We start from the raw sequence: 220819 nt of genomic DNA on the forward strand, positions 1-220819 counted from the left end.
AAAGCCAGCATCATGGGAGTAAGTTGATGCCTACCCATACCCGCATCCGCATGTTCAACACCAAGGACACCTACCCCAACCAGTCCCTGGACAACGACCTCTGCCAGGCCGTGCGCGCCGGCAATACCGTGTACGTGCGCGGCCAGGTCGGTACCGACTTCGACGGCAACCTGGTGGGCCTGGGCGACCCGCGCGCGCAGACCGAGCAGGCCATGAAGAACCTCAAGCAGCTGCTGGAGGAAGCCGGCAGCGACCTCTCGCACATCGTCAAGACCACCACCTACCTGGTCGACCCGCGCTACCGCGAACCGGTCTACCAGGAAGTGGGCAAGTGGCTCAAGGGCGTGTTCCCCATCTCCACCGGCCTGGTGGTCTCGGCCCTGGGCCAGCCCCAGTGGCTGATGGAGATCGACGTGATCGCGGTGATCCCGGACGACTGGCAGCCCAAGGGCTGAGGAGCGAACCATGACTTTCTCGATCATCGGCCGCTGCGCGGAAACCGGGCAGCTGGGCATCGCCATCAGCTCCTCCAGCATCGCCGTCGGCGCCCGCTGCCCCTGGCTGCGCGCCGGTGTCGGCGCGGTGGCCACCCAGAACGTCACCCTGCCGGCCCTGGGCCCGCAGATCCTCGACCTGCTGGAGCACCAGCACCTGGAACCCGCCGCCGCCCTGGACCGGGCGCTGCACGCCAACGGCTGGAGCCAGTACCGCCAGGTGACGGTGATCGACGGCCAGGGCCGCACCGCGCTGTTCAGCGGCAAGGAGGCCCTCGGCCTGCACAACGCCGTGGCCGGCGAGCAGTGCGTGGCGGCCGGCAACCTGCTCTCGGGCACCGCCGTGATCGACGCCATGGTGCAGGCCTTCGAAAACGCGCCGGGGCTGCTGCCCGAACGCCTGCTGGCGGCCATGCACGCAGCGATGGCCGCCGGTGGCGAGGCCGGCCCGGTGCATTCGGCGGCGCTGAAGGTGGTGGACGACCTCACCTGGCCCATCGTCGACCTGCGCGTGGACTGGGCCGACGAGGACCCCATCGGCCGCCTCGACGGCCTCTGGCAGGCCTACCGCCCGCAGATGCAGGACTACATCACCCGCGCCCTGGACCCCACCGCAGCGCCCAGCTACGGGGTGCCCGGCGATGAGTGAGGCGAGCAGCCGCGACCTGCTGGAGCGGCTGATCGGCTTCGCCACCGTCAGCCGGGATTCCAACCTGGAGCTGATCGCCTTCATCCGCGACTACCTCGCGGGCTTCGGCGTGGACAGCGAGCTGTTCCACAACCCCGAAGGCACCAAGGCCAACCTCTTCGCCACCCTCGGTCCCCGCGACCGGGGCGGCGTGGTGCTGTCCGGGCACACCGACGTGGTGCCGGTGGACGGCCAGGCCTGGACGGTGGAACCGTTCCGCCTCAGCGAGCGCGACGGCCGCCTGTACGGGCGCGGCGCCGCCGACATGAAGGGCTTCATCGCCTCGGTGCTGGCGGCGGTGCCGCGCTTGCTCGAACGCCCGTTGAAGCTGCCGGTGCACCTGGCCTTCTCCTATGACGAGGAAGTCGGCTGCCTCGGCGTGCGCAGCATGCTCGCCGAGCTGGAGAAGCGCCCGCACAAGCCGCTGTTGTGCCTGATCGGCGAGCCCACCGAACTCAAGCCGGTGCTCGGCCACAAGGGCAAGCTGGCCATGCGCTGCCAGGTGCAGGGCGCCGCCTGCCATTCCGCCTACGCCCCCCATGGCGTCAATGCCATCGAGTACGCCGCGCGGCTGATCGGCAAGCTGGGCGATATCGGCACCCGGCTGGCCCGCATCGAACACCACGACCCGCGCTTCGACCCGCCCTTCTCCACGGTGCAGACCGGGCTGATCAAGGGCGGCCGGGCGCTGAACATCGTCCCGGCGGAATGCGAGTTCGACTTCGAGGTGCGCGCCCTGCCCGGCTTCGATGCCCAGCAGGTGGCGGACGAGCTGCAGCGCTACGCCGAAGGCGAACTGCTGCCGCAGATGCAGGCCGTGCAGGCCGACACGGCCATCCGCCTGCACCCCCTGAGCGCCTACCCCGGCCTCGCCACCCCGCCCGACAGCGACGCCGCGCGGCTGCTGGCGCGGATCGCCGGCTCCAGCGCCTTCGGCACCGTCGCCTTCGGCACCGAGGGCGGGCTGTTCGACCAGGCCGGCATCCCCACCGTGGTCTGCGGCCCCGGCAGCATGGACCAGGGGCACAAGCCCGACGAATTCATCAGCCTCGAACAGCTCCACGCCTGCGACGCCATGCTCCTGCGCCTGGCCGACTACCTGGAGAACCCGGGCTGACCGCCAGCGACCGTAGGGTGGGCCGGGCGGCGGGCGAGTGAGTTGCCCACCTCCACCGCGTGGGTTTCGCTCCGCTCAACCCACCCTACGAAAGCCCATGCGCACCACGTGATGATGCGCCGGGCGAATATCGTTGGAGCAGCCGCCAACGCCCCTCCAGGCCCCCTTTTTTCCGGTGTTTTCGCACCCCGATGGCGCACCCTGCAGGCCCGCCGCCCCAGGCTGGAGCCAAGGGCGGGAGGGCGCTGCGCGCGTGCTTCCGCTACCGAGCTTTTTCTTATCCACCGAGCATATTTTTAATAATTTTCCTAAGCCGAACTCTGTCGCACCATCAGTCCCAGTCACGAATAACAACCAGACCGCGAAGACGGTCGAGTGGGAGTGCAGCGTGTTCGATCTCGGCTTTTGGCAGCAGCGAGCTGCTCGGCAGGCATTCATCGACAAGGCCCTCATCGGCGGCCGCCAGGTCAGTGCCGCATCCGGCGCCACCTTCGATTCCATCAACCCCGCCACCAACCAGCTGCTGGCCCGCGTCGCCGCCTGCGGCGAGGCCGAGGTGGACCTCGCCGTGCGCAGCGCGCGCCGCGCCTTCGACCAGGGCCCCTGGGCACGCATGGCGCCGGTGGAGCGCAAGAAGGTGCTGCTGCGCCTCGCCGAGCTGATGCTGGCCCACCGCGAGGAGCTGGCCCTGCTGGACTCCCTCGACATGGGCAAGCCGGTGATGGATGCCTACACCATCGATGTGCCCGGCGCCGCCAACGTCTTCGCCTGGTACGGCGAGGCGCTGGACAAGCTCTACGACCAGGTGGCGCCCACCGCCCCCGGCAGCCTGGCCACCATCACCCGCGAGGCGCTGGGCGTGGTCGCCGCCGTGGTGCCCTGGAACTTCCCCCTCGACATGGCCGCCTGGAAGCTGGCCCCGGCCCTGGCCGCCGGCAACAGCGTGGTGCTCAAGCCCGCCGAGCAGTCGCCCTTCTCCGCCCTGCGCCTGGGCGAGCTGGCCCTGGAGGCCGGCCTCCCCGAGGGCGTGCTCAACGTGGTGCCGGGCCTGGGCGAAAGCGCCGGCCGCGCCCTCGGCCTGCACCCGGACGTGGACTGCCTGGTGTTCACCGGCTCCACCCAGGTGGGCAAGTACTTCATGGGCTATTCGGCCCAGTCCAACCTCAAGCAGGTGTGGCTGGAGTGCGGCGGCAAGAGCCCGAACCTGGTGTTCGAGGATTGCCGCGACCTCGATCTGGCCGCCGAGAAGGCCGCCTTCGGCATCTTCTTCAACCAGGGCGAGGTGTGCTCGGCCAACTCGCGCCTCTACGTGCAGCGCTCCATCCAGGACGAATTCATCGAGCGCCTGCTGGCCAAGGCCCGCGACTGGATGCCCGGCGACCCGCTGGACCCCGCCAGCCGCGCCGGCGCCATCGTCGACGCCGCGCAGACCGGCCGCGTCATGGGCTTCATCGAAGGCGCCCAGGGCGAGGGCGCACGCCTGCTGGCCGGTGGCCGGCGCCTGACCTTCAACGGCTCGAGTAACTTCGTCGAGCCCACCGTCTTCGCCGATGTGCGCGGCGACATGACCCTGGCCCGCGAGGAGGTCTTCGGCCCGGTGCTGGCCATCAGCGCCTTCGACACCGAGGAGGAAGCCATCCGCCTCGCCAACGACAGCGTCTACGGCCTGGCCGCCTCGCTGTGGAGCGACGACCTGCACCGCGCCCACCGCGTCGCCAGCGCGCTCAAGGCGGGCACCGTGTCGGTGAACACCGTGGACGCGCTGGACGTCACCGTGCCCTTCGGCGGTGGCCGGCAATCGGGCTTCGGGCGCGACCTCTCGCTGCATTCCTTCGACAAGTACAGCCAGCTGAAGACCACCTGGTTCCAGCTGCGCTGAGGTCGCGACGACGACCCGGCCGCGCCTCGCCGTGCGGCCGCCATGACAAGAAAAGCATCCGCGCCCGTGCACGCGCGGAGCCCCGGCCCCAGGGCCACAACTGCCTCGACAACTGAACACGACTGAAAAAGTAGTGAGGGAGTTCTCATGTCCAGATCCTTGCGTCCCACCCTGTCCACGGCCTTCGGGCTCGCCCTGCTCACCACCCTCGGCATCGCCCAGGCCCAGCCCGCGAAGCTCACCGTGATCTCCTTCGGTGGCGCCACCAAGGCCGCCCAGGACGCGGCCTATTTCCGCCCCTTCGAGCGGAGCGGCGCGGCCCAGGTGGTGGCCGGCGAATACAACGGCGAGCTGTCGAAGGTGAAGGCCATGGTCGACATCGGCCAGGTCAGCTGGGACGTGGTGGAAGTGGAGAGCCCCGAACTGCTGCGCGGTTGCGAGGAAGGCCTGTTCGAGCCCATCGACCCGGCCCTGCTCGGCGATGCCGCGAGCTTCATGCCCGGCACCCTCAGCGAGTGCGGCGTGGCCAGCTACGTGTGGTCCATGGTGCTGGCCTACGACGCCGGCAAGCTGGCGTCGGCGCCCACCTCCTGGGCCGACTTCTGGGACCTTAAGCGCTTCCCCGGCAAGCGCGGCCTGCGCAAGGGCGCCAAGTACACCCTGGAAGCGGCGCTGCTGGCCGACGGGGTGAAGCGCGAGGACCTGTACAGCGTGCTGGCGACCCCGGAAGGCGTGACCCGCGCCTTCGCCAAGCTCGACCAGATCAAGCCGCACATCCAGTGGTGGGAGGCCGGCGCCCAGCCGCCGCAATGGCTGGCGGCCGGCGACGTGGTGATGTCCGCCGCCTACAACGGCCGCATCGCCGCCGCGCAGAAGGAGGGCTCCAAGCTCGCCATCGTGTGGAACGGCAACCTCTACGACCCGGACCACTGGGCCATCGTCCGCGGCAGCCCGAACAAGGCCCTGGCCGAGCGTTTCATCGCCTTCGCCAGCCAGGCCGAGACCCAGAAGCAGTTCTCCAGCCAGATTCCCTACGGGCCGGTGCGCCCGGACGCCCTGGCGCAGCTGCCGGCGGCCACCCAGGCGCAACTGCCCACCGCGCCGGCGAACCTGGCCGAGGCGCAACTGGTGGACGCGGAATTCTGGGTCAACCACGGCGAGGAGCTGGAGGAACGCTTCAACGCCTGGGCGGCGCGCTGAGCCATGGCGCCGTCCGCGCCGGGCAAACCCTGCGCGGGCGGGGCCGAACGACGGGTGCACCCGTCACACCAGCCGGCGGCCCCTGAGCCGCAGGCGGATAACAAGAAGATCGGGAGAGCGTCATGAGTGCGAGTGTTTCCATCCCTGCCACGGGGCCATCGGGCGGCCTGCGCCGCGTTCTCGGGCTGGGCCCGCTGGTGGCGGTCGCCGTCGGCCTGGTGGTGTCACAGGGTGTGATGGTGCTGATGCTGCAGGGCGCCGGCCTGGCCGGGCTGGGCTTCATCATTCCCCTGGGCATCGCCTACCTGCTGGCGCTGACCTATGCCCTGTCGTTTTCCGAGCTGGCGCTGATGATCCCCCGCGCCGGCAGCCTGAGCAGCTACACCGAAGTCGCCATCGGCCACTTCCCGGCCATCCTCGCCACCTTCTCCGGCTACATGGTGGTGGCCATGTTCGCGCTCTCCGCCGAGCTGCTGCTCCTGGACCTGATCATCGGCAAGGTCTACCCCGGCGCGCTGCCGCCCATGCTGGTGGCCTATGGCGTGCTGGCCCTGTTCACCGCCTTCAACCTGCTGGGCATCGACGTCTTCGCCCGCCTGCAGAGCGCCCTCGCCCTGGTGATGGTGGTGACCCTGCTGGCCCTCGGCCTGGGCGCCGTGAGCAGCGACATGGCCACCCTGGCCACGCCCCTGGACCAGGGCTGGAACCCGCTGCAAGCCGGCGCGCTGACCCTGGCGGCCATGGCCATCTGGGGCTTCGTCGGCGCCGAGTTCGTCTGCCCCCTGGTGGAGGAGACGCGCCGCCCGGAACGCAACATCCCGCGTTCGATGATCATCGGCCTGACCCTGATCTTCGGCATCATCGTCCTCTACTGCCTCGGCGCGCTGCTGTGCATCCCCCGCGAACAACTGGCCGCCGACCCGCTGCCACACTTCCTCTTCGCCACCACGGTGTTCGGCGAGGCCGGCAAGCTGTTCCTGGTGGCCGCCGCGGTGACCGCCACCTGCAGCACGGTCAACTCCTCCCTCGCCGCCCTGCCGCGCATGCTCTACGGCATGGCCCAGAACGGCCAGGCCTTCCCGCAGTTCAAGCGCCTCAGCCAGCGCACCCGCACGCCCTGGGTGGCGGTGCTGTTCATCGCCGCCATCACCGGCCTGCCGATCCTGCTGCTGGGCCAGGACCCGGACTCCATCAGCCTGTTGCTGCTGGCCGCCGCGCTGGCCTGGCTGCTGGCCTACATCATCGTGCACATCGACGTGATCGCCCTGCGCCGCCGCTACCCGCACCTGGCCCGGCCGTTCCGTTCGCCCTTCTACCCCTGGCCCCAGGTGCTCGGCATCGCCGGCATGCTCTTTGCCATCTACCACGTCTCGCCGGCCCCGGAGATGACCGCGAAGATCTTCGGCACCGCCGGCGTGGTGCTCGGCCTGATCTCGGTGATCGCCGTGGCCTGGATCAGGCTGGTGATGCGCAAGCCGCTGTTCGTGCCCGAGCCGCTGACCCCTTCCGAGCCGGCGCCGATCACCCGCGCCGCCCTTTCCCCCGAACCGCTTTGACGAGCAGGAGAAGACCATGAACGCTCCCATCACCCCGCAGCGCAGTACCGAGGACTACCAGGCGTCCGATGCCGCGCACCACATCCATGCCTTCCTCGACCAGAAGGCGCTGAATGCCGAGGGCCCGCGCGTGATCACCCGGGGCGAGGGCCTGTACCTGTGGGACAACGACGGCAAGCGCTACCTCGACGGCATGTCCGGCCTGTGGTGCACCAACCTGGGCTACGGCCGCAAGGACCTGGCCGCCGCCGCCGCCCGCCAGCTGGAGCAGCTGCCGTACTACAACATGTTCTTCCACACCACCCACCCGGCGGTGGTGGAGCTCTCCGAGCTGCTCTTCAGTCTGCTGCCCGGCCACTACAGCCACGCCATCTACACCAACTCCGGCTCCGAGGCCAACGAGGTGCTGATCCGCACCGTGCGCCGCTACTGGCAGATCCTCGGCCAGCCGCAGAAGAAGGTGATGATCGGCCGCTGGAACGGCTACCACGGCTCCACACTGGCGGCCACCGCCCTGGGCGGGATGAAGTTCATGCACGAGATGGGCGGGCTGATCCCCGATGTCGCCCACATCGACGAGCCCTACTGGTTCGCCCAGGGCGGCGACCTGACGCCGGCCGAGTTCGGCCTGCGCTGCGCCCGCCAGCTGGAGGAGAAGATCCTCGAACTGGGTGCCGAGAACGTCGCCGGCTTCATCGCCGAGCCCTTCCAGGGCGCGGGCGGGATGATCTTCCCGCCGGAGAGCTACTGGCCGGAGATCCAGCGCATCTGCCGCCAGTACGACGTGCTGCTGTGCGCGGACGAGGTGATCGGTGGCTTCGGCCGCACCGGCGAATGGTTCGCCCACCAGCACTTCGGCTTCCAGCCCGACACCCTGTCCATCGCCAAGGGCCTGACCTCCGGCTACGTGCCCATGGGCGGCCTGGTGCTGGGCAAGCGCATCGCCGAGGTGCTGGTGGAACAGGGCGGCGTGTTCGCCCACGGCCTGACCTACTCCGGGCACCCGGTGGCCGCCGCCGTGGCCATCGCCAACCTCAAGGCGCTGCGCGACGAGGGCGTGGTCGCCCAGGTGAAGAACGACACCGGCCCCTACCTGCAGCAGTGCCTGCGCGAGGTCTTCGCCGATCACCCGCTGATCGGCGAGGTGCAGGGCACCGGCCTGGTGGCGGCGCTGCAGTTCGTCGAGGACAAGGCCACGCGCAAGCGCTTCGACAACGAGAACGACATCGCCTGGCGCTGCCGCACCCTCGGTTTCGAGGAGGGCGTGATCATCCGCTCCACCCTGGGCCGGATGATCATGGCGCCCGCCCTGGTGGCCACCCGTGCCGAGCTGGATGAGCTGGTGGACAAGACCCGCCGCGCGGTGGAACGCACGGCCCAGGAGATCGAAGCGGGGGCTTTGCCCGCTGCCTAGTGGGTTCCCGCGTTCGCGGGAATGACGGCACCGTAGGGTGGGCCGGGCGGCGCTCCGCTTCAGCACCGTAGGGTGGGCTTCAGCCCACCAGCGATGCATTGACCCGCGACGGGGCCACAGCCGTGCCCCGTCCTTCCCAACGGCTAGATAAACCGGGGCCGTCTCCAGGCCCCGGTGCAGGAGGAAACGGTGGGCTGAAGCCCACCCTACGAAGCGGAGAACAGCGCGCAGGTGGCGGCCAAGAGGGGCCGGCGCCGCGATGACCCGGTCCCGCTCCACGGCGATGCGCCGCATCAGACGCACCCAACGACCCATGGAAGGGGCCGCAGCAGAACAGGACCCCAGGCCCACGCAGGCCGGGGCGCGGAACGAATTTGGCCCCTGGCCGGTACTGCCCAGCAATTCCAACAACTAATGCGGGAGTGTTCCAATGATCCAGTCCTTGCTTCGTCGCTTCACCCTTCCCCTGACCTGCACCGCGCTGGCGTTCTCCGCCGCCGGCGCGCAGGCGGGCACCCTGTCCATCGGCCACACCACCTGGGTCGGCTACGGCACGCTGTACCTGGCCCGCGACCTGGGCTACTTCAAGGAGCAGAGCCTGGATGTCGAGCTGACCACCATCGAGGAAGCCTCGATGTACATGGCCGCCCAGGCTTCCGGGAAGCTCTCCGGCTCGGCCTCGACCATCGACGAGATCCTCAAGTACCGCTCCAGTGACTTCTGCTTCAAGGCGGTCGCCGCGCTGGACGAGAGCTACGGCGGCGACGGCGTGCTGGTGGGCAAGGAGGTCTCCAGCCTGAAGGACCTCAAGGGCCAGTCGGTGGCGGTGAACGAGGGCTCGGTCTCGCAGTTCTGGCTGTCCTACCTGCTCAAGCACAACGGCATGACCATGGCCGACCTGGACATCCAGAACATGACGGCCGACGACGCTGCCACCGCCTTCATCGCCGGGCGCGTGCCCGCCGCCGTGACCTGGGAGCCGCACCTGTCGCTGGTGCGCCAGAAGGGTGAAGGCAAGGTGCTCATCGACAGCAGCAAGACCCCCGGTGTGATCGTCGACGTGGTGGCGCTGTCCTGCGATGTGATCGACAAGCAGCCCGAGGACGTGAAGGCGCTGGTCAAGGGCCTGTACAAGGCGGTGCAGTTCACCCGGGACAACCCCGAGAAGGCCCACGAGATCATGGCCAAGGGCGTCGGCGGCTACCTGGCCGACCCGGTGGAGCTGGCCAACGCGGCCAAGGGCGTGCGCTTCTACGACCAGGCCATGAGCGAGAAGCTGCTCGGCGTACCCGGCAAGCCCGGCGACATCAAGGGCGTGATCCGCCTGGCCAACGAGACCTGGAGCACCCTGCAGGGCAAGCGCTACGAGGTCAGCTACGACGACCTCGTCGACACCCGCTTCATCAGCCAGTAAGGGGAAGACCATGGCTTCTCGACACTCCTGGCTGACCCGCTGCCTGACCCCCAAGGTCGAGCTGCCGGCGAAGCTGATACTCGCAGCGGGCAGCCTTGGCTGGCTGCTGGTGCTCGGCCTCTGGGCCGGGCTTTCCTACGGCGGCGTGGTGCCGGCGATGTTCCTGCCCACCCCGGGCGCGGTGCTGGAGGCGGCCGCGCGGCTGGCCGGCGACGGCACCCTCGGCAAGCACGTGCTGGCGAGTGTCGAGGTGGTGCTCATCGGCTTCGCGGTGTCGTCCCTGGTGGCGGTGCCGCTGGGGCTGCTGATGGGCAGCTTCCGCATCGTCCAGGCCTTCCTCGAACCGCTGGTGAACTTCGTCCGCTACCTGCCGGTGACCTCCTTCGTGCCGCTGTTCATCCTGTGGATCGGCATCGGCCTGGAACAGCGGGTGACGGTGATCATCTTCGGCGTGTTCTTCCAGCAGCTGGTGATGATCGCGGACGTCTCCAAGGGTGTCTCGCGGGACCTGATCAACGCCTCCTACACCCTGGGTTCGAGCCGCCGCGACGTGGTGCTCCACGTGCTCGGCCCGGCTTCCCTGCCCGGGGTGCTGGACACCCTGCGGGTGACCATGGGCTGGGCCTGGACCTACCTGGTGGTGGCCGAGCTGGTGGCCGCCAGCAGCGGCCTGGGCTACATCAGCCTGAAGGCCATGCGCGGCTTCCAGGTGGACGTGATCTTCCTCGCCATCGCCATCATCGGCCTGCTCGGGCTGGTGACCGATCAACTGTTCCGACTCCTCCGACTGAAGGTGGCCTCATGGGCGCAGTAGCAGCCATGCACGATCAAGCCATGGCCGCCCCCGCTGCGGCCGCAACCCCCAACGAACGCCTGCGGGTGGAGAACGTCTGCCTGCGCTACCAGAGCCCGGGCGGCACGACCTTCGCCGCGCTGGAGAACGTCTCCCTGAGCGTGCCGGACCAGCAGTTCGCCGTGCTCGTGGGCCCCTCCGGCTGCGGCAAGTCGAGTCTGCTGTACCTCACCGCCGGCCTGGCCGAACCCACGTCGGGCGAGATCTACGTCGGCGGCAAGCGGGTCGACGGGCCCGGCGCCGATCGCGGCATGGTGTTCCAGGGCTACACCCTGTTCCCCTGGCTCAACGTGCGCGAGAACATCGAGTTCGGCCTCAAGCGCAAGGGCATGCCCAAGGGCGAACGCCAGGAGATCGTCGACTTCTACCTGGCCGAAGTGGGCCTGGCACCCTTCGCCGGGCATTACCCCAAGCAGCTCTCCGGCGGCATGATGCAGCGCGTGGCCATCGCCCGCGCGCTGGCCAACGATCCGCAGATCCTGCTGATGGACGAGCCCTTCGGCGCCCTCGACAGCCAGACCCGCATGCAGATGCAGAAGCTGTTGCTGCGGGTGTGGGAGCACAGCAAGAAGACCGTGGTGTTCGTCACCCACGACATCGACGAGGCCATCCTGCTGGGCGACCGCATCTACGTCATGGGCGCCCGCCCCGGCCACATCAAGCGCGAGCTCGACGTGCCCATCCCCCGCCCGCGCGAGCTGGACATGGTGATGGACCGCGCCTTCATCGAGATGAAGCGCGAGATCCTCGGCCTGCTCCACGACGACCTCGAAGAGATGCACTGACCGCCCGGGGGCGGCGCGCCCGCCCCGGCACCATCGCAAGGAGGGCCCCATGCCCGCTTCGACTCCATCCCCCCAGCGTTACGACTACCTGGTGGTCGGCGCCGGGTCGGCCGGCTGCGTCCTGGCCAACCGCCTCAGCGCCGACCCCGGCGTGCGCGTCTGCCTGATCGAGGCCGGCGGCAGCGACGCCAGCCCGCGCGTGCAGACGCCGGCCGGCACCATCACCCTGTACAAGAGCCGGCGTTTCAGCTGGAACTTCTTCTCCGCGCCCCAGCCACGCCTCAACGGCCGCCAGCTGCACTGCCCACGGGGCAAGGCACTGGGCGGCTCCAGCTCGATGAACTCGATGATCTACATCCGTGGCGACGCCTCCGACTACGACCGCTGGGCCGAACTCGGCTGCGACGGCTGGAGCTGGCGCGAGGTGCTGCCGCTGTTCAGGAAGTCCGAGGGCAACCGCCTGGGCCAGGACCTGGCCTACCACGGCACCCGGGGCGAGCTCGCGGTGGACCGCGCCCGCGACCCCAACCCGCTGTCGCACCTGTTCATCAAGGCCGCCGAGGCCATCGGCCTGAAACGCAACGACGACTTCAACGGCGGCCAGCTGGAAGGCGTCGGCCTCTACAACCTGACGCAGAAGGACGCGCGGCGGCTGTCCAGCTACCGCGCCTTCGTCGCGCCGGTGCGCGAGCGGCCGAACCTGCAGGTGCTGACCGGCTGCAAGGTGCTGTCGCTGCTGCTCGAAGACGGCGCCGCCAAGGGCGTGCTGATCGAACGTGACGGCGTGGAGCAACGCCTGGAGTGCAAGCGCGAGGTGATACTCGCCGCCGGCGCCATCGGCTCGCCGCAGGTGCTCCTGGCGTCCGGCATCGGCCCCAGGGCGGAGCTGGAGGCCGCCGGCATCGAGGTGCGTCACGACCTGCCCGGCGTCGGCAAGAACCTGCAGGACCACCTCGACGGCCTGGTCACCGTGCGCTCGCCGAGCCCGCTGACCCTGGGCTTCTCCTGGGGCTCGCTGCCCAGCGTGCTGCTGTCGCCCTTCAAGTACCTGGCGCAGCGGAAGGGCTGGCTGACCACCAACTACGTGGAGGCCGGCGGTTTCGCCCGCACGCCTCTGGCCGGCGCGCTGCCGGATGTGCAGTTCCACTTCGTGCCGGGCTACCGCAGCCATCGCGGGCGCCTGTTCGAGTGGGGCCATGGCTACGCGGTGCACACCTGCGTGCTGCGCCCCGGCAGCATCGGCGAGCTGCGGGTGAAGGCGCGGGGGGCGATCGAGATCGACTACAACTTCCTCGCCGACCCAGAGGACGCCCGGGTGCTGATCGAGGGCATCCGCCTGGCGCGGCGCATCCTCGCCGGCTCCGCCTTCGACGGCCTGCGTGGCCAGGAGATGCTGCCCGGCGCCGAGGTGCAGAGCGACGAGCAGTTGCTGGCGTACATCCGCGAGCACGCCGCCACGGTGTTCCACCCGGTGGGCACCTGCAAGATGGGCGTGGACGCCATGAGCGTGGTGGACCCGCAGCTGCGGGTGCGCGGGGTGAAGGGCCTGCGCGTGGCCGATGCCTCGATCATGCCGACCCTGGTCAGCGGCAACACCAATGCGCCGTGCATCATGATCGGCGAGAAGGCCGCGCAGATGATCCTGCAGGGTGGAGCGGCCGAGGCGAATGCGCGGGAGGATGTCGCGCTGGCGGCGGTCTAGCCCGTGCCGGTGGTTTCCCGGGCTGAAGCCCGGGCTACGGCGGGCGCGGCGAACGGCAATGAAAAGGCCACCCGAGGGTGGCCTTTTCCGTTACCGCGAGGCTCAGGCCGGTTGGCTGGCGGCGCGGCGCTTGTTGCTGGACGCGGCTTCGGCGGCCATGGATTCCATGGCTTCCTGGATGGCGCGCTTGCGACGCTCTTCGGCCTGGCGGCTGAAGTACCAGGCGAAGAAGGTGAACAGCGACACGGTCAGCAGGATCAGGCTGGCCACGGCGTTGATCTCCGGTTTCACGCCCAGGCGCACGGCGGAGAAGACCTCCATCGGCAGGGTGGTGGAGCCGGGGCCGGAAACGAAGCTCGCCAGCACCAGGTCGTCCAGGGACAGGGCGAAGGACATCATGCCGCCCGCCGCCAGCGACGGCGCGATCATCGGGATGGTGATCAGGATGAACACCTTCCACGGACGCGCCCCGAGGTCCATGGCGGCCTCCTCGATGGACAGGTCCAGCTCACGCAGGCGCGCCGACACCACGATGGCCACGTAGGCCGAGCAGAAGGTGGTGTGGGCGATCCAGATGGTGACGATGCCACGTTCCTGGGGCCAGCCGATCAGTTGCGCCATGGCCACGAACAGCAGCAGCAGCGACAGACCGGTGATGACCTCGGGCATGACCAGCGGCGCGGTGACCAGGCCGCCGAACAGGGTGCGGCCACGGAAGCGCGGGATGCGGGTCAGGACGAAGGCCGCCAGGGTGCCCAGCGCCACCGCCGCGATGGCGGTGTAGCAGGCGATCTCCAGGGAGCGCATCACCGAGTTCATCAGCTGGGAGTTGTCCAGCAGGCCGACGTACCACTTCACCGACCAGCCGCCCCAGACCGTCACCAGCTTGGAGGCGTTGAACGAGTAGATCACCAGGATCAGCATCGGCAGGTAGATGAACAGCAGGCCGACCCAGAGCATCACGTTGGAGAAACTGAAGCGCTTCATACCTTGCCCTCCAGTTCCTTGGCTTGGTTACGGTTGAACAGGATGATCGGGACGATGAGGATCGCCAGCATCACCACTGCCAGCGCGGACGCCACCGGCCAGTCGCGGTTGTTGAAGAACTCCTGCCACAGCACCTTGCCGATCATCAGAGTCTCCGGGCCGCCGAGCAGTTCGGGGATCACGAACTCGCCCACCACCGGGATGAACACCAGCATGCTGCCGGCGATGATGCCGTTCTTGGACAGCGGCACGGTGATCTTCCAGAAGCTGTTGAAGTTGCTCGAACCGAGGTCCGAGGCGGCTTCCAGCAGGCTCTGGTCGTGCTTCACCAGGTTGGCGTACAGCGGCAGGATCATGAACGGCAGGTAGGAATAGACCACGCCGATGTAGACCGCGGTGTTGGTGTTGAGGATCTGCAGCGGCTCGCTGATCAGGCCGATGCCCATGAGGAAGCCGTTGAGCAGGCCGTTGTTGCTGAGGATGCCCATCCAGGCGTAGACGCGGATCAGGATGGCGGTCCAGGTCGGCATCATGATCAGCAGCAGCAGCACGGTCTGGGCTTCCTTGCCGGCACGGGCGATGGCGTAGGCCATCGGATAGCCGATCAGGAGGCACAGCAGGGTGCTGAAGAAGGCCATCTTCAGGGAGCCCAGGTAGGCGGCCAGGTAGAGTTCGTCCTCGCTCAGCATGAAGTAGTTGCCGAGGTTGAGGGCGATCTGCAGCTGGTTGTCGACCCAGGTGTAGATCTCGGTGTAGGGCGGGATCGCCACGTCCGCTTCCGCGAAGCTGATCTTCAGCACGATGGCGAAGGGCAGCAGGAAGAACAGGAACAGCCAGACGAATGGAATCCCGATCACCGCGTGCCGGCCCGTGGGCAGGCGCTTCTTTATGCTGGATATTTTCATGAGCGCAGCACCACCCCGCTGTCGTCCTCCCACCACACGAAGACTTCATCGTCCCAGGTCGGACGCGCGCCGCGACGCTCGGCGTTGGCGACGAAGGACTGGACGATGGAGCCGCCGGGCAGCTTGACGTAGAACACCGAGTGCCCACCGAGGTAGGCGATGTCGTGGATCTTGCCGCGCGACCAGTTGTACTCGCAGGTGGGCTGCTCGGTGGTGACCAGCAGCTTCTCGGGGCGCAGGGCGTAGGTGATGCGCTTGTCCTGCACCGAGGTGGTCACGCCGTGGCCGACGTAGATCGGCCGCTCCAGTTCGGGGCAGGCGATCAGGGCGTGGGCCTCGAGGTCCTCCACCACTTCGCCGTCGAACAGGTTGACGTTGCCGATGAACTCGCACACCAGGCGGCTGATGGGGGTCTCGTAGATGTCCACCGGGCTGCCGATCTGCTCGATGCAGCCCAGGTGCATGATGGCGATGCGCTGGGCCATGGTCATGGCCTCTTCCTGGTCGTGGGTCACCATGACGCAGGTCACGCCGACGCGCTCGATGATCTCAACCAGCTCCAGCTGCATCTGCGAACGCAGCTTCTTGTCCAGGGCGCCCATGGGCTCGTCGAGCAGCAGCAGCTTGGGGCGCTTGGCCAGCGAGCGGGCCAGGGCCACGCGCTGGCGCTGGCCACCGGAGAGCTGGTGCGGCTTGCGCTTGGCGTACTGGGTCATCTGCACGAGCTTGAGCATCTCGGTGACGCGCTCGTCGATCTCGGCGGCGGGCAGACGGTCTTGTTTGAGTCCGAAGGCGATGTTCTGCGCAACAGTCATATGCGGGAAGAGCGCATAGGACTGGAACATCATGTTGATCGGCCGCTCGTAGGGCGGCATGTCGGTGATGTCGACGCCGTCGAGGAAGATGCGACCCTCGGTCGGACGCTCGAAACCCGCCAGCATGCGCAGCAGGGTCGACTTGCCCGAGCCCGAGCCACCCAGCAGGGCGAAGATCTCGCCCTTGTTGATGGTCAGCGAGACGTCGTCCACCGCAAGGGTCTCGTCGAACTGCTTGGTCACCCGGTCGATCTTGACCAGCACCTCTTTGGGTTGCTGGTTGCCCTCGAGGGCTTTCTTGTAGGCACCGGAGGCTATTGCCATTACCACACTCCCAATTCTTGCTAGCCGGCCATTATGGCCGGTTGCGTTGAGTATCGCTCGTTAGGCGCGAGACACGCGTCCTGGTCCGCTCGTCGCCCGCTCTGGCGCAAGCTGCGCGAGCCCTGCCCGCGCGGCTCGCCCCCGATCACTTGCCCGACTTGACCTTGGTCCAGCTCCGGGTCATCAGCCGTTGCACCTTCGGAGGCAGTTCCTCCGAGACATACAGCTTGTCCAGCACCGCTTGTGGCGGGTACACGGACTCGTCGTTCCGCACGTCCTGATTCATGAATTCGCCCGACTTGGTGTTCGGGTTGGCATAGCCCACGTAGTCGCTGACCTTGGCGATGACTTCGGGGCGCAGCAGGTAGTCGATGAAGGCGTGGGCTTCCTTGGCGTTGGCGGCATCGGCCGGCACGGCGACCATGTCGAACCACAGGTTGCCGCCCTCCTTGGGGATCGCGTAGGCGATTTCCACGCCCTTGCCGGCTTCCTCGGCGCGCGCGGCGGCCTGGAAGATATCGCCGGAGAAGCCCGCCGCGACGCAGATGTCGCCGTTGGCCAGGTCGCCGATGTACTTGGAGGAGTGGAAATAGGTGATGTAGGGGCGTACCTCCATCAGCTTGGCCTCGGCTTTCTTGTAGTCGTCCGGGTTCTTGCTGTTGGGGTCCAGGCCCAGGTAATTGAGCATGGCCGGAATCATTTCGTCGGCCGAGTCGAGGAAGGCCACGCCGCACTGGCTGAGCTTCTTGATGTTCTCGGGTTCGAAGATCACTGACCAGGAGTCGATCTTGTCGACGCCGAGCACGGCCTTGACCTTCTCGGCGTTGTAGCCGATGCCGTTGGTGCCCCAGAGGTAGGGGACGGCGTACTGGTTGCCGGGGTCGTTGGCTTCCAGGCGCTGGAGCAGGACGGGGTCGAGGTTGCCCCAGTTCTTCAGCTGGCTGCGGTCCAGCTTCTGGAAGGCGCCGGCCTTGATCTGCTTGCCGAGGAAGTGGTTGGAGGGGACGACCACGTCATAGCCGGTGCGGCCGGCCAGGAGCTTGCCTTCGAGGGTTTCGTTGGAGTCGAAGACGTCGTAGACGGGCTTGATGCCGGTTTCCTTCTGGAAGTCGGCCAGGGTGGTCTCGCCGATGTAGTCGGACCAGTTGTAGATGTGCACCGTCTGCTCGGCCTGGGCCTGTGAAGCCAGGGTCAGCACGGCGGCGGTGATCAGGGTTTTGCAGAAGGAAACTCGCACACTTTAATCCTCTTGATAGGCCGGGCCGCTGGCGCACCGGGGCGCGCTGCGGAGTTTCTTATCGGGTTGTCGTCTCAACGACCGCTTTTTATCCGGGTCCAGTCACGGGTCAGCCAGCGCTGGACATCGCGCGGGCGCTCCCGGGCCACGTAGAGCTTGGCCATCACTTCCGGCGAGGGATAGACACCGGGGTTCTCGCGCACGCTGGCATCGACCAGCGCGGTCGCATCCTTGTTGGCGTTGGCATAGGAAACGTAGTCGCTGATCTTGGCGATCACATCCGGACGCATCAGGTAGTTGATGAAGGCATGTGCCTCTTCAACGTGCCTGGCGTCGCGGGGGATGGCCAGCATGTCCGCCCACATGGCGGTGCCTTCCCTGGGGATGACGTAGATGATGTCGTCCGTGCGCCCGGCTTCCCTGGCGCGGCTGGCGGCCTGGAGCATGTCGCCGGAGTAGCCGAAGGCGATGCAGATGTCGCCGTTGGCGAGGTCGCCGATGGACTTGGAGGAATGGAAGTAGGTGATGTACGGGCGCACCTTGAGCAACTGGGCGGTGGCCTTGTCGTAGTCGGCACGCTCGTGGGTGTGGGGCGAGCCGCCGAGGTAGTTGATCATCTGCGGCATGACTTCGTCGCCGGAATCGATCAGGGCCACGCCGCACTGGGTGAGCTGCCTGACCACGGCGGGGTCGAAGAGCAGGGACCAGGAGTCGAGCTTGGCATCGGCGCCGAGGATGGCGCGCACCTTGGTGGCGTTGAGGCCGATGCCGTTGGTGCCCCACATGTAGGGCACGGAGTATTCGTTGCCCGGATCGCCGCCGGCGAGGTTCTTCAGCACGGCAGGGTCCAGGTGGGAGAGGTTCGGCAGCTTGGACTTGTCCAGCTTCTGGTAGGTGCCGGCCTTGATCTGCTTGGCCAGGAAGTGGTTGGTAGGGACCACCACGTCGTAGCCGGATTGCCCGGTGGCGAGCTTGCCATCGAGGGTTTCGTTGGAGTCGAAGACGTCGTAGACCACCTTGATCCCGGTTTCCTTCTGGAAGTTCTCCAGGGTGTCCGGGGCGATGTAGTCGGACCAGTTGTACACATGCACGACACGCTCCTCGGCCTGTGTCATGGACACGGCGAGGAAGCTGGCCAGCAACCCTAACAGCCAGGGGCGATTGCGCATGAGGAGGTCCTCTCGGGGTGGTTCACCCTCCGGCGCAGCGCCGGAGGGTGAGGGACGGCTTACTTGCCCGACTTGATGGTGGTCCAGGTACGGGTCATAGCGCGCTGCACCTTGGCCGGCAGGTCCGGGAAGGCGTAGAGCTTGGCCATGGTCTCCTTGCTCGGGTAGATGCCCGGGTCGGTGCGGATCGCCTCGTCCACCAGCGGGGTGGCGGCGGCGTTACCGTTCGGGAACTGCACGAAGTTGGTGATCTCGGCCATCACTTCCGGCTTCATCAGGAAGTTCATGAAGGCGTAGGCGGCGTCGGGGTTGGCGGCGTCGGCGGGGATCGCGACCATGTCGAAGAAGGTGCCGGCACCTTCCTTCGGAATGTTGTAGGCGACCTTCACGCCAGCCTTGGCCTCTTCGGCGCGGGACTTGGCCTGGTACACGTCACCCGAGTAGCCCACGGCCACGCAGAGGTTGCCGTTGGCCAGGTCGGAGATGTACTTGGAGGAGTGGAAGTAGGTCACGTGCGGACGGATCTTGAGGAACAGCGCCTCGGCTTCCTTGAGCTGCTTGGGGTCCTGGCTGACCGGGCTGTAGCCCAGGTAGTGCAGGGCGATCGGCAGGATTTCGGTCGGCGAGTCGAGGAAGGAGACACCGCAGGACTTCAGCTTCTCGATGTTCTCGGGCTTGAACAGCAGGTCCCAGGAATCCACCGGGGCCTTGTCGCCGAGCACGGCCTTGACCTTGTCGACGTTGTAGCCGATGCCGATGGAGCCCCACATGTAGGGGAAGGCGTACTGGTTGCCCGGGTCGGAGACTTCGACGGTCTTCAGCAGGTTCGGGTCCAGGTTCTTCCAGTTCGGCAGCTTGGACTTGTCCAGAGGCTGGTAGACCTTGGCCTTGATCTGCTTGGCCAGGAAGTTGTTGGACGGCACCACGATGTCGTAACCGGACTTGCCGGCCAGGAGCTTGGCTTCAAGGGTCTCGTTGGAGTCGAAGACGTCGTAGACGACCTTGATGCCGGTTTCCTTGGTGAACTTCTCGACCGTGTCCGGGGCGATGTAGTCAGACCAGTTGTAGACGTGCAGCACCTTGTCTTCTGCCTGCGCCACGCCGGCCACAGCGCCGGCGAGCGTCATGGCGAGCAGGGTCTTGCCGAAGGTTTTGAACATGCGGGTAGCTCCATTTGTTGTTTAAGTGTCCGAGCGGCGTCGCCACCGCCCGGTGAGCCTGGCCAACGCACTGGCGCAGTCTGGCAAGGTCAGGGGCGCGCTTACAACAGCTCGCGGGATGCGATTGTTTGCAAACTCGCCCAATTGCTCAACCCAGAACCGCACTCGCGGTGAGGTCAAGGCACTTGCGGGCCTTGGTCACCAGTTCGTCGATCTCATCCTTGCTGATCACCAGCGGCGGCGAAACAATCATAGTGTCGCCTACCGCACGCATGATCAGGCCATTGCGGAAGCAGTGCTCGCGGCACTGCATGCCCACGCCCAGATCGGTGAAACGCTCACGGGTCTTCTTGTTCTTGACCAGTTCCAGGGCGCCGACCATGCCGACCCCGCGCGCTTCGCCGACCAGGGGATGGTCAGCCAGCTCCTGCCAACGCTTCTGCAAATACGGTGCCGTTTCCGCCTTCACGTTCTCGACGATCTTCTCTTCGCGCAGGATGCGGATGTTTTCCAGGGCCACCGCGGCGGCCACCGGGTGACCGGAGTAGGTGAAGCCGTGGTAGAACTCGCCGCCCTGGTTGAGCACCTCGACCACCTCGTCACGGACGATGACGCCGCCCATGGGGATGTAGCCGGAGGTCAGGCCCTTGGCGATGGGCATCAGGTCAGGGGCGTTGCCGTAGTACTGGCTGCCGAACCACTCGCCGGTACGGCCGAAGCCGCAGATGACTTCGTCGGCGATGAACAGGATGTCGTAGCGGGCGAGGATCTCGCGGATCTTCGGCCAGTAGGTTTCCGGCGGGACGATCACGCCGCCCGCACCCTGGATGGGCTCGGCGATGAAGGCGGCGACGTTCTCCTCGCCGACTTCGAGGATCTTCTTCTCCAACTGCTCGGCCGCCCAGACGCCGAATTCCTCGGGGGCCATGTCGCCACCCTCGCCGTACCAGTAGGGCTGGGCGATATGGACGATGCCCGGGATCGGCAGGTCGCCCTGCTCGTGCAGCGCCTTCATGCCGCCGAGGCTGACGCCGGCGACGGTGGAGCCGTGGTAGCCGTTCCAGCGGCCGATCACCACTTTCTTCTTCGGCTGGCCCTTGGTCGCCCAGTAGTGGCGGACCATGCGCAGCACGGTGTCGTTGGCTTCGGAACCGGAGCCGGTGAAGAACACGTGGTTCATGCCCTCGGGCGCCAGTTCGGAAATGGCCTTGGCCAGTTCGATGACGGGCGGGTGGGCGGTCTGGAAGAACAGGTTGTAGAAGGGCAGCTCGCGCATCTGGCGGGTGGCCGCCTGCACCAGTTCCTCGCGGCCGTAGCCGACGTTGACGCACCACAGGCCGGCCATGGCGTCGAGGATCTTGTTGCCCTCGCTGTCCCAGATGTAGACGCCGTCGGCTTTGGTGATGATCCGCGCGCCCTTGGCATTCAACGCCTGGTAGTCGGTGAACGGCGGCAGGTGGTGGTCGCGACTGAGTGCCTGCCACTCAAGGGTCTGGGGGTTGGTCACTGGGCTCTTCATTATCTACACCTCTATGCAAATCTGGGTTGGCGTGCCGCGCCACGAACGCGGCACGCCGTTTGGATCAGACGGAAAGCAGCAGGAACTCACGCTCCCAGGAGCTGATGACGCGCTTGAAGTTCTCGTGCTCGGCGCGCTTCACCGCGACGTAGGCACTGATGAACTTGGTGCTCAGGTACTTCTCCAGGGGCTTGCAGTTCTCCAGGCGCTCGAGGGCGTCCTCGAGGGTCAGCGGCAGGCGCAGGTTGCGGCGCTCGTAGCCACGGCCCTTGACCTGCGCGCTCGGCTTGATCTGCTCGACCATGCCGATGTAGCCGCACAGCAGGCTGGCGGCGATCGCCAGGTAGGGGTTGGCGTCGGCACCGGCCAGGCGGTTCTCCACGCGGCGGTTCTGCGGGGTGGCGTCCGGCACGCGCAGGCCCACGGTGCGGTTCTCCTCGCCCCACTCCACGTTCACCGGCGCCGAGGTATCGGGCAGGAAACGGCGGAAGGAGTTCACGTTCGGCGCGAACAGCGGCAGCAGCTCGGGGATGAACTTCTGCAGGCCGCCGATGTGGTGGAGGAACAGCTCGCTCATGGAGCCATCTTCGTTGGAGAAGATGTTCTTGCCGGTCTTGATGTCCACCACGCTCTGGTGCAGGTGCATGGCACTGCCCGGCTGGTCGGTGATCGGCTTGGCCATGAAGGTGGCGGCGACGTTATGTTTCAGCGCGGCCTCGCGCATGGTGCGCTTGAACACGGTGATCTGGTCGGCCAGGGACAGGGCTTCGCCGTGACGGAAGTTGATCTCCATCTGCGCCGGGCCTTCCTCGTGGATGAGGGTGTCCAGGTCGAGGTCCTGCGCCTCGCACCAGTCGTACATGTCCTCGAACAGCGGGTCGAATTCGTTCGCCGCGTCGATGGAGAAGGACTGGCGGCCGGTCTCGGGGCGACCGGAGCGGCCGATCGGGGCCTGCAACGGGTAGTCCGGGTCGTCGCTGCGCTTGGTCAGGTAGAACTCCATCTCCGGCGCGACGATCGGGCGCCAGCCCTTGTCGGCGTAGAGCTTGAGCACTTTCTTGAGGATGTTGCGCGGCGACAGCTCGATGGGGTTGCCCATCTTGTCGAAGGTGTCGTGGATCACCATCGCGGTGGGTTCCAGCGCCCAGGGCACGAGGAACACGGCGTTCTCGTCCGGGCGGCAGACCATGTCGATGTCGGCAGGGTCGAGCAGCTCGTAATAAACGTCGTCCTCGACATAGTCGCCGGTGACGGTCTGCAGCAGCACGCTCTCGGGGAGGCGCATGCCCTTCTCGTCGAGGAACTTGTTGGTCGGCGAGATCTTGCCCCGGGCAATGCCGGTAAGGTCGCTGATCAAGCATTCAACTTCGGTGATTTTGCGTTCTTTCAACCAGCTTGTGAGCTGGTCCAACTTGGTAGTCATAAAGACCTCAGGGTGTGAGAGCTGCAACTGGTATAGCTGAGCTCAGCGTTGCCCCGCCCTCTTCCTGCAAGCCTCACCAAAGGCCTGGAAGATGGCGAGATAATCGGGGTTCGAACGAACCTGCCACTCGGGGTGCCACTGTACTCCGAGCGCGAAACTCGCAGCGCCGACGACCGAGCAGGATTCGACCAACCCGTCAGGCGCCAGCGCTTCTACGTGAAGGCCCGGCGCCAGACGTTCAACGCCCTGGCCATGAATGGAATTTACGAGAATCTCCGCCGGCAAGCCGATACCGGCGAGGATGCCACCCGGCTGCACATGCACGGGGTGGCGGGGTGCGTACTGCACCTCGAGCGGCTCGTCGGCCGGCTCGCGGTGGTCCATGAAGCCCTCGACCTCGTGCACCTTCTGGTGCAGCGTGCCACCGAAGGCCACGTTCATCTCCTGGAAGCCCCGGCAGATGCCGAGCACGGGCACACCTGCGGCCACGGCGGCACGCATCAGCGAAAGCGTGGTGCCATCGCGCTGCGGATCGTGGAGGGTGCCGGGCTCGCTGGCCGGGCCGGAATAATGATGGGGTTCGACGTTGGAAGGCGAACCGGTGAACAGCAGGCCGTCTAGACTGGCCAAAAGGGAAGTCGTCTCGATGAGCTCGCCGAGAGCGGGAATAATCAGAGGAACACCGCCGGCGCCAAGGGCTACCGCACGAAGATACTTGTCACCCGCTATATGGTAAGGATGCAGACCGATCTGCTTGGTACAAGCGGTTACGCCGATGAACGGCAGGCGAGACATGAGACACCCGTTTTATTGCTGTTATGGGTTGCGACCGAGCTTAGCGTTGTTCATTTTTTTACACAATAGGGCTGTAAAAAATCGAACACACCTCGCTGAGCGCCGCGTGCGCCATGGCCCCGAGAGGGGGCAGATGCCCCTCAAACGCCCCAAAATTGGCCATATGGCCCTGTTTTAGGGCAAAATGGGGCGCTATTGACATCGTTAGGGGATTCCGATTGACTCTCACCCTAGCGAACGTGTGATTGATATTTTTAACAAGAAAGGTGTTGCATCATGTCGGTACCCCCGCGTGCCGTTCAGCTTCAAGAAGCGAACGAGTTCCTTAAGGAACATCCTGAGGTCCAGTTCGTCGACCTCCTGATCGCAGATATGAATGGAGTAGTCCGAGGCAAGCGAATCGAACGCGCCAGCCTCCACAAAGTTTACGAAAAAGGCATCAACCTCCCCGCTTCCTTATTCGCCCTCGATATCAATGGTTCCACCGTTGAGAGCACCGGCCTCGGCCTGGACATCGGCGACGCCGATCGTATCTGCTACCCGATCCCCGGCACCCTGTGCGACGAGCCCTGGCAGAAGCGCCCCACCGCGCAACTGCTGATGACCATGCACGAGATGGAAGGCGAGCCCTTCTTCGCCGACCCGCGTGAAGTGCTGCGCCAGGTCGTGGCGAAGTTCGACGATCTCGGCCTGACCATCTGCGCCGCGTTCGAGCTCGAGTTCTACCTGATCGACCAGGAGAACGTGAACGGCCGTCCGCAGCCGCCGCGCTCCCCCATCTCCGGCAAGCGTCCGCAGTCCACCCAGGTCTACCTGATCGACGACCTCGACGAGTACGCCGACTGCCTGCAGGACATCCTCGAAGGCGCCAAGGTCCAGGGCATCCCGGCCGACGCCATCGTCAAGGAAAGCGCCCCGGCCCAGTTCGAGGTCAACCTCCACCACGTGGCGGACCCGATCAAGGCCTGCGACTATGCCGTGCTGCTCAAGCGCCTGGTGAAGAACATCGCGTACGACCACGAGATGGACACCACCTTCATGGCCAAGCCCTACCCGGGCCAGGCCGGCAACGGTCTGCACGTCCATATCTCGCTGCTGGACAAGCATGGCAAGAACATCTTCGCCAGCGAGGATCCCGAGCAGAACGCCGCATTGCGCCATGCGCTCGGCGGTGTGCTCGAGACCCTGCCCGCCTCCATGGCCTTCCTCTGCCCGAACGTGAACTCCTACCGTCGCTTCGGTGCGCAGTTCTACGTGCCGAACGCACCGAGCTGGGGCCTGGACAACCGTACCGTCGCCCTGCGCGTGCCCACCGGCAGCGCGGATGCGGTGCGCATCGAACACCGCGTCGCCGGTGCCGATGCCAACCCGTACCTGATGATGGCGTCGATCCTGGCGGGCGTGCACCACGGCCTGACCAACCAGATCGAGCCCGGCGCCCCCATCGAAGGCAACTCGTACGAGCAGCTGGAGCAGAGCCTGCCGAACAACCTGCGTGATGCACTGCGCGAACTGGACGACAGCGAGATCCTGGCCAAGTACATCAGCCCGGACTACATCGACATCTTCGTCGCGTGCAAGGAAAGCGAGCTGGAGGAGTTCGAACACTCCATCTCCGACCTCGAATACAACTGGTACCTGCATACCGTGTAAGCGAGTCGAAAGACGCCGGCCCCAGGGCCGGCGTTTTTTTGTCTGCGATTCATCCCTTCCTCCCACCCGCGATCTCGGAAGGGCGCTGTGAGAACCGCGCAAAGGCCCGTTCCAGAGAGGCCCAGTCGCTGACATGCATCAACCTGCTGAAACATTTGCGCCGCAATAATGCGGCGTCAACCATCAGGGAGGACTCCATGCCCCGCTTCCTCGCACCGCTGCTGCTCGCGCTGCTGCCGACCCTGGCCAGCGCCGAAGACACCATCCGCGTCTACAACTGGAACGACTACATCGCCCCCCAGGTGCTCAAGGACTTCGAGCAGCAGACCGGCATCCGCGTGGACTACCACACCTTCGCCAGCGCCGAAGAACTGCAGAAGGCCATGGAGAGCGGCGAGGCCATCGACATCGTGGTGCCCTCCCACAACAACCTCCCGGAACTGATCAAGGCCGGCCGCCTGCAGCCGCTGGACTTCAGCCGCCTGCCCAACCGCAAGCACCTGGACAAGCAGCTGCTCAGCAAGCTCGCCGCCGTCGACCCCAACAACCAGCACGCCGTGCCCTACCTCTGGGGTGCCGTCGGCCTCGCGGTGAACACGCCCCAGGCCGAGAAGGCCTACGGCGGTCCGCTGCCCTCGAGCTGGAGCGTTCTGTTCGAGCCCGAGCAGAGCAAGCGCCTGGCCAGCTGCGGCATGAGCGTGCTCGACGCCCCGGACGAAGCCCTGTCGATCCTCATGACCTACCAGGGCCGCACCCTCGCCCGCACCGCGCCCAGCCGGCTCAAGCGCTCCGCCGAGCTGCTCGGCGGCCTGCGCCCGAACCTGCGCTACATCGACAGCGAGCGCTACATCGAAGACCTCAACAAGGGCCGGCTGTGCGTCGCCATGGCCTGGGTCGGCGACGCCCTCAACGCCGCAGCCGCCGGCCAGCCGGTGCGCTTCGTGGTGCCCGACGAGGGCTCGGTGCTGTTCATCGACAACCTCGCCATCCCCAGCAGCGCCAACCGCGCCGACCTCGCCCACCGCTTCATCGACTTCATGATGCAACCCAAGGTCGCCGCGCAGATCACCAGCGAAACCCTCTACCCCAACGGCAACGCCGACGCCCGCGAATTCCTCGCCGCCGACCTGCGCGACCAGCCGGGACTCTACCCCGACAAGGAAACCAAGCGCCGCCTGTTCGCCCTGGAGTCCCTGCCGGACAAACTCGGCGCCACCCGCGATCAGGTCTGGGCCGCTTTCCGCGACGGCCACTGAGCCCTCAGCGCAGGCAGGCGCGCAACCCGCCCTCCAGCGCCTGTCGCCCGGCGAACCCACGCCGGGCGATGAACACCAGGCGCATGCCATCGCCCACCGGCCCGCTCACCGGGCCGAACTGGCTGCGCCGCCCCACCTGCTGCAACCAGAGCGCCCCGCCGGCCGCCTCCAGGCGCACCCAGCCCTTGAGGCGGAACAGCGCATCCGGCAGGCCCGCCAGCCAGGCCCGCAGGCGCCCGGCATCGAAAACCCCCTCGCCTTCCCAGACCCAGGACTCGAACAGCTGCCCGTGGTCCGCCGTCGCCACCGGCGTCAGCACTCCGGGCACACGGGATGGCGGCTCCGCCTCCAGCCACAGCGCGTCAGGCAGGTCGGCCTGCACCCCGACATGCAGCAGCGCACGCCCCGGCAGCGCCTCGCGCAGGCGCACCAGCTCGTCCGCGTCCACCAGGTCGCTCTTGTTCAGCAGCAGCACATCGGCCGCCGAAACCTGGGCGCGGGCCAGCCGTGCGTACTCGCCATCCAGTGCCAGGTGGCGGGTGGCATCCACCAGGGTGATCACCAGGTCCAGCCGCAGCAGGCCGCGCAGCTGTGGATAACCCAGGGTCTGCACGATGCGCTGCGGGTCGGAGACGCCGCTGCACTCGATGACGATGCGCTCCAGGCGCGGCGAGAGCTGCGCCAGGCTGGCCAGCTGCGCCAGCAGGTCTTCCTGCACCGTGCAGCAGATGCAGCCGTTCTGCAGGCTGTACACCGCATCGGTGACCTCGGCCACCAGCGCCGCATCGATGTTCAGCGCGCCGAAGTCGTTGACGATCACCGCCAGCCGGCTGTCCCCCGCGCGCCGGACCATGCGATTGAGCAAGGTGGTCTTGCCGGCCCCGAGAAACCCCGCCACCACCGTGACCGCGATGCGCTCGTCCATGGCCTACCCCTGCGCCTCGATCACCGGCGGCTCGCCCTTCCAGACCGCCTCCAGGCCGAGCCCGGCCAGCGCGCCTTCGCGGTCGTAGACCAACTGGCCCTCGACGAAGGTCAGCAGCACCCGGGTGCGGTGGATATAGTTGCGCGCCGGCTGGGCGAACAGGTCACGGTCGAGCACGATCAGGTCCGCCGCCTTGCCCGTCTCCAGGCTGCCGGTGCTGCCCTCCAGGCCCATGGCGATGGCGCCATTGCGCGTGGCCACGCGCAGCGCCTGCTCCAGGGTGATCGGCTCGCCGAAGCAGGCCGGGTCGTCGTTCCAGGGGTTCTGCCGGGTGACCATGGTCTCCAGTGCCAGCCAGGGGTCGATCGACGCCACCGGCCAGTCGGTGCCGAACACCGCCGTGCCGCCGGCCTCCAGCACACCCTTGAAGTCGTAGATGCGCTTGAGCCGCTCCTGACCGTAGCCCGAACGCGCGCCGCTGGCGAAGGGCGTCGGGTACCAGGCGGCCGGGGAGAACTCGGCGATCACCTGCAGCTCCTGGAAGCGCTTGAGGTTGCCCGGGTGCAGCAGCGTGCTGTGGGCGCACTGGTGGCGCACGCCGCTGAAGCCGTTGCGCCGCCGTGCTTCGGCCACCGCATCGAGGAACACGTCGGAGGCGCCGTCGCCGGTGCAGTGGGCGATGACACGGATGCCCCGGCGGTCCATGTCCACCAGCATGTCGGTGATGTGTTCGGGGGTGAGGTTGAGCTTGCCCCGCCACTCCGACTCGTTCGGCCAAGGCGTGAGCAGGAAGGACGAACGCGGCTCCACCGTGCCGTCGAAGTGGAATTTCACCGCGTTGGCGCTGAGGCGGGCGCTGCGGTAGTAGTGGCGCTCGCCGGCCAGCAGCTGCCAGCGCCTGCGCACCGGGAAGATATCGTCCTGCCAGCTGATCGCCGCCTCGATGCGCACCGTCAGCTCGCCCGCGTCGTCCAGCGCCTTCAGCGCCTGCAGGCGGTGTTCGCAGACGTGCACGTACTTGCTCGCCGTGACCCCTCGCGAACTCTGGAAGTGCACCCCATCGCGGTAGGCCCGGCGCAGCACCGCCACCGGGGTCGGCGGCATGGCGGCGTGGATCATCGCGTAGGCCCCGTCGATCATCAGCCCGGTGGGCTCGCCGGTCAGCTCGTCGCGCTCCAGGTAGCCATTGCGCGGGTCGGGGGTGTGGCGGTCGATGCCGGCGAGCTGCAGCGCCTTCGAGTTCACCATCATGGTGCCCCACATGCGGTCCAGCAGCGCCACCGGGCGATCGGGCATCACCTGATCGAGCCAGGCGCGGCCGGGCACCAGGCCCGCCTCGCGGAAGGTGTAGCGCACCCAGTACTGGCCGTGGATCCAGCCATCGCCGGGGTGGGCATCGGCATAGGCGCGGATCGCCGCCTCCAGCTGCGCGGGCGTCGGGTCCTCGATGCCGACATCGAGGTCGTCGCTGTAGCGCGGCGCCAGCGCCAGGTCCGGGTGGGTGTGCATGTCGTGCAGCCCGGGCATGCAGAAGGCCCCGCCCAGATCGTGCACGCGGGTGGCCGGCCCCTTGAAGGCCTGCACGGCGGCGCGGTCGCCCACGGCCAGCAGGCGGCCTCCGCGGATCGCCACCGCCTCGGCCCAGGGCTGTGCCGGGTCCTGGGTGCAGATGCGGCCGTTGTCGAGGATCAGGTCGGCGAAATGGCCCGTGGCCGAATGGGTCGAGGAGAAGTTGTCGGCGTCAGTCATGGCGGCACCTTGTGATTTTCTCGGGCGTGGCCAGGCCCGGCGCGTGAGCGCGCCGTCAACCTGGGTCGGTCAGGAACGGCGGTGGATCAGTGCGGGGTCTGCAGGCGCCCGATGAAACCGGCGATGCGCCGGCAGGCTTCCTCCAGCTCGCCATCGGAGACGGTGAACGAGAGCCGCACGAAGCCCCGGCAGCTGGCGCCGAAGGCCTCCGCGTCGAGTACCGAGACACCGGTCTCGCGGAACAGCCGCCAGGCGAAGTCCATGCCCGACAGGCCGGTGCCGCGTACGTCCACCAGCATGAACATGCCCGCCTCCGGCACCTTGCAGCGCAGCAGCGGCACGTCGGCGAGACCCCGCACCACCAGGTCGCGGCGGCGGCGGTAGGTCTCGCGGGCTTCGCCAACCACTGCCTCGTCCAGCTCCAGGGCCTTCAGCGCGGCAGCCTGGATGAAGCCCGGCAGGCCGTAGATCATGCACAGCATCAGGTTGTCGAGGTGGCCGATCAGCGCCGGCGGCGCCACCACCCAGCCCACGCGCCAGCCGGTCATGGCGTGGGATTTCGACAGGCTGTTGAGCACCACCGTGCGCGCTGCCATGCCCTCCAGGCTGGCGACGCTGCGGTGCGGTCGATCGTAGGTGAGCTGGCCATAGACCTCGTCGGACAGCACCCAGAGATCATGGCGCCGCGCGACCTCCGCCACCGCCTCCAGCTCCTCGTCGGTGTAGACGTTGCCGGTGGGGTTGTTGGGCGTGGCCAGGGCGATGCCCCGGGTGCGCGGCGTGAGCACCGCCTCCAGCGCTTCGGCAGTGAGACGGAAGTCGCCCTCCGCCGGCTGCGGGATGCTCACCAGACGGGCGCCGGAGGCCTGGATGCTGGCGGCGTAGGTCAGGTACATCGGCTCCGGCACCAGCACCTCGTCGCCGCCCTCGAACAGGCACATGGCGGTAGCGTAGAGGCCGTTCTGCGCCCCGGCGACCACGGCGACGTTGCCCACTTCAACGGGGATGCCCAACAGCTTGCGTTGCTTGGCGGCGATGGCCTCGCGCAGCGGCGTGCGGCCGATCACCGCGCTGTAGTGGGTGTCGCCCTGGCCCAGGGCCTCGATGGCAGCGGTGCGGATCGGCTCGGCGGTGGTGAAGTCCGGGTCGCCGATGCTCAGGACGATGGCGTCCTCGCCACGCTCCTGGGCCGCGCAGGCCGCGTAGTGGATGTCCCAGGCGCTGACGGTCTCGCCGCTGATGCGCCCGACCAGGGATGAATACTTCATGCACGGCTCCTTGGGATCCGGGTCAATGGGTTCAGGCCTGGCGCTGCGGCGTACGGCCGACTCGCGCGAAGCCCTGTTCGATGAGGAAGGCCAGGACGATGTAGACCACCGCCACCACCAGCAGCGGCTCGTAGACCCGCAGGGTCTGCGAACGCACCAGGTTGGCCGCGCCGAGCAGGTCGGTGACCGCCACGGTGGAGGCCAGCGCGGTGGACTTGAGCAGCATCACGCTCTCGCCGGCCAGGGTCGGGCGCAGCATCTGCAACGCCCGCGGCATCCACACCCGCCGCAGCACCTGCCAGGGGCGCATGCCGTAGGCCCGCGCCGCCTCCAGCTCGCCACGGGGCACCGCGCGCAGGCCGCCGCGCAGCACCTCGCCGACATAGGCACCGACGCTGAGGGTCAGGGCGAAGGCGACATACCAGAAGCCCTCGCGCAGGTAGGGCCAGAGCAGGCTGTGGCGGACCAGCGGGAAGCTGGCGAAGACACTGCCCACGCCGTAGTAGAGGATGTAGATCTGCACCAGCAGCGGCGTGCCCCGCAGCACGCTGGTGTAGAAGCGCGCGCCACCCGCCAGCAGCGGGTTGCGCGACAGCCGGGCCAGGGCCACGGCAATCGCCAGCAGGAAGCCGAAGCAGGCCGAGATCAGCAGCAACTGCAAGGTCAGCACCGCGCCGCGCGTCAGCTCACCGGTAAAGCCACTCAACCAGGTGAAGTCCATGAGCCCTCCTAGGCGAGCCGGGGCATCCAGCGTTCGAAGCGTGCCTCGAAGCGCCGGAACACCAGGCTGGAGACCAGCGTGATGAGGTAATAGAAGGCCGCCACCGCCAGGTAGAACATCAGGTAGTGCTTGGTCGAGGCGGGAGCCTGGCGCCCCGCGCCCAGCAGCTCGCTGTAGCCCACCACGCTGATCAGGGCGCTGTCCTTGACCAGCACCAGCCACAGGTTGGACAGGCCGGCGACCACATGGGGCAGCATGCTCGGCACCAGCACCCGCCTCAGCACCATGAAGGGCTTCATGCCATAGGCCCGCCCGGCCTCGATCTGGCCCACGGGGATGGCCTCGATGGCGCCGCGGATGATCTCCGCCGAATACGCGCCCTGGACGATGCCCAGCACCACGATGCCGGCGAGGAAGCCATTGACCTCAACCGGCGGCTGGCCGGCGGCGGCCATCAGCAGGTTGAGCAGGTCGGAGCCCGCGTAGTACAGCAGCAGGATCAGCAGCAGCTCGGGCACGGCGCGGTAGAGCGTGGTGTAGCAGTTGGCCCAGATCACCAGCCAACGTGGCCCCCAGAGCTTGACCAGGGCGACGACCAGGCCCAGGGACAGGCCGAGCACGAAGGCCCCTATCGAGATGCCCAGGGTCTTCACGGCACCCTGGGCCAGGGCCTGCAGCCAGCCATCGGTGAACAGCAGCCGCTGGATTTCGATAGCGGTCATGAATGCACCTGCGAGGAATGGGAGCGAGCGCGCATCACTGCCGGGCCGAGATGTCGGCCTTGAAGTAGCGCCCGCGAATGGCGTCGTAGCTGCCGTCGTCGCGCAGCGCCTGCAAGGCCAGGTTGAGGCGCTCGCGCAGGGCGTCGTTGCCCTTGCGCACCGCCGCGCCCACGCCTTCGCCGAACAGCGGGTCCTGCGGCGCCACGCCCTTGCTGGCGAGCATCGCGTTGTCCGGCAGGTCGAGCACCGGCTCCACCGCCAGTTGGTCGGCGAGCATGATGTCGATGCGGCCGCTGCGCAGGTCGGCGAGGATGTCGTCCTGGGCGTTGTAGTAGCGCACGATGGAGTCCCTGCCGAAGTACTTCTTGGCATAGGCGGAGTGGGTGGTGGAGCCCTGCACGCCGATGATCAGCCCCTTCAGGCCTTCGGGCGTGGGCTGCACGTCCAGGCTGCGGTCGGCGACCCAGAGGGCGGGCGTGAAGAAGTAGGGCTCGCTGAAGTCGACCACCTCGCGGCGCTCGGGAGTGATGGACAGCGAGTTCAGCACCACGTCCACCTGCTGCGCCTTGAGCGCGGGGATCAACCCGTCCCAGGCCATCTCGTTGAGCGGGCATTGCACCTGCATGCGCGCGCACAGGGCAGTGATCAGCTCCGGCTCGAAACCGCTCCACTGGCCCTTGCCGCTCTTGAAGGAGAAGGGTGGGTAGGCTTCCTGGGCGATGCCGAAGACGATCTTCTCCTGGGCCACGGCGACACTGGCGACGCTGGCCAGCAGGGCGGCCTGGAGCAGGGCGATGAGGCTTCTTTTCATGGTGGGTCCCTCGTTGTGGTTTTTGTATTTGCCAGGGGATTCAGCGGTTGTCCTGAGCCATCACGAACTGCCGGCAACGCTCGCTGCGCGGGTCCAGCAGCACTTGGGAAGGCGGGCCCTGCTCCTCGATGCGCCCCTGGTGGAGGAACACCACCCGGCTGGACACATCGCGGGCGAACGCCATCTCGTGGGTCACCAGGATCATGGTGCGCCCCTCTTCGGCGATGCCGCGGATCACCCGCAGCACATCGCCCACCAGTTCGGGGTCGAGCGCCGAGGTCGGCTCGTCGAAGAGCAGCACCTGCGGACGCACCGCCAGCGCCCGGGCGATGGCCACGCGCTGCTGCTGGCCACCGGAGAGGAAGGCCGGGTAGGCATGGCGCTTGTCCGCCAGGCCGACCCGCTCCAGCAACTGCTCGGCGTGGCCGATGGCGTCCTGGCGCTTTTCGCCGAGCACATGCACCGGCGCCTCGATGATGTTTTCCAGCACCGTGCGGTGCGGCCACAGGTTGAAGTTCTGGAACACCATGCTCAGGCGGGTGCGCAGGCGCTCCACCTGGCGCGGGTCGCCGATGCGGCCGTGGCCGGCGCGGTCACGCTTGAGCGCGACCTTCTCGCCATTGATGTGCAGGCTGCCGGCGTCCGGGATCTCCAGCAGGTTGATGCAGCGCAGCAGCGTGCTCTTGCCCGAGCCGCTGGCGCCGATCAGCGAGACCACGTCGCCCTCGCGGGCCTCCAGAGAAATCCCCTTGAGCACGTGGTGCTCGGCGTAGCTCTTGTGCAGCCCGTCGAGGGCGACCGCAGGCGGCGTGGTCGGCGCCACGGCGGGAGGGGTCGTGTTCATCGGGTTTCTCCACTGGCCGGCAGGAAGTCGGCGGCGTCGAGTTCGATCAGGTGCGGCTCGCAGGTCCCGGCCAGGCTGCCGAGCAGCTCGCTCAGGCCCTCCAGGCTGCGCACCGCGTGGTGACTGACGTGGCAGGCACGGGCCAGGGCCGCGAAGTCCGGGGCGAGGATGTCCACGCCCAGGGGCGGCACCTCGCGGGCCACCATGGAGTCGCGGATCTCGCCGTAGCAGTGGTTGTTCCACAGCACCAGGATCACCCCGACCCCCGCCTCGCGGGCGGCGATCAGTTCGGCGCTGGAGAACTGCACGCCACCGTCGCCGGCCAGCGCCAGCACCGGCCGCCCGGGGAGCGCCAGCTTGGCGCCGATGGCGGCCGGCAGGGCATAGCCGAGGGTGCCGTAGCCGGTCCCGGCATTGAACCAGCTGCCAGGCAGCGGGGCGCGATAGCCGAGGGCGCCCTGGTACACCGGCTGGGTCGAGTCGCCGACCAGCACCGGCGCCGGCAGGGCGTCACGCAGGGTATCGAGCAGCGCCTGCAGCGCCCGTTGCCGGGGGCTCCAGCGCTCGCGCTCGGCGGCATTGACCCGGCGCACGGCGGCCTGCGCCCAGCCGCCGTCAGGCGTGGCAGGGGGCAGGGCCGCGAGCAGGGCCCGCAAGCCGAGCCCGGCATCGCCCAGCAGGCCGACTTCGGCGCGCTGCACGCCGAGTATCTGCAGCGGGTCGATGTCCAGGCGGATCACCGGCACCTCGAGCGACAGGGGGCCGAGGCCGAAGAAGTCGTAGTCGGTCTCGCCCAGTTCGGTGCCCACCGCCAGCACCACATCGGCCTCGGCGAACAGCGCGCGGCCATGGGCCGATGACTGCACGCCATCAAGCAGCAGCGGGTGGTCCGGCTCCAGCAGGCCACGGGCGTTGGTGGTCAGCGCCACCGGTGCCTGCAGGTGCTCGGCCAGCTCGCGCAGGGCGGCGGCGCCACCCCGGGCACCGCCACCGGCGAGGATCAGCGGCTTGTGCGCCCCGGCCAGCAGGGCCGCAGCCTCGGCCACGGCGGCGGGCGCCGGGGCGGCGGCCTGGGGCAGCGCACGGGCGCGCAGGTCGAGGCCGTCGGCAGGCAGCTCCAGGACGTCCAGGGGAATCTCGATATGCACCGGGCGGGGCCGCGCGCAGCGGAACAGGGCGAAGGCGCGGGCCAGCACCTCCGGCAGTTCCTGGGGTCGCTGCAGCGTATGGCTGAAGGCGCAGACGCCGGCGACCATGGCGCGCTGGTCCGGCAGCTCATGCAGGTAGCCGTGGCCCAGGCGCTGGTGCTCGCGGCGGCTGGTGGTGGAGATCACCAGCATGGGCACCGAATCGGCGTAGGCCTGGCCCATGGCGGTGAGGATGTTGGTCATGCCCGGGCCGGTGATGATGAAGCACACGCCCGGCTTGCCGCTGGCGCGGGCGTAGCCATCGGCCATGAAGCCGGCGCCCTGCTCGTGGCGCGGGCTGATGTGACGCAGGCGGCTGCCGGCGAGGCCGCGATAGAGCTCGACGGTATGCACCCCGGGGATGCCGAAGACGGTTTCGACGCCATAGCCTTCGAGCAGTCGGACGAGCGCCTGGGCGCAACTGGTCATGCGAGCACCTCTTGTTATAGGTATGGGCTCCCGGCGCGGGGCCGGAGGGCAGTCCGGGAAGGCCCGGCGGAATGGCCCCATTATTGGTGAGTTGCGCGCTACAACAATCGAATTGTTTTTGCCGTATTGTTCAATCCGATTCACCATTGGACGACCCGATACCGCCTCCGGAGCCACCATGCGCTACCCCTCGATGACCGCCATCCGCGCCCTGGACGCCATCGCCCGCCTGGGCAGCGTGTCGGCGGCGGCCCGCGAACTGAGCCTCACCCGCAGCGCCATCAGTCACCAGGTCAGCAGCCTGGAGCAGAGCCTCGGTTTCGCCCTCACCGAGCGCATCGGGCGTGGCATCGGCCTCACCTACCAGGGCGAGCGCTATGCGCGGGAAGTGCACAAGGTCCTCTCCACGCTGCAGGAGGCCGCCCTGGGCCTCGACGAGCAGCAGGTCTCGGGCCGGCTCTGCGTGAGTTGCAACCCCGGCTTCGCCACCTACTGGCTGTGCCACCACATCGGCGCCTTTCTCCGCCAGTTCCCCCAGGTGCAATTGCAGGTGATCTCGCCCCGCGCCCCGGACGACACCAGCAACGGCAACGCCGACCTGTTCATCGCCTACGGCATCGGCGACTGGCCGGACCAGTGGGTGGAGCAGATCGTCCCCTTGCGCTTCTTCCCGGTCTGCAGCCCGCGCCTGATCAACGCCCACGGCGGGCTCAAGAGCCCCCAGGAGCTGGGCGGCTTCCCCCTGCTGCACATGACCGACCACAGCGACTGGCGCGTCTGGCTGGCCACCGCCGGCGCCTCCAACATCGACGCGGCCACCGGCATCGTCTTCTCCGACGCCCACTGCGCGCAGTCGGCGTGCATCGCCGCCCAGGGCATGGCCATCGGCGACAACCTGCTCAGCGGCGACGCCCTGGCGCGCGGCCTGCTGGTACGTCCCTTCGAGATCAGCATCGACTCCCATCGCGGCTATTACCTGGTGGCCGACCCGCTGAGGGCCGAGCGCCCGGCCGTGCGCGCCTTCAGCAACTGGGTCAAGCACCAGTTGCAGGCCAGCCTGCCGGGGCTGAACAAGCGCAACGCCCCCCTGATGGAACACCCCCGCTGAGATCGGCCGGGCCGGGGCGGGGATGACGCAGAGGAGGTCGAGGACCGCCTGGCCGGAACGACCGGGGAAGGGGCTACGCCGCGTGGGCGGGTGGGCGGGTCACCAGAGCACCGAGGACCAGAACACCTGCCCGATGATCTGGATGCCGGCCTGGGGACGCTCCTCGTCGGGGTACTCCTCGCGCTTGTAGCTGCGCAGGCGAATCTGGCCGGCGGGGAGGCGGTGCAGGACCTTGATCCTCAGCATGCCCTCGTCCACCAGGGCATAGACCTTGCCATCCACCAGCTCGCAACGCCCACGATCGATTCCGAGGACCGCGCCGTCGGGAAAGAGGGGTTCCATGCTGTCGCCGCTGACGATGACGCAGGCAACGTGTTCCGGATCTATCTGACGCTGCTGCAAGGCATGTCGGCTGAAGCGAATACCGGAGTAGTCCAGTTCCTCCAGCGCGGCGGGATGCCCTGAATCGCCCTCGGCCTCGCGCAGCAGCGGAAGCTCGATTTCGTATTCATAGCGGGACGACTCCGGTTCTCCGATGGTCATAGGGGCCACGCCATCCGGGGCGTCTGCGGCCTGCTTGCCGTCGTCGGGCGCCGTGGACGACTGCACGGCTTGCCCGCCGATGCTCAGCGGAGGCATGTGCAGCGCGCCGAGTATCTGGTTGATACGTGTCAGCCCAGGCTCGCGGCGCCCGCCCAGCCAGTGCGCGACTGCGCCCTGGGTCACGTGCAGGCGTTCGGCCAGTTGCTCCTGGGTGACGCCGAGATCTTTCATCCTGGCCTTGGCCAGCAAGTTCCATTTTTTCATGGGCGCGACATTACGCGCCGTATTGCCGGCGACCAGTGACCCAGTGTAATACACTGCCGAAGCACGAATTACCATGTGTATTATCCATAAGCAGGTTGTTCCTCTGGCATCCCTCGAGCGGACGCCACACGGGTTTCAACCTCCCTCCGCCCGCCAATGCGTGCCCGTGTTCCACTCACGGTCCGCCAGCCGGCAGGACCAGGCGTCGGGAAGAACGCCGGTCGCCAGCCCGGGCCAGTGGCCCCCAGGCATGGGCCCGCAGGGCGGAGGGAGGCTTTCAGTCAAAGCGCCCGGATGGGCCTGTGCCGCAAGGCACCCAATCGCGAAAGGAGATGCGACATGCAATTTCAACTCACCGTCCTGTGCCTCGGCATCCATCGCCATAACGTCGAAGGCCACGACCAGTGCTACGCGGTCATCGCCCGGCAGCCGGCAACCGAGGAGGAGCGCGACCAGCACCGGGGCTACCTGGTGCAGCAGGTGACCGCCGAGCCCCGCCTGTTCGAGCAGATGACCTGGCTGGATACCCCTGCCGAACTGAGTTTTCTGTGCACCATCAGCGCAGAACCGGGGGGCCATTATCGACCGCATCTGCTCTGCCTCTGCCACTGAGCACCGCCGTGGCGTGCCACCCGTCTCGGGCTGGTTTGACAGCCTCGGGCGCATTCACGGAAGCTGCGCGCTTCCGTGAATCCATGCACCACAGCGGACGTCTGCATGCCGAAACGCCCGAACGCACCCGATTCCCCCGCGAGTACGCCCAGCCGCCCCAGTTACGTCCTTCCCGTGCTCGCCGCCCTGTTGCTGCTGGTGGGCCTGGGTGGCTGGCTGTGGGTGCAGGGCGGCAAGCCGTACGTGCCGGCCCGGGCCACGGTGCCGACGCTTGCGGAGCAGGGGCCGGCGCAGATGGTCGACGAGCAGCAGTGCGGCACCTGCCATGCCCCCCAGGCCAGGGCCTGGAAAGGCTCCCACCACCAGTTGGCGATGCAGGAGGCCACGCCGCGCTCGGTGCAGGGCGACTTCGACGACGCCCGCTTCGACGGCGAAGGCGGCAGCACGCGCTTCTTCCGCAAGGACGGTGGCTACTGGGTGAACACCACGGGCCCCGATGGCCAGCCGGCGGATTTCAAGGTCGCCTATGCCTTCGGCGTCGAGCCGCTGCAGCAATACCTGCTGGAGTTCCCCGGCGGCCGCCTGCAGGCCCTGGACCTGGCCTGGGATACGCGCAGGAAGGCCTGGTTCCACCTCGCCCCCGGCCAGGGCGTCGACTTGCGCAACCCGCAGCACTGGAGCAAGCCGTCGCAGAACGCCAACTTCCAGTGCATCGATTGCCATACCACGGGCTACGTCCGTGGCTTCGACGACGGCACCGGCACCTACGCCAGCCAGTGGCACGCCCTGGGCGTCGGCTGCCAGGCCTGCCACGGCCCGGCCTCGCGCCACCTGGAATGGGCACGCTTCAGGGGCCTGCACTCCCAGGCCGGCTTCGCCCTCGACCTCACCCGTGCCAGCAACCGCCTGCAGGTGGAGACCTGCGCCCGCTGCCACGCCCGGCGCGTGCCGCTGAACGACGACCACGCCTTCGGCAAGCGGCTGATGGACAACTACCTGCCCAGCGCGCTGACCCGTGAACTCTATGAGCTGGACGGCACCTTCAAGGAGCAGGTCTACGAGTACGGCTCCTTCACCCAGAGCCGCATGTATGCCCGGGGCCTGAGCTGCAGCACCTGCCACGATCCACACGGCGGCGGCCTCAAGGTCCGGGGCAATGCCCTGTGCACCCAATGCCACAACCCCGCCGGCAAGAGCGCCGTGGCCGGCATCGACGACAGGGGCCTGAAGGCGCGCGACTACGAAGCCCCCGAGCACCTGCGCCATACCGCCGGGCAGCCCGGCTCGCAGTGCATCGACTGCCACATGCCGGGCAAGACGCTCCTGGGTGTCGACTACCGCCATGACCACGGCTTCAGCCTGCCCAACCCGGGCCGCGCGCTGAAGCTCGACACGCCCGACGCCTGCCTCGGCTGCCACCAGGATGTCGCCGGCCAGGCGGTCGCCGAGCAGTTCGAGCGCTGGTACGGCAAGGCGCGGGACCCCGCGCCGCGCTATGACGAAAGCCTGGCTCTGGTGCGCAACGGTCGCCCCGGTGCCTCGCGCGCGCTGTTCCAGCAACTGGAGCGCGGCGACCTGCCGGCGATCCGTCGCGCCACCCTGCTCGCCGAGTTGCCCGGCTACCCCAGCGAGCGGGCGCTGAACCTGGCCGCCAACGACCTCAACCACGCCGCACCCCAGGTGCGCGAGGCGGCGGTGCGTGCGGTCAATGCCCTGCTGCCGCCGGAGCAGCGCCGCGACCTGCTGGGCCCGCTGCTCAACGACCCGGTGCTGGCGGTGCGCGCCATCGCCGCGCGCGGCCTGCTGGGCATGGGCACCACCGGCCTGGGCAACTACGAGAAGGCCTGGAACAAGGCGATCGGCGAGTACGAGGCCATCCAGCTGAACCTGGCCGAGCGCGCCGAGGCCAACCTCAACCTCGCTTCGCTCTACCAGGGCAACGGCCGCGCCGACCAGGTGGAGGGCCGCCTGCGCAAGGCCGTCGAGCGCGACCCCGATTTCCTCCCCGCCCGCGTGGCGCTGGTGCAATGGCTCGACGCCAACTACCGCTGGGAGGAAGGCCAGCGGCTGCTGGCCGAGGCCCTGCGCGATCATCCGCAGTCGGCGCTGCTGCACCATGCCCGCGGGCTGGCGCTGCTGCGCAAGGGTGAACGCCAGGACGCCATCGCCGCCTTCCGCGAAGCGGTGCGCCTGGAGCCCGGCAACGCCCAGTTCGGCCACGCGCTGGCGACCGCGCTGCACGACGACGGCAAGCTGGAGGAAGCCTGCCAGCGCCTGGAGCAGGTACTGGAGAACGCGCCGGCCAACCGCGAGGCACGCCTGACGCTGATCGGCTATTGGCGCGAGGCGGGGCAGATGCAGAAGGTGCAGGCGCTGCTCGCCGAGCTGGAGCAGCTCAATCCGGACGACCCGGCGCTGAAGCGCGAATAGCTGCGTCGCGGCCCTGCAGACTGGCCAGCTGCCATGACCGATCGGCGGCTGCCAGGCGAGGCGACGGAACTCCCCGGGGGCGCCCGGAATCTCACGTGCAGGTTCCCCCCACAACAACCTGGAGTCATCCCATGCGTACCACAGTAGCTGCCGCTGTCATCGCCCTGGCCGCCCTCCCTGCCGGCTCGGCCATGGCGGATACCTTCTGGCGCAACGTGATCTCTTCCGGCGCCACCACCGCCTCCACCTACGTGACCTTCAAGGACCACAAGCTGATCGTGGCCGCCCGCGAGGACGCCAGCAGCTTCGTCGCCAGCGATGGCGCCATCCGCGGCCCCTTCCTGGAAGCCGCCCTGAAGCAGGTCCGTGCCGACAACCCCGGCATCCAGGCCAGCGACGAGGAACTGGCCAGCGCCATCCTCGCCAGCGAATAAGGGAAACCCGCAGGCGCGGGCGCTTGCAGCGCGGCATGGAATGCACCGAGGGCCCTCAGCACGGCTGAGGGCCCTTTTCATTGCCCCGGCGCCGCGAGCCGAAGCGTTACCCGGCGCGCACCCTGCGCATCCGGTGGTTGCGGGCGGCGCCTGGCTCAGGCAAAAAGCAACGGGCCGGCGTCACGGCGCAACGGCCCCTCCATTCCCTCCCCACAAGGACGTACCCCATGGGCAACCCCGTTCCCACGCTGAAGATCGTGCTGATCCTGATGATCGTGATCGACCTGTTCTGGTTCGGCGAGCGCGTGCTCTCGATGCTCGACTTCAGCCTCTTCGATTTCATGCCCAGCACGCTGATCAACCTCGTCGGCCTGGCCAGCAGCCTGCTGCTGATCGTCTTCAACGTGCTGCTGATCGGCCTGCTCGGACGCCTGCAGCTGAAGGCCGAGTGAACCCGGTCTGCCGGGGGCCCCTGGAAACGCAGGCGAGGCCGTCGGTGCAGGGCAGAACAGGCGGAGAAGCGCAGTTCACGCGGCGTGAATGAGCACGTTGAGCCTGTTCCAACGCCGCAGTGGCAACGCAGGCAGTTTCTGGAGATGCCTCACTCGCGGTAGTCCTCCAGGGGCACGCAGGCGCAGAACAGGTTGCGGTCGCCATAGACGTTGTCGACGCGGTTCACCGTCGGCCAGTACTTGTGCGCCCGGGTGTGCGCGGTGGGCGTGACGGCCTGCTCGATGCTGTAGGGGCGCTCCCAGAGGCCCACCACGTCGGCCAGGGTGTGCGGCGCACGCTTGAGCGGGTTGTCCTCAGCCGGCCATTCGCCGGCCTGCACCTTGGCGATCTCCGCGCGGATGCCGAGCATGGCCTCGATGAAGCGGTCCAGCTCGTGCCTGGACTCGCTCTCGGTGGGCTCGATCATCAAGGTGCCGGGCACCGGGAATGACATGGTCGGCGCGTGGAAGCCGTAGTCCATCAGGCGCTTGGCCACGTCCTCCTCGCTGATCCCGGTTTCCGCCTTGAGCGGGCGCAGGTCGAGGATGCATTCGTGGGCGACCCGTTCGTTGCGCCCGGTATAGAGCACCGGGTAGGCCTCGCCGAGACGCTTGGCCAGGTAGTTGGCGTTGAGGATGGCCAGCTCCGTCGCATCCGCCAGCTGCGGGCCCATCATGGCGATGTACATCCAGCTGATCGGCAGGATGCTGGCGCTGCCCCAGGGCGCCGCGCTGACCGCCCCGTTCTCCGGGTCCGGCCCCTTGAGTTCGATCACCGGGTGGTTGGCGACGAAGGGCGCCAGGTGCGCGCGCACGCCGATCGGCCCCATGCCCGGGCCGCCGCCGCCGTGGGGGATGCAGAAGGTCTTGTGCAGGTTCATGTGCGAGACGTCGGCGCCGATGTCGGCCGGACGCGCCAGGCCGACCTGGGCGTTGAGGTTGGCGCCATCCATGTAGACCTGCCCGCCCTGGGCGTGGATGACCTCGCAGATCTCGCGGATGCCTTCCTCGTACACGCCGTGGGTCGAGGGGTAGGTGGCCATCAGGCAGGACAGCTGCGCCCCCGCCTCGGCCGCCTTGGCCTTGAGGTCGTCGAGGTCGACGTTGCCGGCCTTGTCGCACTCGACGATCACCACGCGCATGCTCGCCATCTGCGCCGAGGCCGGGTTGGTGCCGTGGGCCGAGGCGGGGATGAGGCAGATGTTGCGATGCGCCTCGCCCCGGCTTTCGTGGTACTTGCGGATCGCCAGCAGCCCCGCGTACTCGCCCTGGGCCCCGGAGTTGGGCTGCATGCAGATGGCGTCGAAGCCGGTGATCGCCCGCAGCCACGCTTCCAGCTCGGCGATCATCGCCTGGTAGCCCTGGGTCTGCTCCAGCGGCGCGAAGGGGTGGATGGCGGCGAACTCCGGCCAGGTGATGGGGATCATCTCGCTGGTGGCGTTGAGCTTCATGGTGCAGGAGCCGAGGGGGATCATCGACTGGTTGAGCGCCAGGTCCTTGTTCTCCAGCTGCTTGAGGTAGCGCAGCATCTCGGTCTCGCTGTGGTGGGTGTTGAACACCGGGTGTTCGAGGTAGGCGGACTCGCGCGCCAGGGCGGCGGGAATGCCCGGCACCAGCACCCCGGCGTCCAGCTCGTCTACCGAGAGGCCGTGGTCGGCGCCGAGGAAGATGCTCCACAGCTGCTCGACGGTGGCCGCGCTGCTGGTCTCGTCCAGGCTCAATCCCAGCCGGCCGCGCCCGAGGATGCGCAGGTTGATGCGGGCGGCCTTCGCCGATTCGATGATCGCCGTCTGGCTGCCGCCCACCTCCAGGGTGAGGGTGTCGAAGTAGTGCTGGTTGACCCGCTGCAGACCCTTGCGCGCCAGCCCCTCGGCAAGGATGGCGGTGAGCCGGTGCACGCGCTGGGCGATGCGCTTGAGGCCCTCGGGGCCGTGGTAGACGGCGTAGAAGCCGGCGATGTTGGCCAGCAGCACCTGGGCCGTGCAGATGTTGGAGTTGGCCTTCTCGCGGCGGATGTGCTGCTCGCGGGTCTGCAGGGCCATGCGCAGGGCGAGGTTGCCCCGGGCGTCCTTGGAGACGCCGATGATGCGCCCGGGCATGGCGCGCTTGAACTCGTCGCGGGTGGCGAAGAAGGCGGCATGGGGGCCGCCGTAGCCCATGGGCACGCCGAAGCGCTGGGCGGAGCCGAACACCACGTCGGCGCCCAGCTCGCCGGGCGGGGTCAGCAGCAGCAGGCCGAGCAGGTCGGCGGCCACGCAGGCCAGCGCCTGCTGCCCGTGCAGGTGGTCGATCAGCGGGCGCAGGTCGCGGATCTCGCCGTGGGTATCGGGGTACTGCAGCAGCGCGCCGAACACCTGGTGCGAAGGCAGGTTCTCCACCGCGTCCACCACCAGCTCGAAACCGAAGGCCTCGGCACGGGTGCGCACCACGGAGAGGGTCTGCGGGTGGCAGTTCTGGTCGGCGAAGAACAGGTTGCTCCTGGCCTTGGCCACGCGCCTGGCCAGGGCCATGGCCTCGGCGGCGGCGGTGGCTTCGTCCAGCAGCGAGGCGCTGGCCAGCTCCAGGCCGGTGAGGTCGATGGTCATCTGCTGGAAATTCAGCAGCGCTTCCAGGCGGCCCTGGGCGATCTCCGGCTGGTAGGGCGTGTAGGCGGTGTACCAGCCGGGGTTCTCCAGCACGTTGCGCAGGATCACCGCCGGGGTCAGGGTGCCGTGGTAGCCCATGCCGATCAGGCTGGTCCACACCTCGTTGCGCTGGGCATGGGCACGCAGCTTCGCCAGGGCGCCTTCCTCGTCGAGGGCGGGCGGCAGGTCCAGCGGGCGGTTGAGGCGGATCGCCGGCGGCACCGTCTGCACCACCAGTTCGTCGCGGTCGGCGAGGCCCAGGGCCTCGAGCATGGCCTGCTGCTCGGCCGGGTCCGGGCCCAGGTGGCGGCGGAGGAAGGCGTCAGGCTGTTGCAGTTGGGACAGCGGGGGGATGTGCGACATGGGATCGGCCTCTGGAAATGGCCCGATAAGCTTAGGCAAGCATTTCCAGGATGGCCGGCCGGCTGGTCGGGGAGACCCGCCGGGCAGGACGCCGGTAGCCGCCCCACGGGGGAGCGGCGCGCCGGATGGGGTCAGGCGTCGGAGTCGGCGGAGGCCTTGTAGGCGGCGGCGTCCAGCAGCTTGTCCAGCTCGGCGGTGTTGGCCGGCTTGAGCTTGAAGAACCAGGCGCCGTAGGGGTTGCTATTGACCTCTTCGGGGGACTCGGTCAGCAGTTGGTTGACGGCGATCACTTCACCGGAAACCGGCGCGTAGATGTCCGAGGCGGCCTTCACCGACTCGACCACACCGGCTTCCTGGCCGGCGGCCAGGGTCTTGCCGACTTCCGGCAGCTCGACGAAGACCACGTCGCCCAGAGCTTCCTGGGCATGGTCGGAAATGCCCACGGTAACGCTGCCATCGGCTTCCAGGCGGGCCCACTCGTGGCTGGGGGCGTAACGCAGATCGGCGGGGATGTTGCTCATTGTTCAGGCTCCTAAAGGACGGCGGCGGTCGGCCCGCCAGGAAAATTTAGATCAAGGCTTTGCCATTGCGAACAAAGTTCGGCTGGACGACACGAACCGGGTACCACTTGCCACGGATTTCCACCTCGGCGCGATCGCAGGTCCCTGCCGGCAGGCGGGCCAGGGCGATGGACTTGCCGAGGGTGGGCGAGAAGCTGCCGCTGGTGATCTCACCCTCGCCAACGCCCTCCACCCGCACCACCTGGTGGGCACGCAGCACGCCGCGCTCCTCCAGCACCAGGCCCACCAGCTTCGGCTGCTCGCCGGCGGCGCGCTGGGCTTCCAGCGCGGCACGGCCGATGAAGTCGCGGTCGGCGGGTTCCCAGGCGATGGTCCAGGCCAGGTTCGAGGCCAGGGGCGAGTTGTCCTCGTCCATGTCCTGGCCGTAGAGGTTCAGGCCCGCCTCCAGGCGCAGGGTGTCGCGGGCACCGAGGCCGATGGGCGCGATACCGGCGCCCACCAGTTCGTTGAGGAAGCCGGCCGCCTGGTCGCGCGGGAGCATGATCTCCAGGCCGTCCTCACCGGTATAGCCGGTGCGGGCGATGAACCAGTCGCCTTCGGGCAGGCCCTGGAAGGGCCTGAGTTCATGGATCAGCGAGGCGCGGGCGCTGCTCACCAGCTCGGCGGTACGGTGGCGGGAGGCGGGGCCCTGGATGGCGAGCAGGGCCAGGTCGCTGCGCTCCTCGAGGCGTACCGCGAAGCCCTCGGCCTGCTGGTGCATCCAGGCCAGGTCCTTGTCGCGGGTGGCGGCGTTGACCACCAGGCGGTAGCCGTCGTGGGTGAGGTAGACGATGAGGTCGTCGATCACGCCGCCACGCTCGTTGAGCATCGCGCTGTAGAGCGCCCTGCCAGGGGTCTTGAGGCGCTCGACGTCATTGGCCAGCAGGCGCTGGAGGTAGGCCGGGGCCTGGCTGCCGGACACGTCGACCACGGTCATGTGGGAGACATCGAAGACGCCGCAATCGGTGCGCACCTGGTGGTGCTCATCGACTTGCGAGCCGTAGTGCAGCGGCATGTCCCAGCCGCCGAAATCGACCATCTTGGCCCCCAACGCCAGGTGCAGATCGTAGAGGGGGGTACGCTGTCCCATGGGTTTCTCCTTCCGGGCTTGGCGAAGATGCGGACGGGCGCGGAACCCTTGCCGGGCCTGGCTTTGCGTGGCCCGGACGGTGGCTCCCGGCACCCTTTCATGCAGACGCGCCGCAACGAATGGCGCGCATTGTAGCCGCAAGGTGGAAGACTGGACACCCGACCGGCGACCCGCCGGTCACGCCATGTTTCAGCGTCCGAAACCCCGGGCGGAACGGCGGATCAGGCCGACCACCGGCAGCAGCCCCACCAGCACGAGGCTCAGGGCGGGCAGCGAAGCGCGGGCCCATTCGCCCTCGCTGGTCATCTCGAAGATGCGCACCGCGAGCGTGTCCCAGCCGAAGGGGCGCATCAGCAGGGTGGCGGGCATCTCCTTGAGCACATCGACGAACACCAGCAGCGCCGCGCTCAGGGCACCGGGCACCAGCAACGGCAAATAGACCCGCAGGAACAGGCGCGGGCCGGCGACGCCGAGGCTGCGCGCGGCTTCCGGCAGCGATGGGCGGATGCGCGCCAGGGCACTCTCCAGCGGGCCATGGGCCACCGCCATGAAGCGCACCAGGTAGGCCAGCAGCAAGGCCGTGAGGCTGCCCAGCAAGAGCGGCTTGCCGGCCCCGCCGAGCAGGCCGGACAGGGGCACCACCAGTTCGCGGTCGAGCCAGCTGAAGGCGAGCATGATGGCCACCGCCAGCACCGAGCCGGGCAGGGCGTAGCCGAGGTTGGCCAGGCCCACCGCCGAGCGGATCGGCCGGGTCGGCTCCTGGCGCCGGGCGAACGCCAGCAGCAGGGCTACGGCGACGGTGATCAGCGCCGCCATCGCGCCCAGGTAGAGGCTGTGCAGGATCAGCCCCAGGTAGCGCTCGTCGAGGTCGAAGCGACCGCGCTGCCAGCACCAAGCGAGCAGTTGCAGCAGGGGGATGACGAAGGCGCAGGCGAACACCAGGCCGCACCAGGCGCTGGCCGCCCAGGCGCGGGCGCCGCGCAGGTGATACAGGGCAGCGCCACGGGGCCGTTCGCTGGCCGGGCGGGTGACACCGCGGGCACGGCGCTCGCCATAGAGCACCAGGCACACGCCGAGCAGCAGCAGGCTGGCCAGCTGGGCGGCGCTGCCCAGGCTGAAGAAGCCGTACCAGGTCTTGTAGATGGCGGTGGTGAAGGTGTCGAAGTTGAACACCGAGACGGCACCGAAGTCGGCCAGGGTCTCCATGATCGCCAGGGCCAGCCCGGCGCCGATGGCCGGTCGCGCCATGGGCAGGGCGACGCGCCAGAACGCCTGCCAGGGCGTCAGCCCCAGGGTGCGCGCGGCCTCCATCAGCCCCCGCCCCTGAGCCAGGAAGGCGCTGCGCGCCAGCAGGTAGACATAGGGGTAGAAGACCAGCACCAGCACGGTGATCACCCCGCCGGTGGAGCGCACCCGGGGCAGGCGCACGCCGCTGCCGAACCACTCGCGCAGCAGGCTCTGCACCGGGCCGGCGAAATCGAACAGGCCGATGAAGACGAAGGCCAGCACGTAGGCGGGGATGGCGAAGGGCAGCATCAGCGCCCAGTCCAGCCAGCGCCGGCCGGGGAACTCGCAGAGGCTGGTGAGCCAGGCCAGGCTGACGCCCAGCAGTGTCACCCCGCCGCCGACGCCAAGCACCAGCACCAGGCTGTTGCCCAGCAGGCGTGGCAACTGGGTATCCCAAAGGTGCGCCCAGATCTCCCGGTCCACCTCGTGCCAGGACAGCACCAGCACGCAGAGCGGCAGCAGCACCAGGGCGGCGATGGCGAAGGTGACGGGGTACCAGCGGCGCTGGGCGGGACGCTTCAAGCGGGGTTCTCGACCGGGCGGGAGGCAGGTGGCGAGGGGCGCCCACCACGGGGCGCCCCGGCGTGGGTCAGTTCCAGGACACCCGGTCCATCATGCGGATGGCTTCGGCCTGGCGCTTGCCGGTGATTTCCACCGGTACGTCGTCGGCCTTGAAGGCGCCCCAGGCGGCCACTTCGGCCGACGGCTGCACCGCCGGGTTGGCGGGGAATTCCTGGTTGACCCCGGCGAACAGGCTCTGCGCCTCGGGGGTGGTCATCCATTCCACCAGTGCCTTGGCCGCCTCGGGATGAGGCGCGTGGCGGGTCAGGCCGATGCCGGAGAGGTTGACGTGCACGCCACGGTCGGCCTGGTTGGGCCAGAACAGCTTGGCGCGCAGCTGCGGGTTCTGCTGGTGCAGGCGCCCGTAGTAGTAGGTGTTGACGATGCCGACGTCGCATTGGCCGGCATCCACCGCCTGGATCACCGCGTTGTCGTCGGCGAAGGGGTCGGTGGCCAGGTTGGCGACCCAGCCCTTGAGCACCTTCTCGGCCTCGGTGGCGCCGCGCGCCTCGATCAGGGTGGCGGTCAGCGACTGGTTGTAGACCTTCTTCGAAGAGCGCAGGCACAGGCGGCCTTCCCAGCTGGAGTCGGCCAGGGCCTCGTAGGTGGAGAGCGCCTCCGGCTTCACCCGCTCGGTGGAGTAGACGATGGTGCGCGCGCGCAGCGAGAGGCCGGTCCAGCTGTCGGTGCCGGAGCGGTACTGCGCGGGGATGTTGGCCTTGATGGTGGGGGAGCTGAAGGGTTGCAGGATGCCCATCTGCTCGGCCTGCCAGAGGTTGCCGCCGTCGACGGTGAGCAGCAGGTCGGCCACGCCGTTCTCGCCCTCGGCCTTGATGCGCTGCATCAGCGGGGCTTCCTTGTCGGTGATGAACCTGATGGGGACGCCGGTCTTCGCGGTGTAGGCATCGAACACCGGCTTGATCAGCTCGTCGATACGCGACGAATAGACCACCACTTCATCGGCTGCCTGGACGGAGGTAGCGCCCAGGCCGACGGCCAGGAGCGTGAGCAGGGAGTTGCGCGCCTTCATTTGCGAATGCCTCGCGATGGACAAAAGGAGCCAGATGATAATCAACCTCAGTTGTCATCCGACGGCGCTTTGTATGACGAGGTGTTTCGCCGGGCCGCGAGCGCGGCCCGGGGAGGTCAGACGCGGGCGAGCTCCGGCAGGTCGCCGGACAGGCCCAGGGCCTGGCGCACGAACAGGGCCTTGGCCTCGGGCAGGCCGTCGACCAGGTCGAGCCCGGCGTTGCGCAGCCAGCGCAGGGGCAGCGGGTCGGCCTGGAACAGGCGCTGGAAGCCTTCCATCGCCGCCATCATCCCCAGGTTGTGCGGCATGCGCCGGCGCTCGAAGCGGCTGAGCACGCGCTCATCGGCCAGGCGCTCGCCACGGCCATGGGCGTGAAGCAGCACCTCGGCCAGCACCGCGGCGTCGAGGAAACCGAGGTTGACGCCCTGCCCGGCCAGCGGGTGGATGGTGTGGGCGGCGTCGCCCACCAGGGCCAGGCCCGGCTCCACGTAGCGCTTGGCGTGGCGCTGGCGCAGCGGGATGCACAGGCGCGGATCGCTGGCCTCGATGCGGCCCAGGCGATGCTCGAAGGCCTTGCCCAGTTCGACGCGGAAGGCCTCGTCGTCCAGGGCCATCAGGCGCGTGGCCTGCTCGGGCGTGGTGGACCAGACGATGGAGCACCAGTGTTCGTCGCCCTGGCGATCCAGCGGCAGGAAGGCCAGCGGGCCGTCGTCGGTGAAGCGCTGCCAGGCGGTGCGGCGGTGCGGCTGTTCGCAGCGCACGCTGGTGACGATGGCGTGGTGCAGGTAATCCCACTCGCGGGTGGCGCAGCCGGCCAGGCGGCGCACGGCGGAGTTGGCGCCGTCGGCGGCGATCACCAGCGGGGCACGCAGCTCGCGGCCGTCCACCAGGGTCAGCAGCCAGTCGTCGCCGGAACGCCGCAGGCGCTCCAGGCGGGCGTTGGGCAGCAGGCCGACGCCGCTGTCGTGCAGCGGCTCCAGCAGAGCTTCCTGGATCACCCGGTTCTCGACGATGTGGCCGAGCACCTCGGCGTGCACGCTGGCGGCGGAGAAGTGGATGTTGCCGGTGCCGGAGCCATCCCAGACCTGCATCTCGCCATAGGGGCTGGCGCGGCGCGCGGCGACACCCTCCCAGGCGCCGAGGCGCTGGAGGATGCGCTGGCTGGCGGCGGACAGGGCGCTGACCCGGGGCTCGAAGGAGGCCTCGGCGTCGAAGGGCTTGATGCTCAGGGGGCTGCCGTCGATCAGGATGATCTCCAGGCCGCTGTCCTTGAGCGCCAGGCCGAGGGCACTGCCCACCATGCCGGCACCGACGATGATCAGATCCGCTTGCATGTGCATTCCTTAGGCGGCTTGCCGCGCGCGCGGCTTGAGCCGCACATAGAGGGTCTTGTGCACCCTGGCGACCAGGGTGCCGTCGCCGTCGTGCACGTCGACGTGCAGCTCGGGCAGGTATTTTTCACCGTCGGCGGTGTGCTGGCGGATGCGCGCGAGCAACGCGTCGTCGATGCGGAACTCGGCGTAGACCGGGCCCTTGCCGGGGGAGACGAAGTCGATGCTGGCGGCCTTGTCCCAGACGATGTAGTCGCGTCCGAGCAGGTTCATCAGCATCAGCATGAAGAAGGGGTCGGTCATGCTGTAGAGCGAACCGCCGAACTGGGTGCCGACGTAGTTGCGGTTGTACCAGCCCAGCGCCAGTTTGACTCGCACCAGACGGAAGTCTGCGCTGATCTGCCGCACGCGCACACCCGCCCCGAGGTAGGGCGGGTAGATGTTCAGCGCCCAGCGCAGGAAGCGCGCCTTGCGCGCCATCGAACGGTCCTGCATCGCGCGGCTCAGATAGGGCGGGTGCCCAGGCCCATGGCCTGGCGGGCGAACCAGCGCTTGGCCGGGGGCAGCAGGTCGAGCCCCAGCAGGCCCAGGTTGCGCCCGGTGGCCAGCAGCGGCTCCTTGTTGGAGAACAGGCGCGTCACCTGGTCGGAGAAGCCGACGGTGAGGTCCTGGTCCAGGCGCTGGTTGTCGAGGTAGCCCTGCAGGGTGGCGAAGTCGCCCAGGGGCGCGGCGCTGGCCAGCAGCGTCTCGGCCAGGGCCACGGTGTCGCGCAGGGACAGGTTGTAGCCCTGGCCGGCGATGGGGTGCAGGCTGTGGGCGGCGTTGCCGAGCACCACCAGGTTGGCGCGCACCTGCTCCTCGGCTTCCACCAGGGTCAGCGGGTAGAGGTGCCGCGCGCCCACCTGGCCGAAGGCGCCCAGGCGATAGCCGAAGGCTTCCTGCAGCTCGGCGAGGAAGGCGCGGTCGTCGAGGCGGGAAAGACGCTCGGCGTCCTTGCCCGGACGGGTCCAGACCAGCGCGCAGCGGTTTTCCGCCAGCGGCAGCAGGGCCATCGGGCCTTCGTCGGTGAAGCGTTCGAAGGCCTGGCCGCGATGGGCTTCCATCGGGCTGACGTTGGCGATCAGCGCGGTCTGCCCATAGGGGTTGCGCCTGACGCCGATGCCCAGTTGCTCGCGCAGGCCGGAACGGCCGCCGTCGGCCAGCACCGCCAGCTCGCAGTCGAGCTGGGTGTCATCGTTGAGGCTGAGGCGATAGCCGTCCGCCAGGGGCTCCATGCGCACCACTTCGGCGGGGCAGCGCCAGCTCACCACCTCGGCGTCCAGGGCCTGCCACAGGCACTGGCCGAGCCAGGCGTTCTCCACCACGTAGCCAAGCGCCGGGACGCCCTCCTCGATGGCGGCCAGGCGCGCGGCGCCGAAGCGGCCACGGTCGGATACGTGGATCTGCAGGATGGGCTCGGCTCGGCGGGCGATGGCCTGCCACAGGCCGAGGCGCTCGTAGATCTGCCGGGTGCCGAACGACAGCGCCGAGGAGCGGGCGTCGTAGCTGGGCTGGTAACTGTCACCGGGGGCGAAGGGTTCGATCAGGGTGATCTTCCAGCCGCGCGCCTTGGCGCCTTCCTGCAGGGCCAGGGCCAGGCTGGCGCCCACGAGGCCGCCGCCGATGATCGCCAGTTGGGTACGTTGCATCACGCGGCCTCGGTTCGTGCGGCGGCCATCAGGGCCTCGATTTCGGCGACCGTCTTGGGTACGCCACCGGTGAGGATCTCGCAGCCTTTCCTGGTCACCACCACGTCGTCCTCGATGCGCACGCCGATGCCGCGCCACTTCTTCGCCACGTCCTGGTTGTCGACGGCGATGTAGATGCCCGGCTCGACGGTCATGGCCATGCCGGGCTCCAGCACGCGCCACTCGCCGCCGACCTTGTATTCGCCGACGTCGTGCACGTCCATGCCCAGCCAGTGGCCGGCGCGGTGCATGTAGAAGGGCTTGTAGGCTTCGCTGGCGATCAGCTCGTCGACATCGCCCTGCAGCAGGCCGAGCTCGACCAGGCCGGCGGTGATCACGCGCACGGTGGCCTCATGGGCTTCGTTCCAGTGCTTGCCGGGGGCGATTTCGAGGAAGGCGGCTTCCTGGGCGGCCAGCACCAGCTCGTAGATGGCCTTCTGCTCGGGGCTGAAGCGGCCGCTGACGGGGAAGGTGCGGGTGATGTCGCTGGCGTAGCAGTCCAGCTCGCAGGCGGCGTCGATCAGCACCAGGTCGCCGTCCTTCAGCTGCGCGTCGTTCTCGCGGTAGTGGAGGATGCAGGCGTTCCTGCCGGCGGCGACGATGGAGCCGTAGGCCGGCATCTTCGCGCCGCCCTTGCGGAACTCGTATTCCAGCTCGGCTTCCAGGCTGTACTCGTAGAGGCCGGCGCGGGCGGCCTGCATGGCGCGCACATGGGCACGGGCGGAGACCTCGCCGGCCTCGCGCATGACCTTGATCTCGGCCGCCGACTTGTACAGGCGCATGTCGTGCAGCAGGTGGTCGAGGGCGACGAACTCGTTCGGCGGCTGCGCACCCTGGCGCGCCTTGGAGCGGATCACGTTGACCCACTCCATCAGGTGCTGGTCGAACTCGGGATTGGTGCCGATGGAGTAGTAGACGCGCTCGCGGCCTTCGATGAGGCCGGGGAGGATGTCGTCGATGTCGCCGATGGGGAAGGCATCGTCGGCGCCGTATTCGCTGATGGCGCCGTCCTGGCCGGCGCGCAGGCCGTCCCACAGTTCGCGCTCGGGGTCACGCTCGCGGCAGAAGAGCACGTATTCGCCGTGCTCGCGCCCGGGGATCAGCACCAGCACCGCCTCGGGCTCGGGGAAGCCGCTGAGGTACTGGAAGTCGCTGTCCTGGCGGTACACGTGCTCGACGTCGCGATTGCGGATGTGCACCGGCGCCGCCGGCAGGATGGCGATGCTGTTGGGCACCATCTGCGCCATGAGGGCCTTGCGACGACGGGCGAATTCGGACTTCGGGATACGGGTCATGCGCGCTCCTTACAAGGGGCGCCCATGCGCCCGTGACGCGGGTTCAATGCAGAGAGGTTTTCGGCGCCGGAGCCACCGGCGCGGGCTTCCTGGCGCACTCGCTGAACAGCAGCAGGGGCGCCACGCGCAGGTACTCCATCACTTCCATATAGTCGGTCTCGCCGTCCTCGGAGTCTTCCAGGGCGCTCTGCACCTGGGCGATGGAGGCAAGATCCTGGAGCACTTCGACCGCCTCGCCGGACAGCGCGCCTTCGCGTGCGGTCAGGCCGAAGCCGCCGAGGAAGCCCTGGCACCACTGGCCAAGGGCGGCGGCGCGGTCGGCCAGCGGCGTTTCGTCGTCGGGCAGCAGCAGCACGACGGCCATCTCGCTGCCGGTGAGTTCGTCCTTGACCATCTCCTGCAGGCCGATCAGGGCCTGGCGCAGGTTGTCCTGCGGGGCGCTGCCGAGCAGCTCGGCGGCATCCTCCAGCCAGGGCTCGGCGTCGAAGCCCGCACCGGCGCAGCTGCGCCCCAGCAGGAGGCCGTGAAGCTCGGCGGGAGAGACGGGCTGACCGCTGGTGGCGAGCAGGGTGGCGAAGGCGGAATACGGGGAATTGGAACTGGGCATGGGTGGCTAGGCGCCAGAGGGCGCAATCACTAGAATGACGGCCTCGTATCCTAGCATCGGCACGCGCGCCAAGACCATCGACCGCCGCCGACGGGTTTGACCCTGGATCGGGCCGATCCTATATAGTCCGACCATTCATCGCCCAAGTAGAGAGCCCATGGAAGACGCGGAACTGCAAGCCCTCACCGCCAAGCTGGAGCTCCTGATCCAGCGCGTTGAGCAGCTCAAGTCGCAAAACCGGCAACTGCAGGCGGCTGAAAAGGCCTGGAAAGAAGAACGCGCTCATCTGATCGAAAAGAACGAAATGGCCCGGCTGAAGGTCGAAGCGATGATTTCGCGCCTGAAAGCCCTGGAGCAGGATTCATGACCCAGCCGAACACCGTCACCGTCCACATCCTCGACAAGGAATACTGCATCGCCTGCCCCTCGGACGAGCGCGCCAACCTGGAAAGTGCCGCCCGCTACCTCGACGGCAAGATGCGCGAGATCCGCACCAGCGGCAAAGTCATAGGCGCTGACCGCGTCGCCGTGATGGCCGCCCTCAACATCACCCACGAACTGCTGCACAAGCAGGAGCGCCTGGACCAGGAGGCCACCTCGACCCGCGAGCGCGTGCGCGACCTGCTCGAGCGCGTCGACCACGCCCTGGCCGCTGATCCGGATGGTCACGAAGCCTGACGCCAGAGCCTTCTCTTGGGGTATACTCGCCGGCAGCTCCCTGGTGTGTTTGCCAGTCGGTGATGTCCCTGAGCCGATACGCACAACCACGGGGGTTGTAAGTGGGGCCGGTGTGCATGTCCGCCTGACGGAAAGCCTTAACGCCTCCTGCAACCTCCACCTTGAACTTTCGGGTTCAAGGGCTAAACCGACAGCGGCATAACCGGGGAGTCGTACCCTTCATGATCAGCGCCGGCACTCTCTCCCGCCCGGCCCTACGGCGCCTGCTCAGGCAGACACGCCGCACGCTTCCCCCCCTCGAACAGAAACGCGCCGCCCGCGACCTTTATCGCCAGCTCGCCCAGCATCCGCTGTTCCGCCGTGCCCGCCATGTGGCGCTGTACCTGCCGGCAGACGGTGAGATCGACCCGCGCCCCTTGCTGCGCGAGGCGCAGAGGCGCGGCAAGGCCACCTACCTGCCCGTGCTCAAGGCCTGGCCACCGACGCGCATGGTGTTCCAGCGCCTGCGCCCGGGCGAGAAACTGGTGCGCAACCGTTTCCGCATCCTCGAACCCCGCGCCAATGGGTCGCAGCAGCGCCCGGTGTGGACGCTGGACCTGGTCCTGCTGCCGCTGGTGGGATTCGACGAGGACGGCGGGCGCCTGGGGATGGGTGGCGGCTTCTACGACCGCAGCCTGGCCTATCGCGCACGGCGCAAAAATTGGCAGAAGCCGACGCTGCTGGGCCTGGCCCATGAATGCCAGAAAGTGGATCGGTTGCCCTTGGCGAGCTGGGACGTGCGCCTGCAGGCGACGGTGACGGACGGGGGCTGGTATCGCGGGAACTGAGGCGGCGCCGCGTTCCCTGCGGCGTCGTCGGAGAATCAGGGCTGCTGGATACTGACCGGCGCGCCTTGGCGCTGCTCCCACAGGCTCTGGGTGTAACCCGTGGTAACCACGCCCAGGCCGAAGAGTATGACCAGTACCCAGAGAAGATCGGGTTTGCGTTTCATCGATTGCCTCCCCCTTCAAGGCAAACGTTCCGCGATGACTTGCGGCGGTTGCTTTTAGTTATGGGCCGCGAGTGGTCTGCGGCTTAAAGTGCGGCATTCTCCGGCAACGCTGGGGAACACGCAATTTATGACGCCAGCCGACCGTCGGCCAGTTGATGATTTTTCGTCCGCGACAAGGACCGGACGTCAGGAGCAAAGTTCATGCCTTATTGGTTGATGAAATCAGAACCCGACGAACTGTCGATCCACGACCTGCAGCGCCTGGGCTGCGCGCGCTGGGATGGCGTGCGCAACTACCAGGCGCGCAACTTCATGCGTGCCATGCAGGAGGGCGAACTGTTCTTCTTCTATCACTCCAGCTGCCCGGAACCGGGCATCGCCGGGATCGCCCGCATCGTCGGTGCCCCCTACCCGGACCCAACGGCACTGGACCCCGGCAGCCATTACTTCGATGCCAAGGCCAGCCAGGAGAAGAACCCCTGGAGCGCGCTGGACGTCGAGTTCGTCGAGGCCTTCCCGTCGGTCATCCCCCTGGCGGCGCTGAAGACCCAGGCCGCGCTGGAGGGGATGCCGCTGGTGCAGAAGGGGTCGCGCCTCTCGGTGATGCCGGTGCGCGACGAGGAATGGCAGGCGGTGCTCGCGCTGCGCTGAACGCGAGCCCGGGTCAGGGCTGGATGATCAGGTTGTTGAACAGCAGGTCGTCCACCAACGGCTTGCCCTCTTCCTGCTGCAGCACCTGCTGGACCTGCTTGAGCGCCTCCTGGCGCAGTTTCTCCTTGCTGTCGGGCGTGGCCAGGCTTTCGTCGGTCTGCTGCGAGAAGAGCATCACCAACTGATTGCGGATCAGCGGCTCGTGGTATTCCACCGACTTGGCCGCATCCGCCCCAGCCACCTGCAGGGAAATGTCCGCCTTGTAGTACTTGAGCTTGGGGCCCGCACCGTAGTTGCCCACCAGTGCAGGCGTCAGGCCGACATAGGCGACCTTCGGGGCGGCAGCCTCGCCCTCCTTGGGTTCTTCCTTCTCCTCGTTGGCCAGGGCGGCGAAGGGGATGAGCAGGGCCAGCAGCAGTGCGAGGGTGGTTTTCACGGGGATCATTCCTGAGGAGGCATGCCGCCTAGCATAGCCAGACCCGCGCGCCGGCCCAAGCCCGATGCTTATGCATGGCTATCAGGCCGGGCCATGCTCGTTGACCCACCGGGCCGGCTACCTACACTGCCAAGCCATCAGGCCAACCCGCCGGGCCCTTCGCGCCGGCACCCATTGCTGAGGAATCGTCCATGAAAGCCGTCCTGTGCAAAGCCTTCGGCCCAGCCGAAACCCTGGTGCTCGAAGAGGTTGCCAGCCCCGAGCCGAAGAAGAACGAAGTGCTGATCGACGTGCATGCCGCCGGCGTCAACTTCCCCGACACGCTGATCATCGAAGGCAAGTACCAGTTCAAGCCGCCGTTCCCCTTCTCCCCGGGTGGCGAAGCGGCCGGTACCGTCGCCGCCGTCGGCGAGAAGATCACCCACCTCAAGCCCGGTGACCGGGTCATGGCGCTGACCGGCTGGGGCAGCTTCGCCGAGCAGGTGGCCGTGCCCGGCTACAACGTGATGCCGATCCCCAAGGGCATCGACTTCAATTCCGCCGCCGCATTCGGCATGACCTACGGCACCTCCATGCACGCCCTCAAGCAGCGCGCCAACCTGCAGCCGGGCGAAACCCTGCTGGTGCTGGGCGCCTCCGGTGGTGTCGGCCTGGCGGCGGTGGAGATCGGCAAGGCCATGGGCGCCAAGGTGATCGCCGCCGCCAGCAGCGCCGAGAAACTGGAAGTGGCCAAGGCCGCAGGGGCCGACCTGCTGATCAACTACAGCGAGTCCAGCCTCAAGGAGAAGGTCAAGGAGCTGACCGGTGGCCAGGGCGCGGACGTGATCTACGACCCGGTCGGCGGCGACCTGTTCGACGAGGCCATCCGCTCCATCGCCTGGAACGGCCGCCTGCTGGTGGTCGGCTTCGCCAGCGGCCGCATCCCCGAGCTGCCGGTGAACCTGACCCTGCTCAAGGGCGCCTCGGTGGTCGGCGTGTTCTGGGGCTCCTTCGCCCAGCGCCAGCCCCAGGACAACCTGGCCAACTTCCAGCAACTGTTCGCCTGGCATGCCGAAGGCAAGCTCAAGCCGCTGGTCTCCCAGGTGTTCCCGCTGGAGCAGTCCGCCGACGCCATCAACGCCCTCGGCCAGCGCAAGGCGGTGGGCAAGGTGGTCGTCAAGGTCCGCTAGCAACCGAGCAGTACTGGGCCCGCCCCGCCACGAAACGGGAGCGGGCCCTTTTCTTTCCGGGTCCCTCAGCCCGCCGCCAGCAACGGCGACGGACGCCGGCGGAACCAGTCGCTGGCCTGCTCGTAGGCATGGGCCAGTTGCAGCACCGCCAGGTCCTTCTGGTGCGGCCCGATGATCTGCAGCCCCATCGGCAGGCCATCCGTGTTGAACCCCGCCTGCACGTTGGCCACCGGGCAGCCCGACAGGGTCCCGGGGATCACCACCTCCATCCAGCGGTGGTAGGTATCCATCGCCACGCCCTCGATCGCCTGCGGCCAGTGCTGCGCCTTGTCGAAAGGGAACACCTGGGCGCTGGGCAGCAGCAGGTAGTCGAAGCGCTCGAACAGCCGGCTGATGGCGCGGTACCAGTCGCTGCGGGCGGCCGAGGCGCGGTAGACCTGCTGGCCGCTCAGGCGCAGGCCGTTCTCCACTTCCCAGCAGGCTTCCGGCTTGAGCTGCGCGCGTTTCGCCGGGTCCTCATAGGCCGCCCCCAGGCCACCGGCCACCAGCCAGTGGCGCAGGGTCAGCCAGGTGTCCCAGAGCCGCTCGCGGGAAAAGCCCAGTCCCGTCTCCTCCACCACGCAGCCCAGCGCCTCGAAATCCTTCAGGGCGGTGCGGCACAGCTCCAGCACGCCACGCTGTATCGGCAACTGGCCGTCGAGGTCACCCAGCCAGCCCAGGCGCGCACCCTTGAAGTCGCGCTGCAGCGAGCCGGCGAAGGCCGCGCCATCGCCGGGGATGGACAGCGGCGCGCGCGCATCGCCCCCGGCCTGCACCGAGAGCAGCAGGGCCACGTCGCGCACGCTGCGGCCCATCGGCCCCTCGTAGCCGAGCTGGTCGAAGAACAGGTCGGCGCTGTCGTCGAAGGGCACGCGGCCCTGGGACGGGCGGAAACCGATGACGTTGTTGAACGCCGCCGGGTTGCGCAGCGAGCCCATCATGTCGCTGCCATCGGCCACCGGCACCAGGTGCAGCGCCAGGGCCGCCGCCGCGCCGCCGCTGCTGCCGCCGGCCGTGCGGGTGGGGTCGAAGGCGCAGCCGGTGGCGCCGAACAGCGGGTTGTAGCTCTGCGAGCCGAGGCCGAATTCCGGCGTGTTGCTCTTGCCGATGAAGATCGCCCCGGCGGCGCGCAGGCGCTCGGCCATGATGCCGTCACGCGCCGGCACATGGTCGCGGAACAGCGGCGAGCCGTAGGTGGTGGTGATGCCCCTGACCGCCGAGAGGTCCTTCACCGCATGGGGCAGCCCGTGCATCCAGCCCCTGCGGGTGCCACGCGCCAGCTCGGCGTCGCGCTCGTCGGCCTGGGCCAGCAGCACGTCCGCCGGCTGCAGGCTGACCAGCGCATTGACCGCCGGGTTGAAGCGCTCGATATGGGCCAGGTAATCCAGCATCACCTCGCGGCAGGACACATCGCGCGCGTGGATGCGCTCGGCCAGCTCGGCGGCCGGCAGGCGCACCAGCTCGCTGATCGGGGTTGCATGACTCATGGGCAGTGATCTCGTTCCGTCTCGTTCTGGTTATGCGCCCCCGCGCCGGCGGGGGCGGTGTTCATCAACGCATCAGGTTGGTCCACAGGCGGTCGGCCAGGCGGATGGCGCCGGCGCCGCAGGTCTGGCTGAACACCACCTTGGTGCCTTCGGGGATGTGCAGCTCCGGGGCGTCCTTGAGGCCCGGCTCGAGGTAGGGCTCGACGCCCTGCACCGGGCTCTGGTGCTTGAGGAAGTTCTGCGTCAGCGCGGCGTTCTCCGGCTGGCTGAGGAAGGCGATGAAGGCCTTGGCGTTATCCAGGTTGCGCGCGCCCTTGGGGATCACCAGGTTGTCCACCCAGGCCATCACGCCTTCCTTCGGGTACAGGTATTCGAGGCTCGGCTTCAGCTCCCGTGCGCGCAGCGAGGAACCGCCCCAGAACATCGACATGTCCAGCTCGCCGGCCGCCAGGCTCTCGCGGATGGCACCGGCCTTGGAGCTGTAGGTGCGCACATGGGGCTTCTGCTCCTTGAGCAGCGCCAGCACCTGCTGCATCTGCCTGGGGTCCTCGCTGCACAGCGGGATGCCCAGGTAGAGGCTGGCGGTGTCGATCACCTCGCTGACCGAGTCGAACATGTTGATGCGCCCCTGCAGCTCCGCCGGCGGCTTGAACAGCAGCCCGTAGCTGTCCGCCTCGCCCTGGTAGCGCTCGCGGTTGACCACCACGCTGGTGGTGCCCCAGATGAAGGGTGCGGCGTAGGCGCCCTCCGGGTCCCAGACGGGCTTCTGCAGGTTGGCGGTGAAGCCCTGGTAGTAGGCCTGCTTGCCGGGCTCGAAGCGCTCCAGCAACTGCTCCTGGATGAGGATCGGCACGAACTGGTGGGAGGGGATGGCGACGTCGTAGCCGGCGCCGCCCTGCTTGAGCTTGGCCAGCAGCGTCTCGTTGGAATCGTAGGAGTCCACCGTGACCTTGATGCCGCTCTCCTTCTCGAACTTCTCCAGGATCTGCGGCGAGAAATAGCCGCTCCAACTGATGACGTTGAGCGTGCCGGCGGCCTGCACGTTGGCCGCCAGGGCGAGGCTCAGCGAAGTACCCAGAACAGCGATCAGCTTTTTCATGCGTCAATTCTCCAGGGTCAGGTTCTTGCCCGGCCAAGCAGCCAGGACAGGGTCACGAAGAGCACGGAGACGCCGAGGATCAGCGTCGACACGGCGTTCACGTCGGGCGTCACGCCCATGCGCAGCAGGCCGAAGATGAAGATCGGCAGCGTGGTGGTGCCGGCCTGGGAGACCATCATCGAGATCACGAAGTTATCCAGCGAGACGATGAAGGCCAGCATCAGCCCGGAGAGGATCCCCGGCATCAGCAGCGGCAGGGTGACCTTGCGCAGGGTGCGCCAGGGCCCGGCGTAGAGGTCCGCGGCGGCCTGCTCCAGGGACAGGTCCATGTCATTGAGCCGGGCGCGGATCGGCAGGTAGGCGAAGGGGATGCAGAACACCGTGTGGGCGATGATCAGGTTGCCGTAGCCCAGGGACAGGCCGAGGGTGGAGAACAGCGCCAGGGTAGCGACGCCGACCACGATCTCGGGCAACACCAGCGGCAGCATGATGGTCCCCATCGACAGCCGCAGGCCCTTGAAGCGGGCGCCGCGCGAGGTGGCCAGCGCCGCCAGGGTGGCGATGGCGGTGGCGATCAGGCTGGCGCACAGGGCGATCAGCAGGCTGTTGCCGGCGGCCTGGCGCAGCGCCTGGTTGGCGAAGGCGGCGCGGTACCAGTCGAGGCTGAAGCCGCTCCACACCGTGGCCGACTGGTTGGCGTTGAACGACAGCACCACCAGCACCAGGATCGGCGCGTAGAGGTAGAGATAGAACAGCAGGCTGAAGCCGCCGAAGCCGGGAAAGTGGTGCACGCCCAAACGGCGCTTGAACAGGTTCATCACACACCTCCCCGGGCGATGCGCACGCGCTCGGCACGCAGCGCGTAGAGGGTCAGCACCAGCATCACCGCGGCCATCAGCACCAGCGCCAGGGCGGAGCCGAAGGGCCAGTTACGGGCATCGCTGAACTGCCGGAAGATCAGGTTGCCGAGCATCATCCGCGTGCCGCCGCCGAGCAGCTCCGGGGCCACCATGGCGCCGAGGCAGGGCACGAAGGTGAGGATGGCGCCGGCGAGGATGCCCGGCCGGGCGATGGGCAGCACCACCGTGCGCAGGGTGCGCCAGCGGCCGGCGTAGAGGTCCTGGGCCGCCTCCAGCAGGCGCATGTCCATCTTCTCCAGGGTGGCGTAGATGGGCAGCACCACGAAGGGCGCGTAGGTGTACACCAGCCCCAGCAGCACCGCGCCGTCGGTGTAGAGCAGCTGCAGCGGCTGGTCGACCAGCCCCAGGCCCACCAGCGCGCCATTGACCACGCCGGTCTCGCGCAGCAGCAGGATCCAGGCGTAGGTGCGGATCAGCAGGTTGGCCCAGAACGGCACGGTGATGAGGAAGATCAGCAGGCCGCGCTTGTGTGGCGGCTGCATGGCCAGCCACACCGCCACCGGGAAGCCGATCAGCAGGGTCACCAGCGTGGTCGCCGCGGCGATGCCGATGGAGCGCAGGGCGATCAGCAGGTAGGCGTCGACGAAGGCCAGGCTGTCGTCCAGTTGCCGCTCGAACAGCAGCGACAGGTAGGACTCGGTGCTGAACACCGGCTCGACCCCGCCGTAGGGGTTGGCTTCCATCAGCGAATAGCCGACCACCAGCAGGATGGGGACGATCAGGAACAGGCCGATGGCGAGCAGCGCCGGGCTGACGCCGAGCAGGTTGCGCAGGGATTGCCGGCGCGCGTGCAGGGCGGCGCCGGTGAGGGTGGATCGATGCATGTCAGCCTCCGGGCTCAGTCCAGCAGGACGCTGGCGCTGCCGTTCTCGAACTGCAGCGCGGCGCGCTCGCCGACGCCGAAGCGCTGGTGGCGCTCCAGGCTGTTGGGCATGCGCACGGTCAGCCGGGTGCCGTCGTCGAGGCTCACCCGGTACTGCAGGTCGGTGCCCAGGTACACCTGCGCCTCCACCCGGCAGGGCAGTGCGCCGACGGTATCGACACCGCCCAGGTGCACGCGCTCGGGGCGGATCGACAGGCTGACCCGGCTGCCCGGCAGCACGCCGTCGACGGATTCGGCCTGGAACGGCTGCCCGCCCGGCCCCTGGCACAGCGCCCGGGCGCCATCGAGGCTCAGCACCTGGGCGCCGAGGAAGTTGGTCTCGCCGATGAAGTCGGCGACGAAACGATTGCGCGGGCGCTCGTAGATTTCCTGCGGGGTGCCCACTTGCTGCACCTGGCCCTCCGAGAACACCGCGATGCGGTCGGACAGGGTCAGGGCCTCTTCCTGGTCGTGGGTGACGAAGATGAAGGTGATGCCGGTCTTGGTCTGGATCGCCTTGAGCTCCTCGCGCATCGCTTGGCGCAGCTTGAGGTCGAGGGCCGAGAGCGGCTCGTCCAGCAGCAGGACGCGGGGATGCGGCGCCAGGGCGCGGGCCAGGGCGACGCGTTGCTGCTGGCCGCCGGACAGCTGCGTCGGGCGACGGTCGGCGAAGCGCTCCATCTGCACCAGGGCGAGCATCTCGGCCACGCGCTCGGCGACCTGGGCGCGGCTCATGGCCCGGCCCAGCGGCTGGGATTCCAGGCCGAAGGCCAGGTTCTGGGCGATGGTCATGTGCGGGAACAGCGCGTAGTGCTGGAACACCGTGTTGACCGGGCGCGCGTAGGGCGGCAGGTCGGCGATGTCCTCGCCATAGAGGTGGATGCTGCCGGCGCTGGGGTATTCGAAGCCGGCGATCATCCGCAGCAGGGTGGTCTTGCCGCAGCCGGATGGGCCGAGAAGGGTGAAGAACTCGTTGTCGCGGATTTCCAGGTCGACGTGCTTGAGGGCGACGGGCCCGGATTGCGGATCGCCGTAGACCTTGCGGACCGCGCGAATGGATACCGCTGCGGTCTGCACTGCATGCAGGGCGTTCATGGCCTTACCTCCGTGTCCTCGCCGCGTGGTGTCCGCTGGCGGGACTTCTCGTTGTTCTGGGCAGGACTGAGGGCTCGTGGCGAGCGGGTGGAGCGGGCACGCTGGTTGTCGTTATGGCGCTGCCTGGCCCGGATACTCGGCCAAATACCCGCGACAGGAAACTTCAATTTCCTTACATTGGCTGTTAATAAAATTAACAGCCAGGAGCCCCGTGATGGCCGAACCACGCCTGCCGCCGCTCAACGCCCTGCGCGCCTTCGAGGCAGCTGCCCGCCTCGGCAGCTACGTCGCCGCGTCACGGGCGCTGCACGTCACCCAGCCGGCCATCGGCCGCCATGTGCGCCTGCTGGAGGACTGGCTCGGCGTGCAGTTGCTGGAACGTACGCCACGCGGCGTGCTACTCACCGAGGCCGGGCGGCGCTACCACGCCAAGGTGTCGCGGGCGCTGCGGCAGATCGCCGAGGCCGGCGCCGAGGTGGCGGCCAGCGACGCCCCGCGCTGGTTGCGCATCCTCGCCGTGCCGGCCTTCGCCAAGCGCTGGCTGATGCCGCGCATGGAGTCGCTGCGCCAATTGCGGCCGGGGCTGAAGATCGCCATCGAGCCCAACCCCACCTTCACCGCCGTGGACGGCCAGGGCGCCGACCTGGGCATCGTCTACGGCATGCCCGGGCAGTACCCGCAATGCAGGGCCACCCTGCTGCAACCCAATGTGTTCCCGGTGTGCTCGCCGGAGTACCTGGCCGCCCACGGCCCGATCGCAGGAGCCGACGAGCTGGCGCGGCACAAGCTGATCCATGTGGACGACGGTGAATGGTGGAACGCCTGGCTGGCGGCCATCGGTTGCGCCGTGCGGGTCAGTTCCGATGTGCTCTACGTGAGCAACGACCACGCGCTGAGCATGGCCGAGAAGGGCCACGGCATCGCCCTGGCCAACGAGGTGCTGGTGAGCCAGGAACTGGCCACCGGCCTGCTGGTACGCCCCGTGTCGCTGCAGGCGCCGCTGGAGAGTTACCAGGCGCTGCTGCCGACCGAAGCGGTCAGTGCCGATATCCAATGGTTCCTGGGGTGGCTGGCAGCGGAGCTGCGCGCGGAGTTTCCCGAGCTGGCGTGATCCCCGGCCGGTTGACCGTGGGATGGGTAGAGGTACGGACCCCATCAAGCGGCCTTCCCGGCGAGCACCCTGCCCGTGCTTACCGCATGGGTTTCGCTTCGCTCTACCCATCCTGCGGGCCGCCCGGCTTATGCCGGATTCGGTGCGCCCCAGGCTGACGACAACGATGGATGTCGCCAACCCGGGACCCGGAAGTACCGGTTAGCACACGCCGATTGGCGCGCTACCGGTCAGCGGAGCGCATCAGTTGCAGGCGCCCGCGTCCCTCCAGACCTTGCCGCTGCCTTCGCCACCGATGGTGGCGGCAGTGGGCTCGTTGCCCTTGGTCCACCAGCGGGCGACGTAGAAGCGACCGTTGTGGCTGACCTTGTCATTGGTCCAGTAGGTTCCCTGGGGGCTCCAGGCACCCTGGCAGCCGGTCGGGGTTTCCACCTTGTCCGCCAGCACCCTCACGCTGTGGTCACGGCTGGCCACATGGGTGCCGTTGCCCAGGTTCAGGGTGAAGCGGTAGCTGATGTCCTTGTCGCTCCTGGGCGCGACGAAGCTCAGTTTCGATCCCGAGGCCTGGAAGGCGACGCTGGGCGTCACGGTCCACTGGTAGCTCAGTGCCAGGCCGGCTGGATCGCTGGAGCCTGCGGCGTCCAGGGTCACTGTTTCACCGCCCTTGGCCTGGCTGGCGCCGGCGATGCTGGCCAGCGGCGGCTTGACCTGCACCGGCTTCTCGGCGGGCACCCTGACCTGATGCACGCGGGTTGTGCTGTGCTTGCCATTGTTGACGGTCAGGCTGACGTCATAGACGACATCCTTGTCGGCCTTCGGGGCGACGAATTTCATCAGGGCGCCGGCGGCCTCAAAGGCGACGCTTGGGCTGACGCTCCAGCTGTAGCTGAGCTTCAGGCCCGCCGGGTCGCTGGAAGCAGTGGCGTTGAGGTAGACGGTTTCGCCCGGCTTGGCCTCGCTGGCACCGCCGATCACCGCCACGGGCGGCTTGACCTCCGCCACCGGCGGCTCGACCGGTTTCTCGCCGCCGCTCTGGCAAGGGCCCAGGTCACGCCAGACCTTGCCGGCGCCGTCCGGGCCGGTGGTGCCGGCCAGCCCCGGCTCGGCGCCCGAGGTCCACCAGCGGGCCTGGTACTGACGCCCCTTCCACTGCACCGTGTCGTTGCCGACATAGGTGCCCCTCACGGTCCACTCCGGCTTGCAGCTGGCGGTGGCGGCCTTGCCCTTGACCAGCACCTCGTGGGTCCGGGTGCTGCTCTGCTTGCCATTGCTCAGGGTCAGGGTGAAGCGATAGCGGGTGTCCGCCTGCAGTTCCGGCGCGGTGAAGCCGATGCGCGCGCCGTCGTAGTCGAAGTCCAGGCGCGGCGAGGCCTCCCAGGCGAAGCTCAGGGCATTGCCCTGGGGATCACTGGAGCCGGAGGCGTCCAGGACGATCCGGTCCCCGGCACGGGCTTCGGTCTTGCCGCTGATCATCGCCAGCGGAGGCTGACCGGCGTTCACCGGCTTGAGGGATGCGGCCTTGACGTCATTGTCGGCGCTGAATTCGCCATCGGCCAGCAGGTTCCAGCCGCCGTTGACGCTGCTGCTGCCGTAGACCTGGTAGCCCTTGATGTTGCCGCTAAGGCCCGCGTCCTGGCGGGGCAGGTAGTGCAGTTGCGAGAAGCGGCTAGCGGCACCCAGGTCGATCACCATTTCATGGGGGTAGCGTGCACCTGCGGCCGTGCTCCAGTAGGAGTTGGGGTTGCCATCGATCGCGTGGTTGCCGACCGCCGCGCCAGGCACCGCACTGCTGGTGGACAGGATTGTCCAGCTTTCGCGGGGCAGGGCCTTGCCCTTGGCATCCACCAGCAGCAGCTCGGCGACACTGGCGGTGTCCTTGCCATCCACCGCCGAGGTGGCGACGAACTTCAGGTAGCGGCCCTGGGCGCTGTCCTGGGTCAGGCCATAGGCGTGGACCTCAAGCACCTGGTCCTGGGTGGCGAGGTTGTCGGTGTTGATCGCCAGGTACCAGCGCCCCGGCTGCGGGTCGTTCACCCCCAGGGAGACGTTGTGGCTACGCGCCGAGCGGTAGTCGAAGCTGGCGCCGCTGGGCTGGGCGCCGCGCTTGAGCAGCAACTGGACCTGGCCGGCCTTCTCGGTGAGCTCGCCGTCCACCACGCTGAACACCAGGCGTCGAGTGCCTTCGGGAACGTCCACCGGGAAGTAGCGCGTCTGTTTGCTGCTCAGGCTCACCTTCTGGCTGAGGATGGAGGTGCCCTGTTCCTCTTCCAGGGGCACGACGGAAGGGCTGTAGGCCGACATCCGCGCCGCCCTTTCCCGCCAGACCCGGGCCATGTTGGCGGTGTCCGCGTCGCCCAACGGCACGCCCCGGCTGTCCTTGACGTCCGGGTTGGAGAAGTAGCCGACATGGTTGCCGCAGAGGATGGTGCCGACCCGGCCGTTGTGGTAGCCCCAGGTGTAGCTCCTGCCATCGGAGCAGTGGCCGCCGCCGATGTTGTGGCCCAGCTCGTGGCGGAACACGGTGGACGACTTGATGGAGTTGATGGTGTAGCGCCCGGGCATATGGCCCCAGCCTACGGCGGTGTCCACGCCGGGAGTACCCACGACGAAGCTGGCGACCACGTCCGGGCTGTAGCGACGCATGCCTTCGGCGAAGACGTTGCGCACCTGGCTCAGGCTGGAGCCGGTGATGGGAGCGTCCTGGGCCACCACCTGGGTGCCCACCAGGCGCAGGCGCACGCCCTGCACCTGGGACTGTCGCAGTGCACGGTTGACCGAGGCCACCTGGGCCAGGGCAAAGGCCTCGTGGTCACCGATGTAGTCTGCGGCCTTTTGCGAGAAACCGGCCAACAGGTCGATCACGGTTTCGCCCTGGATGTTGCGGTTGACCTGGAATGTGCGCTGGCCGCTGCGCGACTCCTTCAAGGCCGGCATCTCGCTGTCATCACCGGCGATGTAGTCGACGCCATCCGGCGCGAAGGCAGCGCCCGGATCGAAGCGGATCATCGACTGCTGGCCACTGGCGTCGCCGCGGATGATGGCGTTGGCGTCCGGCAGCAGCGCAACGAAGCTGCCATCGGGCCGCGCGGCCAGCGTCATTTCCCCGGGGGCGCTGAGAGTGCGCGCGCGCCCCTCGAGCTGCCCGGTCATGACCTGCAGGTTCTTGAATGCATCGCCGGCTCGCGGGGTGAGGCTGCGCACGCGCATCCCGGTTTCCTGCTCCAGTTGCTCGGTTCCGGCCTCGGCGGCGCTGAACGGGGTCGCCCTGGCATTCGATGACTGGAGGTTGAGGAAATGCCCCTGGATGATTGATTCGGTGCCGTGCTGGCTGTCATCGGCCAGCGCCATGCCGCTCGGCAGGAGCAGGGCCGCACCCAGGCTGGCACTCCATCGGCGGGTGGCACGGGAAAGGGCGTTCAATCGGAAGCTCGACATAACTGTTCCTCGATAGTCACGGCACGGCACGAGGCCAGGCGAACAGGACCGCTGGAGCGGCCGCGCGAGTGATGAGATAGGGAGTTTTGCCGGCAGCCGCGATCATAGGCAGGCCACCTATGGCCGTACATGAAAAGGCGGTGTTTTCGTACCTGTCCTAGACGGCCCGGTACGGCCGCCATGGCAGGCGTCGCGTCGAGCGCAGGCGGCTCGGGGCCGCGACGGGCACGCAGGTGGCGATGCGAGACTCATCGCCCCCGCCGAGCGTGACCGGGCCGCCGGGAGGGCGGCTGGCGCTGGGGCTCACGCCCGGGGGGCGTAGGCGAAGACGTCGGCTCGCATCTGGTGGGCGTCCATCCCCGCCGCCACCAGGGCGTCGAGGGTCGCGTAGACCATGGCAGGCGAGCCGCTGGCGTAGACGTGCAGCGGCTTCAGGTCGGGGAAGTCCTGGCGTACCGCTTCGTGCAGCAGGCCGCAACGGCCCTGCCAGCCACAGGCATCGCTGACCACCTGGTGCAGGGTCAGGTTGTCGAGGCCCTGCCACTGCGCCCAGTGCGGCAGCTCGTAGAAATCCTCCGGCCGCCGCGCCCCCCAGTACAGGTGCACCGGGTGCCTGAACCCCGTGGCGCGGCAATGCTCGATCAGGCTGTGCATCTGCGCCATGCCGGTGCCGGCGGCGATCAGCACCAGCGGACCCTCGGGAAGCTCGGCGAGGTGGGTGTCGCCGAAAGGCATCTGCACCCGGGCGATGCCGGTGCGCTGCAGCTGCGCCAGCAGGGCCTGGGCGCTGGGCTCGCGGGCGAGGATGTGCAGTTCGATCTCGCGCCCCTCGCTCGGCGCCGAGGCCAGGGAGAAGGCCGAGGATTCGCCATCCTCGCGCGCGACCAGCAGGTATTGTCCGGCGTGGTAGCGCGGCGGCTTGCCGGCCGGGGCGCGCAGGCGCACGCGCCAGACATCGCCACCGGCATCGATGCAGGCGCTGACCTGGCAATTGAGCGTGCGCACCGGCAGCTCGCCGGGAGCGAGCACGCCGTCCCAGTGCAGCACGCAGTCTTCCAGGGGTTCGGCCAGGCAGGTGAAGAGTTCGCCGTGGTCGAGCTCGGCGCCGGCCTGGCGTACCCGGCCCTCGACGAGCAGGGCGGCGCAGATGTGGCAGTTGCCGTTGCGGCAGCTCTGCGGGCAGTCGTAGCCGAGGCGCCGGGCCGCCGCGAGGATGTTCTCGCCGGCCTGGGTCTCCAGGACCGCGCCGGACGGTTGCAGCGTGACCCGCATCAGTCGATACCCAGGCTGGACCAGATGTCGTCGACGCGGCGGGTCACCGCCTCGTCCTTGACGATGGCCCGGCCCCATTCGCGGGTGGTCTCGCCCGGCCACTTGTGGGTGGCATCCAGGCCCATCTTCGAGCCGAGGCCGGAGATGGGCGAGGCGAAGTCCAGGTAGTCGATGGGGGTGTTGTCGATCATCACCGTGTCGCGCTTGGGGTCCATGCGCGTGGTGATGGCCCAGATCACGTCGTTCCAGTCGCGGGCGTTGATGTCGTCGTCCGTGACGATGACGAACTTGGTGTACATGAACTGGCGCAGGAACGACCAGACGCCGAGCATCACGCGCTTGGCGTGGCCGGGGTACTGCTTCTTCATGGTCACCACCGCCATGCGGTAGGAGCAGCCTTCGGGCGGCAGGTAGAAGTCGGTGATCTCGGGGAACTGCTTCTGCAGGATCGGTACGAAGACTTCGTTCAGCGCCACACCGAGAATGGCCGGCTCATCCGGCGGGCGGCCGGTGTAGGTGCTGTGGTAGATGGGCTTGCGCCGGCGGGTGATGCGCTCGACGGTGAACACCGGGAAGGTGTCGACCTCGTTGTAGTAGCCGGTGTGGTCGCCGTAGGGGCCTTCCGGCGCCGTCTCGCCGGGATGGATCACGCCTTCCAGCACGATCTCGGCACTGGCCGGGACCTGCAGGTCGGAGCCGATGGCCTTGACCAGTTCGGTACGGTGGCCGCGCAGCAGGCCGGCGAAGGCGTACTCGGAGAGGGTATCCGGCACCGGGGTCACCGCGCCGAGGATGGTCGCCGGGTCGGCGCCGAGGGCGACGCAGACGGGGTAGGGCGTGTTCGGGTGCTTCTGGCACCACTCGCGGAAGTCCAGCGCGCCGCCACGGTGGCTGAGCCAGCGCATGATGACCTTGTTGCGGCCGATCACCTGCTGGCGGTAGATGCCGAGGTTCTGCCGCTCCTTGTTGGGGCCGCGGGTGATGGTCAGGCCCCAGGTGATCAGCGGTGCCACGTCACCCGGCCAGCAGTGCTGGATGGGCAGCTTGCCGAGATCGACGTCGTCGCCTTCCTCGATCACTTCATGGCAGGGAGCGTCCTTGAGGACCTTGGGCGCCATGCTGATGACCTTCTTGAAGATCGGCAGCTTGGACCAGGCGTCCTTGAGCCCCTTGGGTGGCTCGGGCTCCTTGAGGAAGGCCAGCAGCTTGCCGATCTCGCGCAGCTCGGAGACGTCATCCGCGCCCATGCCGAGGGCCACGCGCCCGGGCGTGCCGAACAGGTTGCCGAGCACGGGGATGTCGTAGCCGGTGGGGTTCTCGAAGAGCAGCGCCGGGCCTTGCTTGCGCAGGATGCGGTCGCAGATTTCGGTCATTTCCAGGATCGGCGAGACCGGGGCGGTGACGCGCTTGAGCTCGCCACGCTGTTCCAGGCCGCTGATGAATTCGCGCAGATCGCGATACTGCATGCTTGAGCCTCGCATGGGGCGTGCAGGTCGGGGCGCAAAGTTTAGCGCCGAACTGGGTTATTCAGAAGGCCACGACGAATCGCGCAAACGCGAAGGCCGGGTTTCCCCGGCCTTCCTGGTACCAACCAGACCTTACTTGCGCTTCATGGACATGAAGAATTCGTCGTTGGTCTTGGTGTCCTTGAGCTTGTCGAGCAGGAACTCGATGGCGGCGATCTCGTCCATCGGGTGCAGCAGCTTGCGCAGGATCCACATGCGCTGCAGTTCGTCGTCGGCGGTCAGCAGCTCTTCGCGGCGGGTACCGGACTTGTTGATGTTGATGGCGGGGAACACGCGCTTCTCGGCGATGCGGCGGTCCAGCGGCAGCTCCATGTTGCCGGTGCCCTTGAACTCTTCGTAGATCACCTCGTCCATCTTCGAGCCGGTCTCGACCAGCGCAGTGGCGATGATGGTCAGCGAACCGCCTTCCTCGATGTTACGGGCGGCACCGAAGAAGCGCTTGGGCTTCTCCAGGGCATGGGCGTCGACACCACCGGTGAGCACCTTGCCGGAGCTCGGGATCACGGTGTTGTAGGCACGCGCCAGACGGGTGATGGAGTCCAGCAGGATGACCACGTCCTTCTTGTGCTCGACCAGGCGCTTGGCCTTCTCGATCACCATCTCGGCGACCTGCACGTGGCGGGTCGGCGGTTCGTCGAAGGTGGAGGCGACCACTTCGCCGCGCACGGTGCGCTGCATCTCGGTCACTTCTTCCGGGCGCTCGTCGATCAGCAGGACGATCAGGTGGCACTCGGGGTTGTTGCGGGTGATGTTGGCCGCGATGTTCTGCAGCATGATGGTCTTGCCCGCCTTCGGCGGGGCGACGATCAGGCCGCGCTGGCCCTTGCCGATCGGCGCGCAGAGATCGATCACGCGGCCGGTGAGGTCTTCGGTGGAGCCGTTGCCGGCTTCCATCTTCAGGCGCTCGTTGGGGAACAGGGGCGTCAGGTTCTCGAACAGGATCTTGTTCTTGGCGTTCTCCGGGCGGTCGAAGTTGATCGAGTCGACCTTCAGGAGCGCGAAGTAACGCTCGCCTTCTTTCGGCGGGCGGATCTTGCCGATGATGGTGTCGCCGGTACGCAGGTTGAAGCGGCGGATCTGGCTGGGCGAGACGTAGATGTCGTCCGGGCCGGCCAGGTAGGAGGAGTCTGCGGAGCGCAGGAAGCCAAAACCGTCCTGGAGAATCTCCAGCACGCCGTCACCGGAGATTTCCTCGCCGCCTTTGGAATGCTTTTTCAGCAGGGCGAAGATCACGTCCTGCTTGCGCGAACGGGCCATGTTCTCGAGGCCCATCTGTTCGGCCATTTCCAGCAGTTCGGCAATCGGCTTTTGCTTGAGTTCGGTCAGATTCATAGGAATGACGTAAGTACGAAAATTGAGAAGGAAGGAAAGCGTTGAGCTTTAGAGGCCGCGCCGCGGAGAGGCGACAGGATCGCTGTGCTTATTCGATTTGGAATGCGTCGGCGGCGGCTTGCGAAGGGCAACGGAATGACGTTGCGGACCCGAATTTAACACCCGCATCCGGGGGCGTCTAGTACCGATTCAACAAAAAACCCCGCACATTGCGGGGTTTCTCGTTACGGCCCGAAGGCTCGCCGGAGGCCCGGCGGGACTCAGATGTTGGCGTCGAGGAAGGCCGCCAGCTGGGACTTGGACAGGGCGCCGACCTTGGTCGCTTCGACGTTGCCGTTCTTGAACAGCATCAGGGTCGGGATGCCGCGCACGCCGTATTTCGGCGGGGTGTCCTGGTTCTCGTCGATGTTCAGCTTGCAGATCTTCAGCTTGCCCTGGTAGTCCTTGGCGATCTCGTCGAGGACGGGGGCGATCATCTTGCACGGGCCACACCACTCGGCCCAGTAATCGACCAGCACAGCGCCTTCGGCCTTGAGCACGTCCTGCTCGAAGCTGGCGTCGCTAACGTGGGAGATGAGTTCGCTCATGGATGTTCTCCGTGGATTCGGATGCGGAAATTGGCGGCCATCATAGCCCGGCTTTCCCCGGACCGAAAGCTGCTGGCGATTGAGCCTTCCTATGGAGGTGCGTTGGAAAACTGATGGATAACCGGCTGCGCGTCAATCCGCCGCGGCCATTTATCGCCCCGTGTCGAGGCCCTCGCGAACACCGCCACCGGGAGGCGGGGCGCCGCCTATAGTAAGGAGGCGGCCGTCATGAAGCGGAAACTTCTCCGTGGCATTCTGCTCAGCTGCCTGCCATTTCCTTGCACGAGCGTTCCACGACTCGCGTTGGCGCAACGTGACGATCGTGGCAGGATGGCGCCGTTCAGAAACGAGACACCAAGACCATGCCCTCGACCCGTCGCGCCGAAACCCCTTCCCTGATCGCAGCCATCGACCTGGGCTCCAACAGCTTCCACATGGTGCTGGCCAAGGCCGATCACGGGGAGATCCGCATCCTCGAGCGCCTCGGTGACAAGGTGCAGCTCGCCGCCGGCCTGGATGACGAGCGCATGCTCAGCGAGGAAGCCATGCAGCGCGGCCTCGACTGCCTGCGCCGCTTCGCCCAGATGACCAACAGCCTGCCCGAGGGCGCGGTGCGCATCGTCGGCACCAACGCCCTGCGCGAGGCGCGCAACCGCGCCGAATTCATCCGCCGCGCCGAGGCCATCCTCGGCCACCCGGTGGAAGTCATCTCCGGTCGCGAGGAAGCCCGCCTCATCTACTTGGGCGTCTCCCACAGCATCGCCGACACCCCCGGCAAGCGCCTGGTGGCCGATATCGGCGGCGGCAGCACCGAGTTCATCATCGGCCAGCGCTTCGAGTCGCAACTGCGCGAAAGCCTGCAGATGGGCTGCGTGAGCTACACCCAGCGCTACTTCCGCGACGGCAAGATCACCCCCGCCCGCTACGCCCAGGCCTACACCGCCGCGCGCCTGGAGCTGATGGGCATCGAATACAGCCTGCGCCGCCTCGGCTGGCAGCAGGCGGTGGGCGCCTCGGGCACCATCCGCGCCGTCGGCCTGGCGATCCAAGCGGCCGGCATGGGCAGTGGCGAAGTCAACCCGGAAGGCCTGGCCTGGCTCAAGCGCAAGCTGTTCAAGCTGGGCGAGGTGGAGAAGCTCGAACTCGACGGCATCAAGCCCGATCGCCGTGCCATCTTCCCCGCCGGCCTGGCGATCCTCGAAGCCATCTTCGACGCCCTCGAACTCAAGCACATGACCCATTCCGAAGGCGCCCTGCGCGAAGGCGTGCTCTACGACCTGCTGGGCCGCCACCATCACGAGGACGTACGCGAACGCACCCTCAGCGCGCTGATGGAACGCTGCCACGCCGACGCCGAGCAGGCGGCCCGCGTCGAGGCCAAGGCCCTGGAAGCGCTGGAGCAGGTGGCGGACGCCTGGGAGCTGGACGACGAGTGGCACCGCGACCTGCTGGTCTGGGGCGCCCGCGTCCACGAGATCGGCATGGACATCGCCCACTACCAGTACCACAAGCACGGTGCCTACCTGATCGAGCACTCGGACCTGCCGGGCTTCTCCCGCCAGGACCAGCAGATGCTCGCGCTGCTGGTCCGTGGCCACCGCCGCAACATCCCCAAGGACAAGTTCGCCGAGTTCGGCGACGAGGGGGTCAAGCTCATCCGCCTTTGCGTGCTGCTGCGCTTCGCCATCCTCTTCCACCACATCCGCACCAGCCAGGAGACCCCCCAGGTCCGCCTGAAGGTGGGCCCGCAGAGCCTGGACGTGCAGTTCCCCGAGAACTGGCTGGCGGCCAACCCGCTGACCCAGGCGGACTTCGAACAGGAAGCCACCTGGCTCAAGCGCATCGACTTCACCCTGCAGGTGAGCTGAAGCGAGACGCCGGGAGCGCACAGCGAAACGGGGCCAGAGGGCCCCGTTTTCGTTGGTGCGGTCCGCTGCCCCGCCTCGCGAGAAGACCGGTCAGCGCGCGCTGACCGGCGGGTTGAGCAGCTTGTCCAGCAGGATGGCCTGGGCGCTGCGCGGGTTCTGGTTGCCGCTGGGGCTGTTGCGCAGGTAGCGACCGTCGGGCTGCAGGGCCCAGCTGTGGGTGTTGTCGGCGAGGTAGGTCTCCAGCTCCTTCTTGACCCGGGTGATGAGCTTCTTGCCCTCCACCGGGAAGCAGGTCTCCACGCGCATGTCGAGGTTGCGTTCCATCCAGTCGGCACTGGAGAGGTAGAGCAGCTCGTCGCCACCATTGAGGAAGTAGTAGATGCGGCTGTGTTCGAGGAAGCGGCCGATGATCGAGCGCACCTGGATGTTGTGCGAGACGCCAGGGATGCCCGGGCGCAGGCAGCACATGCCACGCACCACCAGGTCGATCTTCACGCCGCTCTGGCTGGCCTTGTACAGCGCGCGGATGACCTTCGGGTCGGTCAGCGAGTTGACCTTGGCCATGATGTGCGCCGGCTTGCCTTCGGTGGCGTGCAGGGCCTCCTTGGCGATCATGTCCAGCAACGACTTCTTCAGGGTGAAGGGCGCATGCAGCAGCTTCTTCATGCGCAGCGTCTTGCCCATGCCGATCAGCTGGTTGAACAGCTTGTGCAGGTCCTCGCAGAGCGCGTCGTCGGCGGTGAGCATGCTGTAGTCGGTGTACAGGCGCGCGTTGCCGGCGTGGTAGTTGCCGGTGCCCAGGTGGGCATAGCGGCGCAGCTCGCCATCCTCGCGGCGCAGGATGAGCATCATCTTGGCGTGGGTCTTGAAGCCGACCACACCATAGATCACCACGGCGCCGGCAGCCTGCAGGCGGCTGGCCAGCTGCAGGTTGGATTCCTCGTCGAAGCGCGCGCGCAGCTCGATCACCGCGGTGACCTCCTTGCCGTTGCGTGCCGCTTCCACCAGGGCGTCGACGATCTCGGAGTTGGCACCGGCGCGGTACAGCGTCTGCTTGATCGCCAGGACGTTGGGGTCCTTGGCCGCCTGGCGCAGGAAGTCCACCACCGGGGTGAAGGACTCGAAGGGGTGCAGCAGCAGGATGTCCTGCTTGCCCACCACGCTGAACAGGTTCTCGGCCTTCTGCAGCAGCTTGGGGATCACCGGGGTGAAGCTCGGGTGCTGCAGCTCGGGGTGGCTGTCCAGCCCGGTGATGCTGAACAGGCGGGTCAGGTTTACCGGGCCGTTGACCTGGTACAGCTCGCTCTCGGCCAGGCCGAACTGCTTGAGCAGGTAGTCGGACAGGTGTTTCGGGCAGGTGTCGGCCACCTCCAGGCGCACCGCATCGCCGTAGCGGCGCGAGAACAGCTCGCCGCGCAGGGCACGAGCCAGGTCCTCGACGTCCTCGGTGTCCACCGAAAGATCGGCGTTACGGGTCAGGCGGAACTGGTAGCAGCCCTTCACCTTCATGCCGGGGAACAGGTCGTCGGCGTGGGCGTGGATCATCGACGACAGGAACACGAAGTTGTCGCCGGGGCCGCTGATCTCCTCGGGTACGCGGATCACGCGCGGCAGCAGGCGCGGCGCCGGAATGATCGCCAGGCCCGAGTCGCGGCCGAAGGCATCGACGCCCTCCAGCTCGACGATGAAGTTGAGGCTCTTGTTCACCAGCAGCGGGAAGGGGTGCGTCGGGTCGAGGCCGATGGGGCTGATGATCGGCGCGATCTCGTCGCGGAAGTAGCGGCGCACCCAGGTCTTGAGCTTGGGCGTCCAGTAGCGCCGGCGGATGAAGCTGACCTGGTGCTTGGCCAGCTCCGGCAGCAGCACATCGTTGAGGATGCTGTACTGGCGCGCCACCTGCTCGTGCACCAGCTCGCTGATGCGGGCCAGCGCCTGGTGCGGCAGCAGGCCATCGGCACCCGCCTGTTCGCGGGCGAAGGTGATCTGCTTCTTCAGGCCGGCGGCACGGATCTCGAAGAACTCGTCGAGGTTGCTGGAGAAGATCAGCAGGAATTTCAGGCGCTCGAGCAGCGGGTAGGACTCGTCGAGCGCCTGCTCCAGGACACGGATGTTGAACTGCAGCTGCGACAGCTCCCGGTGGATGTACAGGCTGCTGTCATCCAGACCCGGGATCACCGGAGCCGGCGCGGGGGCCGGCGGCGGAGTCTCGACGGGCGCCGGAGCGGGGGCCTCGGCGACCGGTTGCTCCGGCACGGGCTCTTGTAGGGGATTCGACGCTTGGTTCAGTCCATCGGTGTTCATCTGGTTTCCTGCTGGGGAGTCAGGCTCCCGCCTTGAGCATTTCTGCGGCACGCACGGCGAAGTAGGTAAGGATGCCATCAGCGCCCGCACGTTTGAATGCGGTCAGCGATTCGAGTATGACCGCCTCGCTCAGCCAGCCGTTCTGGATGGCCGCCATGTGCATGGCGTACTCGCCGCTGACCTGGTAGGCGAAGGTCGGCACGCGGAAGGCGTCCTTCACGCGCCAGACGATGTCCAGGTAGGGCATGCCCGGCTTGACCATGACCATGTCGGCGCCTTCGGCGAGGTCGGCAGCCACTTCGTGCAGGGCCTCGTCGCCGTTGGCCGGGTCCATCTGGTAGCTGGCCTTGTTGGCCTTGCCCAGGTTGGCGGCCGAACCCACCGCATCGCGGAAGGGACCGTAGTAGGCGCTGGCGTACTTGGCCGAGTAGGCCATGATCCGCACGTTGGGGAAGTCGGCCAGTTCAAGGGCCTCGCGGATGGCCTGGATGCGGCCGTCCATCATGTCCGAGGGCGCGACCACCTGGGCGCCGGCCTCGGCGTGGGACAGCGCCTGCTTGACCAGCGCGTCCACGGTGATGTCGTTCTGCACATAGCCGTCGGCGTCGAGGATGCCGTCCTGGCCATGGGTGGTGAAGGGGTCCAGGGCCACGTCGCTGATCACGCCCAGTTCCGGGAAGCGCTCGCGCAGGGCGCGGATGGCGCGCTGGGCGATGCCGTCCGGGTTCCACGCCTCGGCGCCGTCGAGCGACTTGCGCTCCAGCGGCGTCACCGGGAACAGCGCCAGCGCGGGGATGCCCAGGGCCACCCAGCCGGCCGCGGCTTCCAGCAGCAGGTCGATGGACAGGCGCTCGACGCCCGGCATCGACGGCACCGCTTCACGGCGGTTCTCGCCGTCCAGCACGAACACCGGGAGGATCAGGTCGTCGACGGTCAGGGTGTTTTCGCGCACCAGGCGGCGGGAGAAGTCATCACGGCGATTGCGGCGCAGGCGGGTAGCGGGGAACAGGCGGTTGGCGGGGGTAAAGCTCACGACAGACTCCAGGGTCCAAAGGAGGACACAGTGCGACATTTATAAGCGGCAATTATGACCGAATGGTAACAATGCATGACAGCGACGCTCTGTCGCGTTCGACGAAATTTCCGAGGCCCCACGAGGCCTGGCCGTGAACCAGTCGACCCTCGACTGGCGGTTCGCCACCCTTTAGAGCTTTTCCCGCAACGCCAACCCGGTTAGGCTTCGCGTTCATTTTTGCCGCGCTGCCTAACTGATGCTGCAACAATTTCTCCAGGATTTCGGCTACTTCGCCCTCTTCCTCGGCACCTTCTTCGAGGGCGAGACCATCCTGGTCCTGGCCGGCTTTCTCGCGTTCCGCGGCTACATGGATATCAACCTGGTGGTGATCACGGCGTTCTTCGGCAGCTATGCCGGCGACCAGCTGTGGTACTACCTCGGCCGCCACAAGGGCCGGCAGATCCTCACCCGGCGCCCGCGCTGGCAGGCGATGGGCGACAAGGCCCTGGAGCACATCCGGCGCCACCCGGACATCTGGGTGCTGAGCTTCCGCTTCGTCTACGGCCTGCGCACCGTGATGCCGGTGGCCATCGGCCTGTCCGGCTACCCGCCGTTGCGCTACCTGATCCTCAACGGCATCGGCGCCATCATCTGGGCCCTGGCCCTGGGCTTCGCCGCCTTCCACTTCGGCGCCGTGCTCGAAGGCATGCTGGGCAACCTCAAGCGCTACGAGCTGATGGTGCTCGGCGTGCTGGTGGTGATCGGCGGCCTGCTCTGGCTGCGCCGCCGGCTGCGCAACAGCCGCGAGGCCAAGGCGAACGCCGACCAGCCTCCGCAGGCGTAACCGTCACGCCAGCGCCGCTTCACGCCGCCCCAGTGCGACCAGCGCCAGCACGCTGGCAACCCCATGCACCACCAGCACCAGCCAGACCAGCGGGCTGACCGGCAGCATGCCGAGTACCCCCGCCAGCCACAGCACCGGCAGGTTCAGCGCCAGCCGCGCCAGCTCCAGGCGCAGTGCCCAGGGCCGGTTTTCCAGCCACGCACCGATGGCGAACAGGCCGAAGGCCACCCATAGCCAGCCCAGCAGCACGGCACCGAGCGGCAGGCCGTCGCCCACGCCCAGCAGGTAGCTCCCCCCCGCCACGTAGCCAGCGAACTGCAACGCCGCATAGAGGGTGCGACCGCCTGACAACGGCACCTCGAACTTGGTGAAGCGGCTCAGGTCCGGCTTGGCCTGCGGGTACTTGCGCGCCACATCCTCGGGGCGCCAGCCGGTGCGCATGAACCAGATGCGCAGGCGGTCCCACCAGGACCCGGCGCGCACCGCGTCCTGCCACAACACCGCATAGAACTGCAGGTTGGCCCAGATCGGATTCCAGCTGGCCAGGGGCGTGGTCACGCCGAACACCACCGGCTCCTCGTCCAGCTCCTCCTGGAAGGTGCCGAACAGGCGATCCCAGAGAATGAAGACGCCACCGTAGTTGCGGTCCATGTACACCGCGTTCTGCGCATGGTGGACGCGGTGGTTCGAGGGACTGATGAAGAACCACTCGAACCAGCCGAGCTTGGGCACATGGCGCGTGTGCACCCAGAACTGGTAGAGCAGGTTGAGCGCGGCCACCGTGAGAAACACCAGCGGCGGCACGCCAACCACCGCCATCGGCAGGTAGAAGATCCAGCCGAAGAGGAAACCGGTACTGGTCTGGCGCAGTGCCGTCGAGAGGTTGTACTCCTCGCTCTGGTGATGCACCGAGTGCGCGGCCCAGAGCACGTTGCGCTCGTGGCCCAGGCGGTGGTTCCAGTAGTAGCAGAAGTCGTAGAAGACGAAGGCGAAAAGCCAGACCCAGGGGCTGTCAGCGCGCAACTCGAACAGCGCCAGGTGCTGCCAGGCGTAGGTGTAGGTGAGCAAACCGACCGCCTTGGTCAGCAGCCCGCTGGTGGTGGACAGCACCCCCGCACTGAGGCTGTTGATGGCATCGGCGGTGCGGTAGGTGCGCACCCCGCGCCAGCGATCGGCGAGCAGCTCGATGCCGATCAGCAGTAAGAAGAAGGGGATCGCGTAGAGGACGTAATTCATGATGTCAGCCGTATCGTTATGCCGATCAAGGGACTAGGATTGCCAGGCTCGATGCTACGCCCACGCCTACCCGGGCCCCTGGCGCGGCATGCCAGCCCAACCGGCATATGACGACACATGCGCATAACCACACGACGCAGCCTTTCCCTCCTGCTGATCCTGATCGCCACGGCCGCCCTCCTGGGACTCTATCCCTATCGCGCCGCGCTGCTGCCGGCCGCCGACGACCTGGCGTCCGCACGCGAGCGCCTGGCGCCCCACCTCAGCCTGTTCACCCCGGCAGGCGACGGGCCCTTTCCCACCGTACTGGTATTCCACGGCTGCAGCGGGCAGAGCCCGGGCTTCGTCGAGAACGTGAAGAAATGGCTGCTGCCGCAGGGCTACGCATTGCTCTTCGTCGACAGCCTGGGAGCGCGCGGCATCCATGATTGGCATCCGGTCTGCGACGGCAAGCTGCTGTGGGGCAACGAGCGCGCGCTGGACGTCTACGCCGCCCTCGACCTCGCCCGCTCGATGCCGCGCCTGGACCACCGGCGCATGGCCCTGCTCGGCTACTCCCATGGCGGCTGGAGCATCCTCGATGCACTCGCCTACGACGGCGACGCCGGCCACGGCTTCCCCCGCATCGGCCAGCAGGCGCTGGACGGTGTGCGCGGCGTCATCGCCTTCTACCCTTACTGTGGTTTCCCCGCGCACCTGCGCCAGGGCAAGGGGCGCGACCTGCCGGTGCTGATGTTTCTCGGTGGCAAGGACAGAATCACTGACCACCTTCAGTGTCTATCGGCTATGGACGGGCTCGATCTCGAACAACTGCAACTGGTGCAATACGGCGGGGCCGACCACGTGTTCGACCAGCGCAGCGACCTGAATACCTACCAACCCAGGCTGGCCGAGGATGCCCACCAGCATGCCCAGGCGTTCCTCCAGGAGAACCTGAAGGCGGCCCAGTGAAGCGGAGAACGCTATGAACAAGAAAGTTGCTGTGATTCTTTCCGGCTGCGGCGTGTACGACGGCGCGGAGATCCACGAGAGTGTGATCACCCTGCTGCGCCTGGACCAGCGCGGCGCGCTGGCGCAGTGCTTCGCACCCAACATCGCCCAGCACCACGTGATCAACCACCTCACCGGCGAGGAGATGCCCGAGAGCCGCAACGTGCTCACCGAGTCCGCGCGCATCGCCCGCGGCGCGGTGAAGGACGTCCGAGAGCTCAAGGCCGAGGACTACGACGCCCTGATCATCCCCGGCGGCTTCGGCGCGGCGAAGAACCTCTCCGACTTCGCCCTCAGCGGCGCCGATTGCAGCGTGCAGCCCGACGTGCTGGCCGCCGCCCAGGGCTTCGCCGACGCCGGCAAGCCGGTGGGGCTGATCTGCATCGCCCCGGCCATGGCCGCGAAGATCTACGGCGCAGGCGTCACCTGCACCATCGGCACCGACGCCGAGACTGCCGGTGCGCTGGAGAAGATGGGCGCCGAGCACGTCGAATGCGTGGTCGGCGAGATAGTCGAGGACAAGGCGCGCAAACTGGTCACCACCCCCGCCTACATGCTCGCCCAGTCCATCAGCGAAGCCGCCTCGGGCATCTACAAGCTGGTCGACCGCGTGCTCGAACTGACCCACGCCGACCACTGACGGCCAGGCGGGCGGCCCTGGCCGCCCGCCGCTGCAAGCCGCTCCCGCCAATCCGCGTGCCATTTGGGCCGCCCCCCTGTTCAAGCGCACCGCGCTGCGTCAGCGTCGCACTCTCGCCCCCCGACGCAGGTGCAGCATGAGCGACAACGACTTCGTCCTGACCCCGGAACTGCAACAGGCGGTCCGGCGCTTCTTCGAACGCATCCCCTTCAACCAGGTACTCGGCATCCAGCTGGGCGAGCTGTCGCAGGAGCAGGTGACCATGCACCTGCCGATGAAGGACGAGCTGATCGGCAACTTCGTCCACGGCATCCTCCATGGCGGGGTGATCTCCTCGCTGCTGGACGTCACCGGCGGCGCCATGGCGCTGATCGGCGCCTTCGAACGCCACCGGGGCCTGTCCACCGCCGAGCGCATGGAGCGGCTGTCCAAGCTGGGCACCATCGACCTGCGCATCGACTACCTGCGCCCGGGGCGCGGTCGCGCCTTCACCGCCACGGCGGTGCTGTTGCGCTCGGGCAACAAGGTCGCGGTGGTGCGCTCGGAACTGCACGCCGACGACGGCACCCTGGTGGCTGTCGGCACCGGCACCTACCTCTGCGGCTGAGGGCGTTCAGCCCCGGGCGAGGCGGGTCAGCAGCCGGTCCAGCGAGTTGGAGAACGCCTGGCGGTCCTTGTCGCTGTAGGCGGCCTGGCCGCCGCCCATCTGCCCCTGGTCGCGCAGGTCGGTGAACAGGTTGCGCACCGCCAGGCGCTCACCCATGTTGCGCTCGTCGAATTCGCGGCCACGCGGGTCCAGCGCAGCGACGCCCTTCTTCACCAGCCGGTCGGCCAGCGGCACGTCGCTGCAGATCACCAGGTCCCCCGGCTCGGCCTGCTCCACCAGGTGATCGTCCGCTGCATCCGGCCCGCTCGGCACCACCACCAGGCGCACGCAGGCGAAGGCCGGCTTCACCTGGCTCTGCCCGGCCACCAGCACCACCTCGAACTTGCGCTTGAGGGCGAACTTGATGACCTGGTCCTTGGCGGCACGGGGGCAGGCGTCGGCGTCGATCCACACACGCATGGGCTTGGGCTCCGGAAAGGTTGCGGGCGCGCAGTATGCCAGCCGCCTCCTGCAGGCGCTCGCTGCGCCACCATGCCGCAGTTTCCGAGCGATCAAAATGATCTCATTGCGCCAGCAATTTTCGCCGATATTCCCCTATAATCGCCCGCCCTTCCCGCATCTCCGGTGCCCTGGGAAGGCCCCAGCGGGGATTGGCAGGACGCCGCCACATGCCATTGCACGCCTGGAACAGCCGGAAACGGCTGGCAGTATCAAGGACTCGACGAGGAACACATGGCATCCCGCGCCCTCACCGCCCTGGTGGCCTGCTTCGCCCTGCAGCTTGCCGGCTGCTCGGCCCTGCGCAGCTACGAAAACGAACTCACCGCCACCAGCCAGCACCTCGCCCGCGGCGAGGTGGACGCCGCCCTCGGCACGCTGGAAGCCAATAACGGCGGCGAGGACAAGGACCTTCTCTACTACTTCGAAAAAGGCGAGCTGCTGCGCGCCCGTGGCGACCTCGCCGGCAGCCAGGCCGCCTGGCGCCAGGCCGACCGCATCGTCTACCAGTGGGAAGAGGCGATGAAGGCCGACCCTTCGCGCTACCTGGGGCAGGCCGGCGCCTTCCTCGCCAACGACCGGGTGCGCCGCTACGAGGGCTACGACTACGAGAAGGTCATGCTCACCACGCAGATGGCCCTCAACGACCTGGCCGCCAACGACTTCGACGCCGCCCGTACCGAGATCCGCAAGACCCACGAACGCGAAGCGCTGATCGCCGAGCTGCGCGACCGGCAGTACCTCGACAGCGAGGAGGAGGCCGAGCGCCAGGGCATCAGCACCCGCTTCGAAGACCTGCGCGGCTACCCGGTGGCCTCCCTCGATGCCCCCGACGTGGTCAGCCTGAAGAACAGCTACCAGAGCGCCTTCAGCCACTACCTCGCCGGGTTCGTCTACGAGGCCCTGGGCGAGAAGGGCCTGGCCGCCCCCGGCTATCGCCAGGCCGCCGAACTGCGCCCCGGCACGCCGCTGCTGGAGCAGGCCCTCCTGGACCTGGACGCCACGCCTGCGGCGGACGCCGGCAGCGACGTGCTGCTGGTGCTGCAAAGCGGCCTGGCACCGACCCGCGACTCGCTGCGCATCCCGCTGCCGGTGCCCCTGGACTCGGGAATGATCATCAGCACCGTGTCCTTCCCGCTGCTGCGCGACGACACCAGCACCCCGGCGCCCGGCTTCGTCGAGGTGGATGGCACGCCCACCGCCCTCACCGAACTCAGCAGCGTGCGCGCCATGTCGCACCGTGCCCTGCGCGACGACATGCCCGGCATCATCCTGCGCACCACCCTGCGCGCGGTGACCCGGGGCGCCCTCCAGAAGCAGCTCAACGACAACGGCAACGCCCTCGCCAGCCTGGCCGTCGGCATCCTGTCGGTGGCCAGCGAAGGGGCCGACGAACGCACCTGGCGCACCCTGCCCGGCAGCATCGGCGTCGCACGGTTGCGCCTGGCCATGGGCGAGCACCGCCTGGCCCTGCCCACCGCCCAGGGCGTGCGCGAATTCACCCTGAAGATCGATCGGCCCCACCAGGTGATCCCCCTGCGCCTGGTGGCCGGCCAGGTCTACGCCCAGGGCGCCGCCACCCCGACCACACCCGGCGTCCGCGCCGTGGCCAGCAACCAGACTCCCTGAGGAACACACATGCGCAATCTGCTCGTCGCCGGGCTCGCCCTGGCCCTGCTGGCCGGCTGCTCCGGCCGCGAAACCGCCTCCAGCAAGGTGGCGCCGATGGGCGATGTCGAAGACATCGAAGTGGACACCATGCGGGTGGCCCGCGAGAACGGCTTCCTCACCGTCAAGGTGAAGCTGACCAACACCTCCAGCCACAACCGCACCCTCTACTACCGCTTCGCCTGGCTCGACAGCGACGGCTTCCCCGTCGCCGACGAGGAGGGCTGGAAGGCCTTGCCGATCTACGGCACCCAGACCACCGTCCTGCCGGCCATTGCCCCCGTACCCAAGGCGACCGACTTCCGCCTTGAAATGAACACCCCCGACTGATCACGAGAGAGCGACCCCCATGCGCCTTGTCCGCACCACCTGCATCGCCGCCTTCGCCCTGGCCGCCGCCGGCTGCGCCAACAACCCCTCGCCGGTACTCGGCGGCGGCAACATCAGCTACGGCGACAGCAAGGCCGTCGAGCTGATCACCAACGAGTTCGGCTCCACCGACCTGCAGATGATCGCCGAGTCCATGACCCGCTCGCTGGCCCAGTCCGGCGTGCTCCAGGGCCGCCCGGTGATCCAGGTCTACGACGTGAAGAACAAGACCAGCGAGTACATCGACACCCGCGAGATCACCACCTCGATCAAGACCCAGCTGCTGAAGTCCGGCACCGCACGCTTCGCCAGCGACAACACCGACATGCAGAGCCAGGTCGACCAGTTGAAGCTGCAGAACCAGAGCGGCCTGTACAAGAACTCCACCATCGCCAAGACCGGCAACATGGTCGCCGCCAAGTACCGCCTGGAGGGCTCCATCAGCTCCATCGTCAAGCGCAGCAGCGACTACAAGGACGTCTTCTACAAGTTCAGCCTGCAGCTCGTCGACGTCGAGAGCGGCCTGGCCGAGTGGATGGACGAGAAGGAAATCCGCAAGACCACGGAGCGTTGATATGCGCGTATTGATCGGCCTGTTCGTCGCCAGCCTGGCACTGGCCAGCCACGCGGCCCCCAAGGTGGCGGTGACCGACCTCGCCTACGAGGAACGCGTCCGCGAGTACATCCACACGGTGAACGCCCAGAGCGCCTCGCAGGTGAGCGGCTTCTCCGGCAGCGCATCCAGCAGCTACTCGGAAGAGGAAGGCACCTACAGCTACATCGAGCGCGGCGAGCTGCGCAAATTCACCGGCGACATCAAGGGCGAGATCCTCAAGTCCGGCAGCTTCCAGCTGGTCCAGGGGCGCCCCTACGGCAGTGACAACGAAGGCCTGCACGACGTGATCGGGCGTATCGCCCAGGGCCAGTTCCAGGGCGCGGACTACGTGCTGTTCGGCTCGCTCTCGGACGCCGACTTCCGCCAGGACGTCAACGCCATCGACAACACCGACACCTACTCCACGGTGCTGGGCCTGACCCTGGTGGCCGACTTCAGCCTCATCGACACCCGCACCCACGAAGTGAAGGCCGCCTTCACCGCGATGGGTGAAGCCCAGGACGTGAAGCTGGTGAAGGGCGGCGACAGGCGCGTCACCCCCAACCGCGGGCGCGTGGTGCGCGAGGTGTCGAAGGCCCTGGGCGAAGACGTCGCTCGGCAGCTGCAGGAGCAGCTCGGCGTGGGCCCGGCGGCAGTCACCGACAACGGGCGCTACGGCGCGCTGCCGCCGGACGAACCGGCGAAGATCCTGCATTGAGACAAGCGGCCTGCGGGCCGCTTTTTTTTGCCGATGCCAAGGCTCAGCGCCGGTAGAACGCCTCGCAGCATTCGCGCAGGGCCTGGGAGAGGTTGTCGTCCTCCAGCTCGATGAGGTCGAGCTCGAGGTCGTCGGGCAGCAACTCGGCGACCAGTGCGGCGAGGCGGCGGCGGCCGGCGAGATCGGTGCCGGAAACGCCCAGCAGCAGGCGCGGCTGCGGGCCGAGCGCGGGGTCGCGCAGGGCGGCGAGGAAGGCTTCGTGGATGTCGAGCTCGCCACAGGCGGCGCTCAGGGCCTGCTCCAGCGGAGGGTGTCGCAGGGGGGCGATGGCGAGGTCAGGCGAGTCGCCGTAGACCCCGTCCCGGCTGTTGGATGGCGGCATGCCGATGCTCCTTTGGGAAGACCGGCAGCCTAGTGCCCGTGCGCCACCTTGTCGCGGCGCCGGGTCACGTTCAGGCCATCGACTGGATCACGCCGGGACGCGACGCACGGTGGCCAGCAGCGCGGCGGCGCCGACGAAGAGCACGGCGAAGCCGCGGTTCATGGAGCGCTGCTGGCGCGGCGAGCGCAGCACCCGCAGGACCTTGGCGGCCAGCCCGGTGTAGCCGGCCATGACGATCAGGTCGACGGTGATCATGGTCGCGCCCATCACCAGGTACTGCTGCACCAGCGGCGCATGGGGGTCGATGAATTGCGGCAGCACGGCGAGCATGAAGACGATCGCCTTGGGGTTGCTGACGTTCACCAGGAAGCCGCGCAGCACCATGGTCAGTGGACGGCCAAGGGGGCGCTGGGCAGAGTCGGCGGACAGATCGCTGGGCAGCGCGCGCCATTGGCGGACGGCCAGGTAGACGAGGTACACGACGCCGAACCACTTGATCGCGCTGAAGGCCATGGCCGAGGTGGCGAGGATGGCGCCGACACCGGCGGCGACGATGGCGATCTGCAGGGCCAGGCCCAGCTGCAGGCCGATGGCGTTCCAGTAACCGCGCAGGAACCCGTATTGCAGCCCGGAGGACATGGAGGCGATGGCGCCCGCGCCGGGCGAGAGGCTGATCACCCAGCAGGCGACCAGGAAAGCGAGCCAGGTGTGCATGGCCATGGCGTGAACCTCGGAAAACGGAAGGGGGGTCGAGCAGACTACCCGCTGCGCTTTGCGCTGCCCAGCCCCGACCGGCGGCTCAGCGCCAGCGACGCACCGCCTTCTGGAAGAACAGGCTGTTGGGCACCTGCACCAGGGCACCGTCGGCGCTTTCGCCGAGGTCCTGCAGGGTGGTGTAGAAAAGGTTGATGGCCACCACGCGGCCCTTCACGCCGGGCTTGTCGGCGCTCTCCACGACCTCCACCACATCGCCCAGGCGGAACGGGCCGAGGGAGAAGATCAGCACCGCGCAGAACATGTTCGAGAGCACGCTCCAGATGGCGAAGAAGGCCACTGCGGCGACGGCGGTGAAGCCGGTCAGCGCCGTCCACAACACCTCGGCGGAAACCCCGAGACGCTCCAGCACCAACATGAAGGCGCTGCCCAGGATCAGCCAGCGCAGCAAGCCGCGCAGGGGCAGCAGGAGCTCCTGGGGCAGCTGTGGATAACGCGCACCGAGGCGGGTGATGCCGCGGGTGACGATGCGCTGCACGAGCCAGGCGAGAATCAGGATGAGCAGCACCTGCGCCGCTCGGATCAGGGGCTCGCTCCAGGCCGTCAACAGCACCAGGTCTTCCATCAGTCACTCGCCTCCAGTTGGCTCTGCAGGTTTTCCAGGAGTTCCAGCGCCTCCAGCCACTTCTCCTCCAGCTCGCCTTCGCGGGCCTTGAGCCTGGCCTGCTCGGCGAGCAGGTCGCGCAGTTCGTCCTTGCGCGAGGCCTCGTAGAGGCCCGAGTCGCCCAGGCGTGCCTCAACGGCGGAAAGCTTCTCGTGCAGGGTTCCGAGCTCCTTCTCCAGCTTCTCGGCCTCGCGCTTGTGCGGGGCCAGTTGCTGGCGAAGAGCGGCGGCGGCCTGGCGCTGGGCGCGCTTGTCGGTGCCCGTGCCGGCACCGGCGGCAGGGGTGCTGGCCGGGGCCTGGCGGGCGCGGTAGTCGACCAGCCAGCGGGCGTAGTCGTCGAGGTCGCCATCGAAGGGCTGGATGCGGCCGTCGGCCACCAGGAGGAACTCGTCGGTGGTGCTCTTGAGCAGGTGGCGATCGTGGGAGACCACCAGCACTGCGCCGGCGAAGTCCTGCAGGGCCATGGTCAGCGCCAGGCGCATCTCCAGGTCCAGGTGGTTGGTCGGTTCGTCGAGCAGCAGCAGGTTGGGTTTCTGCCAGGCGATCAGCGCCAGGGCCAGGCGCGCCTTCTCGCCACCGGAGAAATTCAGCACAGGCTCGTCGCAGCGGTCGCCGCGGAAGTCGAAGCCGCCGAGGAAGTCGCGCAGGGTCTGTTCGCGCTCGGTCGGCGCCAGGCGCTGCAGGTGCAGCAGCGGGCTGGCCTCGGGATCGAGGGAGTCCAGCTGGTGCTGGGCGAAGTAGCCGATGGCGAGGTTCTCGCCACGGGACAGGCGCCCGGCGACAGGCGCCAGCTCACCGGAAAGGGTCTTGATCAGGGTGGACTTGCCCGCGCCGTTGGGGCCGAGCAGGCCGATGCGTGCACCGGGAACGAGCTGCAGCTTGACCTGCTGCAGCACCACCTTGTCGCCATAGCCGAGCTGGCCTTCGGCGACGTCCAGCAGCGGGCTGGAGATCTTGTCGGCCTCGCGGAAGACGAAGTCGAAGGGCGAATCGACGTGCGCGGGCGCCAGTTCCTCCAGGCGCTCCAGGGCCTTGATCCGGCTCTGGGCCTGGCGGGCCTTGGTGGCCTGGGCCTTGAAGCGGGCGATGTACTTCTCCATGTGCGCACGCTGGGCCTGCTGCTTCTCGTAGGCCTGCTGCTGCTGCGCCAGGCGCTCGGCGCGGGTGCGCTCGAAGGCCGAGTAGCCGCCGCGGTAGAGGGTCAGCTTCTGCTGCTCCAGGTGGGCGACGTTGTCCACCACCGCATCGAGGAAGTCGCGGTCGTGGGAGATCAGCAGCAGGGTGCCGGGGTAGCCCTTGAGCCACTCCTCCAGCCAGAGGATGGCGTCGAGGTCCAGGTGGTTGGTGGGCTCGTCGAGCAACAGCAGTTCGGACGGGCACATCAGCGCCTGGGCCAGGTTCAGGCGCATGCGCCAGCCACCGGAGAAGTCGCCGACGCGGCGGTCCATCTGCTCGCTGGTGAAGCCCAGGCCGGCCAGCAGCTTGCGCGCGCGGGCATCGGCGGTGTAGCCGTCGGCACTGTCCAGCTCGATGTGCAGGCGGGCGATGGCGGTGCCGTCATGGCCCGCCTCGGCGACGCCCAGCTCGGCCTGCACGCGCCGCAGGTGCACGTCGCCGTCGAGGACGTAGTCCACCGCCAGGCGGTCGAGGGTGTCCACCTCCTGGCGCATGTGGGCGATGCGCCAGTCGGCCGGCACGAAGCAGTCGCCGGCGTCGGGGCCGAGCTCGCCGCGCAGCAGGGCGAAGAGGCTGGATTTGCCGGCACCGTTGGCGCCGATGAGGCCGACCTTCTGGCCGGTGTGCAGGGTCAGTTCGGCGCCTTCGAGCAGGCGCTGAGGACCACGCTGTAGTGTGAGGTTCTGGAGTCGGATCATAATGGCGGCGGAGTTTATCAGCTTCATTCCCCCACCGCCCGGTATGCGCCATGCCCCCCGATCTATGGAGTTTCGCCCTTGATCTCTATGCCCGCCCGGGCGTCGAAGATGCCTGCCTGCGCCTGCAGGAGCGCGGCGCCGATGTCTGCCTGCTGCTGGCCGGCGCCTGGCTCGCGCGCCGAGGCGTCAGGCACGACGATGCCCGCGAGGAACAGCTGCGCCTGATCGCCGAACCCTGGCAACGTGAGGTCGTGGAGCCCTTGCGAGCGCTGAGGCGAGGATGGCGCGAAGCGGCGGCCATGGACGAGGAGTTGCGCGCGTTGCGCGAGGCGGTGAAACGGCTGGAGCTGGATGCCGAGCGTCGTCTGCTGGCCCGCCTGGAACAGGCTGCCGCGCCCTGGCCGGAGGCCGCTGGGCATGACGTGGACTGGCTGGAGGGACTGGCCGGAAAAGCGGGGGAGAGTGACCGCGACGCGCTGCAATCGCTGCGCGTCGCGGCCCTCGAGGCTTAAGCCGAAGGCGTGGTCGGTGCTGCGCCGTTGGCAGCCGACGGAGCCGGCGTGGCAGTAGCGGTCGGAGCCGGTGCGGCAGGCTTGGCGACCGGTGCGCTCACCGGGGTGGCGGGCTTGGCCGGCGCCTTCGCGGCAGGCTTGGCAGCAGGTTTGGCAGCGGCCTTGGGTGCCGGCTTCGCAGCCGGCTTGGCGGGAGCCTTGGCGGCTGCCGGCTTGACGGCGACGGGCTTGGCAGCAGGTTTCGCGGCGGCAGCGGGTTTGGCTGCGGCTTTCGCCGGAGCCTTGGCAGCAGGCTTGGCGGCCGGTTTCGCGACCGGCTTGGCAGCGGCTTTCGCAGGGGCGGCAGGCTTGCTGGCAACGGCCTTGGCCGGCGCTTTCGCGGCAGGCTTGGCCGCCGGTTTGGCAGCGGCTTTCACCGGAGCCTTGGCGGCGGCGGGCTTGGCCGCAGCCACTTTGGCCGGAGCCTTCGCAGCAGGTTTGGCCGCCGGCTTGGCAGCAGCGGCTTTGCTTGCCGCAGCCTTGGCCGGTGCTTTCGTGGCAGGCTTGGCAGCGGGTTTGGCGGCGGCTTTCGGCGCGGCCTTGGCGGCCGGTTTGGCGGCGGCGGGCTTGGCCTTGGCTTCACGAGCGACCAGCGCCTTGGCAGCGGCCTCTTTCACCTTGCCGACGCCCTGGGCGATCTTCAGGCTTTCCTGGGAGTCGCGCTTGAGGTCGGCGATGTAGGAGCGGGTCTCGGCCTGGCGGGCCTTCAGCGCGTCGAGCAGGCTTTCCAGCTCCGCTACGGCTTCCCTGGATTTGGCCTGCGCCTTCGCTTTGCCGGCCTTGGCAGCGTCCTGCAGCTTGGTCCGCGCACCGTGGAGTTTTTCCTGGGCCTTGCCGCGCTGCTTCTCCAGTTTGGTGAGCAGTTTCTCGGCATCGACCAACGCTTGGCTACAGGCGTTTTCGAGGTGTTCGATCAGGCTGTGGGAAAGTTGCTGCAACAGGTGCAGCGGGGTGCTTACGGGCTTCTTCTTGGCCGACATGGTGCGCCTCCGGGCGGACGTGGTTGCGCCCATACTAGACGCCTGTTTGAGCCATCGCTAGTTCCCCGTTATTCCAAACTGCATGGCTGGCATAATCGCCGGCATTCCGCTTCTGGAGAACGCCCGATGCGCATCCTCGTCCCCCTGCTTTTCTGCCTCTTCGCTCTGCCCCTTCACGCCGCCGACGAGCAGAAGGATCTCGCCTACAGCATGGGCGTGAAACTGGGGGAGCGGCTGCGCCAGGAAGCACCGGATCTGCAGTTGGACTCACTGCTGCGCGGGCTCGCCCAGGCCTATCGCGGCGAGAAGCCGGAGCTCGACGCGCAGCGCATGGAACAGCTGCTAGACGCCCACGAGACGGTCATCGAACGCAACGGCCAGGACACGCAGAAAGCCATCGCCGCGGAGAAGCGCTTCATCGCGCTGGAGCGCGGCAAGTACGGTGTGCGCGAGTTGAAGGATGGCGTGCTGGTGATCGAGCTGCGCTCCGGCAGCGGCGCGAAACCGGGCGCGCATTCGCAGGTGCGGGTGAACTATCGCGGGCAGTTGGCTGACGGCAGCGTGTTCGATGAGAGCGAGGCGCCGCAATGGTTCCGCCTCGACAGCGTGATCGCCGGCTGGCGGGATGCGTTGCAGGAGATGCCGGTAGGGGCCAAGTGGCGCCTGGTGATTCCCTCGGCCCAGGCCTATGGGGCGGAGGGCGCGGGGGACCTGATTCCGCCCCACGCGCCCCTGGTGTTCGACCTCGAGCTGCTCGAGGTCCGCTGAATCACGCGAGCTGCGCGCCCTGGTTCTGGTGGGCGTTGTGCAGCACCTCGATGAGGCAGTCCTCCAGTTCGAAGCGTTCGTGCAGCAGTGGACCGAGGCGCTTGAGCTCGGTGGCCAGGCAGACTTCGCGGCTGGCACTGCCGTCGCAGCAGTCGTTGAAGCTCAATGCGACCTCGGTGATGGCTTCGATACGGGGGTAGATCTGCTTGGCGAGATCCAGGCCGCGCTGGTCGCCAAAGGCCTTGGCCTCGTTGAGCAGTTGTTCGTAGACCTCGAAGTGCCCCGCCGACACGTAGTCGACCAGCACTTCGCAGAATCCCTGCAGGTCTTCCACCGCGGGTGCCTGGGGTCTGTCGCTGACGCTGGTGAAGACCCTGACCAGTTCCTGGCGCTCCAGCAACCAGCGGTCGATCAACTGGTGTACCCCACCCCAACGTTCCTGAGCGTTCTGGCAACTTTCGAGCATGATGTCCTCGCTTCCCTTTCGGTAATGCCTTGTTCGTCTGCTCCGAGACGGTTTTTTGTCGATCGGTGCAAATACGGGGAAGACGGCGCGGAAGTGGCAACTTTCCGGCGTCGCGTGCGGGCCAGATTATGCCCGTGCCTGCCTGCCAGCAAGGCACCTCGTCGAGAAAATTTCATACGAGCGTTTAATCGTCGCGCCAGAGCCGGCGCGGCTTCTGCATCAGGGCGGGAGGGTGCGACGAGGGCGCGCGCCCGGCTGCAAGCCAGGCGCGGCGGGGAAAGGATCAGGCGCGACGCAACATCTGGTAGAGCGAGAAGAGGATGCAGCCGGCGAACGCCAGCAGGCTCCACTCGGGAATGCTCATGCCGAACAGGGTCCAGGTGACTTCAGCGCAGTCGGCCGTGCCGTGCAGCATCAGCTTGATGATCTCCTGGAAGGGCAGCGCATCCATCATGTACTCCAGGCTCGGCAGGCAGGCCGGAAGCTGGTCCGCGGGCACGCCCTGCAGCCAGACCTGGCGGCCGGCGGTCGCGGCGCCGCCAGCGGCGAACAGCAACGCCAGCCCGGCGTAGACACGACGACCACGGGCCTGGGGCGCGTGCACGGCGGCGATGAGGCAGACCACGCCGAAGAGGATGATGAAGATGCGCTGCACGATGCACAGGGGGCAGGGCTCCAGGCCCATCGCATGTTCCAGGTAGAGCGCACCGCCCATGACGGCGACACAGGCGAGGAAGGCGGCGAAGAACAGGGAACGGGGGCTGGCCAGGGTCATGGCGGCTCCGAGGAGTGATGAGAGGCCGATACGGTAGAGGAAGCCCATTGGCCTTTCAAGGCGACCGTCTAGTCTGCAGCGGGTGCCCATCCAGAGAAGAACGCCATGCGTCGGTTATTCGCCCTGCTGCTTTTCATGCCCCTGCTGGCCCAGGCGCAACTGCCCCTGGACAGGATCCGCCTGCCGCCGGGGTTCCGCATCGAAGTCCTCAGCGACCAATTGCCCAGCGCCCGGGAAATGGCATGGGGCGCCAAGGGCACGCTGTTCGTAGGGAGCAATGCCGCCGGCAAGGTCTACGCGCTGGACACCACCAGCGGCCGCGTAAGCACCCTCGCCAGCGGGCTGCAGATGCCGGTCGGCGTAGCCTTCCACGAGGGTGACCTGTATGTCTCGGCGATCAGCCGCATCCTGCGCCTGCGCGACATCGAGGCGCATCTGGATGCGCCACCGCAGCCCGAGCAGGTCGGCCCGGCCTTCCCCGCCGAAACCCACCACGGCTGGAAGTTCATCGCCTTCGGCCCGGACGGCAAGCTCTACGTGCCGGTGGGGGCGCCCTGCAACGTCTGCGAGCGCGACCCCGACACCTACGCCGCACTGCACCGCATGAACCCCGACGGCAGCCACCTGGAACGGGTGGCCCGGGGTATCCGCAACACCGTGGGGTTCGACTGGCATCCGAAGACCGGCGAGCTGTGGTTCAGCGACAACGGCCGCGACCTGCTCGGCGATGACACGCCGGACTGCGAACTCAACCGCATCACCGCACCCAACCAGCACTTCGGCTTTCCCTACTGCCACGCCGGCAGCATCGCCGACCCCGAGTTCGGCACGCGCCCCTGCGAGGATTTCATCGCCCCGGTCGCCAGGCTCGGCCCGCACGTGGCGCCGCTCGGGCTGCGCTTCTACACCGGCGGCCAGTTCCCGGCGGAGTACCGCGACAACCTGTTCATCGCCGAGCACGGCTCGTGGAACCGCAGCGAGAAGATCGGCTACCGCATCAAGCGCGTGGAATTGAACGAGGATGGCAGCCTCAAGCGCCAGAGCGTGTTCGCCGAAGGCTGGCTGAAGGATGGCGAGGTCTGGGGGCGCCCGGCGGATGTGCTGGTAGCGCCGGATGGCTCGTTGCTGGTCAGTGACGACCAGGCCGGAGCCATCTACCGCATCAGCTACGAGGGCTCGTGAGAGACGCGCCGCCAGGGCGGCGGCGCGGCATCAGACAACGCGGCCGGGCAGGGGCAGGGCGGGCAGGTGCTGCACCAGGCCTTCCTGGAACAGCTGGTTGCTGCGTTCCAGCTCGCCCATCTGCGCCAGCAGGCGGGCCTGCTCGGCGCAGAGCTCCGGCTCGCGGGAGAAGCTCAGGCCGGTATCGAAGTACTCGCGAGCCTTGCCCCACAGGCTGTTCTGCAGGCACAGCCGGCCCAGGGTGAGGAACAGCGCCGGGTCGGTCGGGTGGTCCTTGAGGAAGGCTTCGGCGGTCTGCAGCTGGCGCGCCGGATCGGCGCCACGCAGGCGTCCGTAGAAGCGCACCAGGGCGTCGTCATAGCCACGCTTGAGGGCGATGCGCACCGCCTCCTCGGCCTCGGGCTCGGCCCCCAGGTGACGCAGCTGGTCGGCGAACGCCAGCACCAGGCGTGGCTCGGCGCGCTGCGCGGCGGAAAGATGCTGCCAGGCCTGGATCAGCGGGTTGAGCGCGGCCTCGCCTTCATTGAGGCCGGCCTGCCCGGCGTGCACCAGGCGATCGCTCCACACGCTCAGCTCCAGCTGGTTGAGTTCGGCTTCCGGTAGCGCCTTGTTCTTGCGCAGGTCAGGCAGCAGGCCGACCAGGGCCGCCGAGTCACCGCGCTGGCGATGCAGCTGGAGCAACTGGCGCAGCACCTGGTGATGGCGCGGATGGCGCTCCTGCATGACCTTGAGGGTTTCCAGCGCGGCATCGCTCTCGCCACGCTCCTGTTGCAGTTCGGCATGCGCCAGGGCGATGGCCAGTTCGGCCTGCGGCTGGCGTTCCAGGGCGCGCTCGAGGAGCTGGTCGCTCTCCTCGTACTGGCCGATGCGGTTGGCCGCCCGGGCCGCACCGAGGTAGTACATCAAGGGCTGGGGGTCGGCCTCGGCGGCACGACGCAGGTGGCGCAGGGCGCGGGCCCAGCGGCCTTCGGCCAGGTCCAGCAGGCCTTGCTCGGAGGCCAGGCGCACCCGACGGCGAGCATTGCGCCGGGACCAGGGGTTGACCACGCCGCCGGAGACGAACACCAGGGTCAGCAGCGCGCGCACCAGCCAGAGCAGCAGCACCACCACCGCGACCAGGGCGAGGAAAGCCCAGAGGCTGGACTCGTAGCGGAAGCCCTTGTAGGCGAAGAGGACGTAGCCAGGGTGCTGGACCACGGCCATGCCCACCAGGGTGCCCGCAGCGGCCAGGAGCAGCAGGACGAGGATGATCCGTCTCATTGGCCCTGGCCCTCCACCGGCGGCGCCGCTTCAGGGTCCTGCGACGGGTCGGCCTCGGGCGCGGCGGCGGCCTTCGGATCGGCGAGGCGCTGGCTGCGCTGCAGGTAGGCCTGGAGGGCTTCGAGGGAAGCGCCGAGGTCGGGAGTCTTCACTTCGACCGGCTGGGTGGCGAGCTCGTCGATGCGTGCCAGCAGGGCGCGGCTCTCCGGGTTCTCGGCGTTGAACTGCGAATCCAGCACCTCGCGCGCCTGCTTCAGCGACTGGCGATAGACCTGGGTCTGGCCATGCAGCGCCGCCCACTGCGCCTGCTCCAGGGCGAGCGACAGGGCCAGGCGTACCTGGGACAGCCCTTGCCCCGCGAGCAACGGCTTGATGTTCTGGTCGGCGTCGAACTGGATGCGGAAGTAGTGGGAGAGCTTCTCCAGCCACTCGGCCCACCAGCTGCCACCGTCGCCGTCGGCGGCCATGTTGCGCAGCACGCCGCCCTTGTCCTCGAAAGCCGGGGCCAAGGGGTTGAGTTGAGCCGCCTGCTCGCGCAACGCGCCGAGCTGCAGGAACAGCCCGGTGCGATCCGGTTGCGGGGTGGTGCGCAGCGCCTCGAGGCTGCGCGAGAGTTGTTCGCGGGCGGCGAAGGCGGCGGGGTCGTCCTGGTCGCGGAGGATGTCGTCGGCCGCTTCCACCAGGGCCTTGGCGCTGGTGATGTCCTGCAGCGCGGAGAGGCGCAGGCTGGCCAGGCGCAACAGGTGCTCGGCCTCGGCCAGGCGCCAGTCCTTGCGGCTGGCACCGAGAACGGTCTCCAGGCGCTGGCTCAGGCGCTGCTGGTCGCCCTGCAGGTCGGCCAGCAGGCGGCGGCGCTCGTCCAGCTCTTCGGCGCTGGGCAGCTGGTCGAGGCGCTCGGTGAGCGTTTTCTCGCGCTGCTGCAGGGACTGGGCCTGGCCACGGGCGTCCTCGACCATGCTCAGTTGCTGCTGGTCGCGGGCCTCGAGGCTGCGTATCTGCCACAGGCTCCAACCGGCGACGGCGACGCCGGCGGCGCCCACCAGCAATGCCAGGATGGCCAGGCCACCGCCCCGGGAAGCCGGCTTGGCGGTGGCAGGAATGACGGGCTCGGAGGCCGGGGGTTGCTGCTCGGTTTTAGCCAGATCTGCTTCGCTCACGTATCCATCCTTTGCATCAGGGGGCCGGGGCCGGATGACTTTCCAGCGCCGCCAGCAAGGCCGAGGCGCTGGCGCCCCGGCAGTCCACAACGACTTGCGCGCCCGCATCGCGCGCCAGTTCGGCCACGCGCGGGCTCGGTACGAACAAGGGTAGACGGGCCAGGGAGGGCCAATCATCCCCGGCCAGTGCGTTCAGGTGCTCGAAACCCTGCCCACTGCTGACCACCAGGCCGTTCAGGCGTTCCGCTCGAATCAGCCGTTGCAGGCTGCGCGGCGGGTAGTCGGGCAGGCAGCGGCGGTAGAGTTCCAGATAGTCCACCGTCACGCCTTGGCCGCGCAAACGCTCGGCGAGGAATTCTCGGCCACCCTCGCCACGCATGATCAGCACGCGCGCCTGCGGGGCGGCCAGCGCCTCGGTGAATGCCGGCAGCGCCAGCAGGGCTTCGCTGTCATCGCCGCTTTCCGGCCAGCGGGTATCGAGGCCGGCAGCCGCGAGCACCTCGCCGGTGGCGGCGCCAACGCTGAACCAGCGGACCTGGGCGGGAGGTTGCGGCCAGTGGCGCGCGAGACGCTCGAGGCCGAGGCGGGCAGCGGGCTTGCTGACCACGATCACCGCGCGATAGCGGTCGAGGCCGAGGAAGGTGGTGCGCTGTTCGGGGGCTTCGTCCAGCCTCTGGAACTCCAGCAGCGGCAGGCTGGCGCTGTGCACGCCGTGCGAGGCGAGGAGCTCGCCCAGCGCGGCGCTGTCGTCGGCGGGGCGCGTCAGCAGCAGGCGCCAGCCGGTCACGGGTGGCCGGCCTCACCATAGACGGCCTGGAGGATGGCCTCTGCGCCCTGGCCCAGCAGGTCTTCGGCGACACGCACGCCGAGGCTCTCGGCGTCGCTGGCCAGCGCGCGGGACTCGGCGCGCAGCAGGGTACCGCCGTCGGGCTGGCCGACCAGGCCGCGCAGCCACAGCTGGTCGTCCTCGAGGATCGCGTAGCAGGCGATGGGTACCTGGCAGCCGCCATTGAGGCGCTTGTTCAGTGCGCGCTCGGCGGTGACGCGCAGGGCGGTGTCGCGGTGGTGCAGGGGCGCCAGCAGGGCGTGGATCTCGGTGTCGGCGGTGCGGCACTCGATGCCCACCGCGCCCTGGCCGCCGGCGGGCAGGCTGTCGTCGACGCTGATGGAGGAACGGATGCGCTCCTGGAAGCCGAGGCGGATCAGGCCGGCGGCGGCGAGGATGATGGCGTCGTATTCGCCGGCGTCGAGCTTGGCCAGGCGGGTGTTCACGTTGCCCCGCAGGAACTGGATCTTCAGGTCCGGGCGCCGCGCCAGCAGCTGGGCCTGGCGGCGCAGGCTGGAGGTGCCGACCACGGCACCGGCGGGCAGCGTATCGAGGCTTTCGAAGGTGTTGGAGACGAAGGCGTCGCGCGGGTCTTCGCGCTCGCAGATGCAGAACAGGCCGAGGCCGTCGGGGAAGTCCATGGGCACGTCCTTCATGGAGTGCACGGCGATGTCGGCCTCGTTCTCCAGCAGGGCGGTTTCCAGCTCCTTGACGAACAGGCCCTTGCCGCCGATCTTCGCCAGGGGGGCGTCGAGCAGCTTGTCGCCGCGGCTGACCATGGGCACCAGGCTGACCTTGAGCCCGGGATGGGCCTTCTCCAGGCTGGCTTTGACGAACTCGGCCTGCCACAGGGCCAGGGCACTCTTGCGGGTGGCGATGCGAATCTCGCGGGACATGGATGATGACTTCCGGAAGCAGGACTGCCCGGAATGATAACAGGCAAGACAGCCGCAGGCGCGCGGGCGACCACCCGGCGCCTGCGGCCATGCGTCCTAGAGGTTGTGCATCAGCTTGCGCACACCGGCGACATGGCGCCGGCTGACCGTCAGCGCATCGCCATTGAGGCCCTTGAGGAACAGCTGGAAGTGCCCGAGCGGGGTGCGCTGCAGGCGCTCGATGCGCTCACGGGCGACCAGGGCGTTGCGGTGGATGCGCACGAAACGATCACCGAACTCGTCCTCCAGTGCCTTCAGCGGCTCGTCCAGCAACACCTCGCCATGCTCGTGACGCAGGGTCACGTACTTGTGGTCGGCGATGAAGTAGATGACCTGGTCCAGGGGGATCAGCTCGATGCCCTTGCGGGTCCTGGCGCTGATGTGCGAACGCGGCCCGGTGCCGCTTTCCGCGGCGGGGCGGGTGAGTGCCGCCAGTTGCACCCGGTTCGGGCGCTCGGCCTTCTTCAGGGCTTCGGCCAGTGACTCCGGCCGCACCGGCTTGACCAGGTAACCCACGGCGCTGACCTGGAAGGCATCCAGGGCGAACTCGTCATGGGCGGTGCAGAAGATCACCGCGGGCGGCGCTTCCTTCTCACAGAGCCGCGCGGCCACCTGCAGGCCATCGAGCCCTGGCATGCGGATGTCGAGCAACACGACATCCGGTTTCAGGCTGTCGATCAGGGTCAGAGCCTCTTCGCCATTGGTGGCGGCGGGCTCCAGAACTCGGTATCCGTCGAGGTCGCCGACCAGGCGGCTGAGACGCTCTCGGGCAAGGGGTTCGTCATCGACGATCAGGACATTCATATTGCTCGGGCTTCCTGCGTGAGTCTCGCACAAGGATAGCGTAGACAGGTGAAGTGGCGACCGTCACGGCGCTCCACGCTGAGACTGGCTCTGGAGCCGAAAAGTGCCGTAAGTCGGGCATCAATATTCGTCAGTGCCTGGTGGGTTCCGCGTGAAGGCTGGGGTTCCGCACTCGTGTCGAACGGGTTGCTCACGCAGAGCAGGAACACACCATCCCTGTACTCGGCTTCCACCCGCACCAGTCCCCCTTCTATACGCGGTTGAATGCCATAGATGAGGGCATTCTCCAGCAGGGGCTGCAGGGTCAGTTGTGGAATCGGCAAATCATTGGGCACTTCGTCTACCTGCCAATCCAACTGTAGCCGTTCTCCGAGACGATATTGCTCGATCGACAAATATCGTTTCGCCAGCTCCAGCTCCTCGGCCCAGCTGACCAGGGTGCCGGGCTTGGCCAGGCTGGCGCGGAACAGGTCGGAAAGATCGAGCACCGCCTGCTCGGCCTTGTACGGATCGATGGCCACCAGGCTGGCGATGCTGTTCAGGCTGTTGAAGAGGAAGTGCGGACGGATACGTGCCTGCAGCGATTCGATGCGCGCGCGCAGCTCGGCCTGCTGCTGCCGGCGCCACTGGCTCTGCAGGTAGAAGTAGCGCAGCAGCAGCGCCGACATGATCAGGCTGATCAGACCGTGGCGCAGGTAGAGGTTGACTTCGCCGGCGCGCGGCAGCGGCCCGCCCAGGTCGTAATAGTCGGCCACGGCGGTGCAGGTGAGGGTCAGGCCGACCACGATCAGGCAGCAGATGATCCCCGCCAGCGCCGCGCTGATGCGCGCCAGCAACGGACGCAGCCGACAGAGCAGGGCGGCGGAAAGCAGCACGATCCACTGCACGAAGAGCGAGGTGAGCGCCAGGCGCACCCAGTCGAAGTTGGGCAGCATGGGCTCGGCCAGTACCAGCACCATCACCAGCAGCTCGGCGAGCAGCACGAGGCCGAGCAGCGCCTCCGGCAGGCACAGCTCGGGCAGGAAGAAGTCGTCGATGGACGCGGCGGGGCGCGCCTTGTTGCGGCTGTCGTCAGGCATCCGGGCAGTTTCCGCAAGCGCCCGCCGGGCGGCAAGCCAGAGCGCTCCGGCCGGGCGAAATAAAGCACCGAAATGCTGCTGGAGATGAAAAACTGTGAAGCAGGCTACAAACGCCGACCGGCAGGTCACTCGGACGGGACGCGCCGGTTTCACCAGCAACGCTGTTATTATCGCCGGTAATTTTTCGGCCATCGGCCTTCCTTCACCTCCAGCACCGAGCCCACTCATGAGCACCGACAAGACCAACCAGTCCTGGGGTGGCCGCTTCAGCGAGCCCGTCGACGCCTTCGTCGCCCGCTTCACCGCCTCCGTCGACTTCGACAAGCGCCTGTACCGCCACGACATCATGGGCTCCATCGCCCACGCCACCATGCTGGCCGAAGCCGGCGTGCTGACCGGGGATGAGCGCGACGCCATCGAGAAGGGCCTGAAGGAAATCCAGGCCGAGATCGAGGCCGGCACCTTCGAATGGCGCGTCGACCTGGAAGACGTGCACATGAACATCGAGGCGCGCCTGACCGACCGCATCGGCATCACCGGCAAGAAGCTGCACACCGGCCGCTCGCGCAACGACCAGGTGGCCACCGACATCCGCCTCTGGCTGCGCGACGAGATCGACATCATCCTCGGCGAGATCACCCGCCTGCAGCAGGGCCTGCTGGAGCAGGCCGAGCGCGAAGCGGACACCATCATGCCCGGCTTCACCCACCTGCAGACCGCGCAGCCGGTGACCTTCGGCCACCACCTGCTGGCCTGGTTCGAAATGCTCAGCCGCGACCACGAACGCCTGGTCGACTGCCGCAAGCGCGTCAACCGCATGCCGCTGGGCAGCGCCGCCCTGGCCGGCACCACCTACCCGATCCAGCGCGAAGTCACCTGCCGCCTGCTGGGCTTCGACGCCGTCGGCGGCAACTCGCTGGACGGCGTTTCCGACCGCGACTTCGCCATCGAATTCTGCGCCGCCGCCTCCCTGGCGATGATGCACCTGTCGCGCTTCTCCGAAGAGCTGGTGCTCTGGACCAGCGCCCAGTTCCAGTTCATCGACCTGCCCGACCGCTTCTGCACCGGCTCCTCGATCATGCCGCAGAAGAAGAACCCCGACGTGCCCGAGCTGGTGCGTGGCAAGTCCGGCCGCGTGTTCGGCGCCCTGACCGGCCTGCTGACCCTGATGAAGGGCCAGCCGCTGGCCTACAACAAGGACAACCAGGAGGACAAGGAGCCGCTGTTCGACGCCGCCGACACCCTGCGCGACTCCCTGCGCGCCTTCGCCGACATGATCCCGGCGATCAAGCCGCGCCATGCGGTGATGCGCGAAGCGGCCCGTCGCGGCTTCTCCACCGCCACCGACCTGGCCGACTACCTGGTGCGCAAGGGCCTGCCCTTCCGCGACTGCCACGAGATCGTCGGCCATGCGGTGAAGTACGGCGTGGAAAGCGGCAAGGACCTGGCCGAGATGAGTCTCGACGAGCTGCGCAAGTTCAGCGACCAGATCGACGACGACGTCTTCGCCGTGCTGACCCTGGAAGGCTCGGTCAATGCCCGCGACCACATCGGCGGCACGGCGCCGAGCCAGGTCCGCGCCGCCGTCGCGCGTGGCAAGGCGCTGCTCGCCGTACGCTGATCACGAGGTCGCCCCGCGACCGGCAGGGATGCCCATGCAGGACCACACCCCCGACACCTGGCCGACGCAGGTCGGCCAGCGTATTTCCATCGTCGGCTGCTCGGGCTCGGGCAAGACGCACCTGGCACGCCGCCTGGCCGCACGCCTGGGCTGCCCGCACATCGAGCTCGACGCGATCTTCCACCAGCCCGGCTGGCAGCCCCTGCCCCGCGCCGAATTCCGCGCGCGGGTCGAGGCCGCCCTGCAGGCGCCGCGCTGGATCGTCGAAGGCGCCTACTCGACGGTGCGTCCGCTGACGCTTTCCCGCGCCGACACGGTGATCTGGCTCGACCTCCCGCGCCCGGTCGTGATGCGCCAGGTCATCGCCCGCACCCTGGGCCGCCTGCTGCTGCGCAAGACGCTGTGGAACGGCAACCGCGAACGCCTGCGCAACCTGCTGAGCCTGGACCCGGAACGCTCGATCATCCTCTGGACCTGGACCCGCCACGCGGTCTACCGCGCGCGCTTCGCCGCCGAGCAGCGGGACCCGGCCAACGCCGGGGTCCGCTTCATCAGGCTGGGGTCGCGAGCGGAACTCGACGCCTGGCTGGACAGCCTGCCCGGCTGAAGCCGGGCCTCAGCCCCGCGCGCGGGCCTTGACGGCCTCGAGGAAGCCGGGCATCTCCCGCGCCTTGTCGGCGGCGATGCGCTGCACATGGGCCTCGGCACCGAGCTTGGCCAGCAGCGCACGGGCGCCGGGCAAATCCGCCAGCAGGTCGGTGGCGAACAGCTTCTGCGCCACCTCGCAGGCGAGGTCGATGCTGTAGAGGAAATACAGGTCGGCCAAGCTCATGGAATCGCCCGCCACATAGGGCGCGAAGCGGCCGTGGCGGGCCAGGGCGGCGACGCCGGCCAGCAGCTCGGCCTTGCCCTTCTCGCGGATCGCCTCCGGCAGCGGCATGCCGAAGAAGGCCTGTGGATAACAACTGCGCGCCGGCAGCTCGATGTACAGCTCGATCTCACGCACCAGCGCACGGACCACGCCACGCTGGTACGCATCGGCCGGCAGCAGCGGACGCTGGGGGAAGCGTTCCTCCAGGTATTCGAGGATGGCGCCGGTCTCGTTGATGAAGCCCTGCTCGGTCTCCAGCACCGGCACCTTGCCGCGCGGGCTGATGGCGAGGAACGCCGGCTCCTGGCTGCCATGGACCAGCACTTCCTCGAAGGGAATGCCTTTGGTCAGCAGCGCCAGCTTGACCATGTTGTAGTAATTGCTGACGGAAAAACCGTGGAGCTTGAGCATGGGGCCTCCTGGCCGTGCGGGGTGGGCGTTCGTTCTTATAGACCCGCCCACGCGGGCCGCGCCAGCAGGATCAGGGCAGTGAATGGAAGAACACGCCGTGGCACACTGCGCGCCTGCACAACGAGGAGCAGTGCCATGAGCGAGCACGACGACAGCGAAGAGGCCTTCGCCGAGCAAACCCTGATCCAGGCCATCGAGAACCAGCTGGAAGCCGACAACCCGCCGACGGCCAAGGCCACCCTGAACAAGCTGACCCTGGTGGGCTACGAGCGCGAGGAGAGCGTCCAGCTCATGGCCCTGGTGCTGGCCCGGGCGATCGCCCGCCTGGAGGGCGACCAGCCCTTCGACCTGGCCTGGTACGAAGCCGCCCTCAGGGCGTTGCCCGAGCTGCCGGACGACGGCGACGAAGACGACGGGGAATCTTGATCCACGCCGGGATCACCCATCGCAACAGGCCCTAGCATCGCGCCATCCCACCCGAGCGTCGTCGAGGTCCAGGCCCCCATGAGTTCGAGCCCGCTGCGCGTCACCCGCCTCGCCCGCCGGGCGCTCTCCGGCCTGCTGCTCCTGCTGGCCATCGGCGCCCATGCCGAGCCGCTGCAGATTGGCGCCGAGGACGACTGGTACCCCTTCACCGCGTTCCGCGATGGCGCGGTGCGCGGCATGTCGGCGGAGATCGTGCTGGCCGCCTTCGCCGCCGCCGACACCCCGGTGGAGCTCGTGCCCTATCCCTATTCCCGCTGCATGCAGCTCGCCCTCCAGGGCAAGCTGGCGGGCTGCTTCAACACCGCGCCGGACGCACGTATCGCCGAGGCCTACCAGTTGCCCCGGCACCCGTTGTTCCGCGACGACATCCTGCTCTGGTCGCGTGTCGACCGGGCCACCCCGGTGGTGGACCTGCAAGGCCTGGAGGGCGCGCGGGTGGCCGTGACCATCGGCTACGAGTACGGCACCCGCTTCGATGCCCTGCGCACCCTGGAGCGGGTGCCGGTGCGCAAGGACCTCAACGGCTTCCTGATGCTGCAGCACGGCCGCGTCGACTACGTGGTGGCCTACCGCGCCACCACCGCCGAGCTGCTGCGCGAGCATCCCGAGCTCGCCGGCAGCTTCCAGGCCGTGGGCACGGTGCACCAGCCGGAGCTGTACCTGTCGTTCTCGCGCAGCGCACCGCGCGCCGGCTGGCTGCTGCAGCGCTTCGACCTGGGCATGCAGCGCATCCAGGAGGACGGTCGCTACCAGGCGATCCTTGACCGCTGGCAATACGGCGAGGCGATCTACCCGGCAGACTGAGCCTGGCCTACTACACTGATCCGTCACACCTGCCCACACGAAGGCGGGCCCACCAGAAGCCCAGGAGTCACCATGTCGTATACCCCCGAGCTCATCGCCGAACTGGAACTGCTGACCCTGTTCAACCTGGACAACACCCAGGAGGGACTCAAGGTGCACAACAACGCCTCGTCCAAGGTCATAGGCGCGGTCACCCGTCTCCACCAGAAGAAACTCATCACCCAGCCCGATGGCGGCTACCTCACCAGCCTGGGGCTGGACGCTGCCGAACACGCCCAGAGCCTGCTCACCATCCTCACCACCGAGCCCGTCCATTCAAGCTGAAACGCGTCCGCGCCGATAACCCGGGCACAACCCTGCCCGGCCGCTTCGCCGGCTGGTAGGCTGTGCCCACCCACCCGGCAGAAGCTCCATGACGCGCACCCAGGAAATCCGCCCCGACATCGATGACGGCATCGACCGCAAGGTCCTCGCGCAGCTGCGCGCGCGCTTCCTGAAGGTCAACGGTGGGCGCCTGGAACGTGCCATGCAGGGCCTTTCCACGCGCCAGCAGCTGGTGCTGCGCCTGTTGCCGCTGCTGTTCCACGTCAACCATCCGCTGCTGCCCGGCTACGTGTCCGGGCAGACGCCTGCGGGCCTGTCCAACTACGAGCCCGACGACGAGGTGCTGGCCGAAGTCCAGCGCCTGACCCGCTCCTTCGCCTACAAGGCCCGCCGGGGCAACCCGCCGATGCCGATCCACGGCCTGTTCCTGATGGGCAGCCTGGGCACGGTGGCGCAGGCCGAGCAGAGCGACATGGACCTCTGGGTCTGCCACGCACCGGACCTGTCCGCCGCCGAGGTAGCCGAACTGCGCCGCAAGTGCGAGCAACTGGAAACCTGGGCCGCGACCCAGGGCACCGAGGCGCACTTCTTCCTCATCGACCCCCAGCGCTTCGTGGTCGGTGACCGCGAAACCCAGCTCACTTCCGACGACTGCGGCACCACCCAGCACTACCTGCTGCTGGACGAGTTCTACCGCACCGCCATCTGGCTCGCCGGGCGCACGCCGCTCTGGTGGCTGGTGCCGGTCTACGAGGAAGGGCGCTACGCCGAGTACACCGAGAAGCTGCTGTCACGCCGCTTCATCCGTGCCGAGGAGGTGCTGGACCTGGGCCACCTGGCCCACATCCCGGTGGGCGAGTTCATCGGTGCGGGCATGTGGCAGCTGTTCAAGGGCATCGAATCGCCCTACAAGTCGGTGCTCAAGCTGCTGCTCACCGAGGTCTACGCCAGCGAGCACCCACGGGTGCACTGCCTGTCGCTGCGCTTCAAGCACGCGGTCTACGCCAACCACCTCGACCTCGACGAGCTCGACCCCTACATAGTCGTGTACCGCCGCCTGGAGGAGTACCTGACGGCGCGCGGCGACCGCGAGCGCCTGGAGCTGATCCGCCGCTGCCTTTACCTCAAGGTCAACAAGAAGCTCAGCCGCCCGCCGCGCAACCGCCAGAAGAGCTGGCAGCGCCTGCTGTTCGAGCGCCTGACCCGTGAGTGGCAGTGGGATGCGCGGCAGCTGGCCATGCTCGACAGCCGCAGCCAGTGGAAAGTGCGCCAGGTGAGCGCCGAACGCCGCGCGCTGGTCAACGAGCTGACCTACAGCTATCGCTTCCTGTCCGAATTCGGCCGCAGCCAGCAGGCCATCAGCTCGCTCAACAGTCGCGACCTCGGCGTACTCGGCCGGCGCCTCTATGCCGCTTTCGAACGCAAGGCCGGCAAGGTGGAATTCATCAACCCCGGCATCGCCCCGGACCTGGCCGAAGACACCCTGACCCTGGTCCAGTGCCCCAGCCCGGAGGCCCAGGGCGAGACCCAGTGGGCACTCTTCCCGGGCAGCCTGAACGCCCAGGAGTGGCGCGATTTTGCGCCGATAAAGCGCGCCCGCGAGCTGATCGAGCTGCTCGCCTGGTGTCACCGCAACGGCGTGATCGACCCCAGCACGCGCCTGTCCCTGAACCCCGGCACCAGCGACCTGACCGAGTTCGAGCTGTCCAACCTGATCGCCAGCCTGCAGCAGAGCATCCCGCTGCCGCTGCCGCCGGTGGGCGAAGCGGCGCTGCTGCGCGCCAGTGCTCCGAGCGAAGTGCTGCTGCTGATCAACGTCGGCATCGACCCGCTCAAGCAGCACAGCCAGATGAACGTGCACATGACCACCGAGCGCACCGATTCTCTCGGTTACTCCGGCGTGCGCGACAACCTGGTGCTGACCATCGACCAGGTCACCCTGAACAGCTGGAACGAGCTGCTGGTGACCCGCTACGACGGGCCCTTCGCCCCGCTGGACTGCCTGCGCGACTTCCTCAACGCGACGCCTGCGGACATGCAGCCGCACCTGCGCGTGCGCTGCTTCTGCCGCAACCGCGCCCAGGCCATCGCCCAGCGCGTGGAAGAGCTGTTCCGTGACGCCCTGGCGCACCTGGGCAGCCCCGATACCACCCGCTACCTGCTGCAGGTGCGCCAGCAATACCACGTGCTGGAGCTGCTGCCCGGGCAGGTCAGCCACACCGCCCTGGATGACCTGCCGGCGCTGCTGGAACACCTGGGCGAGGACCTGCCGACCTACAGCCCGCTGTTCCTCGACCGCTACGCCCTGGAAGGCGAGGACCTGGCGCTGATCCTGCCGCTGGGCCGACCGAACTGCATCCAGGTGTTCTTCCGCCAGGACGGCGACAGTGCCGAACTGACCCTGCTCGACGAACACAACGCCCTGTGGCGCCAGCGCCAGCCGTTCCGCGACCAGCAGAGCCTGCTCACGCCGCTGCAGCGCTTCCTGCAATCGGTGCTCTACCGACGCAACGCCCTGCTGCCCCTGGACAGCCCGACGCCCCCGAGCGACCTGGAGATCCTCTACTACGAGGTGCTGCCCTCACCGCCGCAGCGCGCGCAGCAGGTCGAGCGCCGCGCAGCGCCGCAGGCACCGGTCAGCCATCCGTTCTACGACGTGCAGGCGATCGTCGAGCCGCTGGACACGGATCGCGTCCACGTCACGCTCTATTGCAACCACCGGGAATTCTCGGAACTGGAATACGGCGGCGAGCTTTTCGCCTCCGTGGCCCGGCACATCCTCTCGCAGCGCAGCGAGGCCGAGCGTTACCCCTGCTACATCACCGACCTGGACCTGTCGCGGGTCCTCGGCGAGGGCCATGCGCAGACGGTTCACTACCTGCGCTACAAGGCCGAGCTCGAAAAGCAGCTCAACCAGGCCCTGAACAAGGCCTGACCGCCGGGGAGGCGGCCAGGTCGTCGATCAGCGATCGTATTCGCCAGCCGCCTCGGGCTGGTACTCGACCGCCAGCAATTGCAGCTTGAGGGTCTTGCCACCCGGCGCCGGCCAGTCGATGTGCTGGCCCACGGACAGGCCGAGCAGGGCGCTGCCGATGGGGGCGAGGATGGAGACGGTGCCTTCGCCACCGGCGTCCTGCGGGTAGACCAGGGTCAGGTGGTAGTCCTTGCCGCTCCCCTCTTCACGACAGTGCACGCGGGTATTCATGGTCACTACGCCCGGCGGTACCTCCTCGTGGCCCACCACCTGGGCGCGAGCGAGCTCCCGCTCCAGCGCCTCGGCGCCGGGGCCGAAGTCCTCCAGTTCATCGAGCAGGCGCTCCAGTCGCTGCAGGTCGAGGCGGGTGATGATGATCGAGGGTTGAGTGCTCATGGCAAATCCGAAACTCCTGAATCCTTGGCTCAAAAAAGCGAAACCCCGCCCGAAGGCGGGGTTTCAGATCTGTGAGCCGATGCGTTCGAGCACCGGCCCGACCGACACTACGTCAGTGCGGGCGCTGTTGGCAAGACCGGGCGGTCAGCGGGCGCTCTGACGCACGCGCCGAGCGGCCTGCTCGCGGATCTGCCGGCGACGTTCATCGCCTGCTTCGTTCCACTCCAGGATCTCACCCAGGGTGCGTCCGCATCCGACGCAAACGTCGGTGTCGTCCAGGCAGCACCTGCGGATGCAGGGCGAGGCCCGGGGATCGGGCTCGTCAGAGCTCTTCGAACTCAAGTTCTTCACCGGACTGCTCGCGGGTCACGCGGCCCAGCAGTTCGCCCAGGGGCTCCTCGCTGGTGTCGCAGATCCACAGGCCGGCGGCCTCGTCGTAGTCGAAGTGGAAACCGCCGGAACGCGCCGCCACCCACAACTGGCGCAGCGATTCCTGGCGGCTGAGGATGACCTGGGTGCCATTTTCGAAGCGGATGGTCAGGACGCCTGCGCTGTTCTCCAGGTCGACGTCCAGGTCGCTGCTGTCGAAGATGTCTTCGATGGCTTCCTGAGCGGCATCGATCAGATCGTGGAAACGCGCTTCGCTCAAACTCATAGGGGGCTCCTCAGGGAAAGGGTGATAAATGGCGCCGGTACTCGCCGGGGCTCTGCCCGGTCCAGCGACGGAAGGCTCGGGCCAGCGAACCGGGCTCGCTGAAACCGACGAAGAAGGCGATATCGGCGAGTTCCAGCGCCGGATCGCGCAGATAATGCAGCACCAGCTGCTGGCGCGTCTCGTCCACCAGCTGGCTGAACGACAGGCCGGCCTCGCGCAGGCGACGCTGCAGTGTACGCGGACTCAGCGCCAATGCCTCGGCCAGGCGCTCCAGGTCGGGGCCCTGCTCCGACAGCTGGCCGGCGAGGATGACCCGGGCCCGGTCGAGCACGCTGCTGCCACGGTTGATCTCGCCAAGCAGGCGATCGGCATAGGCATCGAGCATCTGCCGCACCTGGGCGTCGGCCTGGCCGAGCGGTGTGGCCAGCAGGCGCCGGGGGAAGACCAGCGCGTTGTCCGCCTGGCCGAACAGCACCGGGCAGCGGAAGATCCGCTGGTACTCGGTGAGATCGGCCGGCGCGGCGTGCTGGAAACGCACCTCGGTAGGCGGGATATCCAGGCCGCTGATCCAGCGCCCGAAGGTCACCCAGCCGGCGAGGGACTCTTCCGCCACCTGCTCGCGCTGCTGCGGCAGCAAGGGTTCCCAGCTATGCACCACCAGCGGCTCATGGCCCGGGCGTTCCGGCTCGTCGGCCAGGTCGACGCGCCCCAGGTTGCCCACCAGCGCCGCATAGCGCGCCTGGCGGTGCAGGGCATCGGCCAGGGTCGCGCAGCTCATCAGCAGGTAACCGAGCACACCGTAGTAACCGGGCCGCACCGCTTCGCCCAGGTGCAGGCCGAGGCGCGTGTCGCCGGTCAGGCGGATGCCCTGGGCGAGCAGCTCGAGGTAGGCGCTGGCGGCGATGCGCTGGTCACGCTGGCCGAGGATGGCCGGGGTCAGCTGGACGTGCGCCAGCAGTTCGGCAGGCTCGATGCCCTGGCGCGCCAGGTGATCGACCAGGCCTTGCAGGTAGGCCACCGAAACCGAGCTGGCCAGCGGGGTGGATAGGTCCATTCGGCCTCCGTTTTTGGGCGCCAATCCTAGGCCCGCGGAGGGCCGATTGGCTAGCCGCAAGCCACGTCCGGCGGGTTTTCCGGCGCATAGGCAAGGCGCCGGGCGGTCGGTATACTCCCGGGCAATTCACGCTTTCTTCAAGGATTTCGCCATGAAGCGACTGCTCACCCCTTTCGTCGCGCTCGTCGCCGTTGCCTGCCTGCTCGCCGGTTGCGGCCAGAAGGGCCCGCTGTATCTGCCGGACGAATCCAAGCCGTCTTCCGCCGAACATTCGCACTGAGGGGGCGCTGATGGACGCCTTCACTTACCGCGACGGTGAGCTGTTCGCGGAGGGCGTGGCGTTGTCCGCCATCGCCTCGCGCTTCGGCACGCCCACCTACGTCTACTCCCGCGCCCACATCGAGGCGCAGTACCGCTCCTATGCCGATGCCCTGTCGGGCGTCCCGCACCTGGTCTGCTATGCGGTCAAGGCCAACTCCAACCTCGGCGTGCTGAACCTCCTGGCGCGCCTGGGCTCGGGCTTCGACATCGTCTCCAGCGGCGAACTGGAGCGCGTGCTCGCCGCCGGTGGCACCGCCGACCGCATCGTCTTCTCCGGCGTCGGCAAGAGCCGTGACGACATGCGTCGCGCCCTGGAAGTGGGCGTGCACTGCTTCAACGTCGAGTCCACCGAGGAACTCGAGCGCCTGCAGGTCGTCGCTGCCGAGATGGACATGCGGGCCCCGGTCTCCCTGCGGGTGAACCCCGATGTGGACGCCGGCACCCACCCCTACATCTCCACCGGCCTGAAAGAGAACAAGTTCGGCATCGCCATCGAGCAGGCCGAGGCCGTTTACCTGCGCGCCGCCTCGCTGCCGAACCTGGACGTGATCGGTGTCGACTGCCACATCGGCTCCCAGCTGACCACGCTGCCGCCCTTCCTCGATGCCCTCGACCGCCTGCTGGCGCTGATCGACCGCCTCGCCACCCAGGGCGTGCACATCCGCCACCTGGACCTCGGCGGCGGCCTGGGCGTGCGCTACAAGGACGAGCAGCCGCCGGTCGCCGGCGACTACATCAAGGCCGTGCGCGAGCGCATCGCCGGGCGCGAGCTGACCCTGGTCTTCGAACCGGGCCGCTACATCGTCGCCAATGGCGGCGTGCTGCTGACCCAGGTGGAATACCTCAAGCACACCGGGCACAAGGACTTCGCGATCATCGACGCGGCCATGAACGACCTGATCCGCCCGGCCCTGTACCAGGCCTGGATGGACGTGGTGCCGGTCGAGCCCCGCGACGGCGAGAAGCGCCGCTACGACCTGGTCGGCCCCATCTGCGAGACCGGCGACTTCCTCGCCAAGGACCGCGAACTGGTGCTGGCCGAAGGCGACCTGCTGGCCGTGCGCTCCGCCGGTGCCTATGGCTTCGTCATGAGCTCCAACTACAACACCCGCGGCCGCGCCGCCGAGGTGCTGGTGGACGGCGAGCGGGCATACGAGGTCCGCCGTCGCGAGACCGTCGAGGAACTCTACGCCGGCGAAAGCCTGCTACCGGAGTGAACCCATGCTGCTGCGTTTCACCAAGATGCACGGCCTGGGCAATGACTTCATGGTCCTCGACCTGGTCAGCCAGCACGCGCACATCCAGCCCAAGCACGCCAAGCAATGGGGCGATCGCCACACCGGCATCGGTTTCGACCAGCTGCTGATCGTCGAGGCGCCGACCAACCCGGACGTCGACTTCCGCTACCGCATCTTCAACGCCGATGGCTCGGAGGTCGAACAGTGCGGCAACGGCGCCCGCTGCTTCGCCCGCTTCGTGCTGGACAAGCGCCTGACGGTGAAGAAGCAGATCCGCGTCGAGACCAAGAGCGGGATCATCGAGCTGGACGTGCGCGCCGATGGCCAGGTCCGCGTCGACATGGGCCCGCCCCGCCTGGCACCCCAGCAGATCCCCTTCGTCGCCGACGCCGAGGCGCTGAGCTACGCCGTCGAGGTCGACGGTCGCCAGGTCGAGCTGGCCGCCCTGTCCATGGGCAATCCCCATGCGGTGCTGCGGGTCGACGACATCGGCAGCGCCCCGGTCCACGAGCTGGGCCCGAAGATCGAGCACCACCCGCGCTTCCCGCAGCGGGTCAACGTCGGCTTCCTCCAGGTCATCGACCGCCACCAGGCGCGCCTGCGCGTGTGGGAGCGTGGTGCGGGGGAAACCCAGGCCTGTGGCACCGGCGCCTGCGCCGCCGCGGTCGCCGCCATCCGCCAGGGCTGGATGGACTCGCCCGTGCAACTGGAGCTGCCGGGTGGCAAGCTGTCCATCGAATGGGCCGGCCCCGACCAGTCCGTGATGATGACCGGACCCGCCGTACGCGTGTACGAAGGGCAGGTCCGCCTATGAGCGAGCAGCGAGCATGAGTGACAAGCACCAGGAACCGCCTCAGCACCTCGAGGCCGAGACGGTCGCCGCCTACCTGCGGCACCACCCGGAGTTCTTCGTCGACCACGAGGAGCTGATCCCCGAACTGCGCATCCCGCACCAGCCGGGCGAGGCCGTCTCCCTGGTGGAGCGCCAGGTCAAGCTGCTGCGCGAGCGCAACATCGAGATGCGCCATCGGCTCTCGCAGCTGATGGACGTCGCCCGGGACAACGACCGGCTGTTCGACAAGACCCGCCGCCTGGTGCTCGACCTGCTCGACGCCGGCACCCTGGAAGAGGTGGTCAGCGCAGTGGAAGACAGCCTGCGCCACGAGTTCCAGGTGCCCTTCGTCAGCCTCATCCTGTTCAGCGACAGCACCCTGCCGGTAGGCCGCAGCGTCACCAGCGTGGAAGCGCAACAGGCCGTCGGCGGCCTGCTGGTTGCCGGCAAGACCATCTGCGGCGTGCTGCGTGCCCATGAGCTGGAATTCCTCTTCGGCAAGGAAGAGGGCGCCAAGGTCGGCTCCGCCGCCGTGGTCTCCCTCAACCACCAGGGCCAGCACGGCATCCTGGCCATCGGCAGCCATGATCCGCAGCACTACAAGAGCTCGCTGGGCACCCTGTTCCTCGGCTACATCGCCGAGGTCCTGGCCCGCGTGCTGCCCCTCTTCGCCTCCCCGCTGCGTTCGGTGAGGTAGGCGGCGGGCGACGGCACAGCGGCAGGAGTAGACGGATGAACGCCGATCTGGACCGCTACATCGAGCACCTGCGCAGCGAGCGCCAGGTTTCCCCCCACACCCTCGACGGCTACCGTCGCGACCTGGGCAAGGTCGTCGCCCTGTGCGAGGCCTTCGCCGTCGCCGACTGGTCCGCGCTCGACCCACGCACCCTGCGCAGCATGGTCGCCCGGCTGCACCAGCAGGGGCAGTCGAGCCGCAGCCTGGCGCGCCTGCTCTCCGCGGTACGGGGGCTCTACCGCTACCTGGTACGCGAAGGCGTCTGCCGCCACGACCCGGCCAGCGGGCTCAGCGCGCCCAAGGGCGAGCGCCGCCTGCCCAAGACCCTCGACGCCGATCGCGCCCAGCAGCTGCTGGACGGCGCGGTCGAAGACGACTTCATCGCCCGCCGCGACCAGGCGATCCTCGAGCTGTTCTATTCCTCCGGCCTGCGCCTGTCCGAGCTGGTTGGCCTGAACCTCGACGGCCTCGATCTGGCCGACGGCAGCGTGCGCGTGCACGGCAAGGGCAACAAGGTGCGCGAGCTGCCGGTCGGGCGCATGGCCCGGCAGGCGCTGGAGCAATGGCTGCCACTGCGTGCCCTGGCCAACCCGCAGGACGGCGCCGTGTTCATCGGCCGCACCGGGCGCCGCCTGGGGCCGCGCGCCATCCAGTTGCGCGTGCGCGCCGCCGGGGTGCGCGAGCTGGGCCAGCACCTGCATCCGCACATGCTGCGCCACTCCTTCGCCAGCCACATGCTGGAGTCGTCCCAGGACCTGCGCGCCGTGCAGGAACTGCTCGGCCACGCGGACATCTCCACCACGCAGATCTATACCCACCTGGACTTCCAGCACCTCGCGGCGGTCTATGACAAGGCCCATCCCCGGGCCAAGCGGAACAAGGCGAGCGACGAATGAGCATCCAGCTGATCACCTTCGACCTCGACGACACCCTCTGGGACGTCGCCACCGTGATGCACGGCGCCGAGGCGGCGCTGCGCGAGTGGCTGGCGCTGCAGGCACCGAAGCTGGGCCCGGTGCCCATCGAGCACCTGTGGGCGATCCGCGCGCGGCTGCTGGCGGACGAGCCCGGGCTCAAGCACCGTCTCAGCGAACTGCGCCGGCGCATCCTCTTCCATGCACTGGAAGAGGCCGGTTACCCCCGTGACGAGGCGGGCAGCCTGGCCAGCCGCGGCTTCGAGGTCTTCCTCGAGGCACGCCACCGCATCGACCTGTTCCCCGAGGTGCACCCGACCCTGGAGATTCTCGCCAACCGCTATCGCCTGGCGGTGATCACCAACGGCAATGCCGATGTGCGCCGCCTGGGGCTGGCCGACTACTTCCAGTTCGCCCTGTGCGCCGAGGAGCTGGGCGTCGGCAAGCCCGACCCGCACCCCTTCGAGGAAGCCCTGAAGCGCGCCGGGGTCGCGGCCGAGCGGGCGGTCCACATCGGCGACCACCCCAGCGACGACATCCACGGCGCACGCAACGCCGGGATGCGCGCCATCTGGTTCAACCCGCAGGGCAAGCCCTGGGAGGGCGAGACCGATCCTGACGCGGAGATTCGCAGCCTGGCGGAACTGCCGGCCCTGCTGGGCCGCTGGAACAGCCCGGGCTGAGTACCCGGCGCCCATGAAAAAGCCCGCTGAACGCGGGCTTCTTCATGGGGCGACGAACCTCAGATGGGACGGCTGCCGTACTTGCTGTCGGGCTTCTTCGGCGGGTCGGCGACCACGTTGGGCTCGACCTCCTGAACCTTGCCGCCACGCGCCAGGAATTCCTCCATGGCCCGTGCGAGCGCATCGCGCTCCTTCTGCTTGGCTTCGATGCTCGGCAGTTCCTCGACCTCTACCGCCGCCTTCTTGCTCTTGCCGGCAGGCGCGGGGGATTCACTGTCGCTTTCGCTGTCGCCGTCGTCGCTGTCTTCGGCTGCGGCGAGCTCCTCGCCCTCATCCTCGTCGGATGCCTCGAGCTCGTCTTGTTCCAGATCTTCGTCGCTCATGTTCTACCTCTTGTCTTGCCAAAGCAGGTTAGTTATAGCCCAGCCGCGCCAGCGCGCTAACGCCACTGGAAAAAAATCAGATCGCCTCGCCATTGAGCGTGGCGACTACCCGGCGTGCACCGCCATGATCGCGATGTTCCCCCAGGTAGATGCCCTGCCAGGTCCCCAGCGCGAGCCGCCCTTCCTGTATCGGCAGCGTCAGCTGGCAGCCCAGCAGGCTCGACTTGAAATGCGCCGGCAGGTCATCCGGGCCTTCGTAGTCATGTTCGTAGCCGCCTTCCCCCTGGGGCACGAGGCGATTGAAGAATCGCTCGAAATCGCGCCTCACGGAGGGGTCGGCATTCTCATTGACGGTCAATGATGCCGATGTGTGCTGCAGCCACAGGTGCAACAGACCGACACGACAGCGTCGCAGTTCCGGCAAGTTCGCCAGCAGTTCATCGGTCACCAGATGAAAGCCCCGCGGTCGCGCGCCAAGGGTGATCAGTGTCTGCTGCCACATGCGCGTCTCCCGCTGCGAAGTCGTCCGGCGCGCATTCTAGCGCGGCTCCAGAAAAAGCAAAGGGCGCCTTGCGGGCGCCCTTCGTGGCTCGTGTTGCAATCTCTGCCGACGCCGCGTGGCGACGGCAACCTCGAGCGAGCCAGGGCCCCAGGTCCGGCGGCACCGGGCCGCCGTGGAACGGCCCGGCACCTGGGCCGGGCCCTGTCGCTTACAGGTTGTAGCCGCGCTCGTTGTGCTGCGCCAGGTCGAGGCCTACGGTCTCTTCCTCTTCGCTTACACGCAGGCCGATCACCAGGTCCAGGACCTTGAGGATCACGAAGGTCACGACGGCGGTGTAGATCACGGTGAAGGCAACACCCTTGAACTGGATGAACACCTGGCTGGCGATGTCTTCGACGGTGCCGAAGCCACCCAGGGCCGGGGCCGCGAACACACCGGTCAGCAGCGCGCCGATGATGCCGCCGATGCCGTGCACGCCGAAGGCGTCCAGGGAGTCGTCGTAGCCCAGCTTGCGCTTCAGGCTGGTGGCGCTGAAGAAGCACAGGACGCCAGCGGCCAGGCCGATGATCAGGGCGCCCATCGGGCCGACGGTACCGGCGGCCGGGGTGATGGCGACCAGGCCTGCGACCACGCCGGAAGCGATGCCCAGGGCACTCGGCTTACCGTGGGTCAGCCACTCGGCGAACATCCAGCCCAGGGCGGCGGCGGCGGTGGCGATCTGGGTCACCAGCATGGCCATGCCGGCCGTGCCGTTGGCGGCGACCGCGGAGCCGGCGTTGAAGCCGAACCAGCCGATCCACAGCATGGCGGCGCCGACCAGGGTGTAGCCCAGGTTGTGCGGGGCCATCGGGGTGGTCGGGTAGCCCTTGCGCTTGCCCAGGACCAGGCAGGCCACCAGGCCGGCGACACCGGCGTTGATGTGCACCACGGTACCGCCCGCGAAGTCCAGTACGCCCCAGTCCCACATCAGGCCACCGTTGCCGCTCCACACCATGTGGGCGATCGGCGCGTATACCAGGGTGAACCAGATGGCCATGAAGATCAGCATCGCGGAGAACTTCATGCGCTCGGCGAAGGCACCGACGATCAGGGCCGGGGTGATGATGGCGAAGGTCATCTGGAAGGTGATGAACACGCTTTCAGGGAAGGCGGAGGTCAGGCTGTCGACGGTCAGGCCGGACAGGAAGGCCTTGCCGAAGCCACCGACGAAGGAGTTGAAGTTGACGACGCCCTGTTCCATCCCGGTGGTGTCGAAGGCCAGGCTGTAGCCGTAGATGACCCAGAGGATGCTGATCAGGCCGGTGATGGCGAAGCACTGCATCATTACCGAGAGGATGTTCTTGGAACGCACCATGCCGCCGTAGAACAGCGCCAGGCCGGGGATGGTCATGAACAGCACCAGCGCGGTCGCGGTCAGCATCCACGCGGTATCACCACTGTTCAGCACGACCTCGTCGGCGGCCATGGCCAGGCCGGGGGTGACGAGGGACAAAAGGGCTCCTAGCCCTGCGGCTTTACGCAGAGTCATGTTGTTTTCTCCTGGGGCGTTGGGGTTCGGAGGCTTAGATCGCGTCTGTGCCGGTTTCGCCGGTACGGATACGGATGGCCTGTTCCAGATTGACGACGAAGATCTTGCCGTCACCGATCTTGCCGGTGTTGGCTGCCTTGGTGATGGCCTCGATCACGCGGTCCAGCTGATCGTCGGCGATGGCGACATCGATCTTCACCTTGGGCAGGAAATCGACCACGTATTCCGCGCCACGGTACAGTTCGGTGTGACCCTTCTGGCGACCGAAGCCCTTGACCTCGGTAACGGTGATGCCCTGCACGCCGATCTCGGACAGCGACTCGCGCACGTCATCGAGTTTGAACGGCTTGATGATGGCAGTGACTAGCTTCATGAAACTCTCTCCCGTATTGGTGGACTTGCCCCAGGAAAAACGAACCCGGCTCAAGTCTAAGCGCAGTGTCTGGCTTTGTAACGCGTCGAACCGCCCTGGCTCGGCCACTTCGAACGCAAACCAACCGCTTCCGGCGAAACACTCCCCCGCCTCGCCCGACACACCGGTACTGCATCGGTGCATGCGTCATGAGCCCTAAAGCAGAAAGCTTGCCAGCTCCGTCAAAAGCGCTTCTTTTCAAGCAGATACTGGCCGTATGCCCCCTCGGCGGCCGTCGCGGCACCGACGACACGCACCAACTTGGCGCAGCGGAGGATCGGCCGTTGCTCAAAAATCGTGCGCCGCCCATCCGGATCAGCCCGCCACCGCCCGTGGTAGACTGCGCACCGCCTGTCCATGGAAGTCCATCATGCTGCCGCCCAAAGCCCTGCTAGACGCCCTCGGTGCCCACGCCTCCCGCCTGTTCAGCGGTGACACCCCGCTGCCGCGCGCCGAATTCGAAACCCAGTTCAAAGCCCTGCTGCAGAGCGCCTTCAGCAAGCTCGACCTGGTCAGCCGCGAGGAATTCGACAGCCAGATGGCCGTCCTCGCCCGTACCCGCGCCCGCCTCGAGGCCCTGGAAGCCAAGGTCGCCGAGCTCGAAGCCACGCCGACACCGCCGCCGACCGAATGACCCCGGCGGCCGGTGACAGCGATCAAGGAGTGATCATGTCCCTGGCCCTCGTTCACAGCCGCGCCCAGGTGGGCGTGGAAGCGCCGGCCGTCACGGTCGAGGCGCACCTGACCAACGGCCTGCCCTCGCTGGCCCTGGTCGGCCTGCCGGAAACGGCTGTGAAGGAGAGCAAGGACCGCGTCCGCAGCGCCATCCTCACCAGCGGCTTCGAATTCCCGCTGCGTCGCATCAAATGTCGTCAAGCAGTTTTTTTGCTAAATTGAGCAGAGTGCTGGCTTCATGGTCGCTCAGCCGACCCGGATACCACTGGTACCGACATGTGCGGTGAAATTTTCGCGGCGTGGTTGCCTATGGCACGGCTCCGATGCTGGACTGGATGGTTGGGGAAAAGGACATCGAGCCGCACGTGCCGGCGTGGTACTAGACCGAGCGCTAAGACGACAGCCTCTCCAGTAACGACTTCCACTGGAATCAGGAGGCGGGAGGAGGTGCTGTCTCCACAGCACCCGAGCCGGCATTCTAGAATGTCCGCCCTTTCCTGTGGTACTCGCCTCCTCCATGATCCGCTTCCTGACCTTAGCCCTCGCCTTACTCTTCTCGATCACCGCTCTGGGCGAGCCGCCTTCAAACTTCACAGCGGCGAAGGTAGTGGCCAAGCAGAAGATCTTCTTCGATCGTGCCCAGAGCGCAGATGGCGAGCTCTACTGTGGTTGCAAGTGGGATTGGGCTGGGAAGTCTGGCGGCAGGATTAATCCGGAGTCCTGCGGGTATGAAACCCGCAAGCAGCAGTCGCGGGCTGACCGCATTGAGTGGGAGCACATTGTTCCAGCCTGGGTGTTCGGGCACCAGCGTCAGTGTTGGCAGAATGGGGGCCGGAAAAACTGCGTAGCCGATGACCCTGTGTTCAGGGCTATGGAAGCTGATCTGTTCAACCTCTACCCCGCCGTAGGCGAAGTGAACGGCGACCGCAGCAACTACCAATACGGCATGGTAAGCGGTAGCGTCTCACAGTACGGCGCTTGCATTACCAAGGTCGACTTCCGTGCGCGCGCTGCAGAGCCTCGGAATGCAGTCAAAGGGCTGGTCGCGCGGGCGACTTTCTACATGTACGACCGTTATGGCCTGTCCATGTCCCGAAAGCAGCAGCAACTGCTCATGGCCTGGGATCGACAGCACCCTGTTTCTACCTGGGAGAAAAGTTGGGAAAGCCGCACAGCGGCGGTAATGGGCCACGGCAACCCTTTCGTAACCGGAGAGCGTTCCTGGACCTTGGGTCACAAGCCCTCACGTGAAGGTCTCGTGACTCAACTGGTTGCTCGCAAGGCTGCGCCAGTAGCGCCTCAAGCCGTTGCCGTCAGCGGCATCATCGTCGGTAATCGCAACAGCCGCGTCTACCACCTCCCCCAAGGCTGCCCAGGCTACAACCAGGTGGCCGCCAAAAACTCCGTTCCCTTCAGTAGTGAGGGCGAGGCGCGAGCGGCTGGCTACCGAAAGGCTGGTAACTGTCGCTGAAGTTATTGCCATGCAGAGCCACCACAGAACTGACCTCAGTTTGCATCTGGTTTGACCTGCATACGTTGAGGGGTCTTGCTGTAGAGAGCAGCCGATTTCTTGCTGATGAAGCTGACCTCTTCGGGTACGCTCCGGTCTATCACGACCGGGAGCTGTCGGCCGGCCAACTCGACTTGTATTAGATTACCCACCTAGAAGGTTATCGGTCTGGTCAGAGTTAGTTCCGAGACCTTTGAACAGGTCTGCACATTGTCCGCTTGGGAAATTTCTAGCAGAACGGAAATCGCCCAGAAAAACCGTTACCGGCTACCTTTGCACGAGTAGACGGTAATAGTGTAGAGAATTCAGCTCTGCATTGGGTGAACGCCAGCGCCGTGTATTCAAAGCTTGCTCAGGGTCTTCGCTAGCGCGTAAACGTTGAGCTGAATACGGGGCCGAGCGCTCCAATTGGCAATGTATCAGCGTGCTCTTCAATCCGACCGGCCAAAAGCATGTCACTCCGGCTTGGGTAATGACGTAGGAGGAAGCGAGCATCGCGCCGAACGCGTTCGGGTAGAGATGTGTCACGAGAAAGCTCGACTAAAAAATCGTGTGTCTGTACCACCGCCCGGGTGCGTTCGTGGGGCATAGTCATTTTTCCCTCCAGGCATGCATAGTTTAGGGTCTTGATCGCGGCTTATGAGATCGAAGGTCTTTACTTCGGCAGATGCAACGCCGCAGAAAAGATCGTGTGATTGTTCAGTTGTCCGTCTGGTAGCTGGTCTGCTGAGACGGAATACGTTCGACCTCCCTCCACTAGATACTTGTACCCAAGTTCCTGTCCTTGCTCGTTACGGATCGCAGCGACCTCCAGCAACGGCTCCATCATCCAGCGGCCCGTCTTGTTTATATGAGCTGGGGTCACGAGTTGAGCCTGCTCCAGCCAGGCATGATTATTTACCGCAGCCACGATCTGCTCAAGCAGTGCCGGTGTGGGAACCATTAGCATGCTTCGAAAGGCTTCCTTGTCATCCTCCTCGACCATTTGGAGGTAGAACCAAGGGCACGCCATATCTTGCTCGATAAATGACCAGAACTGCACGCCATCTGGGCTATGGGAGAGCCAAGGAAACAATTCCGCATTGCGATTTGTTTTAAACAACTTTGGCTCCTTGATAAGATGTAGTCAACGATTAATGATCAATGCTGCTTGCGGTTATTTAATGTTTATTAGCGCTACATGCTTCATGTGTTTCTGGGGGTGAATTTTGCGTCAAGGATTGTTTAGTTGCAGATTTCGCCGCGTCGTTTTCAGCCGTTTCGTTAGTCTTGGTCGGTTATTTCGCTGCGACGTGACCACCGCCAAGCTTTAGGGGAGCTACATAATCAATGACGTGCAATTTGGATGATGCCTGTGAAATAGCAATTAGCCGCACTGGCCTGCTATTAATCTAATCTTAATGCTGTAGTCCATGTGGCGCTCGGTTTCATATATATTCTTCGGCTTGAAGTCTCGTCGAGAAAAATTAACGATCTCCGAGTCAGAGAATCCATATTCCTGCATCTTCTTCAATGTGCACGAACATAGTGCAGGTGATGTCCCTTGCGCTTTGGAAGCGGACTCGCACCTTTTAACAAGCTGCTGAACTCCAGATTCCCCAGCAATGGCTCCTGACGCGAGAAGCATTGCAAGTGCAACAGAGGCAGTCATACCAATAGCCCTCATGTCTATATATGCTTTTTTAACTGATTGCTTATCGGGATTTAATCTTTTTTATTTGAGTTACAGCGGATTGAGAGGCCGGCATTTGTAGGAAGGTGACCCTTCAATTCGGTGGAGGGTGGCGCCATCTCGTGGGGTCATGTTTTACCAAATTCACAGTATACTGTGAAGACCTGGAGCGGCGCCGCCCAGATAGTCCTCCCTTTTGGGGGGCATCTGTGGAAGTCGAACTGGCGTTCGGAAAGGTCCTGCGCAGACGTCGTGTCGAAGCAGGGCTCACCCAGGAGCGATTGGCTCATGAGGCAGAATTGCAGCGTAACTATGTCAGCCTGATGGAGCGGGGCATCCATCAGCCAACGATCACCACCTTGATCAAGCTGGCCATCCCATTGGGCTGCACGGCAGCTGAGATCGTCGACGAGGTGGAAAGGATCGTGGCAGACCAACGCTCAACACCTGCTGTTTAGGTCTATGAGCGTTCGATCTTTCAGAAGACGCACAGGTCCTAGAAGGCTCCCATGTCTGTCGCACAAGCCATCTCAAATCGAGTCAAGCGCATGAAGAAGGGTAAGCCTTTCGTGCGCAACGTCTTCGCAGAGTTGGGTTCACGTGCAGCGGTCGATAAAGCGCTCTCCAGGCTAGTGCAGTTAGGTTGTCTGGAGCGTGTAGCACGCGGTGTCTATATGCGCCCCAAGCTAAGCGAGTACACCAGCCAACTGGTAAAACCTAGTCCACTAGCCATCATGAATGTTCTTTCCAAGGCGAATGGAGAGACGATTCAGATACATGGAGCTGAGGCCGTACGCAGGTTGGGGCTCAGCACGCAGATGCAGGTGGTGCCGGTCTACTACACCAGCGGCAGAACCCGAGAAATCAAGGCGGGCAATGCTGTGGTTCGTCTCAACCATGTTTCCAGTGATCGCTTGCAGCATGCCGGGAACAAGGTAGGCCTGGCGCTCACCGCGCTTTACTACCTCGGTAAAGATGGAGCGTGTCCCCACGCGCTTTCCAAAATAGCCGATACCCTGAGCCCGGACGAATTGACCACGCTGCTTGCCTGCAGAATGCCCAAATGGATGCGGGCGGCATTGGCTCCTTTCGCTGAAGAAGTATCACTGGCGGTGTCTTCGGGACGCTAGCCAAAGCTCCCAGAATTCATCTCAAGAAGTCTCTTGTCTGAACCACGCTAGGGGTACGCTCTCAAGCCGCTCCCGGATCGCAGGAATTATCTCGATATAGATAATTGATCAATTCTCAGTCAGATCGCCATGCCTGGCGGTCACAGCGGCCCCAACCTCAAACGCCTCCTTGTCATGGACAGCACTAGGAGAAAGCGGCACATTGACCGATTCTGTTGAAAAAGTCGGTTTCTGAGCGAGCTGCGCTTCGGTAGCTCAGAAAGCACTCGATTTCGGTGTTGTTACGTAAAAACCAAGACAGCTCTTCCTTCTGAGCAAGCCAGATTTCAACGTCGCTCACGCTCTTTGATGGAGAAAAATTGCGACGGGACTTTTTCAACAGAATCGGCCGATTCTGTTGAAAAAGTCGGTTTCTGAGCGAGCTGCGTTTTGGTAGCTCAGAAAGCACTCGATTTCGGTGTTGCTACGTAAAAACCAAGACAGCTCTTCCTTCTGAGCAAGCCAGATTTCAACGTCGCTCACGCTCTTTCATGGGGAAAAATTGCGACGGGACTTTTTCAACAGAATCGGCCGGTTGCAGTCGCTCATGAGAGGCTGCAACCGGCCATTAGCGGACACTCATAAGTATTAACCTCAACGTCCGCGATGAGGAGCATTGCTCCATGAGCTAGATCCACTTTCTATCAGCATTGTCATTTTCAGCTCATGCTCTCGTTAGCAGCCGCTTCGTACTCTGACCACATCACTGCAGAGCAGTGACTTCCTAAACAGCGTACGCAGGTAGCTAAATGAAATTCCAAACTCTCGCCCTCGCCACCATCATGGCTCTGACTTCCACCACCATCTTTGCAAGGGGTGATGGCTACAAAAACTCTTACGAGGCGCAGAAGCGCTTCCGCGAAAACCAAGAGAAGATTCACGGCAAGAAGCAGCAAGCTGAGCCTCAGCTCAAAGCAACCAAAGCCGATGCGAAACCTCGGGTAGAGGACAAGTGATCCATCATCGAATCGAAAAAGGCGCCATAAGGCGCCTTTTCTTTGTCTGAAGATTCTCAGCAAAAAGCTAATCCAGTGAGATCCTCATGGGCACAACTCCATATTGCCGGGCGGGTCTACCTGTACGGTGGAGTGCTCAATCGAGTGCTGAACTCTCAGTCGCTCCCCAACTAGTGCCGGCAGAGACAAGGGATCTACTCCTGGCATCGGTACCACGTGAACAGTTGCGATCCTAGTTTCATCCGTAAGTGTCCACGCATGGAAATGCCCTACCTCGGCAATGCCTGGTAACCGCCGCAGATCCTCAAGAACCTCTACCGCATCCAGCCCCCGCGGTGTTGCCTGCAAGAGCACCTGAATTGAGTCACGGACCAACCCCCAAGCAGATTTCACCACCAGCAAAGCTACCAGTACGGAAAGAATAGGATCGAGGACCGTCCAGCCAGTGAGCATGATCCCGATTGCAGCAGCGATCGCACCCACGGAGCCCAGCAGGTCACCCACTACATGGAGAAAAGCCCCCCGTAGATTGGCATCGTCCTGGCTGCCCATACGCAGAATTAGAAAGCCGGCGATGTTCACCAGCAACCCAATCACTGCGACTGCCAGCATGGGTCCAGCCAGGACCTCAGTGGGCTCACGGAAACGATCTATCGCCTCCCAGACGATCCATGAGACGAGGACTAGCAGCGCTGCGCCATTAGCAAGCGCCGCCAGAACACGAACACGATGAAATCCATAGGTTCGGGTTGCGTCTGCCGCTCGAGATGCCACTCGATAGGCGATCAGCGCCAACAGCAAGGCTGCCGCATCCGACACCATGTGACCGGAGTCTGCGATCAACGCGAGGGAGCCGGATAACCAGCCCCCTACTGCTTGAATCAGGGCATAGCCCGCCGTCAGACCGAACACGAAGCGGATACGACGTACATTTCCCTCCGTCACGGAAGGCGTATGGTCATGCCCCTCGTGACCATGATCATGATGCTCGTGCCCCTCATGCTCATGGTGATGCGTCTTGCCTTCAGGCTGCTCCATGACTCACTCCACGTTGATCGCGCTTGCTAACTAGTGGCTGCCACTAGCAGCCGGCACTACTTGATCGGCCTCGTCCTCTTCGTCCTTACGGTGAACCCATTGATACAGCGCGGGCAACACAAGCAAGGTCAAGGCCGTCGACGACAAAATTCCACCGATAACCACTGTAGCCAACGGCCGCTGCACCTCAGCACCTGTTCCAGTTGCCAAGGCCATTGGAACGAAGCCAAGGGATGCCACCAGTGCAGTCATCAGCACCGGGCGCAGCCGCGTCAGTGCCCCCTCAGTAATTGCGATCGACAGCGGCCTTCCTTCCTCTCTCAGATTACGAATGAAGGAAATCATCACCAAGCCATTGAGGACCGCGACACCAGATAGAGCAATGAAGCCGACACCTGCGGAGATAGACAACGGAATGTCCCGCAGCCACAGGGCTAGCACACCACCAGTGAGAGCAAACGGAATCCCTGTAAAGACAACCAAACCGTCCTTCAGGTTGTTGAACATCATGAAGAGCAGCGTCAGCACCAGGAGCAGCGCTACGGGAACAACAATTTGCAGGCGCTTCGCAGCAGACTGTAGCTGCTCGAACTGACCTCCCCAAGTGGTCCAATAGCCTGCTGGGACTTTCACATCCTGAGCGAGACGACTGCTCGCTTCCGACACGAACGAGCCAATGTCTCGACCGCGCACGTTGGCACTAACCACAACCAGACGTTTTCCATTCTCACGACTCACCTGATTTGGCCCCAGCACCAGATCCAGGCTGGCAACTTCAGACAACGAGATGAAGCCGATCTGGCCATTGCTCGCCGCTGCAGGCACAGGAATCAGAAGCCTCGAAAGTCCCTCGATGTCAGTGCGGAGGTTATCTGCCAGCCGCACAACCATATCGAAGCGACGATCCCCCTCGAACAAAGTACCTGCACGCTGCCCACCCACAGCTACAGCAATAGTGTCCTGGATGTCTCCGACGTTAAGACCGAATCGAGCCGCCTTATCCCGATCAATGTTGATGGTCAGCACAGGCAAGCCGGTGGTCTGCTCTACCTTGACCTCGGAGGCACCAGGAATTTTCTCAAGCACCTCTGAAATTTCAGTAGCAGTGGAATTGAGAGTATCCATGTCGTCACCGAAGACCTTCACGGCAACATCGCTACGTACGCCAGAAATCAGCTCGTTAAAGCGCAGCTGAATGGGTTGCGAAAGCTCATAGTTACTGCCCGGAACAGCGGCACTCGCGCGTTGAAGATCAGCGATCAGCTCCTCCCTCGACTTGTCCGGATTCGGCCATTTGTCCTTCGGCTTCAACATCACGTATGCGTCCGAGATATTCGGCGGCATTGGGTCTGCAGCAATTTCCGCGGTTCCTGTCCGCGCAAATACCCGCTCCACTTCCGGTACCTTTTCCAGAATGACCTGCTCCAGTCGGCTCTGCATTTCCACAGATTGCGACAGGCTGGTACCAGGTACTCGCAGGGCCTGCAGGGCGAAATCACCTTCGCTCAAACTGGGCACGAATTCACTTCCCATGCGACTGGCAAGTACTCCAGAGAGGAGTATCACGCTGAAGGCACCGACAAACACCGCCGTGCGACTCTTCATCACCCAAGCAAGCACCGGCTCATAGCCTTGCTTCGCAGCGCGCATCAGAGCGTTCTCCTCTTCTTTCACCTTGCCGGTGATGAACAGGGCAATAGCTGCCGGCACGAAGGTGATCGAGAGAATCATGGCGCCGATCAAAGCGATGACCACGGTGAAGGCCATCGGGTGGAACATTTTTCCTTCAACACCTGTGAGCGCGAAGATCGGCAGGTACACCACCATGATGATCAACTGGCCGAAGATCAGTGCTCGACGAGCCTCCTTAGATGCGGCAAATACCTCGTGCAAGCGCTCGGAGCGAGTCAGCAGGCGCCCATGGTGCTGTTGAGCATGAGCCAATCTGCGAATCGAGTTCTCAACGATCACCACCGCACCATCTACGATGATGCCGAAGTCCAGTGCTCCTAGACTCATCAAGTTGGCACTCACCTTGTTGGAGAACATGCCTGTAAAGGTGAAGAGCATCGACAGCGGAATGACCATCGCGGTGATCAGCGCCGCACGGATGTTGCCCAGGAAGATGAACAGAATGGCGATAACCAAGATCGCCCCCTCGATGAGGTTCTTCTTGACCGTGGCAATGGCCTTGTCGACCAAATTGGTGCGGTCGTAAACCGTGACCGCCACTACGCCGTCCGGCAGCGTTCGGTTGATCTCGGCCAGCTTGGCAGCGACCGCCTGCGATACAGCACGGCTGTTCTCGCCAATCAGCATGAACACTGTGCCGAGTACCGCCTCGCGGCCATTCTCCGTTGCAGCACCTGTACGCAGCTCTCGGCCGATTTGCACCTCGGCCAGCTGCTTCACGCGAATAGGTGTGCCATCGACATTACTGACAATGATATTGGCAATATCACTTGCGTCCGCGACCTGACCTGGAGCTCGGATGAGCAACTGCTCACCACTTCGCTCAATGAATCCAGCGCCGACGTTGGCGTTGTTGCGTTCAAGTGCGGTAACCAAATCTGCCAGCGTCAGCTGATAGGACGCCAGACGCTTTGGGTCTGGCGCAATCTGGAATTCCTTGGTGAACCCACCGATGGTGTTGATCTCTGCAACACCAGGTACGTTGCGTAACTGAGGCTTGATGATCCAGTCCTGGATCACTCGTAGGTCAGTGGGCGTGTAGGCGCTTCCATCCTCCTTACGAGCTTCCGGCGTAGCCTCTACCGTCCACATGAAAATCTCGCCGAGGCCCGTAGATATCGGCCCCATGCTGGACTCAACGCCTTCTGGTAGCTGTTCTCGAGCACTCTGCAGTCGCTCGTTAACCAGCTGGCGAGCGAAAAACAGATCAGTGCCATCCGCAAAGATGACGGTGACCTGGGAGAAACCTGAGCGTGAAAGAGACCGTGTCTGCTTTAGATGAGGCAGACCCGCCATAGCTGTTTCGATGGGAAAGGTAATGCGCTGCTCAGTTTCCAGAGGGGAATAACCGGCTGCGGCTGTGTTGATTTGGACCTGGACGTTAGTGATGTCCGGTACTGCATCAATTGGGAGCTGCTGGTAGCTGTAGACACCTAGGCCCGCCATCGCCAGAACAGCAAACAGCACAAGTGCGCGCTGCTCAATGGCGAACTGGATAATGCGCTCAAACATAGGGAATTCTCGGCTAGGCCTATCAGTGGGCGTGGTTAGCGGAGCCCTTACCGAGCTCAGACTTCAGGATGAAACTCCCTACAGAAGCGACTTGAGCGCCTGCAGATAGCCCCTTTGTTATCTGGACATAGCCATCGCTGCTGAGCCCCAACTCCACTGGCTGAGGCAGGAACCCATCACCCGCGCGAACAAACACGGTCGGAGCTTCTTCGATGGTCTGCACTGCAGCAGTAGGAACAGCCACGTTTGCCTCGCTCATCTGTGCAGCAAACTGCACTGAGACAAACAGCCCGGGGCGCCAACCTCCATCTGGATTCTCAATTACTGCCCGGGCTACAGCTGTGCGGGTCTGTTCCCCCAGAAGGCTGCCCACGTAAGAAACCTTTCCGGTTACCTCTGCCCCTAGCTCAGCAGCCGTAACGCGGACACTCGTACCGACTTGCACCTTGCTGAGGTCCTTGGGGGCCACGTTGAAGGTCGCCCACACACGATCCAGATCAGAAATGGTGAAAGCACTAGTGGCTTCGCTTACTACTTCGCCACGCACCAGATGCTTTTCAACGACCATGCCGTCAAACGGCGCTACCAGTTCGTAGCGATTGCCCCCCGAGACGGCACTCACCCCACTTAGGGTCTGCATTTTCTGGCGTGCGTTGGCTAGCGCGATATCAGCCTCTTGAAGGGTTTGCCTGGCAGCAAGGTAATCCTGCTCTGCCGAGATCTTGTCCTCCCAGAGTTGGCGCTCTCTCTCAAACGTGGTTTTTGCAAGCTCCGCTCTGCGCTGTGCTCCAGCAAGCTCGCTGCGCAGATCCGATATTTGCTGGCTAGCAATAACTGCCAGAACCTGTCCTTTCTTAACCCGCTCGCCCAGGTTGACTTGAACACCCTCGACAACACCTGCTGCTCGAGGAACCACGTGAGCGGTATGGTCTTCGTCAAAGCGTATTTCACCTGGAAGAGAGACCAGTGAGCTCAGCGTACGTGGCTGAGCCTGCGCTAACTCGATTCCTGCAGCCTTCATTTGCTCGGCACTAATCTCCAGCATTCCTTCACGCTTGGTGTAGGAAAAGTCATAGGCTCGTTCATCAATGCTGACCCTGATTTGACCATCAAAGAAATGCGGCTCGGCAATGCCTGCGGCGCTCACGTAAGACTTCCCGCTCGGCTTGAACTCATACACGACGGCCTCTCCAGTCGGCCGCCGTATCTCTATCGAAACTCGGTTTGAAGACGTGGGACTGAGAGCCCCCCCTTGCCGTGCCAGGTAGATCGACATAGGTGCGGAGCCGTCGGCACTTTCAGGAGCAACCAGCTCTACGGATAAGCCATCCTGAGTAAAGATCTGCCCTCCATTTGGGCCGAGCTCGACTTCAGCTTCTTCTCCATGGGAATCCTCAGAGTCGGACTCTTTACTACCATGGCCATGTCCATCTTCATTCTGCTGGCTGCCGGTGTGGCTCTGCTCTTGGAGCCAGTAAACACCTGCGCCGCTGAGGCCAACGGCGATTGCAGCCGCAATGGCCAGAGTTAATTTCTTACTCATAGAAACTCCTGATGTAACGTACGCATCACCGGGCTTGGGGTGAAGCTAGGGCTCCATTACTTGGGCCATGCCTCCCCACTCCGAGGGAACCGAGAAGTGAACTAGGGTTGAGGGAGGGCCAAGGTGTCGCCATACACCCGTTCGATTTGCACCCATGAGTCCGTAGCGCTGCTGAGTGCTGCTACGTACTGATTGCGTGCACCAATTAGCGTCCGCTGGGCGTCTAGCACTTCAATGAAACCGAACTTGCCCATCTCAAAGCCGCGGGTGGCGCTCTCTACAGCGCTTTTAGCGGACGGCAAAATGTCGGTGTTGAATGCATCGATTTCTTCCGAAGCTGTACTCCAGAGGTCCACGGCCTGCTGGATAGAGGACTGCATGCGAAGCAAGGCCGCATTGCGGGAATCCCGAGCTTGATCAGCACGCCGAGCAGCTGCGTAGACATTGCCTTGGTTGCGGTTGAATAGAGGGATCGGCATCGAGATACCGACGACGTTGACTCGCTCCCGATCAGCAGCGCTGTATTGGCTTCCCAAGCTGATGCTCACGTCTGGAATACGTTGTGTTTTCTCTAGGCTGTACGAGGCATCCTGCTGAGCGATCGCAAGCGTCGCCAGACGCATCTCCGGAGTGCTATCCAATCTTTCCAGTAGATCTTGAAGCTGCGGGGGAGCGGGAATGCTGGAAGCATCTCCCTCTACGAGAATCTGGGCCGCAGATGCATCGGTCCCCATAGCGGCCTTAAGCAGAGCCTGGGCATTAACCAACTCTGCGCTTGCGCGCTTCAGCTCGAGGCGAACCTCGGAAAGCTGCACAGCTGCTCTAGTGGCTTCGACTGGAGAAGCGCTACCCGCGCGGACACGCCCCTGGGCAATAGCTACGCCTCGCTCAGCGAGCTTCATGGACTCCGTTGCCAGTTCAACGCGCAACTGCGAAAGCAGTACCCCATGAAAGGCCTGAATCACCTCGGCCCGCAGTACGTTGCGTGCACGCTCCACTTCCACTTGAGCGGCATCGATACCGCGATCAGCAAGCTCAACACGAGCGCTACGCTTCCCGCCAAGCTCAATCGGTTGGGTCAATTGCACAGTGGTTGTACGGGACTCGCTACGGGTGTCCTCCATCTCCCACGAAATTTCTGGGTTCTGAATCAGACCAGCCTGCGTCCTCTCTCCCTGAGAGATTGATACGCCCCAATTTGCAGCGGCCATCTCCGGGTTGTTCTCACTAGCGATTCGCAGTGCATCCTCCAAGGAAACCTCGGATGGGATAGCTAAAGCTTGCTGTGTGAACCCCAATAACAAAAGAAATGCAATCGACACATACCCCATCGGGGAGTTATCGACTTTATTAACAAGTTTCCTCAAAACCAGATCCTCCACGGAAACTCCTGACGGACAACGGCTTAATCCAGTACTTGGAAAGCAGTTGCCTTCATGAGAGAAAAATTCCGAACCGAATCTAGTCCATTACCCCTATCGCCACGGTGACCACAAAATTACAAATATGTAATCAACCGCCACATGACGACATGTAATAAAGTTACCTAACAATCCAAAAATCCATAAACAATTAGATACAACCGAGAAAATCGCGCATCGCGAAGCTCAGGAGCTACGGGGCTTTCAGAGCAGACTGCGTCACCTAGCCGCATCTCGACCGCTTGACCCTGTAGTCGCTACAGCCTTTACCATTCGCCAACTTCTCATCGCAAATTGATTTTTCTTTTAACCTGGCGATAACACAATAACAGCGCCCTATATCAGGCAACTACAATGCGAATACTAGTCGTCGAAGACGAAATCAAAACTGCCGAATACCTGTACCAGGGTCTTAAGGAGAGTGGATATGTGGTCGACAACGCCGCCACAGGGCGAGATGGTCTACATCTAGCCAAACAATTCGATTACGACCTGATCATGCTTGATGTGAACCTTCCAGAGGTTGACGGCTGGGGAGTATTAGAAAAAATACGCCACAGCAACAGTGATACGAAAATCATGATGCTGTCAGCTCGCGGGCGCTTGGCAGATAAAGTTAAGGGGCTTGATCTAGGCGCCGACGACTACCTCGTAAAGCCCTTCGAATTTCCTGAGTTGCTTGCACGCACCAGGACATTGCTTAGGCGGGGTAACCGAGTGACCACCTCTGACAATCTCAAAGTAGCCGACCTGGAACTCGACCCAAGCCGGCATCGCGCATACCGCGGCGACACGAAGATCAGCCTGACCTCAAAAGAGTTTGCCCTGCTGCATCTGCTAATGAGGCACTCTGGAGAAGTACTTTCTCGAACCCAGATTATTTCTTTGGTGTGGGATATGAATTTTGACTGCGACACCAATGTTGTCGAGGTCTCGATCAGGAGACTCCGAGCCAAGATTGATGACCCATTCGAAAGAAAGTTAATTCACACCCTCAGAGGTGTTGGCTACACCCTTGAAGAACGCGAATAGACCATAAGGAATGGCTTAGCTAGCAGCTAGGCCATTCCAATTACGCTTACCGGTTGTTCAAGCACTGACCTTGTGAAACGTAGCGAACCGTATAGAGCTCGCCCAATGAGTCTTCATAGGTCATGAGCTTGTTGACATTGCCACAATGGTTGACAGTAGGCGTCATGTAAATAACCTTCGCTACGTCAAGCTTCATTCCATACCTATAATCTACAGGCTTTGGCACAGGCTTACCGGCGCTCTCTGCATATCGCTCCGCTGCCTGCAGGCTATTACGCTCTATCTCTTGCCTCACTTTCTCTGGCAGTTCAACAGAGAATGCACTCGCATTTTGGAGAGTGAAAATCGCAATGGCCGCAGCCATATACTTGAGATATTTCATGGCTATCCCTCATAAGAATTTACGCTACCTTATCGCAACACCACTTACCACGAGATGACGCGACAATTACGTTTATGAAACTTATGAACCATAAAAAAAGCGCCCATCTCTGAGCGCCTAGGATTCACCTCTTCCAAAGGAGCATTACGCTTCAAAGGTGAATTACTCAAGACCTTGGGACTCCGCCAAGAGACAGCCAAAGTCTTGTAGATCGAGCAAAAGTACAGTTGCAGCCTTAATCTAACCGGCGGCGACTAACAAGAAGATGATTGGAATATTACAATTCTGAAAGTTAGGCGCCCAAAAACAGGCGCCCGCCTTACAATCAAAGTACGCTCAGCGGATACTCAACAATCAGACGGAATTCATCCAGATCCGACTCATATTGGGTAGCCCGGGTATTAGCCTGCCGAATACGGAAAGACATATCTTTTAGCGAACCGGTTTGCACTACGTACTTGGCTTCGATGTCGCGCTCCCAGCGCTTCTGGTCAGTCAGCGGGTTGCCAGCATCGTCGCGACGCATGTAGACGTCGTTAGCATTCGAGTAGTCCGCGTCGGTACCTTTGCCATAACGAGCCATGAACGACAGCCCTGGAACGCCATAGGCCTCCATGTTCAGGTCGTAGCGCACCATCCAGGAACGTTCTTTCGGCGAGTTGAAGTCGGTGTACTGAATTGAGTTATCGAGGTAGATCGAATCAGACTGGCGGAGGTAGTCGAAATCGTCATCACCGTTGTTACGCTGATGCGACAGGGTGACAGTGTGCCCCCCGAATTGAACGCCGAGTTTAGCGCTCCAGATGTTGTTGTTAAGCTCACCCAGCAGCTGCTTACCTTCGTCTTGGACGTTGTAGTAGTTAAACCCAGCAATCAGAGCGAGGTCATCGCTGAGCGGCTGCGTCAGGGAGGTACCGAAGTAGTACTGGTCCCAAGCATCCTTCAATCGAGCGCTGTAGGCACTGACTGAAATATTGTCGTTGATGCTGTAATCGCCACCAAAGTAACCGACCCAAGGCGAGTCGACAGGTCCGGCATAGAAGGTGACGAAGTTGTCACGCATGTTGCTGGACACCGGCTGACTCATGGAGTGCAGACGGCCACCCTGCAGGGTCAGCCCTTCTACGCTGCCATTCTCCACGGTAACGCCACGGAAGGACTCAGGGAGAAGGCGCGAATCGCCATAGTGAACAACCGGGGTAGTTGGGAATACATCACCAACTTTGACGACAGTATCGAACGCCTGCGCTTTCAGTGCGCCGCCAACCTTAGTGTACTCGTCACGAGCCTCACCTTCGCTGTCCACAGGAAGAACATCGAACGAACTGCGACCACCGTTGCGACCGCCACCGGTATCCAGTTTCAGACCGATCATTGCAAAGGCATCGACACCTACGCCGACAGTACCTTGAGTGAACCCGGACTCGAAGTTGGCCATGATTCCGTGGGCCAGTGTTTCGGAATAACCAGCACCACCGGGAGCGTCTGCACCATTCCGGTCATCACGATTAAAGTAGAAGGTACGATTCAAGATATTGAAACTGCTTCCTTCGATAAAGCCTTCCTTCTGCTCTTCAGCAAAGGCAACAGGACTCATCCCGCAAATTGCGGAGAAGACAGCAAGCGAAAGCTTAGCTTTGGCGTTCATGGTAGCTCCATTGGTTCTGGCAGTTCTTGTCGATAGGGCAGCCAAATCTAGTTATAGGTATAACGGCTGCGGCTCTATCCTTACTGCCTGAAGCTAACTGCAAGATGATTGAAGAATTACAATTTTGACAGATTGAAGCCCCCCCACTCATGGCGCTCACATTTGGCTGCTAGGATTGCAAGGCCATCAGCCGTGCTGGACCTTGCTTGTCCCACACCGATCTTGTGCATGATGGCGAGTACGTAAACTCTGCTCCACCTGCCGTTTTTCGGGCCCGACTACGACTGGGTTGCCCTGCTGCATGACAGCAGAAGACTTGCCAGAAGGATCCTCAGTAGTGCCTGCTGGCCCGCCTAGCAACACCATCAGCATAAATAAATTTTCCATTTCTCACCTTTCAAGATCGACGCTTAAATGAGGCGGAACTCTATTGAGCGAGACGTGAAAATTTCATGATTAACTAGCCGCTCGAAAGATTTCTCATGTCCTCGCGCGATAAAACCCGGGGCCATATATCACGTACCTTACAGAGAAATTACAAATTTGTAGGCTTTCACCGCGATTGAAAAGTGCGGGTTAGAATGGCGCCCCATATGAATAGGGAAAGCCGACCGATAAAAGATATAAGCATCGGCACCTAGTAGTTCCACGCACAAAGCAACTCATTAGGTAACCGCCATAAAATGCGAGTACTAGTCGTCGAAGACGAGACAAAAACTGCCGAGTACCTTCAACAGGGCCTTACAGAGAGTGGGTATGTTGTAGATAGAGCTAGCAATGGTGTTGATGCTCTGCACCTGTTCAATCACAACACTTATGGGCTAGTAATACTCGATGTAAATCTGCCCAGCATTGATGGCTGGGGGGTCTTAGAGTCCATTCGCAAAACAAGCCGCGTCCGCATTATGATGTTGACTGGCAGAGGACGGCTCGTCGACAAGCTAAAAGGACTTGATGCCGGAGCTGACGACTACTTGGTCAAGCCCTTCGAATTTCCAGAGTTTCTAGCCCGAGTTCGCTCACTGCTACGCAGGGGAGATGAACTGGTTGAAAGCAACACCCTGCACGTTGCCGACCTTGAGCTTGATCCAGGCCGGCACCGTGCATACCGTGGAAAGCATCGCATCGATCTCACGACCAAAGAGTTCGCCCTTCTACACTTGCTTATGAGTAGGAGCGGCGAGGTGCTGACTCGCTCCCAGATCATCTCCCTTGTGTGGGATATGAACTTCGACTGCGACACCAATGTCATCGACGTGTCGATCAGACGTCTTCGCGCGAAGATCGATGACCCATTCGACTCAAAGCTCATCCATACCCTGCGCGGCGTGGGGTATGTGCTCGAGGATCGCTCATGAATAGAAACAGCCTGGCCACTCACCTGGGCCTTAAGGTTGGCCTCATGAGCCTCGCCCTAGTAGCGGTGTTTTCGGCCTTTGGCTATTTCATGCTGTCCCAAGGGCTCGATCGCATTGCTAAAGCAGCGCTTGAGTCAAAGATGACCAGCTTCTCGCATAGCCTTGCTGCCTCAGCTGATATCCCGGATGTGAAAGCACGCTCACATACGTTGATAGAGCTGGCAATGGGGCATTCCAACCTCTATGTGTACATCGCACAGCCCAATCACCTCTACTCACCGGTGCTGACTGTTGGCCCTCAGCCTAAGCAGTTCCAGCCAGGTGTCGCTCCGTCAAATCCAGGGTTGGTGCTCCGGGAGTGGCAGGACGGGCATAATCGCCTGATGCTCACTGGAGCCAAAACCACACAACTGAAGGACGGGACATCTCTCACGACTTATCTGACAGTCGACCGATCCTCAGATCAGCAACTTCTGAGCGCATTGTTGAAATGGGGCCTAGCGGCATCCCCCCTCATTCTGTTGGTGATTCTCACGGTGTCCTGGATCACGGTCCGCCAGGGACTACGACCACTAACCAGCTTTTTGAAAGTCGCAGCCAGAATATCCACTGACAACATGGAGCATCGCCTCCCCACAGAAGGACTCCCGTCGGAGCTGCATCAGCTCGCTGATGGCATCAACTTCATGCTCCATCGGCTGGATAATGGCGTGCAGCAACTCTCTCAGTTCTCTGATGACTTAGCGCATGAGCTGCGGTCACCTATCGCAAACCTCATGGGTAAAGCCCAAGTTGCACTCTCACGAGGAAGAACCTCCGACGAGTACCGAGAGGTGCTTGAGTGCTGTACGGAAGAGCTGGACCGCGTCACGCGAATTGTTTCGGACATGCTTTTTCTAGCTCAGGTCAGTCACCCAGCTGCGCTCGTGCATTTCGAAACGGTCTGCCTGCAGGATGAACTGGAGCGGGTCAAGGATCTCTTCCTGCTGACCGCCGAAGAGAAGGACGTTCAAATCACCGTTAGCGGCCAGGGATCAGTTAGAGGTAACCGTCTGATGATCCAGCGTGCCATCTCCAATCTTCTTTCGAATGCTATTCGCTACTGCCCTGCCGGAAGCACCGTCGCAATGCGCGTTGAGACGCTTCCCTCTGGCTTCCGGTTAAGCGTGGAAAATCCAGGCTTAGGCATTGCGTCTGAGCATATTCCCCATCTTTTCGAGCGATTCTATCGAGTCGACAAGAGCAGAGCTCGAAGCGAAGGGGGAACCGGCCTGGGACTAGCCATCGTGCGCTCAATTATGAGCCTGCATCAGGGCGCTGCTGGAGTGAGCGTCAGCGAGAATGGATTCACCCAGTTCCACTTAGACTTTCAGCAGAAGAAGAATGATTAAGGACAATCATTCAGGCTAAATACCTAACTCTGCCCCCATACGAATACCACCATGAAGAAAGCCATGCTGGCACTTCTGATTATGCTTCCACTCGCGGCAGATCAGTACAAGGCTCCGCCTGTTTCACATTGGTGCATCCACGACTTACGAATACCACTCCTCAGCATATTTACTACCAACAGCTAGTTTTTCAAACCTTACGAATTAGTAATTCTGCTGCGACCTTGCTGACAGGTTCGACTGGGTATTCTCAACGCACTGAGAACACCCATTTAACCTGCCCCAATTTCAAAACGTTGGTTTGCCCATCGTTGGGGGCCATTCTTATAGGCCACCACGCATGCTTGAAAAGAAAATTATCAGCCACGAACTTGCCATAGCGCTTTCGACCACAGTTCGATGCGCTTGTTTCCGGCAGGCCGCAAGGTCTTTGAACATCCAGGCCACTGTATTAAGAAGGCAAATTAAGCAGCTAGAGAGTGACGTTGGCGAGCCCCTTTTTTATTTGCAAGACCGTGCACTTCGGTTAACCACTGCAGGTGCGCACCTGCATCAAGACCTAGCGCAAAAATATGGAGACCTGCGCCCCTCTATACCCCAGGTCAGCTTACCTTTACGAATCGCAGCTCCAGAGTCATTACTGCATGACGTCTTAGCCAGAAATCTAATTGCCTTTATTCGTAAAAATGGCGCCTTGCGGGTAGAGCTTTCACCACTAGAAGGCCCTGGCATAGAGCAGGCTGACATAATGATTTGGTTCTCGGATAAAGGTGAGGGGCGCCCAGACCCTGGTTTCGCCATGACGAAACCCAATTTGCTTGGCACAATTACTTACTTCCCGCATATTGCGACAAGATACTCGGCAGAAAAACGTCATCCATCCAACATAGGCGCTCTTGACGACTACATGTTGGTGCAGCAGCAGATCAATCTAGCTGTAGATGCTTTCACGCCGTGGAATACATTAGTTACTCAGCGCAAAGCATCTATTACGTTTACCCCTAAGCATGAGCTAGTTAGAGAGCTCATCAAGAACTCACCATCCATTGGACTACTTCCCGAGTACGCATCCATGCTAGACAAGAAATTACACCCTTTGAAAAACATCTTCGAAAAGAAAATGCAAAGATCAGCTTGGATATCTACAACCCCAATAGCCTCCAAGCGGAATGAGGTCCAAGATGCAGTTAAAATCATTCTCAACGCTTTCGCAGAAAGTCAAGATTGGTTTGATTGACTTGGGCAAACGACCAGCTAGCCACTAGCAAACACAGAAACGACATCATTCTGAAATAATCGCCTCTGTATCCGCCGCAGTAGCTATATCAGGAATCACTAAGGGCGCAGGCATCTTCCGCCTCACCGAAACATAACCGTCATCAAATTAAACAAAAACAGCAATACAGCACTTAGAACCTTCTCCACGCCAACCAAAACCAAGCGTTTTCTGAGGAGAAGTGCATGTTCAATCCAGTCAAAAATCTCAAGAGCCTTAACCGAATCACAATAGGTCTTCTGCTTAGCAGCACTGCTGCTATTGCTACGGCAGGAACAGTCACTACCGACGGTGCAGACCTTGTGATCAAGACCAAGGGTGGCCTAGAAGCCGCTACCACTGACAAGGAATTCAGTTTCAAGCTTGGCGGCCGACTCCAAGCTGATTACGGGATGTTCGATGGCTACTACACCCGCAATGGAAACTCTGCAGATGGCGCGTACATCCGTCGGGCATTCTTGGAGCTGGGTGGTACTGCCTACAAGGATTGGAAGTACCAAATTAACTACGACATGTCTCGAAACACGGGCAATGACAGCTCGGGTTACTTCGACGAGGCCAGCGTAACTTACACAGGCTTCAGCCCCATCAATCTGCGATTCGGCCGCTTCTACACCGATTTTGGTCTGGAGAAAGCCACAAGCTCGAAATGGACGACCGCTCTTGAGCGCAACCTTTCTTACGATGCAGCGGAGTGGATCAACGACAACTCGGGCATGGGTATTCAGGCTTCTTCCGTCGTAAGCAGCATGACCTATCTATCTGGCAGCCTATTCAGCGAGAACAACAACGATACCGATGGCGATAGTGTTAAACGCTACAACGTCCGCGGTGTATTTGCCCCCCTAAACCAACCAGGTGATGTGCTGCACTTCGGCTTGCAGTACGCATATCGAGACCTGCAGGACGCGGCCGTCGATACCCGCATCCGCTCCCGCATGGGTATTCGTGGGGTCGAAACCAACGGCGGTAATAGCGCAGGCAATAATGGTACGCGCTCGCTCTTTGGTGGGGCCACTGCCACAGAAGGCTTGTGGGAGGACGATTCTGTTTGGGGCGTAGAAGGTGCATGGGCAATGGATGCCTTCTCTGTGCAAGGTGAATATCTACGCCGCACTATCAAGGCAGATGCTGCAGCCCAAGACATTAATGTAGATGGCTACTACGCCCAAGTCGCTTACACCCTCACAGGCGAACCGCGTATTTACAAGCTAGACGGCGCAAAGTTTGACTCTATTAAACCATCAAACAAACAGGTTGGTGCCTGGGAGATCTTCTATCGCTACGACTCCTTCACTGTTGAAGATGACAATTTCACTGTTAGCACCGCCGTACGCCAAGTAGGCGATACCGAGGGTAAATCCCACACTTTAGGTGTTAACTGGTATGCCAACGAAGCAGTGAAGGTCAGTGCAAACTACGTAAAAGCAAGCACCGATAACGTCAACAACGAAGCAGGTGATGACAGTGGTGATGGTGTGGTAATGCGGATGCAGTACGTGTTCTAAGCTTGCTGCCATTCAGCAAAGGGCGCTTCGGCGCCCTTTGTTGCTTCAAGCACAGATCGGCTTGCCATGACATGAATTATTAGAGCGTGTAGGTTGCGGTCTTGGATTCCTGAGAGTATTAAGCTTTAATTGAGCTCGACTCTATAAACGCGACTCAAATACAGAGACCCCATATGTCGATCATCGCAGAATTCAAGGCCCTCGAAGCCAAAATCGCCGAGCAGCAGAAGCGCCTGGAGGTACTCAAGAGTGATGAAAAGCTCAAGAAGGAAATAGAGTTTGAAGCCAAGCTACGCGCACTCCTGAACGAGTATGGATACTCCCTGCGCAACGTAATTAACCTGCTGGACCCAAATGCCAGCAAAAGCGCTGTCGCTCCAGTCAAAGGTGCTCGACGCGTGCGAGCCTTGAAACGCTACAAAAATCCGAATAACGGTGAAGTGGTTGAAACCAAGGGTGGCAACCACAAGGTGCTGAAGGCTTGGAAAGAGCAGTACGGCGCAGAGAAGGTAGAAAGCTGGCTTCAATAAGCTAGTTGCAGCATGCACAAGGGGCCGCGAATGCGGCCCCTTTCGTTTCCAGAAACCGCATTCTCACAGCCATACGCACACGAACAGCTTGCTTGAGCAACCGGCTTCCCTGCCGAAAAGCAAGCTGATCAAACATAGCTAGGCAACCGATTCAACTGCGCTATGAATCTGCCCTGTCCGAAGCCTCTACCCACACAGCAAGCAATTTGGCGTTGCAGTTCTTTTCTTGGCGACGAAGGTTGTTAAGTCGACACTACATTCGCCGGCGGCCACACGCTGCCCATCACCTGCATGGCATTAGCGCCCATCGAGCAAATAAGGAAATTACATGAACCGTCTACCTGCCGTCGGCAGCTGGAATCTTCTGCTGCTCACATGGCTGGTCGCTCTCATGTCGAGCCTCTCGGCACTGTTCATTGGTGAGGTAATGGGACAGGCTCCGTGCGTGCTGTGCTGGTTTCAGCGCTCCTGCATGTTTCCTCTGGCCGTGATTCTGGCTTTCGCCTGCTATCACTCAGACTATGCCATTTGGCGCTACGCCTTGCCGCTGGCCGTAATTGGCGCAGTGTTGGCCTTAGCCCATACGCTGCTCTATGCCGGACTGATTCCCCAGCCTATTCAACCGTGCACAGCTACTGGCCCGTCCTGCTCGGGAGCCGACATGACCATCTTCGGCGGAATACCGCTGCCTGCGCTAGCCCTGTTCGCGTTCTCTCTAATCAGCATCCTACTCATCGTTATCCGCCGGAGAACTCTCCAATGAACCGCCGCCCTCTAGTTCTGATCATCAGCGTGGTGATCCTGGCTATCTTCGGTGCCGCTGCTTACATGTACTCGCCATCTAAACCGCCTAAATCGCTGCAGACCGAAACAACTCCGACACAATCCGCACCTATAGCCTCAGCGAACAGCAGTAACTTGGTTCGATTCCACTCGCCAGTATTCGGACCTGCCCAAGCACCGGTGACCATAGTCGAGTTCTTTGATCCGTCATGCGAGGCGTGCCGGGCCTTCTACCCGCACGTGAAGAAGATCCTCGCAGAGAACCCCACCGACGTGCGCCTAGTGCTGCGCTACGTTCTGTTCCACCAGGGTTCTGAGGAAGTTGCACGCCTACTGGAGGCGTCGCGTAAGCAGAATTTATTTGGGCAGGTGCTGGAAGCTGTTCTTGAGGCGCAGCCTGGCTGGCATGACGACCCTAAAGCACAAGAGGCCTGGGTCGTCGCCGAGCGAGTCGGCCTAGACGTCGAGAAAGCACGCGCAGAAATGTACACGCCCGCTGTCGACGCAGTGCTGAAGGTGGACATGCAGGACGTAAAAGCAGTGGGCGTCCAAGGCACTCCTACTTTCTTCGTCAATGGCCGACCGCTGGACGAATTTGGACTAGATCCACTTCGCCAACTGGTAAGCAGTGAAGTAGCTAAGGCCAGGAACTGATGCCATGAGTGCGCTAGAGAATCGTGTTCCGCCTCCTCTGGTAGCGACCCTCATCGGTGTGCTGATGGGGGTGTGCTCTCGATACTTTCCAGGCTTCGAGCTGACATTTGGCTGGCGCGTAAGCCTCGCTTTGCCAGTGCTACTGCTAGGCGTCATCGTATGCCTTGCGGGCGTTCTGTCTTTCCATCGTGCTCGCACCACCGTCAACCCGCTTCGCCCGGAAAATGCTTCCGCTTTGGTCGACAACGGTATTTACCAATACACCCGCAATCCCATGTATCTCGGTTTCGCTACCACACTAGCAGCCTGGTCTCTGGCCCTAGCCTCGCCCCTGGTAGTGTTCGGGGTAGTCGCCTTCGTGCTGTATATGAACCGTTTCCAGATTGCTCCTGAGGAGCGGGCACTAACCAGACTGTTCGGTGACGAGTTCACCCATTACTGCTCGCGGGTGAGACGCTGGGTTTGAGCGGGAAACTAGAAATAGGGCAAAACTGCGCGCCTATGCAGGCACATTAGCTGTCACCCCTCGGCTGAGAGCTCTACCAGGTAAGATCATTGACCCTGCGTGGATCTGGTGTCTGCTTTTGGCCGGTTGTTGCCTATCGCTACCGGCAGCAACGGGGCGGAATCTGCCTCCGCGTCTCTGCCGCCCGCTGGTCAAGTCGGATGCAAGCGGGTGGTCAGCATCAATGCAATTGCCTGGTCAGATGAGTGCAATTTCGCAATTGGCTCATGTCCATAGCTGCTCTTCTTTCCTTTACATCGATGAAGCGTTCGCCGACCTGACCGGTATGCCTGGCAGCTTGGAGAGGCTGGGGCGGGAAATGCGTGCACGGGTGCTGCGCTGCACAGGCATCCCGGTGGGGGTGGGCATTGCCCAGACCAAGACCTTGGCCAAGCTGGCCAATCGTGCGGCGAAGCAATGGCAGCGGCAGACCGGTGGCGTTGTGGATATCCGCCAGCCCGAAAAGCGCGACAAGCTGCTGAGGGTGATGGATGTCAGCGAGGTCTGGGGCATCGGCCGGCAAATGACCGCCCACCTGGCCGACATGAACATTCGTACTGCCTGGGATCTTGCCCAGGCTGACGCCTGGACACTGCGCAGCAAGTTCTCGGTAGTGGTGGAGAAGACGGCCCGTGAGCTGCGTGGCACTTCCTGCCTGGCGCTCGAGGAGCAAGTACCGCCGAAGCAAGAGATCTGCTGCAGCCGGATGTTCGGCAAGCGTTTACATGAACTGCCGCCGATCCGCGAAGCGGTCGCCTCCTACACCGCTCGGGCTTGTGAAAAGCTGCGCGCGCAGCACTCCCTGTGCATGAAGGTACGGATCAGCATTCGTACTGGCATGTTCAACCCGGACGAGCCGAAGTTCACCAAGGGCATTATCTGTGAGTTGCCCTATCCGACCGACGATACCCGACTGATTACCAAAGCCGCCTCCGCGGGGCTGGAACTGATCTTCCGGGCCGGCTTTGCATTCAGTAAGGCGGAGATCCTGTTGCTCGATCTGCGCCAGCGTGGCGAGTTCACCGATGACCTGTTCGTCGCGACACCGCCGGTGGCTGCCGAGCGAGTGATGGGGGTGATGGATGCGATCAATGCCCGATGGGGGCGTGGAACCATGCGGCCTGCAGGAGTGCCGGCGAATCCGGACTGGGGCATGCGGCGAGAGATGATGAGTCCGAGCTATACGACGCGGATTGATCAGTTATGGACGGTAACGTAAGGGCTATTGGCGGCCTACCCTGGAAGAGACAGGTGCCCGCCAAGAGCTGCCCGAGTGCGAACTGACTCGCTCTAGTTGACTCAAGCGCTCATTGCCCCAGAGCAATCAGCGAGGCTGGACTGACTGGCGACTGTCGAGGCTCTATGATGAAACCTGCCTGATATCCAACACGACCCAGACCTCATACCCTTTCTCCCGTGCTGCATTCTCGGCCTCGAGTTGGGCAGCGAGAGTACTGATGGAGCGGGAGCGGTGCTCGAACCGGAACGGCGAGCCACCGCTCTTGCGCACGCTCAATTCAACGAGTGTGAAGGTGGAGTGCTGTTTGGGTATTGGCTGCTTCGATTCTGATGGAGCGGGATCGAGACCGAGTGCGCGCCGCATCTCGACTTCAGTGAGTTTTGTGTCAGTCAAGCTAGATCCCTAGACGATTGCGGGTGACGCCATTGTAGCGAGAAGTCGTGCTGACATGGCCTGAGCTCGATGCTGGGGAGCCAACAAACTCATCTATGCGATATGGCTACGAATCGCCAAAGTAGTCATCACGGGCAACTAGTCCGAATGGGCGTTGCTCGCAGGGCTGCTCATCGCTGAACAGATTCTGCGTGCGGCGCTCCTGCTTCATAAACGCTAGCGCCGCGAAAAAGCAACTTTCACATAGGTTGACTCGATAGCGTTCGCCATCATGCCCTGCGCCATAGCCCCAGAGCGCCTGGAGCGTCCCGAACTGCTCGCCGTATCCCGGCACCCTTGTAGTGGTAGCGCATACATCGCAAATGGTGTCTTCATGGATCTCTGTCATCGGGCAGTCCTCGTGTTCGTATTAAAGGGGGTAACCGAGGGCACTGCGCAACGGAGCGCCTTTTGCCAATTTTCCGGTTCTTCGCGGAGTCAGGGGAAAGAGCGAGTTGACAGTCAGGGAAATGGGTAGATTGGCAGTCGCCAAACACACCAACCCCCAGTCGCTACTGTCCCCGTGCATCCTATTGATCTTGCCGCTTTGTAGCCAGGCTACGAAGTCGTCGCCTGCCGCCCCGCCGCTGAAAACACCCTGCTGATTGAGCTGGAGCCCCAGGCCAACCGGCTACCCCAGTGTGGCCGCTGTGGCCAGTCCAGTCCGTTGATCCACGAACGGCGCCTACGCCAGGTGCGTGAGCGTGACCTGCTGGATCAGCGTGTTGTCCTGCAGTTGCCCGTGCGCCGCGTCGACTGCCTGAGCTGTGGACGCGTGACTGAGCGGATCGACTGGTTGCTGCCGGCCGCACGCCTGACGCGACGCTTGCAGGTCTGGCTCGAAGGCCTGTTGCAGCTCTTGCCGATCAGCCATGTCAGTCGCCTGACCGGCCTGCACTGGCACACCTGCCTCACGAGTACAGGTCATCCGACAAGGTAAGAAAGGCGGGTGTTATCCCGCTTAGTACGATTACTTGAATGGGGTAAGAGGTGAACGCTCTGCCAACTCTCGACGCGTCTCCGCCAGCTCTTTCTCAAGGCGAGCGATTTTCTGTTCAGGACTTTCGACCTTCATACGCCGCTGTAGTCGAGCAGAAACATAAGGGTGAAGTGACTCAGGGGAAGCGTGCCCCAGCCTGAAGGACACTGCCGCACAAATCGAAGCTACAGAAGTGTCTAAACCCTTTTCGATCCGGTAGTTAATTTCTTTGTCGATTTCATCGTTGGCGTATTTGCGTCTCAAACCATGAATTGATCCAGACGAAACACCAATCTCTCGTAAGGCCTTGCTAAAAATGTCGGTGATGGCACGATCGGTCAAAGGCTTGCCAGTTTTCGATGAAAGAAAAATCCTGTCTTTTGTCACTTTGTCAGTGATACCCAAATCCTCCTTGAACTCTTTAAGGGGACCACTAATAAACTGTAAGACATTAGATACCAAAGTGAATGGAAACTCGTACTCATTCTGATATCCAAATTTTTGAGAAGGCGGAACTAAGCGCGCATCATCAATCCCTTCGCTCTGAGCAACCGAATCCAGAAAAAGAGAACAAGTTAATGAATTAATTGAGCCTCGCCGAAGACCAACAACGTTCGCCACTTCAATCAATAAAAGATTCCTATGCCTAAGATAACCATCAAATCTTTTGGCAAAATATGTCCTAAGCTTTCTTAGATGCTCTTCGGTTGCCACGAAATTTAAGCGATGGCGACTTGACGACCCTGACGACACCAGCAATAGTGGATATACATTTTTGCTTCTTTGGCTTTCGCCCGATGCCCCCATTGAATAATAACAAGTCACGGCTCCATGAGGACCGATAAGCCCCGACACCCCAAGGTTGAAATCTTGGTACCACATTAAGAAACGATAGACTCGTCTCAATCTAGCATTGACCGTCCTCATATACACTCTTTCAGGAGATGAGCCGTTCCCGGATATCGTCAGCCTCTTGAGTTCGGAATCCCTAAACTCTCTAAGAGAAATGTCGTTAACTTCAGAAACCTGCTTACCCAGACCAAACAAATACAGCAGAAATGTACTGACATGATACATCTCACTCTCAACTGTTACCGAGCTAAATCGGCGTATCTTAGAGAGATATACAGAGTAATCTGTAATCTCCAAAAATAGTCGCTTGCTGTTTTCATCACGGGCAACAGCATAACTTAAGCCATCATACCTCACCCAAGACAGCTTGATCCTTACACTCAAGTCTAAACCTCCCGCAAAGGAGCAATTTTTGCCAGGGTTGCAATCAGGTCAGAATTCTCTCTCTTCAGATGACCAACTTCCGACTCCAACCGCGAAACTACAGACTTTAGCTCGCCAACAATAGATGCATCACGCGACTTGACCTTTTTAAGCTGAGAAACCAAATCAGATCGCTCAAGTCTAATCTGAATTAATTCACGCTCCAAAAGCGAGATATAAGATCGCGACTCGTCTATCTGCTTCTGCTTATCGACCAACCGCTCAGGCTTGCCTCTTTTCAACGAAGACATTGATCTTAGTGATCTTAGCAGACCAGAGATCTCCAGCCTGATAGACGGGTAGTTATTAAGGGTATCATTAGCATTACGCTTCACACCTGGAAACAGGTTACGAACAACATCGCTATTTTTAGATAAATCCCAGGCATTAAACTGCCTTATTGACCTAGGGAAATATTCCAAACAATCTGAACTGGTCATTTCGCTGCTAGCGCCGGGAATGCCATTTTCCTTCCAAGACAACAAGATATCTTTCTTTAACAGAATATTACTCAAAGCAGCGCGCTTATTGATTTGCCCTCTACTTTCCATCGCCAATCTCTTCTTTAATCCCAACGATAATCTCATTCAGATAAACAAGATCCCGCTGTAAATTATCATACTGGACAGATCCCGGCAGAAGTGACTTCAACTCTTTCTCCATGATCTCATGATCGTGGATGAGATTATCAAGATGCCGCCTGTTCATATATTGAAAAGGGCAGCCACTGCAAACCGAAGGGCAAGCTAACTCAGGATGGATTCCTTCCCCTTTTTTCTTCGCACTGCAATTTGCCAAACGAGAACTTCTTACACTACCTGCCATACATATACTGTGTCGATAAGGGCGGGGGAAATGCCCTCGACCAACAACTTTAGACGCGATATATTCTGAGCCATCAGCCAAAGACAGATCTTTAAACTCCACAGACTTTTGATATCGGCGATAGGCAATTTTTAGGAACTTCGAGAAACCACCTGCACCGTCTACACCAGTGAGAACACAACTGACAATCTCTTCAATTCTTTCCCTACCGATTTCTCTTAGATCTGACTCAATATCTGAAACGTGACTATCATGAACCTCTATCCGAGCAGAAGCGTCGCCATATAGATAACCTATAGACTCTAGGTCAGATTTAACATGAGCATCAGTCACATAAATAAGCGTTGACGAAAGGCTATCATGCATATATTGGTAGGATAGCGCCTGCAACTCCGGAATCTCATGACGATACATAAATATCAATCCATATAATCGCCTGAACATATGCGCAGATATATCTGGAACCTGATCACCCTTCAAAGCAAATCTGAGAAAATGCTTAACATAAGTACGATGGACGTCTGAAAAACTAAACCAACAATTCTTTTTACCGACCCCTTCTATTCGACTGAGTCTCCGATAAGAGAATAACGATTGCTCCAAAGGAGGTACTGGATTGACATCACGACCGAGAGCCAAGTCAACTCGACGATAAGCATTCTGCATTCGCTCCAAAATACGAATGCACTTATATGTTGATTTGTTTATATAGAACCCATGATAGCCCTGGATACTTTTCTCTATATAAAATACAGAAAAATAAATCCCCAGCTCCTCATTAATTACCTTCGCGCACGAACGATGCAACCCAAACTTTCGATGCTCAACCTCATCTCGCCGTCGCGCATTACATACGGCAATAATCAAAAAACACGCACACATCAAAAGCTGAATACAAGACCTAAGACCTCGGAGCTCAAGAACTGAATCTAAATTATCTAGCCGAATACCAGTCTTTTGGTATATAGACTCTGCGTACTTTGAGTCAGCGACGAGATCTTTCAGGTTATACCCTAAAACATCCCGTTCCTCGGCATGGTTATCAATAACCGCATCACACACCTCGGATAGAAGGCGGAGAATATCTTCAGACACGCCATATACAATCTCAAATGACGCGGTAAAGAGTTTAGCTGCCGTCGAAGGGCTGACATTTTTTGTACGCCCTGAATTACCAGACAGCCTTCTGGCCAGATCATTAACACTCTCATATGGATAAATGGGCAAGCCGTATCCTCGAGGAAGATGAAAAAGTCTATTAATGGCGCCTAACGTTTGTCTAAGCATAGAACTTCCAAACTTTACATCTTTGCCGCTCGGTAAAATCTCTTCTCGCAGACCTTCATTTTCACTTTCCCAGAAGGCAAACTCATTCAAATATCGTATACTTTTCCCTATTTCTTTAGACTCCAAATTTGTGGACAAACTGCGCCGAATACTTTCGCCACGCATTCCTGAAGCGACTTCACGAGCATGATTTTCCCCATACTTTCCGACCAAATCGTAATAATAATCCGCAACACGTCCTTTAATCCCTAGCGCATTTATCCAACCCTCTTCGGAAAGCTGGATAGCCAGCTCATCCGTTAACTCTCTAGACACATCCTTCAATGAGTAAATATCATTAATCCAGATGTACTCAAGGAACTTAACAAATACCTTAAACTGCCACCTTACCCTTAGAGCCCCTGTCTTCTTGCTAGCTGATCTCTTTAAGTAAGCATCAATTAAATAAATTCCAGCCACTACAAATTCGTCACGATCTAGTAGACATTGCGGGGCCGGATACAAACTATTCGCCGGAAGCCAATAGTCCGAAAAAACATATTTATCATAGAGCCGCCACTCTTCGTCGGCCCTAACATCCCAACGCTTAACGCCAATGATACCTGGCGCCAAGACAGCCAAATCATCATGTAGAGGAAATCCCTCAAATGCATTTTTTACATGTAAAGAAAAACCTGGCATTGAGACATTCACAGCATCATCCTCTCTTCCAGATTTTCAATATAAACCCTATAGGATGAGTTGAAAATGTAGTGATAGAGCCCAAAAACAAACAACATACTTTCCCAATGAAACTCTCTAAAGGCCGAGGGATTATTTGACTCTAGGCGAGCCCAATTATCAATATAGTACTTTCTTTTCCTAATTAAAGATTCCAAACTACTATTATCGATAACTATCCTACGATTAGGACAGCCTTCTCCTACGTGGCAAGTTAAGGCCGAACATAGTCCATCATTAATAATGGCGGAGTCCGGAGCTGTCTTAGGATTAGTACAATATGAGCCATCACCGATAGGCATTAACAGCGATTCACGAACCAGACCCTTGTCACAATCTATATCGCCGAGCTTCCCCACTTCTTGAAGTCGAAATATTACGGTCTCCTCTAATCGACGAGAGAACTCAAAATTAATGGAAGAATACATTCGCCTATTAACTAGATTGTCGAGATAGCTTACAGTAGTTTGGGCGTCTTTATGGCCAGCCTTACGCCGTACCTGTTCGAGGCTTCGCCCTTCCAGCCGATTTTTCTCAAGAACCTGATTACGAATTTGAATTAATTTAAATTTTGGTAAGTTGTGGCGCCTAAAGAACAATGACTTGGGGACTATCCCAACATTCGGCTTAACTTCACCTCCAGGGACAAATGAGGTGTACCAAAGGGTTTGGTCTTTAATGATATGATCAGTGACCATTCTCTTGTGATGCCAATCCAGCGCTGACAATGCCTCATTAGCACCAGCATGTTCCTTCCCTAAGTATTCCACTGGGGTATCGTCATCTGTCTTACTTTTGAAACCTTGAACCTCCCAAGTAGAACCACTCTTTTCCATCCGGTCCCGGGTCATTCCGATTAACCCCCCAGGATTCCAGCCAGTGTGACAGAGCAGTAAAATAAAGATTGATAATAGTTCCTGCCCAGTGCATCTATAGCGACTCTCCAGCGTTGATCTTGCTGACGCAAAATATCCAGACATGTCCCCAAAGACTTCTTCTACCGCCCTGTCGAGCTTGTTAAAATATGCTTCCTTTCTTAATATTGATTTGTCAGCCGTCATTCCATCTAATATTTGTATATGTGCGGCCAAGATTAACTCTGCCGATATTGACTCGTAGCGCTCCATATCCTCTTTCTTGATGCCTTTTGGCTGGGATATACATTTTCTGATGAATGCGACTACATCCTGTTCAACATGAGTTTTTGCCAGCCTGGACATTTCCTTTCTGACATTTGCAAATCGTTGTATATCACTTACGCAGCAATCGATTATGTGATCCAAGTCCTGATCTATTCTCGACTTTATTTCTTTATACAGTTCTAAAAATGACTCGTGAGATATCGCTCCAACCGGCACAAAATCTACCCCGAGCCCTTTTATATCTCCCACATCGCTTATCAAGCCCGTATTAAATTTTCCTTGAGCAAATCTGGATCTGAAATTGATCGCCTTCCTGTGAAGAACTTCCTTTGTCTTGAAATTCTCAAGACCAACCAATATCAGCCTCAAGGTCTCTACACTGGCTGTGTTTTTGGCATTTTCTGATTGGTCTTCAGATTCTAGGAAAGTCTCGAAACCACACATGAACTCATAAATCTTTGAGTTAGTTAGGCTTTTCGCTGGAAGATTGATAATTTCATTCGACTTCCCGCATGTGACAACAAATCTAGCCAATGCATTTACTGCCATTGCAGACTTCGAGTGAATTGGCTTCAGAATACTAAGATCCGCAAGTGTGGTTAACACGCTCGTTACCCAGCTAATCCTCGGCACCGCTCGGAGAGGCTCAGTCACGTCGGCCGCGCGTTGATAGATCCGGCCGTACACATTGTTGTTGCTAATAATTTGCACAGCTTTGTCCATTAGCTTTGCTCGCACGAAGTTATATCTATAGCCTAGAAATCCCGAAAATTCTGCTCTCTAGGCATATTGCTCATTTCTATAGGCTACATATTCCATGACCCTCAACCTCGCCCCAGCCGACCTGCCCAAGGACGGAGGTCGCTTCGACCTCGCCGTCGCGCTCGGCATCCTCGCCGCCAGCGGCCAGGTGCCGGCCTCCAGCCTGGAATCGCTCGAGTGCCTGGGCGAGCTGGCCCTCTCCGGCGCCGTGCGCCCGGTCCAGGGCGTGCTGCCGGCCGCGCTCGCCGCACGCACCGCCGGACGCACCCTGGTGGTGCCACGGGAAAACGCCGAGGAAGCCAGCCTCGCCAGCGGCCTGCGGGTAATCGCCATCAGCCACCTGCTGGAGCTGGCCGCGCACCTGAACGGGCAGGCGCCCCTCGAACCCTTCGTCTCCGCCGGCCTGCCCGACCAGGCGGCCTCCTACCCCGACCTGATCGAGGTGCAAGGCCAGGTCGCGGCCAAGCGTGCCCTGCTGGTGGCGGCGGCGGGGGCTCACAACCTCCTGCTTTCCGGGCCGCCGGGCACCGGCAAGACGCTGCTCGCCAGCCGCCTGCCGGGCCTGCTGCCACCCTTGCAGGAGCAGGAAGCACTGGAGGTCGCCGCCATCCACTCGGTGGCCAGCCACGCGCCCCTGGATGCCTGGCCCCTGCGCCCGTTCCGCCAACCGCACCACAGCGCCTCCGGCCCCGCCCTGGTGGGGGGAGGCAGCAAGCCAAGGCCCGGCGAGATCACCCTCGCGCATCAGGGCGTGCTGTTCCTGGACGAGCTACCCGAGTTCGATCGCAAGGTGCTCGAAGTGCTCAGGGAGCCCCTGGAAAGCGGCGAGATCGTGATCGCTCGCGCCAACGACCGCGTGCGCTTCCCCGCGCGTTTCCAACTGGTCGCCGCGATGAACCCCTGTCCCTGCGGCTACCTGGGCGACAGCGCAAACCGCTGCCGCTGCACGCCCGAACAGATCCAGCGCTACCGCGCCAAGCTCTCCGGCCCGCTGCTCGATCGCATCGACCTGCACCTGACCGTGGCCCGCGAAGCCACGTCGCTGGACGACCCGCTTCCCGGTGGCCAGGACAGCGCCAGCGCCGCTGCCGACGTGGCCCGTGCCCGCCAGCGCCAGCTCGATCGCCAGGGCTGCGCCAACGCCTTCCTCGACCTCCAGGGCCTGCGTCGCCATTGCCCGCTGCCCGAGGAAGACCGTCGCTGGTTGGAAGGTGCCTGCGAGCGCCTCGGCCTGTCGCTGCGGGCCGCACACCGCATCATCAAGGTCGCCCGCACGCTCGCCGACCTCGAGGACACCGAGGCCGTCGCCCGCCACCACCTCGCCGAGGCACTGCAGTACCGCCCCTCCTCGGAGCCCTGAGCCGGCAAAGCAGGGAAACACTTGCACCCAGGCGCTCGCCGAGGCCGGTGGCATACTGCGGCCCCACCCGCCCAGCCCCGGTCCTCCCGATGAACAGCCTGCAACTCGGTCCCCTGGCCATCTCCTCCGCACAAGCCCTGTTCTACCTGGGCTTCTTCGCCGCGCTCGCCTGCGGCTGGTGGCAGGGCCGCCGACGCGGAGGCAATCCCGAGCCCGTGCTGTTCGCCATGCTCTTCGCCGGCGTGCTGGCGGCTCGACTTGCCTTCGTCGTCCTCTACTTCGCCGAGTACCGCACCGAACCCTGGCGCATGCTGGACATCCGCGATGGCGGTTTCCTGCTGCTTCCCGGCCTGGCGATGGCGGCGCTGGTGGGGTTCCTGAGTGCCCGCCGCCAGCCGGCCGTGCGCCGCCCGCTGGGCATCGCACTGCTGGTGGGCGCCATGCTCTGGGGCGGCGGCAGCGCGGTGATCGCGGCACTGGAGCGTGGCCGGCAACTGCCGGAGGTGGCACTGACCGACCTTGCGGGCAAGCCCGTCGACCTGCGCGAACTGGATGGCCGCCCGCTGGTGGTCAACCTGTGGGCCACCTGGTGCCCGCCCTGTCGCCGCGAGATGCCGGCCCTGCAGGCAGCGCAGAAGGCCCGACCCGACCTGCGCTTCGTCCTGGTCAACCAGGGCGAGAACCGCGAGCAGGTGCAACGCTTCCTGCGTGAGCAGGGCCTGGACGTGCAGGAAGTGCTGATCGACGGCAGCAACCGCTTCGGCGCCCTGACCGGCTCCTACGGCCTGCCGACCACACTGTTCTATGACCGCCAGGGGCGCCTGCTCAAGAGCCACATGGGCGAGCTGTCCAGCGCCAGCCTGAGCCGCTCGCTGGAAGACCTGGGCAGAGACTGAGCACCGGCACGACCCGCCCATGAAAAAGGCGCCCCGAGGGGCGCCTTTTCTCATCGCGGTGACAGCGGGCCTAGCGGAAGCGCCCCACTTCCTGGCGCAGCTCCTCGGCCAGGCGATCCAGCTCCTGGGCGGTCTGCGCCAGGTTGGCGACCACCTCGCGCTGCTCGCTGTTGGCCAGGGCGATGCTCTGCAGGTTGCTGCTGAGCAGGGTCGCGGTGCTGCTCTGCTCCTGGGTGGCGGTGGTGATGGCGGCGAACTGCTCGCCGGCGGCGCTGCTCTGCTGGGCGATCTGCGCCAGGGCGGCGGCGACCTTGGCGTTGCGCTCAAGGCCGTCCTGCATCAGCGCCTTGCCGTGCTCCATGGTGCTGATGGCGCTGGCCGTCTCGTCCTGGATGCTGCCGATCATGCTGGAGATCTCGGTGGTCGCCTCGCGGGTGCGGGCGGCCAGGTTGCGCACCTCGTCCGCCACCACGGCGAAGCCGCGGCCCTGCTCACCGGCCCGGGCCGCCTCGATGGCGGCGTTGAGCGCCAGGAGGTTGGTCTGGTCGGCGATGGCGGTGATCACACCGACGATGCCGCCGATCTCCTGGGAGCGCTGGCCGAGGGTATTGATCACTTCGGCGGTGCCATTGAGGGCTGTGGATATCTGTTCCAGCGCCGCCGAAGCCTCGCCCATCGAGCTCTGGCCGATGCGTGTCTGCTGGGCGTTGTCACTGGCCAGGCGCTCGGTGGCGCGCATGTTGTCGGCGATGTTCAGGGAGGTGGCGCTGAACTCCTCCACCGCGCCGGCCATGCTGCTGATCTCGCCGGACTGCTGCTCCATGCCTTCATAGGCGCCGCTGGAGAGCCCGGACAGCACCTGGGAACGGCTGCCGACCTGCTGCGCCGAGCTGCGGATGTGCGCCACCATGGTCGAGAGCGCCTCGCCCATCTGGTTGAAGCTGCGCGCCAGCTCGCCGATCTCGTCGAGGCTGGAAACATCCAGGCGCACGCTGAGGTCGCCCGCACCCAGTGCCCGTGCCTGCCCCACCAGCTCGCCCAGCGGGCGCAGGCGCCTGCGCAGCAGCCAGATCACCGCCGCCACCGCCAGCGCCATGGCCAGCAGGCTGCCGAAGGCCAACTGGCTGCCGACGCTCCAGGTGACCTCGCGGATCTCCGCCTTGGGCATGCTCGCCACCACCTGCCAGGGGCCGTCGGCGAAAGGCACGGCGACGCTGAAGAAATCCTGTGCACCGTCATTCCAGAAGCGGCCATGGCCGGACTCGCGGGCAAGCGCGGCGAGGGTGTCGCCGATAGCCTCGGGGCGATGCACGCCGGCCGGGGTCACCAGCCACTTGCCGGTTTCGTCCATCAGCGCCAGGGAACCGGTCTTGCCGATGCGGAAGCGCTGCAGGTTGGCGAACTGGGCGTTCTGCGCGTCGGTGTAGTCGAAGCCGACGAAGAGCACCGCGATGACCTGGCCGCCGCTGTCGCGCACCGGCGTGTACTGGGTCATGTAGTAGCGATCGAAGAGCAGGGCGCGGCCCACGTAGTTCTGCCCGGACAGCAGGCGCTGGTAGGCGGGGTGGGCATGGTCGAGCACGGTGCCGATGGCGCGGTTGCCGTCCTGCTTGTTCAGCGAGGTGGTGATGCGCACGAAGTCCTCGCCATCACGGACGAACACCGTGGCCACGCCGGCGGTGAGGTGGCGGAATTCGTCCACCAGGGTGAAGTCGTTGTTCAGCGCCTGGCCGTTGAGGTACAGGGCCGGCGGGTTGAGCGCGGCGACCGGCACGCGCTCGTCGGCATGCAGGGCGACGCCACTGGCGAAGCGCTGCTCGAACAGGCTGGCCAGGCGCTGGGTGCTCTCGCGCAGGCTGCCGTGGAAGGTGCTCAGCTGGTCGGCGAGCAGGCGTGCCTCGCTGGCCAGGTGCTCTTCACGGGTCGCGATGTTGGCCTGGTCGAGGGAACGCAGGGCGAAGAGCGTGCTGCCGCTGATCAGCAGCACGAGGATGAGGGCGAGGGCGGCGGCGAGCTGCCAGGCGATTCGTGACCTGGGCGGGTTCATGGGGTTTCTCCAGTATTTTGCAGGCAAGGCTGGCGAGGAGCTTCTATGGCTCCTTCGGCGGGCGGCGAGAATACTTGACTGCCCTAGTGAGGTATAGGACGCATCTGCCCAAAGCACCGGAAAAATCTGTAAGCGGACGCCACGCGGCTCTAGCGTTTGAATTCCACCGCCGGCAGGCGCATGGCCGCCACCTCGGCCAGCAGGTAGTCGCGCAGGCGGCGCAGGCGGTCCTGGCCGCTGCGCACCTTGGGCCAGACCAGGTGGTAGCTGTCGCCACTGGGCACCGCCGTGGGCCAGGGCAGGCCGATGCGGCCTTGCTCCACGTCCTCGGCGACCATCACCAGGTCGCCGATGGAGACGCCGTAACCCCGCGTGGCGGCGACGATGCCCAGCTCCAGGGTGTCGAACACCTGCCCGCCCTTGAGCGGGATGTCCTGCTCCAGCCCCATCGCCTGCAACCAGCGCCGCCAGTCACGCCGGTCCGGCGTCGGGTGCAGCAACTCGGCCTGCTTCAGCCGCGCCAGGTCCCAGGGCCCTTCGGCGGCGGCCGAGGCCGCGCTCACCGGGATCAGCCATTCGGCGAACAGCTCGACGCTTTCCCACTCGTCGCTGAAGCCGCCGCTGCTCAGCAACACCGCGCAGTCGAAGGGCTCGTGGTTGAAGTCGACCTTGTCGACGTCCATCCAGGCACTGGTCAGCTGCACTTCAACATCCGGGTTCTGCAGGCGGAAGCGCGACAGCCGGGCCAGCAGCCAGCGCATGGTCAGGGTCGAGGGTGCCTTGAGGCAGAGGATGCTGTCGTCCACCCGCAGGGTGGCGCAGGCACGCTCCAGGGAATCGAAGCCCTCGCGCAGGCCGGGCAGGATCATCCGTGCCGGCTCGGTGAGCTGCAGGTTGCGCCCCTTGCGCTCGAACAGGCGGCAGGCGAAGTGCTCCTCCAGGGTACGGATGTGGCGGCTCACCGCGCTCTGGGTGATGGCCAGCTCCTCGGCGGCACGGGTGAAGGAGGCGTGGCGCGCCGCGGCTTCGAAGGCGCGCAGGGCGTAGAGCGGTGGCAGGCGGCGCGTCATGATGCATCCACTCATGAGTCAAAGTCATGGAAGGCATCATTTTTTTCCCTTTGTGGCGCGGATTCAAGCGCTGGAGAATCCATCGTCCCTGGCCCGATGCGTTTTCGGGCTCCGCTTCCCACAAGTGACCCAGACTCATGCCACAGCAGATCCGCTCCGAACTTTTGGCCATTCTTCGCCTCGCCGGTCCGCTGATCGCGGCGCAACTGGCCAACGTGCTGATGGTCTTCACCGACACGGTGATGATGGGCCTGCTCGGCCCGGCGGAACTGGCCGCCGGCGGCCTGGGGGCGGCGAGCTACTCCTTCGTCTCGATCTTCTGCGTCGGCGTGATCGCCGCCGTGGGCAACCTGGTCGCCATCCGCCATGGCGCGGGCGACAGCGCCGGGGCGGCGCGCCTGACCCAGGCCGGGCTGTGGCTCGGCTGGGGCCTGGCCCTGGGCGCCGGGCTGCTGCTGTGGAACCTGGGCCCGCTGCTGGCCCTGTTCGGCCAGGAGGCGCACAACATCGAAGGCGGCATGCGCTTCCTCTCCACCCTGGTGTTCGCCCTGCCCGGCTACATGACCTTCATGGCCCTGCGCGGCTTCACCAGCGCCATCGGCCGTCCCGGGCCGGTGATGGCCATCAGCATCGGCGGCGCGCTGGCCAACTTCGCCCTCAACTACATGCTCATCCATGGCTGGTTCGGCTTGCCGCCCCTGGGCCTGGCCGGCATCGGCCTGGTCACCGCGCTGGTGATGAGCGCCATGGCAGCGCTGCTGGCCTGGCACGTGACCCGCCACCCGGCCTATGCCGCCTATTCCCTGCGCCATGGCCTGCTGCACCCGCGCCTGGACGACCTGCGCGAGCTGCTGCGCCTGGGCCTGCCCATCGGTGGCACTTATGCGGTGGAGTCCGGCCTCTTCGCCTTCGCCGCGCTGTGCATGGGTGCCCTGGGCAGCCTGTCGCTGGCGGCGCACCAGATCGCGATCATGTCGGTGTACGTGGCCTTCATGGTGCCGGTGGGCATCTCCTACGCGGTGACCTTCCGCATCGGCCAGCACTTCGGCGCCGGCCGCCTGGAGGACGCACGTCGCGCCGGGCGCCTGGGCATCGCCGTGGGCGCCGGCTGCATGCTCAGCTTCGCCGCACTGTTCTGGCTGGCGCCGGAGTGGGTGGTGGGGCTGTTCCTCGACCGCAACGCCGGCGAGTACCGGGAGGTGGTCGCCCTGGCCGTGAGCCTGCTGGCCATCGCCGCGCTGTTCGAGCTGTTCGACGGCATCCAGACCATCGCCATGGGCGCCATCCGCGGGCTCAAGGACGCCAAGACCACCTTCCTCGTCGGCCTCGGCTGCTACTGGCTGGTGGGCGCTCCCGCGGCCTGGCTGCTGGCATTCCCGCTCGGCATGGGCGCCCAGGGCGTGTGGTGGGGGCTGGCTTCCGGGCTCGCCTGCGCGGCGGTCGGGCTGACCCTGGGCTTCGAATGGAAGACCCTGCGCATGCTGCGCCCGCAGGTGCCGCTGACCGGGGCCTGCAGGGCCCTCTAGAGGCTCGGCAGGTTGCCCAGCAGCGGCTGGCGCACGCCGAACACCAGAAAGCGCGCGAGGTCGGCCAATGGCAGCGGCTTGCTGATCCAGTAACCCTGCACCTGGTCGCAACCGAACTGGCGCAGCAGGGCCAGTTGCTCGGAGGTCTCCACGCCTTCCGCCACCACTTCCAGGTTGAGGTTGTGCGCCAGGTTGATCATCGCGCGCACCAGCTGGCGGTTCTCGGGGCGGTCCTGCATGCCGCCGACGAAGCTCTTGTCGATCTTCAGCAGGGTGATGGGCAGGCTGTTGAGGTGGACGAAGGAGGAGAAGCCGGTGCCGAAGTCGTCCAGGGAGAAACGCACGCCGACCTTGCCCAGTGCCTGCATGGTCTGTTGCACCTGCTCGCTGCGGCGCATGACCGCCGTCTCGGTGAGTTCGAACTCGAGCCACTGGGCGTCGACGCCGCGCTCGCTGATCAGGCGGTTGAGGGTCGGCAGCAGCTGGCTGTCCTGGAACTGGCGGAAGGACAGGTTCACCGCCATGTGCAACGCCGGCAGGCCGCGCCCGCGCAGCCATTGCATGTCGCGCAGGGCACGGGATATGACCCAGTAGCCGAGCGGTACGATCAGCCCGCTTTCCTCGGCCAGGGGCACGAATTCGTTGGGCGAGAGCAGGCCGCGCTCGGCGTGGCGCCAGCGCACCAGGGCCTCGAGGCCGACGATGCGGCCGGTCTCCAGGCACAGGCGCGGCTGGTAGTGGAGCTCCAGTTCGTCGCGGCGCAGGGCCCGGCGCAGCTCGCTTTCCAGGTCGGCGAGGCTGCGGGCGCTGCGGTTGATGCGTTCGTCGAACACGTGGAAGGTGCAGCCCTGCACGGCCTTGGCCTGCTGCATGGCGATGTGCGCGTGCCACATCAGCGGATCGGCGCCCTCGTCGGAGCGGGCATGGGCGATGCCCAGGCTGCAGCCGATCAGCAGGCTCTCGCCATCGACCCAGTAGGGCTCGCCGAGCGCTTCGGCGATGCGCTCGGCGACCTTCTCGGCGCGGGACGGGTCGCGGCGGGTGTCCAGCAGCAGGGCAAACTCGTCGCTGCCCAGGCGGGCCAGCTGGTCGCCGGCAGCCAGCTCGCCCTTGAGCCGCGCCACCACCTGCAGGATCAGGCGGTCGCCGGCCTGGTAGCCGAGGGCATCGTTGGCGTGGCGAAAATTGTCGAGGTCCAGGTGGCCCAGCGCCAGGCCGCGCCCGGCGAACTCGGCCAGGCGGGCCGCCAGCAGGGTCTGGAAGCCCTGGCGATTGGCGATGCCGGTGAGCGGGTCCTGCTCGGCCAGGCTCTGCAGGGTGTCCTGCAGGGTGCGGCGCTCGCGCAGGTAGCGCAGGCTGCGGCGCAGCAGGTCCGGGGTCAGTTGGTCATGCACCAGCCAGTCGCTGACGCCGGCGGGGGCCTCCTCGGGCTCGTGCTCCAGCAGCAGGATGGTGGGCAGGTGGCAGCGACCGGGTGCCGGCAGCAGGCCGGGGGTGCACAGCAACAGGCCGCCCTCGGCATCGTCGAACAGGCTGCTCGCGGCTTCCCAGGAAGGGGCGGTTATGAGCGGGGCGACGCTGCCCAGCGAGCCGAGCAGCTCGCGTAAGGATTCCGCCCAGCCAGGCGTTTCCGCCAGCAGGAGCATGCGCGTGGGCTCGGCAAGCGCGGACAAATGACCTCCCCGGGGTCACAAAACAATGGCTTCTAAGGCCTGATTCGCGTCGTGATCGACGTCGTTCTTCTAGTGCGTTCCTGGCACATTGCCGCGAACTCTGCGCGAAATGTGAACAGCCATCAACACCGATTGTCGGAACAATCGTACTTGATGAATGGAAATATCCAAGCATGACCCTTCATCAAGGGGCGCTGCGTCACACTGTTCGGCACAGATCGGCATATCCGGGCCGGCCTGCTAGAATGCGCGGCCATTCCCCCGTGATACATCCAGCATGTCCCGACTCAATCCCCGGCAGCAGGAAGCCGTGAACTATGTCGGCGGCCCTCTCCTGGTGCTCGCCGGCGCCGGCTCCGGCAAGACCAGCGTGATCACCCGCAAGATCGCCTACCTCGTGCAGGAGTGCGGCATCCGCGCCCAGTACATCGTGGCCGTCACCTTCACCAACAAGGCCGCCCGCGAGATGAAGGCGCGCGTCGGCACGCTGTTGCGCGGCGCCGAGGGCCGCGGCCTGACGGTATCCACCTTCCACAACCTGGGCCTGAACATCATCCGCAAGGAACACGCCCGGCTGGGCTACAAACCGGGTTTCTCGATCTTCGACGAGTCGGACATCAAGGCGCTGCTGACGGACATCATGCAGAAGGAGTACGCCGGGGACGATGGCGCCGACGAGGTGAAGAACTACATCGGCTCCTGGAAGAACGACCTGATCCTGCCCGAGGAAGCGCTGGCCAACGCGCGCAACCCCAAGGAGCAGACGGCCGCGGTGGTGTACCTGCACTACCAGCGCACCCTCAAGGCCTACAACGCGGTCGACTTCGACGACCTGATCCTGCTGCCGGTGAAGCTGTTCCAGGAGAACCCGGACATCCTCGAGAAATGGCAGCAGCGCGTGCGCTACATGCTCGTGGACGAATACCAGGACACCAACGCCAGCCAGTACCTGCTGGTTAAGATGCTGGTGCAGCACCGGGCGCAGTTCACCGTGGTCGGTGACGACGACCAGTCGATCTACGCCTGGCGCGGCGCACGACCGGAAAACCTGATGCAGCTCAAGGACGACTTCCCGTCGCTGAAGGTGGTGATGCTGGAGCAGAACTACCGCTCCACCAGTCGCATCCTCAAGTGCGCGAACGTGCTGATCGCCAATAACCCTCACGTGTTCGAGAAGCAGCTGTGGAGCGAGATGGGCGTCGGCGACCCGATCCGGGTGATCCGCTGCCGCAACGAGGACGCCGAGGCCGAGCGCATCGCCATGGAGATCCTCACGCTGCACCTGAAGACCGAGCGCCCCTACAGCCAGTTCGCCATCCTCTACCGCGGCAACCACCAGGCCAAGCTGATGGAGCTGAAGCTGCAGCACCACCAGGTGCCCTACAGGCTGTCGGGCGGCACCAGCTTCTTCGGCCGCCAGGAAGTGAAGGACCTGATGTCCTACTTCCGCCTGCTGGTGAACCCGGACGATGACAACGCCTTCCTCCGCGTGATCAACGTGCCACGCCGGGAAATCGGCTCCACCACCCTGGAGAAGCTCGGCAACTACGCCACCGAGCGCAAGATCTCGATGTACGCCGCCGCCGACGAAGTCGGCCTCGGCGAGCACCTCGACAGCCGCTACACCGAGCGCCTGCAGCGCTTCAAGCGCTTCATGGACAAGGTCCGCCAGCAATGTGCGCAGACCGATCCCATCGCCGCCCTGCGCAGCATGGTGATGGACATCGACTACGAGAACTGGATTCGCCAGAACGCCTCCAGCGACAAGGTCGCCGAGTTCCGCATGGGCAACGTCTGGTTCCTCATCGACGCCCTGAAGAACACCCTCGAACGCGACGAGGACGGCGAGATGACCATCGAGGAGGCGATCGCCAAGCTGGTGCTGCGCGACATGCTGGAGCGCCAGCAGGAAGAGGAGGAGGGCGCCGACGGGGTGCAGATGATGACGCTGCACGCGTCCAAGGGCCTGGAATTCCCCTACGTGTTCATCATGGGTGTGGAGGAAGACATCCTGCCCCACCGCTCCAGCATCGAGGCCGACACCATCGAGGAGGAGCGCCGGCTCGCCTATGTCGGCATCACCCGCGCCCGGCAGAACCTGGCCATGACCTTCGCCGCCAAGCGCAAGCAGTACGGCGAGATCATCGACTGCGCGCCGAGCCGTTTCCTCGACGAACTGCCGCAGGAAGACCTGCAGTGGGAAGGCATGGAGGACACGCCAGTCGAGGTCAAGGCGGTGCGCGGCAACACGGCGCTGGCGGACATCCGCGCCATGCTCAAGAAGCCCTGAGCCCCCGCACCCGGCTGCCGGGGGGCGCCCGCGCGGGCTGTCACAAGGGCATCGCGCGATGCCCCCGCGCCGAGGTAGAATGCCGCGCTTCATCAGCGACAGCAGCTTCGCAGGAAGCCCCTCCCGTGAACATTCTCAAAGAAAAGATCCTCTCCGAAGGCATCGTGCTTTCCGACCAGGTGCTGAAGGTGGACGCCTTCCTCAACCACCAGATCGACCCGCAGCTCATGAAGCACATCGGCCATGAATTCGCCGAGCGCTTCCGCGGCCAGGGCATCACCAAGATCGTCACCATCGAAGCCTCGGGCATCGCCCCGGCGGTGATGGCCGGCCTGGAGCTGGGCATCCCGGTGATCTTCGCCCGCAAGTTCCAGTCGCTGACGCTGAAGAACGACCTGCTGATCTCCAAGGTGTTCTCCTTCACCAAGCAGACCGAGAGCACCATCGCCATCTCCGCCAAGCACCTGACGGCATCCGACCACGTGCTGGTGATCGACGACTTCCTCGCCAACGGCCACGCCGCCAAGGCGCTGATCGACCTGATCAGCCAGGCGGGCGCGAGCATCGCCGGCCTCGGCATCGTCATCGAGAAATCCTTCCAGGATGGCCGCGCCCTGCTGGAAAGCGAAGGCTACCGGGTGGAATCCCTGGCCCGCGTCGGCTCCCTGGCCGACGGCAGCGTCACCTTCATCGATTGACGGGCGCCTGCGACAACGGGTCGCAGCAGCCGGACACGAAAAAGCCGCCCGAGGGCGGCTTTTTCATTGATGCCAGGTCCTTGTTACAGGCCGGACATCTTCTTGATGGTCGCTTTCAGCTCGTCATCGGTGCAGTCGGCGCAGGTGCCTTTCGGGGGCATTGCGTTGATACCGGTGATGGCCTTGGCCAGGATGCCGTCGAGGCCGCCCTGGTGGTCGGCACGCTCTTTCCAGGCTGCGGTGTCGCCGATCTTCGGTGCACCCAGAACGCCGGCGGTGTGGCAGGCGCCACAGTGCTTGGCGATGATGTCGTCCGGCGTCTTCGCGCCACCGCCAGCAGCAGCGGCTACGGCTTCGACGCCTTTGCATTCCTGGCCCTGGACACAGACTTCGCCCACCGGCTTGATGCGTTCGGCGATGGCATCGTCGGTCGCGGCCTGAGCGCTTACAGCCCAAAGGGCCAATACGGCAACGTGCGCTGCCAGCATCTTGTTTATTAGGTTCACCCTTACACCCTCATCGTGGCTAGTGACGCCCGCGGCCACGGTTTCGCGGGCGGGCGCCAGTATAACGGTTAGCCCGCCAGGCTGAAACAACCCAGCTTGTCGCACGACCAAAGCATGAGGCCGCTGCGACCAGGGTCGGGGGTCAGCCCGCTGCGGTCTCCTTTTCGGCAACGCGGACGTAGGTGCCGAAGATGTGATCCCAGAGCGGCGAAGAGACGCCGAAGTTCTTCTCGATCCCCTTCCTGTGGTGCAGGTCATGGTTGGACACCAGGCCGGGAATGAAGCGGTAGAACCAGTGCCCGGGGCGATGCATGACGTAGTGCAGGGAGATGTAGAGGAAGTAGCCCGCGACCAGCCCGGCATAGAGCGAGGCCAGGCCGAGGTAGGCGCACAGCGGGAGCAGCAGCGCGTAGACCGCACTGGTCTTCCAGCTGGAGATGCCGATGAACGCCAGCACGTCGAGGTGGTGGGTCCAGTGCTCGCGGCGATACAGCGAGTGGAACAGGAAGCGGTGCACGCCGTACTCGATGAACGACCACAGCAACAGGCCCCCGACCAGCTGCCAGGGCAGGACCGGGCCGATCAGCAGTGCGATGAGGACGAACAGCGGGGCGGTGAAGAAGTCCAGGTAGTAGGCGAGCGAGGACATCAGCCATTTGTTGGAGGCAGCCATGGAATCTCCCTGTCATGGGCCCGGCGCAGGCGGCACGACTCTGGTGTACGGGGTCAGGCCGCCCTCTGGCGGCGCACGCGAGTAGCCGCAGGCCGGTGCAGGACGGTTGGCTGCACGGCATGCACCGCGCAGGCGGCGCGAAGCCCCTGCGCAGGGACGGAACAGGTTAGAAATTGGCCGGGGTGGTCGCGCTGATCAGGCGGGCCGGCAGGTCGAACGGATTGCGGAAGCGGTGCGGCTTGCTGCTCTCGAAGTAATAGCTGTCGCCCGGTTCGAGGATGAACAGCTCGTTGCCGACGGTCAGTTCGAGGCGACCCTCGACCAGCATCCCGGCCTCTTCGCCTTCATGGGCGTACATCTCGTCGCCCGTGTCGCTGCCCGGCGGGTAGGTCTCGTCGAGGAAGGCGATGGCGCGACTGGGATGGGCCTTGCCCACCAGCTTCATGGTGATCGCACCGCTGCAGATATCGGTAAGTTCGGAAGCCCGGTAGACGACCTGGGTCTGGTTGTCCTGTTCCAGATCGAGGGAAAAGAATTCCACCAGCGACATGGGGATACCCCCGAGCACCTTTTTCAGCGAACTGATGGAGGGGCTCACGCTGTTCTTTTCGATCATGGAAATCGTGCTGTTGGTAACGCCTGCACGTTTGGCGAGTTCACGCTGGGAGAGGCCTTTGAGCTTGCGGATAGCTTGCAGTCGAACACCGACGTCCAATGGTGGGATCCTCCTTGGGATTCTTGTTGAGGGGGGTGGTCACGGTGGCCGTATCATGCGGCCAGCGTTCAGTATTTACAACACTTCGGCCGTAAATCCTGCGCAAACTTTCACCACCCCGGGAAACCCCAAGGAAAATCAGATAGTTGGACCATCATCAGCGCGCCGGATGACCGCCGGCCGCAGGTTTCAGCGGTAGATCAGCGGCACCCGGCGCAGGTTGCAGAAGATCTGGTAGGGAATGGTGCCGGCCTGGATGGCGACCTCACTGGCCAGTACCTGAGTGCCCCAGAACTCGACCCGGCTGCCGAGCCCGGCCTGCGGCAGATCGGTGAGGTCGACGGTGAGCATGTCCATGGACACGCGACCGATCAGGCGCGACAGCTGCCCGTCGATGGCCACCGGCGTGCCGGTCGGCGCATGCCGGGGATAGCCATCGGCGTAACCCAGGGCGACCACACCGACACGGGTCGGCCGCTCGGTGACGAAACGCGCGCCATAGCCGACCGGCTGGCCGGCCGGCAGCTCACGCACGCTGATGACCTTCGACTCCAGGGTCATCACCGGCTTCAGGCGTGCAGCCAGTTCGTGCGGTTGCTCGAAGGGCGTGGCGCCGTAGAGCATGATCCCGGGGCGCACCCAGTCGCTCGGCACCTGTGGCCAACCCAGCACCGCCGGGGAGTTGCGCAGGCTGACCTCCGCCGCGAGCCCCGCGCGGGCCTGCTCGAATACCGCGACCTGCTCGGCGGCGCTGCCGCTGTCCAGCTCATCGGCCCGGGCGAAGTGGCTCATCAGCACGATCTTGCCGACCTTGCCGCTGGCCATCAGGCGCTGGTAGCCGTCGCGGTACTCGGCGGGATGCAGGCCGACCCGGTGCATGCCCGAGTCCATCTTCAGCCACACCGTGAGCGGCTGCCGCAGGCTGGCGCGCTCGATGGCCTCCAGCTGCCAGGTGGAATGCACCACGCACCAGAGTGCGTGCTGCTCGATCAGGGGGAGTTCGTCCGCCTCGAAGAAGCCTTCCAGCAACAGGATGGGGCCGGTGATACCCGCCTGGCGCAGCTCCAGCGCTTCCTCGATGCAGGCCACGGCGAAGCCGTCGGCCTCCGCCTGCAACGCCTGGGCGCAACGCAGCGCACCGTGCCCGTAGGCGTCCGCCTTGATAACGGCCAGGGCCTTGGCGCCGGTGGTTTCACGGGCGAGGCGGTAGTTGTGGCGCAGCGCTTCGAGGTCGATCAGGGCACGGGCGGGACGCATGGCAGGGGCTTCTTCTGGTTATGTAAAAACCCGGCGCGGACGCCGGGCAGAGCAAGGGTTCAGGGCAGGGCGGCGACCACGGTCATTTCCACCAGCACCTCGGGCGAGTACATCTTCGCCTCGACGCAGGCACGGGCCGGGGCGGCGCCCTTGGCGACCCAGGCGTCCCACACGGCGTTCATGCCGGCGTAATCCGCGTCGATGTCCTTGAGGTAGATGGTCACCGAGAGGATGCGGCTCTTGTCGGTGCCGGCCTCGGCGAGCATGCGGTCGATGGCATCGAGGGTTTCGCGGGTCTGGCGCTCGATGCCCGGGTTCAGCGCTTCATCCAGCTGGCCCGCCAGGTAGACGGTGCCGTTGTGGATGACGATCTCGCTGTAGCGGGCTTCAGTGCGCAGGCGCTGTAGTGACATGTTTCTGACTCTCCTTGGTGTTGCCATAACGGAAGATGTCCAGGCCTTCGGCGCTGATCTGCGGACGCTTGCGCGCCATCAGGTCGGCGAGCAGGCGGCCGGAACCGCAAGCCATGGTCCAGCCAAGGGTACCGTGTCCGGTATTCAGGAACAGATTGCGGAACGGGGTCGCGCCCACGATCGGCGTACCGTCCGGGGTCGCCGGGCGCAGGCCGGTCCAGAACTCGGCGCGGGCCAGGTCGCCACCCTGCGGGTAGAGGTCGGCGGTGATCATTTCCAGGGTTTCGCGGCGGCGCGGGTTCAGCGACAGGTCGAAACCGGCGATCTCGGCCATGCCGCCGACGCGGATGCGGTCGTCGAAGCGGGTGATCGCGACCTTGTAGGTCTCGTCGAGAATGGTGGAGGTCGGGGCCATCTCCGGGTTGGTGATGGGCACAGTCAGCGAGTAGCCCTTGAGCGGGTAGACCGGGGCCTTGATGCCCAGCGGCTTGAGCAGCTGCGGGCTGTAGCTGCCGAGGGCGAGTACGTAGCGGTCGGCGGTTTCCAGCTTGCCTTCGATCCATACGCCATTGATGCGGTCACCGGCGAAGTCCAGGCGCTGGATGTCCTGGCCGAAGCGGAACTCCACGCCCAGGCCACGGGCCATCTCGGCGAGGCGGGTGGTGAACATCTGGCAGTCGCCGGTCTGATCGTTGGGCAGGCGCAAGGCGCCGGCCAGCTTGTCGGTGACCCTGGCCAGGGCCGGCTCGGCACGGGCGATGCCGGCACGGTCGAGCACTTCATAGGGCACGCCGGAGCTTTCCAGCACAGCGATGTCCTTGGCGGCGGCATCGAGCTGGGCCTGGGTGCGGAACAGTTGGGTGGTGCCGAGCTGGCGGCCTTCGTAGGCGATGCCGGTTTCGGCGCGCAGTTCGTCGAGGCAGTCGCGGCTGTACTCGGACAGGCGCACCATGCGCTCCTTGTTCACCGCGTAGCGGGCGGCGGTGCAGTTGCGCAGCATCTGCGCCATCCACAGGTACTGGCCGATGTCGCCGGTAGCCTTGATGGCCAGGGGCGCGTGCTTCTGCAGCAGCCACTTGATGGCCTTCAGCGGCACGCCGGGAGCGGCCCAGGGCGAGGCATAGCCGGGGGAGACCTGGCCGGCGTTGGCGAAGGAGGTCTCCATGGCGACGGCGTTCTGCCGGTCGACCACCACGACTTCGAAGCCTTCCCGGGCCAGATAGTAGGCACTCGCCGTACCGATCACACCGCTGCCCAGCACCATCACTCGCATGTCTGCCTCCCGCGCAACGGGCATCACCGTTGCGTTTGTTATTTTGAGCGTAGATGCCGCGCAGTATATGAAGAGCGCCCCAGTGATATTCACTATATAGCCAGCTATATTTGGCGATAATTCTTGGCCAATACGGCTTTTGCGGAGGGGCATCCACCATGCGTACCCAGCATCAATCGCGTCGTGAGCTAGACAAGATAGACCGGAATATTTTACGAATCCTCCAGGAGGACGGCCGTATCTCCTTCACCGAGCTGGGCGAGCGCGTGGGCCTGTCCACCACGCCCTGCACCGAGCGGGTACGCCGCCTGGAACGCGAGGGGATCATCATGGGCTACAACGCCCGGCTGAACCCGCAGCACCTCAAGGCGAGCCTTCTGGTGTTCGTCGAGATCAGCCTGGACTACAAGTCCGGCGACACCTTCGAGGACTTCCGCCGCGCCGTCCTCAAGCTGCCCCACGTGCTCGAATGCCACCTGGTTTCCGGTGACTTCGACTACCTGGTGAAGGCGCGGATCAACGAGATGGCCTCCTACCGCAAGCTGCTCGGCGACATCCTCTTGAAGCTGCCGCACGTGCGCGAGTCGAAGTCCTACATCGTGATGGAAGAGGTCAAGGAATCCCTCAACCTGCCCATTCCCGAGTGAACCCGGAGGCGCCGACGCGCGCCTGGATAGTTGCCTGCGGGGCACAGGGATTTTTCCTGAGCGCCCCTTGGCGGTTGGCGTGCTTCGTGCTTATCCTCCGTCAAATTTTCCAAACACAATAATCAGGATTCCGCACATGAACGCCCGCGTTCGCCATCCGGTCCACAGCGACCAGCACGCCCCCTCCTATTACGCCGCGACCGCCAACCGTCGCATCGAGCATCCGCCCCTGGCGGGCGAGGAGGTGGCGGACGTCTGCGTCGTCGGTGGCGGCTTCTCCGGGCTGAACACCGCCATCGAACTGGCCAGGCGCGGCTTCTCGGTGGTGCTGCTGGAGGCGCACAAGATCGGCTGGGGCGCCAGCGGGCGCAACGGCGGCCAATTGATCCGCGGCGTCGGCCACGACGTCGAGCATTTCGAATCGGTGGTGGGCCAGGACGGCGTACGCGCCCTCAAGCTGATGGGCCTGGAGGCCGTGGAGCTGGTGCGCCAGCGGGTGGAGGAATTCGCCATCGACTGCGACCTCACCTGGGGCTATTGCGACCTGGCCAATACGGCCCGCGACCTCGCCGGCTTCGCCGAGGACATGGAGGACCTCAAGTCCCTCGGCTACCGCCACGAGATGCGCCTGCTGCAGCCGGGCGAGATGCGCAGCGTGGTGGGCTCCGACCGCTACGCCGGCGGCCTCATCGACATGGGCTCCGGCCACCTGCACCCGCTGAACCTGGCCCTGGGCGAGGCCGCCGCCGCCAGCTCGCTGGGCGTACGCCTGTTCGAGCACTCGGCGGTGCAGCGCATCGACTACGGCCCGGAGGTCAAGGTGCACACCGCCCAGGGCCAGGTCCGTGCAAAGACCCTGGTGCTCGGCTGCAACGCCTACCTCAACGACCTCAACCCGACCCTCGGCGGCAAGGTGCTCCCGGCGGGCAGCTACATCATCGCCACCGAGCGCCTGCCCGAGGCGCTGGCCAGGCAGCTGCTGCCGCAGAACATGGCGGTGTGCGACCAGCGCGTAGCCCTCGACTATTACCGCCTCTCCGCCGACAACCGCCTGCTGTTCGGCGGCGCCTGCCACTATTCCGGTCGCGACCCGGCGGACATCGGCGCCTATATGCGGCCGAAGATGCTGGAGGTGTTCCCGCAACTGGCCGATGTGCGCATCGACTACCAGTGGGGCGGGATGATCGGCATCGGCGCCAACCGCCTGCCGCAGATCGGCCGCCTGCCGGAGCAGCCCAACGTCTACTTCGCCCAGGCCTACTCCGGCCACGGGGTCAACGCCACCCACCTGGCGGGCAAGCTGCTGGCCGAGGCCATCAGCGGCGAACAGGGCGGCGGTTTCGACGTGTTTTCCAAGGTGCCGCACATCACCTTCCCCGGCGGCAAGCTGCTGCGCTCGCCGCTGCTGGCCCTCGGCATGCTCTGGTACCGGATCAGGGAAAGCGTGGGCAACAGCCTGGCGAAATGACCCTCGGCCCGCGCCAGCCGCGGGCTGCCTGAATCTTCCGGCTACGCTGGCGTCTGAGCTCAAGGACCCGGCGAGTCGGAGGCCGACGTGCGCATCTCCCTGCTGTTCATCTGCCTGCTGGCCACGCTCGCCGGCTGCGTCACGCCGCCCCCGGCGTCACCGAGCCAGGCCATCGCCGCAGCGGAGTCGCCCTTCGGCCGGCGCCTGCTGGCCCTGGCGGCCACGCATCCCGGTCAATCCGGCTTCCGCCTGCTGCCGGCCAGCAACGAGGCCTACAGCGCCCGTGCCGAGCTGATCCGCTCGGCACGCAGCAGCCTCGACCTGCAGTACTACATCGTCCACGACGGCCTCTCCACCCGCGCCCTGTTCGACGAGCTGCTGCGCGCCGCCGACCGCGGCGTACGCGTGCGCCTGCTGCTCGATGACACCAGCAGCGACGGCCGCAACGCCAGCATCGCCCTGCTCACCGCGCACCCGAACATCCAGGTGCGGCTGTTCAACCCGCTGCACCTGGGCCGTGCCACCGGTGCCACGCGCACCCTAGGTCGCGCCCTGGACCTGGGCCAGCAGCACCGGCGCATGCACAACAAGCTGTGGCTGGCCGACAACGCTGCGGCCATCGTCGGCGGGCGCAACCTGGGGGATGAATACTTCGACGCCGAGCCCAGCCTCAACTTCACCGACATCGACCTGCTGGCCATCGGCCCGGTGGCGGAGCAGCTGGGGCAGAGCTTCGACCAGTACTGGAACAGCGCCCTGAGCAAACCGATCCAGCAGTTCCTCTGGCGCCAGCCGGAACGCCAGGAGCTGGACGAAGCCCGCCAGCGCCTGCGCGGCTACCTGGCCCAGGCGCGGGCCCGGCAGAAGACCCTCTACGATCGGCTGCACACCTATCGCGACGACCCGCGCCTGGACCTCTGGCTGCGCGAACTGATCTGGGCGCCGGCCAGCGCCCTGTGGGATGCGCCGAGCAAGGTGCTGGCCAGCGGTCCACCCGATCCGCACCTGCTGCTGGCCAGCCAGTTGCAGCCGGTACTGGACGAAGTAAAGGAGGACCTGGTGCTGGTCTCGGCCTATTTCGTTCCCGCCCCGGAAGGCATGGACTACCTGATCGGCAAGGCCGATGGCGGCGTCGACATCCGCCTGCTGACCAACGCCCTGGAAGCCACGGACGTACCCGCCGTCCACGGCGGCTACGCACCCTATCGCCAGCGGCTGCTGGAGCACGGCGTGCACCTCTTCGAACTGCGCCGCCAGCCGGGGGATGGCGCGGGCAGCGGCGAATACAGCTTCAGCGGTTCGTCCAACTCCAGCCTGCACAGCAAGGCGATGATCCTCGACCGGCGCCGCGCCTTCATCGGCTCCTTCAACTTCGATCCGCGCTCGGTGCTATGGAATACCGAGGTCGGCGTGCTGATCGACAGCCCCGAGCTGAGCGCCCACTTGCATCGCCTGGCGCTGCAGGGCATGAGCCCCGGGCGCAGTTACCAGGTGCGCCTGGGCCCGGGCGGGGAGATGCTGTGGATAACCGGGGAGGGTGAGCGCCGGCAGGAGCTGCGCCGCGAGCCGGGCAGCCTGTGGCGGCGCTTCAACGCCTGGTTCGCCGAGCGCGTGGGGCTCGAGCGGATGCTCTGACTCAGCGGTTGCCCGCGACGGCCGACTCGTCGCCCGCGTCGTCGAACAGCTCGCGGGTCCAGGCGAGCCAGACGAAGCCGGCAGCGCCGATGGCCATCATCAGCGGCAGGGCGTGGCCGCTGATCCACTGGCTGGCGGCGCCGGTCACCAGCGGGCCGATCAGGCAACCGATACCCCAGAGCTGCGCGACGTGGGCGTTGGCGCGGACCAGCTCATCGTCACGGTAACGCTCGCCGATGAGGATCAGCGCCAGGGTGAAGAGCCCGCCCGCACTGGCGCCGAACACGACCCAGATCGGCCAGATCAACGGCGTGTGCAGGAACAGCGGGATGCTCAGGCTCGACACCAGCAGGGCCAGCCCGCAGCCACGGAACAGTGTGCGCCGCGACATGTGGTCCGCCAGCAGGCCGATGGGCAATTGCAGTGCCGCATCGCCGACCACCACCACGCTGGCCATGAGCAGCGCGATCTCCTGGTTGAAGCCCTGGCGCAGCCCATAGATGGGCAGCAGGGTCAGCATCATCGCCTCGAAGGCGGCGAACAGGACCACCGCCCAGGCGATGGTCGGCAGCCGCGTGCAGAAGGTCAGCAACCCGCGCCCGGAAGCACTGTGGGCGTCGACGCTGGGCGCGCCGGTGCGCCCGAGGAGCATCAGCGAGCCCCCCACCAGCAGCCCGGTGCCGGTCCAGAAGCCGAGGTCGTTGCCGGTGCCCAGCACGCTGAGCAGCAGCGGCCCGGACAGCTGGCTGAGGGCGTACCCGGTGCCGTAGAGCGCCACCAGGCGACCGCGCCACTTCTCCACCGCCAATTGGTTGATCCAGCTCTCGCCAAGGATGAACACCACGGTCAGCGCCACGCCGATGAACAGGCGCAAGGCCAGCCAGATCGGGTAGCTCTGCACCAGCGCCAGCATCGCCACCGACACGGCACTGACCAGCAGGCACAGCTGCATCAGGGTCGTGGTGCCGAAACGCGCGGCCAGCCGGCCGGCCAGGGAGGCACCGAGCAGCACGCCCACCGCCGGGGTGCCGGCCATCACGCCGATGGCGAAGGCGTCGTAGCCCCAGCTTTCCAGGCGCAGCGAGACCAGGGGCATGGTCACCCCCAGCGCGAGCCCGATGCTGATCACCGCGCCGCAGACGGCGAAGTAGGTCCCCCAACGCATGCAGGTGTCCTCCGTTCCATGGGCCGGTATCCCGGAGGATCCTGGCAGGCAGAAAAGCAAAAACGGCCGGGCTCCTGTGAAGGAAACCCGGCCGCAGGCTTGGCTCCGTGGAGCCGGCCTTCCCGCAGGAAGGCGGACCTTTATGGGGCGGTCGCGCCGCCCTGGTTCAGAGCTTGATCCAGGTGGCTTTCAGCTCGGTGTACTTGTCGAAGGCATGCAGCGACTTGTCGCGGCCGTTGCCCGACTGCTTGAAGCCGCCGAAGGGCGCGGTCATGTCGCCACCGTCGTACTGGTTGACCCAGACGCTGCCGGCGCGCAATGCCTTGGCGGTCAGGTGGGCCTTGGACAGGTTGCTGGTCCACACCGCTGCAGCCAGGCCATAGACGGTGTCGTTGGCGATGGCGATGGCGTCCTCGACGTCGTCGAAGGCGATGACCGAGAGCACCGGGCCGAAGATTTCTTCCTTGGCGATGCGCATGGCGTTGTCCACGCCGTCGAAGATGGTCGGCTCGACGTAGGTGCCGCCGGTTTCCTCCATCACGCGCTTGCCGCCGGCCACCAGCTTGGCGCCGTCGTCATGGCCGGCCTGGATGTAGGACAGCACGTTGTTCATCTGGGTGGTGTCGACCAGGGCACCGACGTTGGTTTCCGGGTCCAGCGGGTTGCCCGGCTTCCAGGCCTTGATCGCCTCGACCACCATGGGCACGAACTTGTCCTTGATCGAACGCTCCACCAGCAGGCGCGAACCGGCGGTGCAGACTTCGCCCTGGTTGAAGGCGATGGCGCCCGCGGCGGCCTCGGCGGCGGCCTGCAGGTCCGGTGCGTCGGCGAAGACGATGTTCGGGCTCTTGCCGCCGGCCTCAAGCCAGACGCGCTTCATGTTGGATTCGCCGGCGTAGACCATCAGTTGCTTGGCGATCTTGGTGGAGCCGGTGAACACCAGGGTGTCGACGTCCATGTGCAGCGCCAGGGCCTTGCCCACAGTATGGCCGAAGCCCGGCAGCACGTTGAACACGCCGGCGGGGATGCCGGCCTCGATGGCCAGCTGAGCGATGCGGATGGCGGTCAGCGGCGACTTCTCGGACGGCTTGAGGATCACCGAGTTGCCGGTGGACAGCGCCGGGCCGAGCTTCCAGCAGGTCATCAGCAGGGGGAAGTTCCACGGCACGATGGCGGCGACCACGCCCACCGGCTCGCGGGTCACCAGGCCCAGCTCGTTGTGCGGGGTGGCGGCGACTTCGTCATAGATCTTGTCGATGGCCTCGCCACTCCAGCGGATGGCGCGGGAGGCGCTGGAGACGTCGATGTTCAGCGAGTCGCTGATCGGCTTGCCCATGTCCAGGGTTTCCAGCAGCGCCAGCTCTTCGCCATGGGCATCGATCAGATCGGCGAAGCGGATCATCACCGCCTTGCGCGCGGTGGGCGCCAGGCGCGACCAGACACCGGACTCGAAGACGGCACGGGCATCCTTCACCGCCAGTTCGGCATCGGCCAGGTCGCAGCTGGCGACCTGGCCCAGCACGCGCCCATCCACCGGGCTGATGCAGTCGAAAGTCGCGCCGGAAACGGCGTGGGTGTACTCGCCATGGATGAAGGCGCGGGTTTCGATCTGCAGGGACTTGGCGCGCTGTTCCCAGTCGGCGCGAGTCAGGGTGGTCATGGGGCGTTCCTCTTATTAGTAGATAAGTGCCGGATTCCAGACCCGGCACTGTCAAGAATTCTGCAAGGCCGGCATGCGGCCGGACCTGATCGCAACCCTAAACCAGAGGGCCCTGGATTTTCAATATTTTTGACAAAATTCAGGTAAACGCCCTTGTCATGTTCGTTTTATTAAACATAGACTCCAGGTCGGATCGCCCAGGCGTTTTTCCTTTCACTCTTCGGGAGCGTGGAAAGACCCCACAGCCGGGCAGAATAAAAAACAGGCCCAATGAACGAGGGCCATCCGCCAGCCGCAACGGAACCGCCATGAACATCGAATCCATCGTCGACTTCGCCAACAGCCCAGCCGCCGCCGAACACTACCGTCCCGCCCCCGAGAAAATCCTCAAGGGCGACCCGGAGCAGAGCGTGCGCAACCACTACGGCAGCCCGTGCGGGCAGTTCAACGTAGGGATCTGGGAGGGCGCCATCGGCCAGTGGACGGTGAACTACACCGAACACGAATACTGCGAGATCCTCCAGGGTGTCTCCGTCATCCGCGACGCCGCCGGCAATGCCAAGACCGTTCGCGCCGGCGACCGCTTCGTCATCCCGGCCGGCTTCTCCGGCACCTGGGAAGTGCTCGAGGCCTGCCGCAAGGTCTATGTAATCTTCGAACAGGCCAAGTGATCCACCGCTTCACCTCCATGCTTGTCACCCCCTTGAGCCCGCGCAAGCGGGCTTTTTTATGGGCGTCGTCGCAGCCGACGGCAAATCGCGGGCATGAAAAAGCCCGCCATGTAGGCGGGCTTCTTCGACAAGGGCCGGATCAATTACTTGATCTTGGCTTCCTTGTAGATCACGTGCTTACGCACGACCGGATCGAATTTCTTGATTTCGATCTTGTCGGGAGTAGTGCGCTTGTTCTTGTCGGTGGTGTAGAAGTGGCCGGTACCGGCGCTGGACACCAAACGGATCAGTTCACGCATGATTAGCTCCTTATACCTTCTCGCCGCGGGCGCGCAGTTCGGAGAGAACTACGTCGATACCACGCTTGTCGATGATACGCATGCCCTTGGCGGAAACGCGCAGACGCACGAAGCGCTTCTCGGACTCGACCCAGAAGCGGTGGTGCTGCAGGTTCGGCAGGAAACGACGACGGGTTTTGTTGTTTGCGTGGGAAATGTTGTTCCCGGTAACCGGACCCTTACCGGTTACTTGACAGACTCTAGACATGCCTCAGCCCTCTAAACCTCATGCCCAACCCGGCATGGGTTGGCCGCTTGAACTCTCACTTGTGGGCGTTTTAGCGCCCGTCTCGTCAGGGTCTTACCGGCCACACAAAGACTGCGAAAGACCGGGCCCCTAGAAAAGAGCGCTGCTTTATATCAGAAACCCCCTGAAGCAGCAAGGGCTGCGGCATCCGGGCGAAAGTCCAGGCATCTGAGGGGGCGCCTGCGACCGCATCGGCGCGGCCTGCGTGAAAAATGACCGCTCGTCGCCAAAAGCGCGTTGCTCCGGGTCCAGCCATGGTCTAGCGTAAGGCCTTTCGCCCGCAGCCCGCCCAGGGCCCTTGCATAAGGAGCACCCCATGCGTCTCGCCGCCCTGCCCCTGCTGTTCGCCCCGCTGCTCGCCCAGGCAGCCAGCCTGAGCGTCTGCACCGAGGCCAGCCCCGAGGGCTTCGACGTGGTGCAGTACAACTCGCTGACCACCACCAACGCCTCCGCCGACGTACTGATGAATCGCCTGGTGGAGTTCGACGCCCAGCGCGGTGAGCTGGTCCCGGGCCTGGCGCAGCAGTGGGAGGTCTCGCCCGATGGCCTGAGCTACCTCTTCACGCTGCGCCCTGGCGTGCGCTTCCATGCCACCGAGTACTTCAAGCCCGGCCGCGAACTAAACGCCGATGACGTGCTGTTCAGCTTCCAGCGCATGCTCGACACCGCCCACCCCTGGCACAAGGTCGCCCAGAGCGGCTTCCCCCATGCCCAGTCGATGCAACTGCCGCAGCTGATCAAGGCCATCGACAAGGTCGGCCCGCTGCAGGTGCGCTTCACCCTGAACAAGCCTGACGCCACCTTCCTCGCCACCCTGAGCATGGGCTTCGCCTCCATCTATTCCGCCGAGTACGCCGGGCAGTTGATGCAGGCCGGCACGCCGGAGAAGCTCAACGCCCAGCCGATCGGCACCGGCCCCTTCGTCTTCAGGCGCTTCCAGAAGGACGCTGCCGTGCGCTACGCCGCCAACCCGGACTACTTCGCCGGCAAGCCTGCGGTGGACGGGCTGATCTTCGCCATCACCCCCGACGCCAACGTGCGCCTGCAGAAGCTGCGCCGCGGGGAATGCCAGATCGCCCTCTCGCCCAAGCCGCTGGATGTCCAGGCCGCGAGCCGGGATGCCAGCCTCAAGGTGCTGCAGACCCCGGCCTTCATGACGGCCTTCGTCGGTATCAACAGCCAGCACCCACCGCTGGACCAGCCCAGGGTGCGCCAGGCCATCAATCTGGCCTTCGACAAGCAGAGCTACCTCAAGGCAGTGTTCGAGGGCAGCGCCAGCGCCGCCAGCGGCCCGTACCCGCCCAACACCTGGAGCTACGCCAAGGACCTGCCCGGCTACCCCCACGACCCGGAGAAGGCTCGCGCACTGCTGGCCGAAGCCGGCTTCAAGGACGGCTTCAAGACCACGATCTGGACCCGCCCCTCCGGCAGCCTGCTCAACCCCAATCCCAGCCTTGGTGCCCAGCTGCTGCAGGCCGACCTGGCCAAGGTCGGCATCCAGGCCGAGATCCGCGTGATCGAGTGGGGCGAGCTGATCCGTCGCGCCAAGGCCGGCGAGCACGACCTGCTGTTCATGGGCTGGGCCGGTGACAACGGCGACCCGGACAACTTCCTCACCCCGCAATTCTCCTGCGCCTCGGTGCAGTCCGGCCTCAACTTCGCGCGCTACTGCGACGCCGCGCTGGACAAGCTGATCAGCGACGGCAAGACCCAGGGCAACCAGACCGACCGCAGCGCCCTTTATATAAAGGCGCAGCAGATCATCCAGGAGCAGGCCCTGTGGTTGCCGCTGGCACACCCCACCGCCTTCGCCCTGGCCCGCTCCGGCGTCGACGGCTACCAGGCCAACCCCTTCGGTCGCCAGGACTTCTCCCACGTCAGCGTGAAGCCCTGATGGAGCTGGGCGAGCGCCATCTGCCGCAGTTCCAGTTCGTCGAGCGGCATCAGCTGCCGTTGCGGGCAACCGCGCGGCAGGCGCTGGACGCGGTGGGCGATCTCACCGTGCATGACGACCCGCTGGTGCGCGCCCTGCTGCGCATCCGCGAGGCGCCGGCCCGCCTGGCCGTAGCACTGGGGCGCGAGAACCGCCTCAAGGACAGGCCGCCTTTCGGGCTTCACGCGTTCACCCTGCTGGAGCGGGACGCCGACCAGGCGCTGGCCTATGGATTGATCGGCCGTTTCTGGCGCAGCGACTTCGGGCTGGAACGGGTGGATGACGCCGACGCCTTCGACACCTATGCCGAACCCGGGGTCGCCAAGCTGCTCATGGGGTTCCACTGCAGCCCCGGCACCGACGGCGACATCGTCCTGCACACCGAGACCCGCGTGCACTGCCCGGACCGCCGTAGCCGCCTGCTCTTCACCCCTTACTGGCTGGCCATCCGACCGGCCAGCGGGCTGATCCGCCGGCGTCTGCTGGCAGCCATCCAGCGCCAGGTCGATGCGCCCTAGAGCCAACCGTACTCGGCCATCGACAACGGCTCGCCATCGCCCACCACGAAGTGGTCCAGCACCCGCACCTCGACCAGCGCCAACGCCTCCTTGAGGCGCTGGGTCAGCGCACGGTCGGCCTGGCTCGGCTCGGCGACCCCGGAGGGATGGTTGTGGGTGAGGATCAGCGCGGCAGCGTTATGCGCCAGCGCGCGCTTGACCACCTGGCGCGGGTAGACGCTGGCGCCGTCGATGGAGCCGTGGAACAGCACCTCGAAGGCCAGCACCCGGTGCCTGGAGTCGAGGAACAGGCAGCCGAACAGCTCGTGGGGTTCGTGGCGCAGCTGCGCCTTCAGGTAATCGCGCACGGCCTGAGGACTCTCGAGCACCGAGTCGCGGCGCAATCCTTCAGCCAGATGCCGCCGCGCCATCTCCAGCACGGCCTGCAACTGCGCGTACTTGGCCGGCCCGAGGCCGAGCCGGAGGCAGAAGGAATCGATGTCCGCCTCCAGCAGGGGGCGCAGGCCGCCGAAGTCATTGAGCAGGTGGCGGGCGAGGTCGACCGCGCTCTGCCCGGAGACCCCGGTACGCAGGAATATGGCGAGGAGCTCGGCGTCGGTGAGGGCCGCCGCACCCTGTTCGAGAAGCTTCTCCCGCGGGCGCTCCGCCGCAGGCCAGTGACGAATGCTCATGGCACCTCCGTGGTTGAGCGGGGCCGCTGTTCCCATGCGGTCGCTGTGCTATCTTAATCCACCTTTTTTGCGCGGCGATTGGCCTGGGGAGGCGTCGTCGCCGCAGCGCAAATTCAAACATCCATAAGGCAGGCCTATGCAGCGGCTCTATCGGAAACGCATCGTACTGGGCGTGGGCGGCGGCATTGCGGCCTACAAGAGCGCGGAGCTGGTTCGCCGCCTGCGCGACCAGGGCGCGGAAGTACGGGTGGTGATGACCCATGGCGGGCGAGAGTTCATCACGCCGCTGACCCTCCAGGCCCTTTCCGGCCACCCGGTGCACCTGGACCTGCTCGACCCCGCCGCCGAAGCGGCCATGGGCCATATCGAGCTGGCGCGCTGGGCCGACCTGGTGCTGATCGCCCCCGCCACCGCCGACCTGATGGCGCGCCTGACCCAGGGTGTCGCCGACGACCTGCTGACCACCCTGGTGCTGGCCACCGATGCGCCGGTCGCCCTGGCCCCGGCGATGAACCAGGCCATGTGGCGCGACCCGGCCACCCAGGCCAATGCCGAAGCCCTGGCCAAGCGCGGCCTGCACCTGTTCGGCCCCGCCGCCGGCAGCCAGGCCTGCGGCGACGTCGGCCTGGGCCGCATGCTCGAAGCCGACCAGCTCGCCCAGGCGGCCGCCGATCTGTTCCAGCACAAGGCCCTGACCGGCCGCCACGTGCTGATCACCGCCGGCCCGACCCAGGAGAACATCGACCCGGTGCGCTACATCACCAACCACAGCTCCGGGAAGATGGGCTTCGCCCTCGCCGAAGCAGCGGTGGAAGCGGGCGCCAAGGTCACCCTGATCACCGGCCCCGTGCACCTGCCCACGCCCGACCGGGTCAACCGCATCGACGTGGTCAGCGCTCGCGACATGCTCGCGGCCTGCGAGGCGGCGATGCCCTGCGACCTGCTGATCGCGGCGGCCGCCGTGGCCGACTACCGCCCGGAAGTGGTGGCGGCGCACAAAATGAAGAAGGACCCCACCAGCGGTGAAGGCCTGCTGCTGCAACTGGTGCGCAACCCGGATATCCTCGCGACCCTCGCCGGGCGTGCCGATCGCCCCTTCAGCGTGGGCTTCGCCGCCGAGACCGAGAACCTGCTCGAATACGCCTCGCGCAAGCTCAAGGACAAGAACCTCGACCTGATCGTCGCCAATGATGTGGCCAACCCCAGCATCGGCTTCAACAGCGAGGAGAACGCGATCACCATCATCGATCGCGCACTGCACCAGAACAGCTTCGCGCAGACCAGCAAGGGCAAGATCGCCCGCCAGCTGATCGCCTTCATCGCCGAACGCCTCAACCAGGCCTGAGACCCCATGCATTCACTGCAAGCCAAGATCCTCGACCCCCGCATCGGCCGCGATTTCCCGCTGCCCCAGTACGCCACCCCGGGCTCCGCCGGCCTCGACCTGCGCGCCATGCTCAAGGAAGACCTGACCCTGGAGCCGGGCCAGACGGTGCTGATCCCCACCGGGCTGTCCATCTACATCGCCGACCCGGGCCTCGCCGCGCTGATCCTTCCGCGTTCGGGCCTGGGCCACAAGCACGGCATCGTGCTAGGCAACCTGGTCGGCCTGATCGACTCCGACTACCAGGGCGAACTGATGGTCTCCTGCTGGAACCGCGGCCAGAGCGCCTTCACCATCGCCATCGGCGAGCGCATCGCTCAGCTAGTCTTGGTGCCAGTCGTGCAGGCGCACTTCGAGCTGGTCGACCAGTTCGACGAAAGCCAGCGCGGCGCCGGCGGCTTCGGTCACTCCGGCAGCCACTGATTCGGAACGACTTCAGGATGATCCGCGGGGGAGACCTTCAGTGAAACTCTTCAAGCGCAACGCCAAGGACGCCGACACCGAGATCCTGGCCAGCCCTGCTGAAAAGAAGACGCCAGCCCGGGACAAGGGCCTGGGCGAGCTGCTGCCCGGCGCCATCGCCGCGGCCCTGGGCGTCGCCGCCGCTGGCGTGCTGCTCTGGGCCGCGCTGATCAACGGCGCCCAGCAGACCCAACGCAACCAGCTCAGCCAGGCCTGGGGTGAAAGCCAGGCCGGTGCACTGCGCCAGGCCCTGGCGCAGCTTGTCGCCGATACCGCCGCCGCCGCACGCAACCCGGCCCTGGCCGAGGCACTGAACAGCGGTGATGCCGGCCAGGTGCAGGCCGCCGAACGCGGGCTCGGCTACTGGAACGCCGTGGTCGACGCGCACCTCAACCTGCCCGGCCAGGCCCAGCAGAACAGCCAGCGCGCAGCCCCGATGAACTTCGCCGCCCTGGACATGCTTCGCCGCGTCGAGGCCGGGCAGAAGCCCGCGCCCGAAGCCTACCGGGTCGGCCAGCGCTGGCTGGTGTACAGCGCCGCGCCACTGCGCCTGACCGACAGTTCGCCGGTGCAGGGCACCCTGCTGCTGGTGGTCGACCTCGAACGCCTGCTCGGCGCCCTTGCGCCGCTGCCCGATGGCGTCGGCCAGCTGCAGTTCACCCAGCAGTTCGGCAACGCCCCGGCGCAGACCCTGGCCTCGCGCGGCATTCAGGCCGAAGGCACGCCCATCGCGCTGAACACCGGCAACCCGAACTGGAAGCTGTCGTTCACCCCCGGCGCGCAACTGAGCGATTCGGGCATGTCGCCGATCCTGCTGGCCATCGCCGGGCTGCTGGCCCTGGCCGGCGCCCTGGTCGGCCTCTATCTGCTGCGCGGCAGCCTGCAACGCAAGCTGCTCATGGACGTCGTGCAGCTCAATCAGATGATGCAAGAACTCTCCAGCGGCAAAAGCGTCAAAGCCTTCAGTCTGCGCCTGTCGGCGCTTGACGCCCTGGCCCAGTCGCTCGCGCGACAGTCGCGGCGCAAGCCTGAGCCGGCGGCGGGCAGCGCTAACGGCGATCGGCAACCCGGCCCGGCGGTTACCCCCGCCCCGGCCCAGATGATCGAGCCCCCCGTGTTGGCCGATCCGCTTTTCCAAGATACCGACATCCTCGATATCGACATCCTCGACGAAGACCAGGACCTCCTGGGATTGGAGCAAGCCCCCGCCATGAGCACCCCGCAAGCAGCACCCACCCTGCCCGCAAGCATCTTCCGCGCCTACGACATCCGTGGCGTGGTCGGCGATACCCTGACCGCCGAAACCGCCTACTGGGTCGGCCGCGCCATCGGCTCCGAGAGCCTCGCCCGTGGCGAGCCGAACGTCTCGGTCGGCCGCGATGGCCGCCTCTCCGGCCCCGAGCTGGTGCAGGCGCTGATCCAGGGCCTGCTGGACTGCGGTTGCCAGGTCAGCGATGTCGGCATGGTGCCGACCCCGGTGCTCTACTACGCCGCCAACGTGCTGGCCGGCAAGTCCGGCGTGATGCTCACCGGCAGCCACAACCCGCCGGACTACAACGGCTTCAAGATCGTCGTCGCCGGCGAGACCCTGGCCAACGAGCAGATCACCGCGCTGCACACCCGCATCAAGGAAAACGACCTGGCCAGCGGCGTCGGCAGCGTCGAGCAGGTCGAGATACTCGACCGCTACTTCAAGCAGATCCGCGACGACATCGCCATGGCCAAGCCCATGAAGGTGGTGGTGGACTGCGGCAACGGCGTGGCCGGCGTGATCGCCCCGCAACTGATCGAAGCCCTGGGCTGCACCGTCATCCCGCTGTACTGCGATGTGGACGGCACCTTCCCCAACCACCACCCGGACCCGGGCAAGCCCGAGAACCTGGTCGACCTGATCGCCAAGGTGAAGGAAGAGAAGGCCGACCTGGGCCTGGCCTTCGACGGCGACGGCGACCGCGTCGGCGTGGTGACCAACCAGGGCACCATCATCTATCCCGACCGCCTGCTGATGCTGTTCGCCAAGGACGTGGTCTCGCGCAATCCGGGCGCCGACATCATCTTCGACGTCAAGTGCACCCGCCGCCTGACCGCGCTGATCAGCGGCTACGGTGGCCGCCCGGTGATGTGGAAGACCGGCCACTCGCTGATCAAGAAGAAGATGAAGGAGACCGGCGCGCTGCTGGCCGGCGAGATGAGCGGCCACATCTTCTTCAAGGAGCGCTGGTTCGGCTTCGACGACGGCATCTACAGCGCCGCCCGCCTGCTGGAGATCCTCAGCCAGGACAAGCGCGACGCCGAGCACGTGTTCTCCGCCTTCCCCAGCGACATCTCGACGCCGGAGATCAACATCACCGTCACCGACGAGAACAAGTTCCGCCTGATCGAGCGCCTGCAGCGCGACGGCACCTGGGGCGACGCCAACCTCACCACCCTGGACGGCGTGCGCGTCGACTATCCCAAGGGCTGGGGCCTGGTACGCGCCTCCAACACCACGCCGGTGCTGGTGCTGCGCTTCGAGGCGGACACCGAGGACGAGCTGGAGCGCATCAAGGAAGTGTTCCGCGCCCAGCTCTACACCGTAGCCCCCGACATCAACCTGCCGTTCTGATCCACCGGAGCCCTGCATGACCCTCAGCCGTGACGCCGCATCCCAAGTCGCCCAGGTCCTGTCCGAAGCGTTGCCGTACATCCGCCGCTTCGTCGGCAAGACCCTGGTCGTGAAATACGGCGGCAACGCCATGGAGAGCGACGAGCTGAAGGCCGGGTTCGCCCGCGACATGGTCCTGATGAAAGCCGTGGGCATCAACCCGGTAGTCGTGCATGGCGGCGGCCCGCAGATCGGCGACCTGCTCAAGCGCCTGTCCATCGAGAGCCACTTCATCGACGGCATGCGCGTCACCGACGCGCAGACCATGGACGTCGTGGAGATGGTTCTCGGCGGCCAGGTGAACAAGGACATCGTCAACCTGATCAACCGCCACGGCGGCAGCGCCATCGGCCTGACCGGCAAGGACGCGGAGCTGATCCGCGCCAAGAAGCTCACCGTCAGCCGCAAGACGCCGGAGATGACCCAGCCGGAAATCATCGACATCGGCCATGTGGGCGAAGTCACCGGGGTCAACACCGAGCTGCTGAACATGCTGGTGAAGGGCAACTTCATCCCGGTCATCGCGCCCATCGGCGTGGGTCCGGATGGCGAGTCCTACAACATCAACGCCGATCTGGTGGCCGGCAAGGTGGCCGAGGCGCTGAAAGCCGAGAAGCTGATGCTGCTGACCAACATCGCCGGCCTGATGGACAAGCAGGGCCAGGTGCTCACCGGCCTCTCCACCGAGCAGGTCAACGAGCTGATCGCCGACGGCACCATCTACGGCGGCATGCTGCCGAAGATCCGCTGTGCCCTCGAGGCGGTGCAAGGCGGCGTGACCAGCGCCCACATCATCGACGGCCGCGTGCCCAACGCGGTGCTGCTGGAGATCTTCACCGACAGCGGCGTCGGCACCCTGATCTCCAACCGCAAGCGTCACTGAGCCTTCCCGAGGCCCAGGCGGTAGCCGAATAAGCCGGAGCGATCCGGCTTATTCATATACGCGATCCACACACCTCCGCACTTGCCGTGGCGCGCCCGGGCGTCGAAGCTGGCCGCTCACTGCATGGAGCACGAGCATGGCCGCCACACCCCCCTCCCTGAACGACTTCACCTTCCTCATGCCGCTGCGCGTGCGCTGGGCCGAAGTGGACCCGCAAGGCATCGTCTTCAATGGCCACTACCTGACCTACGCCGACGTCGGCATCACCGAATACTTCCGCGCGCTGGGCGTTCGCTACCCGGAGGACCTGGCACAGGACGGCGGCGACTTCTTCGCCGTGCGCACGCTCCTGGAATACCTGGCCCCGGCGCGCTTCGACGACGAACTGTCCATCGGCGTACGGGTAGGGCGGCTGGGGGGCTCGAGCCTCACGTTCAACATCGGTATCTGGCGCGGCGAGGCGGCCTTGACGGCGGGCGAGATCGTCTACGTCCACGCGGACGGCAAGAGCCGCAACAGCAAGCGGCTGCCGGACTGGCTGCGGGAGAAGGTCAGGGCATTCGAGCGGCGTGCCGCCGAGGATTGACTCGGCTCAGCGCTGCAGCAGCTGGGCCAGGCGCTCACGGTCGGCGGCGAAGCCGGCCTGGGCGGTCTTGCGGTCCTGCTGGTAGCGGGTGATGTCCTGCTCCAGGCGTTGCTGCTCGGCACGCAGGTTATCGATCTGCGCCACCAGTTGCTCCGGCACCTGGCGCCCGGCACGCTCGTTGTCGGCGGCCTGGGCCTGCAGGTTGGCCTGCTGGGTGCGCAGGGATTGCTGGTTGCCACGGGCCACGCTGATCAGGCCGTCGAGCTCGGCCAGCTTGCGCTGCAGAGCGCGATCGACATCCTCGACGCTGGTGTACAGGCGCAGCAGCTGCGCATCGGACCCGGCACGGGCCTTTTCCTCCTGCATGCGCTTGCGCTCTTCCAGGGTGGGCGCCGGCGGTATGGTCTTGACCACACGGCCCTGGTCGTTGAGGACTTCGTAGCCCTTGTCGATGTACTGCGAAGGCACTCCGAGCCGGTCGAGCACAATCACGCCCTTGTCATTGGTGTAGCGATAGAGCTCGGCTTGCGCCAGAGCAGGCATCAACACACCCATGAGCAAGGCAAAGCGGACTGCACCCGATTTCGGCATAGGGACACCCTGTCGTTGTTGGCGAATCAGATTCCGTAGCTGGCGCGGTAGCTTTCGACCGCCGGCAGGTACGTCTTCAGTTCAGCATCACCTGCGAGATATTCCAGCACCTGCTCCAGGGAGACGATGCTCACCACCGGCATGCCGAAGTCACGCTCGACTTCCTGGATGGCGGACAGCTCGCCCTTGCCGCGCTCCTGGCGGTTGAGGGCGATGAGCACGCCGGCGGCCTGGGCCTGCTGCGCCTGGATGATCTGCATGACCTCGCGAATCGCGGTCCCGGCGGTGATCACGTCATCGATGATCAGCACGCGGCCGGCCAGCGGGGCGCCCACCAGGGTGCCGCCTTCGCCGTGATCCTTGGCTTCCTTGCGGTTGAAGCACCAGGGGATGTCGATGCCATGGTGCTCGGCCAGCGCCACCGCCGTGGAGGCGGCCAGGGGAATGCCCTTGTAGGCGGGCCCGAAGAGCACATCGAAGGGAATGCCGCTGTCGACCACCGCCGCCGCATAGAAGCGACCCAGCTGCGACAGCGCGAGCCCGCTGTTGAACAGGCCGGCATTGAAGAAATAAGGGCTGGTACGCCCGGACTTGAGAGTGAACTCACCGAAACGCAGTACACCGCGTTCGATGGCGAAGCGAATGAAATCGCGTTGATACGCCTGCATGTAAAAGCCCCGGACGGCACGGATTTAGCTAAATAGAAAGAGCTCGGGTATCATACACGCACGAGTTTTTAGGGGCCATTTATGCGGATCATCAGTGTGAACGTGAATGGTATTCATGCGGCAGCCGAGCGAGGACTCCTCAGCTGGCTGCAGGCACAGAATGCCGACGTGATCTGCCTGCAAGACACCCGCGCCTCTGCCTTTGATCTGGACGACCCGGCCTTCCAACTGGACGGCTATTTCCTCTATGCCAGCGATGCTGAAGTGCCAAGCCAAGGCGGCGTGGCGCTTTATTCGCGTTTGCAACCCAAGGCAGTGATCTGGGGTCTCGGTTTCGAGACCTGCGATCGTTATGGGCGCTACCTGCAGGCGGACTTCGACAAGGTGAGTATCGCCACCCTGCTGCTGCCTTCGGGCCAGGGCGGCGACGAGAACCTGAACCACAAGTTCAAGTTCATGGACGACTTCACCCACTACCTGAACAAGCAGCGCCGCAAGCGCCGCGAGTACATCTATTGCGGCTCGCTCTACCTCGCCCACCAGAAGCTGGATGTGAAGAACTGGCGCGACTGCCAGCAACTGCCCGGCTTCCTGGCGCCCGAGCGCGCCTGGATGGACGAGGTATTCGGCACCATGGGCTACGTGGACGCACTGCGCGAAGTCAGCCGCGAAGGCGACCAGTACAGCTGGTGGCCGGACAGCGAGCAGGCCGACATGCTCAACCTCGGCTGGCGTTTCGACTACCACATCCTCACGCCGGGGATGCGCCGCTCCGTACGCAGTGCACGCCTGCCGCGCCAGCCGCGCTTCTCCCAGCATGCGCCGCTGATCGTCGACTACGACTGGTTGCTGAGCATCTGAAATCGCGAGCATGAAAAAAGCCGGCATCAGCCGGCTTTTTCGTTTCCGCGATTGCTACTTCACCGGGCGCCAGGTGAAGGGATAGCGATAGGCCTGGCCTTCGTTGGCCTTGATGCCGCCGATGATGGTCAGTACCAGCGCTATCAGCCCCACCAGCGGCAGCAGCACGAAGCCGATCAGCACCAGCATCAGCAGCATGCACAGCAGGCCGGCGAGGGTGACGGTGATCTGGAAATTCAGCGCTTCCTTGCCCTGCTGGTCGATGAAGGGATCGACGTCCTTCTTCACCTGCCAGAGGATCAGCGGGCCCAGCAGATTGCCGAAAGGCAGCACCACGCCGAGGAAAGCGGCGAAATGGCAGAACATCGCCCATTGCCTAACTTCCTGGTTGGGCTGCGGAACTTGGGTTGGCTCATTCATGCGTGTTTCCTCGGGTGGGTGATCAGTCGACCAGTGCCGCGCGCTGCAGCTCGAACAGCTCGGTGACGCCCTGCTTGGCGAGGGCCAGCATGGCGGTCAGCTCTTCCGGCTGGAAGGGCGCGCCCTCGGCAGTGCCCTGCACCTCGATGAAGCCGCCGGCATCGGTCATGACCACGTTCAGGTCGGTTTCGGCAGCGGAATCTTCAAGGTAGTCCAGATCCAGCACCGGCTCGCCCTGATAGATGCCGACGGAAACGGCGGCGACCATCTGCTTCAGCGGCTCGCCCTTCAGCGCGCCGCGCTTCTTCAGGACCTTCAGCGCATCCACCAGGGCGACCATGGCGCCGGTGATGGAAGCGGTGCGGGTGCCGCCGTCGGCCTGGATCACATCGCAATCCAGGTAGATGGTGTTCTCGCCCAGCTTGCTCATGTCCAGCGCGGCGCGCAGGGAACGACCGATCAGACGCTGGATCTCCAGGGTACGGCCACCCTGCTTGCCACGGCTGGCCTCGCGCTGGTTACGCTCGCCGGTGGCACGCGGCAGCATGCCGTACTCGGCAGTGAGCCACCCCTGGCCCTGGCCCTTGAGGAAACGCGGCACGCCGGATTCGACACTGGCGGTACAGATCACCTTGGTATCCCCGAATTCGACCAGCACCGAGCCTTCGGCATGCTTGGTGTAGTTGCGGGTGATGCGGATCGAACGCAGCTGGTCAGCCGCGCGGCCACTGGGACGTTTCATCTGGGAATACCTGTCGAGGGGAAAATCTGACGGCCATTATAGAGGGCCGCCAGCCGCTGGGACATCGCCGCGTTGGGAGGGCCGCCGCTCTGGGCTACAATCGCCCTCTTCAACCCTGCCAACACCGAGAGGAAACCCATGGTGCACAGCATGACCGCCTTTGCCCGCGTCGAGCAGGCCGGCACCCACGGCACCCTGATCTGGGAACTGCGCTCGGTCAACCATCGCTACCTCGAGCCCCACCTGCGCCTGCCCGAGTCCTTCCGCGACCTCGAAGGCGCAGTGCGCGAAGCGCTGCGCCAGGGCATCTCCCGCGGCAAGGTGGAATGCACCCTGCGTTTCGCCGAGGAAAATGCCAGCCAATCCCTGCAGGTGGACCGCGAGCACGCCACGCAACTGGTCGAGGCCGCCGAGGCCGTCGCCGCGCTGGTCAAGCAGCCGGCTCCGCTGAATCCCCTGGAGATCCTCGCCTGGCCGGGCGTCCTGGTCGCCGACTCGGCCGACCCGCAGGCGCTCAACGCCGCCGCCCTGGACGTCTTCGCCAAGGCCCTGGACGAACTGCGCAATGGTCGCGCCCGTGAGGGTGCCGAACTGGCACGACTGCTCAACGAGCGCCTCGACGGCATCCTCGAGGAGGTCGAGGCCCTGCGCAAGCTGGTGCCGCAGATGCTCGCCAACCAGCGCCAGAAGATCCTCGACCGCTTCGGCGAGATGAAGGCGGAACTGGACCCCCAGCGCCTGGAGCAGGAACTGGTCCTGCTGGCGCAGAAGAGCGACGTCGCCGAGGAACTGGACCGCCTGAGCACCCATGTCGGCGAAGTCCGCCGCGTGCTCAAGGCCGGCGGCGCGGCAGGCCGTCGCCTGGACTTCCTGATGCAGGAACTCAACCGCGAAGCCAACACCCTGGGCTCCAAGGCCTTCGACCCGCGCTCCACCCAGGCGGCGGTCAACCTCAAGGTGTTGATCGAGCAGATGCGCGAACAAGTGCAGAACATCGAGTAAGAGACAGACACATGAGCGTCACTCCCGGCACCCTCTACATCGTTTCCGCGCCCTCCGGCGCCGGCAAGACCAGCCTGGTCAAGGCCCTGATCGACGCCGAGCCGCAGGTTCGCGTATCGGTCTCCCACACCACCCGCGGCATGCGCCCTGGCGAGGTGGACGGCATCAACTACCACTTCGTCGGCCGCGAACAGTTCGTGCAGATGCTCGAGCACGGCGACTTCCTGGAGCACGCCGAGGTCTTCGGCAACCTCTACGGCACCTCGCAACGCTGGCTGCAGAAGACCCTCGCCGAAGGTTTCGACCTGATCCTCGAAATCGACTGGCAGGGCGCCCAGCAGGTCCGCCACCTGATGCCCCAGGCCAAATCCGTGTTCATCCTCCCGCCGAGCCAGGAAGCCCTGCGCCAGCGCCTGGACAACCGGGGCCAGGACAGCGCCGAGATCATCGAGCGGCGCATGCGCGAAGCCGTCAGCGAGATGAGCCACTACGTCGAATACGACTACCTGGTGATCAACGATGACTTCGACGTGGCCCTGGAAGACCTCAAGGCGATCTTCCGCGCCAACCGCCTGCAGCAGGCGCACCAGCAGCTGGCACACGGCGCCCTGCTGGCGCAGCTGCTGGACTGACCGCCCGGAAGCACTGTTAAATCAGCGCTTCCATAAATGCTGGTGATTTTTTAGACTATCCAGTCCGCTCGCCCACTCGGGCAAATGCTTCCGCATCCAAATCTAGTGCTACGAGGAACACCATGGCCCGCGTTACCGTTGAAGACTGCCTGGACAACGTCGATAACCGCTTCGAGCTGGTCATGCTCGCGACCAAGCGTTCCCGTCAGCTCGCTACCGGCGGCAAAGAGCCCAAGGTAGCCTGGGAAAACGACAAGCCCACCGTTGTGGCCCTGCGTGAAATCGCTGCCGGCCTGGTGGACTACGACGTCATCGCCCAGGACGACATCGTCGAGGACGAGCCGCTGTTCGCCGCATTCGAGGACGAGGCCAACGAGGCCCTGTAAGTCCATGCCGGGTCGACGTCGTACGGCGCAGGGCCGCAACAGCCGGGAAGGAGTGTCACCTTGCCGAGCATAGACGCCCTCGCCGAACGCCTTTCGACCTACCTCGGCAATGACCAGGTCAACCTGGTCCGCCGAGCGTATTTCTACGCCGAGCAAGCCCATGACGGGCAGCGCCGCCGCAGCGGCGAGGCCTACGTCACCCACCCGCTCGCCGTCGCCAGCATCCTCGCCGACATGCACATGGACCATCAGAGCCTGATGGCCGCGATGCTGCACGACGTCATCGAGGACACCGGCATCGCCAAGGAAGCGCTCACTGCGCAATTCGGCGATACCGTCGCAGAGCTGGTGGACGGGGTCAGCAAGCTGACCCAGATGAACTTCGAGTCCAAGGCCGAGGCCCAGGCCGAGAACTTCCAGAAGATGGCCATGGCCATGGCGCGCGACATCCGCGTGATCCTGGTCAAGCTGGCCGACCGCCTGCACAACATGCGCACCCTGGAAGTGCTGTCCGGCGAGAAACGCCGGCGCATCGCCAAGGAAACCCTCGAGATCTACGCCCCCATCGCCAACCGCCTGGGCATGCACAGCATGCGCATCGAGTTCGAGGACCTGGGCTTCAAGGCCATGCACCCGATGCGCTCCGAGCGCATCCGCGCCGCCGTCCGCCGCGCCCGGGGCAACCGCAAGGAAATCGTCAACAAGATCGAGGAATCGCTGACCCATTGCCTGGCCCGCGAAGGCATGGAAGGCGAGGTCATCGGCCGCGAGAAGCACCTCTACAGCATCTACAAGAAGATGCGCGGCAAGCGCCGGGCCTTCAACGAGATCATGGACGTCTACGCGTTCCGCATCATCGTCGACAAGGTCGATACCTGCTACCGCGTGCTGGGCGCCGTGCACAACCTGTACAAGCCGCTGCCAGGCCGCTTCAAGGACTACATCGCCATCCCCAAGGCCAACGGCTACCAGTCCTTGCACACCACGCTGTTCGGCATGCACGGGGTGCCCATCGAAATCCAGATCCGCACCCGCGAGATGGAAGAGATGGCCAACAACGGCATCGCCGCCCACTGGCTCTACAAGTCCGCCGAGGACGACCAGCCCAAGGGCACCCACGCCCGCGCCCGCCAATGGGTCAAGGGCGTGCTGGAACTGCAGCAGCGTGCCGGCAACTCCCTCGAATTCATCGAGAGCGTGAAGATCGACCTCTTCCCGGACGAGGTCTACGTCTTCACGCCCAAGGGCCGCATCATGGAGCTGCCCAAGGGCTCCACGGCCGTCGACTTCGCCTACGCGGTGCACACCGACGTCGGCAACACCTGCATCGCCTGCCGCATCAACCGCCGCCTGGCGCCGCTGTCCGAACCGCTGCAGAGCGGCGAGACGGTGGAAATCGTCACCGCCCCCGGCGCGCGGCCCAACCCGGCCTGGCTCAACTTCGTGGTCACCGGCAAGGCCCGCACCCACATCCGCCACGCCCTCAAGCTGCAGCGCCGCTCCGAGTCCATCAGCCTCGGCGAACGTCTGCTGAACAAGGTGCTGGCCGGCTTCGAAAGCGGCCTGGACCGCATCGCCCCCGAGCGTGTGCAAGCCGTGCTGGCCGAATACCGCCTGGACGTGATCGAAGACCTGCTCGAAGACATCGGCCTGGGCAACCGCATGGCCTATGTGGTCGCCCGGCGCCTGCTGGCCAGCGAAGGCGAGCAGTTGCCCAGCCCCGAGGGCCCACTGGCGATCCGCGGCACCGAAGGCCTGGTGCTCAGCTATGCCAAATGCTGCACGCCGATCCCGGGCGACCCCATCGTCGGCCACTTGTCCGCCGGCAAAGGCATGGTCGTACACCTGGAAAGCTGCAAGAACATCGGCGACATCCGTCATAACCCGGAGAAGTGCATCCAGCTCTCCTGGGCCAAGGACGTCGCGGGCGAGTTCAACGTCGAACTGCGCGTCGAACTGGAGCACCAGCGCGGCCTCATCGCCCTGCTGGCCAGCAGCGTCAACGCCGCCGACGGCAACATCGAGAAGATCAGCATGGACGAGCGCGATGGCCGCATCAGCGTCGTCCAGCTGGTGGTCAGCGTGCACGACCGCGTGCACCTGGCCCGCGTGATCAAGAAGCTGCGCGCGCTCAAAGGGGTGATCCGCATCACCCGGGTGCGCGCGTAGCAGAACCCCCAGGACCCAAGGAGTTCCGCATGAGCAAGACCGTGATCAACAGCGACAAGGCACCCGCCGCCATCGGCACCTACTCCCAGGCGATCAAGGCCGGCAACACCGTCTACATGTCCGGGCAGATCCCGCTCGACCCCAAGACCATGGAACTGGTGGAAGGCTTCGAAGCCCAGACCGTCCAGGTGTTCGAGAACCTGAAAGCCGTGGCCGAAGCCGCTGGCGGCTCCTTCAAGGACATCGTCAAGCTCAACATCTTCCTCACCGACCTGTCGCACTTCGCCAAGGTCAACGAAGTGATGGGCCGCTACTTCGAACAGCCCTATCCCGCCCGTGCCGCCATCGGCGTCGCCGCCCTGCCGCGCGGCTCGCAGGTGGAAATGGACGCCATCCTGGTGATCGAATAACGATCGCCCGTGCGGGGCGCAGGCCCCGCCGCTCCACCCGCTTCAGGAAGGAACCCGCCATGCGCTCGACCCTCGCCCTGCTGATCGCCACGGCCGTGCTCGCCGGCTGCTCCAGCGCGCCCACCGACCCGAGCGGCATCTGGATCAACCAGACCGCCATCGACGAGGCCGCCAAGGAGGGCAAGCTGCGCGAATCCCTGCTCGCCTATGGCCCCAACCTGGAATGGCAGATCGACGCCAAGGCCGGCACCGCCAACTACAGCAACGGCTTCGAGCTGGGCGAAGGCCGCCTGGTCAGCCAGGGCAAGACACACTGGCGCGTCGACTTCTACGGCGATGAATTCCACGAGCAGCTCAGCCTCGACGGCCAGGAACTGGTACAGAAAGCCAGCGAAAACCTGCCCGAGCAGCGCTTCGTGCATCCCGCCAAGCCCGCTGCGGCCGACGCCCCGGAAGGCAGCAGTTTCGAATACGCCCTGTACCAGGCCTACCTCGGCGGCACCTGGAAGATCCTCGAAGGCACGGGCCAGGGCGGCCTGGTGCTGTTCCACCCCGACGGCCGCCTCGAAGGCCTGCCCGGCGCCGACCGTTTCGCCCTGTGCCTGGCGGGCGACTGCGCTGCCATGAGCGGCGAGAACGACAGCATCTGGCTGCAACTGGGCGCCCAGGGCAACCCCTGGATCTTCGTCCACGACGGCAACCGCCTGGAGATACTCGAGGCCGGCAACCGTTCGCAGATCGACGAGATGCCCGAGTACGCCCCCGGCAAGCGCGCCTGGCTGCTGGAACGCCAGTAGGCCCTCAGCACGCGCCGGCCACCAGCCACGCGCCCAAAGCCGCCAGCAACGCCCCGCAACCCCTGTCCAGCAGCGCCACCCGGCGCTGCAGCCAGAGCCGCCAGCGCGAGTGTCCCAGCAGGCGCACCAGCCCCATGTCCCAGGCCAGCACCACCAGGGTCATCCACAGCATCGACAACCCCAGCCCCCACCCCGGCATCGCCGCACCCCGCAGCACCCCGAACAGCCCCGCGTAGAAGATCGGCAGCTTGGGGTTCAGGCTGCTCGCCGCCAGCCCCTCCAGCATTCCCCGCCGCCAGGAGCCCGGCGTCCCGGTACCACCGCCCTCGTGCAGTTGCAGCCGGCGCCGCGCCATCAGCGCCTGTCCACCCAGCCAGAGGAAGTAGGCGCCACCGAGCAACTGCAGCCCCCGCCACAACAGGCCGCCCTCGGCCGGCAGCAGGCTCAACGCCAGCAGCACCAGCAGCATGCTCGCCAGGTTGGCCAGGGCGATACCCGCCGCGCAGCCATCGGCATGACGGCGACCCCGGGTCAGGGCAGCACGCAGCAGCAGGAAGAAGTCCGGGCCGGGGGACAGCAAAGCGGCGAAGTGGGTGCCGGCAACCAGCAGGAACAGAGCGAACATCGACAGGGCCTCCAGGGATCGAGGCGCCAGTGTCATGGCCCGGCAACGGCCCGGTCTTGGAGAAAACTCAGGTGCGCGCGGCGCGGCGGAACTGCCCCGGGGTCACTCCGGTGAAGCGCTTGAAGGTGCCTGAGAAGTGCGCCTGGTCATAGAAACCGAGACCCAGCGCCACCTCCAGCGGCGTCTGGTCCCCCAGCAGCAGGCGTTTGGCTTCGCGCACCCGGCGCTGCAACAGGTAGGTGTGTGGCGGCACGCCATAGGCACGGCGGAACGCCTCGATCAGGTGGCGCGGATGGCGCTGCACCAACGCCGCCAACCGCTCCAGGCTGACGGCCTCGGCATGGTGGGCCTCCAGGTAGTCGCGCAGGAAGGCGGTCATGCCCCCATCCCGGCTCGCCGGCGCCGCCGCACGCAATCCGCCATGGCGCACGAAGACGCGCTCCAGCAGGGCCAGCAGCTCGCTTTCCAGGGTCAGCGGGTCATTGCGCCCGAACTCCTCGGCCAGGCGCGCCAGCCCCGCCGCGACGGCACCGTCGTCCACCGGATTGAGCGCGGTGAAACCGGTCGGCAGGCGCTTGCGCCCCAACAGCGCCGGCAGCCGTGCCTCCTCGATGTAGAGCATGCGGTAAACCAGTCGCTCGCTGATGGCATGCCCGGTATGCGGCTCCTCCGGGTTCATCAGCGACAGCGTGCCCGCCGCCAGGGCATGACGCGCGCCCCGGCACTGGTAGCCACCGATACCCTGGAGGATCGCGCCGATGGCGAACGCATCGTGGCTGTGACGGCCGAAGGGCTGCCCGGAAAAATCCGCATGAAACAACTCCACCCCTGGCAGCCAGGGGCGAGCGAGCATGCGGTTGGCGTCCAGCCTCAGGCCCCTTTCAGCACGGCGGCATAGCCTTCGCGATAGCTGGGGTAGAGCGGCTCCCAGCCAAGGGCGCGGGCGCGGGCGTTGCTGCAACGCTTGCTGCCGGAACGGCGCACGGTGGACTCCTCCGCCCACTCGGTCACACCCAGGGTCTCGCGCAGCCAGCCCACCACCTCGTGCAGCGGCGCCGGCGCATCGTCGACGCCCAGGTAATCCCCGGCAAGCTTCACGCCACGGGCATCGGCCTGGAGCAGGAACGCCAGCAGGCCGGCGGCGTCCTCGGCGTGGATACGGTTGGCGAACAGCGGCGGCTCGCTCACCACGCGGTAGCCCATGCGCACCTGCTTCAGCAGCCATTCGCGGCCGGGGCCGTAGATGCCGGTCAGGCGCACCACGGTCGCCGGGATGCCGCTGCTGCGGGCCAGGCGCTCGGCCTCCAGCATGATCCGCCCGGAATAGCTCTCGGCCTCGGCAGGCGAATCCTCGTCGACCCACTGGCCATCCGCCTGGGCGTACACGCCGCTGCTGGACACGAAGAGCAGTCGACGCGGGCGCTGGCCGGACTGCTCCAGCCAGGCCAGCACATGACGCAGGCCCTCGACATAGGCGGAGCGGTAGCCGGCCTCGTCATGCTGGCTGGCGGCGGCGCAGTAGACGAGGTAGTCCAGCTGGCCTTGCGGCCAGCCCTGCGGTCGGGCGGGGGCCTCGAGGTCACCTGCGACCGGCAGCACGCCGACGGGCAGCGCCGAGGCATTTCGCCGCAACCCATGGACGGACCAGCCGGCATCCAGCATACGTACGGCAAGCCGGCTGCCGACATCGCCGCAGCCGGCAATCAGTAAGGAAGGAGAGGCGGACATAGGGGCGGGCTCCTGGGAAAAGTGCAGAGCATAGGGGGCGCAGGAGCAATCACCAAACCCCCGCCGCCGAGCCGGAGAAAGGTAATAAAGTTACATTGTCACTTTTACAAACAAGAATTACTTGCAATAATGCTCACCCTTTTGTCCGTGACACCCCTACCGAATACGGACGAAACCGCAATTTTCTTTTCAGGTCCGGCCATGAAACCTATTGCATCCCTCGTCCAGCCCACTCTCGTCTCCCGCTTCTCCCGCCCCGTCGCGGCGCTGATGATCAGCCTGATGCTGCTTCCGGCTGGCGCGGCGCTGGCAGAGGAGCCCGGCACAGCGGCACCGGCAGCGGTACAGGCTCCGGCAACCGCAGCGGCACCGGGTGCCACGCCGGCCGCCCCGGCGCAGGCTGGCGCGCCCGAGTCCGTCGGCCTGACTGCCCTGCGCGAATCCATCGACACCCTGGGCCCGCAGGCCACCCCGGAGCAGATCCGCGAGGCGACCCGCCAGAAGATGCAGGAGCGTGGCGCCTCCGCCGAGGAGATCACCGCCACCATGGACCGCCTCGTCGAAGGCGAGAAGCTCGGCCAGGACCTGGCCGCCGCGCTGAGCGGCGCCGCCCTGGATGGCACGCTGGCCGGCGAGGAAGCCGACAATGGCCTGGGCCACGACCTGTCGCCCTGGGGCATGTACCAGAACGCCGACATGGTGGTTAAGGGCGTGATGATCGGCCTGGTACTGGCCTCGATCCTCACCTGGACCGTCTGGGTCGCCAAGGGCATCGAGCTGCTGGGCGCCAAGCGCCGCCTGCGCGAAGAGCTGGCCCGGCTGAAAGCCGCACGCAACCTGCCGGAAGCCGCCGAAAGCGCCAGCCGCGAAGGCAGCCTGTCTCGCGTCCTGGTGCACGACGCCCTGGAAGAGATGAAGCTCTCGGCCAATACCCGCGAGAAGGAAGGCATCAAGGAGCGCGTCAGCTTCCGCCTGGAGCGCCTGGTCGCCGCCAGCGGCCGGCAGATGAGCCAGGGCACCGGCGTACTCGCCACCATCGGTTCCACCGCTCCCTTCGTCGGCCTGTTCGGCACCGTGTGGGGCATCATGAACAGCTTCATCGGCATCGCCAAATCCCAGACCACCAACCTCGCCGTGGTCGCCCCCGGCATCGCCGAGGCCCTGCTGGCCACCGCCATGGGCCTGGTGGCAGCGATTCCCGCCGTGGTGATCTACAACGTCTTCGCCCGTTCCATCGCCGGCTACAAGGCCCAGGTCGCCGACGCTTCCGCCCAGGTCCTGCTGCTGGTCAGCCGCGACCTCGACCACCTGCCTGCCGACCGCAACCAGGCCCCGCACATGGTCAAGGTGAGCTGATCCGATGGGCCTGCATCTGAACGAAGGCGGTGACGATCTCCAGGAAACCCACGAGATCAACGTCACCCCATTCATCGACGTCATGCTGGTGCTGCTGATCATCTTCATGGTCGCGGCGCCCCTGGCCACGGTCGACATCAAGGTCGACCTGCCGGCCTCCACCGCCAAGCCCGCGCCGCGCCCGGACAAGCCGATCTACCTGAGCATCAAGGAAGACCAGAGCCTGTACCTGGACAACGTGCAGGTCCCGCAGGAGCGGCTGGGCGCCGAACTGGACAAGCTGACCAACGCCGACAAGGACAAGATCATCTTCGTCCGCGGCGACAAGTCGGTCGACTACGGCAAGCTGATGGAAGTGATGGACGCCATGCGCGGCGCCGGCTACCTGAAGATCGGCCTGGTGGGACTCGAGACGGTCGGGAAGTAGATGAGCCAGGCAAAACGAAACCTGTCCTGGGCCATCAGCCTGCTGGTGGTACTTGGCCTCCATGTTGCGCTGTTCTGCTGGGCACTGTTCTGGAAAGTCAGCGCTGACCCCATCGAACTGCCACCGGCAGCCATGATGGTGCAGCTCGAACCAATGCCGGCCCCCACGCCACCGCCAGCGCCTCCACCACCTCCCCAAGTCGAGCCGGAGCCCGACCCCCTACCGCAGCTGGCGGAAGCGCCCAAACCCACCATTGCCATCGCCCCGAAACCCAAGCCCAAGCCGAAACCGCCGAAACCAAAACCCCCGGAGCCCAAGCCCGAGCAAAAGCCCGAGGAGCAGGAGTCAACCAAGGAGCAAGTCGACGCCCCCACGGCGCCAACCCCACCGAGCGATGCCAAACCCGCCGCCCCGCAGGAGAGTATGGCCAGCGCCATGACCCAGGCCCGCGAGACCTGGATGAGCAAGGTCTCTGCACGTCTGGCGAGGTACAAGCGCTATCCGGAGGATGCTCGCCGCCGCAATTTTACGGGGTCTACCATGGTGGAGTTTACGGTCGACGCTGAAGGCAAGGTCGTAGCCTATACCTTGATTAGCAAGTCAGGCAGCGCGTCTCTGGACCGGGCCAGCCTGGAGGCAGTCCGGCGCGCCCAGCCGCTACCCCCTCCACCGCCGGAAATATTGGGCAACGGCGTGGTAAAGGTGAAGGCACCTTTCAACTTCAATCTGACGGACGTCCGCCGCTGAGCTGATCCGCCCCCGCAAAGGGGGCGGCTGCTGTTGGTTCCATTGAGAGCAGCCGCTATGCTTGGGCCACTCCAATGGAATAAGACTATGACCCTCACCGAACTGCGCTACATCGTCACCCTCGCTCAGGAACAGCACTTCGGCCGCGCGGCGGAACGTTGCCACGTCAGCCAGCCGACGCTGTCGGTGGGCGTGAAGAAGCTCGAGGACGAACTGGGCGTGCTGATCTTCGAGCGCAGCAAGAGCGCGGTGCGCCTGACCCCGGTGGGCGAGGGCATCGTCACCCAGGCGCAGAAGGTGCTGGAGCAGGCCCAGGGCATCCGCGAACTGGCCCAGGCCGGCAAGAACCAGCTGACCGCACCGCTCAAGGTCGGCGCCATCTACACCGTCGGCCCCTACCTGTTCCCCCACCTGATTCCCCAGCTGCACCGCGTCGCACCGCAGATGCCGCTGTACATCGAGGAGAACTTCACCCACATCCTGCGCGACAAGCTGCGCACCGGCGAGCTGGACGCGATCATCATCGCGCTGCCCTTCGCCGAAGCCGATGTGCTGACCAAGCCCCTCTACGACGAGCCCTTCTACGTGCTGCTGCCGGCCAACCATCCCTGGACGGCGAAGAAGACCATCGACAGCGAGCTGCTCAACGACAAGAGCCTGCTGCTGCTCGGTGAAGGCCACTGCTTCCGCGACCAGGTGCTCGAAGCTTGCCCGACCCTGCGCAAGGGCGGCGAGGACAGCGCCAAGCACACGACGGTCGAATCCAGCTCCCTGGAAACCATCCGCCACATGGTCGCTTCCGGCCTCGGTGTCTCGATCCTGCCGTTCTCGGCGGTAGACAGCCATCACTACGCCCCGGGTGTGATCGAGATCCGCCCGCTGACCCCGCCGGTGCCGTTCCGCACCGTCGCCATCGCCTGGCGCGCCAGCTTCCCGCGCCCGCGCGCGATCGAGGTACTGGCCGACTCCATCCGCCTGTGCTCGGTGGCCCGCCCGCAGCAGGCACAGGCCGAACCGCAACCGGCATGACCGAGCTCTCTCAGGTTCCCGTCACCGTGCTCAAGGGCGTCGGTGACGCGCTGGCGGAGAAGCTCGCCAAGGTCGGCCTGGAGAACCTCCAGGACATCCTCTTCCACCTCCCGTTGCGCTACCAGGACCGCACCCGCGTGGTGCCCATCGGCGCGCTGCGCCCCGGCCAGGACGCGGTGGTCGAAGGCACCGTCACCGGCGCCGACGTGGTCATGGGCAAGCGCCGCAGCCTGCTGGTGCGCCTGCACGACGGCACCGGCGCGCTGAGCCTGCGCTTCTACCACTTCAGCAACGCGCAGAAGGAAGGCCTCAAGCGCGGCACCCAGCTGCGCTGCTACGGCGAAGCCCGCCCCGGCGCCTCGGGCCTGGAGATCTACCACCCCGAGTACCGTGCACTCAATGGCGACGAACCGGCCCCGGTGGAGCAGACCCTGACGCCCATCTACCCGACCACCGAAGGCCTGACCCAGCAACGCCTGCGCCAGCTCAGCCAGCTGGCGCTCGCCCGCCTGGGCCCGGAAAGCCTGCCGGACTGGCTGCCGGAGGAGCTGGCCCGCGACTACCGCCTGGGCCCGCTCGACGAAGCCATCCGCTACCTGCACCGGCCGCCGCCGGACGCCGACCTCGACGAACTCGCCGAAGGCCAGCACTGGGCCCAGCACCGTCTCGCCTTCGAGGAGCTGCTCACCCACCAGCTTTCCCTGCAGCGGCTGCGCGAAACCCAGCGCGCCCAGCAGGCGCCCCAGCTGCCACCGGCGAAGACACTGCCGCAGCGTTACCTGGCCAACCTCGGCTTCAAGCCCACCGGTGCCCAGCAACGGGTCGGCGCCGAGATCGCCTACGACCTCGCCCAGCCCGAGCCGATGCTGCGCCTGGTGCAAGGCGACGTCGGCGCCGGCAAGACCGTGGTCGCCGCGCTGGCGGCCCTGCAGGCCCTGGAGGCCGGCTACCAGGTCGCGCTGATGGCGCCCACCGAGATCCTCGCCGAGCAGCACTTCCTCAACTTCAGCAAGTGGCTGCAGCCGCTGGGCATCGACGTCGCCTGGCTCGCCGGCAAGCTCAAGGGCAAGGCGCGCGCCGCCGCGCTGGAGCAGATCGCGGCAGGAGCCCCCATGGTCGTGGGCACCCATGCGCTATTCCAGGACGAGGTGCAGTTCAAGCGCCTGGCCCTGGTGATCATCGACGAGCAGCATCGCTTCGGCGTGCAACAGCGCCTGGCCCTGCGCAAGAAAGGCATCGACGGCCGCCTCAGCCCGCACCAGCTGATCATGACCGCCACGCCCATTCCGCGGACGCTGGCCATGAGCGCCTATGCCGATCTCGACACCTCGATCCTCGACGAGCTGCCCCCCGGGCGCACGCCGGTCAATACCGTGCTGGTGGCCGACAACCGCCGCATGGAGGTGATCGAGCGGGTCCGCGCCGCCTGCCAGGAAGGGCGCCAGGCCTACTGGGTCTGTACCCTGATCGAGGAATCCGAGGAGCTGACCTGCCAGGCCGCGGAAACCACCTTCGAGGAGCTCTCATCCGCCCTTGGCGAGTTGCGCGTGGGACTGATCCACGGCCGCATGAAGGCGCCGGAGAAGGCCGCGGTGATGGACGAGTTCAAGCAGGGCAGGCTGCAACTGCTGGTGGCGACCACCGTGATCGAGGTGGGCGTCGACGTGCCCAACTCCAGCCTGATGATCATCGAGAACCCCGAGCGCCTGGGCCTCGCCCAGTTGCACCAGCTGCGCGGGCGCGTCGGCCGAGGCAGCGCCGCCAGCCACTGCGTGCTGCTCTACCACCCGCCGCTGTCGCAGCTGGGCCGCGAGCGCCTGGGCATCATGCGCGAGACCAGCGACGGCTTCGTCATCGCCGAGAAGGACCTGGAGCTGCGCGGGCCGGGCGAGATGCTGGGCACCCGGCAGACCGGCCTGCTGCAATTCAAGGTTGCCGACCTGATGCGCGACGCCGACCTGTTGCCGGCCGTGCGCGACGCCGCGCAAGCCTTGATGGAACGCTGGCCCCAGCATGTGAGTCCGTTATTGGAGCGCTGGTTGCGACACGGCCAGCAATACGGTCAAGTGTGACGTGGCGCACATTGCGCCGGTCGCCTGACCCATCAGTCACCCAGGCCGCTCGTTATACTCCGGGCAGTCGCTTTTTCGCTGGATGCCACCCATGACCGAAGTCGCTCTCGCTCCAGATTCAGAACCCCATGCCCCGTCGGTGATCCTGCAACTGCTGGACAAACTGGGCCTGGCCTACCAGATACGCCTCGAAGAGCCCTCCCTGGAGCCGGCCCGTCGCGTACAGGCGGTTCTGCTGGAGGACGCCGTCGGCACCCTGCTGGTGTTCTACCCGCGCAACCAGTTGCTGGACCTCAACCGTCTCGCCGAACTCACCGGCCGCAAGCTGGTGGCGGTGAAGCCGGAGCGTTTCGACCGCATGCTCGGCAAGCACGACCTCAACACCCTGCCGGCCCTGCCGCCCTTGACCAGCTCGCCGTGCCTGTATGACGAGCGCCTGCTGCAGGAACCGCAGCTGCTGATCGAGTCCGGCCACTCCGGCGTATTGCTGGAACTGGCCGTCGAGGACTTCCGCCAGTTGCTGAGCAAGGCCAGCGCCGCCCGTTTCGGCGTGCCGCTGAGCAGCATCCGCCTCAACCTCGATCGCCCTGACGACGACCGCGCCGAGATCACCCAGGCGGTGCAGGCCTTCACCGCCCGCCGCATCCAGCAGCGCCTCGAGGAAACCATCGAGATCCCGCCGCTGCCGGAAACCGCGCAGAAGATCATCAAGCTGCGGGTCGATCCCAACGCCACCGTCGACGACATCACCGGCGTGGTCGAGACCGACCCGGCCCTGGCCGCCCAGGTGGTGAGCTGGGCGGCGTCGCCCTATTACGCTGCGCCCGGGAAGATCCGCTCGGTGGAGGACGCCATCGTCCGCGTGCTGGGCTTCGACCTGGTGATCAACCTCGCCCTCGGCCTGGCCCTGGGCAAGACCCTGAGCCTGCCCCGTGAGCAGCCGCAACACGCCACGCCCTACTGGCACCAGGCGATCTACACCGCCGCCGTGATCGAGGGCCTGACCCGCGCCATCCCCCGCGCACAGCGCCCGGAAGCCGGCCTGACCTACCTCGGCGGCTTGCTGCACAACTTCGGCTACCTGGTGCTGGCCCATGTCTTCCCGCCGCATTTCACGCTGATCTGCCGCCACCTGGAGGTCAATCCGCACCTGGCGCACGGCTATGTCGAGCAGCACCTGCTGGGCATCACCCGCGAGCAGATCGGCAGCTGGCTGATGCGCTTCTGGGACATGCCGGAAGAGCTGGCCACCAGCCTGCGCTTCCAGCACGATCCGCACTACGACGGCGCCCATGCCGCCTACCCGAACCTCGTCTGCCTGGCGGTCAGCCTGCTGCGCGCCCGTGGCATCGGCACCGGCCCGGTGGAGGAAATCCCCGACGAGCTGTTCGAGCGCCTGGGGCTGTCCCGCGACAAGGCCGAGGAGTCGGTGAGCAAGGTGCTGGAGGCCGAAGCCGCGCTGCGCGAGCTGGCATCCCAGTTCAACCCGCCGCACTGACGCGGGCAGTCGAAGAAAAGGGGCCTCGTGGCCCCTTTTTCATTGCTGCGCTGGCGCCTCGCCGCGCACTACTTGAGCAGCCCCCGACGCTTGGCGAAGACCCCGGGCAGCGCCTCCAGGCTCAGCTCCAGCAATTGCTTGACCGCAGGCCGCTCGTAGAGCTCCGCATAGGCCCGCACATCGTCGCTGGGCATCTGCCGGTAGGCGTACAGCATGAAGGACTCCACCGCCTGCTCACTGCTGGCGCGGATGCCGTCGGCCTGCTTGGCGGTCTGTTCGGCCAGGGCCTTCTCGCCGATCTTCTCGCCGCGCTGGCGCAGGGTCAGCATGGCCAGGGTCTTGCCCACTTCGTAGCGCAGCAGCGTCGCCAGATCGGTGGTCCGCGCCGCGCGGTCGAGCCGGCGCACCAGCTCCAGGCGATCGGCACGCGGCGGCTTGCTCGCCAGCTGGGTGCGGTAGCTGGCCAGCCCTTCGCCCACATCGCGCTCAGCCGCAGTGAAGCGCTGCGCCAAGGGGCTATCGAGGGCGGCCTCCACCTGGGCGAGCTGCTCGGCGCTGACCTTGGGTGCGACGGCGGCGGCCAGGTCACGGCACATCGCGTCTGCTTCGAAGGCCTTGTTCAGCTGCTTGAGGTAGCGTTCCGGCGCGCCGCGCTGCAACAGCGGGCCGCTTTGCTCGCAGAGCAGCCGTACACCGGCCAGCTCGAAGGCCTTGGCCAGATCGTCGGGTTTCGGGGCCGCGAAAGCGGTGAGGCTGCCGAGCAGCAGCGGTAGGGCGAGGAGGGCACGCATGAGCTGGATTCCATCGATACGAGCACCCCTCGCCAGAGAGGGGCGCACAGGAATCAGCCTAGCGAAAGCGCCGCGCGCCGACCAGCGGCGTCACGGCCGAATGCGGATCAGGCAGCCTTTTTGGCGGCCGCCTTCTTCTTCGGCACCAGGTACTTGGTCAGGCCCTGGAACCAGATCACCAGCGCGGGGTTGCCCTGAATCTGGATGTCCTTGTTCTGGATGCCCTGCATGAAGGCCAACTGCTTGTTCTTGGCGTTCATGGTGGCGAAGCCGTAGGCGCCGTCCTTGAAACCGATGGCGAAGGCCGGGGCCTCGGCGGTACCGCGCCTGCTGGTCACGCGCTGGTCCCTGACGATGAAGTGCCGCGCGACCTTGCCGTCCAGGGTATGCAGCTGGAAAACCAGGTCCTTGCCGGCGAGCTGCTCCTGAAAAGCGGCATTGTCACGGCTGGCCTTGGCCATCAGGCGGCCCAGCATCCAGAGGAGAAGACGGAATTTCATGCGCACGAGCCTCGGCTGAAAATGGAACGGCGGCGCATTGTAGCGGTTTGCGAGAGGGACTACAGCCAGACTTGGGATGGGCAGGAAGTGCTCTCAGATCACACCCGGAGCCTGGCGGCCCCGGGTGTCCATGGCCTTAGTTGACCGCGTCCTTCAGGGACTTGCCCGGCTTGAAGGCGACGGTGTTGCTGGCCTTGATCTTGACCGGTTGGCCGGTCTGGGGATTCTTGCCCGTGCGAGCACCGCGGTGGCGCTGCAGGAAGGTGCCGAAACCGACGAGGGTCACGCTGTCCTTGCGGTTCAGCGCACTGGTGATTTCTTCGAGAACGGCGTTGAGTACACGATTGGCCTGATCCTTGGTGAGATCGGCCTTTTCGGCGATGGCGGCGGCGAGTTCCGGTTTACGCATAGATGCCTCTTTGACGGTTTGTTGTTTTTGTGTCCGTGCTGTCCATCCAGAACAGCGCCCAAGGCGCCGCAACAGCTCTGCGCTGCGGCAGACCAGAGGGAGGATGGCATGCCGCAAAGGGCCGCGCCAGTGTTGTCCGACAGTTTTGGACGCGATCCCGAGGACTATTCCGACAGAAGGCCGGCCATTCACGCCAGCAAGGGAGGCAGTTCACGGTTCAGGGCCAGCTTCTCCTGCACTGCCGCGCCGGTCAGCGCGTAGCCCAGCAGACGGCCACCGGTGTCGCGGCACAGGGCCTTGATGTCGGCACCCGCGCCTTCCACGGTCCAGGCGCCTTCCAGGCCACGGGGCGGAGGCGAGACCACCAGCGGGCAGGCAGGCGTCTTCACCGTCACCGGCATCGGCCCGTAGCTGACGGCGGTGGCGTTGCCCGCCAGGGTCTGTGCCAGTGCCCGGGCGCAGGCCATCAGCGGCATCACGTAGAGCAGGTTGATGCCATCCACCTCGGCGCAATCGCCCAGGGCGTAGATGTTGGCGTGGGAGGTCTTCAGGTGACGGTCCACCATCACCCCGCGGTTGACGTCCAGCCCGGCCGCCGCCGCCAGGGCGGTGCGCGGTCGCAGGCCGACCGCCGAGATCACCAGGTCGCAGGCGATGCGGGTGCCGTCCGAAAGGTGCGCATCCAGCCCATCACCGGCGTGGTTGAGGCTGGCCAGCACCGGGCCGAGGTGGAAGCGCACGCCCAGCCCTTCGAGGCCGGCCTGCACCGCTGCGGCCGCCGCCGGGTGCAGCAGGCCGGGCATCACCTGCTCGCAGGGCGCCACCAGCTCCACCTCATAGCCACCCAGGCTCAGGTCGTTGGCGAATTCGCAGCCGATCAGGCCGGCGCCGAGGACCAGCACGCGCTTCTTGCCCGCCGCCGCGTTGCGGAAACGCGCATAGTCCTCGAGGTCGTTGATCGGGAACACCGCGTCCCCGGCGTCGCCCTCCACCGGCACGCGGATGACCTCGGCGCCCCAGGCCAGCACCAGGTCGCGGTACTCCACCGCCTCCTCGCCTATCCACAGGCGGCGGTGGCCCGGGTCGATACCGGTGATGCGGGTGTGGGTGCGGATCTCGGCCTTCAGCTGATCGGCCATGGCGCCGGCTTCGGCCATCGCCAGGCCGTCGGCGTCCTTGTTCTTGCCGAAGCCGGTGGACAGCATCGGCTTGGAGTAGGAGCGACCATCGTCGGCGCTGATCAGCAACAGCGGCGTCTCGCCGTCCAGCTTGCGGAACTCCTTGGCCAGGTTGTAGCCGGCCAGGCCGGTCCCGACGATCACCACGGGTGCACTCATCTCTCACTCCTCAGCTGCAAAACGACGCGACGGCCCGGGGGCCGTCGCTGAATATCGGGGGATGTCGCGGATCAGGCGATCTCGATCATCTCGAAGTCGATCTTGCCCACGCCACAGTCGGGGCAGACCCAGTCCGGCGGGATGTCTTCCCAGCGCGTGCCCGGGGCGATGCCCTCGTCCGGCAGGCCCAGGGCCTCGTCATAGATGAAGCCGCAAACCACGCATTGCCACTTGCGCATGAGCACCTCCTCCAGGCGAAAAACGTTGAGACCCTACTCCAATTGCCAACCCCTCGCCAAGGCTTGGCGCGGCCCGCCCGACGGAGGTTGGGCTCAGATCGCGGTGAGGAACGACACCCCATAGACACCGATGAACCCGGGGCCTTCGCGGTGGGGCTGGCCCGCCACCTGGTCGCCCTGGTCGAGGTTCAGCACCCGCTCCACGCGATACCGATGCAGATTGGCAAGCAACCGGCGCGCCGGCAGCACCGGCTCGTCCTGCACGCCATACAGCTCGCGGTGCAACGCCGGCAGGCGGTACCAGGGCAGGGTCGGCTTCTCGTGGTGGGCGTTGTGGTAGCCGAAGTTGAGCACCAGCAGATTGAGCAACGGCGAATGGCCGAACGGGTTGGAGAAGGTGTTGCGCTGCTCATAGGCCGCATCGGGCCGCGCGCCGGCCGGCTGGTCCAGGCCGACCACCACCTCGTAGGTGTGCTGGTGCATGTCCATCAGGCGCATCACCCAGAGGAACAGCAGGTAGGCCAGGCCGTAGCCCAGCAGCGCCGGCCAGGCCAGCAGGCCCAGGGCGGCGAAGGCGGTTCCGCGCAGCACCAGCCAGCCCAGCACGCGACGACGACGGGCGCGATAGCCCTCGACCAGGAAGGGGCTGGCGATCACCGAGGCATGCATCAGCAGCTCCACCGCCGGTACATGCAGCCACTCCAGCGCCTGCACCGCGCGCAACAGGGCGGGCCGCGCCAGGAGCAGGGCACGGTAGTCGAAAGCGACCACGTCGGCGCGGTCGACGTGATGGCGCATGTGCTTGCGCCGGAGCCCGTCGTAGTCCCCGTAGCAGCCACCCACCAGCACGCTGAGCAGACTGCCCAGGCGCGCATTCCATTCACGCTGGAGGAACACCGCCTGGTGCGCACAGTCGTGGATCAGGTAGGCACCGATGACCATCCCGTGGGCCAGCGCCAACACCCCCAGGGGCCAGCTCCAGGGTTCGGCCAGCACCATCAGCGCCAGGCCGCCGCCCCAGGCAGCGACGGCATAGAGGGTCGCGAGCAGGGTCGGCCACAGGCCGTCGTCATGGCGCAGGCGGGGCAGTTTCATGCATCACCTCCGATCCAGCGGCGGAAGTGCTCGCGCTCGGTGTCGCCCATCCAGCGGTTCACCTGCCACAGGTCCGCCACCGGCTGGTCGGTGAAGGGCAGGGTGTGCAGGTAGCGATCGGGGCCGAACTCCGGCGTCATGCTGCTCAGGCTGGCGCCACGTCGCCGCTGGGCACGCCATACCGCCTCCCAGAAGCGCTGGTGGAACGCCAGGCAGTCGGCGTACTCCGGTGCGGCCGGGTGCGGCACCTGCGGCCCCTGTGGATAACCCACCCGTCCGTGCACGTGCCGGACCTGTTCGGCCACCGCCAGCAGCAGGTCCCAGTCGTCGTCCAGCAAGCGCTCGGCGACCACCACCCAGTGGCTGATGTCCGCCGTCAGGCGCAGGTCCGGCAGTTGCCGCAGCAGCGTCTCGGTGACCCAGGGATTGAACATCGAGCGCCCGCGATGGGTTTCGAAGCTCAAGGGCACGCCCAGCTCCGCCTCCAGCTCCAGGGCGGCGGCGAAGAAATCGCGCTGCACCGCCAGCGGCCAGGCATCGCAGCCGGCGATCACGTTGCACAGCAAGGGCCCCAGCGGCCGGGCGGTCCGCACCTGGCGCCGCAGGTCCGCCAGGTGCTCGGCGGGCGTCGCATGGCGATCGGGTACATAGCTGCCACCGGTGCAGATCTCGGCGATGAAAGGCAGTCCGTGATCGCTCAGCACCTGGCCCAACGCATCACGGGACTCGGGCGCTTCCGGCACCGCCGCTTCGAGGCCGTCGAAGCCGGCCTCCAGCGCCAGGCGGGCCGCCTCGTCGGGCGCTCCGTGGAAACCCCACAGGGTCTTGAATAACTTAAACTGCATCGCATTCTCCACGCCCGGGATGGGCCGATGGGGAGGCGAGAGCAACGACCGTGCCAGCCAGGTGGCAAGCGGACAAAGCCGTTGTTTTAAATGCAGATTTGCACATTAATAAACCAACGGCCGGCCCGCGCCCCTGCACGAAGACCGTGCAAGAGCATGCAAATCTGCACCATGAACACCACATCCGAGGAAGCCTCGATCCATGACCCGCCGCCACAGCCAGAGCAATCGCCGCGCCGTCGCCCAGGCGATCATCCACATGGACGAAAGCTGGATCGCCCTGTTCGCCGACCTCGGCCTGGGCGACCTCTGCTACAGCGACCTGTTCACCCACATGTGGCTGCGCCGCGACCAGCAGCTGCGCAAGACCGACCTCTACGCCTGCATGCCCAGCATCAGCCGGCGCACCGCGGTGAAATACGTGCAGCAACTGATCGACCAGGGCCTGCTGGAGGAAACCGGTTCGGATGAAGACAGGCGGGTGCGCCAGGTGGCCCTGACCGAGCCGGTGATCGAGCGCCTGGAGCGCTTCTACGACCAGGCCTGCGAACACTTCGCGGCACTGGCCAGGGGCTGAAGCGAAAGGGATACGGGCCCGCCGCCTTGCACGGGGGCCCGGGGGTGGATCAGCCGATCTCGATCATCTCGAAGTCCAGCTTGCCGACGCCGCAATCGGGGCACAGCCAGTCGGCCGGCACGTCTTCCCAGCGGGTGCCCGGCGCGATGCCGTCGTCCGGCCAGCCCTGGGATTCGTCATAGATCAGACCACAGACCACGCATTGCCACTTTTTCATTATCGTCCTCGGCGGAACTCACGGTTTGGCGCGCAACCTATACCAAACGCGCCACAGCGCCAAGACGCCGGGCGACGGGATGAAGAGCGCCTGCGGCAACCCGCCACCCCACGAAAGGCCCCTGGCACCGTGCTAAACTCCCGCGCCGCCCAGACCGCCAGGACCATCGTGCCAGACGCCGCCCTCGCCCATCCGCCCCGCTGGCTCAGCGCCACGCAACTGCACCCCGCACCCGCCGCCGGCCTGCGTGACTGGCTGTTCGACCAGGGCTCGCTGACCCGTCGCCTCACCGCCCTCTCCGCCGACGCCTTCAGCGTCACCCCGCTGGTCGAGGGCTGGCAGGTGCTGCGCAACGACGAATGCGTCGCCCTCGGCGTGCCGGGCGGCAGCCAGGGCTGGGTCCGCGAGGTCTACCTGCGCGGCCATGGCGAAGCCTGGGTATTCGCCCGCAGCGTGGCGGCGCGCAGTGCGCTGGAAGGCTCCGGCCTCGCCCTCGGCGAGCTGGGCAGCCGCTCCCTCGGCGAGTTGCTGTTCAGCGACCGCGCCTTCGCCCGCGGCCCCATCGAAGTCACCCGTTATCCCGCCGCCTGGCTGCCGGCAGAGGTGCGCGCGGAGCGCCTATGGGGGCGCCGGTCCTGTTTCCGCCGGGGTGAACTGGCGGTGCTGGTGGCCGAGATATTCCTGCCGACCCTGTGGCAGCAGGCCGGTATCGAGCCCGTATAATCCGCCCACGCCCAGCGGAGACCGCCGATGTACCTCAAGCTCCTGCAATCGCTCAACCGCCTGCACCCCCGCGCCTGGGACTTCGTCCAGCTGACGCGCATGGACAAGCCCATCGGCATCTACCTGCTGCTCTGGCCGACGCTCTGGGCGCTGTGGGTCGCAGGCCAGGGCCGCCCGAGCCTGAAGAACGTCCTGGTGTTCGTCCTCGGCGTGGTGCTGATGCGTGCCGCCGGCTGCGTCATCAATGACTACGCCGACCGCAACTTCGATGGCCACGTCTCCCGCACCCGGGCACGGCCCCTGGCCAGCGGCGCGATCAAGCCGCGCGAGGCGCTGGTGTTCTTCGCCGTGCTGGTGGCGCTCAGCTTCGGCCTGGTGCTGCTGACCAACGCCACCACCATCTGGCTGTCCTTCGGCGGCCTGGCCCTGGCCGCCTGCTACCCCTTCATGAAGCGCTACACCTTCTACCCCCAGGTGGTGCTCGGCGCGGCCTTCTCCTGGGGCATGCCCATGGCCTTCACCGCCGAGACCGGCGAGCTGCCGGCGGCGGCCTGGTTGCTGTACATCGCCAACCTGCTCTGGACGGTGGCCTACGACACCTACTACGCCATGACCGACCGCGAGGACGACCTGAAGATCGGCGTCAAATCGACCGCCATCCTCTTCGGCGACGCCGACCGCCTCATCATCGCCACCCTGCAGGGCCTGGCGCTGCTGTGCCTGTTGCTGGCCGGCAGCCGCTTCGAACTGGGCCTGTGCTTCCACCTCGGCCTGCTCGGCGCCGCCGCCTGTTTCGCCTGGGAGTCCTGGAGCACGCGCACGCGGGATCCGCAGGCCTGCTTCAAGGCCTTCCTGCACAACCACTGGGCGGGAATGGCGATCTTCATTGGCCTGGTGGCCGACTACGCGCTGCGCTGAACCCGCGCAGCGCGGACTTCGAGGTGAACAGCAGGCTCAGGGCTTGGCCACGTGCCAGACCTGCATCTTGCCGTCCCCGGTCCTGTCACCGGCCTTCTTGTCCATGACGAAGGTGTACAGCGGCTTGCCGTCATAGGCCCACTGGCTGGTACCGTCGTCACGCTCGACCAGGCTCCACTTGCCCTCGGCCTTGGCGCCGGCCTCGGCCATCAGCGGTGGCCAGTTCTTCGCGCATTCGCCGCTGCAGTGGGACATGCCCATGGCGTCCTTGTCGAAGGTGTAGAGGGTCATGCCCTGGTGGTCGACCAGCATGCCGTCCTTCTCCATCGCCGGCTCCGCCGCCAGCAACGGCCAGGACAGCAGGGCGCCGGCCAGCAGGGCCAGGATCTGTGGATAGGTTCTGCTCATCACGTTTCTCCTCGGGAGGGATCACCTCGGCCCGGCCACTCCCCGGCCCCACTTCAAGGGGGTACGGCAGGCAGCCGGCCCCTCGGGAGGGCCGCGCCGGTCCGGCTCCGGCATTGCGCCGGTGGCCCGCTGAGCATAGTCGAGGGTGCGCCGCCGCCCGTCGACGGGCGGCAGGGCCCGGTGGCAACATCCGGGTGTCATATAGCTGCAATAATTCCGTTATCTAATGCGCGCAAACCAGCTGAACAAGCGACCCGAGGCGGATACATGGTTGGCAAGAACATCCTGATAGTCGACGACGAAGCGCCCATCCGCGAAATGATCGCGGTGGCCCTGGAAATGGCCGGCTACGAGTGCCTGGAAGCGGAGAACACCCAGCAGGCGCACGCCATCATCGTCGACCGCAAACCCGACCTGATCCTTCTCGACTGGATGCTCCCCGGCACCTCCGGCATCGAGCTGGCCCGCCGCCTGAAGCGCGACGAACTGACCGGCGACATCCCGATCATCATGCTCACCGCCAAGGGTGAGGAGGACAACAAGATCCAGGGCCTGGAGGTCGGCGCCGACGACTACATCACCAAGCCCTTCTCGCCCCGCGAGCTGGTGGCCCGCCTCAAGGCCGTGCTGCGCCGCGCCGGCCCCACCGACAGCGAAGCGCCGATCGAGATCGGCGGCCTGCTGCTGGACCCCATCAGCCACCGCGTCACCATCGACGGCAAGCCCGCCGAGATGGGCCCGACCGAGTACCGCCTGCTGCAATTCTTCATGACCCACCAGGAGCGCGCCTACACCCGTGGCCAGCTGCTGGACCAGGTCTGGGGCGGCAACGTCTACGTCGAGGAGCGCACCGTGGACGTGCACATCCGCCGCCTGCGCAAGGCCCTGGGCGATGCCTACGAAAACCTGGTGCAGACCGTGCGCGGCACCGGTTATCGTTTTTCCACCAAAGGCTGATCCCACCGAACAAGGAAGCGATCGTTGAACCAGGACTGGCGTCGCGCCGTAATCCGCCGTTTGCTCCTCCTCCTCGTCGCCTGCCTGCTCGGCGGATTCATCACCGGTGAGTACGGCTGGGCGCTGGCCGTCGGCCTCGGTGCCTACCTCGGCTGGACCCTCAGCCAGCTCCTGCGCCTGCACAAATGGCTCAAGGAACACAAACCCGACGAGCCGCCGCCGGACGGCTACGGCCTGTGGGGCGAAGTGTTCGACAGCATCTACCACCTGCAACGCCGCGACCAGCGCGTGCGCGGGCGCCTTCAGGCGGTGATCGACCGCGTGCAGGAATCCACCGCCGCCCTCAAGGACGCCGTGGTGATGCTCGACAGCGAGGGCAACCTCGACTGGTGGAACCGCGCCGCCGAGAACCTGCTGGGCCTCAAGACCCCCCAGGACAGCGGCCAGCCGGTGACCAACCTGATCCGCCACCCGCGCTTCAAGGAATACTTCGAGCAGGAAAACTACCGCGAGTCCCTCGACCTGCCCTCGCCGGTCAACGACCGCCTGCGCCTGCAGTTCCACATCACCCAGTACGGCAACCGCGAGCACCTGATGCTGGTGCGCGACGTCACCCGCATCCACCAGCTGGAACAGATGCGCAAGGACTTCGTCGCCAACGTCTCCCACGAGCTGCGCACCCCGCTGACCGTGATCGCCGGCTACCTGGAAACCCTTCTGGATAACGTCGAGGACGTGAACCCGCGCTGGGCCCGCGCCCTGCAACAGATGAACTCGCAGGCCGGGCGCATGCAAAACCTGCTCAACGACCTGCTGCTGCTGGCCAAGCTCGAAGCCACCGACTACCCCTCGGACAACCAGCCCATCGCCGTCGACACCCTGCTGCAGAGCATCCGCAACGATGCCATCGCCCTGTCCGGCAGCCGCCAGCACAGGATCACCCTGGAAGCCGACGCCGACTGCAGGCTGCGCGGCAGCGAGGCCGAGCTGCGCAGCGCCTTCTCCAACCTGGTGTTCAACGCGGTCAAGTACACCCCCGACGGTGGCGACGTGCGCATCCGCTGGTGGAGCGACGAGCAGGGCGCGCACCTGGCCGTGCAGGACTCCGGCATCGGCATCGAGGGCAAGCACCTGCCGCGCCTGACCGAGCGCTTCTACCGGGTCGACTCCAGCCGCGCCAGCAACACCGGCGGCACCGGCCTGGGCCTGGCCATCGTCAAGCACGTGCTGATCCGCCACCGTGGCCGCCTGGACATCAGCTCCGTGCTCAACCACGGCAGCACCTTCACCTGCCACTTCCCGCCCAGCCAGGTCGCGCCGCGCGCTTGAGCGCGCCACGCGGCACCGGGCCCGGACAGGGCCCGGCGTCTTGCAAACTGCGGTTCCAGCCCTCACCCTTAGCCGATCATTCGCTGACCAAAGCCCCCAATGGACCCGTCCCCCGCTAGTTCACTGTCTTCCTATTTCGCCGACTTCGGCCTCGTCCTGTTCGCCCTGTTCCTCGTCGTGCTCAACGGTTTCTTCGTGGCCGCCGAGTTCGCCATGGTCAAGCTGCGCGCCACCCGCGTCCAAGCCATCGCCGACAAGCACGGCTGGCGCGGCAGCATCCTGCGCACCGTGCACAACCAGCTGGACGCCTACCTCTCGGCCTGCCAGCTGGGCATCACCCTCGCCTCGCTCGGCCTCGGCTGGGTCGGCGAGCCGGCCTTCGCCCACCTGCTCGGCCCGGTGCTCAGCGCGGTCGGCATCGAGTCGGAGAAACTGGCCCACGGCATCTCCTTCTTCACCGCCTTCTTCATCATTTCCTACCTGCACATCGTGGTCGGCGAGCTGGCGCCCAAGTCCTGGGCCATCCGCAAACCCGAGCTGCTGTCGCTGTGGACGGCAGCGCCGCTGTACCTCTTCTACTGGCTGATGTACCCGGCCATCTGGCTGCTCAACGCCAGCGCCAACGCCATCCTGCGCATCGCCGGGCAAGGCGAGCCCGGCCCGCACCACGAGCACCACTACAGCCGCGACGAGCTCAAGCTGATCCTCCACTCCAGCCGTGCCCGCGACCCCAGCGACCAGGACATGCGCGTGCTCGCCTCCGCCGTCGAGATGGGCGAGCTGGAAGTGGTCGACTGGGCCAACTCCCGCGAGGACCTGATCTACCTGGAGCATGACGCGCCGCTGGCCGACATCCTCAGCGTGATCCGTCGCCACAAATACAGCCGCTACCCGGTGCACAACGCCCAGACCGGCGAGTTCATCGGCGTGCTGCACATCAAGGACCTGCTCCTGGCCCTCTCCGCGCTCGACAGCCTGCCCGAGTCCTTCGACCTGGCCGAACTGACCCGCCCGGTGGAGCGCGTGACCAAGCACATGCCGCTGTCGCGCCTCTTGGAACAGTTCCGCCAGGGCGGCGCGCACTTCGCCCTGGTCGAGGAAGCCGACGGCAAGGTGGTCGGCTTCCTGACCATGGAAGACGTGCTCGAAGTGCTGGTCGGCGACATCCAGGACGAACACCGTAAGACCGAACGCGGCATCCTCGCCTACCAGCCCGGCAAGCTGCTGGTGCGCGGCGACACCCCGCTGTTCAAGGTCGAGCGCCTGCTGGGCATCGACCTCGACCACGTCGAGGCGGACACCCTCGCCGGCCTGATCTACGAAACCCTCAACCGCGTCCCCGAGGAAGAGGAAGTGCTGGAGACCGAAGGCCTGCGCATCATCGTCAAGAAGATGAAGGGCCCGAAGATCGTCCTCGCCAAGGTGGTCAGCATCGGCTGATCCGCCACCCGCGACAAAAAACGGGGCCCACGGGCCCCGTTCTCGTTCCCGCCTCCCTTCCCTGATCTAGAGTTCACCTGCACCCGCCGTTTCGCTTGCGCCTGGCCCCGAGCCCGGTGCTGGCGTGCGATGCCGTCGGCCGCCCGTGCTGAACCCCCATCAACGCTGCGGTGTGCCACGGGTTCCGGTCATGACGGCTCATCGCCGCGCCGCCACCGGCCCCTCGCCGCAAGGAACGCGGAGTCACTCATGATCATCATCAGTTCGCGCAAGGACTTCTCCAATCCCGACCAGCTCTCCGAAACCGGCCACCTCATACGCGAGGTGGACCTGGCCAACGACACGGTCACGGCGGTGCTGGACTTCAAGGACCTGCTGCACCTGGTCAAGGGCAAGCGCCTGCTCCTGCTGGTGCACGGCTACAACAACGAGCAGTACGAGGTGTTCGACTCCTACCAGGTGATCGAGCAGCAGGCCATGGTCCACCTCGCCAACGCCTACGACATGGTGCTCGGCTACTCCTGGCCCGGCGGCGACCAGAAGCTCGACTGGTGGCAGGCGAAGAAGCGCGCCAACGCCGTGGCGCGGATGTTCCGCTTCCTCCTGGACAACCTCTCCGGGAACGCCGGCGCCGTGGACGTGATGTCCCACAGCCTCGGCGCACGGGTCACCCTCAAGGCCCTCAAGGGCTCGCCCGGGCGCATCGTGCGCAACTACTTCTGCACCGCGCCGGCGGTGGACAACGAATGCTTCGAGAGCGACGAGGAGTTCGCCGACGCCATCCCCTCCTGCGAGCGGGTGTACATCTTCCACTCCTCGCGGGACGAGGTGCTGCGCTTCGCCTACGCCTCCTCCGAGCAGGACCTGGCCCTGGGTCTCTACGGCCCCGAGGACAAGACCTATATCGAGGTGGCCACCCGCACGGTGTTCGTCGCCAACTGCAAGAAGGTGGTCTCCAACCATGGCGGCTACAAGCGCGCGGGGGCGGTGTACGCCTACATCCAGGCCAGCTTCGCCGGTGGCCTGCAGCGCTTCGTCACCCTGTGAGGGAGGCCCGCTAGAACAGGTCCAGCTGCCCACCCGCCGGGGGCGCGGGTGGTGCGGCGGGTGGCGGCGCCATGACGGGTGCCGGCTCCGCGCTGGCCAGGCGCGCGGCCAACCCGGCCGCCCGCTCGGCACGGGTGCTCACCGCCTCGGCCAGGCGCTGCGGCAGGCCCCAGATCTCCACGCGCTGCTTGGCGCGGGTGATGCCGGTGTAGAACAGCGAGCGGCTGAGCAGCGGGCTCGGCTGCTCCGGCAGCGCCAGCAGCACCTCGCGGAACTCCGAGCCCTGGCTCTTGTGCACCGTCATGGCGAAGGCGCTGTCGTGGCTGGGCAGGCGCGCCGGGGCGAAGGGCCGGTGACCGCCTTCCCCCTCGAAGAACACCCGCAGGCCGTGGGGCGTGGGCAGGCAGATACCGATGTCGCCATTGAACAGGCCCAGGGCGTAGTCGTTCTGCCGCACCATCACCGCGCGCCCCGGGTACCAGCGCTCGCGGCTGGCGATGCCCAGGCGCCGCTTGATCCGCGCCTCCAGCGCCTCGTTGATGCCATTGACGCCCCAGGGCCCCTCGCGCTGGGCGGTGAGGGCGCGGAAGTCGGCGAAGGCGGCGAAGGCAGCCTGCGCATCCCCGGTGCGCGCGGCGACGATGAAGGGCGCGTAGCCGGCGTCCAGGCGTTCCAGCAGCGGGCCCTGCAACGGGCCGGGGTTCCAGCCGAGATCGGGGCGCGCCTCACGCAGCAGCTCCAGGGTGCCCCGCGCGTCGCCCGCGTTGATGCGCCGCGCCAGCTCGCCGATGCCGCTGTCGCCGGCGAAGCGGTGGCTGTGGGTCAGCAGCACCACGGCGTCGCCCAGGCGCGAACGCGGCTGCTCCACCGGCACACGCTGGCCGGTGATGCGCTCCAGATCGGCGCTGGCGGTGGCATCCAGGCCACGGCCTTCACACAGCTCGGCGAACACCGCGCCGGCCTCCACCGCCGAGAGCTGGTCCTTGTCGCCCAGCAGCACCAGGCGCGCGCCGGGGGGCAGGGCGTCGAGCAGCTTGGCCATCAGCGCCAGGTCCACCATCGAGGCCTCGTCCACCACCAGCACGTCCAGGGGCAGGGGGTTGTCGGCGTGGTGGCGCACCTGCGGGCTGTCGCCACGGCTGCCCAGCAGGCGGTGCAGGGTGCGCGCCTCCTCCGGCAGCAGGGCCTTGATGGCGTCCTCCACCGGCAGCTCGGCCTTGGCATTGCGGATGGCCTCGGCCATGCGCGCGGCGGCCTTGCCGGTGGGCGCGGCGAGGCCGATGGCCAGGCGCTCGCCACCAGGCTGCTCGAGCAGCGCAGCGAGCAGGCGCACCACGGTGGTGGTCTTGCCGGTGCCGGGGCCGCCGGAGATCACCGCCAGGTTGCGCCGCACCGCCTGGGCGGCGGCCAGGCGCTGCCAGTCCGGCTGCTGGGTGTTGCGGGCGAACAGCCGCGCCAGGGATTCCGCCAGGCGCGCCTCGTCCACCGGCGGGCGGGCGCCGGCCATGGCCAGCAGGCTGGCGGCCAGGCGCGTCTCGTAGGCGTGGTAGCGGCTGAGGTAGAGGCGTTCGCCGTCCAGGGTCAATGGCGCATAACCGCCGGGCTCCGCCACCAGGGGGGAAGCACGCAGGGCGGCGAGCCAGGTGGGCAGGGCCGGCAGGTCGAGCCCGGCGGCGCCTTCGTCGAACACCCGCTGCCCGGCCAGGCGCGCCAGGGGCAGGCACACGTCGCCATTGGCCAGGGCCTGGCAGCACAGCGCGGCGGCGGCGGTGACCGCCTCGCCGGCATCCGGGTCGAGGCGCAGCAGGCTCTCGGCGAAGAAGCGCTCCAGCGGGCCCAGGGGCCATTCGGCGAGCGTCATGGGCGGCCCTCCTCGAACAGGCGGTCCAGGGCGTCGAGCAGCGCGTCGTCGGGGCGGTGGAAGTACACGCCGGCCTCCGGCATGCCACGCAGGAACAGGTAGTAGGCGCCGCCCAGCCCCTCGCTGGCGAAACCGTCCAGGCGCAGGCGCAGGAAGCGTCGCAGCGCCACCAGGTAGATCAGGTACTGCAGGTGGTAGTGCTCGGCGGCGATGGCCTGCTCCAGGCGTTCGCCGCCGTAGTAGCTGGCGTCCGGGCCGAGCCAGTTGGATTTGTAGTCGGCGATGTACCAGCGCCCCTGGTGCTCGAAGGTCAGGTCGATGAAGCCCTTCATGAAACCGTTCAACTGATCGAATTCCAGGCGCTCGGCGGCCAGGCGCATGGGCTCCGGCAGGCCGTGGGCGGGGTCGGCCAGCACCGCGCGCAGGCCCTGGATATCCAGCTGCGCCACGGGGAAGGTGAAGCCCAGCTCCGGCAGGCGCCGGCGCGGTTCGAGGGCGGCCAGGCTCAGGCCCTGGCCGTCGAGGTCGGCATCCAGCACCTTGCGCAGCTGCTCGATGGCGATCGCCGCCCAGTCCTCGGGCAGGCCGTGGCCCAGCAGGTGCAGCGGCACCAGGTCCTCCAGCTCGCCCTCACCGCGCACCCAGTCTTCGAGGATGGCGTGCAGGCAGGTGCCGGCACGGGCGCCCCGGGGGAAGCCGTAGAAGCCGGCCCCCGGGTCGGTGGCCGGGGGCACGAAGAAGGCGTCGCGGTCCGGCGCTTCCATGTGCATGCCGGCGGCCAGGCCGGAGAAGCTGCCCACCCGCCAGGCGCTGTGCAGGCCGCGTTGCAGGTGCGACAGGGCGGCGGGTGGCGCGGCGCGGGTCTCGCCCTGGGCGCTGGCCTCGGCGTCGCGACAGGCCACCAGGGCGATGGTGCCTGCGCTGGCATCGGCCAGGCCCTGCAGCTCCCGGCGCAGGCCGGCGCCATCCAGCGCGGCGAGGTGGCCGGCCAGTTCGCCGAGCAACGCCTCGCCGGGCAGCTCACGGCCGTGCAGCAGCCAGGCGAGGGCGCTGCTGTGCAGCCCGTCCTCGGGCAGCTCGCCGTCCTTCTTCGCCCTGGGCAGGGCCACCGGCCCCCAGTGCAGCCACAGGCGGTCACGGGCACGGGTCAGCGCCACGTAGGCCAGGCGCAGGCGCTCGGCGAAGCGCTCGCGGCGGGCGCGCTCGCGGTTGTCGTCGTAGTCGGCGCCACCCAGGTCCAGCAATGGGGTGCCGTCCTCGGCATGGCAGGTGATGTCCTCGTCGCGGCGCAGCAGCGCGCCGTCCCAGAGGTAGGGGCAGAACACCAGCGGGTATTCCAGGCCCTTGCTGGTGTGCACGGTGACGATCTGCACCCGCTCGGCATCGCTTTCCAGGCGCAGCAGGGCGTCGTCGCCATGGCTCTCGGCCGCGCGCTGGGCGTTGAACCAGGCCAGCAGCGGTTCCAGGCCGGGGCGCTGGAGGCTCTCGGCCTGCAGCAGCTCGGCCAGGTGCAGGAGATTGGTCAGGCGGCGCTCGCCATCGGGCAGGGCGATCAGCCGTTCGGCCACGCGCTGCTCGTCGAGCCAGGCGCGGAAGGCGCGCATGAAGCCCTGCTGCTGCCAGAACTGGTGGTAGCGCTCGGCGTCCTCGCGCTCCTGGTCCCAGGCGTGCTCGTCGTCCTGGCAGCGGGCCAGGGCCTGGGCGTCGCGGCCCAGCAGGCGGGTGGCCAGGGCATAGCGCAGCACGCCCTCGCGGCCGGGCTCGGCATAGGCGGCGAGCACCGCGGCCAGCTCCTCGGCCTCGGCGCTGTGCCAGACGCTGTCGCGCCCCCGGCGCACGCTGGGCACGCCACGCACGGCCAGTTGCTCGGCCACCTCGCCCGCCTGGCGGTGGCTGGCCACCAGCACGGCGATGTCGCCGCCGCGCAGGGGCGTGCGCACGCCGGCCTCGTCGAAATAGGCCTCGCCCCGGCCACTGGCGGCCAGCAGGGCGGCGATGCGCCGCGCGGTGTCGATGGCCACGGCATTGCCGGCCTCGCCCTTGCCCAGGGGATCGTCGCCCAGCCACACCAGCTCCAGCGGCGCCCCCGCCTCGGGCAGCACCAGCTGGGCGCGGGCCTTGTCGCTGGCACCCACGGGCGGATAGGCCAGGCCCGGCTCGGCGAAGGGCAGCGGCCGGTCGAATACCCGGTTGAGCGCGGCGATCAGCGCAGGCACCGAGCGGTGGTTGGTGTTCAGGCTGTATTGCCGCGCGGCTTCGTCACGGGCCTTGAGGTAGGTGGCCAGGTCGGCGCCACGGAAGGCGTAGATCGCCTGCTTGGGGTCGCCGACGAAGCACAGGTCGCCGCCCTCGGCACCCCCTGGGTAGATGCGCCGGAAGATGGCGTACTGCACCGGGTCGGTGTCCTGGAATTCGTCGATCAGCGCCACCGGGTAGCGTTCGCGCAGGGCGGCGGCCAGCGCCTCGCCGGCAGGGCCTTGCAGCGACTGGTCGAGGCGGTTGAGCAGGTCGTCGAAGGCCAGCATGCGCTGCGCCGCCTTGCGCGCCGGCAGCTCGCGGTTGAGGGTGTCGAGCAGGCGCACCTGCAGATCGATCAGCCGCGCCTCACCGGCGGGCCTGGCCTCTTCCAATGCCTCGAAAAGGCCCTGCAACGCCGAGCAGAGGGCGTGCTCGGGCAGCTCGAAACCCTTCTTGCAGGCCTTGAGCAGCGCCTCGCGGCCGAGCTTTTCCAGCCCCGTGGGCGCGGCGAACAGCGCGGCGGGGTCGGCGAAATAGGCATCCAGCTCGCCCTGCCAGAGGGCGAACTTGGCGGCGTCGTAGCTGCGCTTGTTGAGCCCGTCGAAGGCGGCCAGGTCCGCCAGGCAGGCCGGCGCATCGCGCAGCCAGATGTCCCGGGCGTGGGCCCAGGCCTCGCTGGCCGCGCCCAGGTCGCCGAGCTCGCCGTCGCGCGGTTCGATGCGCAGGTAGGGCTTGCCCAGGTGCGAGCGCAGGCGCTGGCGCAGCGACTGGGGGGTGATGCGCTTCTGTGCGAGGAAACGCGCCCAGGCGGGCTCGGCTGCCGCCAGCTCGGTGCGCCAGAGGTCGGCGAGCAGGCCGTCGAGCACCTCGCGGTCGTCCGCCGTCAGCTCGCTGTCGAAATCGCCACCGGCTTCGAACGCCGCGTCCTGCAGGGCGCGCTGGCAGAAGCCGTGGATGGTGAAGATGGCCGCCTCGTCGAAGCCATGCACCGCCAGCAGCAGGCGCCGATGGGCGTCCTCGCCCGGGTACTGCGCATGCAGCCCGGCCAGCACCGGGTCGGGTGCCTCCGCGCCTTCATAGACGGCGAGCAGCGCCGCCAGCCGCGCACGGATGCGCTCGCGCAGCTCGGCCGTGGCGGCGGTGGTGTAGGTGACCACCAGGATCTGCCCCACGCCCAGCCGCCGCTCCAGCAACAGCCGCGCGTAGAGCGCGGTCAGGGTCCAGGTCTTGCCGGTGCCGGCGCTGGCCTCGATCAGGCTGCGCCCGGTGAAGGGATCGTTGAGCAGGTCGAGGCTCATGCGTCGTCCTCCTCGTCATCTGCCAGGGCGTCCAGCGCCGGGCCGAGGAGGGTTTCGGCGAGGCGTTCGAAGCGTTCGTCCAGGGGGTCGCGGTCGCGGAAGGCGAGGGCGTACCAGGGGTCGCGGGATTCGCCCACGGGACCGAAGTCGATGCCGTCCCAGGCGATGCGCGCCTTGCTGCGGGCGGCGTCGAGAGGCTCCTTACGCCCGGGCTTGCGCCAGCCGGAGGCGAAGCCGTGGCTGGCCTTGGTCAGCAGCGGCAGGGGTTCGCACAGGGCTTCACGGTAGGCATGCAGCCAGGGCTCCAGCAACGCGGCGGCATTGGCCAGGGGGCCGGCCTGCCAGTCGCCGGCGGGCGAGAGCAGGCGGCTTTCACGGGCGATGCCGGGGGTGGCCGAAAGGTTGAGCAGCAGGTGGCGTAGCCAGAAGGGTGCCAGCTCCCATTCGCCGAGGCGGTTGAGGCGCCAGCCGAACAGGCCGTCCTCGGTGACGCCGTCCAGCCAGCCGTGGATGCGCACGCCGGCCAGGCTGATGTCCACCAGCAGCGGCTGCGGGGCGCTGTCCGGGCGCGCTTCGAACAGGCGCGGGGCGAAGGCGCGTACCGGGCCGCGCAGCTGGCCCCAGAGCGCATGGCCCAGCTCGCCGGTGGGCAGCCAGCCGGCGGCGCGGGCGATACGGCGTTCGTCCAGCTCCGACCAGCCGCGCTCCACCGCGTCCAGGGCCAACTGGCGCAGGCCGCGCCAGGCGGGGCCTTCCAGGGCGAAGGGCTCGTCGCTGGCCAGCGCCTCCTCTGCTTCGGCCAGGCGCAGGCCCAGGCGCTGTTCGAGGAGGAAGCGCGCCGGGTGGCGGAAGCACTGGATGAGTTGCGCAGGTTCGAGGGTCAGCCAGTCGGCGTCGGGCTCGGGCAACGGCAGGGCGAAGGGCGCGTCCGGCTCCCGGGGCACCTCCGCCAGGCGCTGGGCCGCGCGGAACCAGGGGGCGGAGAAGCCGGCGTGGCGGCCGCCGGCGAAGTTGCCGGAAGCGAAGGGCTGCAGCGGATGGCTGATCAGCACCTGCTCGCTGGCCTTGGCATCGCCTGCGGTGGCGGTGAGGTCGATGGTCTCCAGCAGTTCGCTGATCAGCACCGAGGGCGGCAGGTGCGCGTTGTCGCGCGGGTCGCGGCCCACGTAGCTGAGGTAGAGGCCGTCGCGCGCCGACTGCAGGGTTTCCAGCAGCAGGTAGCGGTCGTCGAGGCGGCGCGCACGG

General features: G+C 65.5%; 211 protein-coding genes, 1 other RNA gene and 5 pseudogenes (2 of these 217 cut by a window edge). 103 read left to right on the forward strand and 114 right to left on the reverse strand.

Going from position 1 to position 220819, the window contains the following annotated elements; translation table 11 throughout:
• The 12 genes from ACYJSS_RS11900 to ACYJSS_RS11955 all read left to right on the forward strand — a co-directional run.
• Positions 1 to 27 carry the 3' portion of a flavin-containing monooxygenase gene (locus ACYJSS_RS11900; RefSeq protein ID WP_111263675.1) on the forward strand. It extends 1320 nt beyond the left edge of the window, so the window shows 27 of its 1347 coding nt (coding positions 1321–1347); its start codon lies beyond the left edge, outside the window; its stop codon occupies positions 25 to 27.
• Entirely contained in the window at positions 27 to 455 is a 429-nt protein-coding gene (locus tag ACYJSS_RS11905; protein ID WP_111263676.1) for a RidA family protein, read from the forward strand. The genes ACYJSS_RS11900 and ACYJSS_RS11905 overlap by 1 nt, the downstream gene beginning before the upstream one ends.
• A gap of 10 nt (positions 456 to 465) precedes the next feature.
• Entirely contained in the window at positions 466 to 1143 is a 678-nt protein-coding gene (locus tag ACYJSS_RS11910) for a DUF1028 domain-containing protein (RefSeq protein ID WP_111263677.1), read from the forward strand.
• On the forward strand, positions 1136 to 2299 hold the full coding sequence (argE, locus tag ACYJSS_RS11915) for an acetylornithine deacetylase (RefSeq protein WP_236205351.1): 1164 nt from the start codon (positions 1136 to 1138) through the stop codon (positions 2297 to 2299). The genes ACYJSS_RS11910 and argE overlap by 8 nt, the downstream gene beginning before the upstream one ends.
• Before the next feature lie 388 nt (positions 2300 to 2687).
• Entirely contained in the window at positions 2688 to 4178 is a 1491-nt protein-coding gene (locus ACYJSS_RS11920) for an aldehyde dehydrogenase (RefSeq protein ID WP_236205350.1), read from the forward strand.
• A 147-nt stretch (positions 4179 to 4325) separates the two neighbouring features.
• Complete coding sequence (locus tag ACYJSS_RS11925) at positions 4326 to 5378, forward strand: ABC transporter substrate-binding protein (RefSeq protein ID WP_236205349.1); 1053 nt, start codon at positions 4326 to 4328, stop codon at positions 5376 to 5378.
• Between the two features lie 122 nt (positions 5379 to 5500).
• Positions 5501 to 6934: an APC family permease gene (locus tag ACYJSS_RS11930; RefSeq protein WP_236205348.1), complete on the forward strand. Its 1434-nt coding sequence runs from the start codon at positions 5501 to 5503 to the stop codon at positions 6932 to 6934.
• Positions 6935 to 6950: 16 nt separating this feature from the next.
• A complete protein-coding gene (locus ACYJSS_RS11935) occupies positions 6951 to 8348 on the forward strand; it encodes an aspartate aminotransferase family protein (RefSeq protein ID WP_236205347.1) in 1398 nt (465 codons plus the stop codon).
• A 430-nt stretch (positions 8349 to 8778) separates the two neighbouring features.
• Positions 8779 to 9762: an ABC transporter substrate-binding protein gene (locus tag ACYJSS_RS11940; protein ID WP_236205346.1), complete on the forward strand. Its 984-nt coding sequence runs from the start codon at positions 8779 to 8781 to the stop codon at positions 9760 to 9762.
• A 10-nt stretch (positions 9763 to 9772) separates the two neighbouring features.
• Positions 9773 to 10576 (forward strand): ABC transporter permease, encoded by an 804-nt coding sequence (locus ACYJSS_RS11945; RefSeq protein WP_236205345.1) that lies wholly within the window; start codon positions 9773 to 9775, stop codon positions 10574 to 10576.
• Positions 10564 to 11400 (forward strand): ABC transporter ATP-binding protein, encoded by an 837-nt coding sequence (locus ACYJSS_RS11950; protein WP_236205344.1) that lies wholly within the window; start codon positions 10564 to 10566, stop codon positions 11398 to 11400. Before ACYJSS_RS11945 ends, ACYJSS_RS11950 begins: the two co-directional genes overlap by 13 nt.
• Before the next feature lie 49 nt (positions 11401 to 11449).
• The gene (locus tag ACYJSS_RS11955) at positions 11450 to 13102 is read left to right on the forward strand and encodes a GMC family oxidoreductase (RefSeq protein ID WP_236205343.1); all 1653 of its coding nucleotides are present in this window, start codon (positions 11450 to 11452) and stop codon (positions 13100 to 13102) included.
• A gap of 102 nt (positions 13103 to 13204) precedes the next feature.
• Here the strand turns inward: ACYJSS_RS11955 and ACYJSS_RS11960 are convergent, their stop codons facing one another.
• The 9 genes from ACYJSS_RS11960 to ACYJSS_RS12000 form a co-directional block, all read right to left on the reverse strand.
• The gene (locus ACYJSS_RS11960; RefSeq protein ID WP_111263687.1) at positions 13205 to 14089 is read right to left on the reverse strand and encodes an ABC transporter permease subunit; all 885 of its coding nucleotides are present in this window, start codon (positions 14087 to 14089) and stop codon (positions 13205 to 13207) included.
• Entirely contained in the window at positions 14086 to 14967 is an 882-nt protein-coding gene (locus ACYJSS_RS11965; protein WP_178083009.1) for an ABC transporter permease subunit, read from the reverse strand. Before ACYJSS_RS11965 ends, ACYJSS_RS11960 begins: the two co-directional genes overlap by 4 nt.
• Before the next feature lie 23 nt (positions 14968 to 14990).
• Positions 14991 to 16133 (reverse strand): polyamine ABC transporter ATP-binding protein, encoded by a 1143-nt coding sequence (potA, locus tag ACYJSS_RS11970; protein WP_111263689.1) that lies wholly within the window; start codon positions 16131 to 16133, stop codon positions 14991 to 14993.
• Positions 16134 to 16278: 145 nt separating this feature from the next.
• Positions 16279 to 17370 (reverse strand): polyamine ABC transporter substrate-binding protein, encoded by a 1092-nt coding sequence (locus ACYJSS_RS11975; protein ID WP_111263690.1) that lies wholly within the window; start codon positions 17368 to 17370, stop codon positions 16279 to 16281.
• A gap of 74 nt (positions 17371 to 17444) precedes the next feature.
• The gene (locus ACYJSS_RS11980) at positions 17445 to 18539 is read right to left on the reverse strand and encodes a polyamine ABC transporter substrate-binding protein (protein WP_236205342.1); all 1095 of its coding nucleotides are present in this window, start codon (positions 18537 to 18539) and stop codon (positions 17445 to 17447) included.
• A 59-nt stretch (positions 18540 to 18598) separates the two neighbouring features.
• Entirely contained in the window at positions 18599 to 19699 is a 1101-nt protein-coding gene (locus tag ACYJSS_RS11985; RefSeq protein WP_111263692.1) for a polyamine ABC transporter substrate-binding protein, read from the reverse strand.
• Positions 19700 to 19847: 148 nt separating this feature from the next.
• Entirely contained in the window at positions 19848 to 21218 is a 1371-nt protein-coding gene (locus ACYJSS_RS11990; protein ID WP_111263693.1) for an aspartate aminotransferase family protein, read from the reverse strand.
• Positions 21219 to 21282: 64 nt separating this feature from the next.
• Positions 21283 to 22641, reverse strand: coding sequence for a glutamine synthetase family protein (locus tag ACYJSS_RS11995; RefSeq protein WP_111263694.1), 1359 nt, complete (start codon positions 22639 to 22641; stop codon positions 21283 to 21285).
• Between the two features lie 42 nt (positions 22642 to 22683).
• Positions 22684 to 23436, reverse strand: coding sequence for a gamma-glutamyl-gamma-aminobutyrate hydrolase family protein (locus ACYJSS_RS12000; protein WP_236205341.1), 753 nt, complete (start codon positions 23434 to 23436; stop codon positions 22684 to 22686).
• Positions 23437 to 23712: 276 nt separating this feature from the next.
• On the opposite strand from ACYJSS_RS12000, the gene ACYJSS_RS12005 reads away from it, so the two are divergent.
• Together ACYJSS_RS12005 and ACYJSS_RS12010 are read left to right on the forward strand one after the other, a co-directional pair.
• Positions 23713 to 25089, forward strand: a complete 1377-nt coding sequence (locus tag ACYJSS_RS12005) for a glutamine synthetase family protein (RefSeq protein WP_111263696.1) — start codon at positions 23713 to 23715, stop codon at positions 25087 to 25089.
• Positions 25090 to 25286: 197 nt separating this feature from the next.
• On the forward strand, positions 25287 to 26345 hold the full coding sequence (locus ACYJSS_RS12010; protein WP_236205340.1) for a polyamine ABC transporter substrate-binding protein: 1059 nt from the start codon (positions 25287 to 25289) through the stop codon (positions 26343 to 26345).
• A 4-nt stretch (positions 26346 to 26349) separates the two neighbouring features.
• Here the strand turns inward: ACYJSS_RS12010 and ACYJSS_RS12015 are convergent, their stop codons facing one another.
• The 8 genes and pseudogenes from ACYJSS_RS12015 to ACYJSS_RS12050 all read right to left on the reverse strand — a co-directional run bounded on the left by ACYJSS_RS12015 (position 26350) and on the right by ACYJSS_RS12050 (position 35001).
• The gene (locus tag ACYJSS_RS12015; RefSeq protein ID WP_236205339.1) at positions 26350 to 27270 is read right to left on the reverse strand and encodes a CobW family GTP-binding protein; all 921 of its coding nucleotides are present in this window, start codon (positions 27268 to 27270) and stop codon (positions 26350 to 26352) included.
• A 3-nt stretch (positions 27271 to 27273) separates the two neighbouring features.
• On the reverse strand, positions 27274 to 29019 hold the full coding sequence (locus tag ACYJSS_RS12020) for an amidohydrolase (protein WP_236205338.1): 1746 nt from the start codon (positions 29017 to 29019) through the stop codon (positions 27274 to 27276).
• Positions 29020 to 29105: 86 nt separating this feature from the next.
• The gene (locus ACYJSS_RS12025) at positions 29106 to 30287 is read right to left on the reverse strand and encodes a pyridoxal phosphate-dependent aminotransferase (RefSeq protein WP_236205337.1); all 1182 of its coding nucleotides are present in this window, start codon (positions 30285 to 30287) and stop codon (positions 29106 to 29108) included.
• Between the two features lie 31 nt (positions 30288 to 30318).
• Positions 30319 to 31008: an ABC transporter permease gene (locus ACYJSS_RS12030; protein WP_236205336.1), complete on the reverse strand. Its 690-nt coding sequence runs from the start codon at positions 31006 to 31008 to the stop codon at positions 30319 to 30321.
• A gap of 8 nt (positions 31009 to 31016) precedes the next feature.
• Positions 31017 to 31730, reverse strand: a complete 714-nt coding sequence (locus ACYJSS_RS12035; RefSeq protein ID WP_236205335.1) for an ABC transporter permease — start codon at positions 31728 to 31730, stop codon at positions 31017 to 31019.
• Between the two features lie 34 nt (positions 31731 to 31764).
• Positions 31765 to 32541, reverse strand: coding sequence for a transporter substrate-binding domain-containing protein (locus tag ACYJSS_RS12040; RefSeq protein WP_111263703.1), 777 nt, complete (start codon positions 32539 to 32541; stop codon positions 31765 to 31767).
• A 40-nt stretch (positions 32542 to 32581) separates the two neighbouring features.
• Positions 32582 to 33301: pseudogene (locus tag ACYJSS_RS12045) on the reverse strand (ABC transporter ATP-binding protein); the annotation flags it as partial.
• An 80-nt stretch (positions 33302 to 33381) separates the two neighbouring features.
• On the reverse strand, positions 33382 to 35001 hold the full coding sequence (locus ACYJSS_RS12050) for a 5-guanidino-2-oxopentanoate decarboxylase (RefSeq protein WP_459479885.1): 1620 nt from the start codon (positions 34999 to 35001) through the stop codon (positions 33382 to 33384).
• Positions 35002 to 35179: 178 nt separating this feature from the next.
• Here ACYJSS_RS12050 and ACYJSS_RS12055 point away from each other — a divergent pair, with 178 nt between their 5' ends.
• Positions 35180 to 36109, forward strand: a complete 930-nt coding sequence (locus ACYJSS_RS12055) for a LysR substrate-binding domain-containing protein (protein ID WP_236205332.1) — start codon at positions 35180 to 35182, stop codon at positions 36107 to 36109.
• Positions 36110 to 36208: 99 nt separating this feature from the next.
• Here the strand turns inward: ACYJSS_RS12055 and ACYJSS_RS12060 are convergent, their stop codons facing one another.
• Positions 36209 to 36991: an XRE family transcriptional regulator gene (locus ACYJSS_RS12060; protein WP_111261107.1), complete on the reverse strand. Its 783-nt coding sequence runs from the start codon at positions 36989 to 36991 to the stop codon at positions 36209 to 36211.
• Positions 36992 to 37255: 264 nt separating this feature from the next.
• Between ACYJSS_RS12060 and ACYJSS_RS12065 the strand changes: the two genes are divergently transcribed.
• From ACYJSS_RS12065 to ACYJSS_RS12080, 4 genes are all read left to right on the forward strand, one after another.
• Entirely contained in the window at positions 37256 to 37528 is a 273-nt protein-coding gene (locus ACYJSS_RS12065) for a hypothetical protein (protein ID WP_111261108.1), read from the forward strand.
• Between the two features lie 105 nt (positions 37529 to 37633).
• Positions 37634 to 39958 carry a tetratricopeptide repeat protein gene (locus ACYJSS_RS12070; protein ID WP_236205330.1) on the forward strand — a complete coding sequence of 775 codons (2325 nt, stop codon included), beginning with the start codon at positions 37634 to 37636 and terminating at the stop codon, positions 39956 to 39958.
• A gap of 131 nt (positions 39959 to 40089) precedes the next feature.
• Positions 40090 to 40392 (forward strand): DUF2388 domain-containing protein, encoded by a 303-nt coding sequence (locus ACYJSS_RS12075; protein ID WP_111261110.1) that lies wholly within the window; start codon positions 40090 to 40092, stop codon positions 40390 to 40392.
• Positions 40393 to 40619: 227 nt separating this feature from the next.
• Positions 40620 to 40844: a hypothetical protein gene (locus ACYJSS_RS12080; RefSeq protein WP_111261111.1), complete on the forward strand. Its 225-nt coding sequence runs from the start codon at positions 40620 to 40622 to the stop codon at positions 40842 to 40844.
• A gap of 149 nt (positions 40845 to 40993) precedes the next feature.
• On the opposite strand, the gene gcvP is transcribed toward ACYJSS_RS12080, so the two are convergent.
• From gcvP to ACYJSS_RS12130, 10 genes are all read right to left on the reverse strand, one after another.
• Positions 40994 to 43870 carry an aminomethyl-transferring glycine dehydrogenase gene (gene gcvP, locus ACYJSS_RS12085; protein WP_236205329.1) on the reverse strand — a complete coding sequence of 959 codons (2877 nt, stop codon included), beginning with the start codon at positions 43868 to 43870 and terminating at the stop codon, positions 40994 to 40996.
• Between the two features lie 131 nt (positions 43871 to 44001).
• Positions 44002 to 44391: a glycine cleavage system protein GcvH gene (gene gcvH, locus ACYJSS_RS12090; RefSeq protein WP_236205328.1), complete on the reverse strand. Its 390-nt coding sequence runs from the start codon at positions 44389 to 44391 to the stop codon at positions 44002 to 44004.
• Positions 44392 to 44437: 46 nt separating this feature from the next.
• Positions 44438 to 45520 (reverse strand): glycine cleavage system aminomethyltransferase GcvT, encoded by a 1083-nt coding sequence (gene gcvT / locus ACYJSS_RS12095; protein WP_236205327.1) that lies wholly within the window; start codon positions 45518 to 45520, stop codon positions 44438 to 44440.
• A 189-nt stretch (positions 45521 to 45709) separates the two neighbouring features.
• A complete protein-coding gene (locus tag ACYJSS_RS12100) occupies positions 45710 to 47329 on the reverse strand; it encodes an ABC transporter permease (protein WP_236205326.1) in 1620 nt (539 codons plus the stop codon).
• A 67-nt stretch (positions 47330 to 47396) separates the two neighbouring features.
• Positions 47397 to 48398, reverse strand: a complete 1002-nt coding sequence (locus ACYJSS_RS12105) for an extracellular solute-binding protein (RefSeq protein WP_236205325.1) — start codon at positions 48396 to 48398, stop codon at positions 47397 to 47399.
• A gap of 116 nt (positions 48399 to 48514) precedes the next feature.
• Positions 48515 to 49732 (reverse strand): 2-octaprenyl-3-methyl-6-methoxy-1,4-benzoquinol hydroxylase, encoded by a 1218-nt coding sequence (locus ACYJSS_RS12110; RefSeq protein ID WP_459479890.1) that lies wholly within the window; start codon positions 49730 to 49732, stop codon positions 48515 to 48517.
• Between the two features lie 9 nt (positions 49733 to 49741).
• Complete coding sequence (locus ACYJSS_RS12115) at positions 49742 to 50224, reverse strand: DUF4442 domain-containing protein (RefSeq protein WP_111261118.1); 483 nt, start codon at positions 50222 to 50224, stop codon at positions 49742 to 49744.
• An 8-nt stretch (positions 50225 to 50232) separates the two neighbouring features.
• A complete protein-coding gene (ubiH, locus tag ACYJSS_RS12120) occupies positions 50233 to 51417 on the reverse strand; it encodes a 2-octaprenyl-6-methoxyphenyl hydroxylase (RefSeq protein ID WP_111261119.1) in 1185 nt (394 codons plus the stop codon).
• Positions 51417 to 52751, reverse strand: a complete 1335-nt coding sequence (pepP, locus tag ACYJSS_RS12125; protein ID WP_236205323.1) for a Xaa-Pro aminopeptidase — start codon at positions 52749 to 52751, stop codon at positions 51417 to 51419. Before pepP ends, ubiH begins: the two co-directional genes overlap by 1 nt.
• A 43-nt stretch (positions 52752 to 52794) precedes the next feature.
• A complete protein-coding gene (locus ACYJSS_RS12130) occupies positions 52795 to 53358 on the reverse strand; it encodes a YecA/YgfB family protein (RefSeq protein ID WP_111261121.1) in 564 nt (187 codons plus the stop codon).
• Between the two features lie 157 nt (positions 53359 to 53515).
• Between ACYJSS_RS12130 and ACYJSS_RS12135 the strand changes: the two genes are divergently transcribed.
• The 4 genes from ACYJSS_RS12135 (at position 53516) to ACYJSS_RS12150 (ending at position 54863) form a co-directional block, all read left to right on the forward strand.
• A complete protein-coding gene (locus ACYJSS_RS12135) occupies positions 53516 to 53725 on the forward strand; it encodes a TIGR02449 family protein (protein WP_111261122.1) in 210 nt (69 codons plus the stop codon).
• Positions 53722 to 54036: a cell division protein ZapA gene (locus ACYJSS_RS12140; protein WP_111261123.1), complete on the forward strand. Its 315-nt coding sequence runs from the start codon at positions 53722 to 53724 to the stop codon at positions 54034 to 54036. The genes ACYJSS_RS12135 and ACYJSS_RS12140 overlap by 4 nt, the downstream gene beginning before the upstream one ends.
• A 34-nt stretch (positions 54037 to 54070) precedes the next feature.
• Positions 54071 to 54249: non-coding RNA, 6S RNA (gene ssrS / locus ACYJSS_RS12145), on the forward strand.
• An 8-nt stretch (positions 54250 to 54257) separates the two neighbouring features.
• Positions 54258 to 54863, forward strand: coding sequence for a 5-formyltetrahydrofolate cyclo-ligase (locus ACYJSS_RS12150; protein WP_236205322.1), 606 nt, complete (start codon positions 54258 to 54260; stop codon positions 54861 to 54863).
• A gap of 35 nt (positions 54864 to 54898) precedes the next feature.
• On the opposite strand, the gene ACYJSS_RS12155 is transcribed toward ACYJSS_RS12150, so the two are convergent.
• Positions 54899 to 55027: a hypothetical protein gene (locus ACYJSS_RS12155; protein WP_021218212.1), complete on the reverse strand. Its 129-nt coding sequence runs from the start codon at positions 55025 to 55027 to the stop codon at positions 54899 to 54901.
• 201 nt (positions 55028 to 55228) lie between these two features.
• Between ACYJSS_RS12155 and ACYJSS_RS12160 the strand changes: the two genes are divergently transcribed.
• Positions 55229 to 55678, forward strand: coding sequence for an EVE domain-containing protein (locus tag ACYJSS_RS12160; RefSeq protein WP_236205321.1), 450 nt, complete (start codon positions 55229 to 55231; stop codon positions 55676 to 55678).
• Between the two features lie 13 nt (positions 55679 to 55691).
• Here the strand turns inward: ACYJSS_RS12160 and ACYJSS_RS12165 are convergent, their stop codons facing one another.
• Positions 55692 to 56114: a flagellar basal body-associated FliL family protein gene (locus ACYJSS_RS12165; RefSeq protein WP_111261126.1), complete on the reverse strand. Its 423-nt coding sequence runs from the start codon at positions 56112 to 56114 to the stop codon at positions 55692 to 55694.
• 191 nt (positions 56115 to 56305) lie between these two features.
• Here ACYJSS_RS12165 and ACYJSS_RS12170 point away from each other — a divergent pair, with 191 nt between their 5' ends.
• Complete coding sequence (locus ACYJSS_RS12170) at positions 56306 to 57283, forward strand: NADPH:quinone oxidoreductase family protein (RefSeq protein ID WP_111261127.1); 978 nt, start codon at positions 56306 to 56308, stop codon at positions 57281 to 57283.
• Positions 57284 to 57348: 65 nt separating this feature from the next.
• Here the strand turns inward: ACYJSS_RS12170 and ACYJSS_RS12175 are convergent, their stop codons facing one another.
• From ACYJSS_RS12175 to ACYJSS_RS12195, 5 genes are all read right to left on the reverse strand, one after another.
• On the reverse strand, positions 57349 to 58809 hold the full coding sequence (locus tag ACYJSS_RS12175) for an amidase (RefSeq protein WP_236205320.1): 1461 nt from the start codon (positions 58807 to 58809) through the stop codon (positions 57349 to 57351).
• 64 nt (positions 58810 to 58873) lie between these two features.
• Entirely contained in the window at positions 58874 to 59908 is a 1035-nt protein-coding gene (locus ACYJSS_RS12180) for an ABC transporter substrate-binding protein (protein WP_236205319.1), read from the reverse strand.
• Positions 59909 to 59925: 17 nt separating this feature from the next.
• A complete protein-coding gene (locus tag ACYJSS_RS12185; RefSeq protein WP_236205318.1) occupies positions 59926 to 60726 on the reverse strand; it encodes an ABC transporter permease in 801 nt (266 codons plus the stop codon).
• Entirely contained in the window at positions 60726 to 61652 is a 927-nt protein-coding gene (locus ACYJSS_RS12190; RefSeq protein ID WP_236205317.1) for an ABC transporter permease, read from the reverse strand. The genes ACYJSS_RS12185 and ACYJSS_RS12190 overlap by 1 nt, the downstream gene beginning before the upstream one ends.
• A gap of 14 nt (positions 61653 to 61666) precedes the next feature.
• Positions 61667 to 62785, reverse strand: a complete 1119-nt coding sequence (locus tag ACYJSS_RS12195) for an ABC transporter ATP-binding protein (RefSeq protein ID WP_236205316.1) — start codon at positions 62783 to 62785, stop codon at positions 61667 to 61669.
• A 214-nt stretch (positions 62786 to 62999) separates the two neighbouring features.
• On the opposite strand from ACYJSS_RS12195, the gene ACYJSS_RS12200 reads away from it, so the two are divergent.
• On the forward strand, positions 63000 to 63896 hold the full coding sequence (locus ACYJSS_RS12200; RefSeq protein ID WP_236205315.1) for a LysR substrate-binding domain-containing protein: 897 nt from the start codon (positions 63000 to 63002) through the stop codon (positions 63894 to 63896).
• A 243-nt stretch (positions 63897 to 64139) separates the two neighbouring features.
• Here ACYJSS_RS12200 and ACYJSS_RS12205 read toward each other — a convergent pair whose 3' ends face one another.
• The 5 genes from ACYJSS_RS12205 to trxA form a co-directional block, all read right to left on the reverse strand.
• Positions 64140 to 67331 carry a discoidin domain-containing protein gene (locus tag ACYJSS_RS12205; RefSeq protein ID WP_236205314.1) on the reverse strand — a complete coding sequence of 1064 codons (3192 nt, stop codon included), beginning with the start codon at positions 67329 to 67331 and terminating at the stop codon, positions 64140 to 64142.
• Between the two features lie 303 nt (positions 67332 to 67634).
• A complete protein-coding gene (locus ACYJSS_RS12210) occupies positions 67635 to 68603 on the reverse strand; it encodes a CDP-6-deoxy-delta-3,4-glucoseen reductase (protein WP_236205313.1) in 969 nt (322 codons plus the stop codon).
• Positions 68603 to 70069: a 4-hydroxy-3-polyprenylbenzoate decarboxylase gene (ubiD, locus tag ACYJSS_RS12215; protein ID WP_236205312.1), complete on the reverse strand. Its 1467-nt coding sequence runs from the start codon at positions 70067 to 70069 to the stop codon at positions 68603 to 68605. Before ubiD ends, ACYJSS_RS12210 begins: the two co-directional genes overlap by 1 nt.
• Before the next feature lie 132 nt (positions 70070 to 70201).
• Positions 70202 to 71461, reverse strand: a complete 1260-nt coding sequence (gene rho / locus ACYJSS_RS12220; RefSeq protein WP_111261136.1) for a transcription termination factor Rho — start codon at positions 71459 to 71461, stop codon at positions 70202 to 70204.
• A 260-nt stretch (positions 71462 to 71721) separates the two neighbouring features.
• Positions 71722 to 72048 carry a thioredoxin TrxA gene (gene trxA / locus ACYJSS_RS12225; RefSeq protein ID WP_021218198.1) on the reverse strand — a complete coding sequence of 109 codons (327 nt, stop codon included), beginning with the start codon at positions 72046 to 72048 and terminating at the stop codon, positions 71722 to 71724.
• Between the two features lie 362 nt (positions 72049 to 72410).
• Between trxA and ppx the strand changes: the two genes are divergently transcribed.
• A complete protein-coding gene (gene ppx, locus ACYJSS_RS12230) occupies positions 72411 to 73916 on the forward strand; it encodes an exopolyphosphatase (protein ID WP_111261137.1) in 1506 nt (501 codons plus the stop codon).
• 90 nt (positions 73917 to 74006) lie between these two features.
• On the opposite strand, the gene ppk1 is transcribed toward ppx, so the two are convergent.
• Together ppk1 and hemB are read right to left on the reverse strand one after the other, a co-directional pair.
• Complete coding sequence (ppk1, locus tag ACYJSS_RS12235; protein WP_111261138.1) at positions 74007 to 76217, reverse strand: polyphosphate kinase 1; 2211 nt, start codon at positions 76215 to 76217, stop codon at positions 74007 to 74009.
• A 19-nt stretch (positions 76218 to 76236) separates the two neighbouring features.
• Positions 76237 to 77250, reverse strand: a complete 1014-nt coding sequence (hemB, locus tag ACYJSS_RS12240; RefSeq protein WP_111261139.1) for a porphobilinogen synthase — start codon at positions 77248 to 77250, stop codon at positions 76237 to 76239.
• Positions 77251 to 77485: 235 nt separating this feature from the next.
• Between hemB and ACYJSS_RS12245 the strand changes: the two genes are divergently transcribed.
• Entirely contained in the window at positions 77486 to 78076 is a 591-nt protein-coding gene (locus tag ACYJSS_RS12245; RefSeq protein WP_178082940.1) for a DedA family protein, read from the forward strand.
• A gap of 3 nt (positions 78077 to 78079) precedes the next feature.
• On the opposite strand, the gene ACYJSS_RS12250 is transcribed toward ACYJSS_RS12245, so the two are convergent.
• Positions 78080 to 79312 carry a sterol desaturase family protein gene (locus ACYJSS_RS12250; protein ID WP_111261141.1) on the reverse strand — a complete coding sequence of 411 codons (1233 nt, stop codon included), beginning with the start codon at positions 79310 to 79312 and terminating at the stop codon, positions 78080 to 78082.
• Positions 79313 to 79429: 117 nt separating this feature from the next.
• Between ACYJSS_RS12250 and ACYJSS_RS12255 the strand changes: the two genes are divergently transcribed.
• From ACYJSS_RS12255 to ACYJSS_RS12265, 3 genes are all read left to right on the forward strand, one after another.
• Positions 79430 to 80263, forward strand: a complete 834-nt coding sequence (locus ACYJSS_RS12255) for a dienelactone hydrolase family protein (RefSeq protein WP_111261142.1) — start codon at positions 79430 to 79432, stop codon at positions 80261 to 80263.
• A 13-nt stretch (positions 80264 to 80276) separates the two neighbouring features.
• Positions 80277 to 80942 carry an isoprenoid biosynthesis glyoxalase ElbB gene (elbB, locus tag ACYJSS_RS12260; RefSeq protein WP_111261143.1) on the forward strand — a complete coding sequence of 222 codons (666 nt, stop codon included), beginning with the start codon at positions 80277 to 80279 and terminating at the stop codon, positions 80940 to 80942.
• 136 nt (positions 80943 to 81078) lie between these two features.
• Positions 81079 to 81549 carry a thioesterase family protein gene (locus ACYJSS_RS12265; protein ID WP_111261144.1) on the forward strand — a complete coding sequence of 157 codons (471 nt, stop codon included), beginning with the start codon at positions 81079 to 81081 and terminating at the stop codon, positions 81547 to 81549.
• Positions 81550 to 81555: 6 nt separating this feature from the next.
• Here ACYJSS_RS12265 and ACYJSS_RS12270 read toward each other — a convergent pair whose 3' ends face one another.
• Positions 81556 to 82008 (reverse strand): YaiI/YqxD family protein, encoded by a 453-nt coding sequence (locus ACYJSS_RS12270; RefSeq protein ID WP_111261145.1) that lies wholly within the window; start codon positions 82006 to 82008, stop codon positions 81556 to 81558.
• Positions 82009 to 82281: 273 nt separating this feature from the next.
• Between ACYJSS_RS12270 and ACYJSS_RS12275 the strand changes: the two genes are divergently transcribed.
• Genes ACYJSS_RS12275 through ACYJSS_RS12290 form a run of 4 tightly spaced genes read left to right on the forward strand, consistent with a single transcriptional unit; the run spans position 82282 to position 85397 of the window.
• Complete coding sequence (locus ACYJSS_RS12275; RefSeq protein WP_236205311.1) at positions 82282 to 83676, forward strand: COG3014 family protein; 1395 nt, start codon at positions 82282 to 82284, stop codon at positions 83674 to 83676.
• A 9-nt stretch (positions 83677 to 83685) separates the two neighbouring features.
• Positions 83686 to 84045: a YcfL family protein gene (locus ACYJSS_RS12280; protein WP_111261147.1), complete on the forward strand. Its 360-nt coding sequence runs from the start codon at positions 83686 to 83688 to the stop codon at positions 84043 to 84045.
• A 19-nt stretch (positions 84046 to 84064) separates the two neighbouring features.
• Positions 84065 to 84658: a penicillin-binding protein activator LpoB gene (lpoB, locus tag ACYJSS_RS12285; protein ID WP_111261148.1), complete on the forward strand. Its 594-nt coding sequence runs from the start codon at positions 84065 to 84067 to the stop codon at positions 84656 to 84658.
• Position 84659: 1 nt separating this feature from the next.
• On the forward strand, positions 84660 to 85397 hold the full coding sequence (locus tag ACYJSS_RS12290; protein WP_111261149.1) for a penicillin-binding protein activator LpoB: 738 nt from the start codon (positions 84660 to 84662) through the stop codon (positions 85395 to 85397).
• Between the two features lie 43 nt (positions 85398 to 85440).
• Here the strand turns inward: ACYJSS_RS12290 and ACYJSS_RS12295 are convergent, their stop codons facing one another.
• The 4 genes from ACYJSS_RS12295 to ACYJSS_RS12310 all read right to left on the reverse strand — a co-directional run bounded on the left by ACYJSS_RS12295 (position 85441) and on the right by ACYJSS_RS12310 (position 89031).
• On the reverse strand, positions 85441 to 85779 hold the full coding sequence (locus tag ACYJSS_RS12295; protein ID WP_111261150.1) for an enhanced serine sensitivity protein SseB C-terminal domain-containing protein: 339 nt from the start codon (positions 85777 to 85779) through the stop codon (positions 85441 to 85443).
• Between the two features lie 87 nt (positions 85780 to 85866).
• The gene (gene rhtB, locus ACYJSS_RS12300; RefSeq protein ID WP_111261151.1) at positions 85867 to 86499 is read right to left on the reverse strand and encodes a homoserine/homoserine lactone efflux protein; all 633 of its coding nucleotides are present in this window, start codon (positions 86497 to 86499) and stop codon (positions 85867 to 85869) included.
• A 79-nt stretch (positions 86500 to 86578) separates the two neighbouring features.
• On the reverse strand, positions 86579 to 87118 hold the full coding sequence (locus ACYJSS_RS12305) for a mechanosensitive ion channel family protein (protein WP_111261152.1): 540 nt from the start codon (positions 87116 to 87118) through the stop codon (positions 86579 to 86581).
• Positions 87118 to 89031 (reverse strand): ATP-binding cassette domain-containing protein, encoded by a 1914-nt coding sequence (locus tag ACYJSS_RS12310; protein ID WP_236205362.1) that lies wholly within the window; start codon positions 89029 to 89031, stop codon positions 87118 to 87120. Before ACYJSS_RS12310 ends, ACYJSS_RS12305 begins: the two co-directional genes overlap by 1 nt.
• Before the next feature lie 50 nt (positions 89032 to 89081).
• Here ACYJSS_RS12310 and ACYJSS_RS12315 point away from each other — a divergent pair, with 50 nt between their 5' ends.
• The gene (locus tag ACYJSS_RS12315) at positions 89082 to 89543 is read left to right on the forward strand and encodes a TIGR02444 family protein (RefSeq protein WP_111261154.1); all 462 of its coding nucleotides are present in this window, start codon (positions 89082 to 89084) and stop codon (positions 89541 to 89543) included.
• Here the strand turns inward: ACYJSS_RS12315 and ACYJSS_RS12320 are convergent.
• Positions 89540 to 90562 (reverse strand): AlgP family protein, encoded by a 1023-nt coding sequence (locus tag ACYJSS_RS12320; protein ID WP_236205310.1) that lies wholly within the window; start codon positions 90560 to 90562, stop codon positions 89540 to 89542. The genes ACYJSS_RS12315 and ACYJSS_RS12320 overlap by 4 nt on opposite strands.
• A 126-nt stretch (positions 90563 to 90688) precedes the next feature.
• Here ACYJSS_RS12320 and ACYJSS_RS12325 point away from each other — a divergent pair, with 126 nt between their 5' ends.
• Entirely contained in the window at positions 90689 to 91330 is a 642-nt protein-coding gene (locus tag ACYJSS_RS12325; RefSeq protein ID WP_111261156.1) for an FKBP-type peptidyl-prolyl cis-trans isomerase, read from the forward strand.
• Between the two features lies 1 nt (position 91331).
• Here the strand turns inward: ACYJSS_RS12325 and rsd are convergent, their stop codons facing one another.
• Both rsd and ACYJSS_RS12335 read right to left on the reverse strand, forming a co-directional pair.
• Complete coding sequence (gene rsd / locus ACYJSS_RS12330) at positions 91332 to 91796, reverse strand: sigma D regulator (protein WP_111261157.1); 465 nt, start codon at positions 91794 to 91796, stop codon at positions 91332 to 91334.
• A gap of 283 nt (positions 91797 to 92079) precedes the next feature.
• Positions 92080 to 92571, reverse strand: a complete 492-nt coding sequence (locus ACYJSS_RS12335; protein ID WP_111261205.1) for a disulfide bond formation protein B — start codon at positions 92569 to 92571, stop codon at positions 92080 to 92082.
• Positions 92572 to 92676: 105 nt separating this feature from the next.
• On the opposite strand from ACYJSS_RS12335, the gene ACYJSS_RS12340 reads away from it, so the two are divergent.
• The gene (locus ACYJSS_RS12340) at positions 92677 to 93753 is read left to right on the forward strand and encodes a PQQ-dependent sugar dehydrogenase (RefSeq protein WP_236205309.1); all 1077 of its coding nucleotides are present in this window, start codon (positions 92677 to 92679) and stop codon (positions 93751 to 93753) included.
• Between the two features lie 30 nt (positions 93754 to 93783).
• Here the strand turns inward: ACYJSS_RS12340 and ACYJSS_RS12345 are convergent, their stop codons facing one another.
• The 6 genes from ACYJSS_RS12345 to ACYJSS_RS12370 all read right to left on the reverse strand — a co-directional run bounded on the left by ACYJSS_RS12345 (position 93784) and on the right by ACYJSS_RS12370 (position 99814).
• The gene (locus ACYJSS_RS12345) at positions 93784 to 95013 is read right to left on the reverse strand and encodes a heme biosynthesis HemY N-terminal domain-containing protein (protein WP_236205308.1); all 1230 of its coding nucleotides are present in this window, start codon (positions 95011 to 95013) and stop codon (positions 93784 to 93786) included.
• The gene (locus tag ACYJSS_RS12350; RefSeq protein ID WP_236205307.1) at positions 95010 to 96170 is read right to left on the reverse strand and encodes a uroporphyrinogen-III C-methyltransferase; all 1161 of its coding nucleotides are present in this window, start codon (positions 96168 to 96170) and stop codon (positions 95010 to 95012) included. The genes ACYJSS_RS12345 and ACYJSS_RS12350 overlap by 4 nt, the downstream gene beginning before the upstream one ends.
• Positions 96171 to 96186: 16 nt before the next feature.
• Complete coding sequence (locus ACYJSS_RS12355; protein WP_236205306.1) at positions 96187 to 96957, reverse strand: uroporphyrinogen-III synthase; 771 nt, start codon at positions 96955 to 96957, stop codon at positions 96187 to 96189.
• Positions 96954 to 97892 (reverse strand): hydroxymethylbilane synthase, encoded by a 939-nt coding sequence (gene hemC, locus ACYJSS_RS12360; RefSeq protein WP_236205305.1) that lies wholly within the window; start codon positions 97890 to 97892, stop codon positions 96954 to 96956. Before hemC ends, ACYJSS_RS12355 begins: the two co-directional genes overlap by 4 nt.
• Positions 97893 to 97988: 96 nt before the next feature.
• Entirely contained in the window at positions 97989 to 98735 is a 747-nt protein-coding gene (locus ACYJSS_RS12365; RefSeq protein ID WP_173176722.1) for a LytR/AlgR family response regulator transcription factor, read from the reverse strand.
• Complete coding sequence (locus ACYJSS_RS12370) at positions 98732 to 99814, reverse strand: sensor histidine kinase (protein ID WP_111261164.1); 1083 nt, start codon at positions 99812 to 99814, stop codon at positions 98732 to 98734. Before ACYJSS_RS12370 ends, ACYJSS_RS12365 begins: the two co-directional genes overlap by 4 nt.
• A gap of 226 nt (positions 99815 to 100040) precedes the next feature.
• Between ACYJSS_RS12370 and argH the strand changes: the two genes are divergently transcribed.
• Positions 100041 to 101435 (forward strand): argininosuccinate lyase, encoded by a 1395-nt coding sequence (gene argH, locus ACYJSS_RS12375; protein WP_111261165.1) that lies wholly within the window; start codon positions 100041 to 100043, stop codon positions 101433 to 101435.
• Positions 101436 to 101469: 34 nt separating this feature from the next.
• Positions 101470 to 102042 carry an AAA family ATPase gene (locus ACYJSS_RS12380; protein ID WP_111261206.1) on the forward strand — a complete coding sequence of 191 codons (573 nt, stop codon included), beginning with the start codon at positions 101470 to 101472 and terminating at the stop codon, positions 102040 to 102042.
• A gap of 9 nt (positions 102043 to 102051) precedes the next feature.
• Here ACYJSS_RS12380 and ACYJSS_RS12385 read toward each other — a convergent pair whose 3' ends face one another.
• Positions 102052 to 102717: a glutathione S-transferase family protein gene (locus ACYJSS_RS12385; protein WP_111261166.1), complete on the reverse strand. Its 666-nt coding sequence runs from the start codon at positions 102715 to 102717 to the stop codon at positions 102052 to 102054.
• Between the two features lie 135 nt (positions 102718 to 102852).
• Here ACYJSS_RS12385 and ACYJSS_RS12390 point away from each other — a divergent pair, with 135 nt between their 5' ends.
• From ACYJSS_RS12390 to ACYJSS_RS12405, 4 genes are all read left to right on the forward strand, one after another.
• Positions 102853 to 103143 (forward strand): hypothetical protein, encoded by a 291-nt coding sequence (locus ACYJSS_RS12390; protein WP_111261167.1) that lies wholly within the window; start codon positions 102853 to 102855, stop codon positions 103141 to 103143.
• 78 nt (positions 103144 to 103221) lie between these two features.
• Positions 103222 to 104007, forward strand: a complete 786-nt coding sequence (locus tag ACYJSS_RS12395) for a substrate-binding periplasmic protein (protein WP_111261168.1) — start codon at positions 103222 to 103224, stop codon at positions 104005 to 104007.
• Positions 104008 to 104079: 72 nt separating this feature from the next.
• The gene (locus ACYJSS_RS12400; RefSeq protein ID WP_111261169.1) at positions 104080 to 104331 is read left to right on the forward strand and encodes a TIGR02647 family protein; all 252 of its coding nucleotides are present in this window, start codon (positions 104080 to 104082) and stop codon (positions 104329 to 104331) included.
• A gap of 88 nt (positions 104332 to 104419) precedes the next feature.
• Entirely contained in the window at positions 104420 to 107266 is a 2847-nt protein-coding gene (locus tag ACYJSS_RS12405; RefSeq protein ID WP_111261170.1) for a class I adenylate cyclase, read from the forward strand.
• 27 nt (positions 107267 to 107293) lie between these two features.
• Here ACYJSS_RS12405 and rnk read toward each other — a convergent pair whose 3' ends face one another.
• The 4 genes from rnk to ACYJSS_RS12425 form a co-directional block, all read right to left on the reverse strand.
• Complete coding sequence (gene rnk / locus ACYJSS_RS12410; RefSeq protein WP_111261171.1) at positions 107294 to 107701, reverse strand: nucleoside diphosphate kinase regulator; 408 nt, start codon at positions 107699 to 107701, stop codon at positions 107294 to 107296.
• A 144-nt stretch (positions 107702 to 107845) separates the two neighbouring features.
• Positions 107846 to 108043, reverse strand: a complete 198-nt coding sequence (locus ACYJSS_RS12415) for a DUF1289 domain-containing protein (protein WP_111261172.1) — start codon at positions 108041 to 108043, stop codon at positions 107846 to 107848.
• Positions 108024 to 108356, reverse strand: coding sequence for an iron donor protein CyaY (cyaY, locus tag ACYJSS_RS12420; protein WP_111261173.1), 333 nt, complete (start codon positions 108354 to 108356; stop codon positions 108024 to 108026). The genes ACYJSS_RS12415 and cyaY overlap by 20 nt, the downstream gene beginning before the upstream one ends.
• 10 nt (positions 108357 to 108366) lie before the next feature.
• The gene (locus ACYJSS_RS12425) at positions 108367 to 109410 is read right to left on the reverse strand and encodes an AraC family transcriptional regulator (protein ID WP_236205304.1); all 1044 of its coding nucleotides are present in this window, start codon (positions 109408 to 109410) and stop codon (positions 108367 to 108369) included.
• 151 nt (positions 109411 to 109561) lie between these two features.
• Here ACYJSS_RS12425 and lptM point away from each other — a divergent pair, with 151 nt between their 5' ends.
• The 6 genes from lptM to ACYJSS_RS12455 are packed head-to-tail and all read left to right on the forward strand — an operon-like array spanning position 109562 to position 114134.
• Positions 109562 to 109690 carry an LPS translocon maturation chaperone LptM gene (lptM, locus tag ACYJSS_RS12430; protein WP_173176741.1) on the forward strand — a complete coding sequence of 43 codons (129 nt, stop codon included), beginning with the start codon at positions 109562 to 109564 and terminating at the stop codon, positions 109688 to 109690.
• A 10-nt stretch (positions 109691 to 109700) separates the two neighbouring features.
• Positions 109701 to 110948 carry a diaminopimelate decarboxylase gene (gene lysA, locus ACYJSS_RS12435; RefSeq protein ID WP_236205303.1) on the forward strand — a complete coding sequence of 416 codons (1248 nt, stop codon included), beginning with the start codon at positions 109701 to 109703 and terminating at the stop codon, positions 110946 to 110948.
• 4 nt (positions 110949 to 110952) lie between these two features.
• Positions 110953 to 111783 carry a diaminopimelate epimerase gene (gene dapF, locus ACYJSS_RS12440; RefSeq protein WP_173176745.1) on the forward strand — a complete coding sequence of 277 codons (831 nt, stop codon included), beginning with the start codon at positions 110953 to 110955 and terminating at the stop codon, positions 111781 to 111783.
• Between the two features lie 13 nt (positions 111784 to 111796).
• Positions 111797 to 112498: a DUF484 family protein gene (locus ACYJSS_RS12445; RefSeq protein WP_213627644.1), complete on the forward strand. Its 702-nt coding sequence runs from the start codon at positions 111797 to 111799 to the stop codon at positions 112496 to 112498.
• A gap of 35 nt (positions 112499 to 112533) precedes the next feature.
• Positions 112534 to 113433 (forward strand): tyrosine recombinase XerC, encoded by a 900-nt coding sequence (gene xerC, locus ACYJSS_RS12450; protein WP_173176749.1) that lies wholly within the window; start codon positions 112534 to 112536, stop codon positions 113431 to 113433.
• Entirely contained in the window at positions 113430 to 114134 is a 705-nt protein-coding gene (locus tag ACYJSS_RS12455; protein WP_236205302.1) for an HAD family hydrolase, read from the forward strand. The genes xerC and ACYJSS_RS12455 overlap by 4 nt, the downstream gene beginning before the upstream one ends.
• A 59-nt stretch (positions 114135 to 114193) precedes the next feature.
• On the opposite strand, the gene sutA is transcribed toward ACYJSS_RS12455, so the two are convergent.
• From sutA to glnK, 4 genes are all read right to left on the reverse strand, one after another.
• Complete coding sequence (sutA, locus tag ACYJSS_RS12460; RefSeq protein ID WP_111261181.1) at positions 114194 to 114517, reverse strand: transcriptional regulator SutA; 324 nt, start codon at positions 114515 to 114517, stop codon at positions 114194 to 114196.
• 76 nt (positions 114518 to 114593) lie between these two features.
• Positions 114594 to 115019, reverse strand: coding sequence for a secondary thiamine-phosphate synthase enzyme YjbQ (locus tag ACYJSS_RS12465; RefSeq protein WP_111261182.1), 426 nt, complete (start codon positions 115017 to 115019; stop codon positions 114594 to 114596).
• Positions 115020 to 115227: 208 nt separating this feature from the next.
• Positions 115228 to 116547 (reverse strand): ammonium transporter, encoded by a 1320-nt coding sequence (locus ACYJSS_RS12470; protein ID WP_111261183.1) that lies wholly within the window; start codon positions 116545 to 116547, stop codon positions 115228 to 115230.
• 34 nt (positions 116548 to 116581) lie between these two features.
• Positions 116582 to 116920, reverse strand: a complete 339-nt coding sequence (gene glnK, locus ACYJSS_RS12475) for a P-II family nitrogen regulator (protein ID WP_003457590.1) — start codon at positions 116918 to 116920, stop codon at positions 116582 to 116584.
• Positions 116921 to 117329: 409 nt separating this feature from the next.
• Here glnK and ACYJSS_RS12480 point away from each other — a divergent pair, with 409 nt between their 5' ends.
• The 3 genes and pseudogenes from ACYJSS_RS12480 to ACYJSS_RS12490 all read left to right on the forward strand — a co-directional run bounded on the left by ACYJSS_RS12480 (position 117330) and on the right by ACYJSS_RS12490 (position 119105).
• On the forward strand, positions 117330 to 117593 hold the full coding sequence (locus ACYJSS_RS12480; RefSeq protein ID WP_111261184.1) for an accessory factor UbiK family protein: 264 nt from the start codon (positions 117330 to 117332) through the stop codon (positions 117591 to 117593).
• A 35-nt stretch (positions 117594 to 117628) separates the two neighbouring features.
• A pseudogene (locus ACYJSS_RS12485) lies at positions 117629 to 117823 on the forward strand (magnesium chelatase domain-containing protein); the annotation flags it as partial.
• 328 nt (positions 117824 to 118151) lie between these two features.
• Entirely contained in the window at positions 118152 to 119105 is a 954-nt protein-coding gene (locus tag ACYJSS_RS12490) for an endonuclease (protein WP_058343430.1), read from the forward strand.
• A 403-nt stretch (positions 119106 to 119508) separates the two neighbouring features.
• On the opposite strand, the gene ACYJSS_RS12495 is transcribed toward ACYJSS_RS12490, so the two are convergent.
• A complete protein-coding gene (locus ACYJSS_RS12495; protein WP_234420783.1) occupies positions 119509 to 119739 on the reverse strand; it encodes a BPSL0761 family protein in 231 nt (76 codons plus the stop codon).
• Between the two features lie 60 nt (positions 119740 to 119799).
• On the reverse strand, positions 119800 to 120246 hold the full coding sequence (locus tag ACYJSS_RS12500; protein WP_058343431.1) for a hypothetical protein: 447 nt from the start codon (positions 120244 to 120246) through the stop codon (positions 119800 to 119802).
• 779 nt (positions 120247 to 121025) lie between these two features.
• On the opposite strand from ACYJSS_RS12500, the gene ACYJSS_RS12505 reads away from it, so the two are divergent.
• The 3 genes from ACYJSS_RS12505 (at position 121026) to ACYJSS_RS12515 (ending at position 122941) form a co-directional block, all read left to right on the forward strand.
• Complete coding sequence (locus ACYJSS_RS12505) at positions 121026 to 121274, forward strand: helix-turn-helix domain-containing protein (RefSeq protein WP_033936531.1); 249 nt, start codon at positions 121026 to 121028, stop codon at positions 121272 to 121274.
• Positions 121275 to 121325: 51 nt separating this feature from the next.
• A complete protein-coding gene (locus ACYJSS_RS12510; RefSeq protein WP_058343432.1) occupies positions 121326 to 121946 on the forward strand; it encodes a DUF6088 family protein in 621 nt (206 codons plus the stop codon).
• A gap of 788 nt (positions 121947 to 122734) precedes the next feature.
• Positions 122735 to 122941 carry a hypothetical protein gene (locus tag ACYJSS_RS12515; RefSeq protein ID WP_236205288.1) on the forward strand — a complete coding sequence of 69 codons (207 nt, stop codon included), beginning with the start codon at positions 122735 to 122737 and terminating at the stop codon, positions 122939 to 122941.
• 84 nt (positions 122942 to 123025) lie between these two features.
• On the opposite strand, the gene ACYJSS_RS12520 is transcribed toward ACYJSS_RS12515, so the two are convergent.
• From ACYJSS_RS12520 to ACYJSS_RS12535, 4 genes are all read right to left on the reverse strand, one after another.
• Positions 123026 to 123979: a cation diffusion facilitator family transporter gene (locus tag ACYJSS_RS12520; RefSeq protein WP_236205289.1), complete on the reverse strand. Its 954-nt coding sequence runs from the start codon at positions 123977 to 123979 to the stop codon at positions 123026 to 123028.
• Positions 123980 to 124009: 30 nt separating this feature from the next.
• Complete coding sequence (locus tag ACYJSS_RS12525) at positions 124010 to 127183, reverse strand: CusA/CzcA family heavy metal efflux RND transporter (RefSeq protein WP_236205290.1); 3174 nt, start codon at positions 127181 to 127183, stop codon at positions 124010 to 124012.
• 22 nt (positions 127184 to 127205) lie between these two features.
• Complete coding sequence (locus tag ACYJSS_RS12530; RefSeq protein WP_373875112.1) at positions 127206 to 128726, reverse strand: efflux RND transporter periplasmic adaptor subunit; 1521 nt, start codon at positions 128724 to 128726, stop codon at positions 127206 to 127208.
• Positions 128727 to 128827: 101 nt separating this feature from the next.
• Positions 128828 to 130057: a TolC family protein gene (locus ACYJSS_RS12535; protein WP_373875115.1), complete on the reverse strand. Its 1230-nt coding sequence runs from the start codon at positions 130055 to 130057 to the stop codon at positions 128828 to 128830.
• Between the two features lie 444 nt (positions 130058 to 130501).
• Here ACYJSS_RS12535 and ACYJSS_RS12540 point away from each other — a divergent pair, with 444 nt between their 5' ends.
• Positions 130502 to 131179, forward strand: a complete 678-nt coding sequence (locus tag ACYJSS_RS12540) for a heavy metal response regulator transcription factor (protein ID WP_236205292.1) — start codon at positions 130502 to 130504, stop codon at positions 131177 to 131179.
• Positions 131180 to 131225: 46 nt separating this feature from the next.
• On the opposite strand, the gene ACYJSS_RS12545 is transcribed toward ACYJSS_RS12540, so the two are convergent.
• Together ACYJSS_RS12545 and ACYJSS_RS12550 are read right to left on the reverse strand one after the other, a co-directional pair.
• Complete coding sequence (locus tag ACYJSS_RS12545) at positions 131226 to 131561, reverse strand: DUF2790 domain-containing protein (protein ID WP_236205293.1); 336 nt, start codon at positions 131559 to 131561, stop codon at positions 131226 to 131228.
• 325 nt (positions 131562 to 131886) lie between these two features.
• The gene (locus tag ACYJSS_RS12550; protein WP_236205294.1) at positions 131887 to 133209 is read right to left on the reverse strand and encodes an OprD family porin; all 1323 of its coding nucleotides are present in this window, start codon (positions 133207 to 133209) and stop codon (positions 131887 to 131889) included.
• A gap of 683 nt (positions 133210 to 133892) precedes the next feature.
• Between ACYJSS_RS12550 and ACYJSS_RS12555 the strand changes: the two genes are divergently transcribed.
• From ACYJSS_RS12555 to ACYJSS_RS12595, 9 genes are all read left to right on the forward strand, one after another.
• Positions 133893 to 134567 (forward strand): heavy metal response regulator transcription factor, encoded by a 675-nt coding sequence (locus ACYJSS_RS12555; protein ID WP_236205295.1) that lies wholly within the window; start codon positions 133893 to 133895, stop codon positions 134565 to 134567.
• Positions 134564 to 135958 (forward strand): heavy metal sensor histidine kinase, encoded by a 1395-nt coding sequence (locus ACYJSS_RS12560; protein WP_236205296.1) that lies wholly within the window; start codon positions 134564 to 134566, stop codon positions 135956 to 135958. Before ACYJSS_RS12555 ends, ACYJSS_RS12560 begins: the two co-directional genes overlap by 4 nt.
• A 340-nt stretch (positions 135959 to 136298) precedes the next feature.
• Positions 136299 to 137195, forward strand: coding sequence for a LysR family transcriptional regulator (locus ACYJSS_RS12565; RefSeq protein ID WP_236205297.1), 897 nt, complete (start codon positions 136299 to 136301; stop codon positions 137193 to 137195).
• Positions 137196 to 137419: 224 nt separating this feature from the next.
• Complete coding sequence (locus ACYJSS_RS12570; protein ID WP_373875113.1) at positions 137420 to 138742, forward strand: OprO/OprP family phosphate-selective porin; 1323 nt, start codon at positions 137420 to 137422, stop codon at positions 138740 to 138742.
• Positions 138743 to 138915: 173 nt separating this feature from the next.
• Positions 138916 to 139272 carry a histone-like nucleoid-structuring protein, MvaT/MvaU family gene (locus ACYJSS_RS12575; protein ID WP_236205298.1) on the forward strand — a complete coding sequence of 119 codons (357 nt, stop codon included), beginning with the start codon at positions 138916 to 138918 and terminating at the stop codon, positions 139270 to 139272.
• Between the two features lie 328 nt (positions 139273 to 139600).
• Complete coding sequence (locus ACYJSS_RS12580) at positions 139601 to 140035, forward strand: disulfide bond formation protein B (protein ID WP_236205299.1); 435 nt, start codon at positions 139601 to 139603, stop codon at positions 140033 to 140035.
• Positions 140032 to 140709, forward strand: coding sequence for a DsbA family protein (locus ACYJSS_RS12585; RefSeq protein ID WP_236205300.1), 678 nt, complete (start codon positions 140032 to 140034; stop codon positions 140707 to 140709). Before ACYJSS_RS12580 ends, ACYJSS_RS12585 begins: the two co-directional genes overlap by 4 nt.
• A gap of 4 nt (positions 140710 to 140713) precedes the next feature.
• Positions 140714 to 141175, forward strand: coding sequence for a methyltransferase family protein (locus tag ACYJSS_RS12590; protein WP_236205301.1), 462 nt, complete (start codon positions 140714 to 140716; stop codon positions 141173 to 141175).
• Positions 141176 to 141416: 241 nt separating this feature from the next.
• Complete coding sequence (locus ACYJSS_RS12595; protein ID WP_058343481.1) at positions 141417 to 142433, forward strand: DUF4113 domain-containing protein; 1017 nt, start codon at positions 141417 to 141419, stop codon at positions 142431 to 142433.
• A 141-nt stretch (positions 142434 to 142574) separates the two neighbouring features.
• Here the strand turns inward: ACYJSS_RS12595 and ACYJSS_RS12600 are convergent, their stop codons facing one another.
• Positions 142575 to 142847 carry a hypothetical protein gene (locus ACYJSS_RS12600; protein WP_236205287.1) on the reverse strand — a complete coding sequence of 91 codons (273 nt, stop codon included), beginning with the start codon at positions 142845 to 142847 and terminating at the stop codon, positions 142575 to 142577.
• A gap of 106 nt (positions 142848 to 142953) precedes the next feature.
• Positions 142954 to 143235, reverse strand: coding sequence for a hypothetical protein (locus tag ACYJSS_RS12605; RefSeq protein WP_058343479.1), 282 nt, complete (start codon positions 143233 to 143235; stop codon positions 142954 to 142956).
• Positions 143236 to 143409: 174 nt separating this feature from the next.
• On the opposite strand from ACYJSS_RS12605, the pseudogene ACYJSS_RS12610 reads away from it, so the two are divergent.
• Positions 143410 to 143793, forward strand: a pseudogene (locus ACYJSS_RS12610) (ISL3 family transposase); the annotation flags it as partial.
• A 63-nt stretch (positions 143794 to 143856) separates the two neighbouring features.
• On the opposite strand, the gene ACYJSS_RS12615 reads toward ACYJSS_RS12610, so the two are convergent.
• The 4 genes from ACYJSS_RS12615 to ACYJSS_RS12630 are packed head-to-tail and all read right to left on the reverse strand — an operon-like array spanning position 143857 to position 149663.
• Entirely contained in the window at positions 143857 to 145101 is a 1245-nt protein-coding gene (locus ACYJSS_RS12615; protein WP_146173475.1) for a hypothetical protein, read from the reverse strand.
• Positions 145102 to 145103: 2 nt separating this feature from the next.
• Positions 145104 to 145691, reverse strand: a complete 588-nt coding sequence (locus tag ACYJSS_RS12620; protein ID WP_162947118.1) for a hypothetical protein — start codon at positions 145689 to 145691, stop codon at positions 145104 to 145106.
• Positions 145681 to 147945, reverse strand: coding sequence for a hypothetical protein (locus tag ACYJSS_RS12625; RefSeq protein ID WP_146173477.1), 2265 nt, complete (start codon positions 147943 to 147945; stop codon positions 145681 to 145683). Before ACYJSS_RS12625 ends, ACYJSS_RS12620 begins: the two co-directional genes overlap by 11 nt.
• A complete protein-coding gene (locus ACYJSS_RS12630) occupies positions 147942 to 149663 on the reverse strand; it encodes a hypothetical protein (RefSeq protein WP_162949325.1) in 1722 nt (573 codons plus the stop codon). The genes ACYJSS_RS12625 and ACYJSS_RS12630 overlap by 4 nt, the downstream gene beginning before the upstream one ends.
• A gap of 268 nt (positions 149664 to 149931) precedes the next feature.
• On the opposite strand from ACYJSS_RS12630, the pseudogene ACYJSS_RS12635 reads away from it, so the two are divergent.
• Positions 149932 to 151236, forward strand: a pseudogene (locus tag ACYJSS_RS12635) (YifB family Mg chelatase-like AAA ATPase); the annotation flags it as partial.
• 89 nt (positions 151237 to 151325) lie between these two features.
• The gene (locus tag ACYJSS_RS12640) at positions 151326 to 152132 is read left to right on the forward strand and encodes a TlpA disulfide reductase family protein (protein ID WP_111262982.1); all 807 of its coding nucleotides are present in this window, start codon (positions 151326 to 151328) and stop codon (positions 152130 to 152132) included.
• A 70-nt stretch (positions 152133 to 152202) separates the two neighbouring features.
• On the opposite strand, the gene ACYJSS_RS12645 is transcribed toward ACYJSS_RS12640, so the two are convergent.
• From ACYJSS_RS12645 to ACYJSS_RS12655, 3 genes and pseudogenes are all read right to left on the reverse strand, one after another.
• Complete coding sequence (locus ACYJSS_RS12645; RefSeq protein ID WP_373874038.1) at positions 152203 to 153063, reverse strand: methyl-accepting chemotaxis protein; 861 nt, start codon at positions 153061 to 153063, stop codon at positions 152203 to 152205.
• Positions 153058 to 154179 (reverse strand): annotated as a pseudogene (locus tag ACYJSS_RS12650) (Cache 3/Cache 2 fusion domain-containing protein); the annotation flags it as partial. The pseudogene ACYJSS_RS12650 and the gene ACYJSS_RS12645, both read right to left, overlap by 6 nt.
• A gap of 149 nt (positions 154180 to 154328) precedes the next feature.
• Positions 154329 to 155249 carry a LysR substrate-binding domain-containing protein gene (locus ACYJSS_RS12655; protein WP_111262980.1) on the reverse strand — a complete coding sequence of 307 codons (921 nt, stop codon included), beginning with the start codon at positions 155247 to 155249 and terminating at the stop codon, positions 154329 to 154331.
• Between the two features lie 137 nt (positions 155250 to 155386).
• Here ACYJSS_RS12655 and ACYJSS_RS12660 point away from each other — a divergent pair, with 137 nt between their 5' ends.
• Positions 155387 to 156775, forward strand: a complete 1389-nt coding sequence (locus ACYJSS_RS12660; RefSeq protein ID WP_111262979.1) for a NorM family multidrug efflux MATE transporter — start codon at positions 155387 to 155389, stop codon at positions 156773 to 156775.
• Here the strand turns inward: ACYJSS_RS12660 and ACYJSS_RS12665 are convergent.
• Positions 156772 to 158448, reverse strand: coding sequence for a putative bifunctional diguanylate cyclase/phosphodiesterase (locus ACYJSS_RS12665; protein WP_178082992.1), 1677 nt, complete (start codon positions 158446 to 158448; stop codon positions 156772 to 156774). The two genes, ACYJSS_RS12660 and ACYJSS_RS12665, sit on opposite strands and share 4 nt — an antisense overlap.
• A gap of 277 nt (positions 158449 to 158725) precedes the next feature.
• Here ACYJSS_RS12665 and rep point away from each other — a divergent pair, with 277 nt between their 5' ends.
• Together rep and ACYJSS_RS12675 are read left to right on the forward strand one after the other, a co-directional pair.
• A complete protein-coding gene (gene rep, locus ACYJSS_RS12670; protein ID WP_111262977.1) occupies positions 158726 to 160738 on the forward strand; it encodes a DNA helicase Rep in 2013 nt (670 codons plus the stop codon).
• A 125-nt stretch (positions 160739 to 160863) separates the two neighbouring features.
• Positions 160864 to 161436 carry a xanthine phosphoribosyltransferase gene (locus ACYJSS_RS12675; RefSeq protein ID WP_111262976.1) on the forward strand — a complete coding sequence of 191 codons (573 nt, stop codon included), beginning with the start codon at positions 160864 to 160866 and terminating at the stop codon, positions 161434 to 161436.
• 83 nt (positions 161437 to 161519) lie between these two features.
• Here the strand turns inward: ACYJSS_RS12675 and ACYJSS_RS12680 are convergent, their stop codons facing one another.
• From ACYJSS_RS12680 to dadA, 6 genes are all read right to left on the reverse strand, one after another.
• Positions 161520 to 161942, reverse strand: coding sequence for a c-type cytochrome (locus ACYJSS_RS12680; protein ID WP_111262975.1), 423 nt, complete (start codon positions 161940 to 161942; stop codon positions 161520 to 161522).
• 142 nt (positions 161943 to 162084) lie between these two features.
• Positions 162085 to 162615 carry a sterol desaturase family protein gene (locus tag ACYJSS_RS12685; protein WP_111262974.1) on the reverse strand — a complete coding sequence of 177 codons (531 nt, stop codon included), beginning with the start codon at positions 162613 to 162615 and terminating at the stop codon, positions 162085 to 162087.
• Positions 162616 to 162781: 166 nt separating this feature from the next.
• Positions 162782 to 163330, reverse strand: coding sequence for a cupin domain-containing protein (locus ACYJSS_RS12690; RefSeq protein WP_111262973.1), 549 nt, complete (start codon positions 163328 to 163330; stop codon positions 162782 to 162784).
• Positions 163331 to 163519: 189 nt separating this feature from the next.
• Entirely contained in the window at positions 163520 to 164587 is a 1068-nt protein-coding gene (alr, locus tag ACYJSS_RS12695) for an alanine racemase (RefSeq protein ID WP_236205285.1), read from the reverse strand.
• 59 nt (positions 164588 to 164646) lie between these two features.
• On the reverse strand, positions 164647 to 165000 hold the full coding sequence (locus ACYJSS_RS12700; RefSeq protein ID WP_111262971.1) for a RidA family protein: 354 nt from the start codon (positions 164998 to 165000) through the stop codon (positions 164647 to 164649).
• On the reverse strand, positions 164975 to 166273 hold the full coding sequence (gene dadA / locus ACYJSS_RS12705; protein ID WP_236205284.1) for a D-amino acid dehydrogenase: 1299 nt from the start codon (positions 166271 to 166273) through the stop codon (positions 164975 to 164977). Before dadA ends, ACYJSS_RS12700 begins: the two co-directional genes overlap by 26 nt.
• Positions 166274 to 166431: 158 nt before the next feature.
• Here dadA and ACYJSS_RS12710 point away from each other — a divergent pair, with 158 nt between their 5' ends.
• The 3 genes from ACYJSS_RS12710 (at position 166432) to ACYJSS_RS12720 (ending at position 170023) form a co-directional block, all read left to right on the forward strand.
• Entirely contained in the window at positions 166432 to 166920 is a 489-nt protein-coding gene (locus tag ACYJSS_RS12710; protein WP_031287530.1) for an Lrp/AsnC ligand binding domain-containing protein, read from the forward strand.
• A 136-nt stretch (positions 166921 to 167056) separates the two neighbouring features.
• Complete coding sequence (locus ACYJSS_RS12715) at positions 167057 to 168388, forward strand: NAD(P)/FAD-dependent oxidoreductase (protein WP_111262969.1); 1332 nt, start codon at positions 167057 to 167059, stop codon at positions 168386 to 168388.
• Positions 168389 to 168475: 87 nt separating this feature from the next.
• On the forward strand, positions 168476 to 170023 hold the full coding sequence (locus tag ACYJSS_RS12720; protein ID WP_236205283.1) for a phospholipase D family protein: 1548 nt from the start codon (positions 168476 to 168478) through the stop codon (positions 170021 to 170023).
• A 1-nt stretch (position 170024) separates the two neighbouring features.
• Here ACYJSS_RS12720 and ACYJSS_RS12725 read toward each other — a convergent pair whose 3' ends face one another.
• Positions 170025 to 171188: an MFS transporter gene (locus ACYJSS_RS12725; RefSeq protein WP_111262967.1), complete on the reverse strand. Its 1164-nt coding sequence runs from the start codon at positions 171186 to 171188 to the stop codon at positions 170025 to 170027.
• A 166-nt stretch (positions 171189 to 171354) separates the two neighbouring features.
• A complete protein-coding gene (locus tag ACYJSS_RS12730; RefSeq protein WP_111262966.1) occupies positions 171355 to 172848 on the reverse strand; it encodes an aldehyde dehydrogenase in 1494 nt (497 codons plus the stop codon).
• Between the two features lie 308 nt (positions 172849 to 173156).
• Here ACYJSS_RS12730 and ACYJSS_RS12735 point away from each other — a divergent pair, with 308 nt between their 5' ends.
• Positions 173157 to 173519, forward strand: coding sequence for a cupin domain-containing protein (locus tag ACYJSS_RS12735; protein WP_111262965.1), 363 nt, complete (start codon positions 173157 to 173159; stop codon positions 173517 to 173519).
• Positions 173520 to 173662: 143 nt separating this feature from the next.
• On the opposite strand, the gene rpmG is transcribed toward ACYJSS_RS12735, so the two are convergent.
• Both rpmG and rpmB read right to left on the reverse strand, forming a co-directional pair.
• The gene (rpmG, locus tag ACYJSS_RS12740; RefSeq protein WP_003457707.1) at positions 173663 to 173818 is read right to left on the reverse strand and encodes a 50S ribosomal protein L33; all 156 of its coding nucleotides are present in this window, start codon (positions 173816 to 173818) and stop codon (positions 173663 to 173665) included.
• A 10-nt stretch (positions 173819 to 173828) separates the two neighbouring features.
• Positions 173829 to 174065: a 50S ribosomal protein L28 gene (gene rpmB, locus ACYJSS_RS12745; RefSeq protein ID WP_039806568.1), complete on the reverse strand. Its 237-nt coding sequence runs from the start codon at positions 174063 to 174065 to the stop codon at positions 173829 to 173831.
• 355 nt (positions 174066 to 174420) lie between these two features.
• Between rpmB and ACYJSS_RS12750 the strand changes: the two genes are divergently transcribed.
• Both ACYJSS_RS12750 and ACYJSS_RS12755 read left to right on the forward strand, forming a co-directional pair.
• Positions 174421 to 175998: an ABC transporter substrate-binding protein gene (locus ACYJSS_RS12750; RefSeq protein WP_236205282.1), complete on the forward strand. Its 1578-nt coding sequence runs from the start codon at positions 174421 to 174423 to the stop codon at positions 175996 to 175998.
• A complete protein-coding gene (locus ACYJSS_RS12755; protein WP_236205281.1) occupies positions 175998 to 176555 on the forward strand; it encodes a hypothetical protein in 558 nt (185 codons plus the stop codon). The genes ACYJSS_RS12750 and ACYJSS_RS12755 overlap by 1 nt, the downstream gene beginning before the upstream one ends.
• On the opposite strand, the gene radC is transcribed toward ACYJSS_RS12755, so the two are convergent.
• The gene (radC, locus tag ACYJSS_RS12760) at positions 176552 to 177226 is read right to left on the reverse strand and encodes a RadC family protein (RefSeq protein ID WP_111262963.1); all 675 of its coding nucleotides are present in this window, start codon (positions 177224 to 177226) and stop codon (positions 176552 to 176554) included. The genes ACYJSS_RS12755 and radC overlap by 4 nt on opposite strands.
• A gap of 136 nt (positions 177227 to 177362) precedes the next feature.
• Between radC and coaBC the strand changes: the two genes are divergently transcribed.
• The 5 genes from coaBC (at position 177363) to ACYJSS_RS12785 (ending at position 183185) form a co-directional block, all read left to right on the forward strand.
• Complete coding sequence (gene coaBC, locus ACYJSS_RS12765; protein ID WP_111262962.1) at positions 177363 to 178571, forward strand: bifunctional phosphopantothenoylcysteine decarboxylase/phosphopantothenate--cysteine ligase CoaBC; 1209 nt, start codon at positions 177363 to 177365, stop codon at positions 178569 to 178571.
• Positions 178572 to 178577: 6 nt separating this feature from the next.
• Complete coding sequence (gene dut / locus ACYJSS_RS12770) at positions 178578 to 179033, forward strand: dUTP diphosphatase (RefSeq protein WP_111262961.1); 456 nt, start codon at positions 178578 to 178580, stop codon at positions 179031 to 179033.
• A gap of 40 nt (positions 179034 to 179073) precedes the next feature.
• Entirely contained in the window at positions 179074 to 181677 is a 2604-nt protein-coding gene (locus tag ACYJSS_RS12775; protein ID WP_373875111.1) for a phosphomannomutase/phosphoglucomutase, read from the forward strand.
• A 16-nt stretch (positions 181678 to 181693) separates the two neighbouring features.
• Positions 181694 to 182599 (forward strand): acetylglutamate kinase, encoded by a 906-nt coding sequence (gene argB, locus ACYJSS_RS12780; protein WP_111262959.1) that lies wholly within the window; start codon positions 181694 to 181696, stop codon positions 182597 to 182599.
• Between the two features lie 136 nt (positions 182600 to 182735).
• Positions 182736 to 183185 carry an acyl-CoA thioesterase gene (locus ACYJSS_RS12785; protein WP_111262958.1) on the forward strand — a complete coding sequence of 150 codons (450 nt, stop codon included), beginning with the start codon at positions 182736 to 182738 and terminating at the stop codon, positions 183183 to 183185.
• Between the two features lie 6 nt (positions 183186 to 183191).
• Here the strand turns inward: ACYJSS_RS12785 and ACYJSS_RS12790 are convergent, their stop codons facing one another.
• Together ACYJSS_RS12790 and pyrE are read right to left on the reverse strand one after the other, a co-directional pair.
• Complete coding sequence (locus ACYJSS_RS12790) at positions 183192 to 183776, reverse strand: DUF4124 domain-containing protein (protein WP_111262957.1); 585 nt, start codon at positions 183774 to 183776, stop codon at positions 183192 to 183194.
• Positions 183777 to 183802: 26 nt separating this feature from the next.
• Positions 183803 to 184444, reverse strand: a complete 642-nt coding sequence (gene pyrE / locus ACYJSS_RS12795; protein ID WP_111262956.1) for an orotate phosphoribosyltransferase — start codon at positions 184442 to 184444, stop codon at positions 183803 to 183805.
• An 81-nt stretch (positions 184445 to 184525) separates the two neighbouring features.
• On the opposite strand from pyrE, the gene ACYJSS_RS12800 reads away from it, so the two are divergent.
• Positions 184526 to 185305: an exodeoxyribonuclease III gene (locus ACYJSS_RS12800; RefSeq protein WP_031287526.1), complete on the forward strand. Its 780-nt coding sequence runs from the start codon at positions 184526 to 184528 to the stop codon at positions 185303 to 185305.
• Positions 185306 to 185359: 54 nt separating this feature from the next.
• Here ACYJSS_RS12800 and ACYJSS_RS12805 read toward each other — a convergent pair whose 3' ends face one another.
• Both ACYJSS_RS12805 and rph read right to left on the reverse strand, forming a co-directional pair.
• Complete coding sequence (locus tag ACYJSS_RS12805) at positions 185360 to 185725, reverse strand: DUF4870 domain-containing protein (RefSeq protein ID WP_111262955.1); 366 nt, start codon at positions 185723 to 185725, stop codon at positions 185360 to 185362.
• A 22-nt stretch (positions 185726 to 185747) separates the two neighbouring features.
• Positions 185748 to 186467 (reverse strand): ribonuclease PH, encoded by a 720-nt coding sequence (gene rph / locus ACYJSS_RS12810; RefSeq protein ID WP_111262954.1) that lies wholly within the window; start codon positions 186465 to 186467, stop codon positions 185748 to 185750.
• Between the two features lie 138 nt (positions 186468 to 186605).
• On the opposite strand from rph, the gene ACYJSS_RS12815 reads away from it, so the two are divergent.
• The 6 genes from ACYJSS_RS12815 to ACYJSS_RS12840 all read left to right on the forward strand — a co-directional run bounded on the left by ACYJSS_RS12815 (position 186606) and on the right by ACYJSS_RS12840 (position 191863).
• Positions 186606 to 187469 carry a YicC/YloC family endoribonuclease gene (locus tag ACYJSS_RS12815; RefSeq protein WP_111262953.1) on the forward strand — a complete coding sequence of 288 codons (864 nt, stop codon included), beginning with the start codon at positions 186606 to 186608 and terminating at the stop codon, positions 187467 to 187469.
• A gap of 11 nt (positions 187470 to 187480) precedes the next feature.
• Positions 187481 to 188101: a guanylate kinase gene (gmk, locus tag ACYJSS_RS12820; protein WP_111262952.1), complete on the forward strand. Its 621-nt coding sequence runs from the start codon at positions 187481 to 187483 to the stop codon at positions 188099 to 188101.
• Between the two features lie 122 nt (positions 188102 to 188223).
• Positions 188224 to 188487, forward strand: a complete 264-nt coding sequence (gene rpoZ, locus ACYJSS_RS12825; RefSeq protein ID WP_111262951.1) for a DNA-directed RNA polymerase subunit omega — start codon at positions 188224 to 188226, stop codon at positions 188485 to 188487.
• Between the two features lie 60 nt (positions 188488 to 188547).
• Positions 188548 to 190656: a bifunctional GTP diphosphokinase/guanosine-3',5'-bis pyrophosphate 3'-pyrophosphohydrolase gene (gene spoT, locus ACYJSS_RS12830; protein ID WP_111262950.1), complete on the forward strand. Its 2109-nt coding sequence runs from the start codon at positions 188548 to 188550 to the stop codon at positions 190654 to 190656.
• Positions 190657 to 190685: 29 nt separating this feature from the next.
• Positions 190686 to 191066: a RidA family protein gene (locus ACYJSS_RS12835; RefSeq protein WP_021218912.1), complete on the forward strand. Its 381-nt coding sequence runs from the start codon at positions 190686 to 190688 to the stop codon at positions 191064 to 191066.
• A gap of 59 nt (positions 191067 to 191125) precedes the next feature.
• Positions 191126 to 191863 carry a putative periplasmic lipoprotein gene (locus ACYJSS_RS12840; protein ID WP_111262949.1) on the forward strand — a complete coding sequence of 246 codons (738 nt, stop codon included), beginning with the start codon at positions 191126 to 191128 and terminating at the stop codon, positions 191861 to 191863.
• 4 nt (positions 191864 to 191867) lie between these two features.
• Here the strand turns inward: ACYJSS_RS12840 and ACYJSS_RS12845 are convergent, their stop codons facing one another.
• The 3 genes from ACYJSS_RS12845 to ACYJSS_RS12855 all read right to left on the reverse strand — a co-directional run bounded on the left by ACYJSS_RS12845 (position 191868) and on the right by ACYJSS_RS12855 (position 194216).
• Positions 191868 to 192488 (reverse strand): LysE family translocator, encoded by a 621-nt coding sequence (locus tag ACYJSS_RS12845; RefSeq protein ID WP_236205280.1) that lies wholly within the window; start codon positions 192486 to 192488, stop codon positions 191868 to 191870.
• A 67-nt stretch (positions 192489 to 192555) separates the two neighbouring features.
• Positions 192556 to 193356, reverse strand: a complete 801-nt coding sequence (locus tag ACYJSS_RS12850) for a helix-turn-helix transcriptional regulator (RefSeq protein ID WP_111259373.1) — start codon at positions 193354 to 193356, stop codon at positions 192556 to 192558.
• 2 nt (positions 193357 to 193358) lie between these two features.
• On the reverse strand, positions 193359 to 194216 hold the full coding sequence (locus tag ACYJSS_RS12855; RefSeq protein WP_111259372.1) for an SDR family oxidoreductase: 858 nt from the start codon (positions 194214 to 194216) through the stop codon (positions 193359 to 193361).
• 201 nt (positions 194217 to 194417) lie between these two features.
• Between ACYJSS_RS12855 and exbB the strand changes: the two genes are divergently transcribed.
• The 6 genes from exbB (at position 194418) to ACYJSS_RS12885 (ending at position 201345) form a co-directional block, all read left to right on the forward strand.
• Positions 194418 to 195572 carry a tonB-system energizer ExbB gene (exbB, locus tag ACYJSS_RS12860; RefSeq protein WP_111259371.1) on the forward strand — a complete coding sequence of 385 codons (1155 nt, stop codon included), beginning with the start codon at positions 194418 to 194420 and terminating at the stop codon, positions 195570 to 195572.
• Positions 195573 to 195576: 4 nt separating this feature from the next.
• Entirely contained in the window at positions 195577 to 195999 is a 423-nt protein-coding gene (gene exbD / locus ACYJSS_RS12865; protein ID WP_111259370.1) for a TonB system transport protein ExbD, read from the forward strand.
• Positions 196000 to 196746 (forward strand): energy transducer TonB, encoded by a 747-nt coding sequence (locus tag ACYJSS_RS12870; RefSeq protein WP_111259369.1) that lies wholly within the window; start codon positions 196000 to 196002, stop codon positions 196744 to 196746. It abuts the gene before it with no gap.
• 87 nt (positions 196747 to 196833) lie between these two features.
• On the forward strand, positions 196834 to 197775 hold the full coding sequence (locus ACYJSS_RS12875; protein ID WP_111259368.1) for a hydrogen peroxide-inducible genes activator: 942 nt from the start codon (positions 196834 to 196836) through the stop codon (positions 197773 to 197775).
• Positions 197772 to 199847, forward strand: coding sequence for an ATP-dependent DNA helicase RecG (recG, locus tag ACYJSS_RS12880; RefSeq protein ID WP_111259367.1), 2076 nt, complete (start codon positions 197772 to 197774; stop codon positions 199845 to 199847). Before ACYJSS_RS12875 ends, recG begins: the two co-directional genes overlap by 4 nt.
• A 91-nt stretch (positions 199848 to 199938) precedes the next feature.
• Positions 199939 to 201345: an aminoacyl-tRNA deacylase and HDOD domain-containing protein gene (locus ACYJSS_RS12885; RefSeq protein ID WP_111259366.1), complete on the forward strand. Its 1407-nt coding sequence runs from the start codon at positions 199939 to 199941 to the stop codon at positions 201343 to 201345.
• 68 nt (positions 201346 to 201413) lie between these two features.
• Here the strand turns inward: ACYJSS_RS12885 and ACYJSS_RS12890 are convergent, their stop codons facing one another.
• The 7 genes from ACYJSS_RS12890 to ACYJSS_RS12920 all read right to left on the reverse strand — a co-directional run bounded on the left by ACYJSS_RS12890 (position 201414) and on the right by ACYJSS_RS12920 (position 206561).
• Positions 201414 to 202136, reverse strand: coding sequence for a hypothetical protein (locus ACYJSS_RS12890; protein ID WP_111259365.1), 723 nt, complete (start codon positions 202134 to 202136; stop codon positions 201414 to 201416).
• 107 nt (positions 202137 to 202243) lie between these two features.
• On the reverse strand, positions 202244 to 202636 hold the full coding sequence (locus ACYJSS_RS12895; RefSeq protein WP_111259364.1) for a helicase: 393 nt from the start codon (positions 202634 to 202636) through the stop codon (positions 202244 to 202246).
• 136 nt (positions 202637 to 202772) lie between these two features.
• The gene (locus tag ACYJSS_RS12900; RefSeq protein ID WP_021218870.1) at positions 202773 to 203045 is read right to left on the reverse strand and encodes an HU family DNA-binding protein; all 273 of its coding nucleotides are present in this window, start codon (positions 203043 to 203045) and stop codon (positions 202773 to 202775) included.
• 188 nt (positions 203046 to 203233) lie between these two features.
• Complete coding sequence (locus tag ACYJSS_RS12905) at positions 203234 to 204382, reverse strand: NAD(P)/FAD-dependent oxidoreductase (protein WP_111259363.1); 1149 nt, start codon at positions 204380 to 204382, stop codon at positions 203234 to 203236.
• A 71-nt stretch (positions 204383 to 204453) separates the two neighbouring features.
• A complete protein-coding gene (locus ACYJSS_RS12910; protein ID WP_111259362.1) occupies positions 204454 to 204621 on the reverse strand; it encodes a rubredoxin in 168 nt (55 codons plus the stop codon).
• Positions 204622 to 204714: 93 nt separating this feature from the next.
• Positions 204715 to 205716, reverse strand: a complete 1002-nt coding sequence (locus tag ACYJSS_RS12915; protein ID WP_236205279.1) for a fatty acid desaturase family protein — start codon at positions 205714 to 205716, stop codon at positions 204715 to 204717.
• Complete coding sequence (locus ACYJSS_RS12920) at positions 205713 to 206561, reverse strand: sugar phosphate isomerase/epimerase family protein (protein ID WP_236205278.1); 849 nt, start codon at positions 206559 to 206561, stop codon at positions 205713 to 205715. The genes ACYJSS_RS12915 and ACYJSS_RS12920 overlap by 4 nt, the downstream gene beginning before the upstream one ends.
• 202 nt (positions 206562 to 206763) lie before the next feature.
• Between ACYJSS_RS12920 and ACYJSS_RS12925 the strand changes: the two genes are divergently transcribed.
• A complete protein-coding gene (locus ACYJSS_RS12925; RefSeq protein WP_111259360.1) occupies positions 206764 to 207138 on the forward strand; it encodes a helix-turn-helix domain-containing protein in 375 nt (124 codons plus the stop codon).
• Positions 207139 to 207187: 49 nt separating this feature from the next.
• Here ACYJSS_RS12925 and ACYJSS_RS12930 read toward each other — a convergent pair whose 3' ends face one another.
• On the reverse strand, positions 207188 to 207355 hold the full coding sequence (locus ACYJSS_RS12930) for a rubredoxin (protein WP_021218867.1): 168 nt from the start codon (positions 207353 to 207355) through the stop codon (positions 207188 to 207190).
• Positions 207356 to 207523: 168 nt separating this feature from the next.
• Between ACYJSS_RS12930 and ACYJSS_RS12935 the strand changes: the two genes are divergently transcribed.
• Positions 207524 to 208078 carry a chorismate--pyruvate lyase family protein gene (locus tag ACYJSS_RS12935; RefSeq protein ID WP_111259359.1) on the forward strand — a complete coding sequence of 185 codons (555 nt, stop codon included), beginning with the start codon at positions 207524 to 207526 and terminating at the stop codon, positions 208076 to 208078.
• A gap of 27 nt (positions 208079 to 208105) precedes the next feature.
• A complete protein-coding gene (gene ubiA / locus ACYJSS_RS12940; protein WP_111259358.1) occupies positions 208106 to 208996 on the forward strand; it encodes a 4-hydroxybenzoate octaprenyltransferase in 891 nt (296 codons plus the stop codon).
• A 36-nt stretch (positions 208997 to 209032) separates the two neighbouring features.
• Here ubiA and ACYJSS_RS12945 read toward each other — a convergent pair whose 3' ends face one another.
• A complete protein-coding gene (locus tag ACYJSS_RS12945) occupies positions 209033 to 209404 on the reverse strand; it encodes a COG4315 family predicted lipoprotein (protein ID WP_111259357.1) in 372 nt (123 codons plus the stop codon).
• A gap of 267 nt (positions 209405 to 209671) precedes the next feature.
• Here ACYJSS_RS12945 and phoB point away from each other — a divergent pair, with 267 nt between their 5' ends.
• The 4 genes from phoB to ACYJSS_RS12965 all read left to right on the forward strand — a co-directional run bounded on the left by phoB (position 209672) and on the right by ACYJSS_RS12965 (position 214177).
• Complete coding sequence (gene phoB / locus ACYJSS_RS12950) at positions 209672 to 210361, forward strand: phosphate regulon transcriptional regulator PhoB (RefSeq protein ID WP_111259356.1); 690 nt, start codon at positions 209672 to 209674, stop codon at positions 210359 to 210361.
• 24 nt (positions 210362 to 210385) lie between these two features.
• Positions 210386 to 211690 (forward strand): phosphate regulon sensor histidine kinase PhoR, encoded by a 1305-nt coding sequence (gene phoR / locus ACYJSS_RS12955; protein ID WP_236205277.1) that lies wholly within the window; start codon positions 210386 to 210388, stop codon positions 211688 to 211690.
• Between the two features lie 99 nt (positions 211691 to 211789).
• Complete coding sequence (locus ACYJSS_RS12960; RefSeq protein ID WP_236205276.1) at positions 211790 to 213130, forward strand: hemolysin family protein; 1341 nt, start codon at positions 211790 to 211792, stop codon at positions 213128 to 213130.
• 249 nt (positions 213131 to 213379) lie between these two features.
• Entirely contained in the window at positions 213380 to 214177 is a 798-nt protein-coding gene (locus ACYJSS_RS12965) for an alpha/beta hydrolase (protein WP_158545559.1), read from the forward strand.
• A gap of 10 nt (positions 214178 to 214187) precedes the next feature.
• Here the strand turns inward: ACYJSS_RS12965 and recD are convergent, their stop codons facing one another.
• The 3 genes in view from recD to recC are tightly spaced (each overlapping or abutting the next) and all read right to left on the reverse strand, a layout consistent with a single transcriptional unit that may run on beyond the window.
• On the reverse strand, positions 214188 to 216038 hold the full coding sequence (recD, locus tag ACYJSS_RS12970) for an exodeoxyribonuclease V subunit alpha (protein ID WP_236205275.1): 1851 nt from the start codon (positions 216036 to 216038) through the stop codon (positions 214188 to 214190).
• Positions 216035 to 219574 (reverse strand): exodeoxyribonuclease V subunit beta, encoded by a 3540-nt coding sequence (gene recB / locus ACYJSS_RS12975; protein WP_236205274.1) that lies wholly within the window; start codon positions 219572 to 219574, stop codon positions 216035 to 216037. Before recB ends, recD begins: the two co-directional genes overlap by 4 nt.
• Positions 219571 to 220819: the end of an exodeoxyribonuclease V subunit gamma gene (recC, locus tag ACYJSS_RS12980; protein ID WP_236205273.1), read on the reverse strand. The gene runs 2000 nt beyond the window's last position; only the last 1249 of its 3249 coding nucleotides appear in the window; the start codon falls outside the window, past its right edge; it ends in the stop codon at positions 219571 to 219573. Before recC ends, recB begins: the two co-directional genes overlap by 4 nt.

This window comes from Pseudomonas sp. No.21 (assembly GCF_054558415.1).

What these genes read in the sequence shown, in the direction of transcription:
- ACYJSS_RS12555 (WP_236205295.1), top strand. Translation starts at nt 133,893, where the DNA reads ATGCGAGTACTAGTCGTCGAAGACGAGACAAAAACTGCCGAGTACCTT.
- ACYJSS_RS12185 (WP_236205318.1), bottom strand. Translation starts at nt 60,726, where the DNA reads ATGAACCTGTTCAAGCGCCGTTTGGGCGTGCACCACTTTCCCGGCTTC.
- ACYJSS_RS11960 (WP_111263687.1), bottom strand. Translation starts at nt 14,089, where the DNA reads ATGAAGCGCTTCAGTTTCTCCAACGTGATGCTCTGGGTCGGCCTGCTG.
- ACYJSS_RS12135 (WP_111261122.1), top strand. Translation starts at nt 53,516, where the DNA reads ATGGAAGACGCGGAACTGCAAGCCCTCACCGCCAAGCTGGAGCTCCTG.
- ACYJSS_RS12480 (WP_111261184.1), top strand. Translation starts at nt 117,330, where the DNA reads ATGCTGCCGCCCAAAGCCCTGCTAGACGCCCTCGGTGCCCACGCCTCC.
- ACYJSS_RS12535 (WP_373875115.1), bottom strand. Translation starts at nt 130,057, where the DNA reads ATGGGGTATGTGTCGATTGCATTTCTTTTGTTATTGGGGTTCACACAG.
- ACYJSS_RS12445 (WP_213627644.1), top strand. Translation starts at nt 111,797, where the DNA reads ATGAGTGACAAGCACCAGGAACCGCCTCAGCACCTCGAGGCCGAGACG.
- ACYJSS_RS12280 (WP_111261147.1), top strand. Translation starts at nt 83,686, where the DNA reads ATGCGCAATCTGCTCGTCGCCGGGCTCGCCCTGGCCCTGCTGGCCGGC.
- ACYJSS_RS12320 (WP_236205310.1), bottom strand. Translation starts at nt 90,562, where the DNA reads ATGTCGGCCAAGAAGAAGCCCGTAAGCACCCCGCTGCACCTGTTGCAG.
- dadA (WP_236205284.1), bottom strand. Translation starts at nt 166,273, where the DNA reads ATGCGAGTGATGGTGCTGGGCAGCGGTGTGATCGGTACGGCGAGTGCC.
- pyrE (WP_111262956.1), bottom strand. Translation starts at nt 184,444, where the DNA reads ATGCAGGCGTATCAACGCGATTTCATTCGCTTCGCCATCGAACGCGGT.
- ACYJSS_RS12710 (WP_031287530.1), top strand. Translation starts at nt 166,432, where the DNA reads ATGCGTACCCAGCATCAATCGCGTCGTGAGCTAGACAAGATAGACCGG.
- ACYJSS_RS12565 (WP_236205297.1), top strand. Translation starts at nt 136,299, where the DNA reads ATGCTTGAAAAGAAAATTATCAGCCACGAACTTGCCATAGCGCTTTCG.
- ACYJSS_RS12930 (WP_021218867.1), bottom strand. Translation starts at nt 207,355, where the DNA reads ATGAAAAAGTGGCAATGCGTGGTCTGTGGTCTGATCTATGACGAATCC.
- ACYJSS_RS12010 (WP_236205340.1), top strand. Translation starts at nt 25,287, where the DNA reads ATGCCCCGCTTCCTCGCACCGCTGCTGCTCGCGCTGCTGCCGACCCTG.
- ACYJSS_RS12325 (WP_111261156.1), top strand. Translation starts at nt 90,689, where the DNA reads ATGCGCATCCTCGTCCCCCTGCTTTTCTGCCTCTTCGCTCTGCCCCTT.
- ACYJSS_RS12150 (WP_236205322.1), top strand. Translation starts at nt 54,258, where the DNA reads ATGATCAGCGCCGGCACTCTCTCCCGCCCGGCCCTACGGCGCCTGCTC.
- recB (WP_236205274.1), bottom strand. Translation starts at nt 219,574, where the DNA reads ATGAGCCTCGACCTGCTCAACGATCCCTTCACCGGGCGCAGCCTGATC.
- ACYJSS_RS12905 (WP_111259363.1), bottom strand. Translation starts at nt 204,382, where the DNA reads ATGAGTGCACCCGTGGTGATCGTCGGGACCGGCCTGGCCGGCTACAAC.
- ACYJSS_RS11925 (WP_236205349.1), top strand. Translation starts at nt 4,326, where the DNA reads ATGTCCAGATCCTTGCGTCCCACCCTGTCCACGGCCTTCGGGCTCGCC.
- rho (WP_111261136.1), bottom strand. Translation starts at nt 71,461, where the DNA reads ATGAATCTGACCGAACTCAAGCAAAAGCCGATTGCCGAACTGCTGGAA.
- ACYJSS_RS12365 (WP_173176722.1), bottom strand. Translation starts at nt 98,735, where the DNA reads ATGAATGTCCTGATCGTCGATGACGAACCCCTTGCCCGAGAGCGTCTC.
- rpmG (WP_003457707.1), bottom strand. Translation starts at nt 173,818, where the DNA reads ATGCGTGAACTGATCCGTTTGGTGTCCAGCGCCGGTACCGGCCACTTC.
- ACYJSS_RS11910 (WP_111263677.1), top strand. Translation starts at nt 466, where the DNA reads ATGACTTTCTCGATCATCGGCCGCTGCGCGGAAACCGGGCAGCTGGGC.
- ACYJSS_RS12275 (WP_236205311.1), top strand. Translation starts at nt 82,282, where the DNA reads ATGGCATCCCGCGCCCTCACCGCCCTGGTGGCCTGCTTCGCCCTGCAG.
- lysA (WP_236205303.1), top strand. Translation starts at nt 109,701, where the DNA reads ATGGACGCCTTCACTTACCGCGACGGTGAGCTGTTCGCGGAGGGCGTG.
- ACYJSS_RS12575 (WP_236205298.1), top strand. Translation starts at nt 138,916, where the DNA reads ATGTCGATCATCGCAGAATTCAAGGCCCTCGAAGCCAAAATCGCCGAG.
- xerC (WP_173176749.1), top strand. Translation starts at nt 112,534, where the DNA reads ATGAACGCCGATCTGGACCGCTACATCGAGCACCTGCGCAGCGAGCGC.
- ACYJSS_RS12005 (WP_111263696.1), top strand. Translation starts at nt 23,713, where the DNA reads ATGTCGGTACCCCCGCGTGCCGTTCAGCTTCAAGAAGCGAACGAGTTC.
- phoB (WP_111259356.1), top strand. Translation starts at nt 209,672, where the DNA reads ATGGTTGGCAAGAACATCCTGATAGTCGACGACGAAGCGCCCATCCGC.
- ACYJSS_RS12750 (WP_236205282.1), top strand. Translation starts at nt 174,421, where the DNA reads ATGCGTCTCGCCGCCCTGCCCCTGCTGTTCGCCCCGCTGCTCGCCCAG.
- ACYJSS_RS11940 (WP_236205346.1), top strand. Translation starts at nt 8,779, where the DNA reads ATGATCCAGTCCTTGCTTCGTCGCTTCACCCTTCCCCTGACCTGCACC.
- ACYJSS_RS12910 (WP_111259362.1), bottom strand. Translation starts at nt 204,621, where the DNA reads ATGCGCAAGTGGCAATGCGTGGTTTGCGGCTTCATCTATGACGAGGCC.
- ACYJSS_RS11930 (WP_236205348.1), top strand. Translation starts at nt 5,501, where the DNA reads ATGAGTGCGAGTGTTTCCATCCCTGCCACGGGGCCATCGGGCGGCCTG.
- ACYJSS_RS12495 (WP_234420783.1), bottom strand. Translation starts at nt 119,739, where the DNA reads ATGACTATGCCCCACGAACGCACCCGGGCGGTGGTACAGACACACGAT.
- ubiA (WP_111259358.1), top strand. Translation starts at nt 208,106, where the DNA reads ATGTACCTCAAGCTCCTGCAATCGCTCAACCGCCTGCACCCCCGCGCC.
- ACYJSS_RS12855 (WP_111259372.1), bottom strand. Translation starts at nt 194,216, where the DNA reads ATGTCCGCCTCTCCTTCCTTACTGATTGCCGGCTGCGGCGATGTCGGC.
- ACYJSS_RS12015 (WP_236205339.1), bottom strand. Translation starts at nt 27,270, where the DNA reads ATGGACGAGCGCATCGCGGTCACGGTGGTGGCGGGGTTTCTCGGGGCC.
- ACYJSS_RS12170 (WP_111261127.1), top strand. Translation starts at nt 56,306, where the DNA reads ATGAAAGCCGTCCTGTGCAAAGCCTTCGGCCCAGCCGAAACCCTGGTG.
- ACYJSS_RS12385 (WP_111261166.1), bottom strand. Translation starts at nt 102,717, where the DNA reads ATGCTCAAGCTCCACGGTTTTTCCGTCAGCAATTACTACAACATGGTC.
- ACYJSS_RS12160 (WP_236205321.1), top strand. Translation starts at nt 55,229, where the DNA reads ATGCCTTATTGGTTGATGAAATCAGAACCCGACGAACTGTCGATCCAC.
- ACYJSS_RS12790 (WP_111262957.1), bottom strand. Translation starts at nt 183,776, where the DNA reads ATGCCGAAATCGGGTGCAGTCCGCTTTGCCTTGCTCATGGGTGTGTTG.
- exbD (WP_111259370.1), top strand. Translation starts at nt 195,577, where the DNA reads ATGGGCCTGCATCTGAACGAAGGCGGTGACGATCTCCAGGAAACCCAC.
- ACYJSS_RS12395 (WP_111261168.1), top strand. Translation starts at nt 103,222, where the DNA reads ATGAGTTCGAGCCCGCTGCGCGTCACCCGCCTCGCCCGCCGGGCGCTC.
- cyaY (WP_111261173.1), bottom strand. Translation starts at nt 108,356, where the DNA reads ATGAGTTTGAGCGAAGCGCGTTTCCACGATCTGATCGATGCCGCTCAG.
- ACYJSS_RS12340 (WP_236205309.1), top strand. Translation starts at nt 92,677, where the DNA reads ATGCGTCGGTTATTCGCCCTGCTGCTTTTCATGCCCCTGCTGGCCCAG.
- ACYJSS_RS11945 (WP_236205345.1), top strand. Translation starts at nt 9,773, where the DNA reads ATGGCTTCTCGACACTCCTGGCTGACCCGCTGCCTGACCCCCAAGGTC.
- rep (WP_111262977.1), top strand. Translation starts at nt 158,726, where the DNA reads ATGTCCCGACTCAATCCCCGGCAGCAGGAAGCCGTGAACTATGTCGGC.
- ACYJSS_RS12715 (WP_111262969.1), top strand. Translation starts at nt 167,057, where the DNA reads ATGAACGCCCGCGTTCGCCATCCGGTCCACAGCGACCAGCACGCCCCC.
- ACYJSS_RS12055 (WP_236205332.1), top strand. Translation starts at nt 35,180, where the DNA reads ATGCGCTACCCCTCGATGACCGCCATCCGCGCCCTGGACGCCATCGCC.
- ACYJSS_RS12735 (WP_111262965.1), top strand. Translation starts at nt 173,157, where the DNA reads ATGAACATCGAATCCATCGTCGACTTCGCCAACAGCCCAGCCGCCGCC.
- ACYJSS_RS12270 (WP_111261145.1), bottom strand. Translation starts at nt 82,008, where the DNA reads ATGCGTGTGTGGATCGACGCCGACGCCTGCCCCCGTGCCGCCAAGGAC.
- ACYJSS_RS12645 (WP_373874038.1), bottom strand. Translation starts at nt 153,063, where the DNA reads ATGGGCGAGGCGCTCTCGACCATGGTGGCGCACATCCGCAGCTCGGCG.
- ACYJSS_RS12180 (WP_236205319.1), bottom strand. Translation starts at nt 59,908, where the DNA reads ATGAAAAAGCTGATCGCTGTTCTGGGTACTTCGCTGAGCCTCGCCCTG.
- ACYJSS_RS12060 (WP_111261107.1), bottom strand. Translation starts at nt 36,991, where the DNA reads ATGGTAATTCGTGCTTCGGCAGTGTATTACACTGGGTCACTGGTCGCC.
- ACYJSS_RS12655 (WP_111262980.1), bottom strand. Translation starts at nt 155,249, where the DNA reads ATGACGCGCCGCCTGCCACCGCTCTACGCCCTGCGCGCCTTCGAAGCC.
- dut (WP_111262961.1), top strand. Translation starts at nt 178,578, where the DNA reads ATGCATTCACTGCAAGCCAAGATCCTCGACCCCCGCATCGGCCGCGAT.
- sutA (WP_111261181.1), bottom strand. Translation starts at nt 114,517, where the DNA reads ATGAGCGACGAAGATCTGGAACAAGACGAGCTCGAGGCATCCGACGAG.
- ACYJSS_RS12070 (WP_236205330.1), top strand. Translation starts at nt 37,634, where the DNA reads ATGCCGAAACGCCCGAACGCACCCGATTCCCCCGCGAGTACGCCCAGC.
- ppx (WP_111261137.1), top strand. Translation starts at nt 72,411, where the DNA reads ATGCCCTCGACCCGTCGCGCCGAAACCCCTTCCCTGATCGCAGCCATC.
- ACYJSS_RS12110 (WP_459479890.1), bottom strand. Translation starts at nt 49,732, where the DNA reads ATGCAAGCGGATCTGATCATCGTCGGTGCCGGCATGGTGGGCAGTGCC.
- ACYJSS_RS12620 (WP_162947118.1), bottom strand. Translation starts at nt 145,691, where the DNA reads ATGGAAAGTAGAGGGCAAATCAATAAGCGCGCTGCTTTGAGTAATATT.
- argB (WP_111262959.1), top strand. Translation starts at nt 181,694, where the DNA reads ATGACCCTCAGCCGTGACGCCGCATCCCAAGTCGCCCAGGTCCTGTCC.
- ACYJSS_RS12630 (WP_162949325.1), bottom strand. Translation starts at nt 149,663, where the DNA reads ATGGCAGTAAATGCATTGGCTAGATTTGTTGTCACATGCGGGAAGTCG.
- ACYJSS_RS12515 (WP_236205288.1), top strand. Translation starts at nt 122,735, where the DNA reads ATGAAATTCCAAACTCTCGCCCTCGCCACCATCATGGCTCTGACTTCC.
- lptM (WP_173176741.1), top strand. Translation starts at nt 109,562, where the DNA reads ATGAAGCGACTGCTCACCCCTTTCGTCGCGCTCGTCGCCGTTGCCTGC.
- ACYJSS_RS12605 (WP_058343479.1), bottom strand. Translation starts at nt 143,235, where the DNA reads ATGACAGAGATCCATGAAGACACCATTTGCGATGTATGCGCTACCACT.
- ACYJSS_RS12925 (WP_111259360.1), top strand. Translation starts at nt 206,764, where the DNA reads ATGACCCGCCGCCACAGCCAGAGCAATCGCCGCGCCGTCGCCCAGGCG.
- ubiD (WP_236205312.1), bottom strand. Translation starts at nt 70,069, where the DNA reads ATGCAGTATCGCGATCTGCGCGAATTCATCAGCGGCCTGGAACAGCGT.
- rph (WP_111262954.1), bottom strand. Translation starts at nt 186,467, where the DNA reads ATGAAACGTCCCAGTGGCCGCGCGGCTGACCAGCTGCGTTCGATCCGC.
- ACYJSS_RS12585 (WP_236205300.1), top strand. Translation starts at nt 140,032, where the DNA reads ATGAACCGCCGCCCTCTAGTTCTGATCATCAGCGTGGTGATCCTGGCT.
- dapF (WP_173176745.1), top strand. Translation starts at nt 110,953, where the DNA reads ATGCTGCTGCGTTTCACCAAGATGCACGGCCTGGGCAATGACTTCATG.
- ACYJSS_RS12190 (WP_236205317.1), bottom strand. Translation starts at nt 61,652, where the DNA reads ATGCATCGATCCACCCTCACCGGCGCCGCCCTGCACGCGCGCCGGCAA.
- ACYJSS_RS12580 (WP_236205299.1), top strand. Translation starts at nt 139,601, where the DNA reads ATGAACCGTCTACCTGCCGTCGGCAGCTGGAATCTTCTGCTGCTCACA.
- ACYJSS_RS12800 (WP_031287526.1), top strand. Translation starts at nt 184,526, where the DNA reads ATGCGGATCATCAGTGTGAACGTGAATGGTATTCATGCGGCAGCCGAG.
- ACYJSS_RS11935 (WP_236205347.1), top strand. Translation starts at nt 6,951, where the DNA reads ATGAACGCTCCCATCACCCCGCAGCGCAGTACCGAGGACTACCAGGCG.
- ACYJSS_RS12965 (WP_158545559.1), top strand. Translation starts at nt 213,380, where the DNA reads ATGATCATCATCAGTTCGCGCAAGGACTTCTCCAATCCCGACCAGCTC.
- ACYJSS_RS12305 (WP_111261152.1), bottom strand. Translation starts at nt 87,118, where the DNA reads ATGGAAGACCTGGTGCTGTTGACGGCCTGGAGCGAGCCCCTGATCCGA.
- ACYJSS_RS12545 (WP_236205293.1), bottom strand. Translation starts at nt 131,561, where the DNA reads ATGAAATATCTCAAGTATATGGCTGCGGCCATTGCGATTTTCACTCTC.
- ACYJSS_RS11990 (WP_111263693.1), bottom strand. Translation starts at nt 21,218, where the DNA reads ATGAAGAGCCCAGTGACCAACCCCCAGACCCTTGAGTGGCAGGCACTC.
- ppk1 (WP_111261138.1), bottom strand. Translation starts at nt 76,217, where the DNA reads ATGAACACCGATGGACTGAACCAAGCGTCGAATCCCCTACAAGAGCCC.
- ACYJSS_RS12890 (WP_111259365.1), bottom strand. Translation starts at nt 202,136, where the DNA reads ATGCGTGCCCTCCTCGCCCTACCGCTGCTGCTCGGCAGCCTCACCGCT.
- ACYJSS_RS11905 (WP_111263676.1), top strand. Translation starts at nt 27, where the DNA reads ATGCCTACCCATACCCGCATCCGCATGTTCAACACCAAGGACACCTAC.
- ACYJSS_RS12210 (WP_236205313.1), bottom strand. Translation starts at nt 68,603, where the DNA reads ATGCGGGTCACGCTGCAACCGTCCGGCGCGGTCCTGGAGACCCAGGCC.
- ACYJSS_RS12310 (WP_236205362.1), bottom strand. Translation starts at nt 89,031, where the DNA reads ATGATCCGACTCCAGAACCTCACACTACAGCGTGGTCCTCAGCGCCTG.
- ACYJSS_RS12885 (WP_111259366.1), top strand. Translation starts at nt 199,939, where the DNA reads ATGACCGAAGTCGCTCTCGCTCCAGATTCAGAACCCCATGCCCCGTCG.
- ACYJSS_RS12065 (WP_111261108.1), top strand. Translation starts at nt 37,256, where the DNA reads ATGCAATTTCAACTCACCGTCCTGTGCCTCGGCATCCATCGCCATAAC.
- ACYJSS_RS12370 (WP_111261164.1), bottom strand. Translation starts at nt 99,814, where the DNA reads ATGCCTGACGACAGCCGCAACAAGGCGCGCCCCGCCGCGTCCATCGAC.
- ACYJSS_RS12550 (WP_236205294.1), bottom strand. Translation starts at nt 133,209, where the DNA reads ATGAACGCCAAAGCTAAGCTTTCGCTTGCTGTCTTCTCCGCAATTTGC.
- ACYJSS_RS11955 (WP_236205343.1), top strand. Translation starts at nt 11,450, where the DNA reads ATGCCCGCTTCGACTCCATCCCCCCAGCGTTACGACTACCTGGTGGTC.
- ACYJSS_RS12075 (WP_111261110.1), top strand. Translation starts at nt 40,090, where the DNA reads ATGCGTACCACAGTAGCTGCCGCTGTCATCGCCCTGGCCGCCCTCCCT.
- ACYJSS_RS12755 (WP_236205281.1), top strand. Translation starts at nt 175,998, where the DNA reads ATGGAGCTGGGCGAGCGCCATCTGCCGCAGTTCCAGTTCGTCGAGCGG.
- ACYJSS_RS12400 (WP_111261169.1), top strand. Translation starts at nt 104,080, where the DNA reads ATGTCGTATACCCCCGAGCTCATCGCCGAACTGGAACTGCTGACCCTG.
- rpmB (WP_039806568.1), bottom strand. Translation starts at nt 174,065, where the DNA reads ATGTCTAGAGTCTGTCAAGTAACCGGTAAGGGTCCGGTTACCGGGAAC.
- ACYJSS_RS12000 (WP_236205341.1), bottom strand. Translation starts at nt 23,436, where the DNA reads ATGTCTCGCCTGCCGTTCATCGGCGTAACCGCTTGTACCAAGCAGATC.
- ACYJSS_RS12295 (WP_111261150.1), bottom strand. Translation starts at nt 85,779, where the DNA reads ATGCCGCCATCCAACAGCCGGGACGGGGTCTACGGCGACTCGCCTGAC.
- ACYJSS_RS12895 (WP_111259364.1), bottom strand. Translation starts at nt 202,636, where the DNA reads ATGAAATTCCGTCTTCTCCTCTGGATGCTGGGCCGCCTGATGGCCAAG.
- argE (WP_236205351.1), top strand. Translation starts at nt 1,136, where the DNA reads ATGAGTGAGGCGAGCAGCCGCGACCTGCTGGAGCGGCTGATCGGCTTC.
- ACYJSS_RS12130 (WP_111261121.1), bottom strand. Translation starts at nt 53,358, where the DNA reads ATGCCCAGTTCCAATTCCCCGTATTCCGCCTTCGCCACCCTGCTCGCC.
- ACYJSS_RS11995 (WP_111263694.1), bottom strand. Translation starts at nt 22,641, where the DNA reads ATGACTACCAAGTTGGACCAGCTCACAAGCTGGTTGAAAGAACGCAAA.
- ACYJSS_RS12140 (WP_111261123.1), top strand. Translation starts at nt 53,722, where the DNA reads ATGACCCAGCCGAACACCGTCACCGTCCACATCCTCGACAAGGAATAC.
- potA (WP_111263689.1), bottom strand. Translation starts at nt 16,133, where the DNA reads ATGGCAATAGCCTCCGGTGCCTACAAGAAAGCCCTCGAGGGCAACCAG.
- exbB (WP_111259371.1), top strand. Translation starts at nt 194,418, where the DNA reads ATGAAACCTATTGCATCCCTCGTCCAGCCCACTCTCGTCTCCCGCTTC.
- ACYJSS_RS12025 (WP_236205337.1), bottom strand. Translation starts at nt 30,287, where the DNA reads ATGAAGTATTCATCCCTGGTCGGGCGCATCAGCGGCGAGACCGTCAGC.
- ACYJSS_RS12155 (WP_021218212.1), bottom strand. Translation starts at nt 55,027, where the DNA reads ATGAAACGCAAACCCGATCTTCTCTGGGTACTGGTCATACTCTTCGGC.
- ACYJSS_RS12315 (WP_111261154.1), top strand. Translation starts at nt 89,082, where the DNA reads ATGCCCCCCGATCTATGGAGTTTCGCCCTTGATCTCTATGCCCGCCCG.
- ACYJSS_RS12200 (WP_236205315.1), top strand. Translation starts at nt 63,000, where the DNA reads ATGGCCGAACCACGCCTGCCGCCGCTCAACGCCCTGCGCGCCTTCGAG.
- trxA (WP_021218198.1), bottom strand. Translation starts at nt 72,048, where the DNA reads ATGAGCGAACTCATCTCCCACGTTAGCGACGCCAGCTTCGAGCAGGAC.
- ACYJSS_RS12035 (WP_236205335.1), bottom strand. Translation starts at nt 31,730, where the DNA reads ATGACCGCTATCGAAATCCAGCGGCTGCTGTTCACCGATGGCTGGCTG.
- ACYJSS_RS12105 (WP_236205325.1), bottom strand. Translation starts at nt 48,398, where the DNA reads ATGAAGGCGCGCAACTCCCTGCTCACGCTCCTGGCCGTCGGCCTGGGC.
- ACYJSS_RS12785 (WP_111262958.1), top strand. Translation starts at nt 182,736, where the DNA reads ATGGCCGCCACACCCCCCTCCCTGAACGACTTCACCTTCCTCATGCCG.
- ACYJSS_RS12945 (WP_111259357.1), bottom strand. Translation starts at nt 209,404, where the DNA reads ATGAGCAGAACCTATCCACAGATCCTGGCCCTGCTGGCCGGCGCCCTG.
- ACYJSS_RS12640 (WP_111262982.1), top strand. Translation starts at nt 151,326, where the DNA reads ATGAACAGCCTGCAACTCGGTCCCCTGGCCATCTCCTCCGCACAAGCC.
- ACYJSS_RS12595 (WP_058343481.1), top strand. Translation starts at nt 141,417, where the DNA reads ATGAGTGCAATTTCGCAATTGGCTCATGTCCATAGCTGCTCTTCTTTC.
- gcvT (WP_236205327.1), bottom strand. Translation starts at nt 45,520, where the DNA reads ATGGGACAGCGTACCCCCCTCTACGATCTGCACCTGGCGTTGGGGGCC.
- ACYJSS_RS11950 (WP_236205344.1), top strand. Translation starts at nt 10,564, where the DNA reads ATGGGCGCAGTAGCAGCCATGCACGATCAAGCCATGGCCGCCCCCGCT.
- ACYJSS_RS12510 (WP_058343432.1), top strand. Translation starts at nt 121,326, where the DNA reads ATGTCTGTCGCACAAGCCATCTCAAATCGAGTCAAGCGCATGAAGAAG.
- ACYJSS_RS12455 (WP_236205302.1), top strand. Translation starts at nt 113,430, where the DNA reads ATGAGCATCCAGCTGATCACCTTCGACCTCGACGACACCCTCTGGGAC.
- ACYJSS_RS12920 (WP_236205278.1), bottom strand. Translation starts at nt 206,561, where the DNA reads ATGCAGTTTAAGTTATTCAAGACCCTGTGGGGTTTCCACGGAGCGCCC.
- ACYJSS_RS12490 (WP_058343430.1), top strand. Translation starts at nt 118,152, where the DNA reads ATGATCCGCTTCCTGACCTTAGCCCTCGCCTTACTCTTCTCGATCACC.
- ACYJSS_RS12080 (WP_111261111.1), top strand. Translation starts at nt 40,620, where the DNA reads ATGGGCAACCCCGTTCCCACGCTGAAGATCGTGCTGATCCTGATGATC.
- ACYJSS_RS12875 (WP_111259368.1), top strand. Translation starts at nt 196,834, where the DNA reads ATGACCCTCACCGAACTGCGCTACATCGTCACCCTCGCTCAGGAACAG.
- ACYJSS_RS12660 (WP_111262979.1), top strand. Translation starts at nt 155,387, where the DNA reads ATGCCACAGCAGATCCGCTCCGAACTTTTGGCCATTCTTCGCCTCGCC.
- ACYJSS_RS12195 (WP_236205316.1), bottom strand. Translation starts at nt 62,785, where the DNA reads ATGAACGCCCTGCATGCAGTGCAGACCGCAGCGGTATCCATTCGCGCG.
- ACYJSS_RS12845 (WP_236205280.1), bottom strand. Translation starts at nt 192,488, where the DNA reads ATGTTCGCTCTGTTCCTGCTGGTTGCCGGCACCCACTTCGCCGCTTTG.
- ACYJSS_RS12530 (WP_373875112.1), bottom strand. Translation starts at nt 128,726, where the DNA reads ATGAGTAAGAAATTAACTCTGGCCATTGCGGCTGCAATCGCCGTTGGC.
- ACYJSS_RS12040 (WP_111263703.1), bottom strand. Translation starts at nt 32,541, where the DNA reads ATGAAAAGAAGCCTCATCGCCCTGCTCCAGGCCGCCCTGCTGGCCAGC.
- coaBC (WP_111262962.1), top strand. Translation starts at nt 177,363, where the DNA reads ATGCAGCGGCTCTATCGGAAACGCATCGTACTGGGCGTGGGCGGCGGC.
- ACYJSS_RS12870 (WP_111259369.1), top strand. Translation starts at nt 196,000, where the DNA reads ATGAGCCAGGCAAAACGAAACCTGTCCTGGGCCATCAGCCTGCTGGTG.
- ACYJSS_RS12960 (WP_236205276.1), top strand. Translation starts at nt 211,790, where the DNA reads ATGGACCCGTCCCCCGCTAGTTCACTGTCTTCCTATTTCGCCGACTTC.
- pepP (WP_236205323.1), bottom strand. Translation starts at nt 52,751, where the DNA reads ATGACCCGTATCCCGAAGTCCGAATTCGCCCGTCGTCGCAAGGCCCTC.
- ACYJSS_RS12390 (WP_111261167.1), top strand. Translation starts at nt 102,853, where the DNA reads ATGAGCGAGCACGACGACAGCGAAGAGGCCTTCGCCGAGCAAACCCTG.
- elbB (WP_111261143.1), top strand. Translation starts at nt 80,277, where the DNA reads ATGAACAAGAAAGTTGCTGTGATTCTTTCCGGCTGCGGCGTGTACGAC.
- ACYJSS_RS12730 (WP_111262966.1), bottom strand. Translation starts at nt 172,848, where the DNA reads ATGACCACCCTGACTCGCGCCGACTGGGAACAGCGCGCCAAGTCCCTG.
- ACYJSS_RS12700 (WP_111262971.1), bottom strand. Translation starts at nt 165,000, where the DNA reads ATGTCACTACAGCGCCTGCGCACTGAAGCCCGCTACAGCGAGATCGTC.
- ACYJSS_RS12840 (WP_111262949.1), top strand. Translation starts at nt 191,126, where the DNA reads ATGCGCTCGACCCTCGCCCTGCTGATCGCCACGGCCGTGCTCGCCGGC.
- ACYJSS_RS12265 (WP_111261144.1), top strand. Translation starts at nt 81,079, where the DNA reads ATGAGCGACAACGACTTCGTCCTGACCCCGGAACTGCAACAGGCGGTC.
- ACYJSS_RS12335 (WP_111261205.1), bottom strand. Translation starts at nt 92,571, where the DNA reads ATGACCCTGGCCAGCCCCCGTTCCCTGTTCTTCGCCGCCTTCCTCGCC.
- ACYJSS_RS12915 (WP_236205279.1), bottom strand. Translation starts at nt 205,716, where the DNA reads ATGAAACTGCCCCGCCTGCGCCATGACGACGGCCTGTGGCCGACCCTG.
- ACYJSS_RS12835 (WP_021218912.1), top strand. Translation starts at nt 190,686, where the DNA reads ATGAGCAAGACCGTGATCAACAGCGACAAGGCACCCGCCGCCATCGGC.
- ACYJSS_RS12465 (WP_111261182.1), bottom strand. Translation starts at nt 115,019, where the DNA reads ATGTGGCAGCAGACACTGATCACCCTTGGCGCGCGACCGCGGGGCTTT.
- recG (WP_111259367.1), top strand. Translation starts at nt 197,772, where the DNA reads ATGACCGAGCTCTCTCAGGTTCCCGTCACCGTGCTCAAGGGCGTCGGT.
- ACYJSS_RS12540 (WP_236205292.1), top strand. Translation starts at nt 130,502, where the DNA reads ATGCGAATACTAGTCGTCGAAGACGAAATCAAAACTGCCGAATACCTG.
- ACYJSS_RS12020 (WP_236205338.1), bottom strand. Translation starts at nt 29,019, where the DNA reads ATGACTGACGCCGACAACTTCTCCTCGACCCATTCGGCCACGGGCCAT.
- rpoZ (WP_111262951.1), top strand. Translation starts at nt 188,224, where the DNA reads ATGGCCCGCGTTACCGTTGAAGACTGCCTGGACAACGTCGATAACCGC.
- ACYJSS_RS12470 (WP_111261183.1), bottom strand. Translation starts at nt 116,547, where the DNA reads ATGACTCTGCGTAAAGCCGCAGGGCTAGGAGCCCTTTTGTCCCTCGTC.
- ACYJSS_RS12250 (WP_111261141.1), bottom strand. Translation starts at nt 79,312, where the DNA reads ATGAATTACGTCCTCTACGCGATCCCCTTCTTCTTACTGCTGATCGGC.
- ACYJSS_RS12900 (WP_021218870.1), bottom strand. Translation starts at nt 203,045, where the DNA reads ATGCGTAAACCGGAACTCGCCGCCGCCATCGCCGAAAAGGCCGATCTC.
- rnk (WP_111261171.1), bottom strand. Translation starts at nt 107,701, where the DNA reads ATGAGCACTCAACCCTCGATCATCATCACCCGCCTCGACCTGCAGCGA.
- radC (WP_111262963.1), bottom strand. Translation starts at nt 177,226, where the DNA reads ATGAGCATTCGTCACTGGCCTGCGGCGGAGCGCCCGCGGGAGAAGCTT.
- ACYJSS_RS11985 (WP_111263692.1), bottom strand. Translation starts at nt 19,699, where the DNA reads ATGTTCAAAACCTTCGGCAAGACCCTGCTCGCCATGACGCTCGCCGGC.
- ACYJSS_RS12405 (WP_111261170.1), top strand. Translation starts at nt 104,420, where the DNA reads ATGACGCGCACCCAGGAAATCCGCCCCGACATCGATGACGGCATCGAC.
- ACYJSS_RS12590 (WP_236205301.1), top strand. Translation starts at nt 140,714, where the DNA reads ATGAGTGCGCTAGAGAATCGTGTTCCGCCTCCTCTGGTAGCGACCCTC.
- ACYJSS_RS12255 (WP_111261142.1), top strand. Translation starts at nt 79,430, where the DNA reads ATGCGCATAACCACACGACGCAGCCTTTCCCTCCTGCTGATCCTGATC.
- ACYJSS_RS12685 (WP_111262974.1), bottom strand. Translation starts at nt 162,615, where the DNA reads ATGGCTGCCTCCAACAAATGGCTGATGTCCTCGCTCGCCTACTACCTG.
- ACYJSS_RS11980 (WP_236205342.1), bottom strand. Translation starts at nt 18,539, where the DNA reads ATGCGCAATCGCCCCTGGCTGTTAGGGTTGCTGGCCAGCTTCCTCGCC.
- ACYJSS_RS12560 (WP_236205296.1), top strand. Translation starts at nt 134,564, where the DNA reads ATGAATAGAAACAGCCTGGCCACTCACCTGGGCCTTAAGGTTGGCCTC.
- ACYJSS_RS12525 (WP_236205290.1), bottom strand. Translation starts at nt 127,183, where the DNA reads ATGTTTGAGCGCATTATCCAGTTCGCCATTGAGCAGCGCGCACTTGTG.
- argH (WP_111261165.1), top strand. Translation starts at nt 100,041, where the DNA reads ATGAGCACCGACAAGACCAACCAGTCCTGGGGTGGCCGCTTCAGCGAG.
- ACYJSS_RS12725 (WP_111262967.1), bottom strand. Translation starts at nt 171,188, where the DNA reads ATGCGTTGGGGGACCTACTTCGCCGTCTGCGGCGCGGTGATCAGCATC.
- ACYJSS_RS12570 (WP_373875113.1), top strand. Translation starts at nt 137,420, where the DNA reads ATGTTCAATCCAGTCAAAAATCTCAAGAGCCTTAACCGAATCACAATA.
- ACYJSS_RS12815 (WP_111262953.1), top strand. Translation starts at nt 186,606, where the DNA reads ATGGTGCACAGCATGACCGCCTTTGCCCGCGTCGAGCAGGCCGGCACC.
- ACYJSS_RS12175 (WP_236205320.1), bottom strand. Translation starts at nt 58,809, where the DNA reads ATGAGTCATGCAACCCCGATCAGCGAGCTGGTGCGCCTGCCGGCCGCC.
- ACYJSS_RS12290 (WP_111261149.1), top strand. Translation starts at nt 84,660, where the DNA reads ATGCGCGTATTGATCGGCCTGTTCGTCGCCAGCCTGGCACTGGCCAGC.
- ACYJSS_RS12205 (WP_236205314.1), bottom strand. Translation starts at nt 67,331, where the DNA reads ATGTCGAGCTTCCGATTGAACGCCCTTTCCCGTGCCACCCGCCGATGG.
- ACYJSS_RS12805 (WP_111262955.1), bottom strand. Translation starts at nt 185,725, where the DNA reads ATGAATGAGCCAACCCAAGTTCCGCAGCCCAACCAGGAAGTTAGGCAA.
- alr (WP_236205285.1), bottom strand. Translation starts at nt 164,587, where the DNA reads ATGCGTCCCGCCCGTGCCCTGATCGACCTCGAAGCGCTGCGCCACAAC.
- ACYJSS_RS12520 (WP_236205289.1), bottom strand. Translation starts at nt 123,979, where the DNA reads ATGGAGCAGCCTGAAGGCAAGACGCATCACCATGAGCATGAGGGGCAC.
- rsd (WP_111261157.1), bottom strand. Translation starts at nt 91,796, where the DNA reads ATGCTCGAAAGTTGCCAGAACGCTCAGGAACGTTGGGGTGGGGTACAC.
- recD (WP_236205275.1), bottom strand. Translation starts at nt 216,038, where the DNA reads ATGACGCTCGCCGAATGGCCCCTGGGCCCGCTGGAGCGCTTCTTCGCC.
- ubiH (WP_111261119.1), bottom strand. Translation starts at nt 51,417, where the DNA reads ATGCAACGTACCCAACTGGCGATCATCGGCGGCGGCCTCGTGGGCGCC.
- gmk (WP_111262952.1), top strand. Translation starts at nt 187,481, where the DNA reads ATGAGCGTCACTCCCGGCACCCTCTACATCGTTTCCGCGCCCTCCGGC.
- gcvH (WP_236205328.1), bottom strand. Translation starts at nt 44,391, where the DNA reads ATGAGCAACATCCCCGCCGATCTGCGTTACGCCCCCAGCCACGAGTGG.
- ACYJSS_RS12380 (WP_111261206.1), top strand. Translation starts at nt 101,470, where the DNA reads ATGCAGGACCACACCCCCGACACCTGGCCGACGCAGGTCGGCCAGCGT.
- ACYJSS_RS12345 (WP_236205308.1), bottom strand. Translation starts at nt 95,013, where the DNA reads ATGAGACGGATCATCCTCGTCCTGCTGCTCCTGGCCGCTGCGGGCACC.
- ACYJSS_RS12115 (WP_111261118.1), bottom strand. Translation starts at nt 50,224, where the DNA reads ATGCAGGACCGTTCGATGGCGCGCAAGGCGCGCTTCCTGCGCTGGGCG.
- ACYJSS_RS12050 (WP_459479885.1), bottom strand. Translation starts at nt 35,001, where the DNA reads ATGACCAGTTGCGCCCAGGCGCTCGTCCGACTGCTCGAAGGCTATGGC.
- ACYJSS_RS12425 (WP_236205304.1), bottom strand. Translation starts at nt 109,410, where the DNA reads ATGGACCTATCCACCCCGCTGGCCAGCTCGGTTTCGGTGGCCTACCTG.
- gcvP (WP_236205329.1), bottom strand. Translation starts at nt 43,870, where the DNA reads ATGTCGCACATCCCCCCGCTGTCCCAACTGCAACAGCCTGACGCCTTC.
- hemC (WP_236205305.1), bottom strand. Translation starts at nt 97,892, where the DNA reads ATGTCCCGCGAGATTCGCATCGCCACCCGCAAGAGTGCCCTGGCCCTG.
- rhtB (WP_111261151.1), bottom strand. Translation starts at nt 86,499, where the DNA reads ATGGCCATGCACACCTGGCTCGCTTTCCTGGTCGCCTGCTGGGTGATC.
- glnK (WP_003457590.1), bottom strand. Translation starts at nt 116,920, where the DNA reads ATGAAGCTAGTCACTGCCATCATCAAGCCGTTCAAACTCGATGACGTG.
- lpoB (WP_111261148.1), top strand. Translation starts at nt 84,065, where the DNA reads ATGCGCCTTGTCCGCACCACCTGCATCGCCGCCTTCGCCCTGGCCGCC.
- ACYJSS_RS12030 (WP_236205336.1), bottom strand. Translation starts at nt 31,008, where the DNA reads ATGGACTTCACCTGGTTGAGTGGCTTTACCGGTGAGCTGACGCGCGGC.